The organism is Metabacillus sp. cB07 (genome assembly GCF_016839225.1).
In the GTDB taxonomy this organism is placed as follows: domain Bacteria; phylum Bacillota; class Bacilli; order Bacillales; family Bacillaceae; genus Bacillus_P; species Bacillus_P indicus.
Genome location: NZ_CP069296.1, coordinates 3,084,382 through 3,314,369 on the forward strand (window position 1 = coordinate 3,084,382; position 229,988 = coordinate 3,314,369).

General features: G+C 45.1%; 214 protein-coding genes, 22 tRNA genes, 3 rRNA genes, 2 pseudogenes, 4 riboswitches and 2 other annotated features (2 of these 247 only partly in view). Of the genes and pseudogenes, 62 read left to right on the plus strand and 179 right to left on the minus strand.

Annotation, left to right across the window (positions count from 1 at the left end; translation table 11 throughout):
- The 7 genes from pnpS to JOJ89_RS15890 form a co-directional block, all read right to left on the minus strand.
- Positions 1 to 1,484, minus strand: the 5' portion of a protein-coding gene (gene pnpS, locus JOJ89_RS15860; RefSeq protein WP_203288363.1) for a two-component system histidine kinase PnpS. 277 nt of this gene lie to the left of the window's left edge; the window shows 1,484 of its 1,761 coding nt (coding positions 1-1,484); it begins with the start codon at positions 1,482 to 1,484; its stop codon lies beyond the left edge, outside the window.
- Positions 1,477 to 2,196 carry a response regulator transcription factor gene (locus JOJ89_RS15865; protein ID WP_029279163.1) on the minus strand — a complete coding sequence of 240 codons (720 nt, stop codon included), beginning with the start codon at positions 2,194 to 2,196 and terminating at the stop codon, positions 1,477 to 1,479. Before JOJ89_RS15865 ends, pnpS begins: the two co-directional genes overlap by 8 nt.
- A gap of 216 nt (positions 2,197 to 2,412) precedes the next feature.
- The gene (locus tag JOJ89_RS15870) at positions 2,413 to 2,904 is read right to left on the minus strand and encodes a MaoC/PaaZ C-terminal domain-containing protein (protein ID WP_203288365.1); all 492 of its coding nucleotides are present in this window, start codon (positions 2,902 to 2,904) and stop codon (positions 2,413 to 2,415) included.
- Between the two features lie 68 nt (positions 2,905 to 2,972).
- The gene (gene mdh, locus JOJ89_RS15875) at positions 2,973 to 3,911 is read right to left on the minus strand and encodes a malate dehydrogenase (protein ID WP_203288367.1); all 939 of its coding nucleotides are present in this window, start codon (positions 3,909 to 3,911) and stop codon (positions 2,973 to 2,975) included.
- Between the two features lie 79 nt (positions 3,912 to 3,990).
- On the minus strand, positions 3,991 to 5,259 hold the full coding sequence (icd, locus tag JOJ89_RS15880; protein WP_029279157.1) for an NADP-dependent isocitrate dehydrogenase: 1,269 nt from the start codon (positions 5,257 to 5,259) through the stop codon (positions 3,991 to 3,993).
- 99 nt (positions 5,260 to 5,358) lie between these two features.
- On the minus strand, positions 5,359 to 6,477 hold the full coding sequence (gene citZ / locus JOJ89_RS15885; protein WP_029279155.1) for a citrate synthase: 1,119 nt from the start codon (positions 6,475 to 6,477) through the stop codon (positions 5,359 to 5,361).
- A 391-nt stretch (positions 6,478 to 6,868) separates the two neighbouring features.
- Complete coding sequence (locus tag JOJ89_RS15890) at positions 6,869 to 7,327, minus strand: DUF441 domain-containing protein (RefSeq protein ID WP_029279153.1); 459 nt, start codon at positions 7,325 to 7,327, stop codon at positions 6,869 to 6,871.
- Between the two features lie 52 nt (positions 7,328 to 7,379).
- Here JOJ89_RS15890 and ytvI point away from each other — a divergent pair, with 52 nt between their 5' ends.
- Positions 7,380 to 8,492 (plus strand): sporulation integral membrane protein YtvI, encoded by a 1,113-nt coding sequence (ytvI, locus tag JOJ89_RS15895; RefSeq protein WP_203288369.1) that lies wholly within the window; start codon positions 7,380 to 7,382, stop codon positions 8,490 to 8,492.
- 88 nt (positions 8,493 to 8,580) lie between these two features.
- On the opposite strand, the gene JOJ89_RS15900 is transcribed toward ytvI, so the two are convergent.
- From JOJ89_RS15900 to dnaE, 8 genes are all read right to left on the minus strand, one after another.
- Entirely contained in the window at positions 8,581 to 8,967 is a 387-nt protein-coding gene (locus JOJ89_RS15900; protein ID WP_029279149.1) for an FxsA family protein, read from the minus strand.
- Positions 8,968 to 9,079: 112 nt separating this feature from the next.
- Complete coding sequence (pyk, locus tag JOJ89_RS15905; protein ID WP_029279147.1) at positions 9,080 to 10,840, minus strand: pyruvate kinase; 1,761 nt, start codon at positions 10,838 to 10,840, stop codon at positions 9,080 to 9,082.
- Between the two features lie 54 nt (positions 10,841 to 10,894).
- Positions 10,895 to 11,854 carry a 6-phosphofructokinase gene (gene pfkA, locus JOJ89_RS15910; RefSeq protein WP_203288371.1) on the minus strand — a complete coding sequence of 320 codons (960 nt, stop codon included), beginning with the start codon at positions 11,852 to 11,854 and terminating at the stop codon, positions 10,895 to 10,897.
- A gap of 338 nt (positions 11,855 to 12,192) precedes the next feature.
- Positions 12,193 to 13,170, minus strand: coding sequence for an acetyl-CoA carboxylase carboxyl transferase subunit alpha (gene accA / locus JOJ89_RS15915; protein WP_029279143.1), 978 nt, complete (start codon positions 13,168 to 13,170; stop codon positions 12,193 to 12,195).
- Positions 13,164 to 14,027 carry an acetyl-CoA carboxylase, carboxyltransferase subunit beta gene (gene accD / locus JOJ89_RS15920; RefSeq protein WP_029279141.1) on the minus strand — a complete coding sequence of 288 codons (864 nt, stop codon included), beginning with the start codon at positions 14,025 to 14,027 and terminating at the stop codon, positions 13,164 to 13,166. Before accD ends, accA begins: the two co-directional genes overlap by 7 nt.
- 127 nt (positions 14,028 to 14,154) lie before the next feature.
- A complete protein-coding gene (locus JOJ89_RS15925; protein WP_051865422.1) occupies positions 14,155 to 14,781 on the minus strand; it encodes a FadR/GntR family transcriptional regulator in 627 nt (208 codons plus the stop codon).
- A 10-nt stretch (positions 14,782 to 14,791) separates the two neighbouring features.
- The gene (gene ystJ / locus JOJ89_RS15930) at positions 14,792 to 16,027 is read right to left on the minus strand and encodes an NADP-dependent malic enzyme (protein ID WP_029566847.1); all 1,236 of its coding nucleotides are present in this window, start codon (positions 16,025 to 16,027) and stop codon (positions 14,792 to 14,794) included.
- 120 nt (positions 16,028 to 16,147) lie between these two features.
- The gene (gene dnaE / locus JOJ89_RS15935; RefSeq protein ID WP_029566848.1) at positions 16,148 to 19,510 is read right to left on the minus strand and encodes a DNA polymerase III subunit alpha; all 3,363 of its coding nucleotides are present in this window, start codon (positions 19,508 to 19,510) and stop codon (positions 16,148 to 16,150) included.
- A 132-nt stretch (positions 19,511 to 19,642) separates the two neighbouring features.
- On the opposite strand from dnaE, the gene ytrH reads away from it, so the two are divergent.
- From ytrH to JOJ89_RS15950, 3 genes are all read left to right on the plus strand, one after another.
- Positions 19,643 to 19,981, plus strand: a complete 339-nt coding sequence (gene ytrH, locus JOJ89_RS15940; RefSeq protein ID WP_029566849.1) for a sporulation membrane protein YtrH — start codon at positions 19,643 to 19,645, stop codon at positions 19,979 to 19,981.
- A complete protein-coding gene (gene ytrI / locus JOJ89_RS15945; protein ID WP_029566850.1) occupies positions 19,978 to 20,481 on the plus strand; it encodes a sporulation membrane protein YtrI in 504 nt (167 codons plus the stop codon). Before ytrH ends, ytrI begins: the two co-directional genes overlap by 4 nt.
- A gap of 135 nt (positions 20,482 to 20,616) precedes the next feature.
- A complete protein-coding gene (locus JOJ89_RS15950) occupies positions 20,617 to 20,799 on the plus strand; it encodes a YtzJ family protein (RefSeq protein ID WP_029279131.1) in 183 nt (60 codons plus the stop codon).
- A gap of 16 nt (positions 20,800 to 20,815) precedes the next feature.
- Here the strand turns inward: JOJ89_RS15950 and JOJ89_RS15955 are convergent, their stop codons facing one another.
- On the minus strand, positions 20,816 to 21,757 hold the full coding sequence (locus JOJ89_RS15955; RefSeq protein ID WP_029279129.1) for a DHH family phosphoesterase: 942 nt from the start codon (positions 21,755 to 21,757) through the stop codon (positions 20,816 to 20,818).
- Between the two features lie 146 nt (positions 21,758 to 21,903).
- Here JOJ89_RS15955 and JOJ89_RS15960 point away from each other — a divergent pair, with 146 nt between their 5' ends.
- Positions 21,904 to 22,200, plus strand: coding sequence for a YtpI family protein (locus JOJ89_RS15960; protein WP_029279127.1), 297 nt, complete (start codon positions 21,904 to 21,906; stop codon positions 22,198 to 22,200).
- A 66-nt stretch (positions 22,201 to 22,266) separates the two neighbouring features.
- On the opposite strand, the gene JOJ89_RS15965 is transcribed toward JOJ89_RS15960, so the two are convergent.
- From JOJ89_RS15965 to JOJ89_RS15975, 3 genes are all read right to left on the minus strand, one after another.
- Positions 22,267 to 23,586: a DRTGG domain-containing protein gene (locus JOJ89_RS15965; protein ID WP_029279125.1), complete on the minus strand. Its 1,320-nt coding sequence runs from the start codon at positions 23,584 to 23,586 to the stop codon at positions 22,267 to 22,269.
- Between the two features lie 65 nt (positions 23,587 to 23,651).
- On the minus strand, positions 23,652 to 23,885 hold the full coding sequence (locus tag JOJ89_RS15970) for a hypothetical protein (RefSeq protein ID WP_029566854.1): 234 nt from the start codon (positions 23,883 to 23,885) through the stop codon (positions 23,652 to 23,654).
- A gap of 87 nt (positions 23,886 to 23,972) precedes the next feature.
- On the minus strand, positions 23,973 to 24,653 hold the full coding sequence (locus JOJ89_RS15975; protein ID WP_203288373.1) for a metal-dependent hydrolase: 681 nt from the start codon (positions 24,651 to 24,653) through the stop codon (positions 23,973 to 23,975).
- A 119-nt stretch (positions 24,654 to 24,772) separates the two neighbouring features.
- Between JOJ89_RS15975 and JOJ89_RS21300 the strand changes: the two genes are divergently transcribed.
- The gene (locus JOJ89_RS21300) at positions 24,773 to 24,901 is read left to right on the plus strand and encodes a hypothetical protein (protein ID WP_277987831.1); all 129 of its coding nucleotides are present in this window, start codon (positions 24,773 to 24,775) and stop codon (positions 24,899 to 24,901) included.
- Positions 24,902 to 25,457: 556 nt separating this feature from the next.
- Here the strand turns inward: JOJ89_RS21300 and ald are convergent.
- Positions 25,458 to 26,576 carry an alanine dehydrogenase gene (gene ald / locus JOJ89_RS15980; protein ID WP_203288375.1) on the minus strand — a complete coding sequence of 373 codons (1,119 nt, stop codon included), beginning with the start codon at positions 26,574 to 26,576 and terminating at the stop codon, positions 25,458 to 25,460.
- 217 nt (positions 26,577 to 26,793) lie between these two features.
- Positions 26,794 to 27,552, minus strand: coding sequence for an SDR family oxidoreductase (locus JOJ89_RS15985; RefSeq protein WP_029279115.1), 759 nt, complete (start codon positions 27,550 to 27,552; stop codon positions 26,794 to 26,796).
- A gap of 141 nt (positions 27,553 to 27,693) precedes the next feature.
- On the opposite strand from JOJ89_RS15985, the gene JOJ89_RS15990 reads away from it, so the two are divergent.
- On the plus strand, positions 27,694 to 28,989 hold the full coding sequence (locus JOJ89_RS15990; protein WP_203288377.1) for a cytosine permease: 1,296 nt from the start codon (positions 27,694 to 27,696) through the stop codon (positions 28,987 to 28,989).
- A gap of 15 nt (positions 28,990 to 29,004) precedes the next feature.
- Here the strand turns inward: JOJ89_RS15990 and JOJ89_RS15995 are convergent, their stop codons facing one another.
- From JOJ89_RS15995 to JOJ89_RS16005, 3 genes are all read right to left on the minus strand, one after another.
- Positions 29,005 to 29,172, minus strand: a complete 168-nt coding sequence (locus JOJ89_RS15995) for a hypothetical protein (RefSeq protein WP_158001618.1) — start codon at positions 29,170 to 29,172, stop codon at positions 29,005 to 29,007.
- Between the two features lie 82 nt (positions 29,173 to 29,254).
- A complete protein-coding gene (gene argH / locus JOJ89_RS16000) occupies positions 29,255 to 30,628 on the minus strand; it encodes an argininosuccinate lyase (RefSeq protein WP_203288379.1) in 1,374 nt (457 codons plus the stop codon).
- Complete coding sequence (locus tag JOJ89_RS16005) at positions 30,625 to 31,836, minus strand: argininosuccinate synthase (RefSeq protein WP_203288381.1); 1,212 nt, start codon at positions 31,834 to 31,836, stop codon at positions 30,625 to 30,627. Before JOJ89_RS16005 ends, argH begins: the two co-directional genes overlap by 4 nt.
- Before the next feature lie 188 nt (positions 31,837 to 32,024).
- On the opposite strand from JOJ89_RS16005, the gene JOJ89_RS16010 reads away from it, so the two are divergent.
- Entirely contained in the window at positions 32,025 to 32,336 is a 312-nt protein-coding gene (locus JOJ89_RS16010) for a hypothetical protein (protein WP_029565820.1), read from the plus strand.
- 56 nt (positions 32,337 to 32,392) lie between these two features.
- Here JOJ89_RS16010 and JOJ89_RS16015 read toward each other — a convergent pair whose 3' ends face one another.
- The 10 genes from JOJ89_RS16015 to sppA form a co-directional block, all read right to left on the minus strand.
- Entirely contained in the window at positions 32,393 to 32,908 is a 516-nt protein-coding gene (locus JOJ89_RS16015; RefSeq protein WP_029565821.1) for a MogA/MoaB family molybdenum cofactor biosynthesis protein, read from the minus strand.
- Positions 32,895 to 33,749, minus strand: a complete 855-nt coding sequence (locus tag JOJ89_RS16020; RefSeq protein ID WP_029279104.1) for an EcsC family protein — start codon at positions 33,747 to 33,749, stop codon at positions 32,895 to 32,897. Before JOJ89_RS16020 ends, JOJ89_RS16015 begins: the two co-directional genes overlap by 14 nt.
- A 71-nt stretch (positions 33,750 to 33,820) precedes the next feature.
- Positions 33,821 to 35,230: a Na+/H+ antiporter NhaC family protein gene (locus JOJ89_RS16025; protein ID WP_203288383.1), complete on the minus strand. Its 1,410-nt coding sequence runs from the start codon at positions 35,228 to 35,230 to the stop codon at positions 33,821 to 33,823.
- A gap of 107 nt (positions 35,231 to 35,337) precedes the next feature.
- Complete coding sequence (locus tag JOJ89_RS16030; protein ID WP_029279102.1) at positions 35,338 to 36,525, minus strand: acetate kinase; 1,188 nt, start codon at positions 36,523 to 36,525, stop codon at positions 35,338 to 35,340.
- 243 nt (positions 36,526 to 36,768) lie between these two features.
- Positions 36,769 to 37,758 (minus strand): class I SAM-dependent methyltransferase, encoded by a 990-nt coding sequence (locus tag JOJ89_RS16035; RefSeq protein WP_203288385.1) that lies wholly within the window; start codon positions 37,756 to 37,758, stop codon positions 36,769 to 36,771.
- 131 nt (positions 37,759 to 37,889) lie between these two features.
- On the minus strand, positions 37,890 to 38,390 hold the full coding sequence (gene tpx / locus JOJ89_RS16040) for a thiol peroxidase (protein WP_029279098.1): 501 nt from the start codon (positions 38,388 to 38,390) through the stop codon (positions 37,890 to 37,892).
- 133 nt (positions 38,391 to 38,523) lie between these two features.
- Positions 38,524 to 38,991, minus strand: a complete 468-nt coding sequence (ytfJ, locus tag JOJ89_RS16045) for a GerW family sporulation protein (protein ID WP_029279096.1) — start codon at positions 38,989 to 38,991, stop codon at positions 38,524 to 38,526.
- 15 nt (positions 38,992 to 39,006) lie between these two features.
- A complete protein-coding gene (locus tag JOJ89_RS16050) occupies positions 39,007 to 39,699 on the minus strand; it encodes a DUF2953 domain-containing protein (RefSeq protein WP_203288387.1) in 693 nt (230 codons plus the stop codon).
- A gap of 87 nt (positions 39,700 to 39,786) precedes the next feature.
- Entirely contained in the window at positions 39,787 to 40,308 is a 522-nt protein-coding gene (locus tag JOJ89_RS16055) for an RDD family protein (RefSeq protein ID WP_051827225.1), read from the minus strand.
- A gap of 15 nt (positions 40,309 to 40,323) precedes the next feature.
- Positions 40,324 to 41,328, minus strand: coding sequence for a signal peptide peptidase SppA (sppA, locus tag JOJ89_RS16060; protein WP_203288399.1), 1,005 nt, complete (start codon positions 41,326 to 41,328; stop codon positions 40,324 to 40,326).
- A 161-nt stretch (positions 41,329 to 41,489) separates the two neighbouring features.
- Between sppA and JOJ89_RS16065 the strand changes: the two genes are divergently transcribed.
- A complete protein-coding gene (locus tag JOJ89_RS16065) occupies positions 41,490 to 42,293 on the plus strand; it encodes an NAD kinase (protein WP_029279090.1) in 804 nt (267 codons plus the stop codon).
- A 1,201-nt stretch (positions 42,294 to 43,494) separates the two neighbouring features.
- Here the strand turns inward: JOJ89_RS16065 and JOJ89_RS16070 are convergent.
- The 6 genes and pseudogenes from JOJ89_RS16070 to JOJ89_RS16090 all read right to left on the minus strand — a co-directional run bounded on the left by JOJ89_RS16070 (position 43,495) and on the right by JOJ89_RS16090 (position 49,756).
- Entirely contained in the window at positions 43,495 to 45,093 is a 1,599-nt protein-coding gene (locus JOJ89_RS16070; protein WP_203288401.1) for an amidohydrolase, read from the minus strand.
- Positions 45,094 to 45,187: 94 nt separating this feature from the next.
- Positions 45,188 to 46,765 (minus strand): acyl-CoA synthetase MbcS, encoded by a 1,578-nt coding sequence (gene mbcS, locus JOJ89_RS16075; RefSeq protein WP_203288403.1) that lies wholly within the window; start codon positions 46,763 to 46,765, stop codon positions 45,188 to 45,190.
- A 127-nt stretch (positions 46,766 to 46,892) separates the two neighbouring features.
- Complete coding sequence (locus tag JOJ89_RS21305; protein ID WP_267881643.1) at positions 46,893 to 47,024, minus strand: hypothetical protein; 132 nt, start codon at positions 47,022 to 47,024, stop codon at positions 46,893 to 46,895.
- Between the two features lie 104 nt (positions 47,025 to 47,128).
- Positions 47,129 to 47,329, minus strand: a complete 201-nt coding sequence (locus JOJ89_RS16080) for an alpha/beta-type small acid-soluble spore protein (protein WP_029279082.1) — start codon at positions 47,327 to 47,329, stop codon at positions 47,129 to 47,131.
- An 82-nt stretch (positions 47,330 to 47,411) separates the two neighbouring features.
- Positions 47,412 to 48,612: pseudogene (thiI, locus tag JOJ89_RS16085) on the minus strand (tRNA uracil 4-sulfurtransferase ThiI).
- 4 nt (positions 48,613 to 48,616) lie between these two features.
- Positions 48,617 to 49,756, minus strand: coding sequence for a cysteine desulfurase family protein (locus JOJ89_RS16090; protein WP_203288405.1), 1,140 nt, complete (start codon positions 49,754 to 49,756; stop codon positions 48,617 to 48,619).
- 242 nt (positions 49,757 to 49,998) lie between these two features.
- Between JOJ89_RS16090 and brnQ the strand changes: the two genes are divergently transcribed.
- Positions 49,999 to 51,348: a branched-chain amino acid transport system II carrier protein gene (brnQ, locus tag JOJ89_RS16095; protein WP_029279077.1), complete on the plus strand. Its 1,350-nt coding sequence runs from the start codon at positions 49,999 to 50,001 to the stop codon at positions 51,346 to 51,348.
- 46 nt (positions 51,349 to 51,394) lie between these two features.
- Here the strand turns inward: brnQ and ezrA are convergent, their stop codons facing one another.
- Positions 51,395 to 53,092, minus strand: coding sequence for a septation ring formation regulator EzrA (ezrA, locus tag JOJ89_RS16100; protein WP_029279075.1), 1,698 nt, complete (start codon positions 53,090 to 53,092; stop codon positions 51,395 to 51,397).
- A 230-nt stretch (positions 53,093 to 53,322) separates the two neighbouring features.
- On the opposite strand from ezrA, the gene hisJ reads away from it, so the two are divergent.
- Entirely contained in the window at positions 53,323 to 54,126 is an 804-nt protein-coding gene (gene hisJ, locus JOJ89_RS16105) for a histidinol-phosphatase HisJ (protein WP_029565826.1), read from the plus strand.
- A 13-nt stretch (positions 54,127 to 54,139) separates the two neighbouring features.
- Here hisJ and refZ read toward each other — a convergent pair whose 3' ends face one another.
- Positions 54,140 to 54,784: a forespore capture DNA-binding protein RefZ gene (gene refZ / locus JOJ89_RS16110; protein ID WP_029279072.1), complete on the minus strand. Its 645-nt coding sequence runs from the start codon at positions 54,782 to 54,784 to the stop codon at positions 54,140 to 54,142.
- Between the two features lie 129 nt (positions 54,785 to 54,913).
- Here refZ and JOJ89_RS16115 point away from each other — a divergent pair, with 129 nt between their 5' ends.
- Positions 54,914 to 55,393: a GAF domain-containing protein gene (locus JOJ89_RS16115; RefSeq protein ID WP_029279070.1), complete on the plus strand. Its 480-nt coding sequence runs from the start codon at positions 54,914 to 54,916 to the stop codon at positions 55,391 to 55,393.
- Between the two features lie 62 nt (positions 55,394 to 55,455).
- Here the strand turns inward: JOJ89_RS16115 and megL are convergent, their stop codons facing one another.
- Positions 55,456 to 56,640 carry a methionine gamma-lyase gene (gene megL / locus JOJ89_RS16120; RefSeq protein WP_203288407.1) on the minus strand — a complete coding sequence of 395 codons (1,185 nt, stop codon included), beginning with the start codon at positions 56,638 to 56,640 and terminating at the stop codon, positions 55,456 to 55,458.
- A 91-nt stretch (positions 56,641 to 56,731) separates the two neighbouring features.
- Complete coding sequence (locus tag JOJ89_RS16125; RefSeq protein WP_234703395.1) at positions 56,732 to 58,525, minus strand: sensor domain-containing diguanylate cyclase; 1,794 nt, start codon at positions 58,523 to 58,525, stop codon at positions 56,732 to 56,734.
- 344 nt (positions 58,526 to 58,869) lie between these two features.
- Here JOJ89_RS16125 and rpsD point away from each other — a divergent pair, with 344 nt between their 5' ends.
- Positions 58,870 to 59,472, plus strand: coding sequence for a 30S ribosomal protein S4 (rpsD, locus tag JOJ89_RS16130; protein WP_029279064.1), 603 nt, complete (start codon positions 58,870 to 58,872; stop codon positions 59,470 to 59,472).
- Between the two features lie 40 nt (positions 59,473 to 59,512).
- Here the strand turns inward: rpsD and JOJ89_RS16135 are convergent, their stop codons facing one another.
- Positions 59,513 to 60,439, minus strand: a complete 927-nt coding sequence (locus tag JOJ89_RS16135; protein ID WP_203288410.1) for a DMT family transporter — start codon at positions 60,437 to 60,439, stop codon at positions 59,513 to 59,515.
- A gap of 138 nt (positions 60,440 to 60,577) precedes the next feature.
- On the opposite strand from JOJ89_RS16135, the gene JOJ89_RS16140 reads away from it, so the two are divergent.
- Positions 60,578 to 61,945: an aminotransferase-like domain-containing protein gene (locus JOJ89_RS16140; RefSeq protein ID WP_203288412.1), complete on the plus strand. Its 1,368-nt coding sequence runs from the start codon at positions 60,578 to 60,580 to the stop codon at positions 61,943 to 61,945.
- Positions 61,946 to 62,209: 264 nt separating this feature from the next.
- Here JOJ89_RS16140 and JOJ89_RS16145 read toward each other — a convergent pair whose 3' ends face one another.
- The 4 genes from JOJ89_RS16145 to JOJ89_RS16155 all read right to left on the minus strand — a co-directional run bounded on the left by JOJ89_RS16145 (position 62,210) and on the right by JOJ89_RS16155 (position 63,622).
- Complete coding sequence (locus JOJ89_RS16145) at positions 62,210 to 62,407, minus strand: DUF6440 family protein (RefSeq protein WP_203288414.1); 198 nt, start codon at positions 62,405 to 62,407, stop codon at positions 62,210 to 62,212.
- A 140-nt stretch (positions 62,408 to 62,547) separates the two neighbouring features.
- Positions 62,548 to 62,805, minus strand: a complete 258-nt coding sequence (locus JOJ89_RS16150) for a cyclophilin-like fold protein (protein ID WP_203288416.1) — start codon at positions 62,803 to 62,805, stop codon at positions 62,548 to 62,550.
- Position 62,806: 1 nt separating this feature from the next.
- On the minus strand, positions 62,807 to 62,923 hold the full coding sequence (locus JOJ89_RS21160; RefSeq protein WP_242524620.1) for a cyclophilin-like fold protein: 117 nt from the start codon (positions 62,921 to 62,923) through the stop codon (positions 62,807 to 62,809).
- 153 nt (positions 62,924 to 63,076) lie between these two features.
- Positions 63,077 to 63,622 carry an acyltransferase gene (locus tag JOJ89_RS16155; RefSeq protein ID WP_203288418.1) on the minus strand — a complete coding sequence of 182 codons (546 nt, stop codon included), beginning with the start codon at positions 63,620 to 63,622 and terminating at the stop codon, positions 63,077 to 63,079.
- Between the two features lie 211 nt (positions 63,623 to 63,833).
- On the opposite strand from JOJ89_RS16155, the pseudogene JOJ89_RS16160 reads away from it, so the two are divergent.
- Positions 63,834 to 64,228: pseudogene (locus tag JOJ89_RS16160) on the plus strand (MerR family transcriptional regulator).
- Between the two features lie 92 nt (positions 64,229 to 64,320).
- Here the strand turns inward: JOJ89_RS16160 and JOJ89_RS16165 are convergent.
- Both JOJ89_RS16165 and tyrS read right to left on the minus strand, forming a co-directional pair.
- Positions 64,321 to 64,539: a hypothetical protein gene (locus JOJ89_RS16165; protein WP_029565834.1), complete on the minus strand. Its 219-nt coding sequence runs from the start codon at positions 64,537 to 64,539 to the stop codon at positions 64,321 to 64,323.
- 126 nt (positions 64,540 to 64,665) lie between these two features.
- On the minus strand, positions 64,666 to 65,931 hold the full coding sequence (tyrS, locus tag JOJ89_RS16170) for a tyrosine--tRNA ligase (RefSeq protein ID WP_029565835.1): 1,266 nt from the start codon (positions 65,929 to 65,931) through the stop codon (positions 64,666 to 64,668).
- A gap of 48 nt (positions 65,932 to 65,979) precedes the next feature.
- Positions 65,980 to 66,201: a binding site (T-box leader), on the minus strand.
- 130 nt (positions 66,202 to 66,331) lie between these two features.
- Between tyrS and JOJ89_RS16175 the strand changes: the two genes are divergently transcribed.
- On the plus strand, positions 66,332 to 69,250 hold the full coding sequence (locus JOJ89_RS16175) for a transglycosylase domain-containing protein (RefSeq protein ID WP_051827228.1): 2,919 nt from the start codon (positions 66,332 to 66,334) through the stop codon (positions 69,248 to 69,250).
- Positions 69,251 to 69,479: 229 nt separating this feature from the next.
- Here the strand turns inward: JOJ89_RS16175 and acsA are convergent, their stop codons facing one another.
- A complete protein-coding gene (gene acsA, locus JOJ89_RS16180) occupies positions 69,480 to 71,198 on the minus strand; it encodes an acetate--CoA ligase (protein ID WP_203288420.1) in 1,719 nt (572 codons plus the stop codon).
- Positions 71,199 to 71,360: 162 nt separating this feature from the next.
- On the opposite strand from acsA, the gene JOJ89_RS16185 reads away from it, so the two are divergent.
- From JOJ89_RS16185 to JOJ89_RS16195, 3 genes are read left to right on the plus strand one after another with little or no spacing between them, the layout of a single operon-like run.
- Positions 71,361 to 71,993: a GNAT family N-acetyltransferase gene (locus JOJ89_RS16185; protein WP_029278972.1), complete on the plus strand. Its 633-nt coding sequence runs from the start codon at positions 71,361 to 71,363 to the stop codon at positions 71,991 to 71,993.
- Positions 71,994 to 72,032: 39 nt separating this feature from the next.
- Positions 72,033 to 72,677, plus strand: coding sequence for an acetoin utilization AcuB family protein (locus JOJ89_RS16190; RefSeq protein ID WP_029278970.1), 645 nt, complete (start codon positions 72,033 to 72,035; stop codon positions 72,675 to 72,677).
- A complete protein-coding gene (locus JOJ89_RS16195) occupies positions 72,674 to 73,846 on the plus strand; it encodes an acetoin utilization protein AcuC (protein WP_203288422.1) in 1,173 nt (390 codons plus the stop codon). The genes JOJ89_RS16190 and JOJ89_RS16195 overlap by 4 nt, the downstream gene beginning before the upstream one ends.
- A gap of 42 nt (positions 73,847 to 73,888) precedes the next feature.
- On the opposite strand, the gene ccpA is transcribed toward JOJ89_RS16195, so the two are convergent.
- Together ccpA and JOJ89_RS16205 are read right to left on the minus strand one after the other, a co-directional pair.
- On the minus strand, positions 73,889 to 74,959 hold the full coding sequence (gene ccpA, locus JOJ89_RS16200) for a catabolite control protein A (RefSeq protein ID WP_267881644.1): 1,071 nt from the start codon (positions 74,957 to 74,959) through the stop codon (positions 73,889 to 73,891).
- Positions 74,960 to 75,193: 234 nt separating this feature from the next.
- Positions 75,194 to 76,270 (minus strand): bifunctional 3-deoxy-7-phosphoheptulonate synthase/chorismate mutase, encoded by a 1,077-nt coding sequence (locus tag JOJ89_RS16205; RefSeq protein WP_029278965.1) that lies wholly within the window; start codon positions 76,268 to 76,270, stop codon positions 75,194 to 75,196.
- A gap of 324 nt (positions 76,271 to 76,594) precedes the next feature.
- Here JOJ89_RS16205 and JOJ89_RS16210 point away from each other — a divergent pair, with 324 nt between their 5' ends.
- A complete protein-coding gene (locus JOJ89_RS16210) occupies positions 76,595 to 78,715 on the plus strand; it encodes a cell division FtsA domain-containing protein (RefSeq protein ID WP_203288424.1) in 2,121 nt (706 codons plus the stop codon).
- A 34-nt stretch (positions 78,716 to 78,749) separates the two neighbouring features.
- On the opposite strand, the gene ytxJ is transcribed toward JOJ89_RS16210, so the two are convergent.
- From ytxJ to JOJ89_RS16225, 3 genes are all read right to left on the minus strand, one after another.
- Entirely contained in the window at positions 78,750 to 79,082 is a 333-nt protein-coding gene (gene ytxJ / locus JOJ89_RS16215; RefSeq protein ID WP_029278962.1) for a bacillithiol system redox-active protein YtxJ, read from the minus strand.
- A 103-nt stretch (positions 79,083 to 79,185) separates the two neighbouring features.
- The gene (locus JOJ89_RS16220; protein ID WP_029278960.1) at positions 79,186 to 79,683 is read right to left on the minus strand and encodes a YtxH domain-containing protein; all 498 of its coding nucleotides are present in this window, start codon (positions 79,681 to 79,683) and stop codon (positions 79,186 to 79,188) included.
- Between the two features lie 47 nt (positions 79,684 to 79,730).
- On the minus strand, positions 79,731 to 80,174 hold the full coding sequence (locus tag JOJ89_RS16225; RefSeq protein WP_029278958.1) for a DUF948 domain-containing protein: 444 nt from the start codon (positions 80,172 to 80,174) through the stop codon (positions 79,731 to 79,733).
- 216 nt (positions 80,175 to 80,390) lie between these two features.
- On the opposite strand from JOJ89_RS16225, the gene JOJ89_RS16230 reads away from it, so the two are divergent.
- Positions 80,391 to 81,506 carry an aminopeptidase gene (locus JOJ89_RS16230; protein WP_029565840.1) on the plus strand — a complete coding sequence of 372 codons (1,116 nt, stop codon included), beginning with the start codon at positions 80,391 to 80,393 and terminating at the stop codon, positions 81,504 to 81,506.
- Between the two features lie 146 nt (positions 81,507 to 81,652).
- On the opposite strand, the gene murC is transcribed toward JOJ89_RS16230, so the two are convergent.
- The 5 genes from murC to JOJ89_RS16255 form a co-directional block, all read right to left on the minus strand.
- Entirely contained in the window at positions 81,653 to 82,951 is a 1,299-nt protein-coding gene (gene murC, locus JOJ89_RS16235; protein ID WP_029278955.1) for a UDP-N-acetylmuramate--L-alanine ligase, read from the minus strand.
- A gap of 410 nt (positions 82,952 to 83,361) precedes the next feature.
- Positions 83,362 to 86,187 (minus strand): DNA translocase FtsK, encoded by a 2,826-nt coding sequence (locus JOJ89_RS16240; RefSeq protein WP_203288426.1) that lies wholly within the window; start codon positions 86,185 to 86,187, stop codon positions 83,362 to 83,364.
- Positions 86,188 to 86,422: 235 nt separating this feature from the next.
- A complete protein-coding gene (locus JOJ89_RS16245) occupies positions 86,423 to 87,238 on the minus strand; it encodes a DUF1444 domain-containing protein (RefSeq protein ID WP_029565843.1) in 816 nt (271 codons plus the stop codon).
- Between the two features lie 21 nt (positions 87,239 to 87,259).
- A complete protein-coding gene (locus JOJ89_RS16250) occupies positions 87,260 to 87,574 on the minus strand; it encodes a thioredoxin family protein (protein ID WP_029565844.1) in 315 nt (104 codons plus the stop codon).
- Between the two features lie 139 nt (positions 87,575 to 87,713).
- Positions 87,714 to 88,220, minus strand: a complete 507-nt coding sequence (locus tag JOJ89_RS16255) for a hypothetical protein (RefSeq protein WP_029565845.1) — start codon at positions 88,218 to 88,220, stop codon at positions 87,714 to 87,716.
- Between the two features lie 159 nt (positions 88,221 to 88,379).
- Here JOJ89_RS16255 and JOJ89_RS16260 point away from each other — a divergent pair, with 159 nt between their 5' ends.
- Complete coding sequence (locus JOJ89_RS16260) at positions 88,380 to 88,697, plus strand: ArsR/SmtB family transcription factor (protein WP_203288428.1); 318 nt, start codon at positions 88,380 to 88,382, stop codon at positions 88,695 to 88,697.
- A gap of 118 nt (positions 88,698 to 88,815) precedes the next feature.
- Positions 88,816 to 89,748 carry an aldo/keto reductase gene (locus tag JOJ89_RS16265; RefSeq protein ID WP_203288430.1) on the plus strand — a complete coding sequence of 311 codons (933 nt, stop codon included), beginning with the start codon at positions 88,816 to 88,818 and terminating at the stop codon, positions 89,746 to 89,748.
- A 77-nt stretch (positions 89,749 to 89,825) separates the two neighbouring features.
- On the opposite strand, the gene JOJ89_RS16270 is transcribed toward JOJ89_RS16265, so the two are convergent.
- Together JOJ89_RS16270 and JOJ89_RS16275 are read right to left on the minus strand one after the other, a co-directional pair.
- Positions 89,826 to 90,344, minus strand: coding sequence for a DUF84 family protein (locus tag JOJ89_RS16270; protein ID WP_203288431.1), 519 nt, complete (start codon positions 90,342 to 90,344; stop codon positions 89,826 to 89,828).
- 80 nt (positions 90,345 to 90,424) lie between these two features.
- Complete coding sequence (locus JOJ89_RS16275) at positions 90,425 to 91,498, minus strand: M42 family metallopeptidase (protein WP_029278939.1); 1,074 nt, start codon at positions 91,496 to 91,498, stop codon at positions 90,425 to 90,427.
- Between the two features lie 634 nt (positions 91,499 to 92,132).
- Between JOJ89_RS16275 and JOJ89_RS16280 the strand changes: the two genes are divergently transcribed.
- Positions 92,133 to 92,444 (plus strand): PepSY domain-containing protein, encoded by a 312-nt coding sequence (locus JOJ89_RS16280; RefSeq protein WP_029278938.1) that lies wholly within the window; start codon positions 92,133 to 92,135, stop codon positions 92,442 to 92,444.
- Between the two features lie 40 nt (positions 92,445 to 92,484).
- Here the strand turns inward: JOJ89_RS16280 and JOJ89_RS16285 are convergent, their stop codons facing one another.
- Positions 92,485 to 93,333, minus strand: a complete 849-nt coding sequence (locus JOJ89_RS16285) for a YtnP family quorum-quenching lactonase (RefSeq protein ID WP_029278936.1) — start codon at positions 93,331 to 93,333, stop codon at positions 92,485 to 92,487.
- Positions 93,334 to 93,410: 77 nt separating this feature from the next.
- On the minus strand, positions 93,411 to 94,052 hold the full coding sequence (trmB, locus tag JOJ89_RS16290) for a tRNA (guanosine(46)-N7)-methyltransferase TrmB (RefSeq protein ID WP_203288432.1): 642 nt from the start codon (positions 94,050 to 94,052) through the stop codon (positions 93,411 to 93,413).
- A gap of 628 nt (positions 94,053 to 94,680) precedes the next feature.
- On the opposite strand from trmB, the gene JOJ89_RS16295 reads away from it, so the two are divergent.
- Positions 94,681 to 94,959: a YtzH-like family protein gene (locus JOJ89_RS16295; protein ID WP_029278932.1), complete on the plus strand. Its 279-nt coding sequence runs from the start codon at positions 94,681 to 94,683 to the stop codon at positions 94,957 to 94,959.
- Here JOJ89_RS16295 and JOJ89_RS16300 read toward each other — a convergent pair.
- The 7 genes from JOJ89_RS16300 to thpR form a co-directional block, all read right to left on the minus strand.
- Entirely contained in the window at positions 94,956 to 95,756 is an 801-nt protein-coding gene (locus JOJ89_RS16300; protein ID WP_029278930.1) for a phosphotransferase family protein, read from the minus strand. The genes JOJ89_RS16295 and JOJ89_RS16300 overlap by 4 nt on opposite strands.
- 190 nt (positions 95,757 to 95,946) lie before the next feature.
- Positions 95,947 to 98,079, minus strand: a complete 2,133-nt coding sequence (pulA, locus tag JOJ89_RS16305) for a type I pullulanase (RefSeq protein ID WP_203288433.1) — start codon at positions 98,077 to 98,079, stop codon at positions 95,947 to 95,949.
- A gap of 74 nt (positions 98,080 to 98,153) precedes the next feature.
- A complete protein-coding gene (locus JOJ89_RS16310; protein WP_203288434.1) occupies positions 98,154 to 99,071 on the minus strand; it encodes a diacylglycerol/lipid kinase family protein in 918 nt (305 codons plus the stop codon).
- A 126-nt stretch (positions 99,072 to 99,197) separates the two neighbouring features.
- Positions 99,198 to 100,118: a hypothetical protein gene (locus JOJ89_RS16315; RefSeq protein WP_203288435.1), complete on the minus strand. Its 921-nt coding sequence runs from the start codon at positions 100,116 to 100,118 to the stop codon at positions 99,198 to 99,200.
- 31 nt (positions 100,119 to 100,149) lie between these two features.
- Positions 100,150 to 100,836, minus strand: coding sequence for an LrgB family protein (locus JOJ89_RS16320; RefSeq protein WP_203288436.1), 687 nt, complete (start codon positions 100,834 to 100,836; stop codon positions 100,150 to 100,152).
- Positions 100,836 to 101,219 (minus strand): CidA/LrgA family protein, encoded by a 384-nt coding sequence (locus JOJ89_RS16325; protein ID WP_203288437.1) that lies wholly within the window; start codon positions 101,217 to 101,219, stop codon positions 100,836 to 100,838. The genes JOJ89_RS16320 and JOJ89_RS16325 overlap by 1 nt, the downstream gene beginning before the upstream one ends.
- Positions 101,220 to 101,265: 46 nt before the next feature.
- The gene (gene thpR, locus JOJ89_RS16330; protein WP_203288439.1) at positions 101,266 to 101,814 is read right to left on the minus strand and encodes an RNA 2',3'-cyclic phosphodiesterase; all 549 of its coding nucleotides are present in this window, start codon (positions 101,812 to 101,814) and stop codon (positions 101,266 to 101,268) included.
- A 199-nt stretch (positions 101,815 to 102,013) separates the two neighbouring features.
- Between thpR and cysK the strand changes: the two genes are divergently transcribed.
- The gene (gene cysK / locus JOJ89_RS16335; protein ID WP_029278916.1) at positions 102,014 to 102,946 is read left to right on the plus strand and encodes a cysteine synthase A; all 933 of its coding nucleotides are present in this window, start codon (positions 102,014 to 102,016) and stop codon (positions 102,944 to 102,946) included.
- A gap of 26 nt (positions 102,947 to 102,972) precedes the next feature.
- Here cysK and JOJ89_RS16340 read toward each other — a convergent pair whose 3' ends face one another.
- The gene (locus JOJ89_RS16340) at positions 102,973 to 104,151 is read right to left on the minus strand and encodes an MFS transporter (protein ID WP_029278914.1); all 1,179 of its coding nucleotides are present in this window, start codon (positions 104,149 to 104,151) and stop codon (positions 102,973 to 102,975) included.
- 114 nt (positions 104,152 to 104,265) lie between these two features.
- On the minus strand, positions 104,266 to 105,660 hold the full coding sequence (pepV, locus tag JOJ89_RS16345; protein WP_203288450.1) for a dipeptidase PepV: 1,395 nt from the start codon (positions 105,658 to 105,660) through the stop codon (positions 104,266 to 104,268).
- Between the two features lie 337 nt (positions 105,661 to 105,997).
- On the opposite strand from pepV, the gene JOJ89_RS16350 reads away from it, so the two are divergent.
- Together JOJ89_RS16350 and JOJ89_RS16355 are read left to right on the plus strand one after the other, a co-directional pair.
- Positions 105,998 to 107,299: an NCS2 family permease gene (locus JOJ89_RS16350; protein WP_029278910.1), complete on the plus strand. Its 1,302-nt coding sequence runs from the start codon at positions 105,998 to 106,000 to the stop codon at positions 107,297 to 107,299.
- A 314-nt stretch (positions 107,300 to 107,613) separates the two neighbouring features.
- Positions 107,614 to 107,838 (plus strand): DeoR family transcriptional regulator, encoded by a 225-nt coding sequence (locus tag JOJ89_RS16355; RefSeq protein ID WP_029278908.1) that lies wholly within the window; start codon positions 107,614 to 107,616, stop codon positions 107,836 to 107,838.
- An 87-nt stretch (positions 107,839 to 107,925) separates the two neighbouring features.
- Here the strand turns inward: JOJ89_RS16355 and JOJ89_RS16360 are convergent, their stop codons facing one another.
- Together JOJ89_RS16360 and JOJ89_RS16365 are read right to left on the minus strand one after the other, a co-directional pair.
- On the minus strand, positions 107,926 to 108,651 hold the full coding sequence (locus tag JOJ89_RS16360) for a pseudouridine synthase (protein ID WP_029565856.1): 726 nt from the start codon (positions 108,649 to 108,651) through the stop codon (positions 107,926 to 107,928).
- A 150-nt stretch (positions 108,652 to 108,801) separates the two neighbouring features.
- On the minus strand, positions 108,802 to 110,424 hold the full coding sequence (locus tag JOJ89_RS16365) for a putative polysaccharide biosynthesis protein (protein ID WP_203288452.1): 1,623 nt from the start codon (positions 110,422 to 110,424) through the stop codon (positions 108,802 to 108,804).
- A 336-nt stretch (positions 110,425 to 110,760) separates the two neighbouring features.
- Between JOJ89_RS16365 and JOJ89_RS16370 the strand changes: the two genes are divergently transcribed.
- On the plus strand, positions 110,761 to 112,038 hold the full coding sequence (locus JOJ89_RS16370; protein WP_203288454.1) for a BaiN/RdsA family NAD(P)/FAD-dependent oxidoreductase: 1,278 nt from the start codon (positions 110,761 to 110,763) through the stop codon (positions 112,036 to 112,038).
- 11 nt (positions 112,039 to 112,049) lie between these two features.
- On the opposite strand, the gene JOJ89_RS16375 is transcribed toward JOJ89_RS16370, so the two are convergent.
- The 14 genes from JOJ89_RS16375 to JOJ89_RS16440 form a co-directional block, all read right to left on the minus strand.
- A complete protein-coding gene (locus JOJ89_RS16375) occupies positions 112,050 to 112,232 on the minus strand; it encodes a sporulation protein Cse60 (RefSeq protein ID WP_029278896.1) in 183 nt (60 codons plus the stop codon).
- Positions 112,233 to 112,472: a DUF2553 family protein gene (locus JOJ89_RS16380; RefSeq protein ID WP_203288457.1), complete on the minus strand. Its 240-nt coding sequence runs from the start codon at positions 112,470 to 112,472 to the stop codon at positions 112,233 to 112,235.
- Positions 112,473 to 112,583: 111 nt separating this feature from the next.
- On the minus strand, positions 112,584 to 112,907 hold the full coding sequence (locus tag JOJ89_RS16385; RefSeq protein WP_029278892.1) for a rhodanese-like domain-containing protein: 324 nt from the start codon (positions 112,905 to 112,907) through the stop codon (positions 112,584 to 112,586).
- A gap of 98 nt (positions 112,908 to 113,005) precedes the next feature.
- Positions 113,006 to 115,420, minus strand: coding sequence for a leucine--tRNA ligase (leuS, locus tag JOJ89_RS16390; RefSeq protein ID WP_203290363.1), 2,415 nt, complete (start codon positions 115,418 to 115,420; stop codon positions 113,006 to 113,008).
- A 97-nt stretch (positions 115,421 to 115,517) separates the two neighbouring features.
- Positions 115,518 to 115,744: a binding site (T-box leader), on the minus strand.
- A 151-nt stretch (positions 115,745 to 115,895) separates the two neighbouring features.
- A complete protein-coding gene (locus tag JOJ89_RS16395) occupies positions 115,896 to 116,219 on the minus strand; it encodes a DUF4257 domain-containing protein (protein ID WP_029278889.1) in 324 nt (107 codons plus the stop codon).
- Between the two features lie 334 nt (positions 116,220 to 116,553).
- Complete coding sequence (locus JOJ89_RS16400) at positions 116,554 to 117,741, minus strand: MFS transporter (RefSeq protein WP_203288459.1); 1,188 nt, start codon at positions 117,739 to 117,741, stop codon at positions 116,554 to 116,556.
- A 155-nt stretch (positions 117,742 to 117,896) separates the two neighbouring features.
- Positions 117,897 to 118,301: a hypothetical protein gene (locus JOJ89_RS16405; protein WP_203288461.1), complete on the minus strand. Its 405-nt coding sequence runs from the start codon at positions 118,299 to 118,301 to the stop codon at positions 117,897 to 117,899.
- Positions 118,302 to 118,352: 51 nt separating this feature from the next.
- On the minus strand, positions 118,353 to 119,687 hold the full coding sequence (locus JOJ89_RS16410; RefSeq protein ID WP_203288463.1) for an ABC transporter permease: 1,335 nt from the start codon (positions 119,685 to 119,687) through the stop codon (positions 118,353 to 118,355).
- The gene (locus JOJ89_RS16415; RefSeq protein ID WP_029278885.1) at positions 119,677 to 120,375 is read right to left on the minus strand and encodes an ABC transporter ATP-binding protein; all 699 of its coding nucleotides are present in this window, start codon (positions 120,373 to 120,375) and stop codon (positions 119,677 to 119,679) included. Before JOJ89_RS16415 ends, JOJ89_RS16410 begins: the two co-directional genes overlap by 11 nt.
- A gap of 11 nt (positions 120,376 to 120,386) precedes the next feature.
- Positions 120,387 to 121,376, minus strand: coding sequence for an ABC-2 transporter permease (locus JOJ89_RS16420; RefSeq protein WP_203288465.1), 990 nt, complete (start codon positions 121,374 to 121,376; stop codon positions 120,387 to 120,389).
- Complete coding sequence (locus tag JOJ89_RS16425; RefSeq protein WP_203288467.1) at positions 121,370 to 122,248, minus strand: ABC transporter ATP-binding protein; 879 nt, start codon at positions 122,246 to 122,248, stop codon at positions 121,370 to 121,372. Before JOJ89_RS16425 ends, JOJ89_RS16420 begins: the two co-directional genes overlap by 7 nt.
- Positions 122,241 to 122,630: a GntR family transcriptional regulator gene (locus JOJ89_RS16430; RefSeq protein ID WP_029278882.1), complete on the minus strand. Its 390-nt coding sequence runs from the start codon at positions 122,628 to 122,630 to the stop codon at positions 122,241 to 122,243. Before JOJ89_RS16430 ends, JOJ89_RS16425 begins: the two co-directional genes overlap by 8 nt.
- A gap of 694 nt (positions 122,631 to 123,324) precedes the next feature.
- Positions 123,325 to 123,486 (minus strand): hypothetical protein, encoded by a 162-nt coding sequence (locus JOJ89_RS16435; protein ID WP_029278881.1) that lies wholly within the window; start codon positions 123,484 to 123,486, stop codon positions 123,325 to 123,327.
- A gap of 15 nt (positions 123,487 to 123,501) precedes the next feature.
- Positions 123,502 to 123,765, minus strand: coding sequence for a YtzC family protein (locus JOJ89_RS16440; RefSeq protein ID WP_029278879.1), 264 nt, complete (start codon positions 123,763 to 123,765; stop codon positions 123,502 to 123,504).
- A 189-nt stretch (positions 123,766 to 123,954) separates the two neighbouring features.
- Between JOJ89_RS16440 and mnmL the strand changes: the two genes are divergently transcribed.
- The gene (gene mnmL / locus JOJ89_RS16445; RefSeq protein WP_203290364.1) at positions 123,955 to 124,920 is read left to right on the plus strand and encodes a tRNA modification radical SAM protein MnmL/YtqA; all 966 of its coding nucleotides are present in this window, start codon (positions 123,955 to 123,957) and stop codon (positions 124,918 to 124,920) included.
- Complete coding sequence (gene mnmM, locus JOJ89_RS16450; protein ID WP_029278875.1) at positions 124,917 to 125,495, plus strand: tRNA 5-(aminomethyl)-2-thiouridylate-methyltransferase MnmM; 579 nt, start codon at positions 124,917 to 124,919, stop codon at positions 125,493 to 125,495. The genes mnmL and mnmM overlap by 4 nt, the downstream gene beginning before the upstream one ends.
- Before the next feature lie 59 nt (positions 125,496 to 125,554).
- Here the strand turns inward: mnmM and JOJ89_RS16455 are convergent, their stop codons facing one another.
- Both JOJ89_RS16455 and JOJ89_RS16460 read right to left on the minus strand, forming a co-directional pair.
- On the minus strand, positions 125,555 to 126,601 hold the full coding sequence (locus tag JOJ89_RS16455) for a tetraprenyl-beta-curcumene synthase family protein (protein WP_029278873.1): 1,047 nt from the start codon (positions 126,599 to 126,601) through the stop codon (positions 125,555 to 125,557).
- Positions 126,602 to 126,647: 46 nt separating this feature from the next.
- Positions 126,648 to 127,442: an alpha/beta hydrolase gene (locus tag JOJ89_RS16460; RefSeq protein WP_029278870.1), complete on the minus strand. Its 795-nt coding sequence runs from the start codon at positions 127,440 to 127,442 to the stop codon at positions 126,648 to 126,650.
- A gap of 107 nt (positions 127,443 to 127,549) precedes the next feature.
- Between JOJ89_RS16460 and JOJ89_RS16465 the strand changes: the two genes are divergently transcribed.
- From JOJ89_RS16465 to JOJ89_RS16475, 3 genes are all read left to right on the plus strand, one after another.
- A complete protein-coding gene (locus JOJ89_RS16465) occupies positions 127,550 to 128,071 on the plus strand; it encodes a gamma carbonic anhydrase (protein ID WP_029565869.1) in 522 nt (173 codons plus the stop codon).
- Between the two features lie 218 nt (positions 128,072 to 128,289).
- On the plus strand, positions 128,290 to 128,856 hold the full coding sequence (locus tag JOJ89_RS16470; RefSeq protein ID WP_203288469.1) for a phosphatase PAP2 family protein: 567 nt from the start codon (positions 128,290 to 128,292) through the stop codon (positions 128,854 to 128,856).
- Between the two features lie 47 nt (positions 128,857 to 128,903).
- The gene (locus tag JOJ89_RS16475; protein ID WP_203288471.1) at positions 128,904 to 130,046 is read left to right on the plus strand and encodes a glycosyltransferase family 4 protein; all 1,143 of its coding nucleotides are present in this window, start codon (positions 128,904 to 128,906) and stop codon (positions 130,044 to 130,046) included.
- Positions 130,047 to 130,129: 83 nt separating this feature from the next.
- On the opposite strand, the gene asnB is transcribed toward JOJ89_RS16475, so the two are convergent.
- Positions 130,130 to 132,013: an asparagine synthase (glutamine-hydrolyzing) gene (gene asnB, locus JOJ89_RS16480; RefSeq protein WP_203288474.1), complete on the minus strand. Its 1,884-nt coding sequence runs from the start codon at positions 132,011 to 132,013 to the stop codon at positions 130,130 to 130,132.
- An 800-nt stretch (positions 132,014 to 132,813) separates the two neighbouring features.
- On the minus strand, positions 132,814 to 134,016 hold the full coding sequence (gene metK / locus JOJ89_RS16485; protein ID WP_203288476.1) for a methionine adenosyltransferase: 1,203 nt from the start codon (positions 134,014 to 134,016) through the stop codon (positions 132,814 to 132,816).
- Between the two features lie 186 nt (positions 134,017 to 134,202).
- A riboswitch (SAM riboswitch) is annotated at positions 134,203 to 134,353 on the minus strand.
- A 305-nt stretch (positions 134,354 to 134,658) separates the two neighbouring features.
- Between metK and pckA the strand changes: the two genes are divergently transcribed.
- The 5 genes from pckA (at position 134,659) to JOJ89_RS16510 (ending at position 139,925) form a co-directional block, all read left to right on the plus strand.
- Positions 134,659 to 136,248 (plus strand): phosphoenolpyruvate carboxykinase (ATP), encoded by a 1,590-nt coding sequence (gene pckA, locus JOJ89_RS16490; RefSeq protein ID WP_203288478.1) that lies wholly within the window; start codon positions 134,659 to 134,661, stop codon positions 136,246 to 136,248.
- Between the two features lie 354 nt (positions 136,249 to 136,602).
- The gene (locus JOJ89_RS16495) at positions 136,603 to 137,790 is read left to right on the plus strand and encodes a dicarboxylate/amino acid:cation symporter (RefSeq protein ID WP_426866873.1); all 1,188 of its coding nucleotides are present in this window, start codon (positions 136,603 to 136,605) and stop codon (positions 137,788 to 137,790) included.
- A 284-nt stretch (positions 137,791 to 138,074) separates the two neighbouring features.
- A complete protein-coding gene (locus JOJ89_RS16500; protein WP_203288482.1) occupies positions 138,075 to 138,359 on the plus strand; it encodes a CD3324 family protein in 285 nt (94 codons plus the stop codon).
- Between the two features lie 126 nt (positions 138,360 to 138,485).
- Positions 138,486 to 139,130 carry a FusB/FusC family EF-G-binding protein gene (locus tag JOJ89_RS16505; protein WP_203288484.1) on the plus strand — a complete coding sequence of 215 codons (645 nt, stop codon included), beginning with the start codon at positions 138,486 to 138,488 and terminating at the stop codon, positions 139,128 to 139,130.
- A gap of 12 nt (positions 139,131 to 139,142) precedes the next feature.
- Positions 139,143 to 139,925, plus strand: a complete 783-nt coding sequence (locus JOJ89_RS16510; RefSeq protein WP_203288486.1) for an arylamine N-acetyltransferase family protein — start codon at positions 139,143 to 139,145, stop codon at positions 139,923 to 139,925.
- 44 nt (positions 139,926 to 139,969) lie between these two features.
- On the opposite strand, the gene JOJ89_RS16515 is transcribed toward JOJ89_RS16510, so the two are convergent.
- Entirely contained in the window at positions 139,970 to 140,212 is a 243-nt protein-coding gene (locus JOJ89_RS16515) for a DUF2584 domain-containing protein (RefSeq protein WP_029278853.1), read from the minus strand.
- 53 nt (positions 140,213 to 140,265) lie between these two features.
- On the minus strand, positions 140,266 to 141,048 hold the full coding sequence (locus tag JOJ89_RS16520; RefSeq protein WP_203288488.1) for an alpha/beta hydrolase family protein: 783 nt from the start codon (positions 141,046 to 141,048) through the stop codon (positions 140,266 to 140,268).
- Positions 141,049 to 141,182: 134 nt separating this feature from the next.
- Between JOJ89_RS16520 and JOJ89_RS16525 the strand changes: the two genes are divergently transcribed.
- From JOJ89_RS16525 to JOJ89_RS16540, 4 genes are all read left to right on the plus strand, one after another.
- Positions 141,183 to 142,169: an ABC transporter substrate-binding protein gene (locus JOJ89_RS16525; RefSeq protein ID WP_203288490.1), complete on the plus strand. Its 987-nt coding sequence runs from the start codon at positions 141,183 to 141,185 to the stop codon at positions 142,167 to 142,169.
- 12 nt (positions 142,170 to 142,181) lie between these two features.
- Positions 142,182 to 142,955, plus strand: coding sequence for an ABC transporter ATP-binding protein (locus JOJ89_RS16530; RefSeq protein ID WP_203288492.1), 774 nt, complete (start codon positions 142,182 to 142,184; stop codon positions 142,953 to 142,955).
- Positions 142,942 to 143,748, plus strand: a complete 807-nt coding sequence (locus JOJ89_RS16535) for an ABC transporter permease (protein WP_203288494.1) — start codon at positions 142,942 to 142,944, stop codon at positions 143,746 to 143,748. Before JOJ89_RS16530 ends, JOJ89_RS16535 begins: the two co-directional genes overlap by 14 nt.
- 439 nt (positions 143,749 to 144,187) lie before the next feature.
- On the plus strand, positions 144,188 to 145,150 hold the full coding sequence (locus tag JOJ89_RS16540; RefSeq protein WP_029278844.1) for a S8 family peptidase: 963 nt from the start codon (positions 144,188 to 144,190) through the stop codon (positions 145,148 to 145,150).
- Positions 145,151 to 145,183: 33 nt separating this feature from the next.
- Here JOJ89_RS16540 and JOJ89_RS16545 read toward each other — a convergent pair whose 3' ends face one another.
- From JOJ89_RS16545 to JOJ89_RS16565, 5 genes are all read right to left on the minus strand, one after another.
- Positions 145,184 to 145,735 (minus strand): hypothetical protein, encoded by a 552-nt coding sequence (locus tag JOJ89_RS16545; protein WP_203288497.1) that lies wholly within the window; start codon positions 145,733 to 145,735, stop codon positions 145,184 to 145,186.
- Positions 145,736 to 145,837: 102 nt separating this feature from the next.
- Positions 145,838 to 146,308: an RNA deprotection pyrophosphohydrolase gene (ytkD, locus tag JOJ89_RS16550; protein ID WP_029278840.1), complete on the minus strand. Its 471-nt coding sequence runs from the start codon at positions 146,306 to 146,308 to the stop codon at positions 145,838 to 145,840.
- Positions 146,309 to 146,373: 65 nt separating this feature from the next.
- Positions 146,374 to 146,706: a hypothetical protein gene (locus JOJ89_RS16555; RefSeq protein ID WP_029278838.1), complete on the minus strand. Its 333-nt coding sequence runs from the start codon at positions 146,704 to 146,706 to the stop codon at positions 146,374 to 146,376.
- Positions 146,707 to 146,774: 68 nt separating this feature from the next.
- Positions 146,775 to 147,179 (minus strand): phage holin family protein, encoded by a 405-nt coding sequence (locus tag JOJ89_RS16560; RefSeq protein WP_029278836.1) that lies wholly within the window; start codon positions 147,177 to 147,179, stop codon positions 146,775 to 146,777.
- Between the two features lie 126 nt (positions 147,180 to 147,305).
- A complete protein-coding gene (locus JOJ89_RS16565) occupies positions 147,306 to 147,746 on the minus strand; it encodes a Dps family protein (RefSeq protein WP_029278834.1) in 441 nt (146 codons plus the stop codon).
- A 106-nt stretch (positions 147,747 to 147,852) separates the two neighbouring features.
- On the opposite strand from JOJ89_RS16565, the gene ytzI reads away from it, so the two are divergent.
- Positions 147,853 to 148,017 carry a YtzI protein gene (gene ytzI / locus JOJ89_RS16570; protein WP_081414203.1) on the plus strand — a complete coding sequence of 55 codons (165 nt, stop codon included), beginning with the start codon at positions 147,853 to 147,855 and terminating at the stop codon, positions 148,015 to 148,017.
- Positions 148,018 to 148,267: 250 nt separating this feature from the next.
- Positions 148,268 to 149,617 carry a S8 family serine peptidase gene (locus tag JOJ89_RS16575; protein WP_029278832.1) on the plus strand — a complete coding sequence of 450 codons (1,350 nt, stop codon included), beginning with the start codon at positions 148,268 to 148,270 and terminating at the stop codon, positions 149,615 to 149,617.
- A 35-nt stretch (positions 149,618 to 149,652) separates the two neighbouring features.
- Here the strand turns inward: JOJ89_RS16575 and JOJ89_RS16580 are convergent, their stop codons facing one another.
- Both JOJ89_RS16580 and JOJ89_RS16585 read right to left on the minus strand, forming a co-directional pair.
- Positions 149,653 to 150,630, minus strand: coding sequence for a TIGR03943 family putative permease subunit (locus JOJ89_RS16580; RefSeq protein ID WP_203288499.1), 978 nt, complete (start codon positions 150,628 to 150,630; stop codon positions 149,653 to 149,655).
- Positions 150,631 to 150,642: 12 nt separating this feature from the next.
- Positions 150,643 to 151,650: a permease gene (locus tag JOJ89_RS16585; RefSeq protein ID WP_203288500.1), complete on the minus strand. Its 1,008-nt coding sequence runs from the start codon at positions 151,648 to 151,650 to the stop codon at positions 150,643 to 150,645.
- Positions 151,651 to 151,805: 155 nt separating this feature from the next.
- On the opposite strand from JOJ89_RS16585, the gene JOJ89_RS16590 reads away from it, so the two are divergent.
- Together JOJ89_RS16590 and folE2 are read left to right on the plus strand one after the other, a co-directional pair.
- Positions 151,806 to 152,963: an FAD-dependent oxidoreductase gene (locus JOJ89_RS16590; RefSeq protein ID WP_029566185.1), complete on the plus strand. Its 1,158-nt coding sequence runs from the start codon at positions 151,806 to 151,808 to the stop codon at positions 152,961 to 152,963.
- A gap of 84 nt (positions 152,964 to 153,047) precedes the next feature.
- A complete protein-coding gene (gene folE2, locus JOJ89_RS16595; RefSeq protein ID WP_203288502.1) occupies positions 153,048 to 153,950 on the plus strand; it encodes a GTP cyclohydrolase FolE2 in 903 nt (300 codons plus the stop codon).
- A 92-nt stretch (positions 153,951 to 154,042) separates the two neighbouring features.
- On the opposite strand, the gene JOJ89_RS16600 is transcribed toward folE2, so the two are convergent.
- The 19 genes from JOJ89_RS16600 to JOJ89_RS16690 all read right to left on the minus strand — a co-directional run bounded on the left by JOJ89_RS16600 (position 154,043) and on the right by JOJ89_RS16690 (position 171,279).
- A complete protein-coding gene (locus tag JOJ89_RS16600) occupies positions 154,043 to 155,824 on the minus strand; it encodes an acyltransferase family protein (protein WP_203288504.1) in 1,782 nt (593 codons plus the stop codon).
- 315 nt (positions 155,825 to 156,139) lie between these two features.
- On the minus strand, positions 156,140 to 157,009 hold the full coding sequence (locus JOJ89_RS16605) for a permease prefix domain 1-containing protein (RefSeq protein WP_203288506.1): 870 nt from the start codon (positions 157,007 to 157,009) through the stop codon (positions 156,140 to 156,142).
- Positions 156,996 to 157,346, minus strand: coding sequence for a PadR family transcriptional regulator (locus JOJ89_RS16610; protein ID WP_029278818.1), 351 nt, complete (start codon positions 157,344 to 157,346; stop codon positions 156,996 to 156,998). The genes JOJ89_RS16605 and JOJ89_RS16610 overlap by 14 nt, the downstream gene beginning before the upstream one ends.
- Before the next feature lie 141 nt (positions 157,347 to 157,487).
- A complete protein-coding gene (locus tag JOJ89_RS16615; protein WP_242524621.1) occupies positions 157,488 to 158,327 on the minus strand; it encodes a DUF817 domain-containing protein in 840 nt (279 codons plus the stop codon).
- Positions 158,317 to 158,535 carry a helix-turn-helix domain-containing protein gene (locus JOJ89_RS16620; RefSeq protein WP_029278815.1) on the minus strand — a complete coding sequence of 73 codons (219 nt, stop codon included), beginning with the start codon at positions 158,533 to 158,535 and terminating at the stop codon, positions 158,317 to 158,319. The genes JOJ89_RS16615 and JOJ89_RS16620 overlap by 11 nt, the downstream gene beginning before the upstream one ends.
- 10 nt (positions 158,536 to 158,545) lie before the next feature.
- Positions 158,546 to 159,028, minus strand: a complete 483-nt coding sequence (locus tag JOJ89_RS16625) for a DUF2975 domain-containing protein (protein ID WP_203288510.1) — start codon at positions 159,026 to 159,028, stop codon at positions 158,546 to 158,548.
- Between the two features lie 187 nt (positions 159,029 to 159,215).
- Entirely contained in the window at positions 159,216 to 159,485 is a 270-nt protein-coding gene (rpsN, locus tag JOJ89_RS16630; RefSeq protein WP_029278812.1) for a 30S ribosomal protein S14, read from the minus strand.
- Between the two features lie 65 nt (positions 159,486 to 159,550).
- Entirely contained in the window at positions 159,551 to 159,967 is a 417-nt protein-coding gene (locus tag JOJ89_RS16635; protein ID WP_234703427.1) for a hypothetical protein, read from the minus strand.
- Between the two features lie 74 nt (positions 159,968 to 160,041).
- Entirely contained in the window at positions 160,042 to 161,343 is a 1,302-nt protein-coding gene (locus JOJ89_RS16640; protein ID WP_203288512.1) for an aldehyde dehydrogenase, read from the minus strand.
- A 217-nt stretch (positions 161,344 to 161,560) separates the two neighbouring features.
- The gene (gene purU, locus JOJ89_RS16645) at positions 161,561 to 162,454 is read right to left on the minus strand and encodes a formyltetrahydrofolate deformylase (protein ID WP_203288514.1); all 894 of its coding nucleotides are present in this window, start codon (positions 162,452 to 162,454) and stop codon (positions 161,561 to 161,563) included.
- 51 nt (positions 162,455 to 162,505) lie between these two features.
- Positions 162,506 to 163,264, minus strand: coding sequence for an ABC transporter ATP-binding protein (locus JOJ89_RS16650; protein ID WP_203288516.1), 759 nt, complete (start codon positions 163,262 to 163,264; stop codon positions 162,506 to 162,508).
- Positions 163,221 to 164,255: an ABC transporter ATP-binding protein gene (locus tag JOJ89_RS16655; protein ID WP_203288517.1), complete on the minus strand. Its 1,035-nt coding sequence runs from the start codon at positions 164,253 to 164,255 to the stop codon at positions 163,221 to 163,223. The genes JOJ89_RS16650 and JOJ89_RS16655 overlap by 44 nt, the downstream gene beginning before the upstream one ends.
- Positions 164,256 to 164,275: 20 nt before the next feature.
- Complete coding sequence (nikC, locus tag JOJ89_RS16660; protein ID WP_481825278.1) at positions 164,276 to 165,067, minus strand: nickel transporter permease; 792 nt, start codon at positions 165,065 to 165,067, stop codon at positions 164,276 to 164,278.
- Positions 165,068 to 165,132: 65 nt separating this feature from the next.
- Positions 165,133 to 166,077, minus strand: coding sequence for a nickel ABC transporter permease (gene nikB / locus JOJ89_RS16665; protein ID WP_203288521.1), 945 nt, complete (start codon positions 166,075 to 166,077; stop codon positions 165,133 to 165,135).
- A gap of 1 nt (position 166,078) precedes the next feature.
- Entirely contained in the window at positions 166,079 to 167,638 is a 1,560-nt protein-coding gene (nikA, locus tag JOJ89_RS16670; protein WP_203288523.1) for a nickel ABC transporter substrate-binding protein, read from the minus strand.
- Positions 167,639 to 167,719: 81 nt separating this feature from the next.
- Positions 167,720 to 168,607: a DMT family transporter gene (locus JOJ89_RS16675; RefSeq protein ID WP_051827343.1), complete on the minus strand. Its 888-nt coding sequence runs from the start codon at positions 168,605 to 168,607 to the stop codon at positions 167,720 to 167,722.
- Positions 168,601 to 169,863 carry an opine metallophore biosynthesis dehydrogenase gene (locus tag JOJ89_RS16680; protein WP_203288532.1) on the minus strand — a complete coding sequence of 421 codons (1,263 nt, stop codon included), beginning with the start codon at positions 169,861 to 169,863 and terminating at the stop codon, positions 168,601 to 168,603. Before JOJ89_RS16680 ends, JOJ89_RS16675 begins: the two co-directional genes overlap by 7 nt.
- Positions 169,860 to 170,681 (minus strand): nicotianamine synthase family protein, encoded by an 822-nt coding sequence (locus JOJ89_RS16685; protein WP_051827345.1) that lies wholly within the window; start codon positions 170,679 to 170,681, stop codon positions 169,860 to 169,862. Before JOJ89_RS16685 ends, JOJ89_RS16680 begins: the two co-directional genes overlap by 4 nt.
- Before the next feature lie 124 nt (positions 170,682 to 170,805).
- Positions 170,806 to 171,279, minus strand: coding sequence for an S-ribosylhomocysteine lyase (locus JOJ89_RS16690; protein WP_203288535.1), 474 nt, complete (start codon positions 171,277 to 171,279; stop codon positions 170,806 to 170,808).
- 140 nt (positions 171,280 to 171,419) lie between these two features.
- On the opposite strand from JOJ89_RS16690, the gene yidD reads away from it, so the two are divergent.
- Positions 171,420 to 171,650, plus strand: coding sequence for a membrane protein insertion efficiency factor YidD (gene yidD / locus JOJ89_RS16695; RefSeq protein ID WP_029278789.1), 231 nt, complete (start codon positions 171,420 to 171,422; stop codon positions 171,648 to 171,650).
- On the opposite strand, the gene JOJ89_RS16700 is transcribed toward yidD, so the two are convergent.
- Positions 171,638 to 172,201, minus strand: coding sequence for a beta-class carbonic anhydrase (locus JOJ89_RS16700; protein WP_029278787.1), 564 nt, complete (start codon positions 172,199 to 172,201; stop codon positions 171,638 to 171,640). The two genes, yidD and JOJ89_RS16700, sit on opposite strands and share 13 nt — an antisense overlap.
- A gap of 148 nt (positions 172,202 to 172,349) precedes the next feature.
- Here JOJ89_RS16700 and JOJ89_RS16705 point away from each other — a divergent pair, with 148 nt between their 5' ends.
- Together JOJ89_RS16705 and JOJ89_RS16710 are read left to right on the plus strand one after the other, a co-directional pair.
- Positions 172,350 to 173,525 carry a GTP-binding protein gene (locus tag JOJ89_RS16705; protein WP_203290365.1) on the plus strand — a complete coding sequence of 392 codons (1,176 nt, stop codon included), beginning with the start codon at positions 172,350 to 172,352 and terminating at the stop codon, positions 173,523 to 173,525.
- A 143-nt stretch (positions 173,526 to 173,668) separates the two neighbouring features.
- Entirely contained in the window at positions 173,669 to 174,715 is a 1,047-nt protein-coding gene (locus JOJ89_RS16710) for a metal ABC transporter solute-binding protein, Zn/Mn family (RefSeq protein WP_203288547.1), read from the plus strand.
- Between the two features lie 27 nt (positions 174,716 to 174,742).
- Here the strand turns inward: JOJ89_RS16710 and JOJ89_RS16715 are convergent, their stop codons facing one another.
- Together JOJ89_RS16715 and JOJ89_RS16720 are read right to left on the minus strand one after the other, a co-directional pair.
- Positions 174,743 to 175,663 carry a CobW family GTP-binding protein gene (locus JOJ89_RS16715; protein ID WP_203288549.1) on the minus strand — a complete coding sequence of 307 codons (921 nt, stop codon included), beginning with the start codon at positions 175,661 to 175,663 and terminating at the stop codon, positions 174,743 to 174,745.
- Between the two features lie 74 nt (positions 175,664 to 175,737).
- Positions 175,738 to 175,980 carry a type B 50S ribosomal protein L31 gene (locus JOJ89_RS16720; protein WP_029566204.1) on the minus strand — a complete coding sequence of 81 codons (243 nt, stop codon included), beginning with the start codon at positions 175,978 to 175,980 and terminating at the stop codon, positions 175,738 to 175,740.
- A gap of 170 nt (positions 175,981 to 176,150) precedes the next feature.
- On the opposite strand from JOJ89_RS16720, the gene JOJ89_RS16725 reads away from it, so the two are divergent.
- The 3 genes from JOJ89_RS16725 (at position 176,151) to JOJ89_RS16735 (ending at position 178,849) form a co-directional block, all read left to right on the plus strand.
- On the plus strand, positions 176,151 to 177,497 hold the full coding sequence (locus JOJ89_RS16725) for a cytochrome ubiquinol oxidase subunit I (protein ID WP_029278778.1): 1,347 nt from the start codon (positions 176,151 to 176,153) through the stop codon (positions 177,495 to 177,497).
- A gap of 27 nt (positions 177,498 to 177,524) precedes the next feature.
- The gene (locus JOJ89_RS16730) at positions 177,525 to 178,568 is read left to right on the plus strand and encodes a cytochrome d ubiquinol oxidase subunit II (RefSeq protein ID WP_029278776.1); all 1,044 of its coding nucleotides are present in this window, start codon (positions 177,525 to 177,527) and stop codon (positions 178,566 to 178,568) included.
- A 122-nt stretch (positions 178,569 to 178,690) separates the two neighbouring features.
- Positions 178,691 to 178,849: a DUF1540 domain-containing protein gene (locus JOJ89_RS16735; protein ID WP_081414206.1), complete on the plus strand. Its 159-nt coding sequence runs from the start codon at positions 178,691 to 178,693 to the stop codon at positions 178,847 to 178,849.
- A gap of 66 nt (positions 178,850 to 178,915) precedes the next feature.
- Here the strand turns inward: JOJ89_RS16735 and JOJ89_RS16740 are convergent, their stop codons facing one another.
- From JOJ89_RS16740 to JOJ89_RS16785, 10 genes are all read right to left on the minus strand, one after another.
- The gene (locus JOJ89_RS16740; RefSeq protein WP_203288551.1) at positions 178,916 to 179,800 is read right to left on the minus strand and encodes a metal ABC transporter permease; all 885 of its coding nucleotides are present in this window, start codon (positions 179,798 to 179,800) and stop codon (positions 178,916 to 178,918) included.
- Complete coding sequence (locus JOJ89_RS16745) at positions 179,797 to 181,113, minus strand: metal ABC transporter permease (protein ID WP_029278772.1); 1,317 nt, start codon at positions 181,111 to 181,113, stop codon at positions 179,797 to 179,799. Before JOJ89_RS16745 ends, JOJ89_RS16740 begins: the two co-directional genes overlap by 4 nt.
- A gap of 6 nt (positions 181,114 to 181,119) precedes the next feature.
- Positions 181,120 to 181,878, minus strand: coding sequence for a metal ABC transporter ATP-binding protein (locus JOJ89_RS16750; RefSeq protein ID WP_029278770.1), 759 nt, complete (start codon positions 181,876 to 181,878; stop codon positions 181,120 to 181,122).
- 14 nt (positions 181,879 to 181,892) lie between these two features.
- Positions 181,893 to 182,819 (minus strand): metal ABC transporter solute-binding protein, Zn/Mn family, encoded by a 927-nt coding sequence (locus JOJ89_RS16755; RefSeq protein WP_203288561.1) that lies wholly within the window; start codon positions 182,817 to 182,819, stop codon positions 181,893 to 181,895.
- Positions 182,820 to 183,209: 390 nt separating this feature from the next.
- Positions 183,210 to 184,319 (minus strand): o-succinylbenzoate synthase, encoded by a 1,110-nt coding sequence (menC, locus tag JOJ89_RS16760; RefSeq protein ID WP_203290366.1) that lies wholly within the window; start codon positions 184,317 to 184,319, stop codon positions 183,210 to 183,212.
- Entirely contained in the window at positions 184,312 to 185,754 is a 1,443-nt protein-coding gene (locus JOJ89_RS16765; protein WP_203290367.1) for an o-succinylbenzoate--CoA ligase, read from the minus strand. The genes menC and JOJ89_RS16765 overlap by 8 nt, the downstream gene beginning before the upstream one ends.
- 88 nt (positions 185,755 to 185,842) lie before the next feature.
- Positions 185,843 to 186,661: a 1,4-dihydroxy-2-naphthoyl-CoA synthase gene (menB, locus tag JOJ89_RS16770; RefSeq protein ID WP_029278762.1), complete on the minus strand. Its 819-nt coding sequence runs from the start codon at positions 186,659 to 186,661 to the stop codon at positions 185,843 to 185,845.
- 26 nt (positions 186,662 to 186,687) lie between these two features.
- Positions 186,688 to 187,491 carry a 2-succinyl-6-hydroxy-2,4-cyclohexadiene-1-carboxylate synthase gene (gene menH, locus JOJ89_RS16775; RefSeq protein WP_203288562.1) on the minus strand — a complete coding sequence of 268 codons (804 nt, stop codon included), beginning with the start codon at positions 187,489 to 187,491 and terminating at the stop codon, positions 186,688 to 186,690.
- The gene (gene menD, locus JOJ89_RS16780; protein WP_203288563.1) at positions 187,488 to 189,239 is read right to left on the minus strand and encodes a 2-succinyl-5-enolpyruvyl-6-hydroxy-3-cyclohexene-1-carboxylic-acid synthase; all 1,752 of its coding nucleotides are present in this window, start codon (positions 189,237 to 189,239) and stop codon (positions 187,488 to 187,490) included. The genes menH and menD overlap by 4 nt, the downstream gene beginning before the upstream one ends.
- Positions 189,226 to 190,647 carry an isochorismate synthase gene (locus tag JOJ89_RS16785; RefSeq protein ID WP_203288564.1) on the minus strand — a complete coding sequence of 474 codons (1,422 nt, stop codon included), beginning with the start codon at positions 190,645 to 190,647 and terminating at the stop codon, positions 189,226 to 189,228. Before JOJ89_RS16785 ends, menD begins: the two co-directional genes overlap by 14 nt.
- 298 nt (positions 190,648 to 190,945) lie before the next feature.
- Here JOJ89_RS16785 and JOJ89_RS16790 point away from each other — a divergent pair, with 298 nt between their 5' ends.
- Both JOJ89_RS16790 and JOJ89_RS16795 read left to right on the plus strand, forming a co-directional pair.
- Complete coding sequence (locus JOJ89_RS16790) at positions 190,946 to 191,881, plus strand: 1,4-dihydroxy-2-naphthoate polyprenyltransferase (RefSeq protein ID WP_203288565.1); 936 nt, start codon at positions 190,946 to 190,948, stop codon at positions 191,879 to 191,881.
- Between the two features lie 151 nt (positions 191,882 to 192,032).
- Positions 192,033 to 192,776, plus strand: a complete 744-nt coding sequence (locus JOJ89_RS16795; RefSeq protein WP_203290368.1) for a TraR/DksA C4-type zinc finger protein — start codon at positions 192,033 to 192,035, stop codon at positions 192,774 to 192,776.
- A gap of 69 nt (positions 192,777 to 192,845) precedes the next feature.
- Here the strand turns inward: JOJ89_RS16795 and JOJ89_RS16800 are convergent, their stop codons facing one another.
- From JOJ89_RS16800 to JOJ89_RS16960, 33 genes are all read right to left on the minus strand, one after another.
- Complete coding sequence (locus JOJ89_RS16800; RefSeq protein ID WP_029278752.1) at positions 192,846 to 195,251, minus strand: glycogen/starch/alpha-glucan phosphorylase; 2,406 nt, start codon at positions 195,249 to 195,251, stop codon at positions 192,846 to 192,848.
- Complete coding sequence (glgA, locus tag JOJ89_RS16805; protein ID WP_029278750.1) at positions 195,241 to 196,692, minus strand: glycogen synthase GlgA; 1,452 nt, start codon at positions 196,690 to 196,692, stop codon at positions 195,241 to 195,243. Before glgA ends, JOJ89_RS16800 begins: the two co-directional genes overlap by 11 nt.
- Positions 196,689 to 197,717, minus strand: a complete 1,029-nt coding sequence (locus tag JOJ89_RS16810; RefSeq protein WP_029278748.1) for a GlgC family sugar phosphate nucleotidyltransferase — start codon at positions 197,715 to 197,717, stop codon at positions 196,689 to 196,691. The genes glgA and JOJ89_RS16810 overlap by 4 nt, the downstream gene beginning before the upstream one ends.
- An 82-nt stretch (positions 197,718 to 197,799) precedes the next feature.
- Positions 197,800 to 198,945 (minus strand): glucose-1-phosphate adenylyltransferase, encoded by a 1,146-nt coding sequence (locus JOJ89_RS16815; protein WP_203290369.1) that lies wholly within the window; start codon positions 198,943 to 198,945, stop codon positions 197,800 to 197,802.
- A complete protein-coding gene (gene glgB, locus JOJ89_RS16820; protein WP_029278745.1) occupies positions 198,899 to 200,830 on the minus strand; it encodes a 1,4-alpha-glucan branching enzyme in 1,932 nt (643 codons plus the stop codon). Before glgB ends, JOJ89_RS16815 begins: the two co-directional genes overlap by 47 nt.
- A 653-nt stretch (positions 200,831 to 201,483) precedes the next feature.
- Positions 201,484 to 201,555 (minus strand) — tRNA-Glu (locus tag JOJ89_RS16825).
- A 13-nt stretch (positions 201,556 to 201,568) separates the two neighbouring features.
- Positions 201,569 to 201,659 (minus strand) — tRNA-Ser (locus tag JOJ89_RS16830).
- 8 nt (positions 201,660 to 201,667) lie between these two features.
- Positions 201,668 to 201,742, minus strand: a tRNA-Asn gene (locus JOJ89_RS16835).
- A gap of 27 nt (positions 201,743 to 201,769) precedes the next feature.
- A tRNA-Ile gene (locus JOJ89_RS16840) sits at positions 201,770 to 201,846 on the minus strand.
- Positions 201,847 to 201,851: 5 nt separating this feature from the next.
- Positions 201,852 to 201,925 (minus strand) — tRNA-Gly (locus JOJ89_RS16845).
- A 17-nt stretch (positions 201,926 to 201,942) separates the two neighbouring features.
- Positions 201,943 to 202,018: transfer RNA gene (locus JOJ89_RS16850), tRNA-His, on the minus strand.
- A 45-nt stretch (positions 202,019 to 202,063) separates the two neighbouring features.
- Positions 202,064 to 202,139: transfer RNA gene (locus JOJ89_RS16855), tRNA-Phe, on the minus strand.
- A gap of 10 nt (positions 202,140 to 202,149) precedes the next feature.
- Positions 202,150 to 202,225 (minus strand) — tRNA-Asp (locus JOJ89_RS16860).
- 3 nt (positions 202,226 to 202,228) lie between these two features.
- A tRNA-Met gene (locus JOJ89_RS16865) sits at positions 202,229 to 202,305 on the minus strand.
- 45 nt (positions 202,306 to 202,350) lie between these two features.
- A tRNA-Ser gene (locus tag JOJ89_RS16870) sits at positions 202,351 to 202,443 on the minus strand.
- Positions 202,444 to 202,458: 15 nt separating this feature from the next.
- Positions 202,459 to 202,535: transfer RNA gene (locus JOJ89_RS16875), tRNA-Ile, on the minus strand.
- A gap of 5 nt (positions 202,536 to 202,540) precedes the next feature.
- Positions 202,541 to 202,617: transfer RNA gene (locus tag JOJ89_RS16880), tRNA-Met, on the minus strand.
- A 31-nt stretch (positions 202,618 to 202,648) separates the two neighbouring features.
- Positions 202,649 to 202,724: transfer RNA gene (locus tag JOJ89_RS16885), tRNA-Ala, on the minus strand.
- A 15-nt stretch (positions 202,725 to 202,739) separates the two neighbouring features.
- Positions 202,740 to 202,816 (minus strand) — tRNA-Pro (locus JOJ89_RS16890).
- Between the two features lie 5 nt (positions 202,817 to 202,821).
- Positions 202,822 to 202,898, minus strand: a tRNA-Arg gene (locus JOJ89_RS16895).
- A 14-nt stretch (positions 202,899 to 202,912) separates the two neighbouring features.
- A tRNA-Leu gene (locus tag JOJ89_RS16900) sits at positions 202,913 to 203,001 on the minus strand.
- A 10-nt stretch (positions 203,002 to 203,011) separates the two neighbouring features.
- Positions 203,012 to 203,083, minus strand: a tRNA-Gly gene (locus JOJ89_RS16905).
- Positions 203,084 to 203,090: 7 nt separating this feature from the next.
- Positions 203,091 to 203,171: transfer RNA gene (locus JOJ89_RS16910), tRNA-Leu, on the minus strand.
- A 14-nt stretch (positions 203,172 to 203,185) separates the two neighbouring features.
- Positions 203,186 to 203,261, minus strand: a tRNA-Lys gene (locus JOJ89_RS16915).
- A gap of 17 nt (positions 203,262 to 203,278) precedes the next feature.
- A tRNA-Thr gene (locus JOJ89_RS16920) sits at positions 203,279 to 203,354 on the minus strand.
- Between the two features lie 18 nt (positions 203,355 to 203,372).
- Positions 203,373 to 203,448, minus strand: a tRNA-Val gene (locus JOJ89_RS16925).
- Positions 203,449 to 203,468: 20 nt separating this feature from the next.
- Positions 203,469 to 203,584 (minus strand): 5S ribosomal RNA (rrf, locus tag JOJ89_RS16930).
- Between the two features lie 128 nt (positions 203,585 to 203,712).
- Positions 203,713 to 206,644: ribosomal RNA gene (locus JOJ89_RS16935) — 23S ribosomal RNA — on the minus strand.
- A 203-nt stretch (positions 206,645 to 206,847) separates the two neighbouring features.
- Positions 206,848 to 208,385: ribosomal RNA gene (locus tag JOJ89_RS16940) — 16S ribosomal RNA — on the minus strand.
- The 16S, 23S and 5S rRNA genes sit together here with 21 tRNA genes alongside, the layout of an rRNA operon.
- Positions 208,386 to 208,672: 287 nt before the next feature.
- Complete coding sequence (locus JOJ89_RS16945; protein WP_203288566.1) at positions 208,673 to 209,431, minus strand: ABC transporter ATP-binding protein; 759 nt, start codon at positions 209,429 to 209,431, stop codon at positions 208,673 to 208,675.
- A gap of 1 nt (position 209,432) precedes the next feature.
- Positions 209,433 to 210,434: an ABC transporter substrate-binding protein gene (locus JOJ89_RS16950; RefSeq protein ID WP_203288567.1), complete on the minus strand. Its 1,002-nt coding sequence runs from the start codon at positions 210,432 to 210,434 to the stop codon at positions 209,433 to 209,435.
- A 14-nt stretch (positions 210,435 to 210,448) separates the two neighbouring features.
- Entirely contained in the window at positions 210,449 to 211,234 is a 786-nt protein-coding gene (locus JOJ89_RS16955; RefSeq protein ID WP_051827363.1) for an ABC transporter permease, read from the minus strand.
- A complete protein-coding gene (locus JOJ89_RS16960; protein ID WP_029283875.1) occupies positions 211,209 to 211,502 on the minus strand; it encodes a thiamine-binding protein in 294 nt (97 codons plus the stop codon). The genes JOJ89_RS16955 and JOJ89_RS16960 overlap by 26 nt, the downstream gene beginning before the upstream one ends.
- 93 nt (positions 211,503 to 211,595) lie before the next feature.
- A riboswitch (TPP riboswitch) is annotated at positions 211,596 to 211,707 on the minus strand.
- A gap of 141 nt (positions 211,708 to 211,848) precedes the next feature.
- A riboswitch (TPP riboswitch) is annotated at positions 211,849 to 211,949 on the plus strand.
- 105 nt (positions 211,950 to 212,054) lie between these two features.
- Between JOJ89_RS16960 and thiT the strand changes: the two genes are divergently transcribed.
- On the plus strand, positions 212,055 to 212,627 hold the full coding sequence (thiT, locus tag JOJ89_RS16965; protein WP_029566105.1) for an energy-coupled thiamine transporter ThiT: 573 nt from the start codon (positions 212,055 to 212,057) through the stop codon (positions 212,625 to 212,627).
- Positions 212,628 to 212,719: 92 nt separating this feature from the next.
- Positions 212,720 to 212,908, plus strand: a complete 189-nt coding sequence (locus JOJ89_RS16970) for a hypothetical protein (RefSeq protein WP_203288569.1) — start codon at positions 212,720 to 212,722, stop codon at positions 212,906 to 212,908.
- Between the two features lie 448 nt (positions 212,909 to 213,356).
- Here the strand turns inward: JOJ89_RS16970 and JOJ89_RS16975 are convergent, their stop codons facing one another.
- Positions 213,357 to 214,226 (minus strand): NAD-dependent epimerase/dehydratase family protein, encoded by an 870-nt coding sequence (locus JOJ89_RS16975; RefSeq protein WP_234703440.1) that lies wholly within the window; start codon positions 214,224 to 214,226, stop codon positions 213,357 to 213,359.
- A gap of 26 nt (positions 214,227 to 214,252) precedes the next feature.
- Positions 214,253 to 214,774, minus strand: coding sequence for a GNAT family N-acetyltransferase (locus JOJ89_RS16980; protein WP_029566108.1), 522 nt, complete (start codon positions 214,772 to 214,774; stop codon positions 214,253 to 214,255).
- 116 nt (positions 214,775 to 214,890) lie between these two features.
- Here JOJ89_RS16980 and JOJ89_RS16985 point away from each other — a divergent pair, with 116 nt between their 5' ends.
- Positions 214,891 to 215,946: a peptidase MA family metallohydrolase gene (locus JOJ89_RS16985; protein ID WP_029566109.1), complete on the plus strand. Its 1,056-nt coding sequence runs from the start codon at positions 214,891 to 214,893 to the stop codon at positions 215,944 to 215,946.
- A 53-nt stretch (positions 215,947 to 215,999) separates the two neighbouring features.
- Here the strand turns inward: JOJ89_RS16985 and JOJ89_RS16990 are convergent, their stop codons facing one another.
- Positions 216,000 to 216,902, minus strand: a complete 903-nt coding sequence (locus JOJ89_RS16990) for a DMT family transporter (RefSeq protein WP_029566110.1) — start codon at positions 216,900 to 216,902, stop codon at positions 216,000 to 216,002.
- A gap of 136 nt (positions 216,903 to 217,038) precedes the next feature.
- On the opposite strand from JOJ89_RS16990, the gene JOJ89_RS16995 reads away from it, so the two are divergent.
- Together JOJ89_RS16995 and JOJ89_RS17000 are read left to right on the plus strand one after the other, a co-directional pair.
- Entirely contained in the window at positions 217,039 to 218,688 is a 1,650-nt protein-coding gene (locus JOJ89_RS16995; protein ID WP_029566111.1) for an AMP-binding protein, read from the plus strand.
- A 56-nt stretch (positions 218,689 to 218,744) separates the two neighbouring features.
- Positions 218,745 to 219,233 carry a DinB family protein gene (locus tag JOJ89_RS17000; protein ID WP_029566112.1) on the plus strand — a complete coding sequence of 163 codons (489 nt, stop codon included), beginning with the start codon at positions 218,745 to 218,747 and terminating at the stop codon, positions 219,231 to 219,233.
- A gap of 81 nt (positions 219,234 to 219,314) precedes the next feature.
- Here JOJ89_RS17000 and JOJ89_RS17005 read toward each other — a convergent pair whose 3' ends face one another.
- Positions 219,315 to 219,686, minus strand: a complete 372-nt coding sequence (locus JOJ89_RS17005; protein WP_029566113.1) for a hypothetical protein — start codon at positions 219,684 to 219,686, stop codon at positions 219,315 to 219,317.
- Between the two features lie 175 nt (positions 219,687 to 219,861).
- Between JOJ89_RS17005 and JOJ89_RS17010 the strand changes: the two genes are divergently transcribed.
- Complete coding sequence (locus JOJ89_RS17010) at positions 219,862 to 220,374, plus strand: hypothetical protein (protein WP_029566114.1); 513 nt, start codon at positions 219,862 to 219,864, stop codon at positions 220,372 to 220,374.
- A 107-nt stretch (positions 220,375 to 220,481) separates the two neighbouring features.
- Positions 220,482 to 220,554, plus strand: a tRNA-Ala gene (locus tag JOJ89_RS17015).
- Positions 220,555 to 220,662: 108 nt separating this feature from the next.
- On the opposite strand, the gene JOJ89_RS17020 is transcribed toward JOJ89_RS17015, so the two are convergent.
- The 6 genes from JOJ89_RS17020 to JOJ89_RS17045 all read right to left on the minus strand — a co-directional run.
- On the minus strand, positions 220,663 to 222,366 hold the full coding sequence (locus tag JOJ89_RS17020; RefSeq protein ID WP_203288571.1) for a methyl-accepting chemotaxis protein: 1,704 nt from the start codon (positions 222,364 to 222,366) through the stop codon (positions 220,663 to 220,665).
- Positions 222,367 to 222,433: 67 nt separating this feature from the next.
- Positions 222,434 to 222,517, minus strand: a riboswitch (cyclic di-GMP riboswitch).
- 174 nt (positions 222,518 to 222,691) lie between these two features.
- Positions 222,692 to 223,774, minus strand: a complete 1,083-nt coding sequence (locus JOJ89_RS17025) for a peptidyl-alpha-hydroxyglycine alpha-amidating lyase family protein (RefSeq protein ID WP_029566117.1) — start codon at positions 223,772 to 223,774, stop codon at positions 222,692 to 222,694.
- 164 nt (positions 223,775 to 223,938) lie between these two features.
- Entirely contained in the window at positions 223,939 to 224,289 is a 351-nt protein-coding gene (locus JOJ89_RS17030; RefSeq protein WP_203288573.1) for a YjgN family protein, read from the minus strand.
- Positions 224,290 to 224,476: 187 nt separating this feature from the next.
- Positions 224,477 to 228,154: a GH32 C-terminal domain-containing protein gene (locus JOJ89_RS17035; protein ID WP_203288575.1), complete on the minus strand. Its 3,678-nt coding sequence runs from the start codon at positions 228,152 to 228,154 to the stop codon at positions 224,477 to 224,479.
- A gap of 65 nt (positions 228,155 to 228,219) precedes the next feature.
- Entirely contained in the window at positions 228,220 to 229,203 is a 984-nt protein-coding gene (locus JOJ89_RS17040) for a carbohydrate kinase family protein (protein WP_203290370.1), read from the minus strand.
- Positions 229,203 to 229,988, minus strand: partial view of a glycoside hydrolase family 32 protein gene (locus tag JOJ89_RS17045; RefSeq protein WP_203288577.1) — the 3' portion only. Its footprint extends 678 nt past the window's final position; the window shows 786 of its 1,464 coding nt (coding positions 679-1,464); its start codon lies off the right edge, out of view; the stop codon is at positions 229,203 to 229,205. Before JOJ89_RS17045 ends, JOJ89_RS17040 begins: the two co-directional genes overlap by 1 nt.

A 229,988-nucleotide genomic window follows, 5' to 3' on the forward strand; every position in this document is an offset into this window, starting at 1 on the left:
CCGCCCTTGGGTGTATAGTTCAATGCATTGCTGATCAGGTTAATGAAGATCTGCTTCAGGCGGTATACATCCCCGTAAATGTGAAGTCCTTCTTCAGGCATAGCAAGTGACAGCCCGATTTCTTTTTCTTCTGCTTTGCTTCTCAGGATAATGATGACCTCTTCGAGAACTTCCTTCGCATTGCAGTGCTGAAGGTTCAGCTTAAAGCCCTGCTGTTCTATTTTGGAAAGGTCAAGCAGATCCTGAATAAGCGTTTGTAGACGGTCGCTTTCTTTCAAGATGATTGAGAGAAAGTACTCCAGCGTCTCCCTGTCTTCAAGTGCTCCGTCAAGCAGCGTTTCCGTAAACCCTTTAATTGATGTAATCGGTGTTTTGAGCTCATGTGATACGTTCGCAACAAAGTCTTTTCTCATCTGTTCGAGCTTTTTCAGCTCAGTGATATCATGGAAAACAAGCACAATGCCTTTCCATTCATCGTTTGTGCCTATAATCGGGGCACCGTACACTTCAAAATGCCTGCGCTCAATTTTCAGAGGGAGATGCAGCTGTTTTCTTGCTTTGATTTCAGTCATGAAGATATGCTCGACCAAATCAACAATCTCCCGGTGTTCAAACGCTTCATAATAAAGCTTGTACAGGAAGTCCGTTGATTTAATGTGAAAGAGCTCTTTGTATGCCCGGTTTACCAGGTTAATGTAGCCTCTTCCGTCGATCAGGATCAGACCGCTGCCCATATTTTCAATCAGCGTCTGCAGCCTGTCCTGCTGCATTTCCTGTGCACGGTTCATATCCTGAAGATTTCTGGCAAGAACATTAATAGACTGGCTGAGCATGCCCGTTTCATCCAGATGATCTTCATAGGTTCTTGCTTTATAATTTCCTTTTGCAAGCTCCATCGCAACATTTGTCGCCGATTCAATCGGCCTTGTGTAGCGCGATGTAATTCTGACAGCAAGCAGCAGAATGACAAGGAGGGCCATTCCAAGACTCGCAATCAGCAATCCCCAGATCTGCTGGTTGATTTTCTTTAAAGACGATTCCGTAGAGCTGAGGACGATATACCCCCGCTTTTCGTTGTTTTCCAAATAAGGAAGACCGTAAAAATACAGTTTGTCATTTTGTATATTTAGTTTGAAGCCTTTATTTGTATTCCGGTGCTTTAGAAGAATCTCTTTTGAAATAGAATCGTGATCCTGTTTAAAAGGGCCGGCATCATGCAGAACATTCCCGTTTCTGTCATAAATGGTGATATGGGCCTTAATCGCTTTGCTGTAGCGGTTCAGGAAGGAGTTCATCTCAGAAGATGACAGTCCCTTTTCCTTTACCAGAAGCTCAGTAATTTTTGCTTCCTCTTTCATGCGCTCCTGAAAAGAACTCATATAATAGCTGCCGAAAATTTGCCCAAGCAAAAGCCCGAGGCCGATCAGTACGGCAATGATCAGTGTAATTAGGGCAAAAATAAGGCGTGACCGGAATCTATTCATCCAGCCTAGGCTCCTCAAGCTTGTAGCCGAGTCCCCTTATAGTTTTAATATAAAGCGGTTTTTTCGTATTGCGTTCTATTTTTTCCCTTAAGTGGCTAATGTGGACATCCACGATCCGTGTATCCCCTGCAAAATCGTAGTTCCATACTGCACTCAAAAGCTGGTCGCGCGTCAGTACTCTTCCTTTGTGACGGGCAAGGTATACAAGCAATTCAAATTCCTTAGGTGTAAGCTCAAGGCGTTCATCGCCGTAATAGGCTTCATAATGTTCAGGGAGAATTCTCAAATCGCCTATCAGGATTCTCTCAGATGTATCCAATTCTTTTTCTTCAGATTCAGAAGATGTCTGCGTTCTTCTTAAAATGGCTTTCACCCTTGCCACAACTTCTCTTGGACTGAAAGGCTTTGTCATATAATCATCAGCGCCAAGCTCAAGGCCAAGCACCTTATCAAACTCATCATCTTTAGCCGTCAGCATGAGAATCGGCACCATGATTTTCTTCTGTCTAAGCTGCTTGCACACTTCAATCCCGTCCATTTTAGGCAGCATAAGATCAAGAACCATTAGGTCAGGGGACTCATTCAAACCCTTTTCAAGCCCGTCTTCTCCATCTATAGCGGTTATTACCTCATACCCTGCCTGAACCAGATTGTACTGCAGCAGAGTCAGGATTGATTGCTCATCATCTACGACCAGAATTTTCTTACTCATATAAAGCCTCCACCAAATAGTATTCCCCTAGCAATCCAACGTGTTTTCTCTCTTTTATACTTCCATTATAGAGGATAGATTCAAATGAACAAATGTTTTCTTTCAAATGATCCTTTCAGCACGCTGTCTTTCTCTATTAGAATAGCCAAAACAGGAAAAGGCATTCCAGTGACGGACAGTAAAATGCCGGCACCCTGTACAGGTGCCGGCATTGGCTTAAAAGTTTTCAAGAGCACTGCCATCCATAGAGGCAATTGCTGCAGGAGGCGCAACTGTTATTGTCCCCTGAATGACGGTCTCGTCTTTGTCATTATGCGCATGTACCTTGAGAAGGACAGTATTTTCGGACGCATTCACCTGGGTCACCTCAAACAGGAATTGAATCATGCTGTAATGATAGACCGCACGGACGAAATCAAGGTTTTGACTAAGGATGTGGCTTCCCGGTCCAGGCATATATTTGGATATCGCAGATGTGATAATGCCCGTCAGCATGATGCTTGGGACAATCGGCTTTTCATAAGGCGTGAGTGATGCATAATCATGCTGAATATAGAGCGGATTAGAATCATTTGTCAGTCCAAGATAGAGCAGCAGGTCTTTATCTTCAATTTTTTCGGTCAGAGTTAATTTCTCTCCCACCGTGATTTCATCTATCTGTCTTCCAAGTTTTCTTTTTTTCCAAGCAGCATTATCGTCGTCCTCCAATCTATTGAAAACGTTTACAAAACACTTGATAAAAGGGACTGGAGAGTATTCTCCAGCCCCGGCAGCAATTAAGAAAGAACCTTCATGACACTTTTGACCGAGTCAGCAGACCTTGATAATGCTTCTTTTTCATCATCATTCAAGTCGAGCTCGATAATCTGCTCAAGCCCGTTTCCGCCAAGAATGACAGGTACTCCAAGGTAGATCCCTTCGAATCCGTATTCTCCCTCTAAATAAACGATAGCAGGAATCACACGGCGCTGATCTTTAAGGATAGCTTCTGCCATTTCTGCCAGTGAAGCAGCCGGTGCATAATACGCACTTCCGTTTCCAAGAAGGTTGACAATCTCACCGCCGCCTTTGCGTGTTCTCTCAACAATTGCTTCCGGGCGGTCTTTAGGGATCAGCGTTTCAAGCGGAATTCCGCCGGCATACGAATATCTCACCAGAGGAACCATGTCATCACCGTGTCCGCCAAGAACAAATCCAGTCACATCTTTCACCGACAGATTCAGCTCCTGTGCCGCAAATGTGCGGAAGCGCGCAGTGTCGAGAACACCTGACTGGCCGATGACGCGGTGTTTTGGGAAACCTGACTCTTTGAAAACCGTGTAGGTCATGGCATCGACAGGATTGGTCAAAACTAGAATGACCGCATCCGGCGAATACTTCACAATCTCCTTTGTCACGCTTTTCATGATTTTCTGGTTCGTCTGAACAAGGTCGTCGCGGCTCATTCCCGGTTTTCTCGCAATGCCTGCTGTAATGATGACAAGATCAGAATCAGCTGTATCAGCATAGTCGCTGGTCCCTGTAATCTGAGCGTCAAATCCCTGAACAGGACTTGCCTCAAGCATGTCCAAAGCTTTTCCTTTAGTCGGATTCTCCTGCTGCGGAATATCAACAATCACGACATCAGACAGTTCTTTTTGAGCTAATAAAAATGCAGTGGTTGCTCCTGTGAAACCTGCGCCGATTACGGAAACTTTTTTACGCTTCATGCCCATTAAAAACATCCCCTTTAGCATAACAGAGCTGTTTTCCAAAAGTGAAAAACAGCTCTGTGTATTGTTGATGAAGAAGATCTTACATTTTGCTGATTAAAGCATCTCCGAACTCAGAGCATTTCACTTCTTTAGCGCCGTCCATCAAACGGGCAAAGTCGTAAGTGACAACTTTCTCAGAGATGGATTTCTCCATTGCTTCTACAACAAGCTTAGCTGCCTCATTCCAGCCTAAGTGCTCAAGCATAAGGACACCTGAGAGAATAACAGAAGATGGATTTACTTTATCAAGACCTGCATATTTAGGAGCAGTTCCATGAGTCGCTTCGAAAATAGCATGTCCAGTTTCATAGTTAATATTTGCTCCAGGAGCGATTCCGATTCCGCCGACTTGCGCAGCAAGAGCATCTGAGATGTAGTCACCGTTCAGGTTCATCGTAGCAACTACGTCAAACTCGCGCGGACGTGTAAGGATCTGCTGAAGGAAGATATCAGCAATGGAATCTTTAACGATGATTTTGCCTGCATCTTCAGCTTCCTGCTGAGCCTTGTTTGCAGCGTCTTTGCCGTCTTTCTCAACGATGCGGTCATATTCAGCCCAAGTGAATACTTGATCTCCGAATTCTTTTTCAGCAAGCTCGTAGCCCCAGTTTTTGAAGGCTCCTTCTGTGTATTTCATGATGTTGCCTTTGTGAACAAGTGTTACGGACTTGCGGCCTTCTTTGATTGCATAGTTGATGGCAGCACGCACAAGACGCTGTGTGCCTTCTTCTGATACAGGCTTGATGCCGATTCCTGAAGTCTCAGGGAAACGGATTTTGTTTACGCCCATTTCATTTTTAAGGAAAGCAATCAGCTTTTCAACTTCTTCAGATCCTTTTGCATACTCAATGCCGGCATAGATATCTTCTGTATTTTCACGGAAGATCACCATGTCTGTATCTTCAGGGCGTTTGATTGGAGACGGAACACCGTTGAAGTAGCGTACTGGACGCAGGCATGTGAAAAGATCAAGCTCCTGGCGAAGAGCAACGTTCAGTGAACGGATTCCGCCGCCTACAGGAGTTGTTAAAGGTCCTTTGATTGCGATGAAATACTCGCGGATCATATCAAGCGTTTCTTCAGGAAGCCACTCGCCAGTCTGATTGAATGCTTTTTCTCCTGCAAGCACTTCTTTCCAAACGATTTTCTTTTCGCCATTGTATGCTTTGTCAACAGCTGCTTCAAGAACGCGTGAAGCTGCAGCCCAGATATCAGGACCAATGCCGTCTCCTTCGATAAATGGAATAATCGGATCGTTTGGTACGTTAAGTACTCCGTCTGTAACTGTGATTTTTTGTCCTTGTGTCATTGTAGTTACCTCCTGTTATGTAAGTGAAATTTGTTTTTTGGAAAAATGCGCAGGGACAGGCAGCATCAGCGTATGCCGATACTGCCTCGTCCGCTTAAATCAGCCGCGCTGCTCGATTGGAACGTATTTTTGCATGTCAGGGCCTGTGTAATCTGCGCGAGGGCGGATCAGGCGGTTGTTTTCGTACTGCTCAAGAATGTGTGCAAGCCATCCTGATACACGGCTGACAGCAAAGATCGGCGTGAAAAGGTCATGGTCAATTCCAAGACTGTGGTACATGGATGCTGAATAGAAATCAACATTCGGCGGAATTGATTTTTCGCTGGTTACGACCTCTTCGATTTTTGTGGACATTTCAAACCATTTTGGTTCGCCTGTCAGGTTGGTGAGCTTCTCGGACATTTCTCTGAGATGCTTGGCTCTCGGATCTCCCTGACGGTATACGCGATGTCCGAATCCCATGATTTTTTCTTTGCGGGCAAACTTTTCGTGAAGATACGCTTCGACGTTATCCACATCGCCGATTTCCTTCAGCATCTTCATAACAGCTTCGTTTGCTCCCCCGTGAAGCGGCCCTTTTAGAGCTCCGATTGCTGCAGTGATTCCGGAATAGACGTCTGACAGTGTCGCCACGCAGACACGCGCTGTGAATGTAGATGCATTTAATTCATGATCTGCATGAAGAACGAGTGCCTTGTTGAAAGCCTCAACCGCAACACTGCTTGGCTCTTCGCCTGTCAGTGTATACAGGAAGTTTTCTGCTAAACTGGCATCTGCCTTCGGTTTTATAGGCTCAAGCCCCTTGCGGATACGTGCGAATGCAGCCACAATTGTAGGCAGTTTAGCCTGCAGACGGATCGCTTTGCGGTAGTTCGCTTCCGGATCCATGACATCGGCTTCGCTGTCAAACAGCCCAAGAAGGGAAACAGCTGTGCGGAGCGCCGCCATCGGATGCACTGACTTAAGGTCGTACGATTTAAAATGGCTGACAACCTCCTGCGGAATTTCCGCATTCTCTGCAAGCTCTTTTTTAATTTGTGCAAGCTCTGCATGGTCAGGAAGCTTTCTGTGCCACAATAAATATACAACCTCTTCGAAACTAGCATTCTCTGCTAAATCATCGATGTTATACCCCGCATATGTAAGAGTATCATCAATAATTGAACTTACGGATGAAGTAGTAGCAACTACTCCCTCCAGACCCCGTGTTGTTGTCATGTAAATCTCTCCTTTGCAAAAATATCCCCATTGATCCGCTCTTCTCGTCAGCAATAAAAGATAGCATTCGACAAATCCATTTTTCTTCTTATTTGCCCATTCTTCCAATTATTTAAACGACCGAGCGCTTGCTCAATACTCAAGCATTTTTAAAAAGAAAATGCTTACATTTACAGCCATTATAAGAGCCACATCGAATGTTATCTTCAATTGTGACTTAAGATGAACAAGAAGGCGTAATCATACTGCCTATATCCATTATAAACAATTATCTGATTTTTGTGAACGAAAAGAATTTCCAGAAGCAAAAAATTTGTCAGAAAAATGATATTTAAGATGAATAATAGGTTTTCAAGGCGCCTTCTCGTATATTGTATCAGAATTTATTATATTAACCAAAAAATTTAACCGTTTGCATGGCCAGATAGGCAATGCCTGCCCCGATCAGCGGCCCGACTGCCACTCCCCCAAATAATGAAACGGCGAGAATGGTTCCAAATACAAGCGCTGTTGTAATGTGCGGATCATCCTGCAGCAGAGTCAAACCGTTTTTAGCAATCAGCGCCACAGCAATTCCTGCACCCAGGGCAATCCATGCGTAGGAGGATTTCATTGCTTCTGTCAGCTGCTTAAATCCGATATCTCCTGTGGCAATCGGGACGAGAACGGCAATCGTAATAACCGTAACCCCCCAATTTATTCCTTTTGACTGAATGTGCGGAAACAGCTTTTCATCCAGTCCGGTCAGTTTTACAGCAAGAAGAAAACCTACTGCAAACATTAATGACTGATTTTTGGCAAGAAATCCAACGATGAATAATATGATTAAAAATAGGACAGGTTGATTCATTTCATTCTTCCTTTCCGGATTTTTCCCCAAAAGAGAACAGGAGGGTATTTTATTGAATGCACAACTGGCACAGGCGGCCTTCAGAGCCCTTGCAGTCACAGCAATTATCATAGCTGCAGCTGCGTCCGTCTATTATGTATCCGCCCTCGCTTATCCATTTATTATAGGTTTTTTATTAGCCTCTATTATAAATCCTTTTGTCGATCTGCTTGAGAGGCGGATGGTTCGCGGCGCTGCCGTGTTTTTGTCTATTGCGTGCTTAGTCATTGTCTTTGCAGGAATGGTCACACTTCTGATTGCAGAGATTGTAGCGGGTACGACTTATTTAGCTTCGTCTGTACCTGAGCATTTTAAAACGTTTGTTGTTTATATAGAAACATTTACTTTAGACCGGATTCTGCCGGTCTATGAGGACTTTGCAGCGCTGTTTAATACTCTTGATGCCTCCCAGCAAAAAACGATTCTTGCAAACATCCAGCACACCGGTGAGCAAATCGGTTCAAACGCGGCAGAATTTCTAAAAGAAATATTAGAAAACATTCCGCTTCTGATCAGCTGGCTTCCCAATGCAGCAACTGCCGCTGTCTTTTCTCTTTTAGCCGCTTTTTTTATAAGCAAAGACTGGTACAAGTTCCAGAAATTACTCAGAAAGTATCTTCCCGTCAAAGCACGAAAAAGCGGAAGATCTGTCGCAGATGACTTAAAAAAAGCATTATTTGGTTTTATAAAGGCCCAGATTATTTTGATCAGCATTACCACTGTGACCGTCCTTATAGGGTTGCTCTTATTGAGAGTGGATTATGCAATCACGATTGCTTTGCTGATTGGCCTGGTCGATCTATTGCCGTACCTTGGCACCGGTCTTGTCTTTGTTCCCTGGATCATCTACTCTGCTTTCAGCGGCGAACTCCCCTTTGCTATTGGACTTGGCGCGCTGTATCTTATTATCTTAATGCAAAGGCAGCTGATAGAACCGAAAATTCTCTCTTCTACCATTGGTCTTGATCCGCTTGCTACCCTGCTTTCTCTGTTTGTCGGCTTTAAGCTGATTGGGTTTTTAGGCCTGATTGCAGGGCCGGTTGCTCTTGTCATTTTTAACGCCCTTCAGAACGCCGGGGTTTTTGAGGATGCATGGAAGTTTATCACAGGAAAGAGCCGCGATTAGGCCAATCGCCTGTTTTTCTCCTGCATACAGATAAGAAATCCCCCGAATTTTTCGGGGGATCTTTCTTGCCGGCAAGCTTCACCCGGCTCTATCTGATAATGGTGAACCGGTTTCGTTCAATCATTTTGCTGATCTGCTTCTGAAGAAGCGGTTTAAACATTTTCCTTGTGCCGGGTATGAGCAGCATAAAACCGGTTATATCGGTGACAAAGCCCGGTGTGAGCAAAAGGAGGCCGCCTGTAAGGATGCAGAGTCCGTCGAGTATCGAGTCTCCGGGAATGTTGCCCCTGCTCATTTCTCTCTGGACTTTTTGAATGGTTTCTATGCCTTGTTTTTTGGCCAGGAAGGCTCCTCCGACTCCTGTTGCAATGATCAGCAGAATGGTCGGAATAATTCCGAGCGTTTTGCCTGAGAACAGCAAAATGCCAATCTCAAGCGCAGGGATGATGATTAGAAAAGGCAGGATATATCTCAATTTGAAATTCACCTCGCGTTATGGATAAAAAGGCTTGTGCATCTAATGGAAAAGTATATGAAACACATGCAAAAAAGAGAAGGGGTCTGCCCTTCTCTTTTTCTGTATTCACTTAAAGGACGCTAGCGTGTCCTTGATAGATGGCACCGCGTGATCCGTCTACTGTGATTTCCTGTCCGTCTTTTAAGATGGCTGTTGCGTTTTCAACGCCGACAATAACAGGAATTCCAAGGCTTAAGCCTACAACTGCAGCATGGCTTGTCAAGCCGCCTTCTTCTGTAATAAGAGCAGCTGCTTTTTCAAGCGCAGGCATCATGTCGCGGTCTGTGCTTTGAGAAACCAGAATGGCTCCCTGTGTCATTTTTGCTTCTGCATCAGCAGCTGAGCTTGCCACTACAACTTTGCCGAATGCTGTTTTGCGGCCAATGCCCTGGCCTTTAGCGATAACGTCGCCGACAACATGAACTTTCATCAAGTTTGTTGTACCTGTTTCCCCGATTGGCACACCAGCTGTGATGACAATCAGATCACCATGCTTGACTACACCTGAAAGAAGGGATTCCTGAACAGCCTGATCAAGCATTTCATCTGTTGATGAAGACTGTTCGCCGTTGCGTGAATGTACGCCCCATACAAGAGCAAGCTTGCGTGAAACAGATTCACATGATGTAACCGCAACGATTGGAGCTTTAGGGCGGTATTTTGAGATCATGCGTGCAGTATGGCCGCTTTCAGTTGTTGCTACAATTGCAGCTGCCTGAAGGTTCAAGCCTGTATGTGCAACCGATTGTCCGATTGCATCTGTAATCGTCATATCAGCCTGCTCGCTGCGTTTTGCAAGGATCTGCTTGTAATCCAGCGCCTGCTCTGCACGTGAAGCGATGTTGTTCATTGTTTGAACAGCTTCAACAGGGTATGAACCGGCTGCTGTTTCACCAGAAAGCATGATTGCATCTGTTCCGTCGAAAATGGCGTTTGCAACGTCACTTGCTTCTGCGCGTGTAGGGCGCGGGTTGCGCTGCATGCTGTCAAGCATTTGAGTAGCTGTGATAACAGGCTTGCCTGCTGCGTTGCACTTTTTGATCAATTCTTTTTGAACAAGAGGCACTTCTTCTGCAGGAATTTCAACGCCAAGGTCTCCGCGCGCTACCATAAGGCCGTCTGATACTTCAAGAATTTCATCGATGTTGTCGACGCCTTCCTGGTTTTCAATTTTCGGGATGATCTGGATTTGAGATGCTCCATGTTTTTCAAGCAATTCGCGGATCTCAAGAACATCTGCTGCGCGGCGCACGAATGATGCAGCGATAAAGTCCACTCCCTGCTCAATTCCGAACACGATGTCATTTGCATCTTTTTCAGTGATTCCAGGAAGTTTTACACTTACTCCCGGCACGTTGACGCCTTTTTTATTTTTAAGTGTTCCTGTGTTAAGGATCTTTGTTCTGATTTCACTCGCCTGTTTATTGATTTCAATTACTTCAAGACCGATCAGACCGTCATCAAGAAGAATGATTGAACCTGTATGAACATCGTCGATAAGACCTTCGTAAGAAATGGAGAACTTGTCTGCTGTACCAAGAACTTCAGTCATAGAAACCGTTACTTCAGATCCTGCCACGAGTTCAATTGCTCCGTCCTGCATAGAATGCGTGCGGATTTCCGGTCCTTTCGTATCAAGAAGGATGGCAACATTCTTATTAAGCTTTGCAGCTGCTTCACGGATGTTTTTGATGCGTGCTCCGTGCTCTTCAAAATCTCCGTGGGAGAAGTTCAGGCGTGATACGTTCATGCCTGCTTCCATCAATTGTGTGAGCTTCTCTACACTTTCACTTGCAGGGCCGATCGTACAAACTATTTTCGTTTTTCTCATTCGATAAATTCCTCCTGTATATAGGTATGAAAACGATACCAGTCTGATTGGAAATCAGATGGATAATTCTTTGGAAAGCTGGTACATGTTCTGATCAATCGTATGCGGTGTGTCTAGAATTTCGAGGATATCATTGTTCGTCAGCTTGTTGCTTTGAATACCGACCGCACGTCCGCCTTTGCCTTCAAGAAGAAGTTCTACAGCGTAAGCTCCCAGACGGCTTGCAAGGACTCTGTCAAATGCTGTTGGCGATCCTCCGCGCTGAATGTGGCCAAGAACGGAGACACGTGTTTCGAGGTTTGTAGCTTCTTCGATCCTTCTTCCGAAGTCAACTCCGCTTCCAACGCCTTCAGCAACAATGATGATACTGTGCTTTTTGCCGCGGTCTGTTCCGTGCTTCAGACGGGCAAGTATATCTTCCATATCATAGTCAACTTCAGGAATCAGAATCGTTTCTGCTCCGCCTGCAAGGCCGGACCATAATGCAAGATCTCCTGCATGGCGTCCCATTACTTCAATTACATATGTACGCTCATGTGAAGTTGCTGTATCACGAATTTTGTCTATTGCATCAATCACGGTATTAAGTGCCGTGTCAAATCCGATTGTAAAATCTGTGCCTGGAATGTCATTGTCAATGGTGCCTGGAACGCCTACGCACGGGAAACCGTGTTCAGTCAGTTTTTTAGCTCCCATGTAAGAACCGTCTCCGCCGATGATTACAAGGCCTTCAATGCCGTGCTTTTTCAGCTGTTCGATGCCTTTGAGCTGGCCTTCAACTGTTTTAAACTCCGGGCAGCGGGCTGTGTAGAGCTTTGTACCCCCGCGGTGGATAATATCTCCTACCGAACCGAGTTCAAGTTTTTCTATATGGCCTGCAATTAAGCCTGAATAACCATGATAAATGCCGAACACCTCTACGTCATGATAGATCGCTTTACGTACGACAGCACGCACGGCAGCGTTCATGCCAGGTGAATCTCCTCCACTGGTTAATACGCCGATTTTTTTCATTTTTCTCACCCCAAAGTAGTATGTGATATTAAAATAACATGAAGAAATGGGCAATACAATAGACAAGAAACGACAAATGTCGAAATTTCACGTTACCTTTAAACCTTTCTCATTATACAATAAAACCGCCTGTCCTGAAGGGTTTTCAGCGAATCTTTGAAAATTAAGTCAAGTAAACGCTTCCTTTTGGGATTGTCGAATAATCTCACTCACATGAACTGGCTGTTTTTCTATGAATAACCAGATTTGGCATTCTTCATTTAAGAATTCAAGGTCTGAAAAACAGTCCTTTCAAAAAAAGAAACGTGCCGCCTTCCTTCCGAAGGCTACACGTTAATCTATTTTACCCCAATAATTTCCTCTGCAAACGAAACCTGGCCGATTCTTTTAAACTTTTCATAGCGGTGCTGAATCAGCTGCTCTCCATCGAGCTTTAAAAGCTCTTTCAGCGAATCATGAATGACCCCATTCATATTTTTTGCCTGTTCAGCAACATCCCTGTGGGCGCCGCCTTTTACTTCTTTGATGATTTGATCAATAACGCCCAGTTCTTTCAGATCCGGGGCCGTGATTTTCATCGTTTCCGCTGCCTTTTTGGCAAGTCCTGAATCTTTCCACAAAAGGGCAGCAGCTCCTTCCGGGGAAATAACCGAATAGGTTGAATTCTCAAGCATATGGATGTGGTTGCCGACTCCAAGAGCAAGCGCACCGCCGCTTCCGCCCTCGCCGATAACGATGCAGATGACCGGTACGGATAACCCTGCCATTTCAAAAAGGTTCTTTGCAATGGCTTCACTTTGGCCACGTTCTTCGGCTGCTTTTCCAGGGTATGCTCCTTTTGTATCAATCAGGCAAATGATCGGACGGCCGAACTTGTCAGCCTGATGCATCAGTCTGAGTGCCTTGCGGTAGCCTTCTGGATGAGGCATTCCGAAGTTTCTGCGGATGTTTTCTTTTGTATCTTTTCCGCGCTGATGGCCAATGACCGTTACAGGGAGCCCGTTAAACTTGGCAATTCCGCCTACGATGGCTTCATCATCCCCATAATACCGGTCACCATGAAGCTCGAAAAAGTTTGTGAAGAGCTTTTCAATATAATCAAGCGTTGTCGGACGGTTCGGATGTCTTGCAATCTGAACTCTGTCCCACGGCTGAAGATTTGTGTAAATTTCTCTCTCAAGCTTTTCAAGGCGCCCTTCAAGCTTAGAGATCTCAGCAGACAAGTCCACATCTGTACTTTCCGTAAACTGTTTCAGTTCAGAGATTTTCGCCCTCAGTTCTGTGACGGGCTTTTCAAATTCCAGTTCCCCTACCATGAAGATGCACCTCCTGAGGAATGAAGCTCAAGGATATTCGAAAGAGTATCCTTCATATCGAGACGGTGGATGACCGCATCAAGCTGACCGTGTTTTAATAGAAATTCTGCTGTCTGGAAATCTTCCGGCAGATCTTCTCTGATCGTCTGTTCAATAATCCGTCTGCCGGCAAAACCGATTAGCGCTTTCGGTTCAGCAAAATTGTAGTCTCCCAAAGAGGCAAAGCTTGCTGAAACACCGCCTGTTGTCGGGTGTGTCATTACAGAAATGATCAATCCGCCGTTATCACTGAACAGTTTCAGGGCAGAGCTCGTTTTGGCCATCTGCATAAGGCTTAAAACACCTTCCTGCATTCTGGCGCCGCCTGAAGCTGTAAAGATGATGAATGGAAGCTTTCTTTCATTCGCACGCTCAATCGCTCTCGTAATCTTTTCTCCAACGACTGACCCCATGCTTCCCATCCGGAAAGTGGCATCCATGACTGCAACAACGGTCTGATTGCCGTTAATGGCTCCCTCGCCTGTTACAACCGCTTCATTCATCTTTGTTTTCTTCCGGTCTTTTTCTACTTTTTCAAGATAGCCCGGAAAATTAAGAGGGTTTTCAGAAACCATCTCTTTATCAAACTCTTTAAATGTATGTTCATCAAATAAACTCTTAATGCGCTCTTTGGCATTCATTGTATGGTGGTGGCCGCAGTTCATGCACACGCGCAGGTTTTTATTTAATTCTTTCGTATACATAATCTTTTTACAGCTTGGACATTTTGTCATAATTCCTTCAGGCACATCGTGCTTTGCCTGATCTGAAGGAATGGATGCATATTTCTTTTTCTTTGAAAATAAATCCTTTAACAAATCGCTGCCTCCTTTTCTATGAAAATGACCGGGCAATTGCCTGACCATCATCCATTTTTTTGCAGGCTGTGAATCTGCGCCGCTGATAATAAGACCGGCAGCAGGGAAGCCTTTCCGAAAAAAGATGTTATGCCTTATCGGCACTTTCTTTATGAGCTAGAGTGTAAAAAGATTGGAATACACGATTTTCGTCCTTGGAAAGCAGTCCGTCGATGATTTCTTCATAGACGGCTTGAGGTCCGGACTCATGTTTGGGCTGAATCAGCTTTACATACTCGCTGACAACCGTCCAGATACGGTACAGCAGAAAATTATCCGACAGTTTCATAAGCTCCGTCATGAATGCTGCATGGGCCATCGTCTCCTGCTTCAGCCTGTCTCTCAGTTCTTTCAGTTCCGTCTCGCGGTCTTTTGCAAGCAGGACCTGCAGGGCATTATATTCAAGAAGCTTATTCATCTCAGTAAGATCAGAAATTGCATTTTTATCCTGAAGAATAAAGGTGCCGAGAATTTCGACAAGGTCATTGTCGCGAAAATCTTTAATAAAGGTGCCTTCCCCGCGCCTTGTTTCAATGATCCCCAGGAGCTCAAGCGCCCGAAGCGCTTCTCTGACAGAGGACCGTCCTGCCTGCAGACGTTCGGCAAGCTCGCGTTCAGATGGAATCTTATCGCCCGCAGCGAGCCCGTCTTCTTTGATGATCGACCTGATTTCGCGAAGAATTTCGATATATACTTTAGGTTTAGATGCACTCATTGTACATCACTCACTTTGTTTCAATAATCGCAAGCTGCTTCGTTTTTTCTGCAATTTCCTCAGGATCGGCTTTTATTCTGGCCACTCCGGTTTCCATTGCTGCCCTCGCAACAGCCGCAGCCACCGCAGGAGCAACTCTTGCATCAAATGGAGCCGGGATGACATAATCCGCCGTCAGCTCCTCAGTTGAAATCAGGGCAGCAATCGCTTCTACAGCCGCAATCTTCATTTGTTCATTAATGTGTGTAGCACGCACATCAAGCGCGCCGCGGAAAATGCCCGGGAAAGCAAGAACGTTGTTTACTTGATTCGGGAAATCTGAACGGCCCGTTCCGATGACCATTGCGCCCGCTTCTTTCGCTTCATGAGGCATGATTTCAGGGACAGGGTTTGCCATTGCAAAGATGATCGGATCTTTTTTCATGGATGCAATCATTTCTTTCGTCAAAGCCCCTTCTACTGAAACGCCGATAAACACGTCCGCATCTTTAATGACATCGGCCAGGCTTCCCTCTGTGCGGTCGCGGTTTGTATATTTGGCCACTTCCTCTTTTACACTGTTCATTCCATAAGAGCGGCCTTCAAAGATCGACCCTTTGGAATCGCACATGATAATATCGCGCACACCGTAGCGGTAAAGCAATTTAATGATGGCAATGCCTGCCGCACCCGCTCCGTTTGCAACCACCCTGATGCTTGACATGGATTTGCCCGCAAGCTTCAATGCGTTCACAAGACCTGCCACTGTAACGATGGCTGTGCCATGCTGGTCATCATGGAAAATCGGAATATTCGTTTCTTTTTTCAGGCGCTCTTCAATGACAAAGCAATTCGGTGCAGCAATATCCTCAAGATTCACGCCGCCGAAAGTAGGTTCGAGAAGTTTGACCGTTTCTACAATCTTGTCCACATCCGTTGTGTTTAAACAGATTGGAAACGCATCAACACCTGCGAAGCTTTTGAAAAGAACAGCTTTCCCTTCCATAACAGGAAGTGCTGCCTCCGGTCCGATATTTCCAAGCCCAAGGACAGCCGTTCCATCAGAAACAACGGCAACCATGTTGCCTTTCATTGTATAGTCGTACACTTTATTTTTATCTTCATAAATCGCTTTGCAAGGTTCAGCGACCCCTGGAGAATATGCTAAGCTCAGGTCTTTAGCATTTCTGACTGGTACTTTTGATTTCGATTCAAGCTTTCCTTTATGAACTAGATGCATATGTAATGCTTCTTCGCGCAATGACATGTTCTCACTCCTTAGGGTCTATTTGGAGGTGGTCAGACCACCTCCAGCCAATAATAAATCATAACATAATTTTAAGTATTGTAAAGTCCTGTCTTTTTGTCCGGCACCGGACCTTTGTGCTTATTCTTTGACGGCTGCATTTTTCTCCCCGAGTAAATTTCTAAGCTCTGAAAGACATGCAGCACTCGCTTCTGTGTTATATTCATCCGGCAGTCTGACGCTCTTTTTCTCTTTTTCATAATAGAGAATTACAGGCGTTGTGCCGCGGTGCTTTTTAAGAGTATTCTGCACGGTTTGAAGCTTTCCTTCCGCGAGATGCAATTCCTCAATTTTTAAAAAGAGCGTCTTTGCTCTTTTCTTCAGATCATCCACTGTTTCCGCTTCAGAAATAATCAGCTGCGTGCGGTCGCTGCGGTTTTCCATTTTGCCTGTAAGAATGACTACATTTCCCTGATCAAGCAAATTCCGGGCCTTCGTATAAACGTTCGGAAAAGCCACCGCTTCAAGATCTCCGCTTTCATCACTCAAGGCAAGAAACGCCATGACCTCGCCTTTTTTTGTCCGGATCGTGCGCATGGCAGAAATAAACACGCCGACCTTCACTTTTTTCTGACCGCCGAGAACGGCTTCACTCAGCGGAAGAACTCCCGCACGCTGAAACAGCGGCAAATGGGCTGAAGCAGGATGGCTTGAAAAATAAAAACCAAGCGACTCTTTTTCAAACTTCAGCTTTTCTTCCGTTTTGAACGGCTCAACTTCTATATATTTCGGCTTGATGCTGAATTCTTCCTCTTCTAAAAACAAATCAAATTGATTTTCATCATCCGTTGAAAAGAGGGCAGCATGTTCAATCGCAAGATCCAGGCTTGCAAGCAGAGTGGACCTCTCCATCCCAAACTCATCCATGGCTCCCGAAAAGATAAGAGACTCAACAACTCGTCTGTTCACGGTCTTCATGGATACCCTTGTGCAGAAATCAAACAGATCTGAGAACGCTTTTTTCTTTCTGGCTGCGTAGATTTCTTTTACAGCGTTGACGCCTACACTCTTAATCGCATTCAGACTAAAGCGGATGTTTCCGTTTTCGACAAGAAAAGGATATTCGCTTCTATTAATAGAAGGAGGAAGAACTGTGACTCCATGCTGCTTTGCCTCGCGAATGTACTGGGCCGTTTTTTCATCGTTGCCGATCACGCTGGTTAAAAGAGCGGCCGTAAAATAAACAGGATAGTGGGCTTTTAAATAGGCAAGCTGAAAAGAAATCATGCTGTAGGCGACAGCATGGCTGCGGTTGAATCCGTAATTTGCAAATTTGACGATCAAGTCGTAAATATGGTTTGCAGACGTCCGGTCATAGCCGTTATTCAGACAGCCCGAGACAAAGTGCTCTCTCTCCCGGTCAAGTATTTCCTTTTGTTTCTTTCCGACAGCGCGTCTTAGAAGATCCGCTTCGCCTAAAGAAAAACCGGCCATTTTAGACGCAATCTCCATGATCTGCTCCTGGTAGACGATAACGCCGTTCGTCGTTTGAAGGATGGGCAGCAGGTCCGGATGCGGGTACTCGATTTTTTCTTCCAGATGTTTTCTTCTGATGTAAAGCGGAATATTTTCCATCGGACCCGGACGGTACAGGGCATTTACAGCCACTATATCTTCAAGATCTGTCGGCTTGAGCCGTTTCAGAACGCTGCGCATCCCGTCTGATTCAAGCTGAAAGACCCCTGTTGTGTCCCCTTTGCCAAGAAGGTCGAACGTTTTATCATCCGCGTAGGAAATGCGGGCAAAATCAATCCGTTTCTTTTCATGGCGCTCGATTAAACCTGTGATCTGCTCAATCAGCGTCAAATTTCTGAGGCCGAGAAAATCCATTTTCAAAAGCCCAAGATCCTCAAGATAATCCATTGAAAACTGAGTTAAATAAATGCCGTTATGCCCCTCCTGGATCGGAACGATATCTGTAAGCGGCTGGCTGCTCAGCACCATGCCCGCTGCATGTGTGGAGGTGTGCCTCGGAAGGCCTTCAAGCTTTACGGCTGTTTCAAAAATCCTCCTGTACAAATCCGACTCATTCAGAAGCTGCTGAAGGTCTTTGGATTCTGAGAAAACCTGCTCCAAGGTGGACCCGGGCTTTGAAGGAATGAGCTTTGCAAGAACATCCGCCTCCTTGGCAGACGCCCCCATGACTCTCCCGACATCCCTGAGGGAAGCTTTCGCAGCGAGTGTTCCAAACGTCACGATTTGAGCTGCGTGCATCGCCCCGTACTTTTCTGCCACATACGAAATGATCTCATCCCTTTTAGAATCAGGAAAATCAATATCTATATCAGGCATATTTATCCGCTCTGGATTTAAGAAGCGTTCAAATAAAAGGCGGTGCTCAATGGGATCCACATCTGTGATTCTGAGGACATAGGCAACAAGTGAGCCGGCTGCAGATCCCCTTCCCGGACCCGTAAGAATTCGATTATCATGGGCATATTTCATGAAATCCCAGACAATCAGGAAATAGTCGCTGAATTTCATCTCCCTGATCACATTCAGCTCATAGTCAAGCCTTTTGTAATAGCTGTCCGGCGGATCCCCGAACCTCTCTTTGAGGCCAGACAGGCACAGGCGCTCCAAATATTCGTCAGCCGGCTGGCCGTCAGGTGAAGGATACTTCGGAAGACGGGTCTGTCCAAGTTCCATTGTGACCTGGCACATGTCTGCTATTTTCAGAGTGTTTTCAAGAGCTTCGGGACAATCCCTGAAAAGCTCTGCCATTTCAGCAGGGGATTTTAAATAGTACTGATTGGAAGGAAGGGCGAAGTCACTGTCGTCTTCAAGCTTTGCACCGTTTTTTATGGCAAGAAGGCAGTTGTGGGCAAACGCATCTTCTTTTTCGATATAGTGAACGTTGTTGGCAGCGGCGGCAGGCACCCCTGTTTTTCCGCTTAATTCTAAAATACCTTTCTGCAGTTCTTTATCTGTATGCAGGCTGTGGTTTTGGAGCGAAAGATAGAAATCACCTTCATGAAACAGTGATTTATAGAGCAAGAGCGTTTTTTCCGCTTCCTCTTTATCCCCGCTCAGGACCGCCTGTTCCACCAAGCCCTTGTCACCGGGGGTTAACCCGATAATTCCGGAGCTGTAGGATTTCATCCACCGGGATTTTATTCCTTCTGGAGATCTTGTTTGAAGAACACTGCTGATTTTGATCAGATTTCTGTATCCTTCATTGTTTTTGGCAAGCAGAACAAGGGGGTATCCCCCGCTTGCGCCCTGTTCTTCGAGCGTAACAGACGCTATTAGCCCGATAATGGGTTTGATGCCGTGTTTCATGCATGTTTTATAAAAAGCTACCGCTCCATACATCGTATGGAAGTCAGTAATCGCGAGTGATTTTGCTCCATGGGCTGCTGTTTTTTCAACAAGCCGGTCGATTCGCGCTGAACTGTTCAGCAGACTGTAGGCACTTTGAACTTGAAGGTGAACAAATGGCAATCGCATGTCCCGTCCTTTCTCTAAATCTCTTCTTTTTATTATATTCTCTATTGAAAAGTGACACAAATTGAAGCTGTCCCATCTCATACTTCCATTGTTTGTCCATATACATAGAAGAAAGGGGTGAATCGCATGGAGGTTAAAGAGGCGTTTATTCCGGCCTTTATCAACAGTTATTTCATAGCACTCGGCGTAATTCTCGGCGGATCGATTGTTGGCGGCATAGGTGCTTACTTAGCAGGTGAGCCTCCGCTGTCGACGATTTACAGTCTTGCAAACAGACTGAAAATATGGGCCCTTGTCGCTGCAATCGGGGGTACCTTTGACGCTTTTTCAAGCTTTGAAAGAGGATTTTTTGAAGGAGAGACACGTGATGTGATTAAACAGGTCCTGCTGATCATTTCAGCCATGGGCGGCGCGCAGACTGGCTGGCTCCTGATCTTATGGCTGACGCAGGAGACACCGGAATGAGAATCCCTCCATTATACAGGCGCCCATCCTGGCAGCGGCTTTTTGGAGGCATGGTGCTCGGCGCCATCATCAGCTGGTGCATCTTCCTTTATATATACGGCGAGTGGCAGGAGAAACTGGTGACAAAAATTGAAGAACAGACGTATACCATTGAAGATTTGAGTCAGACAAATAAAAGCTACTATGAGGAGATTCAGAATCTGAATAAAATCACTCAGGAAAAACTCCGGGTGCAGAAGATCAGCGTGACCTTAATGAACGGGGAACGCTATCAGTTTACATCCCTGATGACTTTTATGATTGAGGATCAGGTGAAAGAAGATGTGTCTGATGTTTTGGCAAAGGATCTGGAAAGTGTTTATAAAACGAGAAAGCTGATGAAAAAAGCGGTCGAAAACAAAGTATATAAAATCGATGACAAGCAGTACCGGGTAGAAATTGAGGAAATGTTCATATACACCACCCTCTCAATCGAGCTTAAAGTCTCATTCGCAAAATAGAAAACGGGACCAATGAACCTCTCCGCAGGAACCAAATGGTTTATTTTTAGAAATTTCAATTAATTTAACCGCACTCCTTCCTGCCTTTCGGGTAGAATGGTAATAGCAGCAAACCCAAAATCAGGAGGAATGAGGATGTATGTCTTAAACCACAAACAGATGGCCCGGGAAAAAGCGGCACGCCTGAAAGAAGGCTATTCAGCTTATGCGGAGTCAAACGAGCTTGCTTCACTGATTAAAAAAGAACTTCTTGCACAGGGACTGACCTTTCACGAAGATTCAACTGAATTCGGGTACTGGTTTATCCCTGTGAAATAAGTTCATCTGGCTTTTCTTATTGAAAGCTCCGGCAAATGCTTTCAAGATCTGAAAGAACCTGATCCGCTTCTTCCCAGCTTGTGACAGATGCGCCTGAAGCAAGCGGATGGCCGCCGCCGCGGTATTTTTTTGCCAGTTCATTAATAACCGGACCTTTGGATCTAAGCCTTACTCTGATCTGATCTGCTTCTTCTACAAAAAAGACCCATGCCCGAAGACCTTCAATATTGCCAAGCATGCCTACCAGCTGTGAAGCCTCAGAAGCACTCACTTCAAATTGCTCCAGGATCTCTTTCGTCAGGATCATGGAAGCAGCACCCGATGACGACAGCTTGAAATTCTGCAGAACATAGCCGCTGAGCTTAGCCGCATTATATTTCGTCTTATACATCTCATCATAAATGTCTGTAAATGAAAAATCATACTCAACAAGCTCACTGGCATATCTTAATGTTTTTTTCGTCGTGCTCGGAAAAAGGAATCTGCCCGTATCGCCGACAATTCCCGCGTAAATCAGCTCTGCTGCTTTGTCAGGCAAAACAAGCCCGTCTTCTTTGCCCGCAAGATAAAATTCATAAATCATTTCACTGACTGAACTTGCGGACGTATCCACCCACAGAAGGTCTCCGTATGGATCTTCATTTGGATGGTGGTCAATTTTTATAAGCTTTGCACCTGTATGATAGCGCTGATCACACACACGCTCCTGATTGGCGGTGTCGCAGACAATCACAAGTGCTCCCTCGTAGTCACGGTCTTTCACGTTGTCCATTTTATATAAAAACTCGAGTGAGGGTTCACCAAGTCCCGCTGCAAGGACGTTCTTTTCCGGGAAAGAGGCCTTGATAATCTCGGCCAGTCCGCATTGTGATCCGTATGCATCCGGGTCAGGACGTACGTGCCGGTGAATGATGATCGTTTCATACTGCTTAATCTCTGACAGAATTTCCTGTTTCATGTGTAGTCTCCTTTTCGAACCTGATTATAGACTAATTAAAGCATAAAACCGTCCGGGCAGAAAGCGAATCTTGTCTTTGGTTATAGCAATCCTGCGCAAGAATGATTAAAATAGAGGATGTAAGTTTACTATGGAGGTTATTCTTAATGCCTGTACTTGTCATTCTGATCGTATTTGCCTTCTCTTTTTATCTTTTCTATAAAGTGAAGTTTTACAGAACCAGAAAGCCGATGGAAAAACAGTGGCTCTCTGCAAAATCGAGCATAGCACTGGGTGTATTTGTGTTTTTGTTCGGCCTGAACCAGCTGTTTTTATTTCATTCAACGGTTTCATTGGTCGTTGGGATTATTTTTATGGTTGTCGGACTTGCCAGCAGCTTGGCCGGCTACAAAGCCTATAAGCACTACCTTCCTCACGCTGCAAAAGAAGCAAGGGAAGGCTGAAATCGCTTGGTTTAAAAAAGCAGGCAGGGAAACTCTCGTTTTCCCTGCCTGCTTTTTTACCTATTTTCAGCTTCTCTCAATCAGCTGCACCATCAGCATGGCTTTGCCTACTGCCACTCCGCTGCTGAATACCTCAACATCAATCTTTCCGAACTTGCGCCCGACTTCAAGGATTTTTGGATGCACTTCAAGCATGCTGTCCATCTGAACAGGCTTCATAAAGTAAATCGTGATGTTTTCAACGACAATTTCGCCTTTTTTCTGTGTGCGAAGATACCGGTTTGTCGCTTCTGTCACGACGGTTGTAAATACACCATATGAAATCGTGCCGAGATGATTTGTCATTTGCGGGGATACTTGAAAACGGTAGACATTCGCTTTTTTTGCATCCTCAGCCGTGACAATAAACTGATTGGTCACGATGTCATCAAGCTTCTCGCCGATCTGAGGCTGCCTTTGAATCATTTGCAGCGCCTGAAGAACGTCCTGACGGCTGATCATTCCTTCCAGCCGGTTATTCTGATCTACTACAGGCAAAACCTCAATGCCTTCCCAGACCATCATTTGCGCCGCTGAGGCAACGGATGTTTTCCCAATGACCGTGATTGGATTTTTCGTCATGACTTTCTCAACAATCACACTGCGGTCATACCCCATCACGTCTTTTGAGGTGACCATCCCCTGTACTCTCAGCTGGTTATCAATGACCGGAAAACGGCCGTGGCCTGTATTCACATTATGCTGATACCACTCATCTACTGTATCAGTCGTTTTCAGGCATATCGTTTTATCAAGCGTTGTGAGAATATCTTCAACCAGAACAATTTCCTTTTTGATCAGCTGATCGTAAATCGCTCTGTTAATCATGGTTGCCACAGTAAACGTATCATAGCTTGTTGAAATAATCGGAAGCTCGGCTTCATCAGCAATTCTCTTTACATGCTCGTCAGTGTCAAAACCCCCGGTAATCAGCACAGCTGCACCCGCTTCAATGGCGAGCTGATGAGCATTTGTCCGGTTCCCTACGATAAGCAGATTCCCGGCACCCGTATAGCGCATCATCGCCTCAAGCTTCATGGCGCCGATGACAAACTTGTTAAGCGTTTTATGAAGTCCCGCACGTCCGCCCAGGACTTGTCCATCTACGATATTTACAACTTCAGCGTATGTGAGTTTTTCAATATTTTCTTTCTTTTTCTTTTCAATCCTAATGGTTCCAACACGCTCAATCGTGCTTACATAGCCTTTGTTTTCGGCTTCTTTAATCGCACGGTATGCAGTGCCTTCACTTACGTTCATATCTTTCGCGACCTGCCTGACAGAAATCTTTTCCCCGATCGGGAGGCCGTCAATATGCTGCAGTATTTGCTCATGCTTTGTCGCCAAGCTTCTTCACCCTTTTTTATCAGCCATTCTTTCTTTTTCTATTATAAGGGTGAGACCGCTTTATATCAACGCGCCGCTGCACGCTGTCTTACTTTCATCCTGCGCACTTGCGCCTGTTTTGCTTTGTGTTTTTTCGGTGCATACATCAGACCCGTTAAATTTCCGCCTGCAGCAAAGAGAGCAAACAGAATCCAGATGAGAGAAAACAGGCTTTCAAGAGGATTTGCACTTGAGATATCCAGTCTTGGCAGTGCATAAAACAGCATGGCCCCCGCCAGCAGCAAATAGACAATACGCATATTAACCAGCTCCTTTTAAAACAGCTTGGTTCATTTTATGCGCATTCATGAAAAAAATGCAGGCATTGCCTGCATTTTTGATGGTGATTATAGTTTAATAGAGTCTCCCGCTTTCATGACTTTTCCCATTTTCCCAGGGAGGCTGTCCACAAAATCCTGTGGATTCTGCTCAATTACTGGAAATGTATTGTAGTGCATTGGAACGACGGTTTTTGCCTTGATCCATTTTGCTGCTATGGCTGCATCCTCCGGCCCCATTGTAAAATTATCGCCGATCGGCAGAAACGCAAGATCAATCTCTTCCAGTTCCCCGAGAAGCTTCATATCAGAAAAAAGACCTGTGTCTCCTGCGTGATAGACTGTTTTCCCGTCATGTTTAAAGAGAATTCCCGCAGGCATACCAGTATAAACGATTTTTTCTCCCTCTTCCTCATAGCTCGAGCCGTGGAAAGCCTGAGTCAGCTTGACCGTGCCAAAATCAAATGTGTAAGATCCTCCAATGTGCATCGGATGAACGTTAAGACCCTTCCATCCCAAATATGTAGCAAGTTCAAACGGCGCCACAACAAGCGCATTATTTTTCTTTGCAAGTTCGATGGTGTCGCCAACATGATCATTGTGTCCGTGTGTAAGCAAAATCACATCCACTTTCAAATCATCCGTTTTCAGGTCCGTCTGACCGTTCCCGTTAATGAATGGGTCAATGATAATCGTGTGCTGATCCGTTTTAATCTGTACAACAGAATGGCCATGGTATGAAACGTTCATGTCTCTCACTCCCATTTAATTGATAGTTTTATCGTACTAAAAATAGAGGGGGCTGTCGAATGTGAGGGTACGGCCGAATAGGTTTGAGAGACTTCTTTTTTTGAGATGGAGGGTGTTTGGTGCCATCAAAATGGTTCCGGCTGCTCTTGAGGGTTCTTATCCTGCTGTTCAGTGCCATCAAAACGCTTACGGCTGATTTTGAGGGTTCTTATCCTGGCTTTCAGTACCATCAAAACGCTTACGCCTGATTTTGAGGGTTCTTATCCTCCTGTTCAGTGCCATCAAAACGCTTACGCCTGATTTTGAGGGTTCTTATCCTCCGGTTCAGTGCCATCAAAATGCTTACGGCTGATTTTGAGGGTTCTATTCCTGCTGTTCAGTACCACCAAAACTCTTACGGCTGATTTTGAGGGTTCTATTCCTGGCGTTCAGTACCATCAAAACTCTTACGGCTGATTTTGAGGGTTCTATTCCTGCTGTTCAGTGCCACCAAATAGGCTCCAGGCTGCTCTTGAGGGTTCTATTCCTGGCTTTCAGTGCCATCAAAATGCTTACGACCGCTTCTTGAGGGTTCTATTCCTGCTGTTCAGTGCCATCAAAATGCTTACGACCGCTTCTTGAGGGTTCTATTCCTGCTGTTCAGTGCCATCAAAATGCTTACGGCTGCTCTTGAGGGTTCTATTCCTGCTGTTCAGTGCCATCAAAACGATTGCATACAGCTCTTGAAGGCTCTACTCCCCTCGTCCTGCAAAACCTTGCTGAACCACAAAAAAAAGATACGGGCCTTTCAAGCCCGCATCCCATTTATTCACCAAGAAGAGCTCTTGCATCCGAGTAAGTTAATGAATGCGCTTCTGCGACTGCTTCGTATGTGACAAATCCCTTCAGCGTGTTAACGCCTTTTAAAAGCGGCTCATTTTCAAGGCATGCTTTTTTGTACCCTTTGTTAGCAATCTGCACCGCATATGGGACGGTCACGTTTGTCAGCGCGATTGTCGAGGTCCGCGGCACCGCTCCCGGCATATTTGCCACCGCATAATGGAGGACCCCGTGCTTTTCATACGTAGGATGATCGTGAGTCGTGATTCTGTCGGTTGTTGCAAAGATGCCTCCCTGATCGATGGCGATATCAACAATCACAGAACCGGGCGTCATGCTCTGGACCATCTCTTCTGTCACGAGCTTCGGGGCCCGTGCCCCAGGGATGAGGACCGCACCGATCACTAGATCTGACTGGGCCGCAGCGTACGCGATATTGAAAGGATTCGACATCAGCGTGGAGATTTCTTTTCCGAAAATATCATCAAGCTGGCGGAGCCGTTCCGGATTCACATCAAGCATCGTTACATCTGCCCCGAGTCCGACCGCAATTTTCGCAGCATTTGTGCCTGCTACTCCTCCGCCGATGATGGCAACTTTTCCGCGCTTGACTCCAGGAACTCCTGAAAGCAGGATTCCCTTTCCGCTTTTCGTTTTTTCTAAAAACTGTGCACCGATTTGTGAAGCCATTCTGCCGGCCACTTCACTCATTGGCGTCAGCAGCGGCAGGGACCGGTTTGGGAGCTGGACCGTTTCATACGCAATACCTGTGACCTTCCGATCGATCAAAGCGCGCGTCAGCTCAGGTTCTGCTGCAAGATGCAAATAGGTAAACAGGATGAGGTCTTCGCGGAAATACTGATATTCAGAAGGCAGCGGCTCTTTTACCTTCATCACCATTTCCATAGACCAGGCTTCTTCAGGGGAAGAAACAATTTTCGCCCCTGCTTCTGTATACTGGTGATCGGGAAAACCTGATCCTTCGCCTGCATTTTGTTCAATATAGACTTCATGTCCTGCCTGAACGAGGTGAACAACGCCGGCCGGGGTCATAGCAACACGGTTTTCATTATTTTTAACTTCCTTGGGGATGCCGATTTTCATACATCTTCCTCCTGTGCCATTACATTCCGTTTCTGCTATAAGTATTTCCTTTCTTTAGTATATGGAAACACACGAAATTTGGAAATCCATTCCTGCTAAATGTGCGCATCTGAACGTGCTCTTCTTCAGGCATGCGGAGTCTTCAGTGTCACTCCCGTTCCCTCAGCCCCCCAATAAAAAACACATACAAAAAACCCCGGAATCTCCGGGGTTTCTCTTATTGTCTTCGGCTCAGCACGTTGACTGCCCCTGAAGCTTCAACGATGGCTCCAGTGATCATGTCAGAATCTTCCTCGCACAAAAAGGAGATGAGCCTGCCGATATCTTCTCCGGTGCCGGATCTGCCTACAGGCGTTTCTGAATCAGGTGTTTTTCTCGACTCATGGATGGAAGCTTCCTTCATCTCTCCCACAATATTGCCCGGGCAAATCATGTTCGCAGTAATGCCATTCTCCGCTTCTTCAATGGCAATTGTCTTTGTCAGAGAAGCAAGTCCTGTTTTCGCTGCGCTGAAAGCAGAACGGTGGAGCCAGCCGGATGATGATTCAGCTCCCTGAAATCCGTAGGTGATGATCCGTCCGTACTGCTGCTGTCTCATGACCGGTATCACTTTTTTGAAAAGATGAAAGACCGCGCTCAGGTTGCCTTCAATCATTTCATACCACTCATCATCTTCATAGTCTGCAAGCTTCTTGCGCTCAAATATGTATGGCCCTGCATTATTGATTAAGCAGTCAATCCGGCCGAATGTGCTGAGAGTTTCATCAGCAAGCTTTATGAGATCATCTTTTTTTGTGACATCGCCTTTCAAAAAAAGCATGCGTTCACTTATGTGCGCATATTTTTCTTTTAGCTGCAGCACAGCATCTTCATCGCTGCGGTAATTGACCGTAACGGAATAGCCTTTCTCAAGGAAGATTTCCGTCACTTTTCGTCCCAGTCCTTTGGAACCGGCTGTAATAATTGCGTGTCTCAATGGCAAAATCCTCCTCGGTGGTCCGGGAAATGTAATGCTGCTTCTTTTCCATTGTATTGAACAGAAAGGAATCTTACAATAATCTTATCTGCGCTGAATGTTTTTCACGGTGCGTTCACTTTTAAAAAAGGCGGAATACATATGTCTCAACCTGCAGTACGGTCAAAAATGGAACGTTTCGGTCTGGAAGCTGTTCCAAAGGAGCTCCGCAGCACATCATGGTTTGATTACTTTCTGATTCAATTATCTTTTTCGGTGAATGCAGGGAATTTCCTTCTTCCTGCTCTGGCCGTCATGGAAGGAGGCCTGTCTGTTATGCAGGCAGCAGTCTCCACAGTCATTGGAGCTGCATTGGCCTTTTTATTTGTGTCTCTGCTTTCGCTGCCCGGCTCAGTTCACGGAATTCCTGCCCAATATGCAATGAGATCGTATATCGGCGTCAGCGGAGCGCGTTTTTTTTCATCGCCGGTCAGAACACTGACCTCTCTTTACTGGTTTTGCGTACAAACGATTGGCGGAACGTTTATGATCATAGAAATCTGCAAGCGCTATTTTTCTTTTTCCCCTCATTTTGCTCTTACTGCCGTGCTTCTTGGGATTTTCATGGCTGCTGTCGCTGCAGCCGGGTTTGATGCCGTCAAGCGGATGACAAAGTACTTCCTGCCATTCCTTCTTGCGGGGCAGGCCGTTATGGTTTATTTATATTTTACTGCAGATCCTGCTCTCTTATCATCGCCGAGTGTGCCGGAATATTCTTCATCATCTCTGCCTGCAATGGCTTTTTATGCGAGCCTCGTGTTTGTCCAGTATATTTCAGGTGTCAGTGCTTCTGCTGATATGGCAAGATACGCAAAGTCTCCAAAGCAGGGATTCTTTGGACTCTATGCCGGCAATCTATTTGGATTTATCCTGACCGCATTTTTCGGCGCTTACAGTGCGGCACATTTCGGGGAGCTTAATCCCTTCATTTCAGCGAGTGCACTGACAGACTCGGTGACGCTTGTATCTGTCATTCTGCTCTGTTCCATATTGTCCATGTTTTCCATCAATTTAAACAATGCGTATACAGGGGCTTTCAGTCTGCTGAATATTTTCCCTTCGCTTGGAAGACTGAAGAGTGCTGTCCTGTTCGGCACAGCCGCTGTCGCATGCAGCACAATGCCCTCTTTAGTGACAGAAGCATCCTCCTTTATTTCATGGATGGGCTCTGCCATCGTCCCGCTGTCTGCTGTTATTATTGCTGAATTTACATACGTGCAGCTAAAGAGCAGGGAATTGCATGTACGAAAGCTTAACGGGAAAGGAGCAGCGGCCATCCTCTGCGGCATTGCGTTTTATTGGATCATTCCGGAATTTTTGTCCCCCGGGTTTGTTTCTTTCATTTTTACACTGGTGCTTTACACCGCTTTGCTGAAAGGACAAAAAAAGTCATCCTGAGATGACTTTTTTTGTTTACTCTGATTCTTCTCTCGGCTGCAGATTTTCCTGCAGGAAGTTTTGCTCATATTGCTGCTCTACGACTCCGCTTGAATACGCTTCAGTAATTAATTGAGACGTTTCATTTTCTCCTTCGTAATCGAAGTAGGCAGAATGGTTTTTAGGATCCTTTTCTTTTCCCATCTTCTTTCAGCTCCCTGTCACCTGATTGTGTTCCCTGTTATCGTTTGTGAAATGGGGAGGAAATACGATGGTAATATCTTCTTTATGACAGAGCGTCTTCGGCCTTAAGCAGCGCTTCCTTTACTTTTGAAAAACCGGTGCCGCCATCACTGATTCTCTTTGCAATGGCGGTGTAAGGATCAATTGCTTCAAACAGATCTTCTGAAAATAAATCAGATGCTTCTTTGTATTCGGCAAGCGGGAGATCTTTTAAGTAGATGCCTTTTTGGATGCACGTATACACAAGCTTTCCGACCACTTCGTGCGCTTCACGGAAAGGCATGCCTTTTTTAGCAAGATAATCGGCAAGCTCGGTCGCATTTGAAAAATCCTCCGTTGTCGCTTTCTTCATTTTTTCTGCTTTGACCTTGAGTGTCCCGATCATTCCTGTGAAGATCTGCAGACTGCCTTCAACCGTGCGTACTGCATCAAACATGCCCTCTTTGTCTTCCTGCATATCTTTGTTGTATGCAAGCGGAAGACCCTTTAACGTTGTGAGCAAAGCGAACAGATTGCCGTAGACCCGTCCCGTTTTTCCGCGGATCAGTTCGGCCATATCCGGATTTTTCTTCTGAGGCATCATGGAACTGCCGGTTGCATAGGTGTCATCAAGTTCGACAAACTGAAATTCCTGGCTGCACCAGAGAATCAATTCTTCACAAAGACGGGACAGATGCATCATCATGATTGAGCTGTTGCTCAAAAACTCAACAATGAAATCCCGGTCGCTTACTCCGTCAAGACTATTTTCATAAATGCCGTCAAACTCCAGAAGCTCAGCAGTCAGCTTGCGGTCAATTGGAAAAGTTGTGCCTGCGAGAGCACCGCAGCCAAGCGGAGAAAGACTGATCCGCTTCAAGGATTCCGAGAAGCGCTGTTTGTCCCGCTCAAGCATCCAAAAATAGGCAAGAAGGTGATGGGCAAATGAAATCGGCTGCGCTCTTTGAAGATGTGTATACCCTGGAAGAATGGTCTCAACATTTTCTTTCGCCTGCTTGAGAAGCGTTTCCTGAAACGCAGAGATCAGTCCGGCAATTTCGTTCACATGGTTTTTCAGATACAAGTGCATGTCCGTCGCCACTTGGTCATTTCTGCTTCTCCCTGTGTGAAGCTTGCCTCCGACTGGACCAATCTCATCAATCAGCAGTTTCTCAAGATTCAGATGGATATCTTCATAATCCACTGAAAAAGAAAGCTCTCCTTTTTCAGCTTTTTCTTTCAGAAGAAGCAGACCGGATTTAATCTGCTCTGCTTCTTCAAGGGAAAGGATCCCGCATTCGCCAAGCATATGAACATGTGCGAGGCTGCCCTGAATGTCTTCAAAGACAAGCTCTTGATCAAATGAAATAGATGCGCCAAACTCATCTACCCATTTCTCGGGTGTTTTTTGAAAACGGCCTCCCCACAGCTTTTTCATACATTCACCTTCTTTTTCCCCTGCACCATGCTGCTTACTTTTGTCGGAAGTCCATACAGCGAAATAAATCCGACTGCAGCCCCGTGGTCAAAGGAATCTTCGGTTGTGTAAGTTGCAAGCTTTTCATCATAAAGGGAATACTCCGACTTTCTTCCTTCTACAATGGCATGCCCTTTAAACAATTTGACACGGACTGTTCCTGTCACATATTCCTGCGTTTCTTTCAGGAAGCCCATCAGCGCATCTTTAAGCGGCGAGAACCAAAGACCGTTGTAAATCAGTTCTGTCAGCTTCATTTCAATGACCGGTTTAAAGTGGGCCACTTCTTTAACAAGCGTCAGATCCTCAAGCTCTTTATGAGCTTTGATCAGCGTCATGGCTGCAGGGCATTCATACACTTCACGGGATTTGATGCCCACAAGGCGGTTTTCAACATGGTCAATCCGTCCGACTCCATGATTGCCGGCAACTGTGTTTAAATGAAGAATCAGATCAGCAAGCGGGTAGGAAACGCCATTTAACGTAACAGGAACCCCTTTTTCAAATCCAATTTCAATGATTTCAGGCGTGTCAGGTGTATGTTCCAGCGCGTTTGTCAGATCATAGGCTCCTTCCGGCGGAGCTGCCCACGGATCCTCTAAAACGCCGCATTCATTGCTTCTTCCCCATAAGTTCTGGTCAATTGAGTACGGGCTGTCAAGATTGACCGGGATCGGAATGTTGTTGTCCATGGCATATTGGATTTCCTCTTCCCGCGACCAGCTCCACTCACGAACCGGCGCAAGCACTTCAAGGTCAGGATTCAGTGCTTTGATGGATACTTCAAACCGCACCTGGTCGTTTCCTTTTCCTGTGCAGCCGTGGGCTACAGCTACAGCCCCCTCCTGTTCAGCAACTTCTACAAGTTTTTTGGCAATGAGCGGACGGGACAGCGCGGATACAAGCGGATACTTCCCTTCGTACAGAGCATGTGCCTGCAAGGCAGCTAGTGCATATTCATCTGCAAATTCTTTTTTTGCATCAATCACATACGATTTTGAAGCGCCGACCTGAAGGGCTTTGCTTTGAACAAACGCCAGATCTTTTCCTTCCCCAACGTCCAGGCAGCAGGCCACAACTTCATATCCTTGATCCTGAAGCCATTTAACTGCAACTGACGTATCTAATCCGCCTGAATAGGCAAGAACTACTTTTTTATTTTCAACCATCTTTTATTTCCCCTCTCGGATGTATAAATATTAATTTAGATTTATATTAATTCATTTTAATAACTATCACTTTAACAAGTTATCAGCTGTTTTTCAATACATTTCTTAAAAGTTTTTATGATATTTTCGTGAATTGTATACAGCCCTCATGTAAAATGGAAGAAAATCATGCGTACGGGGGAATCAAGATGAAGCACTTTGAATTCAGCAGCCGTCTGGGAATCTATATCCCAAGGATTGAAGTGGAGTGGGAGAAGCTTACGAAGCAGGAACAGGAATCCATTCTTATGCAGTGGGAAAATATCCGCGGCCATATACCCGATCAGATTGCAGCAATTGAAACGGTCATAAACCAGAAGCAGGCAGCACTCGATTCAGAGGATGACTTTACTGTTTCCTGCAGGCTGAATTCTGAAATCTCAGAGCACGCATCTGTCATCAATGACCTCTGGCTGTGGTTCAGGCAGAATCAGCACGTGTCTGAGAGGATGCATACTTGAGAAACAGTTTTAAATAAACATACAAAAAAACCATCTGCCTTAAAGGCGATGGTTTTTTATCCAAGATCTTTCTTTAATTCTTTCACAATATGCCCAAGCTCCGGCAAAATGAGCTTCTCCATTGCAAGTTTGACTGCGCCGGTTGAGCCGGGCATGGAGAAAATAATTGTATTGTCGGCGGTTCCTGCGGCCGCCCTGCTCAAGATGGCGGCTGAACCGATGTCTTCCTGATAGCTGAGCATGCGGAAGATCTCGCCGAATCCCGGAAGTTCTTTTTGAATGATGCTTAAAACAGCTTCGATTGTGACATCTCTCTTTGCGATGCCGGTTCCGCCGCTGATTAAGACCGCATCTATGCCCGGGGCTTTACAGCCGCTGACCGCTGCACTCTTTATGAGCATTTCTTCATCAGGCACAATTTCGTACTCCGCTATGTGATGGCCCGCTTCCTGTAAAAGAGAATGAATGAGCTGTCCGCTCTTGTCGGTATCAGTTGTTCTCGTATCGCTGACCGTGATCACTTTACAGGAGATTGGAGCGGAATCCTTCTTTTTATGTTCAATCAAACTCATGATCTGAATCCTTCTTTTCAAGCAGGAGCCTGTATCTGTAATACTGATGGGCAAACTCCGTGATCTGGCGTGTCATCTGGTAGTTCACTCCGGCCCCAATCGCCATTCCGATCAATGGGATGCCGCCGATCATTTTTTTTCTCAGCATCGATATCGCTGATACTTTGACAAGCTGCTTCACAAGATGATCAAGTGTCGCCTGATTGGCAAACACGTCTTCCCCTTCATAAAAGAACGGATGGCTCTCGCTGTCCTGCAATTCTTCCTTAAGGGAAGTCCATTGCTCATACCTCAGGTGCTTAGGCAAAATGGCAGCATGATAAACTTTTAAGGAAGTCATCATTTCATAAGGGGTGTTCACTTCATATCCATAGCTGAGTGCCGTCATTTGAACGGCCCGCAGGTTAAGCAGCATTTGGGCGGGGAGATCAATGCCCATCAGCAAAAGTCCGCCAGTACCAGCGAGGCCTCCCTGAACGAACGAATAAAGCCTGTGCTTTGACAGCTGCAGTTCGGATAAATAATGCAGCTGATCTACAGACAGTTTCTTTAAATCCTCTATCTGATCGATTTCTTCATGAAACGTCTTTGCCGTCATTAGTAGCTGCTGGCGGGCATCCTGCTGCACATGAGAATTTTGGATAAACGCATGCAGATGAAACAAAATATCATCCAGTTTGCCGAAAAATTTCTCTTTCAGCGGCCCCGGCAGCTGATTCAGTTTCCGGTTCAGCCACTTGTCGTATGTCCGTCCAAAATCTGAGCGAAGATCCTCCCGCATGGAATCTTCCCATCTTTTGATTTCTAAAAGCAAGGCGGTTTCACGTTTAGTTAGCGCCATGTTCAGCCTCCTGTAAATCTCCATTGTTTTCCTTATTATATCACAGGGAACGCTCCGTGCATGAGGATCTGTTATTTAAGAAAGAAACCCGCACATGCATACATGACCGCAGCTGCAGCGCATCCGACTGCGGTAAATTTCAATTTATACCTTGCGTAGGATACAACCGGCATTTCCAAAATGGATGCCGTAGTAATCGTGGTATCACCAAGCGGAGATGTCATGGCCCCAAACGCCCCGCTTGCAAAAACCGCCCCGACTGTCAAAGGCAGTGATGCTCCTGAAGCAGCTGCGAGAGTCATTCCAAGAGGCATAAACAACCCCCACGTCCCCCAGGATGATCCGATGAAATATCCTACTGCTGAACCAAGCAAAAAAATGATGGCCGGGACGAATGCAGCCGGCAGGACATCTCCAAGCGTTGAACTGATAAAATCTGAAAACCCGATATCTTCTGCAGAAAGAGACAATGCCCACACAAGGATCAAAAGAATGATTGCCTGCATCAGCTGGTTGCCTCCGTCGTAAAAGTGATAGAGCGTTTCTTTCAGCGGCACGCGTCTTATGCTGTAAAACACAAATGTCAGAACGAGTGTTAAAAACACAGCAAGCAGCATGACAAATGTGGCATCCGCTTTTGCAAATGCCTGAAAAAGGGACTTTGCCCCTTTTTCCGTCCCGTCCTGCCACAGCAGAAACATCGACAGACCCAGCAGGAAGAATAAAGGCACAATCAAGTGCCAAGGCTGAGCCTCTACTTGTTCAAGCTCTTTCTTAAGCCCGACACCATGATAGGGATGTTCCTCCGCCGCTTCTTTCTTTTCATCCTGCTTCTTCTTCGGTTTTTTAAATGTGCTGACAAGACCAAGAACCAGCATTGCGATGGCAAAAAAGTTAAACGGGATACTCTGGAGATAGATTTGATACGGCGGAAGATCGAGCTGATTCCGCTCAATTCCCCCTTCTACGAGTGACAGCATGAATCCCGTAAAGGCCGTTCCCGCCGGCAGGAGAACAATGGTTGAGGCTGTTGAAACATCCATTGTAAATCCAACTTTTTGTCTTGAAAGCTCGCTTTTTTCCATAAGCGATTTAATGACAGGACCGATCATCATGATCCTGAACATCGGCATCATAAACGTAAAAGGCAAAGACAGCCAGATCATGCTTAAAAGACCTCTTTCTGATTTGACCCTTTTGCCTACCCATTCTGAAAAACCTTTGATGCCTCCGGAGATTTTCATCATGCCGACAAGTCCCCCGAACAAATAGAGAAACCCGATAATCTGAATGTTTGTATCATCTTCAAGTGTTTTCAATACATACTTCAAGACCTGTTCAAGCCCTCCAAGCAGTTCAGGCTTTACAAGATAAGAGCCGACGATAAGACCCGCTACAAGTCCGGGCAGGATTTCCTTCAGCCAAATGGAAAAAGCAATAACGATGAGAAACGGTACAAGTGAAAGCCAGGCATACTCCATGATTGGCGCTCTCCTTTTGCATGACATTTCTGCTTAGTATTGCCTATAATGGCCATTAATTGCGCAAAAAAAGACAGCCGTTTATGCCGGCTGCCTTTTGCGTTTCATTATTTTGCAATGCGCTCTACGTCGCGTGCAATCATCACTTCTTCATTTGTAGGAATGATCATGACTTTAACCGGCGAGTGAGGGTAGCTGATAAACGCCTCTTCACCGCGCACCTGGTTCAGCGAAGGATCCCAGTAAACACCCATGAATTCAAGGCCGCGAAGAACGCGCTCACGAATATCAATGCTGTTTTCCCCGATTCCTGCCGTAAAGATGATCGCATCTACACCGGACATGCGCGCTGCATAAGAACCGATGTATTTATGAATTCTGCTTGCAAACACTTCTAGGGACGTTCTTGCACGGTCGTTTCCTTCTTCAGCAGCCTTAGTTATGTCGCGAAGGTCTGAAGAAAGTCCGGAAATACCTAGCAGTCCGCTCTTTTTGTTCAAGATATCAAGCACTTCGATAGCTGAGTGTCCTGTTTTTTCCATGATGAACGGGATAAGGGCAGGGTCAATGTTCCCTGAACGCGTACCCATCGCAACACCTGCAAGAGGTGTGAAGCCCATAGAAGTATCAATAGACTTTCCGCCCTCAATAGCAGCGATGCTTGCGCCGTTTCCTAAGTGGCATGAAATCAGGCGAAGCTGCTCAATCGGACGGCCAAGAAGCTCAGCCGCTCTTTCTGATACATATTTATGCGACGTGCCATGGAATCCGTATTTGCGGATGCCGAACTTTTCATAGTACTCGTATGGAAGACTGTAAAGGAAAGACTGGTCAGGCATTGTCTGATGAAAAGCAGTGTCAAAAACGGCTACAGCCGGCACATTTGGAAGCACTTCTTTAAATGCTTTGATTCCGACAACGTTTGCCGGATTGTGAAGAGGAGCAAGCTCTGAAAGCTCTTCAATTTGTGCAAGTGTTTCCGGTGTAATCAGGACAGAATCATCAAACTTTTCGCCTCCGTGAACAACACGGTGTCCGATTCCTTCAATTTCATCTAGCGATTGAATGATGCCAAGGTCTGTCAGCTTAGAGAGAAGAATTTTAACAGCCACTGCGTGATCTGGAATCTCCGTTGTTTCTGTTTGCTTTTCTCCATTCACAGAAATGGTGAATACAGCATTATCTAGCCCGATGCGTTCTACAAGACCTGCTGTCAGCACTGTCTCTGCAGGCATTTCAAACAACTGGAACTTCAATGAAGAGCTCCCTGCATTAATTGCAATTACTTTTGCCATAATGGTTACCGCTCCTTTTTATATAAAAACACGATTGTGTATTAAAAAAATAAAGAAAATCAACTCTTCTTTATTCTTTACAAATGAACCCGAATATTATCTGCCTTTCTCATTTAAACATTGCATGTCAGACATTTCAAGTGCAATTCACACCTGCAATCGTTTACAGTTCATATTCATTTAATTCTGACTTTTCGTGTTGTCAGACATAAAAAAGAACCGCGCTGGAGCGGTTCCTGAATGTTATTTATTTTCTTTAAACCAGCCGTCAAGCTGCTTCATAATGGACTGCATGCCTGCTTTATCGGAGAAGCTCGGCAGCTCGGCAAGCATGGCGTGCTTCGGTGCAGAAACACCTTCGCCTTTCTTTTGAAGAATAAACAGGCTTTTCTCATGCTGCTTGTCTTTAAAGAGGGTTTGCGGCAGTTTCAAAAGCCCCTGAACAATAGCGTGATCCTTTAAGTATGCTTTCAGTTTCGGCGCTTCTGCAGACTCAAAAAGATGATTCGGCACAATAAAGAAAAGATAGCCGCCCGGTTTTGTATAGTTCAGACTCTGCTCAATAAACAGGTGATGGGAATAGGAATGCCCGCTGTCTGCTTTTAATGTGAATTTGTCTGCACCGACATCATTTGGATAATACCCTACAGGCAAATCGCAGATGACGTAATTTACCGGATCTACATAGAGCGGCTCAAGAGAATCCTGGTTATAAAACTGAACAGTATGCTCTCCAAGATTGGCATTCAAATAGGCAAGCTTAATCAGGAGGTCATCCACTTCCACACCGTAGCTCAGCACATCCTCCCCGCCAATATGGTTAAGAACGGCTGTGAGAAGGTTGCCTGTCCCCACAGCAGGATCAAGAATCGAAATGTTCTTTTCCCCGGCTGCAAACTTGTTTACCAAATAGCCTGTAAACAGCCCGACTGTATCCGGAGTCATCTGGTGATTGGCATGGGCGCCATCTTTAAGGCCCTTTAAAATAACAAGCTGAAAGGCTTTGCGGATCTCTTCCTTTTGGAAGGAAGAGATGTTTGCCTGTTCATATTTTTTTGCAAGGTTCTTTTTCGTGACCTCGCTCATCTCATCTTGCAGGACTTCATTCTGGAAAAGATTTTCGCCGGTTTCCGCTACGGCTTCAATATATGTAAGGTTGCATTCTTTTGAAATAATCTCGGCTGATTCATTCATCATCGTGAACAGCTTTTCAACATTCGAAACGGCTTGCATGGTCGTTTCCTCCTTCATGGTTCGTATCCCTCATTCTACTCATCAGGAGGTGATAATTCAAGCAGGATTGCCTGGGCTTCATAAAAAAGAACCTCGCTGCCGAAAGGGCAAGAGGTTCTCAAGAACACTAATCAGTTGGCAGCTTTAGCCGCTTCGATTGCAGCATCATAGTCAGGGTGGTTCGTTGCTTCGCTCACGTATTCTACATACGTTACTTTGTCATTGCTGTCGACAACGAATACTGCTCTCGCAAGAAGTCTTAGCTCTTGGATGTGTACGCCGTATGCTTCGCCAAATGAAAGGTCGCGGTGGTCTGATACAGTTTGGACATTTTCAATGCCGTTAGCTGCGCACCAGCGCTTTTGCGCAAATGGAAGGTCGACGCTGACAGTCAGTACTTTCAGGTTGTCAATTTTTGAAGCTTCTTCATTAAAACGGCGTGTCTGTGCATCACAAACACCTGTGTCGATAGAAGGAACGACAGAAAGAATGCGTACTTGTCCTTTTGAATCGGACAGTGAAACTTCTGATAGATCATTGGCAAGCACTGTGAAATTTGGAGCTGTATCCCCGGCTTTTACCTCGTTTCCGATAAGTGTTACCGGATTTTGCTTGAATGTAATAGATGCCATTTACTATTCCTCCTCCGAAAATATGTACAGTGTAAATATAGCCTGAATCAGGCGCTGTTTGCAACGGAAAAGGGCATCTTTTCCCAAATTACAGCAAAAAAAACGCCTGTCATCCTATGACGGGCGTCCGGGCTTAAATATCAAAATCATCTTTTTGCTGCTGATGGCCAGTGTGGCTGTGATCATTTTTGTTCTTTTTGAAGATTCCCTGAATTTTTTCCACTGCCTGTGGAGCCGTATCAAGAATGCGTTCGTACAGGTGTGTGCTTTCATCTAAATGAAGCATTTTGATTCCATTGTGGCCGACAATGAGAAAGGCAATCGGCGTGATGGAAACTCCGCCGCCGCTTCCGCCGCCAAATGGATGTTTATGGTGGTCGTGCTGACCGCCTGCTGTTCCGCCGGTATTCTTTTCTTCAATACCCGTTCCATTAAACTCACTGCCCCCTGCTGCAAAACCGAAACCAACCTTCGAGACGGTCAAAATGACGCTTCCGTCAGGTGTTTCGACAGGGTCGCCGATGATTGTATTGACATCAATCATCTGCTTAAGATTTTCCATAGCCGTCTTCATCAGGCCCTGAATTGGATGATCACTCATAAAAAGGTTCCTCCTTTAAGCTGGTGTGTTCTTTTTCTTGGACAAAAAAGAAAACTGCTGATCCCGTAAAGTTGGACGTCCGCCTCTCCAGTATTTGAGCAGGCGCAGTCCCGCCAACATAGCATGCCCTGTTCGAAAGTGGAGCATACATGAAAGCATCGTTTTTGAGCTCTTTTGATAAAAATTCGGCTCAATTGAAAGAATGGGCCGATTCTTCAGTTTCATATAGTGGCTGATGATGCCGAGAGCCGCTCCTTTTAACGTCCACCCGGGCCCAATAAGGAAACCTGTTTCAGCGGCGTCACCTGTACCTATCTCAGACCGCCACTCAAACTTCGTGATGGAAATATTGGCGAGAAACCGTTTCACGATCGCATGCAGATGCACAATATGCTCGGTCAGTTCCTTCAGATCCTTTATGCTCGTCATCATATCATCAGGAGAAACTTTTTCGTCACTGTTCTTAGGCTTCTTGTTTTCGCCAACTGCTTTTTCTTTTTTCAGCAGCAGGTTCGGCCCATCAGGATCTACTTTAATTAAAGGAATTTTATAGGTGTATTTCAGCAGTCCGAAAAAAGCCCTGAATTTCAGGCTTATTTCATCATCGTGCCCTACGTGCCTGATATCAGCGATAATCGTTATTTTCATAAATAAGATAAGCGTAAATAAAAGAATAAGTGCAATAGCGCAAATCCAGATCCAGGCCACCCCTGTCACATCCTTTCAATCCTCCAGTATCGTCCTCGGCAAAAAAAAATAAACCTGCGGCGGATGCAGGTTTATCTTGGTCAAAACTTATTCTGTCCCTGCCGGAGCAAGGATTCTTTCGCTTTTTCTCAAATATTCAGTTACAACGGCTGTATCTGCAAACAAATCGTGCACTCCCTGTTTCTTTGGAGTGAATGCTGCGACAGCGTAGCCGATCCACGTAAACTTTGAAATAAATCGCCCGATAAACTCTCTAAACAGAACAGTGCTCCATGTCAGTTCTTCCTGTTTGACGGAAATCACTTTCAGCCCAAGCACCATTTTACCGAGAGTTTGCCCGAGAAATTTCGTCATCAGGACAAAATACGCGTAAAAGACAGCGGCGGAACAAATCGCAATCGGAGAAAAAATGAACGTTTTCGATACTGGTATATCCAGCCATGTAAAAAGCGGATGAAAGACAATCCGGTTGATGCTCCAAATGACAATAATATCGATCAAATAAGCCCAGAATCTAAGCCAGAAGCCGGCATAGTGGACGTCCATTTCTTCTTGGCGATAAAGAGGCTGCTCCCGGGTTTGGCTGTTTTCTTCAAACGTAGCATCCATCTGCAAACCCTCCTTTTATTCTGAGTACAAATACATCATTCTTGGTGAATTCGACTGCGAGAAGAAACGGTATAAGCCCATCAGCTCAAATTCCTCGCTGAACACTTTTGTTGCGCCAAGTGAAAGCAGTGAATCAAGCCCGGCATTCGTTTCATACTCGACTACCTGTGCACCGTCGATCTTCAAATCTTTTTTCATGCCTTTTAACGCATCATCAGAGTATCCGAGTTCATCAATCAAGTTCAGCTCTTTTGCCTGGCGTCCGTCATAAATACGGCCGTCTGCAATTTTTCTTACTTCTGCATCCGACATCCCGCGCCCGCCGGCAATAACATCGACAAATCCGCTGTACGCATTATCAACCATTGCCTGAAGGATTTTGCGGTCTTCGGATGTCATTTCCCTGGAAGGAGACATGATATCTTTAAACTCCCCGCTCTTGATCGTTTCGAACTTCACGCCATATTTCTCAGCAAGGCCGCTGTAATTCACTCCCTGCATGATGACGCCAAGCGAACCGGTTAAAGTATCAGGGGCTGCGTAGATTTTGTCTGCCGGGGCAGAGATATAATAGCCTCCTGAGGCGGCTGTTGTTCCCATTGACACATAGATCTTTTTGTCATGCTTTTCTTTTGCATCCATTAAATGTTTATGTATTTCCGCACTCTCCACAACTCCTCCGCCCGGAGAATTCACTTTGAGCATAATGCCGCGGACATTGTTGTCTTCTGCTGCAGCATCGATCATTTTCAGGAACTGCTGATGATTGTAGCCTGCCGTCTCAAAAAAAGACGTCACATTTTCACCTGTATCCTGAATCACGCCGTTCACTTCAAGGACGACGATTTTGTCTGATTCATTTCCTGCTTCAAGCACCGTTTCTGCAAATTCTTCGTTTGCTGAAAGTGCATCTGTAAAGGCATTGCTGTTGGCCAAAGCCATACTTGTCAAGCTGATCACAACGGATACCCCGAAAAGAACAGCTGCGGTGACAAGTGCCCCCCATCGTTTCCCATTCATGCTGATTCCTCCTAAAACAGTTTCTGCAGGCCGAAAAACATTAGCCCGGCACGTGCAATTATTTTAATATTCAAGCCGAAAATGGTAAACTAAACACCATAAAGTATTGTAACACCATTTTCTAGGATTGTGTAACTTTTCCAACATTAAGGAGGATCACCATGACAGATAATCGGCGCAATGTTTACTTTTTCTACAAAAAACAGGATGATTTAGTACATAAAGTGGAAGGGCTTACTTCCCTCGCTTCCGAAAATGGATTTACAGTCGTGCAGGATGCAAAACAGGCTAACATCATTGTCAGCATCGGCGGGGACGGCACATTCCTTCAGGCTGTCAGAAAAACCGGATTCAGAGAGGACTGCCTGTATGCAGGAATTTCCGTAAAAGGAACTGTAAGCCTTTACTGTGACTTTAAAATCGAAGAAACAGATAAGATGATTGACGCCATGAGGGAAGCTCAAGTGGAGGTAAGACGTTATCCACTCTTAAATGTAACCGTTGACGGACACACATCCTTCCAGTGCCTAAACGAATGCTCCATCCGCTCCGGCATCATTAAAACGTTTGTTATCGACGTCTTTATTGATGACCTTCACTTTGAAACGTTCAGAGGGGACGGCATGATCATCTCTACGCCTACAGGCAGCACAGCCTATAACAAATCCGTTCAGGGAGCAGTGGTTGACCCGCTTCTGCCATGTCTGCAAGTAAGCGAGCTTGCCTCTTTGAACAACAATAAATACAGAACACTCGGTTCCCCGTTTATCTTGAGCGGAGACAGAAAGCTTACGCTGAAAATCGTCCAGGACGGCAATGACCACCCTGTCATCGGCATGGACAACGATGCCCTGAGCATCCGCCACGTCGAGAACGTCGAGCTTTCCTTAAGCCCATCCATGATTAAAACCGTTAAACTCAAAGACAATTCCTTCTGGGAAAAAGTGAAGCGGACGTTTTTATAAGAAAAGCGGAAACGCCCGTTTAGCTCCGGGAGTCAGATAAGGAAACGGCGGTAAAGGCGCTTTTTGCCTTTGCCGACGGTTCCGTTCTGACAGAGGAGTTGGCTGATGGAGCTGGACACCACGAAAAGCGGAGCCGACCGTTTAGCCCTGACAGGCAGAAAAGAAATCACCGGAAAAGTCCGGGTTTGACTTTTTGGGGGATTTTGTTCTGACGGAAGGGCTGGGAGGCGGAGCTGGACACCACGAAAAGCGGAATCGCCCGTTTAGCTCCGGGAGTCAGATAAGGAAACGGCGGTAAAGGCGCTTTTTGCCTTTGCTGACGGTTCCGTTCTGACAGAGGAGTTGGGCGATGGAGCTGGACACCACGAAAAGCGGAATCGCCTCATGCTGGCCGAGGAGCACTTACAGCTGATACTCTGTATTTTGCTCCTGAAGATTGACAGATTGACCTTATGTTTTTATTACCCTGTATTTCGTGATTGATGAAATACGGGGTATTATTTTGTTTTTTCGCTGCCCTATATTCTGCTCCTGCTCATTTATGTGACAGCATTTTGGCTCTTTGCTGTCCTATAATCTGCTCTTACTAATTTATAGGGCAGCATTTCCGCTTTTTGCTTCCCTATATTCTGATACTGCTGAATTATAAGGCTGCATTTTCGCTTTTTACTGCCCTATATTTTACTCCTGCTAATTTATAGGACGGCACTTCTGTTTTTTGCATCCCTATATTTTGATCCTGTTAATTTATAGGGCACTATTTTGGCTTCCTGCCATTCCAAATAAACCACTACAGGAAGGTGAACGGAATTTCAAAATTCATTTTGCACGCTGTTTCCAATTTCCTCTTCGGTTACTTCTTTCAATACATGTTTGTTTTATTTGTTATACTTTTCCTGTATATCAGTGAAGCTCTGGGCTATCCATTAGATCCAACATTAGAAAAAGGATTATTGGTTCCTTTTCTATTCATTACCGCTGCGGCAGGTTTGGTTTACTTTCCAACAGTCATATTGACAAACATGTATTGCCGGAAGAAGATTGAATGGAAATGGACCCCTTTTTTACTGCTCACTTTTCTCTTTTTTTCATCAGGTGTCTTTTCAAACGGAGAGAGAATAGCAACCTTTTTCAATTAATAAAGCGATTGAACTGCAAAGCATCAATGAAAAAACGCCCGGGAAGCCAGGCGTTTTTCTTGTTATATGATCTTGCAATCGTTCATTGACTTCTTCTCATACACTACCCTATCATCAACAACCGTCATAACAACTTCGGTCTCAAGCAGGGCATCTTCTTCAAAGATATCCCTGCTCAGGACGGTGAAGTCTGCGGTGTATCCTTTTGCGATGCAGCCGTATTCATGTTCATGATGCACGGCATATGCGCTCCCTTTTGTGTATAACTCTACCGCTTCATATACCGACAATCTCTCTTCTGGAAGATAGACCTGCCCGTCGTAAATGCTCTCTCTTTTTACAGCCGAGTAGATGCCAAGGAGGGGATCAATCGGTTCAATCGGCGCATCTGATCCGCCTGCACAATTCACGCCTTCATTTATTAGTGTTTTCCAGGCGTAGCAGTACTTTATTTTATCCCGTCCGATGCGGTCCATCACCCAAGGAAAATCACTTGATGAAAATCTGGGCTGAATGTCCAGAATAACCGGGAGTTTCTTTACACGTTCAATCAGTTCTCCGCTCAGAATCTGGGCGTGAATCAGCCTGTCGTGCTGATGCTTTTGGACAGGCGGATTCGCCTCAATTGCATCCAGTGTTTTTTTAAATGCAAGGTCGCCAATCGTGTGGATGGCTGCCTCCATGCCATACCCTCTGGCTTTTTGAATCAGGCTGTTAAGCCCTTCTTCTGAATGGATGCTGACGCCATTTGTTCCGGGATCATCTTCATAAGGCACGCTTAAGAGAGCCGTTCTTCCCCCAAGTGCACCATCGGCGAACAGCTTCATTGCGCCAAATTCGATAAACGGCCCCAAATACCGCTCTTTTTGCTGAAATTCATCTGTTATATGATGATGAACAAGAAGATGCGCTCTAAACGTTTTCTTTTCTCCATTAATCACGGAGTCAAATGCGCCAAGAACATTTTCCAGGCTGCCGTAATATGACAGATCTTCGGTATGTCCTCCAACAAGACCTTTTTTATGGCAGTCCTCAATCGATTTCAGCAATGCTTTATGTAAATACTCCTTTGAAACCTGCGGCTGTGCCTGAAAAACAAGCTCCTGGGCCCCATCATGCATATAGCCTGTCGGATCGCCATGTTCATCCCGGACAATCAAGCCGCCTTCCGGGTCAGGAGTTTCTGAAGAAATACCTGCCAGCTCCATAGCTTTTGTATTCACAATAACAGCATGATGGCAAATACGTTTAATTAAGATGGGGTGAACATTCGAAATGTCATCAAGCTCTCTCCTGTGAAGAATTTTGCGGTCAGGAAATTGGTTTTCATTAAACCCTTCTCCGATAATCCACTCACCGTGCTGGATCGTCTTTGCACGCTCACGCAAGCTTTCGAGCACTTCCTCTGAAGAAGCCATTTCTGAAAAATCAAGGTGCATCAGTTTTTCTCCATGGCCAATCACATGCATATGACTGTCTGTAAATCCCGGCAGCATCGTATGTCCGCCTAAATTCATTTCTTTGGCCCCGGGATACAAAGACCGGAGTTTTTCCAGATCCCCCGTATCTTTAATGTAGCCTTTTTCGGTATAGACCGCTTCAACTGTATCTCTTTCTTCTATTAAAGTATAAATTTTTCCGCCGAACCAAAGCGTGCCCACGTTCTCATTCCTCCAGCTCTTTCATTTGAATCTATGGTATCATTCAGAGCATGGAAAAACCAGACAGAGAGCTCCTGTCTGGTTTTCATAAATTTTAAGCTTCTGCAAGCTCTCGCTGTCTGAGCTCAATCCGTCTGATTTTGCCTGACGTCGTTTTTGGCAGTTCCTCGACAAATTCAATCTTCCTCGGATATTTATAAGGTGCAGTCAGTTCTTTTACGTGATCCTGAAGAGCAGGAATCAGATCCGGTGAGGAAGCATCCACTTCCTCCTGAAGCACGACAAATGCTTTTACGATGCTTCCGCGAAGCTCATCCGGACTTGCGACAACCGCGCATTCCTTGACGAAAGGATGCTTGACGAGCGCATCTTCGACTTCAAACGGTCCGATTGTATAGCCGGAGCTGATGATGATATCGTCTCTTCTGCCTTCAAACCAGAAGTAGCCGTCTTCATCTTTTCTGGCGCGGTCACCTGTAATATAGTAGTCCCCTCTAAACTGCATGGCAGTCCGCTCGGCATCTTTGTAGTATTCTTTGAAAAGAGCGGGAGTATCGACATGCACGGCGATGTCGCCGACTTCTCCGGCCGCACAGATGTCTCCGTCCTCATTGATGATTTCCACTTTGTTGCCTGGCGTCGGCATGCCCATAGAGCCGGGTTTCAGCTGCATTCCCTTCATGACGCCGACAAGAAGTGTGTTTTCTGTCTGGCCATATCCGTCTCTGACTTCTATGCCGAAGTAGTTTCTGAACGTATCAATCACTTCCCGGTTGAGCGGTTCTCCTGCTGAAACGGCGCTGTGGAGCTCAGGAAGTGAATAATCCTTCAGATTGTCCACTTTGGCCATCAGGCGGTACTCTGTAGGTGTACAGCAAAGTACGTTTACTTTATAATCCTGAAGCAGCTGAAGGTACTTCTTAGGTTCAAAGCGTCCGTTGTACACAAGTCCCGTTGCCCCCGATCCAAGAACCGATAAGAACGGGCTCCAGATCCATTTTTGCCAGCCAGGCCCCGCCGTTGCCCAGACAACATCATTCTCTTCAATACTCAGCCAGTTGCTTGCAGCGGTTTTAAGATGGGCAAATGCCCAGCCGTGCGTATGAACGACGCCTTTTGGATTGCCCGTTGTTCCCGATGTGTAGGACAAGAAAGCGTGGCTGTCCCTCTTTGTTTCTGCCACCTTGAGATCGCCTGATTGCCCGGCAGCCTCTTCTTCAAGGCTGTACCAGCCTTCTGCTTTTCCGCCGGCTGCAAACTTGTGCAGGCCGTCATATTCCTGAATCCCGCTGCATTCTGCAGTAAAATCTATGTAGGAAATGATGGCTTTCACATCTCCGTGGGTCACTCGGTATTGAAGATCCTTGGTACGCAGCATTTCTGAGCTTGGTATGACAACAAAGCCTGCTTTAAGGGCTCCCAAGTAAACCGCATATGCTTCCGGAAACCTCGGAATAATGACAAGGATTTTATCTCCCTGTGTAAGACCCTTACTAAGTAAAGCGCTTCCAATTCTATTCGCTCTATCAAGAAGCTGTCCATATGTAAGTTCCTGTTTTTCTCCCTGCTCATTTTCCCATTTAAGGGCTACCCGGTTTGCATCTTTTGCGTGTTTTTCAACTTCTTCTACCAAATTGTAGATTTCTGGCGCAATTAGTTCATCTCTCAGCATAAGTGACCCCTCCTTGTACTTTCTATTCGATTATACATAATAATTTAACATTTTTGAATATTATTACAAAATAACTTTGTGTTCTTAAGCAAATGAAAAAAGACACGGATGGAATCCGTGTCCTGTCTTAGCTCTGTTCATTTGATTCTACTGCATTTTTTGGTTCGTTTCTTCGTTTTCTGCCTTGCTTTCTTGACTTTTGAAGCTTTTGATCCTGTTCCGGTCCCTCAGAAAACTCAGTGCGGTTGTTTTTTGTCATGATTAGCAGCCTCCTCTATATGAATTGCTCATTGAGCAAAAAAGGGCAAAGAAAAGAGCGGGGTATGATCCCCACCCTTCGTAGCCATATCTATTTAGTTCAGGTTATTTTGAAAATCCACCCATGTTTTGTTGAGCGTAAGATACTAGACGTTTAGTGATCTCACCGCCAACAGAACCGTTAGCACGAGCAGTTGTTTCAGGTCCTAAGTTCACTCCGAACTCAGAAGCGATTTCGTATTTCATTTGGTCGATCGCTTGTTGTGCGCCTGGTACTACTAGTTGGTTTGAGCTGTTGTTTGCCATGTGTTTTCACCTCCTTGTGAGTATAGATTGTGTAAAAACACATGGCTTCATACAAACTTAATTTGGTAATTGTTCACAGTTTTTAAAAGAGATCATCGAATTCCTCTTCAGAAGCAGCAGACAATTCCACTAACTCAGTTCGTTCAACAGCTTTTAAAATCATCGGCTCAAAATCAAGAAAGCTTTCAAAACGCTGCGCTTTCTCAAGCTTTGGCTTCGTTGCCGGTGATGGAGGCGTAAAAATGGTGCAGCAGTCCTCATACGGCAAAATGGATGTATCATGCGTGCCGATCTGCTTTGCAAGAGAGATGATATCTTTTTTTGTCAGAGGCAATCAGCGGTCTGATGATAGGCGTGCTCGTCACGTCGTTAATGGCAAACATGCTTTCAAGCGTCTGGCTTGCGACCTGCCCGAGACTCTCTCCTGTCACAATCGCAAGCGCGTCATGCTTCTCACGTATCTTATCGGCTATTTGAAGCATCATCCTGCGCGTGGATGTCATGACATAGCTTTCAGGAACCTGCTTTTGAATCGCTTCCTGTATCTCGGTAAATGGAACGATATGCAGTCTGATCCTGCCCCCGAAAACAGTCAGTCTGCGGGCAAGTTCAATCACCTTTTGCTTTGCCCGCTCACTTGTGTACGGCGGGCTGAAAAAGTGGACAGCTTCAAGCTCTATTCCTCTTTTCATCGCAAAATAGCCGGCTACAGGACTGTCAATTCCTCCTGAAAGCATCAAAACGGCTTTACCGCTCGCACCAGCCGGCAATCCCCCGACGCCTTCGTAATCTCTTGAAGACAGATATGCCGCTTCTTCGCGAACCTCAACCCTTACATCAATATCCGGACTGTGCACATCTACAGCCAGTCCGTCAGTATTCTTCAAAATATGGCTGCCCACTTCATAATTAATTTCATTTGTCAGCAAAGGGAATGTTTTATCCGCTCTTTTTGCGGAGACTTTAAAGCTGTCTCCTGACTTATATTGACGTTCTATTAAAGCAAGAGCACCATTTTTGATTTCTTCCAGTTCTCTTTTCGTCTTCAATACAAGACTGAAGGAGTGAATGCCGAATACGAGCGGGAGCTTCTCGAGAATCTCCTCGTGATTCTCCCCGTTCAAGTTGATATAAAGCCGGTCGCGGTTGCCCCAGTACCCCAATGCAGGATAATCAGACAGCACCGATTTGAGGTTTTGCTTCAGACAGTTTACGAACCATCTTCTGTTTTTTCCTTTAGTGGTAATTTCCCCGTACCTTACCATAATGTGTTCATACTTCATAAAACTACCTCGCAAGTTTCACTAGTTTTTTTACAGATGCTTCTAAAACGGCTAAAAACCGCTCCAGGTCCTTATCTTCTGTGTCGTACGAAAGGCTGACCCTGATGGAGCTTGAAGCAACTGACCCGCTTTTTCCCATCGCAAGCAGCACTGTGCTGCTGCGCTTTCGTTTTGAAGAGCAGGCAGAGGTGGTAGAGACATAAATCTCTTCCTGTTCAAGCATCCGCAATAGAACTTCCGCCTCTGTACCCGGCACGGAAAAGTTGATGATATGGCCGGCCGACTGCCCTGCAGGCGTGTTGATCTGAACTGTATCCATATTTGCCAGCCCGTTTAATAAGAAGTGTTTTTGCCGGTTCATCTTTTCCCGGTTCGATTTGTACCGTTCAGTCGACATTCTTAGTGCTTTTGCCATCGAAGCCGCAAGAGCAGCACTTTCCGTTCCGGAGCGTGCCTGCATTTCTTGTTCGCCTCCAGAGAGCATCGGCAGCAGTTTAACCCCTTTTTTCATATAAAGGGCACCGCATCCTTTCAAACCATGGAATTTATGGCCTGAAATCGTGCACAAATCAATATGCTTAAGCGGCAATGGAACTTTTCCTGCTCCCTGGACAGCATCCACATGAAATGCGATTTTTGGATATGACGCAAGCATTTCCCCTATTTGTTCTATAGGCTGGATGGTCCCAACCTCATTGTTTATATGCATGATTGACACCAGGATCGTGTCAGGTCTAATGGCTTCTTCTACTTTTTCTATTGTGATCATCCCGTATTCATCCGGCTGCAGGTATGTAACGTCAAAGTCAAAGTGTTCCTTTAGCTGCTTGATGCTTTCAAGGACCGAGGGATGCTCGATCTTGCTTGTGATGATATGTTTTCCGTGATGTCTTCGCGCAAGAGCTGACCCTTTGATTGCCAGATTGTTCCCTTCCGTGCCGCCGGAAGTAAAAACGACTTCGTTTACTTCGGCACCTAAAAGCGCCGCTGTCTGCCTTCTTGCCTGTGTGAGAACCTTTTCCGCTTCAGCTCCGAGGCTGTGCAGGGAGGAAGGATTGGCAAAAAACCGGGTTGCAACTTGTGAGAAAGCGTGCAATACTTCATCGTATGGTTTTGTTGTAGCGCTATTGTCCAGGTAAATCATTTCCTGCTCCTCCTGTGTACAAACGAGGATGATTTCCTCAATCTTTATAGTTTGCACGAAACAAACAATCATAATAACACAGTTTGATGAAATAAGAAATCTTAGAAAGAACATTTGACAGATTTAATTTTTAGAATATAATAAAAATTGATTTAGTCACATTTTTCGACAAATTTTTTGGCGGATGTGATAGGATGTAAACGGATACATTGTTAGTACGTATATCTCAGGGGGATTTTTTGATGTCGAATAAATCGTTAACCATAAAAGAAACATTTGTTATAGGACTGATGCTGTTTGCATTGTTTTTTGGCGCAGGGAACCTTATTTTCCCTCCGGCACTGGGGCAGCTCTCAGGAGATCACATGTGGACGGCGATTATCGGCTTCCTTATTACAGGCGTTGGACTTCCGCTTCTTGGAGTCATTGCCATCGGGCTGTCCGGAAGTGATATTCAGTCCCTTGCAGGCAGAGTCCATCCTCTGTTTGGATTCTTCTTTCCTTTTGTACTCTATCTTGCGATCGGCCCGATTTTTGCGATTCCGAGAACGGCAACGGTCACATTTGAAATTGGGGTGATTCCATATTTGCCGGAGTCATCAAGCGGCGATGGCTGGATCCTGTTCCTTTTCACGCTGGTCTTTTTCGCTGTGACGTACTGGCTGTCTTTGAACCCTACAAAGCTTGTTGATACAATTGGCAAGCTGCTTACGCCGGTCCTGCTTATAGTACTTGCCCTGATCACAGTGAAAATGCTGGTTACTCCGCTTGGAACGTTTGAGAGTCCAACGAAAGAGTACGAGAACGGCGCGTTTTTCAAAGGGTTTCTTGAAGGCTACTTGACGATGGACACACTTGCGGCACTGGTCTTTGGAATTGTCGTCATCAATGCGGTTAAAGATAAAGGAGTTACAGACAGATCTCAAATAGCAAAAATCTGCTTAAATTCAGGCCTGATTGCTGCCGGCGGACTCGTGCTTGTATATGTATCATTGGCCTATCTCGGCGCTACAAGCGTCTCGAAGATTGGTTATCTTGATAACGGCGGAGCTATTTTATCTGAATCTGTCCATTACTTATTCGGCACGTTTGGAAATGCAGTGCTTGGAACGGCCATCCTGTTTGCATGCCTGACAACAAGTATCGGACTCGTATCTTCCTGCGGCAATTATTTTTCGAAAATTTTTCCAAGTCTGTCTTATAAAACGATTACCTTCATCATTTGTCTGTTCAGTATGACAGTGGCAAATGCAGGATTAACAAAGCTGATTTCGTTTTCTGTACCTGTTCTTGTGGCGTTATATCCTCTTGCCATTGTGCTGATTGCTTTATCTTTCTTCCACTCCTATTTCAAAGGAGCAAACGAAGTTTATCTTGGAAGCCTGCTGTTTACATTTGTGATAAGCGTTGCTGACGGTCTGAAAGCGGGAGGGCTTCTTCCTGCAGGACTGGACGCCTGGATGAAAGGAAATGTTCCACTGTTTGAATACGGTATTGGCTTTATCGTCCCTGCTGCTGTCGGCGGCCTTCTGGGATACATCTATTCCTCATTCAGAACGGCATCTGCTTCACCAGACAGCCAGAGAAAATAGTTGAACAGACATAAAAAATCCCGCACCGTTGAAGGTGCGGGATTTTTTATTTGGACGTCTGCTCTTCCAGCATGCTTTGAAGCTTTGAGAGCGAGCCCGGCTCAACCTGTTCCAAGGCTGCAGCTGCTTTATCAAGCGATTTTGTATATTCATAATTGCGGAAGTGATCTTCCGCTTCTTTCAGCTGTTCAGCGAGCGTACCATTTCTTCTCCGGTACTTGTTGCCGTACTGAATGACTTTCTCTGTCAGGTAGACTTGTTCGATCATCTCGTCTGACTGTCTTGAAAAAATTTCAATATGGGCAGTCGCTTCTTCAAGAATTCGATTCACTTCAATCATGTTAAGCGGGATTTCTTCAAGCTTTCGGCCAGCGTCTCCAAGCGAACGCTTCGCCTCTTTCAAAAGTTCTGCAAGATTCGGCGGCAGTCCCGGTACGTTGCTTTTTTGAATCTTCCGGCTTGCTTCATAAAGCTGTTTTCTTCCTTCAGCAAGAGCTGCCCTTGCTTCTCTTTCTTCTTTCCTTAATGCAAGGAGCATTTCACTGAATTCCTGGTGCTCTGCACGCACTTCTTCAATTTGACTTTGGAGCTGCTCGAGCTCCTCCTTCAAAATGGAATGGGCCAGCTGTTCGGACTGAAGCTTGTTCTGGATAAGAGAAAACTGTTTGCACAGCGCTGAAATCTGTTTTTCAATTTTTCGGCGGCGGTCAAGGTCAACTTCTGAAATCTGGTAGCTTTCTTTGACAAGTTCCGCTTCTTCTTCTGTTTCCTGGCGCTTTTTAAGAAGATCTGCCAGCTGCTCATCTATTTTTACAGCAGCCGTCTGGACGAAATGATGGGCGAGTACTTCTTTTTCAAGCAAGTCGTAAAAAGTATCAATCGCTTCCTGCATCTCTTCTATATTTTCTTTTACTTCCAGTGTCTCGCCTTGAGCAAGAAGGGCCATATACGCCTCTAGCTGTTTGTTCATTTTTTCAAGCTCTGTCTCAAGCTGGATATGTTTCAGGTGGAATCCGTTCTCAAGCATTTCCTGATAGCCGTCTGACAGCTCTGAAAGCTGATTCGGAATGACAGTCTGACATTCTGCGAGCAGCTTTGGAATTTCATCAATTTTCTCAAGCAGAATATGGATCTCGTCCTTTTGCCCCAGAAGGATTTCACGGGCTGCAAGGTAATTCCCTTCTTCTGTTTCCGCTTCAAACTGCTTAAGCGCCTCAGTGATCTCTGCAAGCTTGATCTCAAGCGCTGCATGCGACTTTCCGAAGGTATGGCTGTGAGCCAGAAGCGTCTTCTTCGCTTTTTTGACTTGTGTTCTTACCTCTTCGATTTCTGTGCTGTTTTTCTCTTCACTCGTAATCAGTTCATTGATCTCAGAGATGATGATTTCAATTGATTCATCCACAAGCTTAAGCGTTTTCTCGATATGTTCAAGCACTTTTTTCGATTTAGTAAAGCGGTACTTGTCCGCGTAATCCTCTGCATCAAACAGGAGCTCCTCTACTTCCGGAAGCTGGGCTGTCAGGATTTCGTCCCACTCTTTTCTCCACCGCTCAAATAATTCTTCCGCCTGTCCTGTCATCTTTAGATCTTTGACCTTCGAAAGCTCATCTGCAATCGACCGGTTCATGATCTCGATTTTCAAGGCTTCCAGCCGGTCTACTTCTTTGTAGATATTTCTTCTGATTGCGTAGCCGACTCCAAATAAAACCAGCAAAATGACAATAAGTCCAATAACGACTTCCATAGTGAGCCCCCTCGTTGTGTTCCAGCAAATCGTCATAACAAGGTATAATATATTTATATGAATGTAAGTAACGATTGTCGAATTTTCATATGTAATCTGATCATTGTACGGTTAAATGTTTTTTCATTGTATTTATGATACCATGTAAACGACAATTTTTGACCGGTATTTTAAATTTTTTTGCACAATTTATCGCCATATTTCGCGGTACTTGAGAGGGGATTTTCTGCATGAGAAAAAAAGACGGACATGTACATACGCCATTTTGCCCGCACGGCTCTGATGACAGCCTTGAAATGTATGTTGAAAGGGCTTTGAGTGAAGGGTTTGAGGAACTGACTTTTACAGAGCATGCCCCTCTTCCGGAAGGGTTTGCAGATCCTGTTCCGGGGAGCGACAGTGCTATGAGCCATTCTGAATTGGAGGATTACATTACCCGGGTCACTTCTGTAAAAAAGACCTATTCCGGACATATAAAAATCAACCTCGGCTTTGAAGTGGATTACATCCGCGGGTATGAAAAGGGGACAGAAAGTTTTCTAAACGACTATGGCCCGTTCATGGATGACGGGATTTTGTCTGTTCATTTTCTGAAGCCCGGCAGCGAATATCAATGCCTTGATTTTGACAGTGATACCTTTTTAAAAATGGCCGAATCGGCCGGCGGCGTAAAGAAGCTGCATGAACTTTACTACGAGACCCTGATTGCTGCAGTTAAATCAGAGCTTGGTCCTTATAAGCCGGGCAGGCTGGGACATCTGACGCTTATAAAAAAATTCCAGAAAGCATTTCCTGCTGAGTTTGACCTAAAAGACATGCAGCTGTCCCTTCTTTCTGCTGTTAAAAAGAACGAGATGGAGCTCGATTTTAATACAGCAGGACTCAGAAAAGAACTTTGCGGCGGGATCTATCTTGACGGATGGATGATCAAGGAGGCAAAAAAACAAAACATCCCTCTCATATACGGGTCTGATGCCCATAGTGCAAAGGATGTTGGAGCACACTATTTTCATTATGAGGAGGCCCTGGTCTGATTGGCCGGAATCCTTACACGATTGCTTCCTTCTTTGAAGGATCGCATAAAAGATGGTCAATCCAGATTTCAATTTCGTGAAAATACTGTTTCACAAAATAGGATTCATGGGTTTGAATATAGAGCACTTCGCTCATATATTGCGGCTGAAGGTACGGCATGTTCAGAAGGCTCTTCAGCTGCACAAGAATGTGGGCCATCGGTGCTTTCCGGAACTGTCCGGAGCGGATGCCCTCTTCAAGAATGGCTTTAAAAAAGTACTTTTCTTTTGTGAGATACGTTGTCATCACTTCTCTGATCAACATTGAATCGAGGGTTACTTCTCTCAGAACAAATCGTGCAAGTTGACGGTTTTCATGCTGATAGTTTAGAATATCTCCAATCAAGAGAAGCAGGCAGTTTTTTGGTGTTTCTCGGCTCAGGCGGAGATAGCCTGTTTCAATGACTGAAAGGTATCCTTCATAATACTTTGAAACCAAGTATTCCAGAAGGCCGCCCTTTCCATTAAAGTAATAGGAGATGTGAGCAACATTGACATTCGCTTTTTTGGCAATTTCCCTTACGGATGTGCCGTTAAAGCCCTGTGTGTTGAACAGTGCTACAGCTGCATCGATGATCTTTTCTTTCGTTTGATTGGAGGCGTTCGGCTGCACTGGCATAAATCTCACCCCTTTCATCATTACTTTGTACATTCAAGAAAATAGGAAGATATCCTCTATTCTTTTATCGACAAAGTTTGTCCGCGCGCTCTTATACGCGTGAAAATTACACAAAGGTGGGGAAATATCGTGTTTCATGTCGAAAAATACAGCGGGAAACAAGAAGAAAATTACGAAATGCTCATAAAGCAGCTGAAGGCTTTGCTCGATGGAGAAAAAGATGCGATCGCCAATCTGGCCAATGCGTCGGCTCTTTTAAACCAGTTTCTTACGGAAATCAATTGGGTCGGTTTTTACCTTTACAAAGACAGCGAGCTTGTTCTCGGCCCGTTTCAGGGACTGCCGGCATGTGTAAGAATACCTGTTGGAAGAGGCGTGTGCGGGACCGCTGCACAAAACCGCAAAACAGAGAGAGTGGCGGATGTCCACGCTTTTCCGGGACACATTGCCTGTGATGCCGCATCTCAGTCTGAAATCGTCGTCCCGATGGTGAAGGACGGGGAGTTAATCGGCGTCCTTGATATCGACAGTCCAATTAAAGACAGATTCAGCGAGCTTGACCAAAAGTATCTGGAGAAGTTCACGGAAACGCTTGTTGATTTTCTGTAAGTTTTCAACTTAAATGACGACAAAATGCCCGAGAGCTTCATAGCCTCTCGGGCATTTCAACTTTATAAAGCATCCAAAGCCTGGTTCAGATCATTCCAGATGTCTTCCACATTTTCAAGGCCGACAGACAGCCTCACAAGATTGTCGCTGATGCCCATCTCATGTCTTTCCGCTTCCGGTATAACCGAATGGGTCATAGTGGCAGGGTGCTGAATCAGACTCTCCGCATCACCCAGACTTACAGCGATTTTAATAAGATTCAGCGCGTTCATAAACCGCTGGACCTCCAATTTGCTCTCTTCTTTTAAAGTGAACGAAATCAATCCGCCGCCTTTTTTCATTTGCTTCCTGGCAATGCGCGTTTCCTCAGAGTCACCGATAAATGGATACACAACCTGCCCGACTGCAGGATGCATCAGCAGTCTCCCGGCAATTTCAGCAGCACTCTCACAATGCCGGTCCATTCTGACTGGGAGAGTCTTCAGCCCTCTAAGCAAAAGCCATGCATCAAACGGAGACATAATGGCCCCGATATCTTTCCTTTCAGTCATGGCAAGCTTTTGAATGTACTCTTTATCCCCTGCAGCAAATCCGCCGATCACATCTCCATGACCGCTGATGTATTTAGTGGCGCTGTGAAGAACGATATCACAGCCGTGAGAAAGCGGCTGCTGAAGGTACGGCGAGCAGAACGTATTGTCCACCACGACGCGAAGCCCATGAGCTTTAGCAGCTTCTGCAACGGTTTGAAGACTGATGATCTGCATCGTTGGATTAATTGGTGTTTCAATATAAATAAAGGCAGTTTCCGGTCTGATCTCTTTTTCAATCTCTTCTTTAGAAGAAAGCTCAGAAAACGAATAAGTCACGCCAAATTTTTCTTTTAGCATGTTCAAAAGGCCAAACGTACAGCCGTAGATCCCTTTTGAGCAAAGAATGTGAGAACCTGTTCTCACCATTGACATCATGACGGCAGAGACCGCCCCCATGCCTGATCCAAAAGCAAGTGCTGCTTCTGCCCCTTCAAGAGATGCAATCTTTTGTTCAGCCAGCTGAACCGTCGGATTGCCGAGTCTTGAATAGATGTGTCCTTCTTCCTCTCCCGAAAACCTCCGCTCTCCACTTTCCGCCTTGTCAAAGACAAAAGTGGCCGTTTGATAAAGCGGCGGAGCCAGACTGTTATATGGATCTTTCATCTTTTCCTGACTGTGAATCACCTTTGTTTCAAATTGATATTCCTTCCCCATGTCTTTTCCCCCTTAAGCTGCTGCCTTCCATATCATATGACAAATCAACTAATTTTGAAAGCGCTTTCTTATTTTCGTAAAAAAAGAAGAGTCAGGAGGTCTCGTGCATGACCTCTGATTCTTCATAAAAGACTGCGCAGTTCTTTCCGTTTTCTTTTGCTTTGTAAAGCGCCTGATCTGCTCTTCTTATCATTCTTTTCAGAGATTCAGGCTCCTCTGCCGTCCAGTGGGCAACGCCGCACGAAATCGTAACAGATGGAAAAGTCTCATTCTGTACAGAATCAACTATGCGGTTCGCAAGTTCGATACCGTAACGCGGGTCAGCCTGCGGCAAGTAAACGGCAAGCTCCTCACCGCCCCATCTGGCTCCAACGTCACTTTCTGTGATGCTGTTCATAATGATGCCTGCCACCTGAATCAAAATGTCATCCCCTGTCTGATGCCCGTGCGTATCATTAACGGTTTTAAAATCATCAATATCCATCAAGATAAATACTCCCTGGCTGTCCGTTTTAAGAGAGTGCTGAACCGAATCATCCAGATAATTTCGGGAATACAGTTTTGTAAGATGGTCTGTAATGACCAGCAGTTCAAGTTCTTCTCTCAGCATGGAGTTCATTAATGCAAGCGTTGAATGGTGAATAAGGGACTGCATCAATTTAAACATTTCAAACGTGAAAGCATACGGATTCCTATGCAGAATAACAGCGAAACCCTTCAATTCATCCCTTTGAACCATCGGAATGGCAATCAAGGAAGAAAAAGCGGCATCTTTCACCTTTAAGTCTCCAATGAATACTCCTTCAAGTTCCTGCCTTACTCTGCGCTCTGCAATTTCCAGATAAAAAGAAGCTTCTGCCGTATGAAAAAACGACGTACTGCCTGGAAGCATCCTCGTCCCTTCGCTGCTTGTATAGAAAAAGCCCGTCTCATCAGCAGAAAAAGAACGGATCATCCGGTCAGACATAAAGGTCATCGTATCAATGAGCCTTAAATTTTTGTTGAGTTTGTGCGATGTCTCATTGATGAGCTGCAAATCGGAAACAAGTTTTTTCGACTGTTCGTAGAGCTTGGCATTTTCAAGAGCATGACCGGCAGCTTCAGCAAGTGAAGCGGTCATCACCGTTTCATCCTCGTCCAGTTCAGACCGGTTCTGCTGAGTAACCTCGACTACACCGTAAATGCCCTGGTTCCCTTTAAGCGGCGCATACAAAACAACCTGGTTTGAAGACTCAGAGGCATCCCATTTAATCTCTCCGGTCAAATAGGCTTCCATCGCGCTCTCGCTGCCTGTCCCTTCGTAATCAAACTCTTTCACGGGCAGCTGATGGCTGCTGTCACTGTCGTGTGATAAAAATAAATAAAAAAGATAGTCAGGAAACATTTTCTGAAGAGATAAAATCAATTGATTTAACACTTCATCCTTATTCATAGTCGCATGAAGCCTTTTAGTAAGCGCATAGAGCTCCTGATAGTTTTTTTCCATATCCGTTTTCTTCTGAAGGCGCTGAAAGTGTGCAAGAAAAAGACTGCACTCTTTAGTTAGAAGTCTATAAAAATCTTCATCAAAGACATGTTCCTTCTCCGTTACGGAAAGCAGAAATCCCTCAGAAAGCATGAGGTCGACCCTTGACTCTGTCCGCTCGATAAACGAGCGCTTCTGTCTGAAGGGCACCGTGTGGTAGGAATGAGAACTTGCAGCAATCAACAGGTACTGATCCTCTTTGCGCTTAAAAAAAGAAACATACTCTGCACTTAAATATGATTGGAGGCAGCTGACAGCATATTCCGCTGCATGTCTGCTGTACGGACGTGCCTGACTGCTGATATAATCAAAAAAAGAACTTTTAATGGATAGTAGTATGTATTCAGAATGACTTGTCACAAAAATCCCCCGTATGTCCGAATCAGCTTTCGTGCCTTCATTGTAACATATATTTTTTTCCAATTTATTAACCGAATGTGTTTTTTCCTCTATTTGTATTATCGTCTTTTCTGATAGATTGTTGACTTTCCAATATCAAAATTATATAATGGTCGTTGTGTAAAATAAATATTCGCAGCCTATTGATACCACTGCTGTGATTTCATTTTGTTCCTCTGTGACGAGGTGTATCGTGTAACTCTCTGCTGCTGGAGCGAGGATATATGAAAACAAAATGTGCACTCAGTCAGGGTCAGTCTGTTTTTATTTTATGCCAAATAAAAACATGTAAGGAGGAGACATCTATGTCTCGTTATACAGGTCCAAGTTGGAAACTTTCCCGCCGTCTGGGAATTTCATTAAGCGGAACAGGTAAAGAATTAGAAAAGCGTCCATTCGCACCAGGTCAGCACGGCCCGACTCAGCGTAAAAAACTTTCTGAGTACGGCTTACAGCTTCAAGAAAAACAAAAGCTTCGCCACATGTTCGGTGTGAACGAGCGTCAATTCCGCAACACATTTGACAAAGCTGCTAAAATGACTGGTAAACACGGTGAAAACTTCATGATTCTTCTTGAATCACGTCTTGACAACGTTGTTTATCGTTTAGGCCTAGCTCGCACTCGCCGCCAGGCACGCCAAGTTGTTAACCATGGCCACATCATGGTTGATGGAAGCCGCGTAGACATTCCATCATTCCAAGTGAAGCCAGGTCAAACAATCACACTTCGCGAAAAATCTCGCAACCTTGACATCGTTAAAGAATCAATCGAAGTAAACAACTTCGTTCCTGATTTCCTAACTTTCGATGCTGACAAATTAGAAGGTACTTTCACTCGTCTTCCAGAGCGCTCTGAAATGCCTGCTGAAATTAACGAAGCTCTTATCGTTGAGTTCTACTCTCGTTAATCTGTTTCGAACCCCCTTATCATGTTGTTTTTACAACATGTCAGGGGGTTTTTTGTTTTATCTTCTCTGCAAATTCAGTCATGCTTGCACGATCAGACGTTTTTGATACAGCTGCCTTTCTTCCAAAGAAGACAGAAATGACTACTATAAATGCTGTTAATACTGTCACCGTTGTGATAGATTCGCCCAAAAAGAGAGCAGCAAACCCTATCATCAAAAACGGCTGTAAATATTGCAGCTGGCTGATTCGTGCAATCCCCCCTGCTGCCATCCCGCCATACCAGGCAACATAGGCCAAAAACTGGCTTACAACTCCCAAATAGAGCAAACTGACCCAAGCCTGCCATGGAACACGCAGCATTTCCACAGACATCTCCATCGCTACAGGAATCAGGAAAAAAGGCGCACCTATTACAATAGCCCAGGCAATAACTTGCCAGCTCCCCATTTCCTTTGACAGCTTTCCTCCTTCAGCATAACTCAGTCCCAAAATAAGAATGGCTGCTAAGAGTCCTGCATCCTCTAATTGAAGTTTTCCCAGACCCAAATACATCGCATATGCAATGACCGCTCCCGAACCAATGAAACTTGCAATCCAAAACCTCAGAGAAGGACTCTCTCCTGCTCTAAACAGGGCGAAACCCGCTGTTGCCAATGGCAGTAATGCCAATTCCACTGCTCCGTGCGAAACCGGGAGGGTCTTCATTACCCATGTAGTCAGTAAAGGAAAGCCTAACACAGCTCCTGCTGCAACAATGAAAATACCTTTCAGCTGCTTAAGGTCAGGTGCTTTTTCCTTTCGGACGAGCAGTATTACTCCCGCCAATATGGATGCAATGATTGTTCTTCCTAATCCCACAATCGTTGTGCTGAAATATTCAACTGCTATACCTGTAGCGGGCAGAGTTAAACTAAAGCAGATGACACCCGTTAACCCCAACAGTAACCCCATTTTTTCTTGCTCCATTTTGTCTCCTCCTTAAATTATCCAGAAAAATGAGGACAATTCAGATATAATCACATACTATTAGAAACAGATAACGGATACCATTGCTGTTTGCCGCATCTGTCAGGGTACAGTTGTTTTAAGGAGGGCGGAACGAGATTGAATCTAAAATATCTTAAACTCGCAGAAGATATTAAGGGTGAACTTAAAAAAAGAAATTTACCTGCCGGCAGTAAACTTCCTTCTATCAGAAGACTGTCTGAGGAATATAACTGCAGTAAAAATACGGTCATAAAAGCATTCAATGAACTAGAAAAAGAACACTTGATATACGCAATCCCCCAAAGCGGCTATTACCTAGTAAACGAACCAAAACTGCCAGACAATCAACCTGGTACAATAGATTTCTTATCCGCTGGCCCAGATAAACAGCTTTTGCCCTACAAGGAATTTCAGCATTGCATCAATCAGGCAATAGAAACATACAAGGAAGAGATTTTTACATATTCAGATCAACAAGGCCTGCTTGCGCTGCGTAAAGAACTTATAAACAACTTTCAATATAATCAGGTTTTTACATTTGTTGAACGTGTAGTTATCGTTTCAGGTTCACAGCAAGCCATACATTTGCTGACTGCCCTGCCATTTCCTAATGGCAAAAAAAATATTCTGATTGAACAGCCAACGTATTTCGGTATGATTGAAACGCTCAAAGTAAATCAGGCTAAAGCCTTTGGCATTGAACTATCCATGACTGAAATTGATTTAGAACAAATTGAATATCACTTTAAAAACAACGATATAAAGTTTTTTTATGTTATCCCGAGATTTCATAATCCCCTCGGACACTCTTATACGAATGATGAGAAGAAAAAAATTGTGGAGCTTGCAAATAAATACGATGTTTATATTGTTGAGGATGATTTCCTGGGTGAATTGGAACGAAATAAAAAAGCGGACCCGTTTTTCGCTTTCGATCCTTCTGGAAGAGTCATTTATATTCAAAGTTTTTCTAAAATTTTTCTGCCAGGCCTGAGGATTGGAAGCGTTATACTGCCAGACAATTTAGTTGAAATTTTTTTGCGATACAAGTTCAGTGCTGACTTTAACAGCCCAGTTCTTTCCCAGGGCGCATTGGATATTTACTTAAAAAGCGGAATGTACCGCAGTCATTTAAAGAAAATAAAAGAAGTATATTTTCTTAGGATGAACCTGTTGAAACATTCTTGCAGCCAATATCTTCCCAAGGGAACACAATATACGGAGCCGGATTCAGGATTTTATCTTTCTATCTATTTACCGAACAGCATTTCATCAAAAAGACTCGCCAAATTCCTTTTTGAGCAGGAGGTTCTTTTAGATGATACACACAGAATGTTTCTCCCGGAGTTTAATAAAGACAATCTCATTCGTTTATGTATTTCCCAGGTGCATGAAAAGGAAATAATACAAGGCGTGAAAAAGATAAATGAAGCTATTACAGCATTTGACAATAAAAAACCTCATGCCATTTACCCTCACAACTAAAAAGCAGCAGACAAGGAGTCCATGCTTGATTTTTGGGTTTTGAGGGCTTCCTTCAGTATGGTTACATGATTAAACCCACTCTACAATTGCGGAGTGGGTCTTAGTCTGCTGTTATAGGCACTAATCCACCCGAAATCCGGATTGTACCGCGCAGCAAATGACACTTCTTTGTATTTTTTTCAAGCAGCAGCTAATCACACTAAAGTTCTAGAGATAGTAAAAGGCAATCCTTTTTAATGAGAGGTTGCTTAAAACGATTACTTTTCAATTGGCTCCTATCTGGTCCACTATTACCTTTCCATTCTCGTCTAACAAAGGTGTGAGAGCGCAGCCTTGCGCACTCCATGTGTATAAATAGTTAACACCTGTTTGACGGTCAACCCATATGGATATTAGGCTACCCTGCTGAGAAGTTTGGATCAGCTTTTCATCAAAACGGTTATCATCTTTTTTAATGAACATTATTTTTCACTCCTTATAGTTACTTTTAAATACCTAATCTGCTTCTCCTTTAGTGATTAGATCAATACTGTATGCCCACATTATTCTATACAGTGAATTTTTTTCCTGCATGTAACAATCTACTATTTTTCTTCTGCATGTTACTTCCTGTTTTCTTCCAGATCAAAAGCAACAGTTACATCTCCCGCTCCTGCAGCTTGAGCAAAACGCGCTGCGTCCTCAATGTATCCCATTCTTGTATAACGATAAGTACTCGAGAAACTTTCATAGAAAAGCACTAGACAGTTATCTCCATACAGCATAATATCTCCTGCCCGGATCTCTCCCGGCCTTTCGGAGTCTTCAGGAAGGGCATCTGAAAAATTGTAGAATTTTTCATTGCGATTATGATCGTTCATATTAATACTCAGGGGGCAGTTTCTCAATGAATGCCCGGGTCGTTTGATGGTCATAAAGTTTTGCAGAAAATACCTGTTCCCCAATTGTTAATGTCACATCTATCATCTGATCTGTCATACTACTCTTCCCCGTTTCCTGAAGTGAGTTTTCCAGGCTGACCTCCCTTTCACTGCCGGTGCAGGCAGTCAGGGCAAAGCTGCAGAGAAACAAACAGAGGACTGCGATTCTACTATTCCTGCTCCCCATATAAAATAACTTCACAGTTTTGCTTTAATCCTGATCAGATTCTATTTTCTTTATCATTTTCGCAGGCACACTGCCTGCAATGACATTCGGCGGCACATCCTTTGTTACAACTGCACCAGCGGCAATAATTGCCCCATCGCCTATGGTTACACCTGGAAGGATGGTGGCATTTGCACCTATCCAGACGCTGATGCCTATGGTAATTGGCGCAGGATGCAAAGTGCTGCGCTTTCCGGGATCAATGTCGTGATTAAGAGTAGCCAGGACAACATTGTGCCCAATAAGCGCACCATCGCCAATTATAATTCCTCCCTGGTCCTGAAAGCGGCAGCCGGAGTTGATAAAAACGTTCCTGCCCACATGTATGCTTTTTCCCAAAATCTGTATAAAATGGCGGGAACAATGCAAATGAAGGATCCACCATTCTTGGGGTGTTCGGTAACCTCCGTTTAACTCAGCCGTTACCTTCATGGCGTCTTGAGAAAATAGATGCATAAGCTGATTCATCTCTGAATGTCTCTCGACCGCTTCTCCCCTGTTTAAGTGTGCCAGAAACTCATGAAAGTCCATTATAATCCTCCGTGTCCATCCAATTGAATTTATTTCTACCCTGCTCCATGTATGTTAATCCTTATAGTTAACTCTAGGTCAAGCTTAAACAAGAATTCAATAGACTTACCCCAATCAAATGACTGCTTTGACACTCATAACAGCTCATGATACGATTCAGTTCATAAATCTCATATTAACTTTCAGTGATTGATAGTGGGGGAGATGATGTATGACTACATATTCCATTGGAGAAGCAGCTAAAGAATTAAACCTTACCGTATATACTTTGCGCTACTATGACAAAGAAGGCCTGATGCCTTTCATAGAACGAACATCCACCGGGACAAGAGTGTTTAAAGAATCAGATATTGAAGCTTTAAGAATTATTGAATGCCTGAAATCTACTGGAATGCCCATAAAAGAAATTAAAGCTTTTATAGATTGGTGTTCTGAGGGAGATTCTACGCTGCAACAGAGGTATGAATGTTTATCGAACGCAAGGCGAGTGTAGCGGCTCAAATTGAGGAATTGAAAAAGACGATGGAAATCATTCATCATAAATGCTGGTATTACAAGACTGCGATGGACGCAGGAACAGAGAAAATTCATAAAGTAAACGACTAAGCACGACTTGAAAACTGCCTTTATTTTATCTTTAATAGGATGGAACAAAGGCAGTCTTTGTCTCTTTGAATCGCCAACCGTTTTTTCTAAAACTACGCATAATTCACTATCTTCCCCTTCAAACCGGCAGATAAAATGTTGTCAGCCTTAAAGATCCTCACCTGCTGTTTTGAATAACAGTATGCCTTCACATAACTGCCGCGTATCTCCCTCACAGCGATTGTTCTCTGGGACAAAGCTCCTTTTTCAGAAAGATAAATAATTTCAATCGGAAGCTTCTGATTAATCGACCTCTCAAATAGTCCGTTCATTTTTTCAGCTCCTTTGCTCTCCCTTTATTATATGCAAACACCTGTTCGCTTACAACTTTTTTTGGGAGGTATGGAGTGTAATTTTTGGCAAGAAAAAAAGCCCCTATAAATAGAGGCTTTCCAAAATTATTTGTACTGAATCAGCGTGTACTTCTTCTTCCCTCTGCGGATCACGGTAAACTTGCCGTCAATGCGGTCTTCGGCTCCAAGAACTTTGTCTGTTTCCTGAACGCGTTCGCCGTTAATGTAAACCGCTCCGTTTGATACGTCTTCTCTCGCCTGGCGTTTTGAAGGAGAGATTTTGGCATTGACTAAAAGGTCAATCAAGCCGATTTCGTCCTCTTCAACTGTAAAAGCAGGAACGTCTTTGAAGCCCTGTTCAATTTCGTCGCCCGTCAGTTCTTTGATGTTGCCGCTGAACAGCGCCTGTGAAATCTTGATGGCCTGATCAAGAGATTTTTCTCCATGCACAAGCTTTGTCATTTCTTCAGCGAGTGCTTTTTGAGCTGCACGTTTTTCCGGAGAGCTCACAAGCTCCTGCTCAAGAGCTTCAATTTCCGCGTGTGACATGAACGTAAAGAACTTAATGTATTTCATAACGTCGCGGTCGTCTGTGTTGATCCAGAACTGGTAGAACTCGTAAGGCGTTGTCTTTTCCTTATCAAGCCAGATCGCGCCGCCTTCTGTTTTGCCGAATTTTGTGCCGTCTGATTTTGTCACAAGCGGTACAGTTAGACCGAATGCTTTTGCATTCTCTTCTGATTTGCGGATCAGCTCAAGACCTGCTGTAATGTTGCCCCACTGATCGCTTCCTCCAACCTGAAGTCTGCAGCCTTCTTCTCTGTATAGGTTCAGGAAGTCGTATGATTGCAGAATCATGTAGCTGAATTCTGTGTATGAGATGCCGGATTCGATTCTTGATGCAACCGTATCTTTAGCAAGCATGTAGTTGATGCCGAAGTTTTTGCCAACGTCTCTTAGGAACGTAATGAGATCCATAGAGCCGATCCAGTCGAAGTTGTTTGCAAGTACGGCAGGATTTTTGCCTGAAGGATCAAAATCAAGGAAACGTGACAGCTGGTTTTTAATTTTATCTGACCATTCTTTGACGATATCAGATGTATTCAGCGTACGTTCTGCTTTTTTGCCGGACGGGTCTCCAATCATTCCTGTTGCTCCCCCTACGAGGGCAATCGGACGGTGTCCTGCCTGCTGGAAACGGCGAAGCGTCAAGATTGGAAGCAGATGGCCGATGTGCAGGCTGTCTGCTGTCGGGTCAAATCCTGTATATAATTTAACAGACTCCTCTTCAAGCACCTTTTTCAGGCCTTCTTCGTCTGTCATTTGTTGAATTAATCCTCTAAACTGAAGATCTTTGAGCAATTCACTCATTTTGCTTCTCTCCTTTTTCATAAAATACAAAAACGCCCCTTCAATAAATGAAGGGGCGTGGAATACGCGGTACCACCCTGCTTTGGGAAGCATGCTTCCCGTCTCGAAAAGATAACGGCCTTTAACCGTCTTCTGCTAATTGGCAGATCTGCCGTTCACAAAAGAAGCTCCTGGAGGTAATTCATGATCCATCTTTGTGCTGATTTGCATCGACCATCAGCTTTCTGGGACAGGGAGATGTTCACTACTTCTTCCATTCAAAGCGATAAATAATAATAAATCTTTTTTACCACAACTCAGCATGACTTGTCAAACGATCCGCCCCGATTTGACAAGATCATACAAAAGAACTGTTTTTATATGATATAATGAAGTGATTGTATAGGGGGATGATACGCTCATGGATAAACTTAGAACGTGGTACAGAAAATGGATGCCTTACAAACATAGAACAATTAAAGGGTTTAACATTACATATGGAGTCATCTGGAACCTGGTGCTTGTGTTTATTGTAATCGGTTTACTGACGGCTTCTTTCGGTGCGGGCGTAGGAGCAGGCTATTTTGCTTCTCTCGTAAAAGATGAACCTCTCCGCACATACAATTCAATGAAAAAAGACATCTACAACTATGAAGAAACCTCGCAGGTTTATTTTTCGGATAATGTTTATCTCGGCAAGCTCCGGGCAGATATTGAACGGCAGGAAGTAAAGCTTGCGGATATTTCGGATCATGTGAAAAATGCAGTAATCGCCACTGAAGATGAATTCTTCTATGAGCATGATGGCGTTGTTCCTAAAGCGATTATGCGCGCCCTTTTCCAGGAAGCAACTAACTCAGCTACCCGTTCGGGAGGAAGCACTCTGACTCAGCAGCTCATCAAAAATCAGATCCTGACCGATGAAGTTTCTTTTGACAGAAAAGCAAAGGAAATCCTGCTCGCCCTCAGACTTGAACGTTTTTTTGAAAAGGAAGAGATTCTTGAAGCTTACTTGAATGTAGCGGATCTTGGAAGAAATGCATCAGGCAGAAATGTCGCGGGAGTACAGGCAGCTGCTCAAGGTATTTTCGGAGTCGATGCAAAAGACCTGTCCCTTCCTCAGGCTGCGTTTATAGCGGGACTTCCGCAAAGCCCGTTTGGCTATACTCCGTTTACAAACGAAGGTAAAATTAAAGGAGATCTTGACGCGGGAACGTCCAGAATGAAAACCGTTCTGCGCCGCATGCACGACAAAGGCTTTATTACCCAGCAGGAATATCAGGAAGCAAGCAAATTCGACCTCAGAAAAAGCTTAACAGCCGCAAAACCTTCTTCCATTGATGAATATCCTTGGCTAACATACGAAATTGAAGAGCGCGCAAGAGATATCATTCTTGCCCAGCTTGCGGAAAAAGACGGCCGCAAACTGGATGAACTGAAGCAAAATAAAGAGCTCTATGCCGAATACAAAGCTCTGGCAGACAGAAATCTAAGACAAAACGGCTACAAGATTCACACTACTGTCAATAAAAATATGTACGATAAAATGAATGCCATTGCCAAATCCTATGAATATTACGGCAACAGTAAACCAGAATACAAGATTAATAAAGAAACAGGCAAAAAGACTCAGGTTCAGGAACCGGTTGAAGTAGGGGCTGTGTTAATCGAAAACAAAACCGGAAAAATCCTCAGCTTTGTCGGGGGAAGAGATCACGATGTTTCACAGACGAATCACGCGACAGACGCACCGCGGTCGAATGGATCGACAATGAAGCCGCTTGTTGCTTATGCACCAGCTATGGAGCTTGGTGAACTTCAGCCTGGTTCTGTTCTTGCGGATGTCCCATTGCCAGGAAAATACTCTCCAGGTAACTTTGACGGAAGATTTCATGGTTTTACAAGCGCAAGATTCGCCCTCGCTAAATCATATAATATACCTGCAGTTAAAGCATACATGAAAATACAGAATAAAGATCCTCTTTCTTACCTGAAAAAAATGGGCATGACCACTATTCATAAAAGTGACGGTGGACTTTCTACGGCACTAGGAGGTATAACTACCGGGGTAACTGTTGAAGAAAACGTTAATGCCTATACAACATTTGCAAACGGCGGAAAATTTATTGATGCTTATCTGATTGAGAAAATTGAAACAAAAACAGGAGAAGTCATTTACCAGCACAAATCAACACCAGTAGATGTTTTTTCACCTCAGACTGCTTATTTGACACTTGATATGATGAGAGATGTCATCAGTGAAGGGACAGCGACTTCCGCAAAAAAATACCTGTCGTTCAATGCAGACTGGGCAGGAAAAACGGGAACGAGCCAGGAGTACAGGGACATCTGGTTTGTAGCCTCCAATCCAAATGTGTCTTTTGGAACTTGGCTCGGGTATGATACACCTAAACCTGTTGATAAAAGGTATAAGGGGATGAACTATGGCAATAGAAACATCCTCCTCTGGTCAAAAATGATGAACGCTGCTTATGAAGTAAACCCGGGACTAATTGCTCCAAAGTCCACATTTAAAATGCCGGGCGGAATTGTCCAGAGATCCTATTGCGCCCTTTCAGGGGACCTTCCATCAGCGATGTGCCAGCAGGCAGGACTGGTCACAACAGATCTTTTCAACGCTAAATTCGTGCCGAAAAAAACAGACGACAGTTTAACGTCCGGAAAATATGTGTTTGTAAAAGACCGTGCGTATCAGGTGCCTCCTTCTGCTCCGGCTGAATTTGTCCAGCAGGGTCCGATGCTGAAGAAGGAAATCCTTGAAATGCATAACCTCAGCAGCTTCAGCGATTTAAAAGAACTGCTGCCAAACAAAACAAACTGGGGAAAAATTGTCGTCACTGACGGAAATGAGATCAGGGACAACGGAGCGGTTCCAGGGCAAGTGTCAGGTGTTAGAATAAGCGGCAGCTCTCTTGCCTGGAACACAAGCGGAGACTCTGATGTCATCGGATACCGCGTATATGCAGCCGGCAACTTCTCTAAAGACTTTAAAAAAGTCGCAAGCATTCCGGCTTCAAAAAGCCTGTCGGCATCACTTGGCGGCTCTCCGGCAGCCTACTACGTTACAGCAGTTGACGTAGCCGGAAAAGAATCACCTGCTTCAGCCATTGTGAAAAGCGGCAGCTACCAGGCAGAAAAACCGGCCGCTGCAAAACCTGCAGTGCCTAAGCCTGCTGAACCGAAGCCGGCAGAACCAAAACCTGCGGAGCCTAAGCCTGCTGAACCGAAACCGCCGGCTCCGCCTGAAAAACCAAAACCGGGAGAGCCTGTAAAACCGCCGGGCGAACCCCAGACACCGCCTGAAAAGCCGAATGGATGAAGATGAAGGATGCCCGCTGCGGGCATCCTTTTTTAGGCTTTGGAGGTTGGGCCACAAACGATAATCCCCACATCGAGAAAGTGGCGCCACTCCACCGAATTGCACCACAAACCTTAGTTCACACTCTGAGAAAGCAGCAGCACATACAATTCCCTTCCTCAACAGAAAAAATCCGAACTAATGACCATAGTCCGGATTTTCCATTGTACTTCTATTCACAGGTATTCCCTCAATCTTCCATCGTCGACAAATCTCCTGTCGGCAGATCAAGTTCCCATGCTTTCAGGACACGGCGCATGATTTTTCCGCTGCGTGTTTTAGGCAGCTTGTCGCGGAATTCAATTTCGCGAGGTGCCGCGTGTGCAGCAAGGCCTTTTTTGACGAAGTTGCGGATTTCCTCTTTAAGTTCATCCGTCGCCTCGTAGCCGTCGCGAAGGGCGACAAATGCCTTGATGATTTCGCCGCGGACAGGATCAGGTTTGCCGATGACGCCTGCTTCTGCAATGGCTGGGTGTTCGACAAGCTTGCTTTCCACTTCAAACGGCCCTACGCGCTCACCGGATGTCATGATGACATCATCAATTCTTCCCTGGAACCAGTAGTAACCGTCCTCATCTTTATAGGCAGAGTCGCCTGAAACATACCAGTCGCCCGGCATGAAATAGGATTCATACTTTTCTTTGTTGTTCCAGATCGCATGCATCATGGAAGGCCAGCCTTTTTTAATCGCAAGGTTGCCCATGCGGTACGGCGGAACTTCATTTCCCTGGTCATCCACTATGGCAGCCTGAACGCCCGGGATCGGCTTGCCCATAGAGCCCGGTTTAATTTCCATAGACGGGTAGTTGCAGATTACCTGCGCGCCTGTTTCCGTCATCCACCACGTATCGTGGATCCGGTTATCAAACACTTTTACTCCCCATCTGACAACTTCAGGATTAAGAGGCTCTCCGACACTTAAAACATGTCTTAATGAGCTTAAATCATATTGTTTAACGAGTTCGTCTCCTGCTCCCATCAGCATGCGGAAGGCAGTCGGCGCACTGTACCATACGGTAACGCCATAGTTTTGGATCGTTTCATACCAATGCTCCGGCTTAAACCTGCCTCCAACGATGACATTGGATGCACCGTGAAGCCATGGTCCGAAAATGCCGTATACTGTACCCGTTACCCAGCCTGGATCTGCTGTGCACCAGTAAACGTCATCTTCCTTCAGGTCAAGCACCCAGCTGCCTGTCTGGTAATGCTGGACCATCGCCTGATGGACATGAAGCACACCTTTAGGTTTTCCTGTTGAACCGGACGTATAATGAAGAAGAAGTCCGTCCGTCTTTTCTACCCATTCTATTTCGAGCTTCGTGCTAGCGGTTTTCATTCTTGTAAGGAAATCTATGTACGGACCATCTTCATTTACATTTTCTCCAACTAATACAACATGCTTTAAAGCAGGCAGATCGTTGAACGGAACACGCTCAAGAAGTTCAGGCGTTGTCACGATGACTTTAGCCTCGCTGTCTTTCAGGCGGTCGCTTACTGCCCCCTCCATGAATGCCTCAAATAACGGACCAACGATGGCGCCCAGTTTGATGGCTCCAAGCACGGTAAAATAAAGCTCAGGCGTTCTCGGCATGAAGACAAACACTCTGTCGCCTTTTTCAACATCTGCACATTGGCGGAGAATATTCCCTGCTTTATTTGAGTGTTCTTTCATTTCTTTAAACGTATACTTCTCTTCTCTTTCAGGGTCCCGGTAGTACAAGGCAACCTTGTTCTTCCGGAAAGATTCTGCATGTTTGTCAATTGCTTCGTATGCAGCATTGATTCTTCCTGTTTCCGACCACGAGAGGTTTTTTTCTGCCTCAGACCAGTCAAAATGGTCATAGGTTTTTTGGTAGTCTTCAAGATTGTGGTTCCCCTTTGCTGCTGGCAGCGCTTCCAACTTCATCTTAATTCCCCCTTGTTCAGTGTATACATCCTCTATTATAGAACAGTTTCTATCTTTTCTCAATTTTTAAAAAAATCCCGGTTTTTTCGTGTAAACGCTTCATTTTCTATTTTTTCTAGTATAATAGATGATAGTTCAGCAGATTAAAAAGGCGGTGAATGAATGGAACACCCGAAAACGTACAACGCAAAAGAGATAAAAACTCCGTTTGGCCCCCTTATTATTGAAGGACCCATTAAGCCTGAAAAACTGGCAGGACTTGAATTTCACAAGGATCTGACCGCTTTCAGGCAGCCTGAGCAGCAGCATAAGGCACTGGTCGAAATAGCGGGACTTCCGGAAGGCCGGATTATTATTGCAAGAAATCGCCATACCATTGTCGGGTATGTTACATATTTGTATCCTGATCCTCTTGAAAGATGGTCAGAAGGTAAGATGGAAAATTTGATTGAACTCGGTGCGATTGAAGTCATACCTGAATTCCGGGGCTTCTCTGTGGGGAAAAATCTTCTGAGAGTTTCGATGATGGACGATGCCATGGAGGATTATATCACCATTACAACCGAGTACTACTGGCACTGGGATTTAAAAGGAACCGGGCTGAATGTATGGGAATACAGGAAAGTCATGGAGAAGATGATGAATGCAGGCGGCCTTGAATGGTATGCGACAGATGAACCTGAAATCAGCTCTCATCCTGCAAACTGCCTGATGGCGAAAATAGGGAAAAGAGTCGATCAGGACTCCATTCAGCAGTTTGACCAATTGAGATTCAAAAACCGCTTTATGTACTGATATGTTTCGTTCATGCTTTAAAACAAAGGGGTAATAAGAATGATCGTTGAACAAATCATGAATAAAAACGTCGTTACGCTTCAGCCGGATGCAACCATTGCTGAAGCCATTGAAAGAATGGCTGAACACCGAATCCGCCATATTCTTATTGTGTCAGGAAACGACATGCTCGCAGGCATCGTTTCAGATAGGGACATAAAGGATGCGAGTCCTTCCATATTCGAACTGACCAATGACCGGGAAACGCTGAATAAACCGCTCAAATCCATCATGAAAACAGATGCGATTACCGGACATCCGCTTGATTTTGTCGAAGAAATCTCGTCTATTTTCTATGAGCATAAAATTGGATGTCTGCCGATCATCAAGCACGGAAAGCTAGTGGGGATTGTGACAGAAACGGATCTTCTCCATACATTCGTTCAGCTGACAGGCGCTGACCAGCCCGGCTCTCAGATTGAAGTAAAAGTTCCGAATGTATCAGGAGTTCTTTCAGAAGCAGCTGCTGTTTTCAGCAGGCACAATGTGAATATATCGAGCGTGCTCGTCTATCCTGATCAGGACGAACGGTTTAAGATCCTCGTCTTCAGAGTTCAGACAATGAATCCGATGCCTTTAATTGAGGAGCTTGATAAAGAAGGCTATACCGTTCTGTGGCCCAATGTACCGGGGATTTCGTCATGAAAGAAAATATTTTCATCTACTCCCCTCTTTTTCAGCAGTACAAATTCAGCCAGGACCACCCATTCAACCAGCTTAGAGTAGAGTTGACCTATGACCTGCTGAAAAAGATGAATGCTTTGTCTGATGATGAGCTCGCAGCTCCGAGGATGGCCACTGATGAAGAGCTTGCACTCGTTCACGACAAAAAGTACATAGAAGCTGTTAAAAAAGCGGGAGCGGGAGAACTGGATCAAAAAGAGGCAATGAATTACGGTATCGGAACGGAAGATACACCTATTTTTCCCGGCATGCATGACGCCGCAGCCCTTCTTGTCGGAGGCACGCTTGCAGCTGTCGAGCATGTTATGGAAGGAAAATCCAAAAGAGCCTTGAATCTTGGAGGCGGGCTTCATCACGGCTTCCGCGGCAAGGCTTCCGGATTTTGCATATATAACGACAGCTCTGTAGCAATCAAGTATATTCAGAAAAAGTATCAGGCGAAAGTGCTCTATATAGATACAGATGCCCATCACGGAGACGGCGTGCAGTGGACTTTTTACGATGATCCTTCTGTCTGCACCCTTTCCATTCATGAAACCGGACGCTACTTATTTCCTGGGACAGGCAATGTGACCGAGCGCGGTGCAGGACAGGGCTACGGGTATTCGTTTAATATCCCGCTTGATGCCTTTACTGAAGATGAATCCTGGATGGATGCCTACAAGCAGTCGATACGGGAGGTTGCCGCTTTCTTTAAGCCAGATGTGATTCTTACCCAAAACGGCGCCGATGCTCACTTTTATGATCCTCTTACCCATTTCGCGACAACGACCGCTATTTTCAAAGAAATTCCTAAGCTCGCTCAGGAAATCGCTGATGAGTACTGCGGAGGAAAATGGATTGCCGTCGGCGGAGGCGGGTATGACATTTGGAGAGTTGTCCCAAGGGCATGGGCGATGATCTGGCTTCAGATGAAGAATCTTCCTGCAGAAGGAAACCTTCCTCCTGAGTGGATTGAACACTGGCAGTCAAAAGCCCCTGTCACTCTTCCTTCCTTCTGGCACGATTCAAAGGATGACTATAAAGCCATCCCAAGAAAGCTTGAAATTGAAGAGAAAAATGCGCAGACGACCGCTAAAGCTCTTTTCCCGATCCGTCAGAACAAGGCGAAAGACAGACACTCTCTTTAAACCTGAAAAAAGGCATGAATCGCAGGGATTCATGCCTTTTACTTATGATTTTGTCGATTGTCTTATTTCAATGCGGTGCGGAAGCTCAACGATATGATTTTCCACTTCTTCTTTGTTCATCAGCTTTGTCAATAAGCGCATAGCTACAGCTCCGATGTCATAAGTCGGCTGTACAACGGTCGTCAGCTTAGGACGGACCATTGATGCAAGCTTCGTGTTGTCAAATCCGATGATTTCAATGTCATTCGGAATCACATAGCCCATGTCCTGAGCAGCATGTACAACTCCAAGCGCCATTTCATCAGTTCCTGCAAAGATCGCAGTCGGTTTATCAGAGAGCTCATTGATTTTCTCAAAAGCCTCAAGGCCTGAATCATACGTGTAGTCACCCTCTGTGATCAGCGCTTCATCAGCGTCAATGCCGGCTTCTGACAGGGCACGCAGATAGCCTTTCATTTTCATTTCTTTATTGATCGGCTCTTCCATTGGTCCTGTTACATAACCGATGCGCTTATGGCCTTTTTCAATCAGCATGGACACAGCATCAAAGGATGCCTGCTCATAGTTGATGTTTACGGAAGGCGTCACTTCATTTACATCTACAGAAGCAGCAAGAACGATCGGTACAGGGGAGCGTTTAAACTCTTCCACATGCTCGTCTGTAATGTTTCCGCCCATGAAGACAATTCCGTCCACTTGCTTTCCAAGCATCGTGTTCAGCAGGTGAAGTTCCTTGTCGCGGTTTTGATCTGAATTACTCAAGATAATATTGTATTTGTACATAGTTGCAATATCTTCAATTCCACGGGCAAGTTCTGCATAAAATGTACTTGAGATATCAGGGATAATGACCCCTACAGTTGTTGTTTTTTTGCTCGCAAGTCCTCTTGCAACAGCATTTGGGCGGTAGCCGAGACGATCAATGGCTTCAGACACCTTTTTGCGCGTTGTCGGTTTTACATTCGGGTTGCCGTTTACAACCCTTGATACTGTAGCCATGGAAACATTTGCTTCACGGGCTACATCGTAAATCGTAATATTGTTCATTTTCCTACACTCCTTCGAAATCCATCTATATGTATAGTTAGCATTTACAATTATTGAAAGTAACATGTCATCATTATGAATTTATATGTACATAATGATACGATACTATGAAAACGTAAGCAATCTATTTACAGCGTTTTTACGCAATATAACTGTATTTGTTCATAAATGAGCAAAGTTTTTCATAAACAGCACTGTTTTCTATCATAAATAAAACCTCATCATGTTGCAAGCAAAACAAAATCAGGGTGCCGTGCGGATTCAAGAATTCTCTCCTCCGCGGCACCCTGAAAAAGTTTTTTATGCTTTAACTTTAATTAAAGGTTTAATTTCATTCATGAAATCAGCAAACTGATCGAAATCCATCTGCTGGGCAGAATCTGACAGTGCAACCGCCGGGTCCGGATGAACCTCTGCCATTACGCCGTCTGCTCCGATTGCAAGTGCAGCTTTAGCACATGGAATAAGCAAATCGCGGCGTCCTGTTGAATGCGTCACATCAACAAGTACAGGCAAGTGCGTTTCCTGTTTTAAAATAGGAACCGCTGAAATATCAAGCGTGTTGCGTGTTGCTGTTTCATACGTTCTGATGCCGCGTTCACACAGGATGATCTGATCATTCCCCTGTGAAATGATATACTCGGCAGCATTCACAAATTCATCGAGAGTTGCCGCAAGACCGCGCTTCAGGAGCACAGGCTTATTAACGGCACCGGCAGCTTTCAGCAGCTCAAAGTTCTGCATATTGCGTGCACCGATCTGAATGACATCGATGTATTGAATTGCGATTTCGATATCTGCCGGGTTGACGATTTCACTGATGACAGCCATATCGTACTCATCGGCAACGCGTTTTAGTATTTTCAGGCCTTCTACACCAAGACCCTGGAAATCGTAAGGGCTTGTGCGCGGTTTGAACGCACCGCCGCGAAGCAGGCGCACTCCCTGTTTCTTGGCTTCTTCAGCAACAGCAGCAACCTGCTCATAGCTTTCAACTGCGCATGGACCGGCAATCAGTACCTGGCTGCCGTCTCCGATTTTAACTCCTTTTACATCCACAATCGTATCTTCAGGTTTCTTTTTACGAGAAACTAAAAGCGCCTTGCGGTGGTCGTCTTCCTGAAGCTCAAGACTCGCTTTAAAGATTTCTTTGAATATATGCTGAATGGTGGAATCCTCGAAAGGCCCGTCATTGTTTTCTTTCAATTTATTAAGCATTCTTCGTTCACGGACAGGATCATATCGATTAACGCCCTGCGCTTCCTTGGCTTTACCAATATCCTGTACTAACTTTCCTCGCTCATTAATCAGCTGTAAAATCTGCAGATTAATCTCTTCTGCTCTCTCTCGCAATGCTTCTAACTCGGCGTTACTCATCTGACTCATCCTTTCCCGTTTTTATAGAAACCGGCAAACCGGCTTGTACATGCATCTTATTCAAGCATCTGACCGTATTCCCGGCAGATGCATTATGCACTGAAAAGAAAATAGTAATCATTTTCTTTTGTAATTAGTGATAATTATATACAAAAACAATCCTGTTGTCACGCATTTTTCTTTAACATTTAAACGCTTTTAAGCAATAAAGCGTTTGAGCGGTTGTTTTTGCAGTCTTTTTCAGGAGTCTGCTTGAGGCACGGCTGATGTTTTTTCGAATTCAGCCGATAAACTAGATAAGAATAAATGAAAGAGGTGCTGTTCATGAAAGCAGCTGACCATACATTCGCACTCGATATCGGCACGCGTTCAGTCGTGGGACTGCTTCTCTCTGAGCGCAGCGGCGTGTTTGAAGTCATTGATGCCGTCATGGAAGAACATAATGAGCGCTCAATGCTCGACGGTCAGATCCACGATATTCAAGCTGTGGCTAAAGTCATTGTATCCGTAAAAGAAAAGCTTGAAAAAAAATATGGGCCTCTGAAAAAAGTCAGCGTTGCCGCAGCAGGAAGAGCGCTTAAAACACTTCGTGCAGAAGCATCCATCGATATAACAGGAAAACCGATTCTTGAAGATGAGGCAGTCTCCCAGCTCGAATTAATGGCCGTTCAGCTTGCACAGCAGGAAATCGCCAAGAAAGAAACCGGCATGGCTGGCTATGACTGCGTGGGCTACTCTGTTATTTCCTATAAGCTTGATCAGCAGGAGATCGGCAGTCTGCTCGACCAGCAGGGGCACACCGCATCTGTCGAGATTATTGCTACCTTTCTGCCTAAAGTCGTAACAGAGTCTCTCCTGGCCGCTTTAAAAAGAGCAGACTTAGAAATGCTTGGCATGACGCTGGAACCGATTGCAGCCATCAATGTGCTGATACCGGCATCTATGAGAAGGCTCAATGTGGCTCTTGTTGATATTGGGGCAGGCACATCTGACATTGCCATTACAAGCGAAGGCACGGTTACCGCATACGGAATGGTGCCCGCAGCAGGAGATGCCATTACAGAAGCTGTTTCAGACGAATATTTGCTTGATTTTCATGAAGCAGAACGGGTAAAAAGAGAACTGAACACATCACAGATCATCCATTTTAAGGATATCCTTGGGTACGAGAAAAGTGTTTCAAAAGAAGCAGCCGCAGTTTCCATACAGCCTGCTGCTTCCCGTCTTGCGAAATTAATCAAAGAAGAAATCCTCTCGCTCAACAGCGGAAAGCCGCCAAAAGCTGTCATGCTGATCGGGGGAGGCAGCTTAACTCCCGGACTGCCTGCCCTGCTTGCAGAACAATTGTCGCTGCCTGAAGACCGTATTGCCATTAGAGGAATCGAAGCGATTCAGCAGCTTCATCTCTCGGATAGCTTAGGGAAAGGACCGGAGCTTGTGACACCGATCGGCATCGCGATTACCTCAAGCATCAATCCGATTCATTATGTCAGTGTCAGTGTCAACGGACGGAAAGTGAGACTTCTTCAGATGAAAAAACGGACCGTCTCTGACAGCCTGCTGTCATCCGGCATTCAGCTGTCAGGCTATTACGGCAAACCCGGACTTGCCTATTTTGTTTCGATCAACGGCCGTTCTGTGACCGTTCCCGGCACCTACGGCGAAGCACCGGTCATCAGTAAAAACGGAAGGCGCTGTTCAGTAGATGAAGAACTTCAGAACGGAGATGAAATAACGATTCAAAAAGGGAAAGACGGCCACTCCCTCCCTGTCGTCATTTCAGATTTGATCGATGTTGTACCGGAAAAGAAAATCATTTTAAACGGCGAGCAGGTTGCAGTGCAGGCGAAGCTCTTAAAAAATGGAACACCGGCTGACCCCAATGACCCGGTCGCTGACAGAGATGTGATTACTTATACATTCCCTGACAAAGTCATGGACCTTTTCCAGGACGCGTCAAGATGCACTCCCTTCTGCCTGTCTATTGACGGACGGTTAGTCCATCTGGACGCATTCTCAGGAAAAATCACGATTAACCATGAAAAAGCACATCCGGATTCCTCTTTCAAAGAACGGGATCAAATAACGGCTGTCCGCAAAAAAAGGCCTTCTCTCGGCCAGGTGCTTTCTGCTCTTGAAATGGATGCCTATGAATCCATCACCATTTTCTACAATCAAGAACCGACTGTCATCAAAAAAATGCTTCTTCACGTATACAGAGGAGGCATATTGCTCTCCTTATCTGATGAGATCCGAAGCGGCGATGACCTGAAGATTCAAAAACAGCAGGCAGGCTCCTTCATCTTCCAGGACGTGTTCAAAGCTGTTGACGTCACATTCCCCGCTCAGACGAACAAGCGCTTCCTCCTGCTGAAAAATGAACAGGAAACAAGCTTCCACGAAGAGCTCTCTCCGGGGGATAGGCTGAGTATAAAATGGATTTAAGAAAAGCGGAGCCTCTGTCGGCTCCGCTTTTCTTTTATTCGTTTGATGCAGCCTGCTTCAAAGAGTCTGCTGTGATTTTCCAGTGTGATTCATTCCAGACAACCTGCTTGTCCTTAAACAGAAGGGCCTGAGGCGATTCGTGCCTGATGCCGTAAGTTTCGGCAATATGGTTAGATAGCGGTCTTGCTTCCTGCACGTTCAGGTAATAGGCGGGAATGGAATCGTTCCCTTCTGTAAACGCGGAGAACTCAGAAAAGGCGGCCTGGGCAATCGGGCACGTTAAGCTGTTTTTAAAGAAAAGGAATGCAGCTTCTTGCTCGGCGATTTTCTGGAAGTCTTCTACAGTATCAATTTTTACTTTTGGCATGATTTTTGGCCTCCACTGGTTTTACCTACATTTTATACGAATAAATGACAAAATAAAAACAATCGGCTTTAAGCTGCCGATTGTTTTTTCTATTTCAGGAAGCTTACTTGTTGATTTCTTCTTTTTTCGCTTCCTCGATCTCTTTGTTCACTTGTTTTTTAAGCTCTTCTGAATGAGGCGTTGTACCGGCAGTTGGAGCCGCCGCTGGGCTTACCGGCGATTGTACATCCGCATTCAGCTGAGGCTCATCGGCTGCTTCAGGAGCAAGTCTGATTTCGTCCTCTGTCTGCTCGTCGTTTTGCTGTTTAGATGATTTAAGATCACGCACTTTGCTCATGATCTGTGAAGACTGGTCAGTCACAGCCTGTGAAAGAGTGGCTGATTTTTCTTTTGCAATCGCAGCAAACTCATTGCCTTTTTCAAGGGCATCGTTTGTGATTTTACCTGTTTTTTCTTTTACAATGACAGCCTGTTCCCCAATATTATCACGAAGTTCTTTACCTGATTTCGGCGCAAGGAAAAGGGCTGTTGTTGCACCCACAATCCCTCCAACAAGTGTTCCGATCATAAAATCTTTACTGTTGATTCCATCTTTGCTCATGATAAATTCCTCCCTATTGTAATTCTTCTATATTTTTTGAAACGAGTTCATATAGTCGGGTACTTCTGCTGTTCTCGAACTTCTTTTTTGATCTTCCATTTGTTCCAGACATCCATGGCCACGTTGCTCCACTGGACGACCTGATTGATTTTATCCTGGTTTTTCTCAAGGTTTGTGCCGACAGAAGCGGCTACCTTTTGTACAGAATCATTGAAGTTCTGTAAAGATGAACCGACACCCTGAACAGCGGATACAACTGTGTTCAGTTTCTCGGATTTCTCCTGAATGTCTTCTGCCAAAGCATTGGTCTTATGCAGCAATTGAGTCGTTTCAAGGGTGATACCCTGCACCTGCTTCTCAAGGCCTTCCAGTGTGCCTGCTACATTGTTCAGCGTAGCCGACAGCGCCTTCAGCGTTTTCGACAGGAACACGACAAGAACTGTGAATGCAATTGCAATGAGTGCAACAGCTAAGTATAAAATAATTTCCAACTTCAGCACCTCCAAATAAGCGATAGTAACTGTTTCCCGTAAGAAACAAATCATAAACATGAATTTTTCATACCCCTAGTATTCTACAAAACACGCCGGATTCCTTTCCTATTATGACCGAGTTTTTCAATTTTCACTAAAAATTTTAACTCTTTTTTAAAACATCGGTTACAATAAAGGCTGAGCCGGTTATATGTTTACATAGGAGGAAGAAAAATGAAAGATCCCCGCATTCAAACACTCGCCAAAAACCTGATCAATTATTCAGTTAAATTAAAAAAAGGCGAGAAAGTACTTATTGAAAATTTCGGTCTGCAAAGAGAGCTCGTTACGGCTCTTGTTCAAGAAGCCTACGCTGCAGGAGGATATCCATTCGTATCCCTCAAGGATCAGCAGGTGGACCGTGCCCTTCTCATGGGAGGACAGGAAGAGCAGTACAGCATGATGGCAGATTTTGAAGCAAATGTGATGAGCAAAATGGATGCTTATATCGGGCTTCGTTCAGGTGACAACATAAATGAGCATGCAGATGTTCCAGATTCTCAGATGAAGCTGCAGAGCCGGACTGTCGGCAAAAAGGTTCACCGTGATATCCGCGTTCCTAAAACAAGATGGGTTGTCCTCCGCTATCCAAACGCTTCTATGGCCCAGCTTGCGAAAATGAGCACGGAAGCATTTGAAGACTTCTACTTTGATGTCTGCAATCTCGACTACGGCAAAATGGATGAGGCGATGGATTCGCTCGTCAATCTGATGAACAAAACGGATGAAGTGAGAATTACAGGTCCTGGAACTGATCTCGTTTTCTCCATTAAAGACATACCTGCCGTTAAATGTGCAGGAGAAATGAATATTCCTGACGGAGAGGTTTATACGGCGCCGGTCCGCGATTCTGTCAATGGAACCATTACGTATAACACGCCTTCACCATACAACGGCTTCACGTTTGAAAATGTAAAACTCACGTTTAAAGACGGCAAAATCATTGAAGCCGAATCAAACGACACAGACCGCATCAACAGTATTTTTGACACAGATGAAGGAGCAAGATATATCGGCGAGTTCGCGATTGGCGTTAACCCGTACATCCAGCATCCGATGCAGGATATTCTGTTTGATGAAAAAATTGACGGCAGCTTCCACTTTACGCCGGGACAATGCTATGATGATGCATTTAACGGCAACCACTCCAATATCCACTGGGACATGGTTAACATCCAGCGCCCTGAATACGGCGGCGGAGAAATGTATTTTGACGGTGTTTTAATCAGAAAAGACGGCGTCTTTGTGATTGATGAGCTAAAAGGGCTGAATCCTGAAAGTCTTAAATAAGTAACAAAAGCGGAAGTGCCTTGTTCTGACAGAGGATCTAGGCGCTTACGCTTGCCGAGGATAACTTTGTTATTTCGTGCACAGCCTTTTATTCATTAAAATTTCATTGAAAACACAAAAAAGCATGAGCCGCGGCTCATGCTTTTTTAACCTATTTCTTTTTCGTAGGCACGCTGGTATTTCTGAATGTCTCCTGCTCCCATGAACACAAGAACGCCGCCTTCGTGCTTTTTAAGGACGCCAGTTTCTTCTTCGTCAATCAGGGCTGCTGAATCAATTTTATTCAATAGATCCTGAATTGAGAGCTTTCCGATGTTTTCCCTGGCAGAGCCGAAAATATCGCAGAGGTAAACCATATCTGCTTTCTTCAGGCTGTCTGCAAATTCATCAAGAAACGACTGTGTGCGGGTAAACGTATGCGGCTGGAACACTGCCACGATTTCACGGTCCGGATATTTTTGTCTGGCTGCATCAATCGTTGCCGTAATTTCAGTCGGATGATGCGCATAGTCATCAATCAGAACCTGATTGCCGATTTTTTTCTCGTTGAATCGGCGCTTTACGCCTTCAAACGTTTGAAGCTGCGCCTGAATAACCTCTGCATCAATTTCTTCATAGTGGCAAATGGCAATGACAGATAGAGCATTCAGCACACTGTGGTCTCCGAACGTAGGAATCTTAAATGAAGCATAGAATGTATTTCGGACAAACACATCAAAGCTTGTTCCATCCGTTGATTTGACTACATTGCGTGCCTGAAAGTCGTTTTCTTCGCTGAATCCGTAGTACACGACAGGAACATTAGCCTGGATATGCTGAAGGTGCTCATCATCACCGCAGGCGATGATCCCTTTTTTCACTTGCATGGCCATTTCCTGGAACGCTTTAAAAACGTCATCGATGCTGCTGAAGTAATCAGGATGATCAAAGTCGATATTCGTCATGATCGCGTAATCCGGGTAGTAGGAAAGGAAATGTCTGCGGTACTCGCACGCTTCAAAAACAAAGTATTCGCTTCCTTCCATCCCTCTGCCTGTTCCGTCTCCGATGAGGAAGGAAGTAGGCTTTGCACCCTGCATTACATGAGCGAGCAAACCGGTTGTAGACGTTTTACCGTGTGCTCCCGTTACACCCACACTTGTAAATTTCTCCATAAATTGACCCAGGAAAATGTGATAGCGGATGATCTCAAGACCAAGATTCTTTGCTTCTTCGATTTCCGGGTGTGTGTCCGGAAACGCATTTCCGGCTATAATCGTCAGTCCTTGACGGATATTCTCTTTTGAAAATGGGAAAATGTTAATTCCGCGCTGTTCTAATGCTTTTTGTGTAAAAATCGGTTTTTCAATGTCAGATCCCTGAACCTCATAGTTCATGTCATGAAGAATCTGTGCCAGGGCGCTCATTCCAGTCCCTTTTATTCCAACAAAATGGTAAACAGTCATAAATAGAACCTCCAACAAACGTCTATCTGTTTGACATTATATGATTCTTAACCCAATGTGCAACCGGCGGCTGCATAAGATAGCGGTTATGTATTTTAATCGCAGGCCTGCAGCATTCTGCATTCTGCAGATTCTCTGCATGGCTTTTAAGAATGATGAAAACAAATCGTATTTTTTCCTGCCCAATGCATCTTAAACGATATCCTTGAACTTGGCAAGTGCTTAATCAAAATGGCGCGCTCTCATTCAGCCGCCCTGCCCCATGATGGCTTTCTATGAAAGAATTTGCCCTGATTTCAGGATTTTGTTTTTCAAAGCAGAAAAAGAGGGAAACTGTATAGAAACAGTTTTCCCAATTGAGGAAGATAATACCTTCTCACCCTGAAAATATTATCTTCTTTTCAAACAAATCAGTAAACACTTCTTTCCTGCATGCTTTCAAGATCCTGCTCTGTAATCAGCACTTCACGGGGCTTGCTTCCCCTTGCCTCCGAAATAATGCCCTGCTTTTCCATCATATCCATTAATCTGGCAGCGCGGTTATAGCCGATTCTGAATCTTCTCTGCAGGCTGGAGGTTGAAGCTCCTCCCTGATCAACGATGTATTCACACGCTTCTAAAAGCAGCTCATCCTCGTCGTTCTCAATGCTTGATTTTCTCATTAATTCTTCCTGTTCGAACAAAAAGACAGGCTTCATTTGATTTCTGACATGGCCTACTACCCGCTCAATTTCTTCATCCGATACAAAGTTCCCCTGCAGTCTGACTGCCTTTGATGTTCCGTTTTCAAGGAACAGCATATCCCCTTTGCCAAGCAGCTTTTCTGCCCCGGCTGCATCAAGAATCGTGCGTGAGTCTACTTGAGAGGAAACCGAGAACGCAATTCTTGTCGGAATATTTGATTTGATCAGACCCGTAATAACATCAACGGATGGTCTTTGAGTAGCCACAATTAGATGGATCCCGCAGGCTCTTGCTTTCTGGGCAATTCTGCAGATGGATTCTTCGACATCGGCAGGCGCAGCCATCATTAAATCCGCCAGCTCATCAATCACAATCACCAAGTAAGGCATATGTTCACCTGAATTGTGCTTGGCTGCAAGCTCATTGTAGCGTGAAATATCCCTCGCTCCTGCATGGGCAAACAGCTCATATCTGCGTTCCATTTCTTCTACTGCCCATTTCAACGCACCTGTGGCAGCTTTCACATCTGTGATGACCGGGCTGACTAAATGGGGAACATTCTGATACGGAGCAAGCTCCACCATTTTAGGGTCAATCAGCATCAGCTTCACTTCATGCGGCGAGGCTTTATACAGCAGGCTCACAAGGATCGTATTGATGCAGACGCTTTTTCCTGAGCCGGTTGCACCCGCAATCAGTCCGTGGGGCATTTTTTTCAAATCGGTCACGACAGCCTGGCCGGATATATCCAGTCCAAGAGCTGCTGTAAGAGGCGACTGGCTGTTTATGAAGTCGGGACTTCTCAGAATTTCTCTCAGGTAAACCATTTTGCTGTGTCTGTTCGGCACCTCGATGCCTATCCGGTTCTTCCCTGGTATCGGCGCTTCGATGCGGATATCCTTGGCAGAAAGACTAAGCTTTATGTCATCTGTCAGATTTGTAATTTTGTTGACTTTCACACCCGGCTCCGGCTGCACCTCAAGACGTGTTACAGCAGGTCCCTGTGTCACGTGAACAACTTTTGCTTTGACATTGAAATTCTCAAGTGTCATATTCAGCAGCTGTGTCTGCTCTCTCAGCCATTCCGTGTCATCGACAATTTCCTTTGGCGGAATATTCAAAAGCTGGAGAGACGGAAATACATAAGCAGAGCCCCCAGGCGCGCTCTGATTTCTTTGCGCTTTTTGCTTATCGCGCCCGAACATCATCACATTGAATGGAACCGTTGACCTCCTGTTGCCGCTGCTTGCTTGTTCCTGAACTTTTCCTGCTTCAGGCATTGTTTCTTCGGAAAGCTCTAATCCAGCCTCCTGCTGCGTGTTCTGAGTAGATCTGTTTTCCTCATGGACGTTCAGATTCCGCACATCCTGGAAAAGAGAGGCAGGACGCTCTCGGTTTCCTGCTTCCGGTTCAGATTTTACTTCTTGTTCAAATTCTAATTCAGATTCAGATTTCAATTGTGGTTCATCAATAACTTCTTGTTCAAATTCCAGTTCTGGATGAACTGTTTCTTCTTGTTCAGATTCTACTTCTGGTACAGCTGTTTCTTCTGGTTCAGATGCCCGTTCTGTTTCTAGCGCAGGAGTTGTTTCAAGTGACGCTGCAGTCTCATACGCATCAGGCTCTTCAGGCTGCACTGACTGGGATGGCTCATGAAGTTCGGGCACTTCTTCTTCCATTGATAGAGCAGGAGCTGTTTCTATAAAGGCTGAAGACTGCTCTTCCACTCGATCTGAAGGACGAATGACATCAGACCTTGTTTCATGTTCTTCCTCTTCCATTGTCAGAGAAGCTGATTCTTTGAAGCTTCGGGGCTGTTCACTCACTAGATCAGAAGTGTGCAGATCCTGTTTTTTCTCTTCCTTGCGGTATCCGAATGAGAACGTTTCAGGTTTATGATTTTGGTGTTTATGCAAAGCTGACACTTCAGGTCGGCCCGGCTTATCCTGTGATGTTGCTTCATCAGGGATAGACCCTGAACGTGCCTTTAGCCGGTCTGCTTCTTTTTTCAGCATTTCATGATTCTGCTGATGAAGCCTTGAAATGACAGATTCTGCAGCCTTTGCTTCCTGCTGATAGCTTTGAAACAGCGTAGTTCCCGTTTCACGTCCGCCGTCCTGACTGACCCGGCTGTTAAACGGACCCTGGTTGTCTCTTGATCTGTATCCGTAAATCGGAGAAGGAATTTCTGTCGGACTGAATGTTTTTTTAACAGGCTTGCTGTCTGTTTTTTTCAAAGCTTGCCCTGCAGGCTTTTTTGGCGCGGCAGGAGCTTTCCTTTCCGTTTTTGCAGCAGGTCTTCTTGGTTCTGTCCGGCTGTTCTGCTGGTCTGGAATGACCGGAAATTTAAAATTCCCTTTCGGGTACTGATAGGCGATTTTTGCATCTGCATTTTTCGTATTGGCAGCCGGCTGCTTCATTTGAGCCGGTGCATTATGTACAGGCGGAAGCTGTTCAGGCAGCTGCCTGCTTTCGGCTGATCTTTTTTCCAATTGCTTATCTTCTTCTGTTTCACCAGTAAAATAATTGATCATTTTAGAAAACCAACTCATTGCATACCACTCTTTCAAATGTTTCTTCTTTCATACCCCTCTATTGTATCAGGTAATCGCATCTTTTTCAGATAAATGACCATTTCATTTTCAAGAGAGAGAGGGAAATTTCGTTTCCCGCAAACGGAAAAAGCCACTAGAAAAAATCTCCAGTGACGTTTCACATTTTTATAAATGGTACGATATTATCCGCTTTTTTATGGGAGTCAGCGGACAAATTTTCCAGTTTAGCTATTTAGTCCTGTTCTTCTTTTTTTGCACGGTTCTTCGCAAGAATAAAAACAGGTTCAAGCTCGCGGTTTTCATATAAGAAGGACAAAGCCGTAATCGGCACTCTGCCGCTTGCGAAAAAGCTCATCGCCATTTGCCCGAGAATATCGTAGCCTGTATCGTTGCGTACATCTGCTATGATCAGAACATCCTGATGGGGAACCGCGATGGCCATTGTTCCCTCTGCTTTCTTCTGAAACGAATCAAGGATCGATTCATTCAGCAGGCGGCTCGCATCATAACCGTCGTTTGCATTAAGAAAATAAAACACATTTCCTGCGACATGATCTTCTTTTACACTCGTATCAAGCGACCTGAGATTAAATCTGGCCATCTCTTTCAGCTTGCTGAACGTCCAGTTCTCACGCTCCATCATCTTTTCATCAATCAGACGATATGATTTTCCTAAATCAAGGGCATAATAGATTCTTGTTTCTGCCGTATGCTCTTCAAAAATCAGCTTGACTCCGTCTGATGACTCTTCAGGAAAAGAGGTGGATCTGATAACCGGAAAGATCCCTTTTTCTTTGCCGGTCAATTCCTGTTCATGATTCATAACGGTCAGTGCTTCTTCGATATAGTACACAAGCTCATCCACAGCCGTATCTTTTTTCTCTTCCCATTTGGCAATAATCCCCGGAAGCGAAATGGTCAGTCCTTTTTTCGTCTCATCATCTTCAACCCGGAGCTGATCCTTTTCCCTGTCAAACCGGGTGGACCATGCTTTATGGCTCAATCGCTCTTTAATCGTTTCAGCCATTTTTCTTGAGGTCATTTTCATCCCAGAATCTTCCCTTCTGTCTCAGGAAAGTCCATTAATGAATTCCTGAATCTGTTCTTTCGTTTTTCTGTCTTTGTTCACATAACGGCCTGTTTCCGCACCTTTTTGAAAAGCGACAAAGCTTGGAATACCAAAAACGCCAAGATCTGCACACAAATCAATAAAGTCGTCGCGGTCTACATAGTAAAACGTATAGCTGCTGTTTTCTTCCTGCAGCTCGGGCAAAATCGGGTCTAGAAACCGGCAGTCCGGGCACCAGTCAGCTGAAAACATTAAAATGACCCGCTCCTTCTGAATAACTTCATTGTATTGCTGCATCGATTGCAGTTTTTCCATGATAAAACCTCCAATATGAACTATATCTATCCACCCGAATCATACCAAACCCTGGTCCCTGTTGCCACTGTAGGGACTTATCAGAAAAAGCACGGCTGAAAATAAGAAGACCTCTTCCTGTCTGAAAGAGGCCTGTTTTTCATTCAAAAGAAACAGAAGAAACTATTTTCATCATTTGTTCTGCCGTATCTGCGACTTCCCGGCTTTTAGTCTGCGTCGTCATTTTCACTCCGCCGATGCCTGCCGACACTTCATACTCGTCGTCCGCTTTCAGTTTATCCACCAGGATGTAGCCAAAGCGGCCCTTGTCCTCAAACGTTTCATTTACCAGCGGATCTTTGTATTGCTCAAGAAGAGTATCATAGAAAAAAGAGCTCGTCTCTTTTTCATTCTCATTCACAAAGAGAATGTACTGCTGATCTCCCTTGGTAAAAATGACGTTATTTGTTTTCCCTGCTTCTGCTTTATAGCCTTCAGGCAAGTAATAGCTGATAGAGCCGCTTTTATCACCTGCTGCAGGCGGTTTTGCTTCAAAAGATGCTTTCGTCTGATCTATCGTTGCAGTCTGAATTTCTTCATCATTTATCGTACAGCCAAAAAGGAATAATAAGAAAACGAATAATAGTCCTGTAAAATATTTTTTCATGCTGGAAAAGCCCTCCTTCATTACTAGGAAAATAGAATCCCCATCTATAATAACCCTTACATTTTATCGTTGACAAGACAGGTTTATTTTATGAAAAGAAATGATGTACCCATTCCGCATTCTGGACACGGTCTTTTTATTTGGGTTATAATTTTACTCATGAGAATACCTAACCATCCATCAATTGAAAGTATACGTTTATCGAGAGTGCTGCATGCGCTTAGTGACCCAAACCGGTTGAAAATCGTGAAAAGCATAGCAAGCAGGGGCGAAGAAGTATGCACGTACTACTCTTACGAATTCAACATCTCTAAATCAACCGTTTCCCATCATATAAAAACGCTGAGAGAATCCGGCATTATCAGAGTACGCGTTGAAGGATCCCAGCATTTTTATTCCATCAGGACAGATGATTTAAACCATAATTTTCCCGGCTTAATGGACGTGGTCCTGAGCGCAGACCCTGAAAGCTATTAACAAGCTCTGATTTTTTCAGAGCTTTTTTTATTGTCATCAAACATCAGGCGTGTTATTATTCCATTGTGTTCGATATTTATAGAACACTAGAACATTAAATTAACTGGAGGATCATATAATGAAAAAAGCACATCTGAAAAAAGCTGATTTGAACGTAACTCAAATCGGTTTGGGAACGAATGCGGTAGGAGGACATAATTTATTTGCAAATTTAGATGAAAACCAGGGGAAAGAACTTGTGAAAGAAGCCTTGAACCTGGGCATAACGTTTATAGATACTGCAGATGTTTACGGATTCGGCCGTTCAGAAGAACTTATTGGAGAAATCATTAGACCAGTTCGATCCGGTCTCAAGCTCGCTACTAAAGGGGCAGTCGAACAATTGGACGACAGCACAACACGCATCAACAACAAACCGGAATATTTACGTGCTGCGCTTGAAAAAAGTCTAAAAAGGCTTCAGACCGACTTTATCGATTTATACTACTTGCATTATCCTGACAACGAAACACCTTTAGCGGAGGCAATAGGTGAACTGTCCCGCTTAAAAGAGGAAGGAAAGATTGGTTCTATTGGTATTTCAAATGTCAGTTTAAGCCAGCTCAAAGAAGCAAATCAGCATAACGATATTGATGTCATTCAGTCTCCTTATAACATGCTTGACCGCTCAGCAGAAAAAGAACTCTTGCCGTACAGCCGGGAACATAACATCTCATTCATTCCATATGGACCGCTTGCTTTTGGAATCCTTGGCGGCAAGTACAGCCGTGATTTGAAACTGAATGACGGTGACTGGAGAAAAGAAGAACCTTTATTTCAGCCGGAAACATTTTCTGCCGCTTTAACTAAAGTAGAGAAATTAAAAGCAATCGCAGGCGAATACGGAACAAGTCTCTCTAATCTGGCCTTGGTGTGGCTGCTTGCGCAAGAGGGTGTTGACACTGTCATCCCCGGCGGCAAACGGGCTGATCAGATCAGGGAAAATGCGAAAGCAGATACAATTGATTTATCTCCGGAGCATTTAATTGAAATTGAAAAAATAATCGGGTAAGTGCTGCAGATATAGAAAGCCTATTACGCATAGAAAGAGACCAGTCGATAAACGATTGGTCCCTTTTTTTAATCTGCTCATTTTTGTTTTATTTGGTAAAAATATTGTCCAAACAGTAGCAGGCAAATATGCTTAAACATCTCTTTCCTTGTCACAAGCCCGCCTGTAAAAATGCCGACGGCGCCTTCTTTATGGCTGACGTTCTCCTTATTGGCATACTCATCCATCACAAGCTTAAGCTCCATACCTGATTTCACTTTTCTGCCGATTTCCGCAGGCAGGGGAATCTTTGCGCCGCCTGCAATAATCGGATCCATTCCCTGAAAAGACAGCGCTCCCCAATTACAAAGGAAAAAACCCTCATCTGTCTCAATCATACCGCCTTCAAGGCCAATTCCAATGTCGGCATTCTCTTCTTCTCTTGCACGCAGGGCCCTGTTTACAGCTCCCTGGATCGTTTCCTCATCAGAAAATGGCTGGTCAGCAACACCTGATGAAACACTCGTACTGCTTAAAGTATAAGAGCCGAGCTGATCGAGGCATTCTTTTACGGCATTTACTTTTGCCTGATTCAGTGTCCCGATGGCAATTTTCATAATTGATCTCCTTTAAAAAAGCGCATGGCTCCGGGAAACCGAAGCAAAATGCGCAAAGTAATCTGGCGGAAACGCCTTTTTTATGAGTTTTGTTTAATAGTAGTTACAGTCGACTGGTCACAGGCTTTCACAAGCTTCACGATCAGTTCCTTTGCCGCAGCGTAATCATCAATGTGCACAATGGACGCTGCCGTGTGAATGTAGCGTGAGCAAATGCCCACGACTGCAGATGGCACACCGTCGTTTGATGTATGCACACGACCTGCATCCGTGCCGCCCTGAGAAACAAAGTACTGATATGGAATATTGTTTGATTCTGCCGTATCAAGAACAAATTCTCGCATTCCTCTGTGAGTGACCATCGTGCGGTCAAGAATGCGAAGAAGCGCGCCTTTTCCAAGCTGGCCGAATTCATGCTTTGCTCCGCTCATGTCGTTTGCAGGACTCGCATCAAGTGCAAAGAAAAGATCTGGACGAATCATGTTCGCAGCTGTCTGCGCTCCCCTTAAACCAACTTCTTCCTGTACAGTCGCTCCGGAATAAAGCGTATTCGGAAGGGTAACATCTTTCAGCTCTTTCAAAAGTTCAATCGATAAACCGCATCCGTAACGGTTATCCCACGCTTTTGCCATGATTTTTTTCGGATTGGCCATCGGCGTAAATGGACAAACAGGAAGAATCTGCTGGCCAGGTCTAATGCCCAGAGCTTTCGCATCTTCATCAGAATCAGCACCAATATCAATCAGCATATTTTTGATTTGCATCGGTTTATTACGCTGGTCTTCGCTGAGCAAGTGTGGCGGAATGGAACCAATCACTCCCGGAACAGGTCCCGCATCCGTGATAACCTCCACACGCTGAGCAAGCAGAACCTGGCTCCACCAGCCTCCAAGCGTCTGAAAACGCAGCATTCCGTTTTTCGTAACACCCGTCACCATGAAACCCACTTCATCCATGTGGCCGGCAACCATAATCCTCGGACCTTCCTCACTGCCCCGCTTCACCCCGAAAATACTGCCGAGACGGTCCTGAATGATCTCATCTGAATACTTGGTGAGCTCAGAACGCATAAACTTACGTACAGCATGCTCATTCCCCGGCGCACCCGGAAGCTCCGTCAATGTCTTAAAAAGCTCTAACGTCTCTTGATTCATCCATCATATCCCCTTTACATATGTATATTTCCATTTTACAGAAGATTTATCGTTCGTGCTACTAAAGAAAAGCGGAATCGCCCGTTTAGCTCCGGGAGTCAGATAAGAAATCGGCGGAAAAGTCCGGTTTTGACTTTTTGGGGGATTTTGTTCTGACGGAAGGGCTGGGAGTCGGAGCTAGACAATGCGAAAAGCGGAATCGCCTGGTTAAAAACACTTTCCCTTGTGCATCAGCCAGAGTTTGCGCTGCTAAATCCAGTTATGAACACTTTCCCCCTCAAACTTCCCAGAGTTTCTGCTGCTAACCCCAGTTATGAACACTTACACCCGCAAACCAACCAAAGTTTCTGCTGCTAAATCCAGTTAAGAACACTTTACCCTGCAAACCAACCAGAGTTCCTGCTGCTAAATCCAGTTAAGAACACTTTCACCCGCAAACCAACCAGAGTTTCTGCTGCTACATCCAGTTAAGAACACTTTCACCCGCAAACCACCCAGAGTTTCTGCTGCTAATTGCAGTTATGAACACTTCCCCCGCAACCATCCTTAATTATTTCTCTCCACCCTCCTGCTTAACAACAGAAGGCATTTTCTGTATACTTAAAACATCGTGTACAGGATGGAGGAGATTGTGATGAATGGCAGAAAAGTACTGATAGGAATCGGGATTGGCCTGGCCGCTGCATATCTTTTCAGAGATCAATTGAAGCCGGCTTATATTTCTTCTGAAAAAGCACTGACGGCTGTGAAGAACGCGTTTAAAGAGAAAGGCCCTATTAATGGTTCATGGATTTATACGGTTCGTGAATCCTTTATTAATCAGGGGGAATCCTACAGCATCTACAAGGCCGGCGTTACACGGATGGCAGGATCGGATCTTGAGCAGTACGAAGCATTTGTAGACGCAACAAACGGAAATATCCTGCATGTTGAACAAATTGCATAAAACACAAAAGGCATGGGGTGCGTACCCCATGCCTTTTTATTTACAGCGGACGAACCCGCTCGACCTTTTCTGTGATCTCCCGCTGACTGTTCCACTTGATTGCGCGGTAAAACGCGTCATGATAAAAAGAGATCCACGTATTTTGATCAGCAGCAAGTCCGAGCCATTTTTGCTTCTGTTCAATCGACGTCATCGGATAGTCATCATAAGCGAGCACCCAAAGCGGATTGCTGTGCGCATGTGTAGGCATCAGGTCTGCCATATGAAGGATCGTTTCCCCGCCGTCTTCGATCTTAATCACGCTATGGCCGTTGCTGTGGCCTCCTGTGTGGAACATCGTGATGCCGGGCACTACCTCGGATGACTCTTCAAAGGCTTCTACCTGCTGTTCAATGGCTGTCCAGTTATCTTTCCAGTATGTATTCGCAGACCGAATATTCGGCTCTTTCATTTCATTCCATTCCGTAAGAGAAGTGATGATTTTCGCCTTTGGAAAAACAGATGCCAGTTCCTCACCCTCACGTTTGGTGAGACCCGAAACATGATCAAAATGAAGATGCGTCATCAGAACAAAATCAATATCTTCTGGTTTTAGCCCAAGCTCATTGAGCGAATGCTCAACATTGGATTCAGCTGTTACACCAAAGTTGCGTTTCTGCTTATCTGTTAGCCTGCCGGACCCGATACCGCTGTCGATCAGAAGATTTACTCCGTTCTTCTGGACCAGAATGGGATCTGTCCGCAATTCGATTTGATTAAGTTCGTTGACAGGATATTTTTTAGACCAAAGCGGTTTTGGAACGACGCCAAACATCGCACCTCCGTCAAGGTAAGTCACTCCCCCGTCAAGCCAAGTTAAAGTTGTTTCCCCAATTGTTAACCTCTCCATTTTCATCCCCTCCTCCTCCATCATACCAAAAACAGGAGACAGCGGGCATTAAAAAAGCCCAGGATTGATCTCCTGAGCTACTTTCTGAATTTCACTTCCGAGCGGTAGATCCGCTGGCCTTTATTTGAAAATTTTTCTTCGTATTCAGTCATAATGTTGCCCTCAAACTCACTGCTGTGCAGGTCAAGGCTTACAAAAGTCAGAAGCAGGCCGTATTCTGAAAAGCTTCTAAGCGAATATTCGAACAGCCCCTGATTATCTGTTTTAAAGTGAATTTCGCCCTCTTCCACCATAATATCCTGGTATCTTTTCAAAAAAGTTTTGTACGTCAGTCTCCGTTTTTCATGCCTTGTTTTTGGCCAAGGATCAGAAAAATTCAGGTAGACTCTGTCCACTTCTCCTTCTGCAAAAAGGTCAGTCAGGTCTTCAGCGTTTTCGTTAAGCAGGAAAAGGTTTTCACACTCTGATTCAACCGCTTTTTGAAGGGCTGCGACAATGACGCTCTGAGATAATTCAATGCCGATATAATTGATTTCAGGGTTTGCTTTTGCCATTCCTGTTACAAACTGGCCTTTGCCTGTCCCCACTTCAATATGAATTGGATTTTCGTTTCCAAAAAGCTTGCTCCACTTTCCTCTTTGTTCTTTAGGATTCTGTATTGCAATATGTGAATGCCCGGCAATGTAGTCATTTGCCCAAGGCTTGTTTCGCTGTCGCATCAAGCACACCTCTGTCCATGTAATGTCGGATAAAAGGGTATCACGAAACGGTCCTGGGTGCAAGAAAATCTGGTGGATTGATTAACAGAATTTGTGAGAAAGGTCCGTGCAATTGTACCGCCATTTTTTCTGCGGCAGCAGTGATCCAGATGTCACCACTTCTTTATTGTTCATCAGGGTTATGTTGCACCACTTCGCCTAGTGCCGCCACTTTTCACTTTCTCAACAGACTCTTTGTGGCACCTCTCCACCCAGTGACGCCACTTTTCACTTTCTCAACAGACTCTTTGTGGCACCTCTCCACCCAGTGACGCCACTTTTCACTTTCTCAACAGACCCTTTGTTGCACCTCTCCGCTTAGTGACGACACTTTTCACTTTCTCAACAGACTCTTTGTGGCACCTCTCCGCCTAGTGACGCCAATTTTCACTTTCTCCACAGACTCTTTGTTGCACCTCTCCACCCAGTGACACCACTTCTCACATTCCCATCGGCCTTTCGCGGCGCCACCTTCGAATCCACAAAACCAAAAAACAGCCGGCTCCCCGCGGAACCGGCTGCATACGGGCGGAATGAAAACAGCGTCTCCTGCGCAAATTAAGAGAAGAATTTGCAAAGGAGGCTTTTTATGCCGCTTAAATACGAGAATCAAGTTGAGTTGTTAAAGGATATTCTGTCAGAGCACCAGAGTGACTGCTGCGGAACGGTTGCTGAATGCGAGCAGCTTGAGCGCGTGGTGAAATCTTTAATGGTTCATGCTGATGTGCATCAGGATTTAAAGGGTGTCCTGCAATCGATTTATTCGTACAGCCAGGACGGAAAAAATTCCCCTGAACTGAATTCATATATTACGTCTCAGCAAAATGTGCTGTCTCAATGGATCAGCGACATTGATTCTTTTTCTTAATCTGCGCTGATTTTTGTGATCATTTGGCGCAGATAGCTGTGCCATTCGTTGGTTTCTTTTTCGTTGTGCTTGGCACGGTACCAAAGGGTGTAGGTAATCGTTTGCGCAAGCACATACCAGAACATTCTGGCCCGAAGCTGATCGTTAAGCTGAAGTCCGTAAGTAGAAAGCCAGCTGTCCCAGTCTTTTTCGTCAATGTACCAGTAAAGCAGCATGCCGATATCGATTGCCGGGTCTGCTATCAGCGCGCCGTCCCAGTCAATCAGATAGAGCTGGTTCTCGCTTGAGAGCAGCCAATTGTTATGATTGACATCGCAGTGGCAGACCACTTTTTCGGCACAATCCACATATGGCAGGTTTTCTTCAAGATAGTGAAGGGCCTGCAGCACTTCAGGGAGATAGAAATTTTCAAACTCAACCGTTTGCTTTAAGTCCTCTAATATCAAGGATGGAGTAAGAGGCTGCTTTCCAAGACGTTTCAGCATATCAAGCAGTTCTTTTGAATGATGGATCTTATGCAGCAGTTCCGCTACGTTTTCCCCGTTCATATCATTCGGCTTCAGTTCACGGCCGCTGAGCCAGTGCTGTGCTGTAATCACATCGCCATTTTCCAGTCTCTTTGTCCATACAAGCTTAGGAACAATTCCTTCTGCAGACAGAACGGCCAAGAATGGAGAACTATTTCGTTTTAAGAACAATTTTTGTCCTTCTCGCTGTGCAAAATAGGCATCGCCTGTTGCTCCGCCAGCAGGAGATAGCTCCCACTCGCTGCCTAGTAGTTGTTCCAACCAGTTCACCTTCAATTTCAACCCAACATTTCATTTATAAGTTTGGAATAGGAAAAGAAAGCATGCGCTTTTCCTGTCATTCGTCATCATTTCAGTCAATTAAAAAAGACAGCTAGTTTGATGAATCAAACAGATACAAGTAGCCATCCTTTTAAATTTTATCGTTTCCAGGCGAATTTAGTCAAGAAAAACCGAAAAGCTACTTTTGAAACAAGACCAAAGTGCCGATTTCATTTGCTGTGATCTGTGAGTCTGCCTTCTGATCATGGTGATTTTTATGCATCGATGGACTTGATGCGATTTCCCATTCTCCTCCTGCAGGGAGCGGAATGACCGCACCGTTTCGATGGCTGCAGTGGATGACCGCAATGTGTCTCCATGGACCATAATCTTTTACGTCCATTAATGCATATGCGTATACTCCGCCATCATTTTTGAGTACCCGGTAATGTCTGCTGATTTCATCAGAAGCTGCAAACCGGAAGGCGCCGTGGGATTTTCTTAAGGCAATAAGGTGCTTGACGTACTTGACATCTTCAGCGTATTTCTCCCGTTCATTCCAGTCGAGCTGATTGATGTCATCAGGTGATTTATAGCTGTTTTCAACGCCTTTTTTCGTCCGGTAAAATTCCTGGCCGCTGTGGAAAAACGGGATGCCCTGCGCAAGGATGACCATTCCGGCAGCAAGTTTTTGCCTCATCCGTCTGTCTTCATGCGCCTCATGAGGATTTGAAACCTCCATTTTATCCCAAAGCGTATGATTGTCATGGGATTCCACATAATTAATGGATTGTGCCGGCGACGTGAAATGGGCAATCGAACTTGTCATGACTCTTGCCAGCAAATCAGGGTTTGATGTATGCCCGAAAATAAATCCTTTGTCGTAAAGGTTAAATGTGCTCCCTTTGATGACATCCCTGAACTGGTCATTGAAAAAAGAGATGCCCGGCATTTTCCCGGCGTTTGCAATAATCGCTTTTTTTTCATAGGCAAGCGGGGTGTTTAAGTCCCATCCTTCTCCCAAAATAAGAAGATCCGGCTTAATCCTCATACATGATGCATGAACTTCATTCATCGTTTCAACATCTAAAATACCCATCAAATCAAAACGGAAACCATCAACATCATATTCGCTCAGCCAATAGGAAACAGAATCCACAATAAATTTGCGGGCCATTTTCCTTTCTGATGCGATATCATTTCCGACACCTGTTCCATCTGACGGAAGTCCGTTGTGATCGTGACGGAAATAATACCCCTGTACAATTTTTTCAAAAGAAGAGGTCTCCCGGATATAGACGTGGTTGTACACGACATCCATAATCACTCTGATTCCGCTTTCATGAATAGACTGAATGGCGCTCTTTAATTCTCTTATTCGTTCGGCAGGGTCATCAGGTTTCGCGGAATAGCTTCCCTCCGGCGCATTAAAGTGCAGAGGATTGTATCCCCAGTTATACTCCGCGGATGTGTCCTGTTCGTCCACGCCTTCAAAATCGTTAAAAGGCAAAAGCTCCAGATGGGTCACACCAAGCTCCTGCAAATAAGAAAGACCAGACGATAATCCGCCTGCTGTTTTCGTCTCTTTTTCATTGAAGGCTGCGTATTTTCCCTTTTGCTTTATGCCGCTGTCCGGATGGATGCTGAAATCGCGTATATGAGCCTCATATATAATGGCATCGGTCAATTTTTCAAAAGGTTGAGGTTTTTTCCTCAAGACGGCTGTTTTTTTCAGATCTGTTATGACACCGTACTCTCCGTTAATGGAAACCGCTTTTGCATAAGGATCGACAGCTTCGTTCCAGATCAGGTTAACGCAGACAAGATACGTATAGAAAACGCTGTCAAAATTGCCCTGAAGCTCTATCGACCAAATTCCTTTCTCTCCAAGCGTCATAGGCATCGTTTCGATTTTATTTACATCCGGAAAAAGAAGCTTTACTTTCACCTCTGTCGCAGTAGGAGCCCAGACCTTTAATACTGTGGATTCCTCCCCGCATACTGCACCCAGGTCATTTTCTCCGTAGTAAAAATAGTCATCAAATAAATCCGTTCTGATGACAGCCCCCATCTGCAGATCGGTTTTACGGTTCAGGTCATCACAAATTTCGTACAGTTTTCCGAATGGCTTAACGGACGGGTCAAACCTGCATTGAATCTTTACTCTGTTTTCAATCGTCTCGATCCGTTCACACTTGAGCTCTGTCCGGGTCTCCCCGTCAAGCAGATAGAACGTCCTCTTTCCGTCTCCCTGCATTTCTGCAGGAATTAAAATGGTGATTAAGTTCATTTCGTCAAGGTATGCATGATATGCACGTTGTACCGTTAGCATGTTGATTCACCTGCCTGCAATAGTTGTTTCTTCATCACACCAGTATACCCATGTGGACACGTCTTGATATTTATTCAGATATAATACTTTATGCTTTTCGGCCTTAATGTGACTGTAACAGGTGTTTCGCCTAAATATTCTCCGTCTGCATGCACCATGACAGAAACGGGGCCTGATATCGTGATTTCATGGCCCTCCATCATGCAAACTTCCTTCAGCCCTTTATGTCTGCCTGCAAAAACAAGTCCAAACAGAAGCAGCAGTTTTCCCCTGGATAATCCGTGGACAACGGTGACATTCAGCAATCCGTCATCAGGCCTTGCATCAGGAGAGATTTTCATTCCTCCCCCGTAAAACGGATGGTTGCTGACTGCAGCAAGCCAGACCTTCTCAAAAACCTTTTCTTCGCCGTCAATCGTTACAGAGAGCGGACCGGGCTGGTAGGTGAAAAGACCTTTCATAAGAGCAAGAGTGTACACAAAGGAGCCTGCACCCGCTCTATTCAGAAACTTTTTCCAACTCATTTCATTGGAAAGTTTCGCAACGTAGGCGTCGAAGCCTGCACCTATGCTGTTCACAAACAGCCGGTCTGCTTTCCCGGCCCTGCAGCAGCCCAAATCATAGCTTTTAGCCTGTCTGTTCAGTCTTGTGAGAATGGAGCCTTTCGCCTTTGAGCTGCCGTATCCCTTCTTAAAATCATTGCCCGACCCTGATGCCGCATAACCGATTTGTATATGATCGAATCCGCTGAGCCCGTTTACAATTTCGTGAATCGTTCCGTCTCCGCCAATGCCTATCACCGTTTTCAGCCGGTAATCATGTATGGATGCAATTTGCCTGGCAAGTACTTCTGCATGTCCGGCGTAATCCGTCATAAAAGACCGGTACTCCATGTTTTTCTTTTCCATTTCTGCTTTCATTTTCTTCCAGACACGCAAAGACCGTCCATTTCCCGCAACGGGATTTATAATAAAGTATATGCTGTTTTCCATCGTCAGCCCCATTATCTTCAAGTGGAATAGGAATACCTTAAGAGATATTCCGAGTCTAGTAAAATTATAGCTTTTTTCTTAGATGAAGTGGGTGTAATTGGGTAAAAAAATACGCCAAAAGGCGCATTAGTCATTTCTTCTGAACGATTCGATCACACAATTAGCCAGGAGCACACCTGCTGCCTTCAGCTGATCATGCTTCATCGGCATTGAATGATGGACGTGAGGGTACATCCACCGGCTGTATGCCCTCTTATCCGCAACTGTCAGATCATATGGAGCCTCTGGGTATTCAACAAAACCCTCTTTGCATACAAGTGCTTTTTTCACTTTTAATCCAATCTCTTTTTCTTTTAAAAGCTGCTTTACAAGGGCTGCTGTCCGGCTGAGGCTGATCATCGGCGAGAGGAGACTTGATTCATCTTTTTCTCCGGGGTTTTTCCGCCAGAATCTTTCTGCTGATCCCATATATACGTCATGGCGGCCGCCTTCAAGAAAATGAATGCACGTGATTTCCCCCGGACTTATTAAGATCGTGTCGAGGGCAATGGATGTATTTTTCACCCTGAGGACAGGAGCGTACATGATCAGATGCTGATCCGGAAGCTTTTGAAGAAGTTCCTGCAGGTTGTGATTATCCGAGAGAGACGGATCTGCAAATGATCTGTCCCTGATGGTTGATGTTGCCCATTTCAGCTGGAAATGGAAGACACGCTTCATAAACATTTCCTTCAGCTCATGAAGCGAGCCGGGAACGTCATGAAAGCTCAGCTCAGGTGAATCCATATTTGCTTCAGGATAGGTGACAGTTGTGCCGGACCTTTCCTTTTTAAGCCTGTAACTCCGTATCCTCGATAGCGAATCCCCCTCTTTTTCCATGCTTTCCATTTGCTCTTTTTTAACAAAATGGTGAAATTCATTCTTTTCAAAAGCTTCCTTCAGCATGAGCCACTGCTGTTTTTTCACACGCAGAAAACGGCTCTGATAACGGTACAGATCCATTTCATATCTGGATATGCAGGCGTGAACTTTTATTAATTGAGCCACTTTATGTAAACTCCTTCCGAATCATTCAAACTCACAGAACATGTAAAAGAAACGGAACCAATAACGGACACAGAACAGCCGTGAAAATGGCGCACAGCGTCATGGAAATGGAACTGACAGCTCCTTCAAGCTCTCCCATTTCAAGAGCCCTCGCCGTACCCGTTCCGTGTGATGCCGCACCAAGTCCGATTCCTTTTGCAACGGGATGGCTAATGCCAAAAGCTTTCAGAAGGGACGGACCGAAAACAGCCCCCGACATGCCTGCTATAACCACATATATGGCCGCAAGTGCAGGGATTCCTCCCAGTATTTCTGAAATATCCATTGCAACGGGATTTGTGACCGATTTAGGAGCGAGCGACAGGATCATCTCCCGGTCTACATGAAATAATGCTGCTAGGCCGGCCCCGCTTACTATTCCGATAATGCTTCCCGTAAGCACGCTTGTAAAGACGGTCCACGCATACCTCTTCATCACATGTCTGTTTTCATACAGCGGATAAGCAAGTGCGACTACTGCAGGGCCTAAAAGAGCATCAATCCACTTTCCGCCAGTCATATACTCAGCATACTCGGTATCTGTGAGAAGGAAAAGCACAATTAAGAGAAAAGTGCTCGTTGAGATCGGCACTAATAGAGGAAAGGGGTATTTTTTATAAACCTCTCTCATAAGGGCATTTACGATTACCGTAAGGACAATATAGAAGATCACAGCCATTATAGGTTTTCCCCCTCTCCTTCATTTGCCGTTTTTCTGGTGCTCATCCACTGGCTTACAAAAGCGGCTGAAAGCATGACGAGAGCTGTGCTGAAAAGAGCAATCAGCGCACTGATCAGGCCTCTTCCCGCAAACAGGTCAAAATGGTCCATCAGCCCGACCGTTGCAGGAACGAAAAGCAAGGCCAAATGTTTAAGCAAAAAGGAGCTTCCTTCCTTTAACAGCGGCAGTTTTATGAGTTTGAAGGACAAGCAGAAAAATAAAAGAAACATGCCGATAATGCTGCCCGGCATGGACAAGTTGAAAAATTGCTGAATGGCTGTTCCGGCAAAATAAAAAAGAAATAATCCGGCAAGCTGAATAACAATACGTATAAATTTCATAGTTTCCCCGCTAAGCGTAAAAGAGTCTTATTTATCTTATTGGGCATCATCGCAATAAGACAGTGTCAATTGTATGGTACTTGGGGACTTCCCCAAGCTTGGTCTGAAACAGATTGATTTTTGAAACCTGAAAGGCTGACACCGGATGACCCGGAAGCATCTCTTCCTGAAAGTCTTCATCTGCCGCCCATTTCCTCGCGATCGTGATATGAGGGGCAAATGGACGTTCATCAAGTGCGAAACCGTGTTTCCTGCACACGGAGTATACCGTTTCCCTCACCTTTTCTAGCGGCTCTGATTTTTCCGCACCCGCCCAGAAAATCCGGGGAGCCTGCTTTCTCCCAAATGTGCCGAAGCCACTGATTGACAGGTGAAATGAAGGAAACTCGCCAAAAGCTGTGTGCAGTTCCTTCATGACGGCCTGCAGTTGATCAGCGGAATCAGGATGCCCCAAAAAAGCGAGCGTCAAATGATAATCCAGAGGATGAACCCAGGACTTAAACAGCTTCTTCATCCCTTCTGTTTTTGCAGTCAGCATTTCCGCTTCATTCTGAGGGACAGGTATTCCAATAAAATAATGGGTTTGTGTTGTCATAACGGTTCCTTTCCCGTCTGTTTGCTAAGAGTATGGCTCTGCTCGTATGCTTCCATGCAAAAACTGCGCAGACACTTTTTTCATTTTATCAAAGTCTGCGGGAAGAATAGAACCAAAGCGCCTCGTTTCATGAAAATCGATTGCTGGGAAGGCAAACAGAGGATATGCTATTATATCAACTAAAGGAGCTGAAATAATCATGCGTGTTGTAGAAAATGTGGCAGATTTAATTGGCCATACACCTCTTTTAAAATTAAACCGCCTGAATCCAAAAGACGGGGCTGCGGTTTACCTTAAGCTTGAGTTCTTCAATCCAAGCGGCAGTGTAAAAGACAGAGCTGCTTTTAATATGATTGTCGAGGCCGAAAAGCAAGGCCTGTTAAACGAACATTCAACGATTATCGAGCCAACGTCAGGGAATACAGGCATTGGACTTGCCATGAATGCGGCAGCAAGAGGATACAAAGCCATTCTTGTTATGCCTGATACGATGACACAGGAGCGCATCAATCTGCTTAAAGCTTACGGTGCAGAAGTTGTGCTTACACCCGGCGACGAAAAAATGCCCGGTGCTATAAAAAAGGCAAACGAGCTAGCAGAGGAAATCCCTGACAGCTTTGTTCCCATGCAGTTTGAAAACGAAGCAAATGCTGATGCCCACCGCAAAACAACGGCACCCGAGATTATTGCCGCAATGGATGAGATCGGGAAAAAGCTTACTGCATTCGTTGCAACGGCAGGCACCGGCGGGACCATTACAGGCACCGGCGAAACACTCAAAGAGCATTATCCGGATCTGACCGTGCATGTTGTAGAGCCGGCCGGGTCCCCGGTCCTTTCAGGAGGAAAGCCAGGCAAGCATAAGCTTGTCGGCACAAGCCCCGGATTTATTCCCGACATTTTAAATCAGGATGTTTACGATGAAATTTTTAAAATACAGGACGCTGAAGCGTACGACATCACACGCAGACTTGCTGCGGAAGAAGGAATCCTTGTCGGTCCTTCCTCAGGGGCAGCCTGCTTTGCCGCCCTTGAAGTTGCCAAACGCCTGACACCGGATGATGTTGTTGTCTGTATCGCATGCGATACAGGTGAACGGTATTTATCAAGCGATGTATTCAGAGAAGAATAGGTCTTAAGAAAAAGAGCTGCTCCGGATTAAACCGGAACAGCTCTTTTTTGATTCAGCTTCATCACACAAAGGATGACAAGCGCAATAAGGGACATCGTTCCAAAGAATAAATACACATGAAGAATCGAATACCCTTCAAGGATAAGGCCCCCAAAAAACGTGCAAAACCAGTTTCCCAGCCCGTTGCCGACAGATGAATACAGAGAAATCGCCGTTGCCCCTACAGAAACAGGAGCAAGCTCTCTCACATACTGTAGGGCAGCAGGAATGAACAATCCAACAGAAAACCCTTGTGCAATCGTTGTGGCATACACAACCCCAAGTGGCGGTTCAAAGAAATACAGGAACCATCTGAGACATGAAATGCATGTTGCCATAACCAGGATGTTCATCATGCCGAGGCGCCTGATCCAGCTGCTTGCAAACTTCATGAACGGGGCTTCACTGCCCGCCGCAAGTAAAAATGCAATGCCGATACCGGTCAGCCCGCCGCCAAGATCAGCGACAAAAATACCGAAATAAATATTATTGGCAAGAATAGGGCCGAGAACAAGAAATGCTATAAATAGAAACAGAAAATACCTTGGAACATTCGCAAGTTCTTTTATGCCGTCACGGATGCTGATCTGCATCGTCCTGCTTTCATTCGGCAGCTGAGCTGCAAAGAAAATGGCCAGAAACAGCACGAGTGCAAAAGAATAAAAAATCACGTGAAGAGAATAGTGTTCAGACAGCTGGCCGACAGCCATGACAGCAACTGCAAAACCAACAGCTCCCCACAGCCTGATAGAACCGTATTCCGTTTTGGTCTTGTGGACATAATTCATTGAAATGCTGTCGGATAAAGGAATCAGAGCACTCTGAACAACCGCCAGCAGCAGAGCAATCACAATCAGCCAGAAATAGCCGTCAAGAAGTGAGAATACAATCCCAAACAGTCCGGCAAGCGTCAAAGCGACGGTCAGTAAAACAGTCGGTTTCTGCGTGATGTCACTTAATACCCCCCACAGCGGCTGAACTAAAATCATAACAACCGGGCTGATGCTCATAATGATTCCAATCTGGCTTCCTGAAAGTCCCACACTGTCCTTTAAATAAACTGGCAATAAAGGAAACAGAGAACCTATGGCAAAAAACATGAGAAAATAAAACGAACAGAACGAAACCCGCGTCATGCGGTGTTCTCTTTGAAGAGAATAATCCAAACCAGCAGCCTTCTTTCCCCACCTGTCATTTGATTGCTAAAAACCGCTCCCGGAAAAGGGAGCGGCTAAAAGCTTCTTCAAACATCCTACCACATGAAAAGCGTTTCGTTAATCTTATTTTGCCAGTTCATAAATGGCCTGGGCATAAATGGCCGTTGCCTTCAGAAGATCATCGATGATGACATATTCATCCTTTTGATGGGCAACATCCGGTCTTCCAGGAAACATCGGGCCGAAAGCTACACCGGCTTTAAGTGACCTGGCATACGTTCCTCCCCCTATGGCAATCAGTTCAGGCTTCTCGCCAGTCTGCTCCTCATAAACCTTTTTAAGCTTTTGAATGAGTTCATGCTCTGCTTCTACATAATGCGGCTTTGAGTCGCTGAAGGAGGTAAGGTGAAAATCAGTAATCGATTTGAGTCCTTCTTCAATCCTTTCCGAATCTGCTGTAACAGGGTAGCGGATATTTACCCCAAGCTCTCCGCCATCTTTGATGTCATATGACATGATGCCGAGATTGACTGTCAATTCTCCGCTTACTTCGTCTTCACATTGAATGCCGATTTTCTCGCCTCTCGTATCATTGCTGAAAAAGGCGGTCATCTGCCTGACAAAAACCTTTCCATTATGATCAAGCTCGGCTTCAGCAAGGAAAAGCCCAAGCAAAAGACCTGCGTTTTTGCCTGTATGGGGAAGACTTCCGTGAGCGGAAATTCCTTCAGCAGTTAATTTGAGGGTGCCATTCTCCTCTGAAACACTGCCTTTGATCTCATATTGGGACAGGTAGCAGGTGTATTTTTCGGAAAGGGCTACTGCATCCTCTGTCTGAACGATCGCTTCGGCAAAATCCGGCACCATGTTAAAACGTCTTCCTGACTTGAAAGAAAGAAGCTTTGGTCCATTTTTGCTGATGCTCGCTTTATCAAAATGGAAAGAAAGCTTTGCATCAATAATTCCCTTTTCGGCATTTATGATTGGGAAATCTGCATCTGGAGCAAAACCGAGGGCAGGCATTTCTTCATGTTTGAAGTAGTGCTCCACACAGCCCCAGTCACTTTCTTCATCTGTTCCAAGAATCATCCGGACCCGCTTGTTCAGCGGAAGCCCAAGATCCTTCACAATCTTCATGGCATAATAAGCTGCCATAGTCGGGCCTTTATCATCAATAGCCCCGCGCGCGTAAATTTTCCCGTCACGGATTTCTGCTCCGAAAGGATCGCTGCTCCAGCCGTCCCCTTCAGGTACAACATCGACATGACAGAGTATGCCTACAATTTCATCTCCCTGTCCCATTTCAAGGTGTCCGGCGTATCCGTCGAGGTTTTTGGCCGTAAACCCGTCTTTTTCTCCCTTTTGGAGCATGTGAGTTAATGCTTTATGTATGCCTTTTCCAAATGGGGCGCCTTCTGTTTTTGATTTCTCATCAAGCACACTCTTAATCCGCAAAAATTCCTGAGTATCTTCAGTAAATTGGTCTTTTCTCTTCAGTACTTCCTGCATCCATTCCATTTGCATACCTCTTTTCATGATCATTTTCATCGTACCTCTACTTAGTTAAGATACCAAAGGATGCAAACATAAGAAAGCGCTGCACGGAGAAACTAAGCTTAAACAAAAAACAAAAACTCTTGCAAATCTGCCTAAAAACGAATAATATAATAAATGTTTTGCAAAAACGTTCGTTTATCAAGTGCACTTATCACTCATTCTGCTTTTGCTGCCGATAGACAGCGCATAAAAAGGCAGATGCCGATTATTCAACAGCGGTCCCTGTATTCAAGGGACCTTTCTCATGACAGCAGCTGAAGCCAGGCTGCGCGACAGATTACAAATTGGAGGCTTACTTATGTTTAAACTGAAAGAACATCAAACAACCGTGCGCACAGAAGCACTTGCAGGAATTACAACATTCCTGACAATGGTTTATATCGTGGTTGTCAACCCGATTATTCTTGCAGATGCAGGCGTTCCATTCGACCAGGTGTTTACAGCCACCATCATTGCGGCCATTGTCGGAACGCTGTGGATGGCGCTTGCTGCAAATTACCCGATTGCCATTGCACCCGGAATGGGTCTGAACGCTTACTTCGCCTACTCGGTTGTCGGCGGCCATCAGGTCAGCTACCAAGTTGCCTTTGCCTCTGTTTTTGTGGCGGGCCTCATTTTCCTGATTTTATCGCTGACGCCTTTTCGCAAAAAACTGATTGAAGCCATACCGGCTAACCTGAAATACGGAATCACAGCGGGAATCGGGCTGTTTATCGCCTTCATCGGCCTCAGACTGACAGGCATTGTAACAGACCATCCTGAAAATCTTGTGACGCTTGGTGATCTCTCTTCACCTCCTGTCATCCTTGCTCTGATCGGGCTTGCTGTTTCCCTGCTTCTTATGAGCCTGAATGTTCACGGTGCCCTGTTCTTTGGGATGATCATTACTGGAATTATCGCCTATTTCACCGGAGAACTTTCATTTGAAAATGGTTTTGTCTCTGTACCGAGCCTGCCTGAAGGATTTATGGTCCTGAACCCGGCCGATGCCATTGGACAGGTGATTTCAAATGGCCTTTACGCCGTTGTTTTCTCATTCCTTTTGGTTACAATCTTTGATACAACAGGAACAATGATCGGCGTTGCCCAGCAGGCCGGTCTTATGAAGGGAAATGAACTGCCGAATGCACGCAAAGCCCTTCTTGCCGACTCTGCTGCAACGACTGTAGGCGCTATGTTCGGCACAAGTCCGACGACTGCCTACATTGAATCCTCTGCAGGCGTTGCCGCCGGAGGACGAACAGGACTCACTACATTGACCGTTGCCGTCCTGTTCGGGCTTACCGCATTTTTCAGCCCGCTTGTAGGAGCTGTTTCAGGCATAGCAGCCATCACAGCTCCTGCCCTGATTATCGTAGGAAGCTTAATGATGGGCAACATTGCGAAAATTAACTGGAACGAACTCGACGAAGCTTTCCCGGCCTTCCTTGTCATTATCGCAATGCCGCTCACATCAAGCATTGCAACAGGCATAGCGCTCGGCTTCATCTCCTACCCGCTTATGAAAATAGCAAAAGGAAAATGGAGAGATGTTCACCTGTTCGTTTATATCTTTGCCGTTCTGTTCTTCATTCAGCTCGTGTTCCTCGGCGGACATTAAAAGCCGCTCATAAAACACTTCAAAAGCATCCATACTAGATATGGGTGCTTTTTTATACACATAAAAATGTCATACTATTCAGAATTAATTACATATAGTAAAATAAGAAATATAGAACCAATCAGCTTGTAACAAGATTAAAACTATGTAAAAATTTTGTTAATTCTAGCTTTTCGCTGGTATGATGATGTCGAAATCGTGTAAAATATTGTTGTAGCGTTCATAAATTAAATTAGTACAGTAACATCTGCAGTAGGGGACATCGTAGGTTGCAGTAGGCTATGCCATACGATCAAATGATAAGGAGTGGTTTTTTGAAACCTTCAACAAACCGTATGCTAACTCGTATCAAATCTGTCTACATGTTTATCCATGAAAGAGGTACTGTTACAACTCAGCAGCTTGTCGACGAATTTGGTATTACACCGAGAACCATTCAAAGAGATTTAAATGTGTTAGCGTATAATGACCTCGTTCGGAGCCCAAGCAGAGGCAAATGGACAATTACACAGAAGAAGGTTAGAAAAATGTCTTCCTAGAAAGCCGCTTATTCCGGAAAAAACTTTAAAATTGCATACATAAGAAAACCAGTCTGCCCTTTTGGCGACTGGTTTTTTTCTTCGCATTTACAGTTCTATGGCCTCAGCATTCCTCAGAGCTTCCACTTCTTCGTCCGTCAGCTCTCTGTATTCTCCGAGTTCAAGACTCTCATCCAGATGAAGCGGGCCCATGCTGATGCGCTGCAGATAGGCTACTTTTTTGCCGACTGCCTCAAACATCCGTTTTACTTGGTGAAATTTCCCTTCAGTGATTGTGATATGAATCTCTGACCGTTCTCCTGCTTCGATGATCTCAAGGCGGGCAGGCTTTGTGACATACCCGTCATCAAGCTCTACACCTTCTTTGAAAGCAGACGCATCTTCTTCTGTGACGTGTCCCTCGATTTTCGCATAATACGTTTTTGGCACATGCTTTTTAGGAGAAAGCAGTTGATGTGACAGCTGGCCGTCGTTTGTCAGGAGCAAAAGCCCCTCTGTGTCTTTATCAAGACGTCCTACAGGAAATGGCTTGTAGACGGCATCGTTCATTTCAAGCAGATCAATAACCGTTTTCTGGACAGAATCCTCTGTGGCCGACAGGAAGCCGGCCGGTTTGTTCAGCATCAGGTAAATGTGCTCTTTATATTCGACTGTTTCACCGTGTACTGTCACGGCCTGAACCGCTGGGTCAACATGTGTTTTGGCATCCTTGATGATCTTGCCGTCAGCCTTTACAGCACCTGTCTTCAGAAGCTGCTTTACTTCTTTTCTGCTTCCGTACCCTATGTTTGAAAGTAATTTATCGATTCTCATGTTACGACCTGCCTTTTGCGGTAAAGTTTAAAATTGCGAATATTCGAATCCTGGAAGTATGCCGTTCCTTCCGCTGCAATCCACTAGGTTTGCTTACATTACGCTGTAAGCAGTCCTCTTTTTTTCTTCTAGAGCTTTGAAAAAAAAGGCTTATTCAGCAGCCTTCTTCTTGCGGTTTAAAAAGGAAAAACGGCTGCCGAGAAGCTTCTCGAGCAAGTGAGAGCGGTGCGCTGCGTACAGGTATGCAGCTGCTCCTAAACCGATCGCAATCAGCAGTATGATGACTGACTGCATTTTCCCATCAGAGTATTCAATAAAAATAGATAGAACGGATTGGGTGACTGACACGACCAGACCCATAAAAGCAGTCAGAATTCCGATAAAGACGGTGCGCTTGAACAGCAGCTTGAATGAATAGCCTGCGTGGCGGCGGATCATTGCAAAACTGTACAGAATAGATGCACCGAACCCAAGCGCTGTTGCGAGAATGGATCCGACACCCTGGTACGCCTCAATGAGCGGAGCATTCACAGCAAGTTTAATGATCAGTCCAAGTGAAAGGGAAATAACAGCAAGCTTTTGCTTGTTGATTCCCTGCAGAACGGCTGCTGTTACGGTAAAGAAAGAAAACAGGATCGCTACAGGCGCGAACCATCTCAGCAAGAGTGCCCCGTCCGGATCGTTTTCATAAAACAGCATATAGGCAGGCTCTGACAGTATCACCAGCCCGACAATAGCAGGCAGTGTGAGGAATATGATAATCTGAAAGGCCTGATCAATCTGCTTATTCACAAGCTTCATATTCTTATCGGTGAAGGATCTTGTAATCGTCGGTACAAGCGTCAGTCCAAATGCTGTCGCGAGTGATACGGGTATCATCACAAGTTTTGGCAAATATAAGACAACAATTGAGAATATACCTGTTGCCGTTTCTTTGAATCCTCCCTCAACCATCGATTTAATGAACGTATTTGTATCAATGTACGTATATAAAGGAATAGCAAGTCCAACAAAAACAAACGGCCCTGCGTATGAAAAAAGCTCTTTAAACATGCGTCCTGCGGGCATATTTTCAGAAGGAACCACATTCTCCCTCATAGCTTCAAGACCGTGTTTGCGGCGCTGCCAGTAAGCAAACAGCACAAGCAGGCCTCCGATGGCTCCAACAAATGCAGCAAAGGTGGAGTAGCCGACTGCCGTTACAAGCGAACCGTCAAATACCTTCAGGACAAGATAAGCTGACGCAAGAAGGAAAGCAATTCTCACTATCTGTTCAATGACCTGAGAAACGGCAGTTGGCCCCATAGACTGATGTCCCTGGAAAAACCCCCTGATTAGGCTCATAATCGGCACGACAATTAAAGCGAGGCTGACCATGCGGATGACAAGCACGGCATCGTCAACCGTGGTATTGCCGATCTCTCTTTGCCCAAGCGAGCTTTCCGCCAGAACCGGCGCCAGAAAATAGAGAATAATAAACGCAAGCACTCCCGTTAAGAACATCACCGAGATGCCCACTCTGAACATCTTTCTGCTTGTTGCGTAATCCCCGATGGAATTATACTTAGATACAAATTTTGAAACCGCCTGGGGGAATCCCATGGTCGCAATGCCGAGGAAAACGGCATACTGTGCATATCCGATCTGGTACAAGGCCCCGCCGTCTTTTCCGACAAGCGCATAGAACGGGATAATGTAGATCATTCCAAGAATCCTTGATATGTAGGTGCCAAGCGTTAATACGAGTGTACCCCGCAATAATTTATTCGACATGAATGAAATCACCAATTTCTCTCTGAAGATTCAACTTTTCTATTTTAACACATTAGAGACCTATAACAAGAATGTTTGTGCATGACAAAAGCGGAAGCGCCTTGGTAAGATCCGGCAGGCAGATAAGAATCCGGCAGAAAAGTCCGGCTTTGACTTTTTTGCCGGATTTGTTCTGACAGAGGATCTAGGCGCTTCCGCTTGCCGTTGATAACTTTGTAAGGTTATCCACAGCCTTATATTCTTCATAAAACAATAAAAGGCGGATTTGGCATTTTACGTGATTCCGCTATAATAGGGAGAGAAAAGGTTTTTTCAGAAAGAAAAGGTTGTGAAAGCATGAAGGTTGATGTAGTGATTATCGGAGGCGGTCCATCCGGCCTGATGGCAGCGATTGCGGCAGGTGAAAAGGGAGCACGCGTCCTCCTGCTCGATAAAGGAAATAAACTCGGCAGAAAGCTTGCGATTTCAGGTGGCGGCAGATGCAATGTCACAAACAGGCTCCCGGTTGATGAGATTGTTAAACATATTCCCGGAAACGGACGATTTTTATACAGCGCATTCTCTGAATTCAGCAATGAAGATATTATCCGCTTTTTTGAAAAGCTTGGCATACAGCTGAAGGAAGAAGACCACGGCAGGATGTTTCCGGTCACAGACAAAGCTCAGTCTGTTGTTGATGCTCTTCTTAATGAACTTAAGAAGCTTCGTGTGACAATCCGGACAAACGAGCCAGTGGAAACGATTGAGTACGAGAACGGCAAGACCGTCGGCGTGAGGTTAAAAAACGGCGAGTATATTCAAACACAGTCGGTTGTGGTTGCTGTCGGGGGCAAAAGCGTTCCCCATACCGGAAGTACAGGAGACGGATATGCCTGGGCTGAAAAAGCAGGACATACCATTACAGAGCTTTTTCCAACAGAAGTTCCGGTAACATCCAATGAACATTTCATTCAGGAAAAAACGCTACAGGGCCTCTCTCTCCGGAATGTTGCCCTGAGCGTGCTGAATCCTAAAGGCAAGGTCATCAAAACACACCAGATGGACATGATTTTTACCCACTTCGGGATTTCCGGACCGGCTGTTCTCCGCTGCAGCCAATACGTCGTCAAAGCGATGAAAAAGTTCAAAACCACGGCTATTCCCGTGAGCATCGACTCGTTTCCGGACCGGAACCAGGAAGAGCTTTTTCAGGAGACGGTCAAGCTCTTCAAATCAGAACCTAAGAAAGCCGTTAAAAACGTGCTGAAAGGATTCCTGACTGAAAGATACCTTCTGTTTCTCCTTGAGAAAAACGGAATAGACCCGAATCTGCCGGCTGCCAATCTTCAGATGGATAAATGGCGGTCATTCATACAGGACTGCAAAGGATTTCAGTTTAACGTCCACGGGACGCTGTCTATCGACAAGGCGTTCGTAACCGGAGGCGGAGTATCGGTTAAGGAGATCCATCCAAAAGAAATGGCGTCAAAACTTATGAACGGTTTGTATTTTTGTGGAGAAATCCTTGATATCCACGGCTACACAGGAGGCTACAACATTACATCTGCTCTTGTAACCGGCAGGCTTGCCGGAAAAAATGCCGCACAATATGCAAAGGAAGCAGCTAGTTTATAGCGGCTTCCTTTTTAGGTTCTGTATAAAATGAGGGCTGAAAAACAATAAAGCTGTTCCCCGTTCTGATCGCAGGCTGCCGACACATTGTATTTAATGTCAACAAGCTGCTCATCTGAAATCGACTTCAGGAATTGATTGATTGCCTTTTCCAAATCTTTTTCATGCTCTTTATCAAAAACGGCCACCTTGTACATTTAGCACCATCCCATATCACAGCCTTCCGCATATTGCTGCTGAAGCTCGCAGTTCCGTTCATACATGCGGTAAAACCTGTCCTCTTCCATCTTGAATCCATTTACTAATTCATATTCCCGTCCACCGGAAGTTATGACAAGCTTCCCGATATACTCCTTTCCGATGTACAGCTCCATAAATTCCCCGTGCAGCTTTGCGACAACGCGATCCGTTACATCAAGCTTGTGATAGTCAGACATATCACATCCCTCCTTAGTTGAAGTGTATTTTTAAGGGATGTTGTTTATGATAGCGTTTTCATTTTAGCTGTTCATTCAACAAAAAAACCCTGCCGAAGCAGGGAAATGGAATTATGCCAATTCACTTTTGCGTTTTGTGTCGCCTTTCCAGTCAAGCATGCCGCCCGCCATGTTCGTCACTTTATAGCCTTTGTCCTCCATGAAGGAGCAGACGTTGCCGCTGCGTCCGCCTGACCGGCAGATGATGATGTATTCTTTGTCCTTATCAAATTGATCAAGCTTTTCAGGAATTTCTCCCATGCGGATATGTTTTGCTTCAGGAATCATCCCTTCTTCCACTTCATCCTCCTCGCGCACATCTACAAGGTTCAGCGTTTCTCCGCTTTTCAATTTTTTATGTAATTCGTCTGTTGTTATTTCTCTCATTGAAATCATCCTTTCTGTTTCAGATGGGTTTATTATACCAAAGCATGTGTGTGACATACCACTTTGACAAAGCAATGAAAAAAGCAGGCTCCGTGGCCTGCTTTTTCTTAGTTCGCTACAATATTTACAAGTTTTCCAGGAACGGCAATGATTTTGCGTATTGTTTTTCCGTCAACCTGTTCTTTCACGTCAACGTCTGAAAGAGCAAGCTCCTGCATTTCTTCGCGTGTTGCGTCTTTTGGAACGTGGAGTTTCGCTTTTACTTTCCCGTTTACCTGAACAACGATTTCCACTTCGTCCTCAACTAATTTGCCTTCGTCGTATGCAGGCCATGTTTCATAGGAGACTGTTCCTTCGTGGCCAAGCTTTTCCCATAATTCCTCAGCAAGGTGAGGAGCTACCGGTGAAAGCAATTTAACGAAGCCTTCCATATATGACTTTGGAAGAACTGTTGCTTTGTACGCCTCATTAATGAAAACCATCAGCTGGGAGATTGCTGTGTTGAAACGCAGTCCTTCGTAATCCTCTGTTACTTTTTTAACGGTTTGATGATACACACGCTCTAAGCTGTCAGATGGGCTGTCAGTCACTTTTGCATTAAGAGCTCCGTTATCTTCTACGAACAGACGCCATACACGGTCAAGGAAACGGCGAGCTCCGTCAAGTCCTTTTTCAGACCAGGCGATAGAAGCCTCAAGAGGTCCCATGAACATTTCGTAAAGGCGAAGCGTATCTGCACCGTGGCTTGCAACGATATCATCCGGATTGACAACATTGCCTTTGGATTTACTCATTTTTTCATTGTTTTCCCCAAGAATCATTCCCTGGTTAAACAATTTCTGGAACGGCTCTTTTGTAGGAACAATGCCAAGATCGTACAGCACTTTATGCCAGAAGCGCGCATACAGCAAATGAAGAACCGCATGTTCCGCACCGCCGATGTATGTGTCAACAGGCAGCCACTGCTTAATTTTTTCAGGATCTGCAAGGTGCTCAGCGTTCTTTGGATCAATATAGCGCAGGTAGTACCAGCAGCTTCCGGCCCATTGCGGCATTGTGTTTGTCTCGCGTCTGCCTTTTTTGCCTGTTGCAGGGTCTGTTACGTTTACCCACTCTTCAATAACGGCAAGCGGAGATTCGCCTGTGCCTGAAGGACGGATTTCTGTCGTTTTCGGCAGTGTCAGTGGAAGCTCTTCCTCAGGTACTGCTGACATTGTGCCGTCTTCCCAATGAATAATCGGAATCGGCTCGCCCCAGTAGCGCTGGCGGGAGAACAGCCAGTCACGAAGACGGTAAGTCGTTTTCTTTTCGCCCTTTTTGTTTGTTTCAAGCCATGCAATCATGTTTTCAATGGCTTCTTCTTTATTTAAGCCGTTGAGGAAATCAGAGTTCACATGCTGTCCGTCGCCTGTATAAGCTTCATTTTCAACATTGCCGCCTTCAACAACCTCTTTGATCGGCAGGTCGAACGTTTTGGCAAATTCATAGTCTCGCTCGTCGTGTGCAGGAACAGCCATAATTGCGCCGGTTCCGTAGCTTACAAGAACGTAGTCTGCAATCCAGATCGGCATTTTTTCGCCGTTTGCAGGGTTAACAGCAAACGCACCTGTGAATACTCCTGTTTTTTCTTTCGCAAGATCTGTGCGCTCAAGGTCACTCTTGCTTTTTACTTTATCAAGATAAGCTGCTACAGCTTCCTTTTGGTCTTCTGTTGTAATTTTATCAACTAAAGCATGCTCGGGAGCAAGGACAGCATACGTCGCGCCAAAGAGCGTATCCGGGCGTGTTGTGAAAACGGTAAAGGATTCTTCATGTCCGTCAACGGTAAACTGAACGTGCGCTCCTTCAGAACGGCCGATCCAGTTGCGCTGCATTTCCTTGATGCTCTCAGGCCAGTCAACTTCTTCAAGGTCCTCAATCAAGCGGTCTGCATATGCCGTGATTTTCAGCATCCATTGTTTCATCGGGCGGCGTTCAACAGGATGGCCTCCGCGCTCGCTCTTTCCGTCGATAATTTCTTCATTTGCAAGTACGGTTCCGAGTGCAGGACACCAGTTGACCGCTACCTCATCAACATAAGCAAGACCTTTTTTATATAACTGAAGGAAAATCCATTGTGTCCATTTGTAGTACTCAGGATCTGTCGTATTGATTTCACGGTCCCAGTCATATGAAAATCCGAGGCTTTGAATCTGACGGCGGAACGTATCAATGTTTTTGGCTGTAAACTCTGCAGGGTCATTCCCAGTATCAAGCGCGTACTGCTCAGCAGGAAGACCGAATGCATCCCATCCCATCGGATGAAGGACGTTATATCCCTGCATGCGTTTTACGCGGGAAAGAATATCAGTTGCCGTAAAACCTTCCGGATGTCCTACATGCAGGCCCGCTCCTGATGGATACGGAAACATGTCAAGTGCGTAAAATTTAGGCTTGCCGGCATCTTCCGTTGTTTTGAACGTCTTATTTTCAAGCCAGTAGTTCTGCCATTTCTTCTCGATTTTTTCGTGCTTGTAATTCATCATTATCCTCCTCTGATTGGTGCGCTGTTTCTACTAATTCAGTTTGAACGGGTTTTGGATTGTTAAACGGAAAAAACAGAAAAAACCTCCCGTCCCTGAAAGGGACGAGAGGTTTATTTCCCGCGGTACCACCCAATTTAGCGCCATACGGCACTCACTTGATATCCGTAACGTGGATCACGACAGACATTACCGTGCAGGCTGCCCTGCAGTTCGCATCCGTAACTCAAAGGCGAGTTCGCAGGCATTGGATGATTGACTCTCACCGTCCGTCAATTCTCTGAGCATCCGCAGTCTGTTACTAATCCTTATCACCGTTCAAAATCATAAAGTTATACATGTATTTTATAGAATTTAAACCACGGTTGCAAGCTGTTCGCTGTAAAAACTTATGAAATGGGCAGGAATGCGGGAAAATCATGCTTTTAATAGAAGTGTAGGTTGTTGAGAGATAAGGTGTGAGATGGTTTGGAGATTATTTCGCTTGGCGCTCATTGTCTTTCACAGGCTGTTCAATGCTGTCCTGCTGCTGTCTGACAAAGTCAAAACTCCGAAGTACGGCCTCCCCGCTGTAACCAGCGATAATAGAAAGCACGACAAGCTGAAATGAGGATGAAGGTTCTGTAGATAAAACGAGCAGGATCGATGCGGTCGTGCCCATTGCGATATCCTCCCAGAAACCGAGGTAGATAAAACGCTTGGTCATTCTTGGCTTTTCCATCCTTCCCTTCTTTTTAACATGTCCAAGCAGTCCCATTAACCCCCCAATCAATGACGCTACAATTACAGTCTGCAGCATAAGATCACCTTCCTAAAGCCGTAATAAATTCGGCACGCGACTTCAGGTACAAGATATATTGCTTCTCTTTGCTTGTACAATTCAATAAAACCAGAAGCTTGTTTTACTTCCATTATATGTGAATATTACTGGAACAATCTTGATTAAATAGAAGGAATTTTCAGTAAACTTTCATTCGTACTATTTCACTAGACCGAACACTTTTTCGGTCCGGCGCCTAAGTGATTAGTACCATGCATTTCTGGAGAGTACGCCTCTTTATTTTCCTCACTCTTCCAAATGCTTGTCCATTTGACCGAAAAAAGCACACCATTTAAAGGTGTGCCATCTGTTATCACGCACTCACTGCTGGTGCAGGATGCTTCTCTTTGATTTTCTTATCGTAAACGGATGTCGTGAACATGGCGATAAACAGCAATCCAATCAGAACAGCAAACAGCATATTCATGCCATATAGATCAACCAGTACGCCTCCAAGCAGCGGGCCGATCATCCTTCCGCCTGTAGCTGTGCTGTTGACGAAGCCCTGATAAAATCCTTCACGGCCTTTTGGAGCAAGATCATTGGCAATGGTCGGAACCGCCGGCCATACGAGCATTTCTCCGATGGTCAAAATGATCATGGCTGTCATAAATCCTTTGAAATCCCCTGCAAAGGAAACCATGACGAAAGAAAAAATAAAGATGCAAAAGCCGATCATCATCTGCTTTTTAATAGATTTTGCAGCATATTTTACAAAAGTATTCACAAGCGGCTGGCCGAAAACAATCAATGCTCCGTTTACCGTCCAGATCAAGCTGTACTGGGTAAGCGGGATGTTCAGCTCCTGAGTGTGGGCGGCAATCGTTGACTGCCACTGAACATATGCGACCCAGCACAGCAAATAGCCGGAGCAAAGGATGATCAGTGCAGTAAATTTATCCCGGTTCTGCAGCTTGGATGATTCCTGCAAAAGGGACGATTGGGCAGATGGAACAGATGAAATCTTTCGATAACCGAAACATGCCAGCAAGAAAAAAACAGCATACAGTGCTGCATTCGCAATAAAGATCAGCTGAAACGAATACCCCGCAATCAGTCCGCCAAGCGCAGCCCCAATCGCCACTCCCGCATTTTGCGAAACATAAATCGCGTTAAACGCTTTTCGCCCGCCTTCCGGCCAAACCGTTCCGGCAAGTGCATACATCGATGGAAACACAATTCCGGAGCCAAACCCGACAAGAGTCAAAAAGACAATATACCAAGGCCAGTCATTGAAGAAAACAAGTCCCAGAATGGCTGTGAACGTAAGCACAATCCCGCTCAAGATGGAACGGTAGCCCCCGTACCGGTCAAAAAGAACCCCGCCGATCAGGTTGCCCGCTACACTTGCAGCAGAATTCAGCATCAGGACAATCCCGGCAACTGTCAGCGATTTACCAAGATGATCATGAATGTAAATTGTATTTAAAGGCCACAGAAACGAAGAACCTGTTACGTTAATCAGCATTCCTGTTACAAGCAGCCATAAAGAACGCGGCATCGCGAAAACCTCCTTAAAAAACTCACAAAAAAGCACGAAGGCAAGAGCTGCCTTCGCGTTTTTTTAAATCCATAGAAGATTGTAGTCCTTTTATCCGGAGATTGCAACCGGGAAATACCGGACTGATTTGCCGTGCCTGGATGCTTGGATCATTGTTAATACAAAGACAGATCCTCTTCTGTTTCAAATATAATTTCACCACTGGATTGCATGCTCACTGCTGTCACATCTGCAGAACCCTGATACCCTTTTTCAAAATAGCCGACAATCGTTTCCTCAAGCTGTTTTCCGTTTTTGTCTTTGTATAAAAGGTTAATAGAACTTTCACTGAACTTTTCGCTCGGCGTGATTTTCAGCTGATAGGTTTCTTTCGGTTCCAATGACGGAATCAAAATTTTTTCCTCATTATAAGAATAGCTGATCTCCATTTCATCCAGCTGATGTTCCGATTGATTTGTAATCGTAATGGTGATTGCACTGCTGAACATGCCTCTAACAGGCAGAACAAATAAAATCACCAAAAGCAATGCGATCATCAAATTGACAAACCAGCTTTTCAAATGCCATCCCTCCGCAGGTCATAATTTGCAAACAGCAGGCATTGAATGCCTTTAAAGCTCTCGTCTGAGCGCGGAGAGAACATTGATATTCGTCGCCTTCACGGCCGGACGCAATCCTGAAATCAAGGCCACTCCGAGACTGATGCCGCCCGCAATCAGGACAAGACTGAGAGGAATGTAGGAGAACGTAAAGTCCACACCTTCCATGCTTCCCTCAGAAACGGCTCCAAGCACGAGCGGAATGGCAAAGTTTGCCGCAAAGCTGACGGCGTAGGCAATAATCACACCGAGCAATGCTCCGAGCAGGCCGATAAACGCACTCTCAAGAAGAAAGATTCTGCGGATCACGCCAGGCTGAGCCCCGATTGCCTTCATAATCCCGATTTCCTGTGTACGTTCTGTTACAGCCATCGTCATCGTATTAAAAATACCGATCGATGCAATCAGAACGGCTACAGTTCCTACAAAAATCAGTCCTGCTTTAAAGGCATTAAAGAATAAGTTCATGTTTTCAAGCTCTTCTGTTATGGAGTACACTAAGTATCCTTTATCCTTTAAGGAATCTGTCACGCCTTTCACATCTTCAACACTTGACGTATAAACCTTGATTTCATTATAATCCTGCGGCTCAATTTCATCTGCACCATCAGCTTTTGCGGCAAAGGCCTGCATGTCTTCTTTCCAATCATCACTGATGTAGACGGTGGCATCCTGTAAATAATCCTTTGCAGGAGCTTTTGTAATACCGGAGATTGTAAACGTCCAGCTTTTCGTTTCCGATTTGCCGTCAATCTGTTCGGTCTGTGTCAGGACAATCTCTTTACCGATCAATTCACCCTGAAAGCCTTCCGGTTCTTCTGCAGCCGTCTCTGAATTCTGAGCCTGTTCATCGCGCTTCTTTCTCTCCGCATCCGTCAGAAGCGAAGCAGCAAAATGATGGCCGACAATGACTTCCCGGTCATTTTCCGGTGCTTCACCTGAGTCAAGCTTCAAATTTGCCTTAAATTCATTTTCCATATTTGTAAGCAGCAAAGGTGCGAAATCGGCTGTTCTGTCTCCGAGCTTTGCAGCCGTTTGTCCTGTGGTGGTAGCATAGGACCTTCTGACGACTGCTGCCACATTCTTTGTATCCTCGAGTTCTTTAATTTGTTGATCATTCCCCTGCTCAAAGCCCGCGTCCGTTTCCTTCCCGCTGATTTGAATTTCATTCAGCTTTTGAGCAGTTAAAAGCTCTTCCTGCATGCTTTTTTGCATCCCGAAACCTACAGATGCAAGTACAATCAGAAACGCACAGCCGATGGTAGTCGCAAGCACGGTCATGAAAACCCTCATCCTGTTTTTCTTCATATTTCTTCTGACAAGGCCCAGCTGATCTCTAAATTTCAACAGGAACACCCTCTTCCTTCAGTACGCCGTCCTGCAGCACAAATTTTCTGTCGCTGAATGCCGCTACTTCTTCATCGTGGGTAATAATGAAGAACGTGATGCCTTTTTCTGTGTTCAGCTCTTTGATGAGGTCAAGAATTTCTTTTTCCGTCTCACTGTCCAGGCTTCCTGTCGGTTCATCAGCCAGAATGATTTCAGGATTTGTAATCAGGGCACGTCCAATTCCAACGCGCTGCTGCTGTCCCCCTGACAGCTCGTTTGGATAATGGCCCGAATGGTTATCAAGACCGATTCTGTAAAGCATTTCGGTTACCTTCGTTTTTCTTGCAGAAGAAGGAACACCCTTCAACGTTAATGGCAGTTCAATGTTTTCAAACGTCGTCAGACTCGGGATGAGCTGAAAACTTTGAAAAATGAAGCCAAACGTATCAAGCCTGAAGGCTGCCCATTCTTTTTCACTGAACCCGGTCACCTCTGTGCCGCCGACAGTAATTTTCCCCTCTGTCGGGGCGATATAGCCTGAAACTAAATTGAGAAGCGTTGATTTCCCCGAACCGCTCCTGCCGACGATTGAAGCGATTTCCCCTTTTTGAATGGCAAGCGATACATTTTTCAAAACAGGTATTTCTTTTTCATTTCCTTTTTTTCCAACCTTAAACGAGTGACTTAATCCATCAACTTTTATCATGATTTCCTCTCCTAGGAATGCTTTGTTTTTTTATATATGAGGAAGTAGCCCAGCAGCAGACTTACGGCTGCCCCGGCAGCGCCTCCGGTTACAAATCCTGTTATGCCTTGATCATACATCCGGTATCCCATTGAACTGAATCCAAGCACCCCAAGCAGCAGCACCAAGATCAAAATAGGCAAATTAAGCTGTTTCCATAAAAAGAAATTGCCGTTCCTTTCATTCGGATGATGCAGGAATGAATACAGTCCAATCGCAAAGAATAATACACCCATTGCTGCCTGGATCAAAAAGTAAAGGGGCATTCCCTCCGTTAGTTCCTTGAAAAAAGGCAAGCTCATCATTGGAAGAAACGGTGTCAAAAGACATCCCGCATTAATGAAATTCTCGATTTCTGCATAGGAGTATAATCCAAGGCCTTCTACATGGTTAAAGACAACAAATGTAAACAGAAACGGCAGCGAGCCGGTGCTCAGAGCCGTCAGCCCCTGCGCAAATGGCGTTCCCGTAAGCGAACCCGCTGCAAAGGTCAAGCTGTAAACCATCACCAGGCAGAAAACCAATTCCAAATAATAATCCATTAACGGTTCAGACAAAACCACTCCTGCCGTATCTGCGTAGATTCCTGACAGCACCAGGGAAATCAGTGACGAAAGCAGGATTGCAATAAGAACAGAAGCAGATTTCACAAGATAAATTTCTGAACGTTTAAATGGCAGACCGAGTGTATAATCCATTGTCCCCCTGGCTCTCTCCGTTCCCATTTGCGCGATTGCGATGAAAAAAAGGAAAGCAGAGGATAAAATCAGGAGCAAATCGTCTCCCAACAGGAAAACAAACGGATCAGACGACATTTCCGGATACTCTTTCAGCATGTTTTGATGGCCTGAGTATTCGGTCCAGATTCTATATGGAAGAAAAAAAGCATTAAGAATGAAAAATAAGACAAGCAGGACTCTGATCTGCCTAAACTCTTTTAAAAATAAAGCACGCACTACCATCTTCGGTCCCCTCCAAACTTTGCAATAAATACTTCCTCTAAGTTAACCGGGAGCGTATTCCAGACTTTAGGACCGAGGGATTGAAGCCGCTTCATCTTATCTTCATCCTTTTTTTCCAGAAGCATCGTGTAAAAAATACCGGAGTGGTCAAGAATTGGAACACCCATTTCTCTAATCTTTAAGTGCAGGTCATTTTCAAAAACAGCCTGTATTTTCACAAAATCCTCCCGGAGCGATTCAAGGTCCATCACATTGGACAGAGTATGTCCATCCAGAAAGCCGATCTTGCTGCAGATCCTTTCAATATCCTCGAGCCTGTGGGAGGTAATCAGAATGGCGGTTTCTCTTTCCCCCACTTCATCCACCATAAGCTGCAGGAGATCTCTTCTTGTGACAGCATCAATTCCGTCAGTCGGCTCATCAAGCAAAATGACTGCAGGTCTTGAAGCAAAGGCCATAATGAGAGCGAACTGTTTCTTCAGCCCCGTTGATAAATCCCTGTATTTTTTTGTTTCCGGTATTCCGTAGCGGTTCATCAGCTCGTTCGCATAGGTGACATCAAAATCCGGATACAGGGATTTCAGCATCCCTGACAGTTCTTTATATGTATATCTATCATAAAAAGGGTTTTGGACAGGTACATAAATGACCTTTCTTTTAGCCAGGGGCTGCTTCTTTATGGAGGCATTTTCAAACAAAACCTCTCCCTCATCCGGCAGCACAATCTGCTGAATAATCCGCAGAAGCGTCGTTTTTCCCGAGCCGTTTCTGCCCAGAAGCCCAAAGATATCGCCTTTTTCAATCGTCAGTGATACGTCCTCCAGCACCCTCACTCCATCGAGCGATTTTGAGAGATTTTTCAGTTCAAGCATGGTCTCCGCCTCTCATTTCTCTGCTGATTTCCTCAATCCATTTGTGAATGACTTCAATGTCAATTCCCGCATAAACGGCATCTACAATCAGCGGCTTCAATTGTTCTTTGATCATCTCCATCTTCCCTTCATCAAGCGTTACTCCGGCATTCTCGGAGACAAAAGTCCCCCTGCCCCTTAACGTTTCAATCATTCCTTCACGTTCAAGCTCTTTATATGCTTTGCTTACGGTATTAGGGTTTGCAATAATCATCGTTGAAAGCTCGCGCACTGACGGGAGCTTTTCACCGGGCTTAAGAATTCCTTTCAGACAGAGCTCTTTCATCTGCTGAATGATCTGTTCATAAATCGCTTTTGAGCTGCGCGGGTCAATTTGAATCATCGGTCTCCCTTCTTCCTATCGTGAAATGGTTCTGTACTACGTGTATTAGTTTTAGTAGTACACATAATACAATAATGATTTTTGTAATTATTGTCAATGGTTTTTTGGGGGATTTTGGGAGTGTTTTTGTGGTTGGGGTATCAAAACGCTTTTGATGGAACTATTACCGGGGTTCGGTGCCATCAACACGTAGATTTCCTCTTTTGATGGCACTTATCTCGGAGTTCAGAACCACCAACACGCAGATTTCCTTTTTTGATGGCACTTATCTCGGAGTTCTGAACCACCAACACGCAGATTTCCTTTTTTGATGGCACTTATCTCGGAGTTCTGAACCACCAACACGCAGATTACCTCTTTTGATGGCACTTATCTCGGAGTTCAGATCCATCAACACGCAGATTCCCTCTTTTGATGGCACTTATCTCGGAGTTCAGAACCATCAACACGCACTATCCCTTTTTTGATGGCACTTATCTCGGAGTTCAGAACCACCAACACGCACTATCCCTTTTTTGATGGCACTTATCTCGGAGTTCAGAACCACCAACACGCTGATTTCCTTTTTTGATGGCACTTATCTCAGAGTTCAGATCCATCAAGATGCACAGTTCCTTTTTTGATGGCACCAAACCTCCAGCAGCTTTTAAAAAACACCTAAAAAACCGCTCCCAAACCCGGAAGCGGTCATTCCTTATTCAGGACGCTGTTTCGATTTCACTTTCTGTCCCTGTTTTTCATATTTTTTCTTGGACTCTTTTACCGGATCAAATTCCTGGCCGAATTCGGTGTCGGTATTGTTGATGCCGTTTCTTGTTTTCTGTTCGGGGTTTTGCTGTTTTGAGCGTTTTTTCATACAGACTTCATCCTCCTAGTGATCAAGCAGAATCATTTCATTTTGAAGCTGCTGAAGCTGGATGCGCATTCTGTACAGCTGTTCTTTTTGCTGATCGTTTGCGCTCAGAGACAATGCATTGCACTCATTTACTGCATCTTCAAGCATTTGCTGCGCTTTAGAGTATTCTGTATCGTTGTAATGCTCCTGCTTTCTGCCTTCTGTATACTGGCTTTGGGCGAAATCATACGTATTTGAGCAATTATCGAGACATTCAGTAACAGATTGTCTTGTTGCCATGGCTGCAGACCTCCTATTGTAAAATGAAGCATTGTGCTCCATTACTCATATTGTTTGCCTAGAGCCTGTTCCTTTTACTGAAAAACAATTGGTAAATCCGGCTGTGCATGTTTGTCATAAGAGTCTGCCCCGTGATAAAATGCTCTGATGGCTTGTTGAAAATTTTTTTACAAAAAGGAGGTTTTTCCGCTGAAAGAGAAAAACCCTTTTCTATATGCAGCAGACGATAAAAGGTATCATACGTGGAATTACCACTTGCGGAATCATTTTGGACATAAGGTGTTTAAAGTGGCTCTGGACGGGGGATTTGACTGTCCGAACAGAGACGGGACGGCAGCTTTTGGAGGGTGTACGTTCTGCAGCGCAGCAGGTTCTGGCGATTTTGCCGGAAACCGCAAAGAAGATCTTGTCACGCAATTTTATGAAATTAAAGATAAAATGCACGAAAAGTGGAAAGACGGAAAGTATATGGCTTATTTTCAGGCTTTTACAAATACGCATGCTCCTGTTGAGGTTTTGAGAGAAAAGTTCGAATCTGTTCTTGCTCTTGACGGTGTTGTCGGCCTCTCTATCGCTACACGCCCTGACTGTCTTCCTGATGATGTGGTTGATTATCTGGCAGAATTAAATCAGCGCACGTATCTTTGGGTTGAGCTGGGACTTCAGACCGTTCATGAACGCACGGCGCTGCTTATTAACCGAGCGCATGATTTTGCCTGCTACGCTGAAGGTGTTGAAAAGCTGCGCAAGCATAACATCAGAGTCTGTACACACATTATTAACGGCTTGCCTCTTGAGACGAATAAAATGATGATGGAAACAGCCCGTGCCGCAGCAAACCTTGATGTGCAGGGGATTAAGATCCACCTTCTGCATTTGCTGAAAGGCACGCCAATGGTCAAGCAGTATGAAAAAGGGAAACTTGAATTCCTTACAAAAGAGGATTATGTGTCATTAGTATGTGACCAGCTTGAAATTCTTCCCCCGGAAATGATTGTGCACCGCATAACAGGCGACGGGCCGATTGACCTGATGATCGGGCCGATGTGGAGTGTAAACAAATGGGATGTGCTGAATTCAATCGATGCAGAATTAAAAAGAAGAGAGAGCTACCAAGGGAAATTTTATAAGACAGAAAAGGCAGGACAATTATGACACTCGAACGGGTTCTCACATTTGCAAAAACACTTTTATCCAAAGCCGCAGCAGAAGGCGACATCGCCGTTGACGCTACAATAGGCAATGGGCATGATACAGTTTTCCTCGCAGAGCTTGTTGGAGAATCAGGTCACGTGTACGGCTTTGACATACAGGAAGAAGCAGTCCGCGCCACTTCAGAACGGATTTTACAGGCAGGATACGCTGACAGGGTGACTCTTTTTAAAGAGAGTCACGAAAACCTGGCTGATTTTATCCCTGAAAAATGGCATGGAAAAGCGGCCGGAGCCATATTCAACCTCGGATATCTTCCAGGTGGCGACAAATCGATTGTGACTAGACCGGATTCCACACTGAAGGCTGTTGAGCAGCTGCTTTCCGTCCTGAAAAAAGGCGGAATCATGATTCTTGTCATTTACCATGGCCACGAAGAAGGAAAAGCAGAAAGAGATGCCGTTTTGGACTTTGTGCAAAAGATTCCTCAAAAAGAGGCACATGTCCTTAAATATCAGTTCATGAATCAGAAAAACGACGCTCCTTTTATTGTGGCAATTGAGAAGATGAAGGCATAATCGTGCTGAAAACAGAAAACGGGCCTTGAAACCAGTTGGGTTTCAGGCCCGTTTTTTCATTACGAACTTCTTGCTGACAGCTTTTGAAATGCCCTGTAAGCTCTTCCGTTCCAGTAGAAAAACGATGATGTTTTTCCGCCAAGCTTGATCAGCTGCCTGGCAAGTCTGCCGAGATCTTTTCTGGCTGTAACTTTTTCATCTGAGAGATACACGCCAAGAAGTCCCCGGTGAATCAGTTTATGAAAGTTTTCGTGGGGAATGCCGTTCAAATTGGTTTCTGCCTGAACGACGAAGTGCTGGAGACGGCCCATCATTTCCCGTTCGTCTGAGTAATAATTGCAGAAATTCAGGTCGCCGCCGATTCTGTCTTCTTCCTGGTCAATCAGGTAATCGAGAAGGATATGCAGTCCCTGAACATAGGGGAAGTAGCTGTTTCTGATGCGGGCAGCTTCTGACTTGCTGAAGTCTTTTCTGAAGGCATAGGAGACAAGGCAAAAGATGCCCAATGTAGAGCCTGCACACGCAGAAAATTCATACCACTGCATGTCAGGAAGCTCCTGCCTGTATGTTTCAAACCAAGTTTCAAGCCTTGGTATGCGCTCGTTCACTGTTACGTGCTTATGTACCTGCAGGTCGCAATAGTAGCGGGCAAGTTCAATCAGATAATCCGCAATGAATGGATAGTTATCTAAACCTGACAAAATTCGCTGGCACGTTTTCACGAGCTCATGCAAATATCCGCCGTCATCCTGGTCGGTCCTGTATGCATAGTAATTTTTAAGAGGGGCGCCGACTGTAAGAGCGTCAGTCATCGATTCATGAAGCAACGCAAAGTCTTCCGGATTAAGAGACGTGCTTCTGTCGCAAAGGTTATCGAGATAATCGCTGATTGTCTGATAGGCGACAATAAACTCCACGCAGTCGTGCCTGCAGTCTCCTGACAGGAGCCCGTAGATGCCGCCTCCTTCACAATGAAAGGTCTTCGTGCTGATGCTTGCAAGGGCCTGGGTTCTAAGCTCAGTATTCGGGATCTGTTCCGCTTTTTCTTTCCACGTGTTCAGATGGAAATGAACAGACGGAAAGATGTCTTTATAAATTTTTGCCATAAGCAAAAGCGGGTGCTCAGGAATTGCCTTCAAGAAAATCACCTCTTTATGTTCCTCGCTCTAAATGCGCGCTGACAAACGCCTCAGCGTACTTAAATACTTGATCTCTCTCTGGTTCGTTAAATATTTCATGATAAAAGCCGTCCCATTCCTTATATGCCTTTTCTCTGAGCGGGGCGCGGTTAAACCAGGTTCTGACCAAGGAGTGATCCACTACCTTATCATCTCCGCCCTGCATAACTAAAAGCGGCAGGTCAGGGAATTGCTTCACTTTCGCATGGGCCTGTTCCATTGCCTTGATGAGTTCACGATACCACCTTATAGATACTTTTGTCACATAAAGAGTATCATTTTCATCCGCATCTCTGACTTCCTTATTTCTCGTGGCCAGACTGACGGAAAGACCCGAATTCACTTTTAAAGAAGGCGCCAGGATATTTAAAGGTTTTGAAATAAGTTCCAGTGCTTTATTGGGCTTAAAAATAAGTCCAAGGCATGGAGATGAAAGGATCACACCATTAATGTGCTGATGTTCTTCCTGCAAAGCCCTGATGACGATAAGCCCTCCCATGCTGTGTCCAAGCAGAAACAGCGGAAGGCCAAGCTTTCTCGCTTCTTTTACCCAGATGTTAAACTCTGCAATGTATTCGTCAAAAGATTTTATATGCCCTCTGTTTCTTGTCGAAGTCCCCTGCCCCGGCAAGTCGCCCATAATCACATGATACCCTGCACATTTCCACATTTGGACAAGCCACCTGTATCGTCCATGATGCTCTGCAGCTCCATGAACAATGACAATGACGCCTTTCGGATTCTCATCTTCACATTCCCATTTCCACATAAACTCATTTCACACCTTTCTAAAAGGTTTTTCACGCCTGCTTTAACCCGGTCGTTCTTTGGTATAATATGTTTGCCTAATTATATAACAAAAGGAGTTTGATCCGCATGATTTATCCCTATAAAGACACATATCCGGATATAGCAGATTCTGCTTTTATTGCAGATACAGCAACCGTTTCAGGTGACGTAGTCATCGGCCGGGAGTCAAGCATCTGGTTTGGAACAGTCATCAGGGGAGATGTGTCTCCTGTCAGAATCGGTGACCGAGTAAATGTTCAGGATCTCAGCTGTCTCCATCAAAGCCCGAACGCCCCGCTTGTATTGGAAGATGGCGTAACCGTTGGCCATTGTGTGATTCTGCACAGTTCCATCATCCGTAAACATGCGTTAATCGGGATGGGATCCATTATCCTCGACGGAGCTGAAATTGGAGAAGGCGCCTTTATCGGTGCAGGAAGCCTCGTTCCCCAGGGCAAGAAGATTCCGCCAAATACCCTTGCATTCGGCAGGCCCGCTAAAGTCGTCAGAGAATTAACAGACGAGGACCGCCTGGATATGGAGCGCATCCGCAGGGAGTACGCTGAAAAAGGACAGCTTTATAAAGCGGTGCAGGAAAACCGGGAATAACCCATGCCGTTTTTACATATTAGTTAACACCTGCAAAAAAGGGGTCTATTCGGCTGGGCTGATGACCGCGGAATGGCTCTTGACTGCTGTTCCGCGGTTTTTTTATGGATAAAAAGAATGTAAATTTCTTACTTGAAATCTTTACATTCCATTATTATTCTCTAAATATTTCGCCATTAAAATGGAGGTAAACAGTGTTGTAAAGGAGCATCGGATAGATGACTAAATTTATTGCAAACATGTACGATTTTGAATGCAGATTGTTCCGCAGTGTAAACCGTCATTTTGACCGGAAGTTCATGAATTGCTTTTTCCGGAATATCACCCATACCGGCGGAGCAGCCTTTACCATCTCGCTGTGCCTTCTTCTCCTTTTCATCACATCAGGCCAGCTGCGCCTTGCAGCGGCAGCAAGTGCAGCGGCATTATTGCTCAGCCACCTGCCCGTTGCCTATGTCAAAAAGCGCTACCCGAGAAAACGTCCTTATCTGGCGCTGCTTGAGACAAAGGTGCCGGCGAACCCGCTTGAGGATCATTCGTTTCCATCCGGCCATACAACAGCCATCTTTTCCGTCATCATACCCTTTTTATTCCTCTTTCCTCAAGCTGCCGTTATACTGCTTCCTCTAGGGTTCAGTGTAGGAATTTCGAGGATGTATCTCGGACTTCACTACCCCTCAGATGTCCTGGCAGGATGCATTCTTGGCACGACTGCCGGTATAACCTGCTTTCTTTTCATTCAGAAATACTTTGGAGGGGCATCCTTTTTCCAGCTTCCATTGTAACGTGAAAGAGAACATTGCTGCTGCAGCAGACTCATGGAGGGGTAAAGATGAAAATTGCGATATTCACAGACACATTTGCACCTGATGTAAATGGTGTTGCGAGAACGTTAAAGCGTCTTACCGATTATTTAGAAGAACAGGGCCACGAATACAAAGTTTTTGCGCCGGAAAGCACGAAGGAATCACTTTTTTCCAGCCATATTCACAGATTTGCGAGCTCATCCTTTTTTCTGTATCCGGAATGCAGACTTGCATGGCCCAACATGCTGCAAGTAAAATCAGAACTCATGAAATTCAAACCCGACATCATCCATGTAGCCACTCCTTTTAACATTGGTCTATGCGGACTGCATTATGCCAAAAAATTAAATATCCCCTTAGTCGGTTCATACCATACAGATTTTGACCAGTATTTAGAATTTTACGATCTGCAGATTTTCTCGAAGCTATTATGGAAATATATGCTTTGGTTTCACCGCCCTCTCCAGAAAGTTTTTGTGCCCTCGGAAGAAACGAAACTTCAGGTGCTGCATCAGGGATTTGAGAATGTCCGCATCTGGTCGCGAGGCGTAGATTGTCAGCTTTTTCACCCTAACTACCTTCGGAGGGAAATCATTCAGGAATATCAGATAAAAGAAAAGTTTATTTTGACTTATGTAGGAAGGCTCGCCCCTGAAAAAGATGTGGAGACTTTTATGAAAATCTCCCATCAGCTCCCGCCTCAATTAAAAAACAAGGTTCACTTTCTTGTCGTCGGTGACGGGCCGTCAAAAGAAGAAATGATGAACGGGGCACCTGGCAATATGACCTTTGCAGGCTATGCAAGCGGCGAAAAGCTCGCTAAGATTTACTCAGGCTCAGATCTTTTTGTTTTCCCCTCACCAACCGAAACATTCGGAAACGTTGTGCTGGAAGCACTTGCTGCTGGGACTCCAGTAATCGGAGCAAACTCGGGCGGAGTGAAGAACATCATCCAGCATGGAAAAACAGGCTATCTTTGCGAAACCGGCTCCGTTTCAAGTTTTACCGAAGCCATTGAAACACTTCTCACTAATGATGCTCTGCGTTACCAGATGGGCATGAGCTCCCGTGCATATGCGCTGACACAGACGTGGGATTCTATTTTTGAAGGACTTCTCAATGAGTACAATGAAGTGCTTCATCAGCAGTCCTATATCCGGTACGCTTAATAAAAGGGAGACCGCCATCATGCGTTCTCCCTTTCCTGTGCTGTAATTTTCATTTTATTGCTTATTTCATTCTCCTGCATCATTCAGGAATGGACAAGCTCAAGAGGCCTGAAAGTGTAAACATTTTCGATGAAAACCTGATGCCAGAGAATAAACGTCAATACTGTCCAAATTTTTCTGCTGTAATCTCCTTCGCCCCTTCTGTGCTTTTCAAGCATCCCAAGAGCAAGAGTCTTATCCAGCAGGTAATCCGTCCCGCTTTCCATGAGGAGCGACCTTGCCCACTCATACATTTCATCTTTCAGCCAATCCCTGATCGGGACTGGAAAACCAAGTTTCCGTCTGTGCAGGACATGCGGCGGAACCAAATCACGGACAGCCTTCCGAAGCAGATACTTGGTTTCACTATTTTTCACTTTCCATTCATGCGGAATCTGCGCAGCAGATCTGAAAACTTCTTTATCTAAAAAGGGAACCCTCAATTCAAGAGAATGTGCCATCGTCATTTTATCGGCCTTTACAAGAATGTCCCCTTTCAGCCATGTCATAAGATCGATGTACTGCATTCTTGATACACTGTCAAGCTGGCGCACTTCATCGAACAGGCATTTCGTAATTCCGGTTGGCTTTTCATACTGTTCCATATTTGTCAGCATCATCTTTTTCTCTGATGCTGAAAAAATGTTTGCATTCCCTATGTACCTTTCCTCCAGGAGAGTTGTGCCTCTTTCGATAAAACTCTTTCCCTTCATTCCTTCAGGGAAGATGGCTGACAGCTGTTTGAGCGCTTTCTTGAAGGAATCTGGCATATAGGTAAACACAGATAAATCTCCAGGTTCTTTGTAAATGTTATATCCGGCAAAGAGTTCATCTGCCCCCTCACCCGAGAGAACAACGGTTACCTGCTTTCTGGCTTCTCTTGCAACAAAATAGAGCGGAATAGAAGCAGGATCTGCAACCGGATCATCCATATGCCAGATAATTTTCGGAAGCTCTCTCATAAATTCCTCATGGTCCACATAATAGGAAACGTTCTCTACGCCAATGGCAGCTGCCGTTTCTTTTGCCACGTCGATTTCACTGTAGCCGGACTGCCTGAAGCCGACAGAAAATGTTTTCAGCCCGGGATGATACTTGCGTGCGATGGAAGCAATAATACTGGAATCCACCCCTCCCGACAAAAAAGAACCAACCGGAACATCACTTCTCATATGAAGGTTCACAGAGTCGATGAGCGCCTCCTGAATGTTCCTGATCATTTTTTTCTCATCAGCCTGCCGTTTTGGTTCAAGCATCGGCTTCCAGTAGCGTTCAATCTGAAGGGGCTGTCCAATAGTCTTTGAAAAGACAGATCCGGGCGGCACCTTTTGAATATGCTCCTGTATGGTGCGGGGATCTGGAACATACTGAAATGAAAGATAATGCTGCAGTGATTGGCCGTCAATTACAGGGTCTGAACTGTGTTCTTTTATACTTTTCATCTCTGAAGCAAAAAGGACCGTATGTCCGTCTTCAATATAATAGAGCGGTTTAATTCCAAAATGATCTCTTGCTCCAAAAAGGTGCATGTTTAACCTGTCCCAAATTAAAAAGGAAAACATCCCCCTCAAATAATCAACGACTTCCGCTCCGTATAAGTGATACAGCGCGACAATCACTTCTGTATCTGTTTCCGTTTTTAATGAAGCTCCTTTTGAAAGCAAGTGTTTTCTAAGCTCCACGTAATTATAGATCTCTCCATTAAACACAATGTGGTAGCGGCCGTTTTGATAGGGCATGGGCTGATGACCTCCCTTTGCATCAATGATGCTCAGCCTTCTGAATGCAAAAATCACGTGCTCATCCTCAAACATTCCGCTGTCATCCGGACCCCTGTGCCGTATCATCCTGCCCGCATTTTTTATAAGCTCTCTGTACTCCGTTTTCTTTGATTGACTGTAATCAACAACACCTGCAAAACCGCACATTTTTTTCCCTCCAGCTTCTTGTCTGTCTGTGAAACGACAGAATCTGCCGGAAAGTTGCATAATTTTACAAAAAGACGGACTTTTTTAATTGACGGAAAGCCTTCAGGAGCTTCTTCACCATCTGGCTGGCACGAGTTGTTCCGTTTAGTGCCCTTCAAATGCTGCTCCTCCGACTGAAGGGCACAACCCATCCGTTTTTGTGACCTTCAGCTTCCTCTCCACCGACTGAAGGGCACAACCCATCCGCTTTTGTGACCTTCAGCTTCTTCTTCACCGACTGAAGGGCACGATCCATCCGCTTTTGTGACCTTCAGCTTCTTCTTCACCGACTGAAGGGCACGATCCATCCGCTTTTGTGACCTTCAGCTTCTTCTTCACTATGTGAAGGGCACAATCCATCCGCTTTTGTTACTTTCAGCTCCTTCTTCACTAGGTGAAGGGCACAATCCATCCGCTTTTGTGACCTTCAGCACCTTCTCCACCGACTGAAGGGCACTATCCATCCGCTTTTGTGACCTTCAGCACCTTCTCCACCGACTGAAGGGCACTATCCATCCGCTTTTGTGACCTTCTGCTTCTTCTTCACCGACTGAAGGGCACAATCCATCCGCTTTTGTGACCTTCAGCTTCTTCTTCACCGACTGAAGGGCACAACCCATCCGTTTTTGTGACCTTCTGCTTCTTCTTCACCGACTGAAGGGCACAATTTCCCGCCTTTTAAAAATCAATAAGACACTTTCTTTCCACAAAACAAAAAAAGATGAAACCGGCCAAAAGGCAGATTCCATCTTTTATCGATTTTATCGGTTTAACGCTTGCTCTTTAAGCACTTCAGCTTTGTCCGTTCTTTCCCATGGAAGGTCAAGATCGTTGCGGCCGAAGTGACCGTAAGCAGCCGTTTGTTTGTAAATTGGACGGCGAAGGTTCAGCATGTTGATGATGCCTGCTGGACGAAGGTCGAAGTTCTCGCGGACAACGTCTACCAGCACATCTTCTTTTACTTTACCTGTTTCAAATGTGTCAATTGCAATAGAAACCGGCTGTGCAACACCGATGGCGTAAGCAAGCTGAACTTCACACTTGTCAGCAAGGCCTGCAGCTACAATGTTTTTGGCAACGTAGCGCGCTGCATATGCTGCTGAGCGGTCAACTTTTGTAGGATCCTTGCCTGAGAATGCGCCGCCTCCGTGGCGAGCGTAGCCTCCATAAGTGTCAACGATGATTTTGCGGCCAGTCAGACCAGCATCGCCTTGAGGTCCGCCGATAACAAAGCGTCCAGTCGGATTGATGAAATACTTTGTATCTTCATCAATTAATTCCTTCGGAACAACCGGGTTAATGACATGCTCTTTTACATTGCGCTGAATTTGCTCAAGTGAGATCTCAGGATGATGCTGAGTTGAAATGACAATTGTGTCAATGCGCACAGGCTTGTCATTTTCATCGTATTCAACCGTTACCTGAGTTTTTCCATCCGGACGAAGGTAAGGAAGAATGTCTTCTTTACGCACTTCAGTCAGGCGGCGGGAAAGCTTGTGAGCCAGTGAAATTGGAAGAGGCATAAGCTCTTTCGTTTCATTGTTCGCATATCCGAACATAAGACCCTGGTCACCTGCACCAATTGCATCGATTTGCTCGTCAGTCATTTTTCCTTCGCGGGCTTCAAGCGCCTGGTCAACACCCATGGCGATGTCAGCTGATTGCTCGTCGATGGAAGTAAGTACTGCACAAGTTTCAGCATCGAAACCGTATTTTGCACGAGTGTAGCCAATTTCCTTAACTGTTTCACGGACAATTTTAGGAATGTCTACATAAGTAGAAGTTGTGATTTCACCGGCAACAAGCACAAGACCTGTTGTTACAGATGTTTCGCAGGCTACACGGGCATTTGCATCTTTTTCAAGAATTGCATCGAGAATCGAATCAGAGATCTGGTCGCAGATTTTATCAGGATGACCTTCAGTTACTGACTCTGAAGTAAACAGACGACGTTGTTTAGTCATTAAAGTTTTCCTCCTCAAAAGGTAGATGATACGGAACTCATTCCCTTTCATATTTTGACCATTCGGCAAAATATTTCAGTTGGCATGTTTTAGGAGAATCCACGAGTACATTCAGGCAAAATATCATTAAAAATAAAAAATCCTTTCCCGCGAGGAAAGGTTATTTACTGAATTCGCAGCCTTTCGCTCTTATCGATCAAGGGCTTTCGCCTTGCATCAGGTTAGCACCTTTGCTTTTCAAATTCACTCAGGGCATTCTGATCTGAAATGAATTTTTCCGGTAAAGCAGGTTGCTGGGTTTCACAGGGCCTGTCCCTCCACCAGCTCGGGATAAGAGAATCCGTTCAAGGTCATATGATAGCGCACTTTTCATGCAGGTGTCAACAAAAAATGACAAGGTTTTTATGTTCCTTTTTTTTACTCTCTCTTCTTCTTTTCCACCAAAAGATGCGTACGAAACACTTCTATTATATATGTATCATTTTCATGGAAAACAAAGCTTAATTTGTTCCATTTTGTAATTTTGCACGTAGAATAAGTTAAATAGTATAGACTATTTATTTTAATGTGTTATACTAATTAACAAGAGCAGGATGAAACTATAGATAAAAATCCGAAATATAGGTAAAGGATGGGTATGGGATGAATTCAATCGAAATCACAAACGAGCTTGAAGTATTACTTAATGGGGAAAATGCATTTCATAACTTATCGGTTCCAGTTCTTGTTGAGAAGGTTCTGGAGCGAAAAGAAGGCGTTTTAACATCAACGGGAGCCGTACGTGCGACTACAGGCACATATACAGGCCGTTCACCTAAGGATAAATTCATTGTAAACGAAAAATCCACAGAAGACAAAATTGAATGGGGATCTGTGAACCAGCCATTTTCTGAAGCGGCATTTGAAAAGCTGTACTTAAAAGTTCTCTCATACTTAAAAGACCGCAATGAACTATTTGTTTTTAAAGGATTTGCAGGCGCTGATACGAAATACCGGCTTCCGATTCAGGTTGTAAACGAGTTTGCATGGCACAACTTGTTTGCCCAGCAGCTTTTTATCCAGCCAGGAAGTCCAGATGAGCTTGTTCAGCATACAAATCCATTTACAATCGTTTCTGCACCGAATTTCAAAGCAGACCCTGCTGTTGACGGAACAAATTCCGAAACATTCATTATTGTCTCTTTTGAAAAAAGAACGATTTTAATTGGCGGTACGGAATATGCAGGCGAAATGAAGAAATCGATTTTTTCTGTTATGAACTACCTTCTGCCTGAGAGCGGCATTCTGCCGATGCACTGCTCGGCTAACGTTGGCCAGGAGGGAGATGTCGCCCTTTTCTTCGGACTTTCAGGAACAGGAAAGACAACGCTTTCTGCTGACCCGAAACGAAAACTGATCGGCGATGACGAGCACGGCTGGTCAAATGCGGGTGTTTTTAATATCGAGGGAGGCTGTTATGCCAAGTGCATCAACCTCACAAGAGAAAAAGAACCGCAAATCTTTGATGCGATCCGATTTGGATCTGTTTTGGAAAATGTGGTCCTAGATGACGATACAAGAGCGGCCGATTATGATGATACATTCTTCACTGAAAATACAAGAGCAGCTTACCCGCTTGAAGCAATGGACAATATTGTGATGCCGAGCATTGCCGGACATCCTCATACAATCGTCTTTTTGACAGCTGATGCATTCGGAGTTCTGCCGCCAATCAGCAAACTGACGAAAGAACAGGCAATGTACCATTTCCTTAGCGGCTATACAAGCAAGCTTGCCGGAACAGAGCGCGGCATTACATCACCGCAGGCTACGTTCTCAACATGCTTTGGCTCGCCATTCCTTCCGCTTCCGGCTACCGTTTATGCGGAAATGCTCGGACGCAAAATCGATGAGCACGGTGCCAATGTGTTCCTTGTAAACACGGGATGGACCGGCGGTGAGTACGGTACAGGGCAGCGTATGAAGCTTAAATATACGCGTGCAATGGTACAGTCTGCCCTTGAAGGAGAGCTTGACAGCGTTGAGACAGTAACCGATGCAAACTTCGGCCTGCAAATTCCAATTCATGTACCGGGCGTGCCTGATGAAGTGCTCCAGCCGGTGAAGACATGGGACAGCACGGAAGCCTATAACGCTAAGGCGCAGGAGCTTGCTGGACAATTCAAACAAAACTTCAAAAAGTTCAAGAACGTTTCAGCTGATATTGAAACGCTTGGCGGACCTACAGTCTAAGAACAAAAGCGCAAGCGCCTTGGTCAGATCCGATAGGCAGATAAGAATCCGTCAAAAAAGTCCGGTTTTGACTTTTTTGACGGATTTGTTCTGACAGAGGATCTAGGCGCTGGAGCTGGACGATGATAACTTTGTTATGTTATCCACAGCCTTTTATTCTTTATAATTTCCTGGTTAACAATAAAAAATCTGTGCCCATTACTGCGGCACAGATTTTTTTGTTTCTTCTCCTTCATTTCCATATATTAATAAAATAAAATTCTCTTTTTTTATACAAATTTCAGTCCGCCTGTGCTAAAGTAGTTTCTATAACTCATGTACAAATGTATCTTTCAGGAGGACACATCAATGAAAATCAAGCTCGGATTATTGCCGAAAATTGTACTGGCCATCGCATTAGGTGTCGTGATCGGAAGCATTTCTCCCGAATGGCTGGTAAAAGGCTTTGCTACTTTTAACGGGATTTTCGGCAACTTTATTAATTTTGCCATTCCATTTATTATTATTGGCTTTATTGCTCCAGGTATTGGACAGCTCGGAAAAGGCGCAGGAAAACTGCTCGGGATGACAACAGGCTTTGCCTATCTGTCTACCATTTTTGCAGGTATCCTTGCTTTTGCGGCAGCATCCTTTATCCTGCCTTCATTTATTTCAGAAAATAAACTCGTCCAAACAGATAACCCTGAAGAATTCCTTCAGAAACCATTTTTTGAAATCGGCATGCCGCCTGTGATGGAAGTCATGAGCGCCCTTCTTTTCGCGTTTATCATCGGAATCGGCCTTGCCTCGATTAAAGGGAACACACTGCAGCATGCATTTGAAGATTTCCAGAAGATCGTGGAAAAATTAATTAAAACAGTCATCATTCCGCTTCTTCCGTTTCACATTTTCGGAATCTTTGCCAACATGACATTTGGCGGACAGGTTCAGTCCATTTTGTCTGTTTTTGCAAAAGTCTTTATCCTGATTATTGCCCTGCATCTCACAATGCTTCTGCTGCAATACAGCACGAGCGGATTGCTGACGAAAAACAATCCTTTCAAACTTTTAAAAATCATGTCGCCAGCTTATTTCACAGCGCTTGGAACACAGTCATCTGCAGCGACTATTCCTGTCACGCTTGGTCAAGTGAAGAAAACAGGCGTTCAGGCTAAAGTAGCCGATTTCAGCGTTCCGCTCCTTGCAACAGTTCACCTTTCAGGCAGCACGATTACTCTTGTCTGCTGTGCGATGGGCGTTATGATGATGAACGGCACAGTCCCAACTGCTGAAATGATGATTCCGTTTATCCTTATGCTCGGCATCACAATGGTTGCAGCACCGGGTGTACCTGGCGGAGCGGTCATGGCAGCGATCGGCCTTCTGAAGACGATGCTCGGCTTTGATCCGACGATGGTATCCCTCATGATTGCTCTGTATCTTGCTCAGGACAGTCTTGGAACAGCAACAAATGTAACTGGTGACGGCGCACTTACAATGCTTGTAAACAAGTTCAGCACAAAGAAGTCACAAAAAATAAATGAATCGAAAATAGCTGTATAAAAGAAAAAACGTTTGGCCGCATTTGAAGCCAAACGTTTTTTCTTTTTCCCTGCAGGTTACGTATGATAGTATTGTATAAAAAAGGCAGTTAAGGAGGTGATCACTTTGGCAGACTTATTCCATTTGCCGGATACTGCAGCAACTCATGCAAAGCCCAGTATTAAAAAGGCGATCCTTTGCATGAGGCAAATCACGAGTAAGGCAATTCGTGCCTAACATTTTGCATCGCCATTAATGCCAGGCTTTGCCCTTATTTCTCTATTAAAAATAAGGAGCTGGCAGAAATGAAATATGTTAACGCAAATGAGGTTCTTCCTGACAGACTGATTACAGAAATTCAGCAGTATATACAGGGAGAGTCTATCTATATACCAAGGCCTGAATCCAGCCGCCAAAAATGGGGAAGCTGTTCTGGAAGCAGAAAATGGATTGATGAAAGAAATGACAGCATCCGTACATCCTTCCGCAGCGGCAGCACCATTCAGGAACTTGCCAATGAATATTTTCTTTCCACAGAAACGATAAAAAAAATTGTCTATAAACGAAAACCGGCAGCGGATGATCAATAAGATCATCCCTCTTTTTATGCCGAGTTTCCTTCTATTTGTTTCATCCATTTAAAAAACGGATGAATCTTGCATATAATAATAGAAAGCTGGTTCAGCCGGCTGTTTAGAAGCGGAGTGAATCAAAAAATGGAACCATTTATCCGAAGCGACCAGTACAACCATATAAAGGCACAGGCACAGATTCTTGTGAACGGGCATAGCACGGCTAATGACCGCCATGTCTTAGATGCACTAAAATCACTTGCGGCAGAAAGGGCTACAGCTGTTTTCGAAGAACTTTCTCCTGAGCAGAGAGACCTTATTGCTCCTGTTTCAGATGTTCAAGACACGATGGACATTGATGCATATCTGGCCAGGCTGCGTCCATACACCATTCCGTTCAGGCCATTAACGGAGCAGTCTGTCAAAAAACTTTTCCCAAAAGCAAAAAAATTAAAGCTTCCTTCTTTTGCACAAGAGCTGGAATTAAACGAAGTATCCTATATCGGCTGGCATGACAAAGGTACGGGAAAATACTTTATGATAGCGGAAGCCGGAGAAAAATGGACCGGACTAAGCGGAACCTTCAGCAGCAGTTACCAGAAAGGCATCTGTACAATCTGCAGCAAATTCTCCGAAACAGGACTTTTTACAGTAGAGCTGAAAGGATCAGAGCAGGGAACGTACGTTAAAAAGGGAAACTATATTTGCAAAGATGCCAAAACATGCAATGAGAATCTGACTTCAGTGGACAAACTGCATGACTTTCTTGATTGGATGAAAACCATATAAAGGAGAGATTCCATGGAGCTTAATCAGGCGTTTAGAAACAGACTGGGTTTACCCGCCGGCAGCACCATTTCATTTGAACAGCTTGATGACCTGCTTGAGCGGACGGCCTCAGTTTTTCCTTTTGAAAATTTTCGTGTGCTGACCGGACAGACAAAGCACGTCACTAAAGAAAACCTGACAGAAAAAATGCTGGCCGGGAATGAAGGCGGGCTCTGTTATGAACTAAACCCCCTCCTCTATCATTTTCTTCTGGAAAACCATTTGAACGTAAAATTGGTCAGGGGGATGGTCTATGACCACCATAACAACTGCTTCAGCCGGACAGGAAGAACACATACCGCCATCCTTCTTGACCATGACAGCAGGCAGTATCTTATTGACACAGGATTTGGGGGAAATCTTCCGCTTAAACCTGTCCCTCTGAACGGAGAGGTCATCAGCTCCCGCAATGGAGAGTTCCGCGTGGCTGAGGTTCCGGAGTTTTCAGGAGAATATCTGCTTGAGATGAAGCTTTCAGGCAGAGATACAGATTGGAAAAAAGGATATGTATTTGACTCAAGAGAAATGAAGGAGGCAGAATTAGATGAAATGCAGGATGTTATCTGTCACTCTGAATTCTCCCCTTTTAACAAAAAACCTTTAGCCGTAAAAATATCAGACTGCGGCACGGTCACACTGACCGATACCTCACTCACCCGTACGATAAATGGCCGTGCTGAAAAGACAGCGATACAGCCGGAAGAGTTTGCTCTTTTGGCGAAAACCATTTTTCAGCTGAATGATAAAAGCTGCTGATGTGCTCAGCAGCTTTTTTGTATGCAGACGTCATTTCAGACGCTTTAATTCGTCGACTTCAGCGCGATCAGCTGATACGTCAGGATGGTTTTTGAATCAGCAAGTTCAAGTTTTTTGATCAGAGCCTGTCCGCTGACATCGCCGTCTTTTGTTTTTCTGACCTCAACAGGTATTTCAAGCGGATAAATGCGATAACCCTCTTTTTCAAGCGAAAAAAGATTCTCTTCCAGCCTGCTCTCTCTTCCTTTGGTCACGATCATTGTGTTCAGCTCTAAAGGCATACCCATCCTCATCACTCCTCTTCTTATATAGCTTTATTTTATCATAACCGTTCCCGGTTTTACTGCTTTTTCATCCATGCTGTAAGGTCCTTCACGACTTTTCTGTTTACAGCCGGGGGAAAATAGTGCGTATACTCCTCAAAGTACATCGTTTCTGCTTTTATTCCGAGTTCCAAAAGCCTATTCTCCAATAAATGAGCATGCTGCACGGACACATTCTGATCATGCATCCCGTGGATAATTAAGATTGGCGCATGCCAGTCTTCAAGTTCATAAAGAGGCGTTCTCCAGTGATACCGTTCCGGATATTTGGACGGAGTCCCTCCTATCACCCGCTTCATCATTCTCCTCATGTCTTCTCTTTCTTCGTAGGTCAGCGTCATATCCGATACCCCGCCCCATGTCACAACCGATTTCACATCCCGGTCAAGCAGTCCTGCAAACAGCGCCATGACGCCGCCTCTTGAAAAACCGAACACGTGAATCCGTTCGTTTATCACTTTTGAATGATTTTTCAGCAGCGTTAAAGCATGCAGGGCATCGTATCTGTCTTCTCCCGCGAAATCTTCATTCCCTTCTCCTCCCTGATTCCCCCTGTAGAAAGGAGCCATGACGACAAACCCTTCAGATGCAAACTGCACGATCCGCCCGGGTCTGACTTTGCCGACATTCTTAATGCCGCCGCGCAAATACAGAAAACCATCATATACTCCATCTTGCACAGGTTCTGCGAGCAGTCCCTTCACCTTCAGGCCTTCAGACAGATAGGTGACGATTTCCAGTCTGACAGCGGGACTTGGAGACGGCATCACCTGGCGTTCAACAATCGATCCGTTTTCCATCTTCCCTTCACCTCACAAAACGATAATAGGCATTCACACATTTTCGCTGAATTCATACACTATTTCAGGCGTTACAATACTGAAAACTTATTTTACCTATTTTTAATGGTGTCTGTCACCAAGGAGGATTATGTATGAAAAAAAAGCTGATTGGCTTTTGTCTTCTTGCTCTGCTCGTCTTTACAATGAGCGCGTGCAATCAAAGCAAGCCGGAAAAAATCAGACTCGCTGAAGTCACCCATTCCATTTTCTATGCTCCTCTTTATGCAGCGATGTCTGAAGGATTTTTTGAAGAAGAAGGTCTTGATGTAGAACTGACAACTACGTGGGGCGGTGACAAGACGATGACGGCCCTGCTCTCAGATGGAGCTGATATCGCACTTGTCGGCTCTGAAACATCCATTTATGTTTCAGCACAGGGCTCAAAGGATCCTGTGATCAACTTCGCACAGCTCACGCAGACAGACGGAACCTTCCTTGTTTCACGCGAGAAAATAGACAATTTCAGCTGGGATCAGCTGAAAGGCACAACATTCCTCGGCCAGCGTAAAGGCGGCATGCCTCAGATGGTTGGTGAATTTGTCCTGAAACAGCAGGGAATTGATCCTAAGGCAGATCTGGAACTGATTCAGAATATCGATTTTGCTAATATTCCAAGCGCATTTGCATCAGGCACAGGCGACTTCGTCCAGCTCTTTGAACCGACAGCAAGTATCTTTGAAAAAGAAGGTACCGGACATATTGTGGCATCCTTCGGCGAGGAATCCGGCAAAGTTCCATATACGACCTTTATGGCAAAACAAAGCTTCCTGAAAGACGATAAAGAAGCGGCTGAAAAATTCACAAAAGCGATTTATAAAGCGCAGCAATGGGTGGAAGAAAATAATGCGGAAACAATCGCAAAGTCCATTGCCCCTCAATTTAAAGACACAGATCTCGACCTGATCACGACCGTGGTTGAACGCTATAAAGCTCAAGGATCATTTGCCGCAGACCCGATCCTTGATGAAGCAGAGTGGACGAATCTTCAGGACATCATGGAAGAAGCCGGCGAACTCCCTGCGCGGATTGATCACGCCGAGCTTGTTAATACAAAGTTTGCTGAAGATGCCGCAAAGTAAGGAGGTTTCAGCATGTCTTTCTTAACGGTCCAGCATATCCATCACATCTACTTCACTAAAGAATCCGCAACTCTTGCATTAGAGAACATTGACCTTGAAATTAAAGAAGGAGAATTCATTTCTTTCCTTGGCCCGAGCGGCTGCGGCAAAACCACGCTGCTGTCCATCATAGCAGGACTGATTTCTCCGACAAAAGGAAAGGTGCTGATGGAAGGAAAACCTGTTGACCGGTTCTCCTCATCCATCGGCTATATGCTTCAGCAGGATTATCTTTTTCCCTGGAAGACCATTGAAGAGAATATTCTTCTCGGATTAAAAATTGGAGGAAAGCTGACACCTGAAGCAAGGATTAGAGGGCTTTCCCTCCTTGCAGAAATGGGACTAGAAAATGTGGAGAAAAGCTACCCTCGTCAGCTTTCAGGCGGGATGAGACAGCGGGCTGCACTTGTCAGAACGCTTACAACCGATCCTAAGCTTCTGATGCTTGACGAACCATTTTCGGCTCTTGATTATCAGACAAAGCTTAAATTAGAAGACCTTGTATGGAGCACACTGAAAGATTACGGGAAGACTGCCCTGCTTGTTACCCATGATATCGGGGAAGCCATCGCCATGAGCGACCGCATCTTTCTTCTCTCGTCAAAGCCCGGGAGAGTGGCCAAAACGTTTGACATACCCGAAGAACTAAAGAAGCTGGAGCCATTTCAGGCAAGGCAGCACCCTTCCTTCAATGATCTCTTTCAGCACATATGGAAGGAGCTGGACCTTCTCGATGAAAAAGGATGAACTGCAGCAGCTGCATCTATCATATTTAAAAGGGCTAAAAAAAGAGAAGAACTGGATAAGGTTCTACCAGCTTCTAATATTCGTTTCTTTCTTTTCATTATGGGAGCTTGCGGGAAAAAAAGAATGGATTGATCCCCTTCTCTTCAGCTACCCGTCGAAAATCTGGAGCTTATTTTTAGAAAAAACAGCAGATGGCTCGCTTGCTGCGAACTTGAGCGTCACTTTGTTTGAAACCGTGCTGGGCTTTATTCTCGGCACACTTGCGGGCACCGTACTTGCCGCCATTCTCTGGTGGTCAAAACGATTGTCGAATATCCTTGATCCCTACCTTGTCATCTTAAACGCAATGCCTAAAGTTGCACTTGGACCCATCCTGATCGTAGCACTCGGTCCCGGCTACTTTTCCATCATTGCTATGGGGGCCATCATCTCCATCATTATTACAACCATCGTTGTCTACACCGCATTCAGGGAAATTGATGCCAACTACCTGAAGGTCCTGCAGACATTCGGCGCGAAAAAATGGCAGATGTTCAAGGAAGCCGTTCTTCCCTCTTCCTTCCCAACCATTATCTCGACGTTAAAAGTCAACGTCGGCTTATCCTGGGTAGGTGTCATCGTCGGAGAATTTCTCGTATCCGCAAAAGGACTCGGCTACATGATCATTTACGGCTTTCAGGTCTTTAACTTTACCCTCGTTCTCCTCTCTCTCATCATCATCGCGTGCTTTGCCACGATCATGTATCAGGCGGTAGAGCTGCTTGAGAGAAGGCTTGTGAAAGACAGAGAATAAATGCAGCTGCGCGGGCAGCTGTATTTTTTGTATTTGCGCTGGTGAGATAGTGTTTTTTTCCGGGTTTGATTTTTTTGGTGCCCTCTATTTTGTGCTGGTTGATTTATAGGGCACTATTTTACCTTTTTGGTGCCCTCTATTTTGCGCCGGCTGATTTATAGGGTTCCATTTTACCTTTTTGGTGCCCTCTATTTTGCGCCGGCTGATTTATAGGGCACTATTTTACCTTTTTAACACCCTCTATTCTGCGCCAGATGATTTACAGGGCATCATCCTCGCTTTACCCCCCGCCGCCCCAATCCTGACTCCTATTTTCCTTCTAGTCTATTTGGCATTTGCAAGAGTTATTGGAAAATGATAGAATTTAACAGAAAGTTCTGATTACTCTCTGCTCTTTTGCCGGTTACTAGTTTGCGAGAAACAATTAGGAGGGGTTCTTATGGAAAAATCTGTTCGATTAATCCCGTACCAAGTTGAAGACCAGCTCGTAGATATTCAGCAGATTCCGGAAGGCGTAAATCTGATTCAGGCCCCGTCGATTTGGAGCAAGGGGTTTAAAGGAAAAGACGTAGTCGTTGCAGTGATTGATACCGGATGCGATGCCCAGCATCCCGATCTTGAGGGCAGAGTGATCGGCGGACGCAATTTTACCGATGATGACAACGGCGATCCCGAAAACTTCACTGACTACAACGGACATGGAACTCATGTTGCCGGAACAATTGCGGCGGTTAACCCTGATTCGGGCGTTGTCGGCGTAGCACCTGAGGCTAAATTGCTTATTCTGAAAGCTTTGGGCGGCGAGGAAGGGTCAGGCGCTTATGAATGGATAATCAGCGCAATCGAATATGCCATTTCAGAAAAAGCTGACATCATCTCCATGTCTCTCGGAGGGCCATCTGATGTGCCCGAGCTCCATGAAGTGGTTCAAAAAGCTGTACAAAATCAGATTTTAGTTGTATGTGCAGCAGGCAATGAGGGAGACGGCAACAGTAAAACGTCCGAATTCTCCTATCCCGGCTGCTACAATGAAGTCATCTCAGTAGGAGCTGTAAGCCTGCAGAGAAAGTCATCCTACTTTACAAATTCCAACAATGAAATAGATGCCGTTGCACCAGGTGAAAAGATTGTCTCGACAGTTCCCGGCGGCAAATATGCGATATTCAGCGGCACATCCATGGCGGCACCTCATGTGTCGGGAGCTTTGGCACTGCTGAAGCCTCTCTCTGAAAGCGAGTTTGAACGAAAAATGTCAGAGCCGGAAATTTATGCCCAGCTCATGAAACGGACCATCCCTCTTGGGTTCCCAAAAAGCCTGGAAGGCAACGGGCTCATATATCTGAGCGCACCAGACCTTCTTGCTGATTACTTAAAAAAAGAAGATCTTGCAATCGGCGTATAAAGCTAAAACAAGGCTTCCTCTAATGGGGAAGCCTTATTTGTCATTTATTCCTTTGTAAGGCACTCCATGCATTTTCGCAGCCGCATAAAAATTCGAATGATCGCTGTTGAACCGTTTGTCTCTTAAAAACACAAGTTCATTTCCATCCTTAAAAAACAGCTTCACTTGCCAATTGACAGCTTGATCTTCCGAATCTTCCGTAATAATTTCCTTTACGTCCGACCATTTGTAGCTTGTTTCTGCAAATGTCCATGCATCGCTGTATATGATCTCGTCATAGGTTACGACTTTATAATGATCCGTTCCAAGACCCAGTCCGCTCAGTCCGAGTACAGCAATAGGCAGCGCCGCTTTCCAGAGCTTCTTCTGGTTCAGGTACATTAAAAAACAGGCAAGGGCCAGCACCGCGATTGAGATGCCATACATATAAAGCACAAGTCTCGGTGTTTGGATAATGGCTGTATTCGGGGTATGAAAAAGTACATTATGCACCGTCTGGGGAACGATTAATATCACAAAAAAGCTTGAAACGGCAAGCAGCAAAGCAATGGCAATCCATATGTATCTTGGTTCACTGTGGGTCATATCCATTCTCCTTTCGTGACACACTCCCTTTATATTACTATATTTTCCAAGAGCAAAAGGTATTTTTTCAAAAAAATTCCCGGCTCCTTCTGAACCGGGATGTTACATAAAGCGCTCTAATATTCGTTCCATGCTTTTCAGCAGGACGTCGTCTTTCATAATAAAACTGAATCTGCGGTTTCTTCCAATGTCTGTCGGCAGCGTTTCAAAAAGAATAGGGCCTTCTGTTTCAAGGTAGTCAGCTTGCGGGATGATTTCGTCGATTTCTGCATAATAAATGTTTTTAATGATTGTCTTTTCTTTTCCAAGCACTTTATATTGCCCGACGTAATGCAGCTTTGAGACACTTGCTCCCGTTTCTTCTTTTACCTCTCTTAGAGCGGCATCTGAGGGGTTTTCGCCCTTTTCAACTTTGCCTCCGGGAAATTCATAGCCGCGGTCCCTGTGGATCGTTAGCAGCCAGCGGTTTCCATACCGGCAAATCACCCAGACGTGTTTCGGTTTTTCTGAAAATGGATGTTCTTCAAACGATAAATGCACTTCATTGTGATAATAATCTTTAAATCGAAACATTTCCAATCCCTCAATTTCTATGTGTCCATAAAAATCTTATCACAATGAATGAAATTGTATAAGACCTATTGTTGTTCTTCAATCTTTTTTAATATCCCCTGAGACTTGATATGATCCTTTGCCTCTTCGTCTCCGAGTTCATAAATCATTTCAAAAATCTTTATGTTGGTCTGGTCAATTGCATCGTTCTGCCTGTCATAATGATATTCAAGGTATGGCACATGCGCCCTGAAAAACCCCTGCCAGTCAGAAGAATACACTTGGTCAAAATATTCTCTGAGCGACGTAATTTCTTCTTCAGTCGCTTCTATTTTATAGTCCCACGGAGCTTGCGTGCTGAGTCTTGATATTTCTCCGTTTGCCACCGTTACATAATACGTTTGTTTTGTATCAGGCATTTGTTAAAGCCACCCCTTTACTTGTCCATTTTTTATTTTTTTCCCAACAGCGGACAATTTATTCGGGGCTACCTTTTAAGCAGCTGTTCAATAAACTCGAGAATCCGTATAAGAAACTGCGGTACAGGAAGCTTAACGTAATGGGCATTGCGAAGGATTCTGAGAGCTTCAAACACGATATAGAAACAGATCGTGCCGTCCCGGAGAAGATAGCTTGTGTTAAGAATGAGATCAATGAGGTTGGCGACAGCAACGACTGCTATGATGATGACTTTTGCTCCAAATCTGGAGGCTGCGTTTTTCAGAAGGTTCCCATTGCTGTTTATGACACCGGCCAGCAGAAAGGTAATCAGTTCCAAGGCCATCAGTGCAAGCAGGATCAGAAAAATTTCATGCAGTTCTCCAATAATAAAAGTCAAAACCGAAAAGTAGACAGAAGTCAGCATTAGCAGGCCCATTTCTGGACGAGACATTTTTTTGCCATCCTTTCATGGAAAATAAAATCCCTATATCTTATGCTTATTTCATCTACTTGTTCTAGCATATACCCTATCAGAAGAAAAATGGACTGCACGAAAAAAGACTGCCATCCGGCAGCCTTATTTTCCCAAGAATGATTTTAGCATCCAGTTATGCTTTTCAAGACTCTGATGAATTGCAAGGAGCATATCTCCTGTCGTTTCATCTCCTACCTCATCGGCAAGTTCCATGCCTTCTTTCAGCTCTTCCGCCACTTTTGTGAAATCATTGAACGTGGACTGTACCATCTGCTCTGCGGTCTCCTTGCCTTCTGCTTCGCTGATTGTCGACAGCTCCAGACATTCTCTGAGCGTTGCAACCGGCGCTCCCTCAAGTGCGAGCAGACGCTCTGCAAGTTCGTCAATGTGGACGTGTGCTTCATTGTAGAGCTCTTCAAACTTTTCATGAAGGGTGAAGAAGTTCTGGCCCTTTACATACCAGTGATAGTTATGTAATTTCTCATAAAGGACAGTCCAGTTTGCCACTTGTTTGTTAACGGTTTGAATTAGTTTTTCAGACATATGAATCTCCTCCTTAAATCTACTCTTACGTTACCCAGAATCACAAAAAATAAAACAAAATAGGCATGAAAATCTGATACAATGTGGACATACAGGGGGGACCAGCATGTATGTAATCTTTGCGATATGCATTCTCATTATTCTAATTGTTCTTCTTTTAAGTGTTCTCACAACTTCCAAGGCATATAAATATGAGCACACAATTGATCCTCTTCAAAAAGAGGACAAACCACAAGAAAAAGAGCATATGACTAACGGTAAAGACGCCTGATACATAAAGGCGTCTTTTTGTGTATTTAGAACTATACTTTCGACACATTTTTCAATCGTCATTTATTATCACTCTTTTGCAGGAGAGAAAAATCCATTCTTTCTATTTAGTTATTGTAAAATCCTTTCATTTTTCCCATCGAAAGATAGATAACCCTGATAAAACCTGTCGAAAACGATCGAACAATAAAGAAAAAGGATCTAATTTTTATATTATAATGAAAATTAAGAAAATGAAGGGGGATACATACATGACATTGAAAAAAGGATTTATGGCAGGCGTATTAAGTACTGCACTTTGTGCTTCTGCAGTATTTGGAGGGGCCGCTGCAACAGGATCTGCCCAGGCTCCGGAAAAAAGCTATCTGGTCGTTTTCAAAAATGAAAACACTCTTCCATCAGGCTATCAGGAGCTGATTGCAAAAGCTGGAGGGAAAGTAAGCGACAAGCTTGAAAAGGTTGGTGCAGTGGAGGTTTCTTCTGCTAACCCGGACTTTTTGACAGCCATTAAAAAATCCTCCAGCGTGCAGGATGCAGGTGTCCAAAAGAAGCTTTACCCAGAATCACCTGTTGTTGAAGCAGCCTTTACGCCTGAAGCAGATGCAAGTGCAGATTTATATAATTCTCTGCAATGGGATATTAAACAAGTAACCAACAATGGCGAATCATGGACACTTCCAGGCGGAACAGGAAAATCCGTCGATGGGAATGATATCGTCGTAGGGGTCATCGACACAGGCATTGATTACACTCACCCGGATTTAAAAGACAATTATGCGTACGGGAAATCGTTCGTTCCAGGCTATCCAGATGCGATGGACCAGAACAGCCACGGTACACATGTTGCAGGATCAATTGCAGCAAAAGGCCGCACAATGGGTGTAGGTCCTGACTTGAAAGTAGCGGCTTACCGCGTATTTGGTCCAACAGGCGGAGCTGAAACAGCGCATATCGCAGAAGCGCTTATGACGGCTGCAGATGACAATGTGGATGTTGTCAACATGTCGCTTGGAGGCTACGACTGGTTCCAAAACCCTGAATATGCAACTAAAGACACTGTAGCAGACGTTAGACTTTTCAACAGAGCGATTCAATACGCCATCAAGAAGGGTGTAACGGTTGTCGGATCTGCAGGAAACAATGCTCTTGACATCAGCAGCCCAGGAAAGCTTTCCGGCGATGATAACGGCGCTACACACAGAAGTCCGAGCAGCCAGAGCATGATTCGCGTTTCTGCAGGCGGTCAGCTTAAAAACCTTGCTTTTTACTCGAATTACGGCGTTGGAAAAATTGATGTGATCGCTCCCGGCGGTGATTTAGGACCGAATTATGATCCAGCTACGGGCGCAGGAAGAGACAATACGTACCTGTGCTTAGCTACAATTCCTGGCGGAGGATACGGATACAAAGGAGGCACATCCATGGCTGCTCCAAAAGCCGCAGCACTTGCAGGTGTCATTATCGCGCAGCATGGAAAGGACAAGCTATCTCCTTCCCAAGTCAAACACATCGTCCAATCTTCTTCTGAAGATTTGTTCAAAAATGGATATGACGGCGCGGCAGGACACGGTTTAATCAATGCCGTTAACGCTTTAAAATAAGCACCAAAAAGAGCTGGGCAGCTGCCCAGCTCTTTTTAATATTCTTCATAGACATAAGGCTCTTTCGGCTGCTCAATCTTCTTGATTGACTGAATCTCGACACTCGGCAGCGTCCAGTCTTTAAACTTCACACTCTTTATTTTCCCGCTTACTTTTACCCATTCATCCTGTTCATATGTCTTTCCGTCTTCAATGGATGCAAGCGTTCCATACACAGAAGCATCCGCTACACAGCAGGATAGGCCAAACCTCGCGACAACAAACTGGTCTTCTTCAAATCCCTCTTCTCTGTAGACAAATCCGAGCATTTCCACTTCTTTGCCTTCAAACTTCTGAGGGTTTTTATCTAATATATTGGTCATGGCGATATAGTTTTTTTCTGTCAGGACGATTTTGTCCATTTTCAGCATTTTGGCTTCCAGCTCTTCGTAATAACCTTCAGGCGGTGCCTGAATCTGGAATCCGTCCGGATGCTCAAGTGGTGCGTCAGGACTTGATTCAGGCGGCTGTGATTTTTCCGCTACGCGTTCTTCTAGCTGCTTCATATACTCATCCGGATCCTGCAAGTACAAATCAGCGAGGTCTTTATCCATCTGAGCGTCTTCTTCTGATCCGGCCTGCTGCTCCTGAGACTGGGCCAGACCGTTTTTAAAGCCGCGCTTTGCAGCAATTGAGCTGTCAAGAACGGTGTCAGGAAAAACAAACCCTGTTACAACCGGAAAAATAAAAAATGAATAGATAACAAGCGACTGAATCGGCGAACTTTTTCCTGAATGATCAAAACCGCAGTTGCAGTAAAGTTCCTCCGCTTTTTTACTGCCGCTGCGCCAGATCTGAACAACACCAAGCAGCAAAAATGTAATGACAGCAAAATAGATAAACGGAAGCATCCGGGGGGCAATGAAATTCCGGATGTCACCAGTGACGATGAGTTTAAAAAGAAGCATCGTAAAGCCCATCAGGATAATGCCGCGCAAATATAAGTGAAAACGGTAATCTCTTTCCTTTTCCATTGGTTTTCCTCCTTACAGGATTACCTGCTGGTAAACCAGCACGGATAGATAAACAGCTGCTGTTACAATGGCAATAAAGGCAAAAACAAATTTTGCTCTGAAGAAAGCGAACAGCATGATTGTATTTTTCAAATCGATCATTGGTCCATAAACCAGAAATGCAAGCAGGGAGCCTGCAGTAAATGTTCCGCCGAAAGAGGCAGCCACAAACGCATCTGCTTCCGAACAGAGCGAAAGAATGTAGGCAAATGCCATCATAATTGCTGGAGACAGGAATTCACTTGAACCAAGATCCGTCAGCAGGGAGCGGTCAAGGAACGTCTGGAAGACACTTGCGATGAACGCACCCAGAATGAGGTATTTCCCCATTTCAAAAAACTCATCGCTTGCATGGAACAGTGTTTCTTTCCATTTGCTGACCCCATTTACTGGTTCAGAAGATACAGTTCTTCCAACAAGCTCCTCTCTCGTCCATTTCAGCTGATCTCGGTTTTTAAAAATCAAATAGACCGCGAGTCCGACTAAGATGGCGACGATAAAAGCAAGTCCCATGCGTCCGTACACAATTTCTTTTGATGACTGAAAGGCATAGTATGTAGACGCGAAGACGACAGGATTTAGTATCGGAGCAGAAACCAGGAATACAATTCCGATATGAAGCGGCATGCCTTTTTTTATTAACCGTCTCACAATCGGAACGATGGCACACTCGCAGACAGGAAAAATAATGCCCAGCAGTGCTGCAGGAAACAGGGCAATGACAGCATTTTTAGGAAGGTATTTTTGAATCATCTCTTCCGATACAAATGACTGAATTAAAGCAGAAACGAAAACCCCAAGCAGGATAAAGGGAATGGCTTCAAGCACTATGCTCAGGAAAATCGTGTTTAAGTTTAAGAACGATTTAGGTGCATCAATCTGGAAGCTTCCGAAATCTATGAATATAAAAAGATAAATAAACAACCCTATTAATGCAAGAGCAAGAGACTCCTTCACAATAGAAAACGCCGGTTTTTTCATCTCTAATCTCCAATCCTATTATTTCTCCTAGCATTATAGCATACGGGGCCAGTCCATAAATTATGCAATTTCATGACAAATCCCCCCTATTGTAAAATTCGTTGGAATTAGGTAAACTGATTAAATCGTAACAATTACGTTTTAGGAGTGGAATTATGTACGAATGGATCATTATCGGAGGCGGAGTCCAGGGAATGACAATGGCTTCTTTTCTTCTGCAAAGCAAGAAAACGGAGGCGGAAAAATTGAAGGTGATTGATCCCCACTCCAAGCCTCTTGAAAACTGGAGAAACTGTACTGAAGCGATATCTATGCCATTTTTGCGGTCTCCTTCTGTTCACCATATTGAGATGAATCCCTTTGGACTTGAGCGCTTTTCCAAACAGCAGGGACATCACGGTTTCTACGGCAGGTTTAAAAGACCTTCGCTGGAATTATTTAAAACACACTGCGATCACATATACCGGGAATTGAATCTTGAAAACTGCTGGATTCAGGGCCGTACAAAAACACTTAATAAAACAGGTGAACATTGGAAGGTTACCCTTGCAGACGGGAAAACGCTGATTTCTGAAAATGTGGTCCTGGCCATTGGAATTGGAGAACAGCCCCATTGGCCTGAATGGGCTGAAGCAGCGAAGAAGAATTTTGACCATATCTATCATGTTTTCGATAAGAATCTGAATCTTGGTAATCTGCCCGGTCCTGTTGTAGTCATCGGCGGCGGCATGACGGCAGCCCACTTATCTAATAAGCTTGCAGGGCTTTACCCGGGAGAAGTGACGATGCTGAAGCGCCATCCATTCAGAGTTAAACTCTTCGATAGTGATCCCGGATGGCTCGGACCGAAAAAGCAGCGTACATTCAGAATGAACGCTGACTACACAAGCAGACGCAATCACATAAAGTCAGCAAGGCACCGCGGCTCCATTACCAGGGATCTGCAAATAAAGCTCCATCATTTAAAAAAACGCGGCATGCTGGAATGGAAGGACTTTGAAGTTGAACAGGCGGAAGCAGAGGGGAAGACTCTAACCCTCAACGGAAAAGACGGCAGTCTCATTCAGGCGGGATCAGTCATTCTGGCAACCGGATTTATGCCTTCATTACCCGGAAAAGAGTGGATAAACCCCTTAATAGAACGTGAGAAATTAACATGCGCCGACTGCGGATATCCAATTGTAAATGAGCATCTGCAGTGGGACCGGGGACTGTATGTAACAGGTGCCCTCGCAGAACTGCAGGTAGGTCCAATTGCACGTAACATATCAGGTGCCCGGCAGGCTGCAGAACTGATTTTATCCGGCCTTTAACCACTATTGAGCATTTTTCATTGCCGTAATCTTTCATTGTACAGTATACTCTCTAGTATTGAGGCACTCGAGAGGAGATCATCTATGAAAAGAGAATTACAGTTACCGCCCAAAAAAGAGAGACACAGACTATTTGGGTCAGTAGAACCCGGCTTGAAAACAAAACCTGTTGAAAAGGACAAAATGCCGGATCTGCAAAATTCAAAAAAAGACTTTTTATTTCATATAAATGCTGTCGGCATCAGCAATGTAAAATATCCCGTTGTGATCCAATCTTCGCTGTCACCTGAACAGCAAACAACAGTGGCTGCATTTAAAATGACGTCATCCATCTCATATGAAGCAAAAGGAACCAACATGAGCCGTTTCACAGAACAGCTTGAGAAATACCGCTTAAACGGCGGTTTCACCATGTCCATCAATGAACTCTATGACTTTACGAAAGAGCTTGCTGAACGATTGAAACAAAAGGATGCTGAAATTGACGTGACCTTCCCATGGTTTTACGAGCGTAAAGGACCAAGCTCGGAACTTGCCGGCTTAAACCATGCCACTGCCGGCATGAAAATCCGCTATGAAGAAGGCAAAGGCTTCACAGCCAGTGCAAAGCTTACATGTGCAGTGACAACACTCTGCCCGTGCTCGAAGGAAATCAGTGAGTACAGCGCCCATAATCAGCGCGGATTTATCACAATGGAAGTAGAATTTGCAGAAGGCTATAACGAAGAGCGTGACTGGAAAGAGGCGCTTCTCGCTGCAGCTGAAACAAACGCAAGTGCCATGATCCACCCGGTCCTTAAACGTCCGGATGAAAAAATGGTCACAGAAACAGCGTATGAAAATCCCCGCTTCGTGGAAGACATGGTCCGCCTCGTTGCAGCAGACCTTTACGAGTTTGACTTTGTTTCAGCATTCCGCGTCGAATGCCGGAACGAAGAATCCATTCATCTGCATGATGCCATTGCAGAATTGTCGTACCGGAAATAAATATGCAGCTTGAGATGCCTGATAATGGGCATCTCTTTTTTATGCACATAAAAAAGGCTGTTCATCCGCAGTCGAATGAACAGCCTTCTCTTCTATTTTTCTTTATTGATTGATTCAGAGATCAGATCTGTCAAAGCCTCCGCACCTGTTTTCCCGAGATGCACTCCGTCATCTCCAAAATATTCAGGATGATCAATGGATTCTGAATACCAGTCAATCAGTGTAACATTTTCGTTTTGCTCCGCTTTTTCCTCAAGTAAACGGTTGACACTGCTTTCCCATTCTTTCGGCACCCGGGTGTTCACCAGATAGACGTCGGCTTCTGAGAATGAATCGAGCAGTTCCTGCAGCTGGTTCTCCGGGAAGTATCCGTTGGTTCCGAGATGAATGACAACCGCTTTATTCTGCTCATTGTATTCATCATATTCAGGAGCAAGGCTGACCGCCTGGCGCATCTGCCTGCCAATCTCAGCATCTATCGTAATGCCAGGATACTCTTCTTGAAGATTTGAAGCTATATCAATCATAACAGAATCACCTATGGCGAGGACTTCCTTATCAGATGGGTCCTCTGCCTTCGGCTCCTCTTTTTCTGAAGAATCGTCATTCTGTGATTTCTCCTGCTTATCACTGATTTTGACCTGCTTAGGAGAAGAGTGCATTTCTTTTTTCTCCCCTTCAACAATCCCAAGTGCTCCAGCGGCAAAGAAAACAAATAGAACAGAAACGACAAGTGACGCGGCTTTCCTTGATAGAGAAAAGTCTGTCCAGGTCAGCTTGATAAATCCCCTGAAGCCCTCTCTTCTTACAGGTACTTCTATCAGCCGGTATGAAAGCTCTGCGATGACCAGGATCAGCAGAAGCTGCAGCCCGACTCTCCAGTAAACCGGATTTCCGATTTCATGGACGGGCGTGCCAAGCACAATGACAGGGTAATGCCACAGGTAAATGCCGTATGACCGCGTCCCGATCCAGCGCAGGGGTTTAAAAGAGAGAATCTTCCCCAAATAGCTGACAGGATGACTGACGGCTCCAATCAGAACGGCTGCGTTAAGACAGATTAAAAACATTCCGCCTCTGTACAAAAACGGCTGATATTCAGTGACAAAATGAAAGCAGGCAAGGAGAATTCCAAAAGCGGCGAAACTGATGACATTCAGAGACACCTTATGTCCAATTGGCACCCTGCCTGAAGACAAACGCTTCATTGGCCATACAAGAGCCAGGACACAGCCTGCAAGAAGCTCAAATGCCCTCGTATCGGTTCCATAATAGACGCGGCTCGGATCTGTTCCGTCCTGAAAGAGAACAGCCATCAGAACCGCTGAGCAAACAGCTAAACCCGCTATGGCAGCCGCCAGTTTCAGCCGCTTTTTAAAGACAAACAGACCGGCTGCAAGCAAGATTGGCCAAATGATATAAAACTGTTCTTCTATGGCAAGCGACCACAGGTTTTTAAAAGGTGACGGCGATCCAAATTGATCAAAGTAAGAAAGATCATTAAAAATGTACCACCAGTTGCTGACGTAGAACAGGGACGAAACGGCATCACCGCGAAGCGTGCCCATAAGCTCTCTGTCAAAAAACATCACCCATACAAACGTTGCCGTAATCATAACGAAAGCGGCAGGAAGCAGCCGTCTTAACCTTCCTGTCCAAAATGCAGCAAAGTTCAGCTGCAGCGTCTCTCCTTTTTCCGGGAGGATCATAGATGTAATTAAATAACCTGATAAAACAAAGAAAACATCAACCCCCAAAAATCCTCCCTTTGCAAAACCAAGATGAAAATGATAGGCAATGACCGTCATGACGGCAATTGCCCGAAGTCCATCCAGTGCAGGGATGTAGCGGCGGTTATCCGTTTGGCGAAACATGATTAACTCCTCCAATATTCTGCTGAAACCTCTAGTTGTTTCTTATTCTATGTATCTTTTATTTTCATTCAGATGCTCTCTGATTGTTCGCTTCTGTGAATCTGACTTCTATCCTCCCTTTTCCACTGCAAGAAGTTATTTCATATTTTAATTGTTCCATTTTAACAGAAGGAAATTTAAACAATCAATGATCTTTACGCAACGAATAACGTTTTTTAATCATACTGACACAAATCGGGTGAAAGGATCTATGAAATGACGTTTTTTTACAGGAAAACAGCACCTGTCCTTTAAGGATAAGTGCTGTTCACGCAATCAGCTTATAGTTTCCTGCAATCGTTTCGTATGACGCCCTAAAGATGCCCAGAGAGCCCAAAGGATGATTGCAATAGTAAAGAAAAAGAGAGGAAACTTATAAAAATCAAGCAGTGATGGACCATAATTCTCCATCTGCAGCTGTTTTTCAATCACAGATTCATAGGAAGTTTTATATTCATATTGGACAATCCATTTGTCATTCGCTTTGACTACCGTTCCGTAATCATAATCGCTCGGTTTAATTTCCGCCTTATCCTCGATTGTGCCCTCACTGCCTATTACCGCCGCTGCCCGCTCATAGTCAATTGGAAAATGATTGACCGGCTCTTGCAGCGCCTGCATGTTTTCCTGCAGCCAGTCCTCTAATCCTTTAACTGGAAAGACAGCAATGAGATTCAGTCTATTCTCATACTTATCGTAAACTCCCGTCAGTTTTTCCTCATCTGCCGGTGATAGTTCACTTGAATTTTGTATAACTTCATACACATCTTCCATCATTCTTTCTTTATCTTCTCCCACGAAATCCATCTGCTTTAATTCGTTATTAAACTCATTTTGTTCCATAATTGAAAATACGAGAAAGATACATCCAAGCACAAAAGCAAGTACAGCAATTGTTTTTAAATAGCGGAGAAATGTTTTCTGAACGTGAAAAAACTCCGATAATCCTTTCACAATGTGCTGCTTTCCTCCAAAATTTTCGATTGCTATACGGACAGCAGCATCTTCCGAATGTCCTTCTGCTTTCAGCTCTTGCACACTTTCCATTAAGTGCGACCGCATTTCCTGCATCAGATCTTCAATCTCCTGTCTGTTGCCTGAAACATCCTTATAAATTGAAGTAACATATTTTTCAATTTGCTTCATATGAATCCTGCCCTCCCAGAAATGAATCCATCATTTTTTTAACAAAATCCCACTCTTTTCGCTTATCTTCAAAACCATCAAGCCCCAATTGTGTCAGCTTATAATATTTGCGCCTTCCTCCCGGACCCTGTTCTTCGCCCCAGTAAGATGAAATCCACTTGTTTTTTTCCAGCCTCTTCAAGGATAAATAGAGGGTAGCTTCCTTTAATTCAAACTGATTATCGCTTTTTTCCCGCACCATTTTTGCCAGCTCATAGCCGTACATATCCCGGTTTTTAAGTAATGACAAAAGTATCGTATCAATATGGCCCTTTAAAACCTCTTTATTAATTTCCATTTATAAACACCTCTTACATATAATATAAAATTTATTACCTAATAATGCAAGGTATTATTATAAAAAAATACATTGCAATAAATGTTACTTTTTCAGCAAAAAAAAGCGTCTACCCTAATGGAGTAAACACCAGTTATATGTTTATTTTTTGCTCATACTCTCGTACGTTTTCCCTTTTACCTGCTTCAGCACGGCCACAATCAGAAAGCTGACGATCACAAGCAGCAGCCATGAACTGACCTTTCCTAAATGAACAAGGCTCCATGCTTCCGTTTGATTGGGATACTTCCAGGCCCCAAAATAGGTGGCAATATTCTCGGCAATCCAAATGAAAAAGCCGATCAGCACAAAGGATAGAGCAAGCGGCATGCGGTACCGGGATCCGTTCACCTCATAAGAAACCCAGGACTGCCAGAAAACTAGAATGACCAGTCCGGACAGCCACCACCTGACGTCAATCCAGAAGTGGTGAGTGAAAAAATTCAAATAGACGGCAGCTGCAAGCGGCACGACTGCCCAAAGCGAGGGCCATTTTATCAGCTCCACTTCAAGGCGCCTCCAAGCCTGGCATAAGTAGCTCGCTACACTTGCGTACATAAATCCGCTGTACAGCGGAACGCCAAAAACCTTGGAATACCCTTCCTCAGGGTATGACCAGGAGCCCATATGCACCTTGAAAAGTTCAAGGGCAAGCCCGATGATATGAAACAGGGTAATGACTTTCAGTTCATCCTTTGTTTCAAGCCCTGACCTCAGCATCAGCCACTGCATGAGAAGACAAATCAAAAGCAGCCAGTCGTATCTTGGAAGAAACGGAAGAGGGATAACCTGTGTCAATGCAAGGGAAGCAAAGATGACAACAGGAAACAAACAGGACAGAGCCTGCTGCCATCCAAAATGAAAGAGCTGTACGATTGCTCTTGAGATGAAGGCTCCAAGCGGATTTTCCCGCGGTTGAACTGCCTCCTGCTTACTCGCCATCTTCATCACTCCGGTATTCCAGGATATCTCCCGGCTGACAGTCGAGCGCCTTGCAGATCCCCTCCAAAGTGGAGAGCCTTACAGCTTTTGCCTTGCCGTTTTTTAAAATCGAAAGGTTTGCCATTGTAATGCCTACTCTTTCTGAAAGTTCAGTTACGCTCATTTTTCTTTTGGCCAGCATGACATCAATATTTATAATTATCGCCATATTATTCACCTCAGACCGTTAAATCATTTTCTGATTTGATATCAATCGCTTCTTTTAACAGCTTCTGCAGGACAGCAGCAAAGACCGCAACTACAAAGGATGTAAAGATCATGACCATTCCGATTAGAATGATGCCCGGTGCATCGTCCCTTTCCGCCATGAGGTAAAAGATCGGCAGACCAAACACATACAAGGCACTGAAACTAAAAGCGCAGTATTTGATTTTCTTTAAAGCTTCGACGGCATAATCCGAAAAAGCCTGGTTTCTATCGATTAAATTTAAAAGATGAAACGATTGATAAAGGGCAAAGTAAAACGGAATAGCCGTCGCATACAAGTCGATGAAAACGAGATATTTGAGAAAAGTCTGTTCAGGATACAATTCTGCTGCAAAATTTCCGATTTCAGGTATGACAAATATGCACAAAGCAATAACAGGAAGACCAATCAGGATGATCGCTGTCTTTAAAAAGAGCGTTGTTCCCCGTTTCATAAAAAGCACCTCGCATAGATATTTTCAATTAAACTGTACCATGCTATTTATTGTTTTACAATAAAATTTTATTCATTTAAGATGTTCATTTATTGAAAATAGATACTTATAGACATAAAAAAAGCATACCAGGGCAAATGGCATGCTTCAGTCACATCTTGGCAGAGTATGTTTTCCTTCTTTTGTCTTACCAGCTTGATTTTTTCACACCGGGAAGCTGGCCTTTGTGAGCAAGCTCACGGAATGCAATTCTTGAAAGCTTAAATTTACGAAGATACCCTCTAGGTCTGCCTGTTACCTCGCAGCGGTTTTTCAGGCGTGTAGGGGAAGAATCACGCGGCAGCCTGCGCAGTGCCTCAATGTCGCCGCTTTCCTTTAATTCTGCACGTAATTCCCTGTATTTTTCAACAAGCTCCTGACGCTTTTTTTCTTTTGCCACTTTTGATTTTTTGGCCATGAACGTTCATCCTTTCTTTTTCTTCGTAATGATTACGATTTAAAAATCATACTGTTTCCGCACATTTATGCTAGAAAGAGAAAATGCTTTTTGTTGTTTTCTGATCCATTGCCCATTCGCTCTGTACAGTCGATCCATTTATAAGTGTTCAGTTTTTGTTCTAGCTTTTTGTTGATTTCAGCTTCTGTTTCCTTCATCAGCCGGTAAATTTCTTCAGCACTTATATTGAACCTGCCGGCTGCTTCATGATAGGGCGACACTTTTACGAGCATGGTCAAAAATTGTTCTTTTGTTTCGCATTGAGACGCAAGTTCATCCTCTCTGCTCTCTATATATTGATAAACTGATCTTTTCGTCTCGGATAGACCTGCAATGATTCCCTTTGCAAGGACGTTCATTCCTTTTTCATTCAATCTCAGCACCCCGATTTCGATGAGAGTTAATACAAATCGTAATAAATACGATTTATAATCATTATACATTTTCTGTACCTAAATGAAAAGCCTGCAGCGGAAAATGTTTTCTCACTGCAGGCTTGAGGCATCATCTATTAACCTTACTTAAAGGAGCGTTTAAGAATACTCTTAGAATGTGTAAACGTATCAAAGCTCGCTTTGCCGTGGTAAGCGCCCATGCCGCTGTCTCCAACACCGCCGAACGGGAGGTAATGAGACGTCATGTGGCTGATGGTATCGTTGATTGCACCGCCGCCGAATGACAGGTTATGCAGCACTTCGTTTTGGATGTTCTCGTTCTCAGAGAAAAGGTACAAGGCAAGCGGCTTAGGACGTTCGGTGATGACATCGATGGCTTGCTGCAAGTCATCGTATTCTAGCACAGGCAGGATTGGCCCAAAGATCTCATCCTGCATCACAGGGTCATCCCATGAAACATTGTCAAGGATTGTCGGTTCAATGAATAAACGTGATTTGTCGGATTTTCCTCCTGCAACTGCGTTTCCGCTTTCCAGGAATGCATGCAGCCGGTCAAAGTGTCTTTCACTCACCACATGCGGGTACTCATCTCCCGCCACATTTTCACCGTATGTCTTTGTAATGGCTTCTTTCAGCTTGGCTATCAGCTGATTTTTCACTTCTCTCTTTACCAAGATATAATCGGGTGCCACGCACGTTTGGCCGGCATTCATGAATTTCCCCCCGGCAATTCGTGCAGCCGCCTGATCGAAATCAGCATCGTCGTGAACAATCGCCGGACTTTTCCCGCCCAGTTCAAGCGTAACAGGTGTCAAATGCTCAGCAGCAGCTTTTGCGACAATCTTCCCTACTGGTGTACTGCCGGTAAAGAAAATATAGTCAAATTTCTCTTTCAGCAGAGCTGTACTGGTTTCGACTTCCCCTTCAACAACACGCAAATATTCCTCCGGGAAGTTGTCATTAATCAGCTTTGCCAAAAGCCCTGATGTGCGTGGTGTGAGCTCAGAAGGTTTCAGCACCGCACAGTTCCCGGCTGCTATCGCGCCAGCAAGCGGATTAACGGCAAGCTGGAACGGGTAGTTCCAAGGGGCAATGATAAGGGCTGAACCATACGGCTCTGATAAGATAAAGCTTTCTGCCCCTTCATGTGTAGTCGGCGTATCTGTTTTCTTCGGTGCAGACCAAGAGATTAAATTCTCGGCCATAAAATCTATTTCACTCAAAACAAGGCTTATCTCTGCGCGCTTCGCTTCAACTTCAGGTTTATTCAAATCAGCTTTCAGGGCGTCAAGAATCTCCTGTTCATTGCTTATGATAAGCTCTTTCAGTTTAGTCAGCGTCTGGATCCGGAACTGAACATCCTTCGTTTTCCCGCTTCGGAAAAATGACTTTTGTTTTGCTGCAAGTTCTTGATAGTTTTCCATATCGCATTCTCCTTCATGGGTCTATTTTTTTAACCATTCTTTCTTTAATAGCTCTGCAAAACAGAGATATAAGCTGTATAGAAGTTAACGCAGACAACGATACTCCTCTTGGAGAATGGGGTCAATTACTTTGCTCAGGACCTGGTACCTATAAATCAATGCGAAAACAGCAAAAAAAAGAGACCAGTCTGCATTCGACTGATCTTTTTTTGGGTTTTTAAGGAAATACCACCGTTTTATTTTCATAAACGAGTACCTTATCATCCAGATGCCACCCGACGGCGCGTGACAGCACAAGCTTTTCAACGTCTCTTCCAACCCGTTTCAGATCCTTAATCTGATATCTGTGGCTTACCCGCTCAACATCCTGCTCAATGATTGGACCCTGGTCAAGCTCTTCTGTTACATAATGGGCGGTTGCCCCGATAATTTTCACGCCGCGGTCATAGGCTTGATTATAAGGTTTGCCTCCAACAAAGGCAGGCAGGAATGAATGATGAATGTTAATAATCCGGTTCTTAAAACGTTCAATCATAACAGGGGGAATAATCTGCATGTATCTCGCCAGAACAATGGTATCCACACCTGCTTCTTCCAAAAGTTCAAGATGTGTTTTTGCCGCCGCTTCTCTTGTTTCCTTCGTTGCCTGCACATGATGATACGGAATGCCGAACGGCTCAACAATTTCCCGCATTTCATTATGGTTGCTGACGATCATGGCTATTTCTGCAGAAAGTTCGCCGAGGCGGTACCGCTGCAGCAGATCCTGAAGACAATGATCTTCTTTTGAAACAAAGATGGCGATTTTCTTTTTATCACTCGCGCAGGACATCCGCCATTTCATTTGAAACGCCGCTGCCGTCTGCTCAAACCGGTTTCTGAGTTCATGAATCATATCTTCAATGCCATGAAGCTGAAATTCGATTCTCATAAAAAAAAGACCGCCGACCGGATCGGTAGAATGCTGATCTGAGTGAATAATGTTTGCTCCTTCATCAGCTAAAAAACGTGATACTGCTGCAACAATTCCCGGGCGGTCCTCACATGAAATCAATAATCTTCCTATCACACTGAATCCTCCTCGGCCCGCATGTATTCTCTGTACGGACATATGTATAATCAATGTGAACAGTATAACGAATCGACCGATTTTAAGCAACGCCTAGTAACCAGCATCCGCAAGCTGCTTCGTATATGGATGGCGTTTGTCCTCAAAGAGCTCTGCTGAAGAAAAGACATCAAGCAGATTTCCATCCTTCAGCACGCAGATTTGATCGCACATAAACCGGACGGCAGCGATGTCGTGTGATATGAACAAAAAGGACATGCCAAGCTCTTCCTTCAGCTCCTTGAGCAGGTTCAATATTTGCGCCTGGACAGATACATCAAGGCTTGATGTTGGCTCATCCAAAATGAGGAGTTTCGGTTCAATGCTGATTGCCCGGGCGATGGCCGCGCGCTGTCTCTGTCCACCGCTGAGCTGATGAGGGTAACAACCCAAGTGCCTGTCGCTTAAGCCAACTTTTTTTAAAAGGTGGAGCGCCATTTTTTTCCTGTCCGCTTTTTCGTCCAATAAATAAGCAGGAATAGCTTCCGGATAATTTTCAAGCGGCTCTGCGACCGTTTTCCAAATAGGCAGCTTGGGGTTTAGTGAAGCATGAGAATCCTGAAACACAACCCCAATGTGGCGCCTTATTTTCTTCAGAGCTTTTCCCTTTTGTTCCCTCAGCACAATTCCGTTTATCGTGATTTCTCCGCTATCAGCAGAATCAAGTCCGACTATCAGCTTTGCAAGCGTACTTTTGCCGCTCCCGCTTTCGCCAATCAGCCCGAGGCACTCCCCTTCCTTTACAGTGAGGGAAACGTCTGAAAGAATGTTATGATCTTTGTAAGACTTTGAGATTTGGCTGACTGTCAGCATCTGTCTTCTCTCCTCTCATGTCCGCATGGCAAGCGGACCAATGATGAACATTCTTTTCCTGAAATGCAGGAAATGTCCTGCACTCCGGTATTACGAGCGGGCAGCGAAGGGCAAACGGACAACCGGTTTCAGCCGAGAGACCCGGCTCGCCATCAATACTCGGCAATCTTCTGGGTACACTTCCCTCAAGTTTAGGCTGTGTGCTTAATAAAAGTTTCGTATAAGGGTGCGCGGGATCTGTAGCGATCATCTCTGTTGGGCCATGCTCAACAATTCTCCCGCCGTACATGATCATCATCTTGTCTGTCCGTTTCAGCAAATGATTTAGATTATGCGAGATAAGGAGCACGGCACAGTCTATTTCTCTTTGAAGATCAGCAAGCAGCTGAAGAATCGATTCACCAGTCAAAACATCAAGAGCCGTTGTCGGCTCGTCTGCAATGATCAGGGAAGGCTTCATCATCAGGGATGCTGCAAGCGCTGCTCTCTGCAGCTGTCCTCCGCTGAGCTGATGCGGATAGCTATTAAACGTCCTTTCTGCAGGAAGCCTCACCCGCTCCAGCCAGTAAAGAACCTCCTGTTCAGCGTTCGATTTCCTTACTTGACGGTGAGATTTAATCGCTTCGACAAGCTGCCTGCCAATTTTAAGGAAAGGCGTAAAACTTCCTTGATAGTTTTGGAAAATGTACGTTACATCTTTTCCTCTTATCTTCTGCATTTCTTTTTCTTTCATGGCTGTTAATTCATTTCCGGAAAAAAGGATGCTCCCTTTTGATATACGGGCAGACGGCGGCAGCAGACCCAGTATAGCTGCTGCTGTCATACTTTTCCCGCTGCCGCTTTCTCCTGCAAGTCCAATCATTTCTCCTGCCTTGATCTTGAGATTAAGATTTTTTACAAGGATTCTGCTCTCATGTTTATTCGCTAGTGTAATGGAAACGTTGCTTACGGTTAAGACTGTCTTATCATTCTTTGCATTCTTTGCATTCAATGCTCTTTTCACCTCCGGACCTACCTGCTTTTTACATCGAGCCGGTCTCTCAGGCCTTCCCCTATTAAGTTGCATGATAAAACAACCAGAAAGATGGCAAAACCGGGATAAATCATCAATTCCGGGTACGTTTGAAAATAAGGCCTGCCGTCATTCAGCATGGCTCCCCATTCAGGGTTAGGGGGCTGTGCACCGAGACCTATGTAAGATAGGGATGAGATAATCAAAATCACTTTCCCGATATCCAGTGCTGCGAGTATGAGAACCGGCGACAGAATGTGAGGCAGTATATGCCTTCTAAGAATCTTCAAGTCAGAGCATCCTCCAACCTTTGCGGCAAGAATGTACTCTTTTTCCTTTTCCGAAATCACAATGCCTCTTACTAAACGGGTGTAGGTGATCCATTTCACTGCGACAACAGCAATCATTAAATTTGTAAGACTTGGACCCATAAAACCTGCAATGGCAATCGCCAGAATAAATTCCGGCAAAGCAAGAAGCCCGTCTGCCGTTCTCATGAGAAAAGCATCAAACTTTCCCCCTGCATACCCCGACAGAAGACCGAGAGGAAGACCTATACAGAGAACACTTGCCACAACAAGCGCTGTGATGCCGAGAGTTGCTTTTGCCCCTACCATCAATCTTGTAAAAATGCACCTGCCAAGATTATCTGTTCCAAGAGGGTATTGCAGACTTGGAGAAGCAAACCGTTCCCCCATATTTGCCGTATAAGGATCATTTGAAACAAGAAGCGGGCCCGCAATTGAAAGAACGGCAATAAAGACAAGCAAAGCTGCTCCTGTTACAATCATTAATCTGCCTGAAAAAATGGTTCGCTTCAGATGGCGGACGTTCTTTTTCACCTGTGGAAAAGGATTCATTTCGATGCCTCCTTTCCTTTTCTGATTCGGGGATCAATGAGAAAATACGAAAGATCTGTCATCAGATTCATCGCTACAACAAAAACGCCTGTCAGTAATACATATCCCTGTATGACAGGGTAATCACGGGCAAAAATAGCGTCGACCGCCATACTTCCAAGCCCTGGCCAGGAAAATAAAATCTCAATAACGACCGCTCCCCCAAGAAGACTTCCCATACTCAGGCCAAGCACCGTCATGACAGGCAAAAGAGCAGCCCGGATAGCATGAATCCACAGAATGCGCCATTCTTTCACCCCTCTTGCTCTTGCTGCCCGGACGTAATCTTGGGAATAGCTTTCCATTAAACCCGAGCGCAATAATCTTGCATAAACAGCTGCCAGTGAAAACCCTAATGCAAATGAGGGCAAAATGGATTGAGACCACTCTCCAAATCCATTCGAAGGCAGCAGCTGAAGCTTAAAAGCGAAAACGTAAATAAGCATCAGTCCCAGCCAGAAGCTTGGAATTGATGCTCCAATCAGTGCAAGCACTCTGCTGAGGTGATCCGGCCATTTCCCCGGAAACCTCCCTGCTGCAATACCAAGCGGAAGAGCGATGGCAGCCATGACGAGCAATGCTCCCCCTGCAAGCTCCAACGTGATTGGCAAGCGCTTCATCAGTTCGTCCCAGACTGGATTACCGCTCATGTAGGATTTTCCAAGATCAAGCTGAAGCAGCCCAAACATCCACTTTCCGTACTGAACATATAGAGGCTGATCAAAGCCGAGCTCTTTTCTTAGCTCAGCCTGGTCAGCATCTGTTACCATCATTTCATCAGCGTTTAATATCAGCATTACCGGATCGCCAGAAGCAAGCTTCATCAGTCCGAATGTAAAAACAGACAAAATGAAGATGACGAGAACCAGCTGAATCACACGCTGTTTTATAAGAGGAAGCATGTTACTTCACATCCATTGTATGAGTTAGGATATAATACTCCTCAGCTGTAGGATTAAAGTTTTGAACCCGCTTGTTCACCCCTACAAGAATGTTTGGATAAACGGCATAGCTGTGTGCGAATTCTTTGTTGATGATTCCTGCTGCATCCCTTGTCAGCTGTGTTCTTTTATCTAAATCGTTGGTTGTATTCAGTTCTTTGATCAGTTCATTCAGTTCCGGGATTGAAATTTTGCCTACGTTTAAAGCACCTGTTTTCGTAAAGGCTGTATTCAGGAAGTAGCTCCCATCTCCCCGGGGAGACGTATTGTTGCTGTATGTAGCAAGATCCCAGTCTTTATTTTCAACAAGGTGTGTATCTGCATTTTCAACATTTTTAATTTCGATATCAATTCCTGCTTTTGCTGCATCTGACTGCAGAAGCTGTGCGATAAGCGGAAGTTCCGGACGTGCTTTATACGTAATGAGTTCAAGCTTGAGGGGCTGTCCGTCTTTTTCCATTTTCCCCTGGCCATTCTCTTTGTAGCCTGCTTCAGCAAGCAGTTCTTTGGCTTTATCAACATTCACTGCTTTCACTTCATCCTTTATACCAAATGGAAGGGTGCTGTTGAACGGGCCATTTGCAGGAATCCCGTGTCCAAGCATAATGTCTTCTGCTGCGCTCTTGCGGTCAAGGAGCAAGTCAAGGGCTTCTCTTACCTTAACATCTGACACTTTAGGGCTTTGCTGATTGTATAAAATAAAATGGGCTCTAAGGCCAGGTACAGATTCAACCTTCAGTTCTTTATCTTTTTCGATTGGCTCGATGCCTTCTGCCGGAATGTTGTAAACGACATCTGCTTCTTTAGATTGAAAAGCAAGTGATCTTACGTTGGCATCTTCATTAAATTTAATGACAGCTTCACTGACCTTAGGCTCTCCTGCCCAATAGCCGCTGAATTTTTCAACCTGTACTTCTTGATTTGAAATGAATGTTTTGACTTTAAACGGACCTGTACCAACTGGGGCATTGTTAAACTCTTCTTCGCCCATCTCTTTTTCAGCTTCTGTGTTTACAATCGATGTATACGGGTTAACAAGCTCGGAAGGAAGAGCAGGATATGGTTCTGTGGTTGTAATAGAAAGCGTTTGTCCGTCTGCTTCCATTGATTGTATTTTCAGCGAATCTCCAAGTGATTCGTTAACAGCAGCACTTCTCTCCAGAGAAGCCTTGACTGCCGCAGCATCAAGTTTTTTTCCGTCCTGAAATTTAACCTCATCACGGATTGTGAATGTCCAGTTCACATTATCTTCTGTCTCCCATTTTTCAGCGAGCCAGCCTTCGATCTTAGAATTTTCGTCAAGCTTTAGAAGCGTCTCTGTCACTCCTGCACGGATTGGGGTAAATCCAGTGTGAGGATCCATGTTCGGCGACTTAAAGCTGAAGATCATTGATACCTTCTTATCCTTTTCTTCTTTTTCAGGATCAGCTTGGCTATTTTCAGCAGAACATCCTGCAGCTGCAAGAATAAATAAGCCTATTAAAATAGCAATCAAGCTTTTTGAACCACTAAACGATTTCATCACATCTACCACCCTTGAGTATTTTAATTCGTAATAATTACGATTTACATTAGTAAATATTACTAGCTTCTTGAACAACGGTCAATGCACATTTTTTAAAACAGAAGACGCGCGCCCCTGCACCACAGCCGTTCTTCTTTTCATCATAGACAGCAGAACACATGAAGCAACAATCAAGATACCGCCTGAAATGGTGAGTGCATCAGGTATCTCTGACCAGAATAAAAAGCCCCACAATGCATTGAAGACAATTCCTATATACCTGGTCATTTCCACAACAACAATATTTTCATGGGTGAAAGCTTTCGTCAGGAAAATTTGGCCAAGAAGGGACACAACACCAATGCAAATCAAGTAAAAGCCTTCAATCAGTGACGGCACGACAAATTCGTTCCACATGAGCGGAATGGAAAGAAACGTTCCTGTTGCGAGAAAATAAAAAACAATTTCATAAGACGGATGTGTTTTGCTCAGATACCGAATAGATGTTGCTGCTCCTGCAGCAAACAGGGCACTTAATACTCCGACAAGAGCATACACCGAGAAAGACGAGAATTGGAACGGCTTAATCAAGAGTATTCCTCCAAGAAAAACAAGGGGAAGAACATAAAAGGTTGATTTTGAGACCTTTTCCTTTAAAAAAACCGCTGAGAGGAAAAAGACGAAAATAGTTGATAAGTGTGCAAGAATACTTGCATCAGCAAGCGGTATTTTTGAAATGGTAAAAAAGTAAGCATATAGATACAATGCACCGAGCATTCCTCTTAAAAAGAGCATGGGCACGCCCTTTTTTGAAAAGGCGGTTTTGCTTTGCCTCATCATCACAAAAATGATGACAGTGCCGATCAAGCTTCTGAAAAACATGATTTCTGAAGCAGGAATATTCAGGCTGACCGCTTTAACAAGGGCATTCATCACACTGAAAACGAGTGAGGATAAAACCGCAAGCAAGACCCCATTCTTCAGCATGTTTCTTCCCTCGCTTCAGGAATATAATTTTCAAACGAAGCGTGATGTGTTTGGCTGAACCGTGCCGCTTCCTCTTCAAACGCCCTTAGCAATGAATGAGCCACAGGCATAGAAATGCCTGCCTTAACAGCAAGTTCAGTCACCAGTTTCAGCTTATGGTAATCTTCAAGCGGAACTCTTGGAAGCACCCATTTTCCTGACCTCGCCCGCTTTACCTGGGCAAACGGCACCTTTGAAAAATCAAAGTACGTTCCATTCTCATCTGGAGCGGAAAAAGGGTCAATTAAAATAGACGTGTATCTGATGTACAGCAAATATTCCTGCTTCTCCGGACTAAACGTCGGGAACTGGCAGATATCATTTCTTGAGAGCGTGTATTTGTGTACTGGATAGTTATCATCATTTAAAAATTCCAAAAGGTTAATAGGCTTTGCTCCCAAACAGGAAGCAACTTCGGAAAGCTCTTTCCAAAGACCGTTCATAGCCTTTATCGCGTGCTGGCTAATTGGCCCTTCCGGATATAGCTTGTACATGGATTTAACAGACTTGTCTTCTCTCAAAATCTCTCTCAACGCAACAGGGTTCATGAATAATGGCGGATGAACATAGGTTGTTATGCTTCTTGCCTCGGCTTCAACTGCTGATGAAAGAATTTCCGCTTCAGGACCGATACTTCTTATAAAGTCAGCCAGGACATGAGCAAAGCTGCTGTTTTTGTATCGGGACCCCACATAGACTTTTTTCTTCACAGCTTTTGTGTAAGCTGTGAACGGGTCTTCTGCTGGAAGCTTTGTCGCTGCATAATATGCAGACAGGCTGATAACCTCTATATCTAATGCCAGCTGCTCGATGATTGTTGAAGCAGAGCCGATTCCCGGAGAAAGAAGAACCACTCGTTTTGCCCTTTTCAGATTCTTTAGGTTTAACTCTTTTAAAACTTCAATGTATGTATGGCTTGGCGTGCATAGGATAATCGTCTCCCACAAATCGTTCACTTCACTTAAAGATGGGTAAAAATAATGAATGGCGGTTTTTCCATTCAAATTTTGATCTAAGTGGGGAGCAAATAAGGAGGACACTTCAAATCCATTTCGTTCAAAGTATTCCTGAAGCTGTTCAGAATGTTCCCCGGCCCGGTTGGCTAAGCCCAATTTATTTGAGTACCCTCCTTTTCCAGCTTGGACCGCAGCGGCAAAGGCTGCCGGTCCAGCCCCCGCAATCAGCGTGTTCCCAAAAGAATTCGATTTAAAGGTCATGAATATTCGACTTCCTTTCCTGTCAATGCCTCCACTTTTTTTGTCAGAATCAGCGTATTGTAGAAACGTTTATCCTGGTAAACCGTTTCAGTTTTCCAAACAGACTCCGGCGAATCATAATAGGGATAGTTAAAAAGAGATTTCAGGCCATTTCCATACCGCAGAACAACTTTGGCTCCACACGGAAGAAGGGATGCAAGCTGCTCAATAATGGCCTTTTTCTCTTCCACAAGGGAAGCAATTACGACATGCGTGGCTCTTTTGATGGCAGGCAGTTTTGAAACCGGCTCGCTTGTAAACCGAACATTCTCTTTTAGACCAGACAGACAGGCGATATCCCTGCCCATTGCCACAGCTTCTTCATCAATATCCAGGCATGTCAGACGAGCTCCTGTTTCTTTGGCAATGGTTAGCGCAGAAAGAGGAAACGCACCTGACCCTATAAAGAAAACCTCTGATGTCCCTGAGATTCCGCACTTGACAGCATCCTCTTTTACAGCAGAGGAAAGAGCTGAAAAATAGCCTGACATATCGGCATTGCTCCTCGACGTGCAGACAGATTGATGTTTTTCCAGGGCAGCTACCGCAGCGGAAGATGTTTCTCTCAGAAGGCTGGCATATTTTCTGATCTCCTTATCACTTTCCCATAAACGCCATTGTTTTTCGTTTTTATCATCCATGACAAATGCAGAAAGTTCGTCCAGTTTTTCTGTCAGCATTTCACAGCACGGGCTGCTTTTTTTAATAAAGGCCGATAGCTCTGCTATTTCGTGCAAAAGCATTTTTATGGACACTAAAAACGTATACTTGTCTTCCAAACTACCTCTCCTCAAAACGTAATAATTACGATTTGAAGTGTATCATTCCCTTCTTTCCACCGTCAATCAGGTAAAAAGGCTCAAAAAAACAGCGCCCCGCATCGCAAGGCACTGTTCTCTGTTCTTATCCAAAAACTTTAGCAAGGTCTTCTTTATCCTGATCAAGCCAGAAACGCATGAGGCGCTTGGCTCCTTCTAAATCATGAAGTTTAGCCTGGCCGCACTGCTTTTCGTTGGCTGCAGGAATTTCAGTAATTTCGACGGCATCTTTTAATGTATCTTCTAAAAGATCGATAATTTCTTCAACCTTCGGCTCGCCGCTTACTACCAGGTAGTAGCCGGTCTGACAGCCCATTGGCGAGATGTCGATAATATCAAAGTGATCGTACTTTTCTGCATGCGTGCGGATATTGAATGCAAGCAAATGCTCAAGTGTGTGGATCACATCCGGCTTCATCGCCTGCTTATTCGGCTGGCAGAAGCGGATATCAAATTTATTAACAAGTCCGTCTGTTCCTACTTTATGAACGCCGCAATGTCTGACATACGGTGCAACCACTGCATTATGATCAAGGTCAAAGCTTTCAACTGATGGCATAGTACCACTCCTTTATTACGTCTCTTTTCATCATACAATTAATTCCGATAAAATTCATCACTTTTGTCTGAATAAGTGTTTCCAATTTTAACTTTTTCTCTCTTGCAGTATACTTAAGGCATACAGAGAGGTGATCAAAAATGAAACAGCTGTTTATCGCACTGATCCGCTTTTATCAGAAATTCCTGTCGCCGCTGAAACCCCCGTCCTGCCGTTTCTATCCGACCTGCTCCCATTACGGGCTAGAATCCGTCAAACGGTTTGGGGCTTTAAAAGGCGGTTATCTGACCGTAAAGAGAATCCTTAAGTGCCATCCTTTTCATCCCGGGGGCTTTGATCCGGTTCCGGAAAAAAAGGATCAGACTCCGTAGCCGTCCACTACTAAATCAAGCTTTCCTGTAGACGGATCTATCACAAGACCGTGTACAGGAACATCACCCGGAAGCAATGGGTGATTGCGGATAACGTCTACACTGTGTTTTACACTGTCTTCGACTTTATTAAACCCTTTCAGCCAATCATCAAGCTGAATTCCTGAATAACGGAGCGTATCAATTTTATCCTGGGTAATTCCCCGGTTTTTTGCTTTTTCAAGAAATGACTCCGGATTCAGGGCACTCATGCCGCAGTCATGGTGTCCGACAACGCATACTTCGTCTGCGCCAAGCTCCATAACAGCTACAAGAATACTTCTCATTATGCTTCCAAACGGATGGGCAACAATGGCACCGGCACTTTTGACAATTTTAACATCACCGTTCTTGACGTTCATTGCCTGCGGAAGAAGCTCGACAAGTCTTGTATCCATACAAGTTAAAATGACCATTTTTTTGTCAGGAAATTTTGTCGTCTGATATTTTTCGTAGTCTTTCTTCTCTACAAACTGGGAATTGTGTTCAATAATTTCTTCTAACAATCTCATCTGCTATTCTCCTTATAAAGTGGTATAGTTTGGCTGCATGTAATAGGCAGCTTTTTATTTACTATATCATAACACTTGTTTTTTAGGCGCGTTTTACTATATGATGTAAATCGTAATAATTACTATTTAAAAAAGCTGGAGGATTATGATGAGCAAACAAATTCCCGTTACGGTTTTAAGCGGATACCTTGGAGCCGGAAAAACGACCCTTTTAAAGCACATTCTTGAGAACAAAGAAAACAGGCGGATTGCCGTGATTGTCAATGATATGAGCGAAATCAACATTGACGGCAGCCTGATTAAAAATAGCGTCAGCCGTACAGAAGAAAAACTGGTGGAAATGCAAAACGGCTGCATATGCTGTACGCTGCGCGAGGATCTGATGATTGAAGTCGAACGTCTGGTGAAGGAAGGAAACATCGACTATATCGTTATCGAATCATCCGGCATCAGCGAACCGGTGCCTGTTGCCCAGACATTTACCTATATTGATGAAGAGGTAGGCATTGATCTTTCTGCCTTCTGCCGCTTAGATACAATGGTAACGGTTGTGGACGGGAACCGCTTCTGGGAGGATTTCTCTTCTGGTGAAAATCTTCTGGACCGGAAACAGGGAACAGATGAAAGCGATACAAGAGAAGTCATTGACCTGCTGATTGACCAGATCGAATTTGCTGACGTTCTACTCCTGAACAAAACTGATTTACTCGAAGAAGAGGATGTAAATGAACTATATGGTGTACTGAGAAAATTAAATCCGGATGCAAAGATTATTAAAACCGCCTTCAGCCATGTACCGCTGGCTGAAATTATGGACACAAACAGCTTTGATTTTGAAAAAGCAAGCCAGTCCGCCGGCTGGATCAAGGAACTCAATGAAGAGCATGTGCCGGAGACAGAGGAATACGGCATTTCTTCCTTTGTTTACAGAAGACGGAAGCCGTTTCATCCTGAGCGGTTTATGGCATGGCTTGAGAATTGGCCGCAGGATGTCGTAAGAGCGAAAGGCTTTTTCTGGCTTGCATCAAGAAATGATACATCCGGCCTTCTGTCCCAGGCAGGTACATCCATCATGATTCAGGGCGCAGGAGAATGGGTTGCCGCCTATACGGAGGAAGAGCGGATTCAAACCCTTCAGGAAGAGCCTGAGCTGCTTGAGCGCTGGGACGCGGAATTTGGAGACCGCATGACAGAACTTGTTTTCATCGGTATTGATCTTAATCGTTCTGATGTGGAAGCCTCACTTGACGAATGTCTTCTGATAGAAGAAGAAATGAAATCAGACTGGTCCTCCATGCGTGACCCGCTTCCTGCTTTTTCATAATTGTGAGAATGGTTTTTCTTTTTCCATCAGAGTATTTACGGTTCTCAAATCGTAAGTATTACGATATAATGTGATAGGAAATGATGAAACCAACGAAATATTTATATATAAGGAGCTTACAATGAGAAAAAAAAGGATTATCAATGGCACTGGCACTGCTGCTTGGAACAGCTCTTGCAGGCTGTGCAGACAGCGGAAATGAAACACCCGGAGACGATAAGGACAAGCTGAAGGTTTATACTACGATCTTCCCTGTTCAGGATTTTGCTGAAAAAATCGGAGGAGACGCTGTAGAGGTTGAAAGTGTCTATCCTGCGAATGCAGACGCCCATACATTTGAACCTTCTACAAAAGATATGGTTGCCATGGCTGAAGCGGATGCCTTTATCTACTCAGGCGTCGGACTTGAGGGATTTGCTGAAAAAGCAACTGAAACCCTGCAGTCAGAAGATGTGAAAATCATTAAAGCCGGTGAAGGAATTGAGCTTGCTGATTCCTCTCATAACGAAGAAGCGCATGATGATCATGCTCATGAGAAAGAACATGCTTCTGAAGAGGGACATGACGACCATGCTCATGAGGAAGAACATGCTTCTGAAGAGGGACATGACGACCATGCTAAAGAAGAGGAGCATGCAGCTGAAGAAGAACACGCTCATGACCATGGAGACAAAGATCCTCATATCTGGCTTGATCCAGCTCTTGCCATCCAAATGGCTGAGAACATCAAAAACGGCCTGACAGAGCTTCATCCGGAATCAAAAGAAGAATTCGAGAAGAATTTTAATTCACTTAAAGCAGACTTAGAAAAACTGGATACTGATTACAAAGAAACAATTGACGCTGCTGAAAAGAAAAAAATCTTGGTTTCTCATGCTGCGTACGGCTACTGGGAAAGTCGCTACGGCATTGAACAGATCAGCGTTTTAGGACTTTCTCCAACACAGGAGCCATCCCAAAAGCAGCTTCAGACCATCGTTGAAACAGCTAAAGAAAACAAGATCAATTATGTGATTTTTGAAAATAACGTCAACAGCAAAATCGCAGACATTGTGAAAAATGAAATTGGCGCAGAAAGCCTGACACTATCCAATCTTGAGTCCATTTCAGAAGAAGATGCTAAAAATAAAGAAGATTATTTCAGCATCATGAAGCGCAATCTTGAAACGTTAAAGACTGCTCTTCAATAAAAATCCCGGCCAGCTTGGCCGGGATTTTTATGTATGTCTTTTTACAAATAGTTTCTTTATTCTTTCTGCAGGAAGATTCTGCCCAATCAGGATCAAAACAGGCTTGTCGCTCTCAACCTTTTCTTTTGATATTACTGCTTTCCCTGCAGCATACTGCATCTCCCTCATTGTGCCTTCCACTATGAGATGCCCTTTTGCACGGATGAGGCCATCAATATCTCTCAGGATGGATTCAAGATCAGAAAGTTCCATGACCCGCGGATCCTCAATCTTAATTGTGCCAATCGTGTGATGATGGTGATGGTGCCCTCCTCCTTCACTGAGTGTAAGGGAAGAATGGCGCTGTTCAATCAGTTTTTCAAATGGTACGTTTCCATACGCTGCATCAAAGATCTCCACATCTTCCTGAACGGTTTTCCGAATTTTCTTCTTTACCTTTTCCAGTTCTTTATCCCCTGCCAGGTCTATTTTGTTCAGAATCAGAAAATCAGAAGAAATAATTTGTTCTTTCAGCAGAGAGCGGATTTCCTTCGAGCTTGAGAACATGCTCTGGTAGTCGAGGTAGTGGCTGGCATCGACAATTCCAATCATCGAACGAAGCTCATAGTCATCAAACAGTGCCGGAGAAAGAAGCACGTCTTTAATTTCAAGCGGATTCGCCACTCCTGTTCCTTCTATTAGAAGGACGTCAACAGATTGCTCCGCTTTAAACGCTTTGAGCGTCGTCACAAGGTCATCCTGAATGGTGCAGCAAATACAGCCATTTAAAAGCTCATGGACATGCTGATCTTTAAATAAATGCTTCTCTACGTTCTCATCGCCAAGTTCATTTAAAATAATGCCTACTTTTTGTCCTCTGTTTTTCAGCTCATCCGCCATCTTTACAAGAAGCGTTGTTTTGCCGCTTCCTAAAAAACCGCTTATGGTGTAAACGGGTATTTTTTTCATGTAAAAAACCTCCCTGCCACTAGATTATCATACAAAAAAGATGCCCTGGAACATGATGCTCCAGGGCTCCCTTTTTACATGTTGTATTTTTTCTTGAAGCGCTCTGCGCGTCCGTCGCGGTCTGCGAATTTCTGGCGCCCTGTGTAGAAAGGATGTGTATCAGAGCTGATTTCAATTTTGATCAGCGGATACGTATTGCCGTCTTCCCACTCTGTTGTTTCGTTTGATTTTTGAGTAGAACCGCTCAAAAATTTAAACCCGCTGTTTGTGTCCATATATACGACTTTATGATAATCCGGATGGATACCCTGTTTCATTTACAGCACTCCTTTAATCGTAATTATTACGTTTTATATGTTACCCTCTTTACGTCTTTTTGTCAACGGGTCTGCCTGCAAAGAAAGAAACATTGAAAGCATATTTTATGGAAAAATGCGGACAATAAGGAAAGATTGTTACAACCATGGGAAAGAAAGGCGGAAAACAGATGGATGATCTCGTACTTGCCAGATCCTTGTTCGGGACGACAATGGGCTTTCATATTATTTTTGCATCGCTTGGTGTAGGCCTCCCTTTAATGATTTTAATAGCAGAGCTGCTTTTTCAAAAAACGAAGGATCCTGATTATGCCGTGATGGCAAAACGCTGGACGAAAGGGCAGGCCGTGCTGCTAGGGGTTGCTATACCTACGGGAACAATCGCAGGTGTGCAGCTTGCCTTGCTGTGGCCGGGATTCATGGAAGTCATCGGGCGGGTTATGGCCCTTCCTTTTCAGATTGAAATTTATGCCTTTTTTGTGGAAGCGCTGTTTATGTCCATTTATGTGTATGCTGCTGACCGCATCTCCCCTAGAATGAGGATTGTCAGTGTATCGCTTGTTTTAATCGGAGCCGCAGCATCCGCGATTCTCATTACAAATGTCCATGCGTTTGAAGGGACTCCTGCGGGCTTCCGGATAGAAAACGGAGAGATTGTTGATGTTGATCCTTGGGCTGCGTTCTTTAACCCAAGCTTCATCGTAACGGCTGGACATGTCGTTGTTTCTGCATTTATGACGGGAGCATTTGTCATTGCTTCAATTGCTGCGTATAAAATGCTCAGAAACATGAAAAATGAAAGGCTTTATAAGTTTCACCGCAAAGCGCTCATGATGGGGCTGATTGTCGGTGGCATTTTCTCATTTTTGACCGCTTTGAACGGACACGAATCTGCTCAGATGCTGCATGAATATCAGCCTGAAAAGCTCGCTGCAGCCGAGGGGCTTTTTGAAACGCAGCGCTATGCTCCGCTTGCTGTCGGCGGATTTACAGACAGAGAAACACAGGAAGTGAAATGGGGAATTGAAATCCCGTGGGCACTCAGCTTTTTGGCAGATAACAGCTTTAAAACCGAGGTTATCGGCTTAAATGATTTTCCGGAAGAATATTGGCCTCCGCTGTTTGTCCATACCTTGTTTAATGCCATGGTAGGTATCGGCAGCCTGCTGATCCTCCTTTCCATGATCGGGTTTTTCTGGTACAAAATTCTGAAGCGGCCCCATTTTCCGAAATGGCTGCTTGTACTGTTTGTTCCATCAGGCATCCTGTCCATGCTTGCGATTGAGTTTGGCTGGATTTTCGCTTGTACAGGGAGACAGCCTTGGGTAATCTACCGCTTGCTGAAAACCGAAGATGTCGTGACAGCTTCAGGTCAGATTGGCACACTCTTTATATTGTTCACCCTTGTCTATGTCATTTTGGGACTCGCCGTGATTCTTGTCCTTGTCTATTACTTTAAACGCAATCCGGTTGAAAAAGAACTCGATAAGCCGGGAGATGGCGTCAGTGTTTATTAAAACGTTTACGAAGGAGGCGCTGCAAAGATGACAACAGATGCTCTGCTTGCCATTACGGTTGTCTGGGGATTTGTCTTTATCTATGCTGTTATGGCAACGATGGACTTTGGAGCAGGATTCTGGTCCATGGTTTACATCAATAAAGAACGGACGAATGCAACGAACATTGCCAATCGCTATTTATCGCCAACCTGGGAAGTAACGAATGTTTTTATCGTTGCGATAGTTGTCGCTCTGTTCAGTTTTTTCCCGGGGGCAACGTTCATCCTGGGCACTGTGCTTTTAATTCCGGGCAGCATTATTCTGCTGCTGCTCGCAATCCGAAGCGGCTTTCTCGTTTTTTCCCACTATTCAAAATCAGGATACGGCAAACTGCTGACGTATGTTTCCGGAATTTCAGGGTTTATTATACCGGCCATCCTCCTTCTCGTGCTCCCGATAACACACGGCGGCTTCATTGAGGTTATCGACGGTGCGCACCAACTTCAGCTGGATAAACTGTTCACAAGTCCTAATGCCTATGCATTCAGCGGGTTTGCCGTTACGAGCACGCTATTTCTTTCTTCACTCCTGCTGTCGGATTATTCAAATGTGGCGAATGAGCCTGAAGCTTATAAAGTTTACAGACGGGATGCCCTGATTGTCGGACCGCTTTCGCTTGTGATGGGCTTTCTGATCATGCTTACGCTAAGGAATGAAGCTAATTGGATCTACACAAACATGATGGAATATCTCCCATTTCTAATTGGCTCGGTAGCCATGTTTCTCATTGCCGGCGGAGCACTCTTTCTTCCTTCCCAAAAGGATAAAAGAAAGCTCGGGCGCCCAAGGCTCGCTGTAGTAGCTGTAGTCGCTCAGTATTTACTTGCAAGCTACGCATACGGACGTGCACATCTGCCTTACATGCTCTATCCGGATGTGACCATACAGGACGGCTTTACACACCCGAATACATTTCATGCCGTCTTTATCACGTACATCGTCGGATTTCTCATCCTTTTCCCTGGCTTCTTCTATTTCTGGAGGCTGTTCATGAAAGACAAACGCTATTTGGATCAAAAGGAAAGCTGAGGGTCAGTCCCGCTCCTTGTTAACGGATTAACGCAGAGCGGGACTGACCCCTTTTCACGTATGAAAGACAGGAAAGTAAGCAAAACTAACAGATGAACCTTAATTAAAAGGAGGGTATTTTTATGCCAAGAGAGGTAAAGTGCGAAGTAAATAACTGTGAGTACTGGGGCAATGGCAACCAGTGTACGGCTGATGCCATTTATGTTGTGAGCCATAGAGGCGACACGGCTTCACGCAGTGAAGAGACCGACTGTAAAACATTTAAACCTCATGATTTGTAAAATGTTCTAGTAAAAAGGACAGCTTGCGGCTGTCCTTTTCTTTATTATTGATAATGAGAATCATTTTTATTCACTAGTGGAAGCAAAATTTCTTTTTGCAAGCCATTTTGAAAGCATACCGTGTGTTGGCGATAACAGAAAGGCCAAAAAGAAGAGTGCACCTGCTGCTGTAGCCATCGCACCGGCTATGGAAACATTCAGCCATGTTGCCGACCAATAGCCGAGGACTGCGGACAAAACACCAATACCAGAGCTGATCACGAGCATATGCGACAGTTTATCTGTCAGCAGATAGGCGGCTGAAGCAGGAACAATCAGCATCGCAACCACTAATATCGCCCCGACACTGTCAAAGGAAGCAACCGTTGTAATCGAGAGCATCCCCATTTGCAGATAATGCATAACAAGGACAGGGATGCCGATGGCGGCTGCCATTTGAGGATCAAAAGACGTTATTTTGAACTCCTTATAGAACAGCGCGATCAGAATGAGATTAATCACAAGGACCGAACCAAGCATCCAGACCGCTTTTGGCCCAACATCCATTCCTGCAAGTGTAAGGGTATTCCACGGAATAAAGGTGATCTCCCCCATTAATGCATGATCCACATCAAGATGAATATTCCCTCCAAAAAGCGACAGCAGAATAACTCCGACTGCAAACAGGAATGTGAACACGACTCCAATTGCTGCATCGGACTGTACCCCTTTTGCATTCAGCACCTGAACTAAAAAAGCTGTCAGCAGGCCGACTACAGCTGCCCCTATAAACATGGAAACACCGTCAAGACTCTTGCTCACGAAATAGGCACCGACTATTCCGAGCAGAACAGAGTGGCTGATCGCATCAGCGAGCATCGCCATTCGCCTGAGAATCAGGAAACAGCCAATGATCGCACATGTAATGCCGACAAGTGATCCGGTCAAAAGAATCCATGCATCGTAGCTCATTGAACCTGCCACTCCTTTCTGTTTAAGCCATTTGCTGTTCCCGGCAGAAGTTTTGGCTCTCTGCTGTGATCTTTCAGAAGACTCATCAGCCTCTTCTTCATATCAAACGGCATTTTCTCCACATCAACATCATCCCTGCTTTTAAGCTGAAGCTGGGCAAGCTCCATTTCATGCATCAAATACATCTCATACAGCCTCTGATTCAAGGTCAGCTCGTAGGCATGCATTAAACCCGTTTCTGTCAATCTCCATTGATCGCTCCCGGCCTGCATGACAAGGTTCTTCTTTTCAAGTTCCTTGACCGATTTATTGATCAGACTTTGGGAAACCTTTCTCTTACTGAGAACATCTTGAAGGGAAAATGCCCCACTCACCCCGGCATTCTCCGTTATATCGTAAAAAGAGAGAAGAAGCTGTTCAACCGACGTTTTCCTTTTCAATTTCAACTGTTTCACCGCTTTTGACACAAGGCCTCTTTTCGGTGCAAATACAAGGGATATCAAAAACAGGGTCGTCGCTGCAACAATAATAAGCGGCCCTGTTGCCATTCCGTCAGTTGTCGTGCTGAGAAGAGTCCCTGCAACACCTGAGATCCCGCCTATAAGCCCTGCAATAAGCACCATATGTCCAAGCTTATCCGTCCAGTATCTTGCAGCAATCGCCGGAGTGATCAGCATGGCTGCCATTAAAATAACACCAACCGTCTGGAGGCCGATTACAACTGCACAGACAATCAGGACCATCAGCAGGCCATTCAGAAATGTTGTCGGCAGGCCAATTCCTTTTGCAAATTGAGGATCAAACGTCAGTAGTTTAAACTCTTTAAAGAAAATGGCGGTAAGAAGGAGCAGGGCAGCTGCAATCCATGTAATAATCTGAACATCCTGACCGACCATCGATGCCGCTTTTCCAAAAATAAAATCACTCAGTCCGCTCTGATTTCCGCCCCGGTTATGCTGAATATAAGTCAGCAGCACAATTCCAAACCCGAAGAAAACGGACAGAACAAGGCCAAGGGCTGAATCCTCTTTTATTCTGGAGTGCTTGATAATGATCCCGATAAGCCAAGCAGCAAGCATTCCCGAAACCGCAGCTCCCACAAGAAACCACAGCAATGATTTAGAACCGTAGAGAAGATAGGCCATACAAACTCCAGGCAGAGCGGCATGGGCCATCGCATCTCCAATCAGGCTCTGTTTTCTAAGAAGAGCGAAGCTGCCAAGGACTCCGCTTGCAAGACCTAGAAGCATTGTTCCGACAAGCACCCACTGCGTATTTTGATTTTGCAGCTGATAGATTAATTCCTCCATCATATTTCTTCACTCCTGTTTGGTTTCGTCTACTAGCACCTGTTGATCCTGCAAGAATGTGAGTCTGCCCCCGTAGGTTTTCTGAAGGTTCTCCATGTTAAAGACCTCACCCGTCGGACCAAAAGCGATTTTCCTAAGGTTCAAAAGCAATACCCAGTCAAAGTATTCTTCTACAGTCTGCAGATCATGGTGCACGACCAGCACCGTCTTTTTTCTTGCTTTCAGTTCGTTAAGCAGCGAGATAATGGCTTTTTCCGTTGCGGCATCCACACCGACAAATGGTTCATCCATAAAATATACGTCTGCATCCTGTGCAAGGGCTCTTGCAAGAAAAACACGCTGCTGCTGGCCGCCGGAAAGCTGGCTGATTTGCCTGTCGGCAAAATCCAGCATGCCCACTTTGTTCAGGCATTCTTTTGCAAAGGCAATATCCTTTTTGCCCGGCCTTTTCATCCAGCCCACATGTCCGTAGCGCCCCATCAGCACAACATCAAGGGCATTTGTCGGAAAGTCCCAGTCAACTGAACCTCTTTGAGGGACATAGCCGACCCGCTTACGCTGCTTTTTATATGAATCCCCGTAAATTTCAACTTCTCCTGAGGCTGAAGGGATCAGCCCGAGTACCGCCTTAATCAGCGTTGATTTTCCTGCCCCGTTCGGTCCGATAATTCCAATTAATTTCCCCTCCGGAACCTCAAAACCAACCTCTTGAAGGACAGGTTTCCGGTGATAGGCAACCGTCAAATTGTTAACTGCTACTGGTATCATGATCAGCACCTGCCTTATTTCAATGATGAAACGATTGTATCGATATTGTGTTTGAACATTCCAAGATACGTTCCTTCTTCAGACCCTTCTTCGCCCATGGCATCTGAATAAAGCTGTCCGCCGATCTTCACGTCATGACCGTTTTTCTTAGAACCTTCGACAACCGCTTTAATGGATTTTTCTGAGATGCTGCTCTCAACAAAAACAGCCTTAATCTCTTTCTCTGTCAGCACTTCCACCAAATTTTGAACATCCTTCAAACCATATTCAGAATCTGTGCTCAGTCCCTGAAGGCCCATTACTTCAAAGCCGTATGCCTTCCCAAAGTATGCGAATGCATCGTGGGCGGTAACTAGAACTCTGCTCTCTTCAGGAATGGATTGAACCTGCTCTTTTGCATATTGGTCCATTTCTGCAAGCTTTTCTTTATAGGCAGCTGCATTGGCAGCAAACTCCTCTTTGTTTTCAGGAGAAAGCTTGCTCAGCTCCTCTTCCACTTTATCAACGGTGTACATCCATAATGAAATATCAAACCAGACATGGGGATCATGTGCTTTTTTATTGGCCGGATCACTTATCAATTTTGTTTTGGGTATCGCCTCTGCTACAGGTACAGTCGGCTTTTCATTTGACATCTTTTCAAAAATCTCGCCCATCTTGCCTTCCAGGTGGAGACCATTGTAAAGAATAATATCAGCCTTATTCAGCTTCTGAATGTCTCCCTGTGACGCCTGATACAAATGGGGATCAATTCCCGGTCCCATCAAAGAAGTGACTTCTACATGGCTTCCTCCGACATTCGCTGCAACATCCGCAATCTGAGCAATTGCCGTCGTTACCTGAACCTTGTCATTTTCCCCTCCGCCTGTGCTCTTGCTGCAGGCAGACATGATTGCCGTAAACATAAAAACTGCGATCAGCATACTAAATCGTTTTTTCATATAAATCCTCCTTTTCATCAATCAACAAATGTTTCCCGTATGCAAATTTTAAGGTAAAAAAAGTCTTCCTTTCGCTGAAGCATCATATGAAAGAAAGATAGGTTGGGTGCCAATAAGTTAGCTTGTTTCATAATTTGTTGACAAGTATAAGTTTTTTGCCCTTATGCAAAATTTAAAGCATTTCCCTCTGTCTGTCAATCATAGATTCTCGACAAAAAAAACCAGCTATCCGAAGACAGCTGGCTTAAAAAGGGCAGAGAGGGTATTTGTTAGAATGATGCCGAATCACTCTACACTCTCTTTTTATCATATAACGCAAAACTGAGCAAAGCGGGAAAATCACGTTTTTGATTTGAAAAACTTCATTTTCCCCTAGTGTAAAATACCTTTTTACAGGGTGAATTCCTCTTTGGAGGTGCGGTACTTTTCTAATTTCGTCCTGTCGATTTCAAACCCGATTCCCGCTGCTGCCGGAACATCAATCAATCCTTTGTCCACTTTCACTTCAGGTGTAATGATATCCTCCTCCCAATACCGTGAAGATGCAGAGATATCACCTGGAATGGAAAAACCGGATAGAGAGGCGAGAGCAATGTTATGTGCCCGTGAAACGCCAGTCTCAAGCATGCCGCCTACCCAGACAGGTATGCCTTTTTCCGCACAGAGATCGTGAATCTTCTTTGACTCCGCAAGCCCTCCAACTCGGCCTGGTTTAATATTAATGATTCCGCAGCTTCCAAGCTGGATCGCATTTTTCGCATCATTGAAGGTGATGATGCTCTCATCCAGGCAGATGGGCGTTTTGATTTCAGCCTGCAGGACCGCATGCTCGATGATATCATCATGGCCAAGCGGCTGCTCAATCATCATCAGATTATAGGAATCAAGCTTTTTCAAATGTCCGAGATCACTGAGTGTATAAGCTGAATTGGCGTCTGCCATAAGAGGAATATCCGGAAAACGGGTTCTGATTTCTTCAAGCAGTTCAACATCCATCCCCGGTTCGATTTTTACTTTTATTCTTTTATATCCCTCATCGATATGCTGCTCTATCTTCTGAAGCATCATTGCTGCAGGCGCCATTCCCACAACAACTCCGGAATCAATCTGACTTCTGGTCCCGCCAAGTACGTCTGCAAGCGGCCTGCCAAGAAGCTTCGCATACAAATCCCATACAGCAGATTCAATTGATGCCTTTGCCATTTGGTTCCGCCTGATCCACTGAAGGGAACTTGCATAGGCCTCCGGATGCTGGAACGTTTGACCGAGAAGATCCGGAATCAGGAAAGATGTCAGCATATGATGGCATGTCTTGATGGTTTCTTCAATATACCAGGGGGATGAAAAGGCAACAACCTCTCCCCAGCCTGTGGATCCTGAGGAATCTTCCAGTTCAACCAGAATACTCTCCCGCCGGTGAACCGTTTCTCTGCTGTTTTTGAAGGGAGAGACGAGATTCATCTCCAGATGGTGAAGGGTCACTTTCCGGACGTCAATCATGCCTGCCTCCATCCGCAAGCATCCTCCGCATCAGCTTGCTCGAAGCGTTTCTCGGAAGGCTGTCTCTGAAATATATGCGGGAAGGTAGTTTATATTTTGCAAGCCTTTCCCTGCAATACGAGAGCAGTTCAGCTTCGCTCACATGCTCCTTTAAAACCACATATGCTACTGGCACCTGTCCCCACTTTGAATCATCTGCTCCCGCTGCTCCCGCTTCAAGTACAGACGGGTGCGACAGTAGCACCGCCTCTATTTCGGCCGGATATACATTTTCACCGCCTGAAACAATTAGATCTGAACGCCTGTCTAAAACAAATAAAAACCCATCTTCGTCAAGATAGCCGATATCCCCTGTAGGAAGAAAGCCGTCATGAAACGTGCTTTCCCGCTTCCAGTAGCCCTTTGTGACATTTGGCCCCTGGACGTAAATCTCTCCCTCAGCCATAGGAGGACACTCTGCTCCGCTGTTCATGATTTTAATCCGGCACGGAAACAAAGGCTTGCCGGCAGATCCAAGCTTTGAAAAGCTGTATTCCGGAGAAAGGGTGACAATTTGAGAGGAAGTCTCTGTCATTCCGTAAGTCTGATAGACCGGAATGGATTTTTCTTTACACTCTTTTAAAAGAGGCATGGGCGCCGGGCCTCCGCCAAGCAGCATGACCCGCAAACTGTCTGGAAACTTTGCATCACCAAGGTCTTCAAGCATCCGTGTCAGCATTGCCTGCACAACCGATGCAATGGTTACTCCTTCTTCCATGATCGCCTTATTTGCTTTTTCAGGCTGAAATGTTTCATGAAGCACAACGGTCATTCCATAAATAATTCCTCTCATTAAAATGGAAAGACCGCTGATATGAAAAAGAGGAACCGCACAAAGCCAGCGGTCATCATGATGAAGCCCAAGATTTAAAGAGGATCCGGAAGCGCTCCAGTAATGGTTCCCGAAGGTCTGCATCACGCCTTTCGGTTTCCCTGTCGTTCCGGATGTATACATAATGGTCGCCGTCTCATCCAGATGAAATGTTTTTTCAAACATTTCAGTTTCTGTAAGACTTTCAAGGTTCCTGCTGTCTATAGAAATCCAGCTTGGCTTCTCCCAATGATGTTCCAGGGCATGATGGTACAGGAGATACTCTGCTTCTGAATCACGCAGCTGATAGTCAAGCTCTGCTGCTGTCAAGCGTGTATTCAGCAATATGGCCTGTGCCCCAATATAGGCAAGAGCATGAATGGTGACGGCCATATCAAGACTGTTCTTCATAAGAACCGCACAGCGGCTCCCTTTTCCCATGCCTTCTCCTTGCATGGCGGCTGCTTTTCGGAGTGTTCGGATGTGCAGTTCATGGAAGGTTACCGTTTCTTCCTCCGCTGCAACCGCGATCCGTTCGGGCGTCAAAAAAGCCCTCTGCATCAGCCAGTTTGGCATCATTGTCATGTTTTCACCAACTTTCATATGCTAGTAGCTTCGGCAAATTTGCATAAAAGAAAACAGCTTGATGAACTCATCAAGCTGCTGCATGTCCTTAAGGAAATCTTGGGAACTGTTTGAAGTCAGGGTTGCGCTTTTCTTTGAAAGCGTCTCTTCCTTCTTTTGCTTCATCTGTCGTGTAATAAAGAAGCGTTGCGTCACCTGCAAATTGCTGGATGCCGGCAAGTCCGTCTGTATCCGCATTAAATGCAGCTTTTAAGAAGCGGATGGCAGTCGGACTCTTCTCAAGAATCTCTTCACACCACTGAACGGTTTCTTCTTCAAGTTTTTCAAGAGGCACTACTGTGTTGACAAGACCCATGTCCAGCGCTTCCTGTGCATTGTACTGGCGGCATAGGAACCAGATCTCTCTCGCTTTTTTATGTCCCACAATACGGGCAAGGTATCCTGAACCGTATCCTGCATCAAAGCTTCCAACCTTTGGTCCAGTCTGTCCGAATACAGCATTGTCAGCCGCAATTGTCAGATCACATACGATGTGAAGAACATGTCCGCCTCCGATTGCGTATCCTGCAACCATCGCGATAACCGGTTTCGGAATAACACGGATCAGGCGCTGAAGGTCAAGAACATTCAGCCTTGGAATCTGATCTTCTCCAACATATCCGCCATGTCCGCGGACTTTCTGGTCTCCTCCTGAACAGAATGCCTTTTCGCCTGTGCCTGTTAAAATGATGACTCCCACATTTGCATCGTCTCTTGCATAGGCAAAAGCGTCAATCAGCTCCATCACTGTCTTTGGACGGAATGCATTATGTACTTCCGGGCGGTTTATCGAGATTTTGGCAATCCCATTATACGTTTCATATAAAATATCTTCGTACTTGCGTTCAGCTACCCATTCTACTGTCATCGCGTACAGCCTCCTTTTGAATACGTTTACTTATTCATAAACTCATTTACTATTTTACCAAAGATTTGCGGTTGTTCCACATGAACTGCGTGACCTGCATCTTTCATTTTAATATATGTCGAAAGAGGGAGCAAACCTTTCATCTCTTCTGCAAGCCTGCAGAACTTCTCATCCCGCTCTCCGCAGATGAGAAGGACAGGGATATGAAGGGAAGAAAGGCTGGTCCAGACAGGAGTCTGTGAGCCCGTCCCCATCCCGAGAAGACTGTTTGACAGGCCGGCTGCATTGTTTTTAAGCCGCTTGCTGCGCTCTCTGTTCTGAATAGCCTCAGGCAGTTCTTTTTGGGAGGCAAACAGCGGAATCTCCTCCCAATGCTTAACGAAATGCGGAATTCCTTTTTCTGAAATCATTTCGGCAAGTTCCTTGTCACTTTGCTGTCTCTTTTTTCTTTCCTCTCTCGAGAGGAGCCCGGGTGTGCAGCTTTCAAGAATCAGTTTGCTGACTGTTTCAGGATAGCGCACAGCATAGGACAAGGCTGCCCTGCCTCCCATTGAATAGCCTGCAATCACAGGTTTATCCAGCTCTAGCTCCTTGAAAAGTGCATGAAGATCAAGCACCGTCTCTTCCATCGAATACCGGCGGTAATCTGCCGGAGAATCGGTCCTTCCGTGACCAATCAGGTCAATTAATATCACCTGGCAGGATTGAAACATTTCAAGAAACGGATGCCATGTTTCTGCCGATCCTGTAAAACCATGCAGAAGAACAAGGGGCCGGCCCTCTCCATACGTTTCGACCGAGTAGGAAATCCCTCTTATCTTCACCATCATTTCCGCATCATCTCTCTTATTTCCTGGGAAACACGATTCATCAAGTTTCGATGAATCGTGACACGGGAATGGCGGTTCGTACGGACTTCGATGATATTCAGCCCCTTGCGGCGAGCGGCGTTTTCAACGTCATCTCTAAATGCCTCCCAGGTCTCAGGCTGGGTATATGCCGCATCATAGAGCGAAGCAGCATGCTGAAAATGCAGACCGGTCGGGGTCCCGAAAAGCGTTTCAAAATGCTTTTCTTCTTTTGACTGGGGCAGGAAGGAAAAAATGCCTCCGCCGTCGTTGTTCAATAGGATCACCGTCATGTCAAACTTGTGCATTTTTGCAGCCAGCAGCCCATTCATGTCATGGTAAAAGGAAAGGTCTCCAATGACCAGGAAAAGCGGATCTTCTGCAGCCGCACTCATTCCAAGGGCTGTTGAGACGATTCCGTCTATCCCGTTTGCCCCCCGGTTGGCGTGTACAGAAATACGCTTATTTGAATTTAAAAAGTAGTTGTCAGCATCACGGATCGGCATGCTGTTTCCGACAAACATATGGCTTTTTTCAGGCATGGCCTTTTGCAGCTCGGAAAAGACTTTTCCTTCAAACATGGCATCCGGTCCGTCTTCCGGAGAGGAAAGGATCTTACGTGCTGTGCTGTTTGTCTCCTGCCAAGTCTTTAGCCATTGTTCATTTTCTGCAGGAGAAACCCTGCCCGACAGACTTTCACAGAACCAGCTTTCATCGCATTCAATCATTTCAGAAGCCATGAGAGTAGGTTCCCGGTACCCTCCCTGTCCATCGACCACCAGCTGCAGAATCTCAGGAGATCGTTTCAGAAACAGGAACAGCGGCTTTGAAACCGGCATCGCTCCAAAACGGATTATGACGTCCGGTTTCAGCTCATTTAGAAGTTCATCATCTTTCATAAAAGCATCGTATCCATCAATGACTGCAGATTTATCATGAGATCCTGTTCTTAAGTTAGAAAGGGGATCTGCAAGTATTGGATATTTTAAAGTTGCTGAAAGTTTAAGGACAGCGTCAGTAAAGAGCGGATCACGTATTTCCCCGCACACAATCAGTCCTTTTTCTTTTCCGGAAAGCAACTCGGCAATCCTCTCTATTTCAGGGTCATGAAGAACTGCCTGTCCCGGTTTAATGGTGACATGCTGTGTTCTGCCGCTTCCATTCTTCCAAATGTCCTCTAAGTCAAAATCAGGAATCAGCGGTTCTCTGAATGGAAGGTTCAGGTGCACAGGACCAGCTGGAGATGACAATGCTTTGCCTGCCGCCCTGGCAGCCATCATTCTGCTGTAGGCAAGCATTCCTTCCGTTTGTTCAGGAATTGCCATGTCTGCAAACCACTTCGCATACCGTCCGAAAAAATGAATCTGATCAATCGCCTGGGGAGCTCCAACATCCCGCAGTTCGTGAGGACGGTCAGCCGTCAAAATAAGCAGAGGCACTCTTGAATAGAATGCCTCCACGACAGCAGGGTAATAATTTGCAGCTGCAGTACCGGATGTGCACAGCAGCGCTACCGGTTTATTCAGCATTTTGGAAAGCCCCAGTGCAAAAAAGCCTGCGGACCTTTCATCGATCATAAGATGAATGTTGATATCAGGGTGTTCTGCCATCAGCATCGCCATCGGTGTTGACCTTGATCCTGGACTGATGACGGCTTCTGTAACACCCGCTTTTGCCAGCTCATCCGCAAAATTTGCTGCATAAAGGGTAAGTGATTTAGATTTGCTCATGCTGCATACCTCCCAGAGCAGAAAGCATCGGCTTCAGTTTAATGAGTGTTTCCTGATATTCCGACTGCGGATCCGATTCTGCTACAATTCCGCATCCTGCAAAAAGGGATGCCTGTTCCCCGTCAATCAGCCCTGACCGGATGGCCACTGCAAATTCCCCGTTGTTGTCTGAATCCAGCCATCCAACCGGACCTGCATACCATCCTCTGTCCATCGGCTCAATGTCTCTGATCATCTCAAGTGCACCTGCTTTTGGATACCCTCCGAGTGCAGGCGTTGGATGCAGCTTTTCAACTAAACTGAGCAGCGACCTGCCGCCGTGCATTGTGCCTTCTATCGGCGTATACAGATGCTGGATATTCTTTGTTTTTAAAAGCTGCGGACCGTCCGGCACCCTGATTTCACTGCAGCACTCTTCAAAAGAATCCTTGATCATTTTGACGACAATGTCATGCTCAATCAGGTTTTTTTCATCATTTAAGAGGGCAGTGCCAAGTTCTGTATCCTCGTGCTTTGTATCCCCTCTTTTGATCGACCCTGCAAGACATGTTGAAAGCAGTCTGCTGCCTTCTTTTTTAATAAGCCGCTCAGGTGTAGCCCCGATGAAAGACTTGCTGCCGATTTCAATCGAGAAAATAAAGCTTCCAGGCTGTTCTGTCTGAAGCTTATTTAAAGCTGCATAGACATTTATATCACGCTCATAAGAAACACTGACCTCCCGTGCAAGCACCACTTTATCAAGCTTGCCTCCTTTAATGGAAGCTGTAGCTTTTTCGACAGCGGACATCCATTCTTGTGTGTCTTCTTCTTCGAGCGAATAATTGCCGGCGGGTTCCATGCTCACCGGCTGCTGTGCTGTCAGTACTTTATTTGCAAGATCCGTAAAGTGCAGCGCGCAGTCCTCAAGCTCGTCATCCGGCCTGATTATCCGGTTGATGGTTAAATAGGATGCATTTTCCTTCACCGTAAGCATCACAGAAGGCAGAAAAAACTTAGATTCCGGAAAGTGGCTCCACTGCTCATTGCTCCGATTATGCGGATCAAACGAAAAGCCGCCAAAAAGCAGGGCGCCTGTACCTATGTGAAAACTTTCACTATCTTCATGGTGAACAATCTTTTTGAAGCGCTTCCATTCCGTTTCAATGCGCCCAAAACGGTCGCTTACAGCATCATTTTCCACTGTGCATTCGCTGCCCAGACCACAGATCGTAAACCGTGCACCCGGAGTGGCCCAGTAAAACCGGCTTCCTGAAAAATGCTGTTCGCCAGCCGCATAAAATTGGAGGGGATTCTTGATCTCATGCAATGTTTTAACCTGACTCAGGATCACCGGCTCTTCTAACTGTCCCGCTTCATCCAAAGCACCCTTCAATTTCTCTGTAAATGTATGTTCTAACGCCGTAATCATTGGAAATCCCTCCAAAACCGAAAAATCGCTTATATTAAGATACACCCCAGAGGAAAGAGGTGTCAATAGTACTTTCCCAAAGAAATGGTATAATAGAATGAACGACTATTATCCTTATTATATTACTACCCGCATCACTTTAAAATGAAAAGCTCTCAAGGAAGAATTTTCAGGTGCTGGAATAGACCCCGATGTTCAAACATCTGTAAAAGGATTGACACAATATTGTAAATTTCCTACACTTAATTCTGGGAAGCTGTCAGCTTTAGTCAGCTTCAACTAGGGGAGGAAGAAAAAGATGCACACACAATCTCACACAACTCAGAACATGCCTTCCATCAAACCGGATAAAAGCTGGAAAGTATGGTGGATGCTGCTCAGGCCGCATACCCTTTCAGCAGCCTTTATACCCGTTACGATCGGCACAGTTCTTGCCTTAAACGAAGGCAGTATACATGTAGCCCTGTTTCTTGCCATGCTCATTGCATCCATTCTGATTCAGGCTGCAACCAACATGTTTAATGAATACTTCGACTTTAAGCGCGGTCTCGACAATGAAAACTCTGTCGGAATCGGCGGAGCAATCGTCCGAAACGGCGTAAAGCCAAAAACAGTACTGAACCTTGCTTTCGGCTTCTTCGGAATCGCCATCTTGCTTGGCATCTACATTTGTATGGAGTCCACTTGGTGGATTGCTGTCATCGGCCTGATCTGCATGGCGACAGGATACTTCTATACAGGAGGCCCTGTTCCGATTGCATACACTCCTTTTGGAGAGCTTGTAGCGGGATTCTTTATGGGAATGGTCATCATTCTGCTCGCTTATTATATCCAGACAGGTACAATTTCTGCTATCAGTGTAATCATTTCCATACCAATTGCCTTTTTAGTCGGAAACATCATGCTGTCCAACAACATCCGTGACCTTGACGGCGACAAAGAAAATGGACGGAAGACACTGGCCATTCTAATTGGCCGCAAAAAAGCCATCATCTTCCTTGCTGCCACATTTGCCGCTTCTTACGCTGTCATTCTTGCCATGATTGCATTTGGCTATCTGTCAGCATGGGCATTGCTTGTTTTGATCAGCACGCCTAAAGCATACAGTGCGGTCAAAAAGTTTATCGGAAAATCACTTCCGCTTGAAATGATGCCTGCTATGAAAGCTACCGCTCAAACAAACATCCAGTTCGGCTTTTTGCTTGCGATCGGATTATTTATCAGCACGATCTAAAAGGTCCTCTTACGGGGCCTTTTTATTTTGGCTTTTTTCACATGCAGAACCAGGAAACTTTCATTTTCAAACATGAAAAAACGCCTTTTGACCATACTAAGAAAAGCGATTAACTTAAAAGCTGCTAGACAGGGAAAGGAATGTGATGGATATGCTGAGCAGTGAACAAATGGCTTCCTATCGCTCTGTTCTTGAAGAGATAAAAGCGGAGCTGGAACGGCATCTTAAAGAAAACAGCCACTACGGCCTTGAACAGAGCTTCGGGCATGATTCAACAGGAGAGCTTTCAAGCTATGATAATCATCCGGGAGATGAAGGTACGGAACTTTATGAACGCGAGAAGGATATTGCCCTTAACGAGCATGCAGAAGAGGAATTAAGTGATGTGAACCGGGCTCTTTCAGCCATCAAAAATGGCACTTACGGCAAATGCGAGGTTTGCGGCCGGGACATTCCCGAAGAACGGCTTGAAGTGCTCCCGACAGCCGTCACCTGCAAGGAGCACTCGCCTGAACAGGCTGTTTCCTATGAGCGCCCAATTGAAGAAGATGTCCTGGAGCCTGCCTTTGGTAAGTTTGAGTACGATGAGAGCGATTCTGAAGCTTATGATGCAGAAGATACGTATCAGGACGTCGAGCGGTACGGAAACTCCGAAACACCTTCAGACCTTGAATATCCCGTCGACTCATATAATGACGTTTACATGGAAAATGATGATCCGACAGGCTATGTCGAAGATTACGAAAACTTCGCTGCCACAGATATTGAAGGAAAGAATGTAATCGTATATCCGACCATTCAGCACAGGCAATATGAACACACACTTGATGAAGAAGGTCTGATGACGCCGTTCGGTGATTTGCCTGCATACGAAAAAGATCCTTATACAGAGTAAAACAGAGCGTTTTGTGCGCTTGTTTTTACCGCCGCAGAAAAAAACCCGCTAATAGCGGGTTTTTCAATTTCAATGTAAGACAGGAATCGGCTGGATGTCCCAAATGCCGTCTGCATATTCATGAATGGTGCGGTCACTGGAAAAATAACCGGAATGCGCAATGTTCAACAGGGCTTTTTCAAGCCACTTATCCTGATTTAGATAGGCTTTTTCAAGCTGATCCTGTGCATCCACATATGATGCGAAATCCCGAAGAACGAAATACTGATCGTTTTCATACAGCAAGGAGTCTTTTATCGCCTCAAATTCATCTTCCGTATCAGGGAAAAATCCATTTGTGAGCTGGTCTACCACCTGCCTGATCCTCAGATCATGGTGATAATATTCGCTTGAGCGATATCCGCCATTTTCATAATAGTTCAAGACTTCCTCAGCCTTTAATCCGAATGTGAAAATGTTTTCCTTCCCGACTTCTTCAAGAATCTCAATGTTTGCACCGTCCAGAGTTCCTATAGTCAGGGCGCCGTTCATCATGAACTTCATATTCCCTGTGCCCGATGCTTCCTTACTGGCTGTTGAGATTTGCTCACTGACGTCTGCAGCAGGGAAAATATGCTCCGCCAATGACACTCTGTAGTTTTCCATAAAAATGACTTTCATCATTTTTGAAACTTTCGGGTCATTGTTTACTTTGTCGGCAAGTGCATTAATCAGCTTAATGATTTTCTTGGCGTAATAATAGCCTGGTGATGCCTTTGCCCCAAAGATAAAGGTTCTCGGATGAATCGAGAAATTAGAATCCTCTTTCAGCCTGTTGTACAGGTACATAATGTGCAGCACGTTCAGCAGCTGACGTTTATAGGCATGAAGGCGCTTAACCTGAACGTCAAAAATGGAATTTTCATCTACCTTGATGCCAGTATTTTTTTCAATAATGTCCGCTAAAATTTTCTTTCGCTTTCGTTTTACAGCTGCAAACTGTTCTTTCAGCAGCGGATCGTAAATGTGCCGCTTCAGTTCAATCATCAGATGGGGCTTTTTAATCCAGTCTGTGCCGATCGTATCCGTTATCAGACTTGTCAGCTCCGGATTGGCTTTCAGCAGCCATCTGCGATGAGTGATGCCGTTCGTTTTATTGTTGAATTTTTGAGGATAGATTTGATGAAACAGCTTCATTTCCCTGTTTTTCAGGATATCAGAGTGGATTTTGGCTACTCCGTTGACGCTGTGGCTGCCAGCTATGGCTAAGTGAGCCATCTTGACGACACCGTGCGCAATAATCGCCATATTTTCAATCCGCTTCCAGTCTCCCGGGAAACGATTCCACAATTCTCTGCAAAATCTTTCATTTATTTCTTCAACAATCATATAAATTCGCGGCAGCAGCGGTTTAAAGATATGCAACGGCCATTTTTCAAGTGCTTCAGACAGTGTCGTATGATTTGTATAGGAGATCGTGCCAACGGTGATGTTCCAGGCTTCTTCCCATTCCATGTGCTCTTCATCAAGAAGGATGCGCATCAGTTCAGGAATGGCCAGAACCGGATGTGTATCATTGACATGAATGGCTACATGCTTGTGAAATTCATGCAGTGTGTCATTCTTTTTCAGGTAGGATCTAATGATGGACTGAAGGCTTGCAGAGACCAGAAAATACTGCTGTTTCAGACGAAGAATTTTCCCTTCATCATGTGTATCGTCCGGATACAGAAATTCAGAAACAGCTTCTGTCTCTCGTTTATACGCAAGCACGTCGCGGTTTGGCGGGTTTGGAGACGGTTCAGCGTTCCACAGTCTCAGAGTATTGACCGTGCTTGTTTCATAGCCGATGACGGGCATATCATAAGGCACAGCCATTATGTTTTCTGCATGAACGTGACGGAATTCAAGCTTCCCATCCTCCATGACATGTTCGATTTTTCCCCAGAAAGGAATTTCAATGGCCTGATCCGGCTTTCGCACTTCCCAGACGTTGCCGTGTCTAAGCCACTGCTCAGGCAGCTCCACCTGATAGCCATCGACGATTTTCTGGTCAAATAGGCCGTGTTTATAGCGTATTCCAAGGCCATGGCCCGGAAGGTTGAGAGATGCCAGCGAATCAAGGAAACAGGCAGCAAGGCGGCCTAAACCGCCATTGCCGAGGCCTGCATCTGCTTCGCTTTCCTCGATCTCCTCAAGATCAATGCCAAGCTCAGCAAACCCTTCAAGCACAACTTCCCGGATCCCCAGGTTTAACAGATTTTGTCCAAGCAGCCTGCCAAGCAGAAACTCGATTGACAGGTAATAGACCTGTTTGTTATTGCTTGCGCGGTTCCATTCATTTGTCTGGATCCAATGGCTGCTGATATGTTCTCTTACCATGTTTCCAAGCGTTTGGTACTGGTCGCGTTTTGTCGACTCAGCAAACGTTTTTCCGTACATCATTTCCAGACGCTTCAGAAAACTGTTCTTAAACTCGTTTTTGTCAGAGAACATGACTCCCACTCCTAGTCATTAAATCAGCGTAAAGCTGGTTGTATTTAAACGCAGACTGCGCCCAACTGTAATCTTCCTTCATAGCTGTTTTGACAAGGCTGTTCCAAATGGTTTTGTTTTTATAAACAGAAAATGCACGGTCGACTGTGTGCTTCATATCATGCGCATTGAAATTTGTGAAGGTGAACCCGTTCCCTTCACCTGTATCATCCCGGTAGGATGTGACAGTGTCATTCAGTCCGCCTGTTTCCCTTACAATCGGAATGGATCCATAGCGGAGGGCAATCAGCTGTCCAAGTCCGCACGGTTCAAACTGCGACGGCATCAGAAAGAAGTCCGACCCCGCATAAATGCGGTGTGCAAGAGGCTCATCAAAGCCGATATATGCTTTGCATTTATCCGGAAAGAGCCATTCCATGTGACGGAAGAAATCCTCGAATTTCTTTTCTCCGGTTCCAAGGATAATCATCTGCATATCAGACTGCAGCATCTCATGCAGCACGCGCTCAACGAGATCAAGTCCTTTTTGCTGAGTAAGCCGCGTAACCATTGTCATGAGTGGCGTATCCTCTTTTTCAGGCAGGCCAAACATCTTTTGAAGCTCTTTTTTGTTTTTCGCTTTATTCTGAGCTCTGTGCTCGTCATAAGGGAATGCTATGTACGGATCATCCCCGGGGTTGTAGATCGTGTCATCGATGCCGTTCAGAATCCCGACAAGAGACGCTTCCTTAACCCGCAGCAGACCGTCAAGACGCTCTCCGAAATATGGGGTCTGAATTTCATTTTTATATGTCGGGCTTACCGTCGTGATCAAATCAGATGCTACAAGAGCAGCTTTCATGAAGTTGACCATGCCGTGGAACTCAAGCTGATCATTGTTAAAATAACGGTCATCAAGGCCCAGCAGGTCGTACAGAATTTCTCTCGGGAAAATCCCCTGAAACTGCAGATTATGAATCGTGAAGACTGCTTTCATATTTTCATAAAAAGACTGCGAGGCATATTCCTCTTTCAGAAGGAATGGAACCATACCTGTATGCCAGTCATGACAGTGGATCACATCAGGCTGGAAGTCAACCGCCTTAATGGAATCAAGAACGGCTCTGCAGAAAAAAGAGAACCGTTCCCCGTCATCATAATGGCCATATAAAGAATCACGCTTAAAATAATATTCATGATCGATGAAATAATACGTGACACCCTCAAATTCAAGCTGCTCGATACCGCAATATTGCCGTCTCCATCCGACAGGAACGACAATCTCCTTCACTTTCTTCATTTTGGAGCGGAAGCGCTCTGGGATTTGCCCGTATTTAGGCAGGACTACTCTTATGTCAGTCCCGAGGCGCTTAAGCTCCTTCGGCAGTGCTCCCGCAACGTCGGCCAGGCCTCCGGACTTTACGAAGGGAACACATTCCGATACGACAAATAATACTTTCACGATTTCATCAGCGCTCCTTGTACCGTTCCTTTTCTGAGGACAACCGGAAGATCAGATGTTCCTTTCAGTTCAATGCCGCTTCCAACTTTGACATCTTTATCAAGCACGACATTTTCAAGAACACAGTCTTCACCGATCTGTGATTTCTGCATGATGATGCCGTTTTTCACAACGGTTCCTTTTCCAATATGAACGGCTCTGAAAATAATGCTGTTTTCAACATGCCCTTCTATGACGCTGCCGTTTGCAATCATGGAATTTTTCACAATAGCGTTCTGGCCATGGCGTGCAGGCGGCTCATCCTTTACCTTCGTCAAGATAGGACGATTTGTCAGGAACAGCTGCTGCCAGACTTCCGGCTTCAGCATTTCAAGGCTGTGGCGGTAATAGCTTTCAGTCGAATCAATAATGGCGACATATCCGTCAAATTCATAATCACAGATCATGAGCTTGTGGGTATTATCCATGATTACCTGGGCTATCGTTTTATATCCTGTCTGGTTATTGTCATGAATCAGATTCAGCAATAGTTTTGTTGACATGACATACATCTGCAGGGACTCGCCGTCTTTGCGGATTTCTGTTATGTCGCAGCCCATTTTCACGTGCTTGGCAAGAACATCTTTAAAATCGATATTGCAGACGGTATAGCTGTTTGCAATAACCGCATATTCCTGCTTGCTTCTGAGGAAATAATCAATATGATCTGACAGCTGGCGGATCGATCCAAACTCGCTGTATTGATCATTTAAATGCGGTGACGGGAAAAAGAACAGTCCGTCACGCTTTCTGTTTAAGTCCCATTGCTTTCCTGAACCAAGATGGTCCATTAGAGAACGGTACTGGTATTTCGGGAAGATTGCTACACTGTCAATATCCGAGTTCACCATATTCGATAAGATAAAATCTATTAATCTGTAGCGTCCTGCAAACGGGACCGCCGCCATTGAACGATTTACCGTTAAGTCTTCGATGGCATTTGTATACGTTGTTGCATCAATAATTCCCAGCATCCTTTGATTCATAGCTGTTCCACCTCTCGCATTCGTTTTTTTTCATCGGAAATAAATAGGATTTCACTGCTGACACGCACATCGTACTTAGCGGTTACGCTCCTGCCGTTTGCTCGACTAATTCTTCCGTTACTAAAATTACTTCATCAATATCTTTATCCGAACGAATGACCATGCCATCCGGCACAACAAGCCCCGACGGAACAATCGCATTCTCAATATAAACATTATTGCCAATGACAGCATCCGGCATGACGACCGTATTTTTCAGGAAAGAGTGCTGCCCTACTGTTACACCCTGGAAAAGGACCGATTTATGAATGGTGCCGTATACGACACAGCCTTCATTCACTAACGATTCCGTCACTTCTGCGCCTTCTGACAGATACTGCGGCGGCTGATTCGGGTTTACAGAATAAATTCTCCAGTTATTGTCGAAAAGATCAAGCTCAGGATCGGCTTTTAAAAGGTCCATGTTTGCTTCCCACAGACTTTTCACTGTGCCGACATCCTTCCAGTAGCCTTTGAATGGATACGCAACAAGCTTTTTCTTTTCATCAAGAAGCAGCGGCAGAACATCTTTTCCAAAGTCGTGGCTTGAATATGGATTGCGCTCATCCATCTCCAAAAACTCCTTAAGAATGGACCATTTGAATATATAGATTCCCATGGAAGCAAGATTGTTTTTAGGATTTTGAGGTTTTTCATCAAACTCTATAACTTCAAGATTAGCGTCAGTATTTAAGATTCCGAACCGGCTCGCTTCATCCCATGGAACTTCTTTTACCGAAATAGAAACGTCGGCGTCCTTTTCGATATGATAGTCAAGCATTTCGGAATAATCCATTTTGTAAATATGATCGCCTGACAAAATGAGCACGTATTCAGGATCATACTGTCTTAAATAATTCAAATTCTGATAGATGGCACTTGCTGTTCCTTTGTACCATTTCACCTCTGAAGATTCAGCGTATGGAGGAAGAACCGTTACTCCCCCGTTTTTCCGGTCAAGATCCCATGCACTTCCAATTCCGATGTAGGAATTCAGGACAAGCGGCTGATACTGCGTCAGCACACCAACTGTATCAATGCCGGAGTTGCAGCAGTTGCTCAGTGTAAAATCAATGATTCTGTATTTTCCTCCAAAAGGAACAGCCGGTTTCGCCAGATTCTGTGTCAGTGAACTTAATCTGCTACCCTTTCCTCCTGCCAATAACATTGCGACGCACTTTTTTTTCACCATGGTTGATTGTCTCCTCTCGTTTTTTAACTGCGCGTAATATGGATATTCCATATGGCGGAATGGTCATTGATATATGGTAAGGCTGATTATGCATCTTGCCTTCCTGCGCTTTCAGTTCTTTCTTGTTGATCTGGCCCGACCCTCCAAATACTGCATCATCGCTGTTCAGCGTTTCAACATATCTGGTATCAATCGGCACTCCGACTTTATAGTCATGGTACGTTTCAGGAGTGAAGTTACAAACGACAACAAGCTGTTCGTTCGGCTTAATCCCTTTACGGATAAAAGAAAAAATACTCTGGTCTGAATTATTGACGTCAATCCATTCAAAGCCTTCCTGCGAATGGTCAAGCTCATAAAGCGGACGCTGGCGTTTATACAGGGCAAGCAGTTCTTTAACATAAACTCTTGATTTTTGATGCATGTCAAAGTCATCAAGCACCCAGTCAAGCTGCTCAAGGTCTTTCCACTCATCAAACTGGGCAAATTCTCCGCCCATAAACAGCAGCTTTTTGCCTGGATGTGCAAGCATATAACCAAGCAAAAGTCTGTACTGTGCAAATTTCTGCCAGTAGTCACCCGGCATTTTATTCAGCAGCGAACGTTTTCCATGGACCACTTCATCATGTGAAAGCGGAAGGATAAAATTCTCTGTGAAAGCGTAGATCAGGGAAAAAGAAACTTTGTGATGAAGATCTTTCCGCTGTTCTGGAGGGGCTTCCATGTATTTGAGGATATCGTTCATCCAGCCCATATTCCATTTATAATTAAATCCCAGTCCTCCATCAGAGACAGGAGATGTTACAAGAGGAAAATCCGTAGAATCTTCCGCAATCATCAGTACGGAAGGATCGTACTCAAACACTTTCTCATTCAGTTTTCTTAAAAACTGAACTGCGAACGCATTCTCGTGAGGTTCATCCGTATTCTGCCAGTAAATCATATTGGCAACAGCATCAACCCTGAAACCGTCGATATGGAACATTTCAAGCCAGAAGAGAGCATTTGAAATCAGGAAACTCTGCACTTCCGGTTTTCCAAGATCAAAGTTCGCCGTACCCCAGACGATGTTCTCCCTGTCTTCAAATTTCTCATATTCAAAAACCGGTTCCCCGTCAAAGAAATAAAGTCCGTGTGCATCTTTGCAGAAATGGCCTGGTACCCAGTCCATAATGACTCCCAGGTTATTCTGATGGCAAAGATCTATGAATGTCATCAAGTCGTGCGGGGTGCCGTAACGGCTTGTAGCCGAATAATAGCCCGTGCCCTGATATCCCCATGAACGGTCATATGGGTGCTCAATAATCGGCAAAAGCTCGATATGTGTAAACCCATGCTCAAGAACATACGGAATCAAGACATCCGCAAGCTCTAAATATGTATAAAGGCTGCCGTCTTCTTTCTTTTTCCAAGAGCAGATATTCAGTTCATAAATGTACATAGGGCGCTGATAAATTTCCTTTTGGCGTTTTTTTCTCTGCCAGTTTTTATCATTCCATTTATACCCTCCAAGATTGTAAACAACAGAAGCTGTATTTGGCTTCAGCTCAGAATAAAAGGCAAATGGATCAGCCTTCAGAATTTTTTCATGCTTTTGAGTGATAATCTCATATTTATAGAGATCACCCTCTTCGATGCCATCAATAAAAGCAGACCAGATTCCCTGTTCATTCAGCTTCTCAAGCTTGTGTCCAGTGCCGTCCCAGTGATTAAAATCACCTGCAACCCGCACCTCAAGCGCATGAGGAGCCCAAACTGTGAATACTGTTCCGCTCACACCGTTTCGCACGCTGCTGCGGGCACCAAACAATTCATGAGCTCTGAACAAATTTCCTTCATGGAAAAGATGCACCTCAAAATCAGTTGGCGTAGCAAGATTCATTCCCATCACCCTTTCTATAAAGTAATCTTAATTCTTATTTCAATCAGAAGGAAGGATTACCTTTTTTGTAAGCGCTTCTACTTATTGACACGAAATGTCATGAACAGCCATTCATTTTTCAAAACATTATACTTTTAAAATGATGTCGAATAAAGAAAGGAAGGAAGGATAGAATGTTGGTGAAATGAACATCAGTCTTATTTACTAAATAAGTCATATTCGATGAGAAAATCCGGTCATATTAACAAAAAAATACAATCTCAGCAAATGCAGTATGCTATATCACAAAAACAGTTAATTCGACAAATCCTCTTATATTTGTCGAAATTTTCACGACCTTTTAATCACGGTTTCTTTATTACCATTACTTATACCTCTAATGAAAAACATTCAAACCTTTTTGAGTAACAGAAATATATATTATTTGTTGAAAACATATTTTAAGGGAAAGAAGGATTTTTTGAAGTCATATTTTAACGGGGATACAGGGTTCATTCGTTCCTTGGAGATGGTCTGAGCTGCCTTATGGGAGTCGAGATCCCGTTGACGGAATCATTGTGGAGGATAGGTACGCTTTACGGCGTTTTTCATAACGGCTATCTTTTCTAACAACAAAAAAAGCGCTGCACAATGTGCAACACTTTTCTTAATGATGACCCGTACGGGATTCGAACCCGTGTTACCGCCGTGAAAGGGCGGTGTCTTAACCGCTTGACCAACGGGCCGGAGCATGCCTTCTGGCGGAGAAGGAGGGATTTGAACCCTCGCGCCGCTTACGCGACCTACACCCTTAGCAGGGGCGCCTCTTCAGCCACTTGAGTACTTCCCCAGAATAAATGGCTCCGCAGGTAGGACTCGAACCTACGACCGATCGGTTAACAGCCGATAGCTCTACCACTGAGCTACTGCGGAAAATCATATATGCTCCCATAATAGGAATGGTGGGCCTAAATGGACTCGAACCATCGACCTCACGCTTATCAGGCGTGCGCTCTAACCAGCTGAGCTATAGGCCCATTATTGGAGCGGGTGATGGGAATCGAACCCACGACATCAGCTTGGAAGGCTGAGGTTTTACCATTAAACTACACCCGCAGTAAATAAAGATAAAATGGGGCGACTGATGGGAATCGAACCCACGAATGCCAGAGCCACAATCTGGTGCGTTAACCACTTCGCCACAACCGCCACTATCTGTAAAATGTCTAAAGCTAAAATATTTGCAAAAGAAAATGGTGGCTTGGGACGGAATCGAACCGCCGACACAAGGATTTTCAGTCCTTTGCTCTACCGACTGAGCTACCAAGCCTTTATAAGAATGGCGGTCCCGACCGGGATCGAACCGGCGATCTCCTGCGTGACAGGCAGGCATGTTAACCGCTACACCACGGGACCATTTGGTTGCGGGGACAGGATTTGAACCTGCGACCTTCGGGTTATGAGCCCGACGAGCTACCAGACTGCTCCACCCCGCGATAATAATAATTAGTGCTGATTTGTTTTGCTGAAGATAAAAGAAATGGAGGAGGTAGAGGGATTCGAACCCCCGCGGGGTTTGACCCCCCTGTCGGTTTTCAAGACCGATCCCTTCAGCCGGACTTGGGTATACCTCCGTATGGAAAATAGAATGGTGGACCTTGTAGGACTCGAACCTACGACCGGACGGTTATGAGCCGTCTGCTCTAACCAACTGAGCTAAAGGTCCTTTTTTGGTAGCGGCGGAGGGAGTCGAACCCACGACCTCACGGGTATGAACCGTACGCTCTAGCCAGCTGAGCTACACCGCCCCAGGAACAAAGTCAATTACTTCTATTAAAATGGTGGAGCCTAGCGGGATCGAACCGCTGACCTCCTGCGTGCAAGGCAGGCGCTCTCCCAGCTGAGCTAAGGCCCCTTAAATCTATGAAAATGGTCGGGAAGACAGGATTCGAACCTGCGACCCCTTGGTCCCAAACCAAGTGCTCTACCAAGCTGAGCTACTTCCCGTAATATGGCGCGCCCGATAGGAGTCGAACCCATAACCTTTTGATCCGTAGTCAAACGCTCTATCCAATTGAGCTACGGGCGCATATTAAATGTGTGTGGTGCCGAGGACCGGAATCGAACCGGTACGGTAGTCACCTACCGCAGGATTTTAAGTCCTGTGCGTCTGCCAGTTCCGCCACCCCGGCTTATTCAAAGAGCGGAAGACGGGATTCGAACCCGCGACCCCCACCTTGGCAAGGTGGTGTTCTACCACTGAACTACTTCCGCAATATCATGCGGGTGAAGGGACTCGAACCCCCACGTCAAAGACACTAGATCCTAAGTCTAGCGCGTCTGCCAATTCCGCCACACCCGCATATTAAGGAAAAATGGTGTGCCATGAAGGACTCGAACCTTCGACCCTCTGATTAAAAGTCAGATGCTCTACCGACTGAGCTAATGGCACAAATATAGTAAATCTGGTGGTGCCGGCGAGAGGACTTGAACCCCCAACCTACTGATTACAAGTCAGTTGCTCTACCAATTGAGCTACACCGGCATGTCCAAAAAAATCATATGGTGGAGGATGACGGGCTCGAACCGCCGACCCTCTGCTTGTAAGGCAGATGCTCTCCCAGCTGAGCTAATCCTCCGGGTTTAATTTTTGTCAGCAGCCTGGCAACGTCCTACTCTCACAGGGGGAAACCCCCAACTACCATCGGCGCTAAAGAGCTTAACTTCCGTGTTCGGCATGGGAACGGGTGTGACCTCTTTGCCATCATCACCAGACATAGTGACAAAAATTATTATACTATGAAATCCGAAGATTTCAAGCTTTTTTTTGAAAGAAGTTATTCTTTCAAAACTGAATAACGTTTGATAACAAGATTCACGTGCAATTCACGCTTAGTTAGACTGTGGTTAAGTCCTCGAACGATTAGTATCTGTCAGCTCCACACGTCACCGCGCTTCCACCTCAGACCTATCAACCTGATCATCTTTCAGGGTTCTTACTCACAAATGTGATGGGAAATCTCATCTTGAGGGGGGCTTCATGCTTAGATGCTTTCAGCACTTATCCCTTCCGCACATAGCTACCCAGCGATGCCTTTGGCAAGACAACTGGTACACCAGCGGTGCGTCCATCCCGGTCCTCTCGTACTAAGGACAGCTCCTCTCAAATTTCCTGCGCCCACGACGGATAGGGACCGAACTGTCTCACGACGTTCTGAACCCAGCTCGCGTACCGCTTTAATGGGCGAACAGCCCAACCCTTGGGACCGACTACAGCCCCAGGATGCGATGAGCCGACATCGAGGTGCCAAACCTCCCCGTCGATGTGGACTCTTGGGGGAGATAAGCCTGTTATCCCCGGGGTAGCTTTTATCCGTTGAGCGATGGCCCTTCCATGCGGAACCACCGGATCACTAAGCCCGACTTTCGTCCCTGCTCGACTTGTAGGTCTCGCAGTCAAGCTCCCTTGTGCCTTTACACTCTGCGAATGATTTCCAACCATTCTGAGGGAACCTTTGGGCGCCTCCGTTACATTTTAGGAGGCGACCGCCCCAGTCAAACTGCCCGCCTGACACTGTCTCCCAGCCCGGTAAGGGCTGCGGGTTAGAATTTCAATACAGCAAGGGTAGTATCCCACCAATGCCTCCACCGAAGCTTGCGCTCCGGCTTCCAAGGCTCCTACCTATCCTGTACAAGCTGTACCAAAATTCAATATCAGGCTGCAGTAAAGCTCCACGGGGTCTTTCCGTCCTGTCGCGGGTAACCTGCATCTTCACAGGTACTATAATTTCACCGAGTCTCTCGTTGAGACAGTGCCCAGATCGTTACGCCTTTCGTGCGGGTCGGAACTTACCCGACAAGGAATTTCGCTACCTTAGGACCGTTATAGTTACGGCCGCCGTTTACTGGGGCTTCGGTTCAAAGCTTCGCTTGCGCTAACCTCTCCCCTTAACCTTCCAGCACCGGGCAGGCGTCAGCCCCTATACTTCGCCTTGCGGCTTCGCAGAGACCTGTGTTTTTGCTAAACAGTCGCCTGGGCCTATTCACTGCGGCTTTTCAGGGCTATTCACCCTAAAAAGCACCCCTTCTCCCGAAGTTACGGGGTCATTTTGCCGAGTTCCTTAACGAGAGTTCTCTCGCTCACCTTAGGATTCTCTCCTCGCCTACCTGTGTCGGTTTGCGGTACGGGCACCTCTCACCTCGCTAGAGGCTTTTCTTGGCAGTGTGGAATCAGGAACTTCGGTACTAAATTTCCCTCGCCATCACAGCTCAGCCTTATATGGGAAGCGGATTTGCCTACTTCCCGGCCTAACTGCTTGGACGCGCATATCCAACAGCGCGCTTGCCCTATCCTCCTGCGTCCCCCCATTGCTCAAATGGTGAGGAGGTGGTACAGGAATATCAACCTGTTGTCCATCGCCTACGCCTTTCGGCCTCGGCTTAGGTCCCGACTAACCCTGAGCGGACGAGCCTTCCTCAGGAAACCTTAGGCATTCGGTGGAGGGGATTCTCACCCCTCTTTCGCTACTCATACCGGCATTCTCACTTCTAAGCGCTCCACCAGTCCTTCCGGTCTGGCTTCGACGCCCTTAGAACGCTCTCCTACCACTGTTCGTAAGAACAGTCCGCAGCTTCGGTGATACGTTTAGCCCCGGTACATTTTCGGCGCAGAGTCACTCGACCAGTGAGCTATTACGCACTCTTTAAATGGTGGCTGCTTCTAAGCCAACATCCTGGTTGTCTAAGCAACTCCACATCCTTTTCCACTTAACGTATACTTTGGGACCTTAGCTGGCGGTCTGGGCTGTTTCCCTCTTGACTACGGATCTTATCACTCGCAGTCTGACTCCCGAGGAGCAAGTCTTTGGCATTCGGAGTTTGACTGAATTCGGTAACCCGATGAGGGCCCCTAGTCCAATCAGTGCTCTACCTCCAAGACTCTCATACTCGAGGCTAGCCCTAAAGCTATTTCGGAGAGAACCAGCTATCTCCAAGTTCGATTGGAATTTCTCCGCTACCCACACCTCATCCCCGCACTTTTCAACGTGCGTGGGTTCGGGCCCTCCATTCAGGGTTACCTGAACTTCACCCTGGACATGGGTAGATCACCTGGTTTCGGGTCTACGACCACGTACTAATTCGCCCTATTCAGACTCGCTTTCGCTGCGGCTCCGTCTCATCAACTTAACCTTGCACGGGATCGTAACTCGCCGGTTCATTCTACAAAAGGCACGCCATCACCCGTTAACGGGCTCTGACTACTTGTAAGCACACGGTTTCAGGATCTTTTCACTCCCCTTCCGGGGTGCTTTTCACCTTTCCCTCACGGTACTGGTTCACTATCGGTCACTAGGTAGTATTTAGCCTTGGGAGATGGTCCTCCCGGATTCCGACGGGATTTCACGTGTCCCGCCGTACTCAGGATCCACTCTGGAGGGAACGAAGTTTCGACTACAGGGTTTTTACCTTCTATGACAGGCCTTTCCAGGCCGCTTCATCTACCCCGTTCCTTTGTAACTCCGTATAGAGTGTCCTACAACCCCAAGAGGCAAGCCTCTTGGTTTGGGCTGATTCCGTTTCGCTCGCCGCTACTTGGGAAATCGCATTTGCTTTCTCTTCCTCCGGGTACTTAGATGTTTCAGTTCCCCGGGTCTGCCTTCAGTACCCTATGTATTCAGGTAAAGATACTGTTCCATTACGAACAGTGGGTTTCCCCATTCGGAAATCTCTGGATCAAAGCTTACTTACAGCTCCCCAAAGCATATCGGTGTTAGTCCCGTCCTTCATCGGCTCCTAGTGCCAAGGCATCCACCGTGCGCCCTTCATAACTTAACCAAAATTGGTCAATCGTTTGTTTAGACTGTAAAGTCTAAGAAAATCACTATGGTAAGCGTAAATCTCAGTGAATTACTTGTTATCAATTACGTTATCCAGTTTTCAAAGAACAACCGGCAGATCAGGAATGACCGCCTTCTTTCATATAGAGAGAATGATCTCTCAAAACTAAACAAAAACCAAAAGCGACCTCATATCCTTAGAAAGGAGGTGATCCAGCCGCACCTTCCGATACGGCTACCTTGTTACGACTTCACCCCAATCATCTACCCCACCTTAGGCGGCTGGCTCCTTGCGGTTACCCCACCGACTTCGGGTGTTGCAAACTCTCGTGGTGTGACGGGCGGTGTGTACAAGGCCCGGGAACGTATTCACCGCGGCATGCTGATCCGCGATTACTAGCGATTCCAGCTTCATGCAGGCGAGTTGCAGCCTGCAATCCGAACTGAGAATGGTTTTATGGGATTGGCTAAACCTCGCGGTCTCGCAGCCCTTTGTACCATCCATTGTAGCACGTGTGTAGCCCAGGTCATAAGGGGCATGATGATTTGACGTCATCCCCACCTTCCTCCGGTTTGTCACCGGCAGTCACCTTAGAGTGCCCAACTGAATGCTGGCAACTAAGATCAAGGGTTGCGCTCGTTGCGGGACTTAACCCAACATCTCACGACACGAGCTGACGACAACCATGCACCACCTGTCACTTTGTCCCCCGAAGGGGAACCTTCTATCTCTAGAAGTGGCAAAGGATGTCAAGACCTGGTAAGGTTCTTCGCGTTGCTTCGAATTAAACCACATGCTCCACCGCTTGTGCGGGCCCCCGTCAATTCCTTTGAGTTTCAGTCTTGCGACCGTACTCCCCAGGCGGAGTGCTTAATGCGTTAGCTGCAGCACTAAAGGGCGGAAACCCTCTAACACTTAGCACTCATCGTTTACGGCGTGGACTACCAGGGTATCTAATCCTGTTCGCTCCCCACGCTTTCGCGCCTCAGCGTCAGTTACAGACCAGAGAGTCGCCTTCGCCACTGGTGTTCCTCCACATCTCTACGCATTTCACCGCTACACGTGGAATTCCACTCTCCTCTTCTGCACTCAAGTTTCCCAGTTTCCAATGACCCTCCCCGGTTGAGCCGGGGGCTTTCACATCAGACTTAAGAAACCGCCTGCGCGCGCTTTACGCCCAATAATTCCGGACAACGCTTGCCACCTACGTATTACCGCGGCTGCTGGCACGTAGTTAGCCGTGGCTTTCTGGTCAGGTACCGTCAAGGTGCCGGCAGTTACTCCGGCACTTGTTCTTCCCTGACAACAGAGTTTTACGATCCGAAAACCTTCATCACTCACGCGGCGTTGCTCCGTCAGACTTTCGTCCATTGCGGAAGATTCCCTACTGCTGCCTCCCGTAGGAGTCTGGGCCGTGTCTCAGTCCCAGTGTGGCCGATCACCCTCTCAGGTCGGCTACGCATCGTCGCCTTGGTGAGCCATTACCTCACCAACTAGCTAATGCGCCGCGGGCCCATCTGTAAGTGACAGCCGAAACCGTCTTTGAATGTCAAACCATGCGGTTTGACATAGTATCCGGTATTAGCTCCGGTTTCCCGGAGTTATCCCAGTCTTACAGGCAGGTTGCCCACGTGTTACTCACCCGTCCGCCGCTGACCTCCGAAGAGGTCCGCTCGACTTGCATGTATTAGGCACGCCGCCAGCGTTCGTCCTGAGCCAGGATCAAACTCTCCGAAGAAAATTTGTGACTCATAAATGTTGCTGACTTAAAAATTTAAAACGTTTGGTACGCTTTTGGTTTTGTTTAGTTTTCAAAGATCATTTTCGCTTCCTGCGAAGCTTTATTAGAATAACATTTCACCTTTTCAAAGTCAAGCGTTTTTTTCACTTTTCTTTTTCTCAGGCACCGTTGCTCTCACGCGTTTTTCGCGGCAACGAATAATAATATACCACGCTGATTTCCCCATTGCAATAGCATTTTTATCTTTTTGCAAAAAAAATGTTATAAATGAAAACGCGCTGAAATCAGCGCGTTTCCAGATGATTTTTTGAATGCAGCAAATCCAGGAGTTTTTGTTTAATTGATACAAATTCAGCTGAAGCGAAGAGTTGGTCCGTTCGCGGCCGGCCGAAAGGAATGTCTATATGTTCAATGATCCTGCCAGGTCTCGGGGAAAACACGGCAATCCTGTCAGAAAGAAAAATCGCCTCATCCATATCATGAGTAATAAACAGGACCGTTTTCCCGGATGCCTCGCAAATTCTGATAAACCATTTCTGAAGCTTGTGTCTTGTCATGGCATCAAGCTTTCCAAAAGGCTCGTCCAATAATAGAAGTTCTTTGCCGCTCAAATAAGCCCGGAGGAAGTTCGCTCTCTGCCTCATCCCGCCAGAAAGCATGGAAGGATAGTGTTGTTCAAATCCCTCAAGCCCAAACTGAGAAAAGAAAGATAGAGCTTCGGAACGCGCTTTTTCTTTCCCTGTCCCCTGCAGCTCCAGCGGAAGTATGACATTATCAAGAATTGTTCTCCACGGAAAAAGCACATCGCTTTGAGGCATATACCCGGCGTGGCCTGTTTGATTCGTTATGTCTTTCCCCTTGTAATGAACAATTCCGCCGCTTGGCTTATTTACCCCTGCAATGATATCAAGAAGAGTGCTTTTGCCGCACCCGCTCGGACCAATGATGCTGACAAATTCCCCTTTTTCTACTATAAGATCAGATGGAAGCAGGACTGGCTGATCTTTCGAGTAAGTCTTGCTGACTCCTTTTAGTGTCAGCATGCTACTTTTCAGCCTCCGGAAGGAATTCATTTGTATAAGCCTCTGCCGGATCTATGTTTTCTTCAATCAGCTTTTGTTGATACATCCAGTCAGCGTACCGTTCCCAAACTTCTTCTTTTTGAATCCCCCATTGCTTTGCATCACCCTGATACTGCTTGCTGAGCCACTTTTGGCTTTCCTTTGCAAGATCTTTATTTATTTCAGGCACATGCTTAATCAGAATATCTGCCGCTTCAATCGGCTTATCGATGGCAAACTCGTAACCTTTTGCGGTTGCCTGTACAAAAGCCTGTACCGTATCCTTTTCTTTCTTAATCTTTGTCTCGCTTGCAGCGAGTACAGGTGTATAGTAGTTCAATGCTGGATCAAGGTCTTTAAGATAGATGTAATTCAGTTCTATCCCCTTTCTTTTAGCTTCTATCCCGTCCCAGCCCTCAAAGATCCATTGGAAATCCGTATCCCGGCCGATTGATTTAAAGAAATCAGTTGCACCAAGTGTGACATAATCGACTTTGCCAAAATCTGCGTCATCCTGGTTCATAACCGCACGAATCACAGCCTCTTCAGTAGGCGATCCCCATCCGCCGTACCGTTTCCCTTCAAAATCATCAGGCGAGACAATCTCTTCTTCCTTTAATGAAGCGAAAGCAGAAGTATTTTCCTGAATAATGGCCGCAATAGAAACGATCGGCACACCTGCTGACCGCGCATGTGTGATGTTTTCCTGGTGGCTGACCGCAAAATCGACCTCGCCCGATGCAACAATTTGATCTGCGCTGACTCCCTCGCCAGGTTCTACTATCTCAACTTCAAGACCCGCTTCTTTATAGAACCCTTTTTCAATTGCTGCATAAATGCCCGTATGATTTGTATTCGGAAACCAGTCCAGCATGACCTTCACTTTTTTTGCTTCTTCACTTGAGGCATTCTCAGCAGGAGCGCATCCTGTTAAAAGGATGGATGTGCTGAATAATATGACGAGCATTCTCCGCAGTTTTTTCATCGTATTCCTCCATGTCAGTTGTGTTTATTCGCTTTGTACTTCCAGGGCATCGCCGCTCTTGCCAGCAATTCAATGACTGCAAAAATAACCAGACTTAAAGCAACAATGACGATAATGATGGCAAATACCTTTTCTGTTAAAAAAGATTGAGAGGATCTAGTAAGGATAATTCCAAGGCCTTGACTCGCTCCCAGCCATTCTCCGATAACCGCTCCCATTACACTGTATGTTCCGGCTATCTTGAGCCCTGAGAAAAAATACGGCATGGAAGCAGGAATCTTCACCTTCAAGAAGAGCTGACGTTTATTCGCTCCCATGGTCTTCATCAGTTTGATCATATCCCTGTCTGCCTGACTGAATCCGTCTGCAAGATTAATGGCTATCGGAAAAAAGCAGACAAGTGCTGTTACGATGACCTTCGGCAAGATCCCGAATCCAAACCAGATAATCAGCAGAGGTGCCAGTGCAATAATTGGAACGGTCTGTGAAAGGACAAGGAGCGGTTCAACCGCTTTTCTGATCCAGAGGGAAAGGTCAATTAAAATGGCAATGGCCACTCCGGCAGCTGCTGCTATCAGGAGGCCGAGAACAGCTTCAGTAAGCGTCTGCAGAACGTGCACTCCGAGCGTTCCTCTCATTTCAAACAGGGTGATGAAAATGTCTGTAGGTTTTGGCAGGATCCACTTCTCAATTCGAAAAAGCACGACTGCCATCTCCCAGAGTAGAAGAAAAACGGCAAGAACGGCTGCAGGCAGCGCTATTCCTGATATAGATTCAGCGATATTTTTGGAGTTTTTCATCCATCGTTACTCCTTCAGCAGGGCGGTAATGAATTTTGATGTGCGTCATCACTTCACTTGCACCTGCCCCGATACAGGCATCCTGAGCCTGCTTGACAATTTCAAGCAGATGATTGAGTTCCCCCTCCATAACGGTCTCCATCGCGCCGACTTCATATTTGACACCTGACTGCTGCACAACTTCAATGGCTTTGTCGACAATCTCGTATGTATTTCCGTGTGCTGATTTCGGCAGTACTTGAAACGCAAGGTTTACACTGGACATCATGAATTCCTCCCTTTCTTTCTGTGAATCTCTTAGAAAATGCAAAAAAAGGCTGCCGGTTAGGGCAGCCTTAAGCATTCGCAAAGTTCATGGAAAATAGACTCTTTTCCTGTATCCCTCCGCTGGCATTACCCAGATCAGGTTAAAGGGTCGATACAAGAATCAGTATCCTCTCAGCCGAGTTCACTCAGCTCCCCTGCTTCTATAAGATTCATGGAAACTATAGCAAGTTTTACAAGACTTGTAAAGAAAGGAAAAATACTTTCCGCTATTTTCTGAAAAAAAATAGAATTTAGGCTTGTCGAATTTTGCAGTTTCCTGTATAGTAGTGTCTAAATCATATATCGCATTTGACCACTTGGGGAGCCGCCGGCTGAGAGTGAACGTTATGTTCTGACCCGTTGAACCTGTTAAGTTAAAGCTTACGTAGGGATGTGGCGATGGATTCAAGTGATAACCCAACCAAAGCAGTGCGTGGAAACCATCCGACATTCCCCGCATTGCTTTTTTCTATGGAGAAAAGGCCCCGGTCGAATGCCGAAAAGGGGTAAAATCATGCAAACAAATAAGCGCCTGGTTTTTTTATTGGAAGCAGCGATTCTTGCTGCAATTGCCTTTCTTTTAGATTTAGCGACAAGCTTTATCGGCAAAATGCCGCAGGGAGGATCGATTTCACTTGCAATGGTGCCCGTACTGATCATGGGATTTCGCCACGGTCTAAAAGGCGGACTGCTGACAGGCTTTCTCCTCGGCCTGCTGCAGACGGTCATGGGCTATACGACCATTGTCCATCCTGTACAGGGTTTTCTGGATTACTTTGTCGCCTTTACAGCGGTTGGTGCCGGAGGTATTTTTTATAAGCAAATTCAGAACTCTCTCCATTCTTTAAACAAATGGCGCCTGATTCTTTATGTCACACTTGCCGCTTTCCTTGGAAGCTTCCTGAGATTTGCAGCCCACACACTCGCTGGCGCTGTCTTTTTCGCTGAGTTTGCAGGAGATCAGCCGGTGCTCCTCTATTCAGCAGGGTACAACGCATCCTACATGATTCCGACATTTATCATCTGTACGATCATTCTTGTGCTGATGCTGCTGACATCAAAAGCGCTGATCATAAATAGAAAATAGAGAAAAGCACCGGAAATCCGGTGCTTTTTATCATAATCTCTTCTTTTTCAGCATGTATTAGTAGTAATAGATTTCCTATTGGAGGCCATGAAATGAATCTCACATACTCACTCATGCTGTTTGCCTTTTTTCTATCCATCTTTCATTTTCTGTATGGCTACTTTGAAGCGCTGCGGATCAGCGGCGAAGATGGCCCTGTCAGAGGATGGTCGGTTGTTTTTTCATTTCCGCTCGCATTTGTTTTTGCTTATTTTGCAGCGGTTTTTAACCAGCAAATCTGAACAAAAGTGCAAGCGCCAAGGCCCGCTCCGATAGGCAGATAAGAATCCGGCGGAAAAGTCCGGTTCCCGCCTTTTTTGAGGGATTTGTTCTGACAGAGGATCTAGGCGCTGGAGCTTGCCGTTGATAACTTTGTTATGTTATCAACAGCCTTTTATTTTTTATAATTCCTTTAACAAAAAGCAGAACCCGGCAGATGTCTGCCGGGTCTTTTTAATGCCTCTGGCGGGATTCGAACCCGCACTCCTTTCGTAAGCATAGGCTAAGGGGAACACGCTTCCCTACGGATTTTCACCGGCAGGAATTTCACCTGCCTCAGCATAGTTGCTTTTCGGTGCTTCTGAAACCTTTGCCTTGCGACCCGGTTCTACTGTTTTCCGGCGCTCTTCCCTTCTAGAGCTACAGAGGCTTATTAAGAGTCTCTGCCTTCACAGAGACTCCCGCGAGAGTTTACAGCAGCTTTTCTATTAAACTCTCAACATACTCGTTCATGTCCCCAAAAGAATATCCTGTCATTTGTGCTTTTGTCACATCCAGCGTCCAGTCACCCGGAAGACCGTACGGGGAAGCATTTTCTTTTGACACTTCCTCAGTAATGACTGCGGTTTTGTCTGCAGCACTCTCAATCTTGCCGATCAGTTCTCTCAGGGAGAGATTGTCTTCAAACGCTATATTATACGCTCCTGTCAGCTTTTCTTTTCCTATATGTAAAAGAAAACCTGCAGCGTCTTCAGATGAAGTGAAGCTGAAAGAAACATTGTCATTTTTCGCCCCAATGGACTCTTCCCTTTTCACTTTGTCTACATGAAAAAGGAAACGCTCGGTGTAATCATCGGTACCGATGACCAGAGCAGGCCTGACAGCTGCCACCGGCACTTTTGCATTCTGGAACAAATAAGCTTCGGCACCGCGCTTTGCCTCCCGATAGCCGGTCATTCCCCCATATTCTTTGCGGTCTTTAAACGTCGGTTCGAACGAAAGCGGGTTAAAATCCGTTTCCTTTCGTTCTTTGCCGAATTCATAGACGGCCATTGTTGATGTAAAGATATAATGGCCTATTTTACCCTCAAGCGCTTCATAAGCCGTTTGGGCTTCGAGCGGCGAGAAACAGGATTGATCATAGACAGCGTCCCATTGCCTTCCTTCAAAAGCTCTCGTCATTGATTCTTTCTTTTCCCGGTCAATGACAAGACGCTCGACCCCGTCTCCAAAATCATCCCGGGTTCTGCCTCTTGTCGCGACCGTCACAACCACTCCGTTTTCAAGCAGTTTATGAACAAGCCTCTTCCCAAAAAACTGTGTGCCTCCAAGTATTAACACGGTTTTCAATGTATTTCCCTCTCTCATTATGTATTCAGCCGCGCTGTCAATTCCTTCAGATTCCAGCCGAATGCTGTCTCCGGATGATCGGTGCCTTCAATCGCGTACGTATCCTCTCCCACTTTTTCGGGAGAGTACCGTTCATAGAACCCCTTCGACGGGTTGGCATTCATCACCCACAGCATCATTGATTGATAGTTCAGGTTCATCAGATCCTCTGCTGCCGCACGAACCAGGCTCTTACCAACACCTGCGCCTTGTGCTTCTTTCAGAAGATAGATGGCGTATAATTCGCCGTCATAGCCGTATTCCTGAGACCTGGCCGGACCAAATCCCGCAAACCCGACAATTTTGCCCTCTTCATCTTCTGCAACGAATACAGTATCCGGATTTAGATTCCGCCAGATTTTCTCTTTGCTTTCGTAAGTCAGACTATTTAAAAATGAATCTGCTACGATTCCCTTATACGTTGTCCGCCAGCTGTCGACGTGTACAATCGCAATTTGCTTTGCATCTTCTCTGGAAGCTTTTCTGATCAGTACCTTCATTTTCAACACTCCTTGCTGAGGAAATTCGACATCTTTCAATAAAAACCCTGTTTCAAAAGGAGTTTCTTTTTTTGCAGAGAATTAGTTTACTAGACCAAATTAATTGGAGGCCTACAGTGAAAATCGTACTTCATGCCGCCCTGTCCATTTTTTATATCGTGTACTTTACCGCCGTCTTTTACGTTTTGTTTCTCTTTTTAAATATCCCGGGGTCTGTTATTTCCGGCACAATCATATGCCTGCTTCTCCTTGGCCTCTTTATCTATTCCGTCTACGAAATGATTCACAGCAAAGAACGGAATCTTCTTTTTTTCAGAGGGCTGTCAGGAACAATCGCCCTTTCGGTAACAAGCATCAGCCTGATCATTACGCTGTTTTTCGTTGTGCTGATGAACATTATGACCACTCATGTAAATTACCAGAGCATCAGCCCGCGCGAAAAATTCGAATTCCAGGTCAATGCCTTCCTGCCGGTTGATCCTTACCAAGAATACAAAGACAAGGCACTGACAAAAACAATCTCACATTTAACTGTCTTTTACCCGTCACTGAAGAAAAAGGATCTTGAGCTAGTAGAAAATGAATATAAACAGGCAAGAGAAATAAGCACGCGCCTGCTCGGCGAGATTGAGGATCAGCCAATAGACCTTCTTCTCTTAGACGAATCGCCTGACTCTCTGCACGAGCTTGATTATCTGGATTATATGGGTTTCTACGACCACAATAAAAAAACGATGGCTGTTGTCATTCCGGATGAATACAATGCCTCATCTCCTGTTGTGATTGAAACGTTTTACCACGAGTATTCTCATTATTATTTAGAAAAGACACTGGAGAAGCTCAGCATTGAGCCTTACAAAATCCCGATCTGGTTTAATGAAGGACTGGCTGAATATGCGGGGTATAACGGAAAAGAGGTACTCATCCCCCTGCAGACTACCGTTTCTTTCTACGATCTCATCAATCCGGGAGACTGGGCAAATGCCCTTGAAAAAAGCACGGAAGCTGACATTTATACTCAAAGCTATTATGCGGTAAAGATGCTTGCCGATGAATTTGGAGAAGAGATCATCCTCCAGCTGCTGAAGGAAACAAAAGCGGCCGGAAGCTTTGAAGAAGCCCTTAAAAATAAAACCGGATATACGTATGAAGAGTTAGAAAGAAAATTATGAGAGCAATAAAATGGAAAGAGCACCAGGGAACAGCCCGGGTGCTCTTTTCCGTTTTACAAGGCTTGTTGTTCAGGAATTTCCGCTCCTGTTTTTTTCTCAGTCATAAAAAGAAGCACACCGGCAACAATGATTCCGCCGCCAATCACCTGCGTAAGGAGAACCGTCTCAGCCAAAAAGAAATAGGCCAGGATAATCGAGCCCACCGGTTCAAACAGAATGGCGACAGAGATGACATTTGTCGAAATCCACTTCAGCGACCAGTTAAACAGCGAATGCCCAAGCAGGGTCGGGACTGCCGCAAGCAGAAGAAAATATATCCAGTCCTGCTGCGGATAGCCGCCGAGCGGATACTTCAGAGCCAGACAGTAGATTAGAAGTGTCACGGAGCTTACGGCATAGACGATGAACGTATAAAGCGTCAGAGAGTGCCTTTTCCTCACGCCCTGGCCAAAAAGAAGGTACGCCGTGACCATCGCACAGGCTGCCAGAGCAAGAAAGTCTCCGAACAGAGCAAGACCGCTGATTCGGAAATCTCCCCAGCTGATAACAGCACTGCCGGCAATCGCCAGCAGGGCACTGATTACTCCCCTGATTGAAACTCTTTCTTTAAAAAAGAAATACGTTCCGATAAAAGCAAACAGCGGCTGCAGCGTCACGAGAACAACCGAGCTTGCCACAGACGTGTAGTTAAGGGATTCAAACCAGAGGATAAAATGAAAGGCAAGCAGCACCCCGGCCAGAGCGGAATAGCTCCAGTCTTTCCGTGACATCGTCTTTAGCTGCGGCAGACATTTTGCCAGAAAAAGAGGCAGAACAAGCAGCGTGGAAAAAAAGAGCCTGTAAAAGGCAATAACCGGCGCAGGAGCAGATGTCAGTTTTACAAAGATAGCGGATGTTGAAACAGCCGCAACCCCCACAGCAAGTGCGATATATGGATACAAAGTGGTTTTATTCATGTTTTTTCTCCTTCACCATTCACTCATTTCCATTATACTGCATGATGGACCCGGCAATTTGCAGAATAATATTTTCAAAACTTTCAAAAAATAGTTATAATGAAAGCGTAACCATTTTAATGTTCCGGGAGGTCCTATGCAATCACTTAAAAACAAAACCATCGGCCAATTATTGAAAGACACTGTTTCTGCATACGGAAATAGAGATGCAGTCGTCTATTCAAAGGAAAACATCCGCTATACCTATGATGAGTTCTATCGCGAGACAACTAATCTCGCAAAAGCGTTAATCGGACTCGGCGTAAAAAAAGGCGAAAACATTGCCATATGGGCTACGAATGTTCCTGAATGGCTCCTCCTTCAGTTTGCATCTGCCCGCATTGGGGCCGTGCTTGTCACTGTCAACACCAGCTATCAAAGCAGTGAACTCAAGTATTTGCTGCAGCAGTCAGACTCTGCCGCTCTCTTTCTGATTGACGGCTATAAAGGAACATCTTACGTTGACCTTGTCCGCTCCATCACGACTGAAACCTCTTCAGAAAACAGCTCACAGCCTGCACTCCCTTACTTGAAGAATCTCATTTACATAGGACAGAATGAAGCACCGGAGGGAATGCTCAGCTGGAACGACCTTCTCCTCCGCGGCATGAAAGTGACCGATGAAGAACTTGCAGAACGCGAGAGCCTGCTCACACCTGAAGGCGTTATAAATATGCAGTATACGTCAGGTACAACCGGTTTTCCTAAAGGCGTCATGCTGACGCACCATAATATCGTCAACAACGGGTTTTTGGTGGCAAGTTCGATGAATTTGACCCATGAAGACCGCCTGTGTATTCCTGTCCCGTTTTTCCACTGCTTCGGCTGCGTTCTCGGCGTGCTTGCCTGCGTTTCGGTCGGGGCGGCTATGGTTCCGATTGTGGAATTCGATCCTGACCTTGTTCTTCAGACGGTCGAGAAAGAAAAATGCACCGGGCTGCATGGCGTGCCAACGATGTTTATCGCGGAGCTGAACTCTCCAAATTTCAAAAAATACGATCTCTCCACTTTAAGAACAGGCATTATGGCTGGCTCCACCTGTCCGATTGAAGTGATGAAAAAAGTAATGAACGACATGGGCATGTCTGAAATCACAATCGCCTACGGACAAACAGAAGCCTCACCCGTTATCACGCAGACGACTGTAACAGATTCCATTGAACGCAAAGTGGAAACGGTGGGCAAGGCACATCCGCATGTGGAAGTGAAAATTATTGATCCCGTTACAGGAGAAGAGGCGCCAAGAGGCGTGCAGGGCGAGCTTTGCACAAGAGGGTATCTTGTCATGAAAGGCTATTACAAAATGCCGGAGGCTACTGAGGAAGCTATCGATAAACAAGGCTGGCTTCATACCGGCGATTTGGCAACAATGGATGAGCACGGCTATATTGTCATCACCGGACGCCTAAAGGATATGATTATCCGCGGGGGCGAGAATGTCTATCCTCGTGAAATTGAAGAGTTCCTTTACCGTCACGAAGACATTATGGACGTTCAGGTGATTGGCGTTCCTGATGAAAAATATGGAGAAAGAGTGGCAGCCTGCATCGTTTTAAAAGAAGGCGCAGCACTTACTGCTGATGACGTAAAAGCCTTCTGCAGAGGACAGCTTTCCCATTATAAAATCCCTGAATACTACACCTTTGTCAAAGACTATCCAATGACCGCTTCAGGAAAAATCCAGAAATACAAACTCAGGGAGCAAGTGAAAAACGAATTGGCAAGGGAACTGTCTGAGAAAAGCTGAAAAGAGATTTCCTGCAGGCAAGTTTGATAGAATAACGGCAGAAGGGAGAGATCACCATGCTCGACTATACATTGAACGTAAGAGAAGAACTGATCAGAGAAACAGAACAAATGACAGATGAACAGCTGAACATGAAACCCTCAAAGGATGTCTGGAGCCCTGGACAGATTCTCGACCATCTGTATCTGATGGAAACCGTCATCACAGGCGGCCTCAAGCACGTATTGATGAACGGCGAGAAAAAAGAGGCCTCTGAAAAACCGCTCCAACTGGTCATTGACCGCTCACGTAAAGTGCCGGCACCTGAAAACCTGAAGCCGGCAGAAGGCCCATTTTCAAAAGAAGAGCTATTCTCAAAGCTTGACCGCTCGCGGCGTGAACTCATCAACTTTGCAGAAACAGCTCCTGAACAGGAACTTGAAGAAAAGGTGATGAAGCATCCGCATCTCGGAGACCTTTCCCTCAAGCAATGGATCGAATTCATCGGCTATCATGAAAAAAGACATCTCCTTCAGCTGCTCGAAGTGCGGAGTGCAGTTTCCTAAAAGAGAGACTTCTACAGAAACGCACCAAAAGCGCAGACACCGTCTGCGCTTTTTTTGTTCCTGATTATGTATTCAGGAGCCTCACCAGCAGTACCACTTCTTCCAGATTTCCCATGACTCTTTAGGAATTTGCGGGAAACAGTCTTCCCATTCTTTCTTCGTATACTTTTTCCAGCCCCATCCCCACCAGAACTTGGTCCAGCAATAATAATACTTGCCGTCATATTTGACGGTATTCGGCTGGTACTGATTCTGCTGACTGTTTCCATAGTCATAGTTCTTCGTCTTATCCCCGAAGAAATAAGAGAAAACCGAATCCAGCAACGAATCAAACGAGTTTTGCTGCGGCTGTGAGTAATTGTAGCCTGTTGCTGAAGCGTAAGTCGGAGCAAAAAGGGCAGAAATCATAACAAAAGCGATAACAGCATGTTTCCATCTTTTCAGGGTATTCACCTCCTTTACAAAGTTTTCCTGACACTAGTAGTTTACACGATAAGTTCTCAATAGAGAACAAAATAGTTTAATAAGACTATGTAAATTTTCATTCTTTTCACTCATAACAGCGCCAATCACAACCATTAATGGTATTATTTAATAGGTAGTACTTACATAAAAGGAGCTTGGAACTGTGAAAAAAGGACTTAAAATTGCAGCTGCAGCTGTCATGGTGCTGCTCTTGGCCGGGGTAATCGGCGTCTGGACAATGGTTTACCTGAAAGATTCCGGCAACGAGGATAAGCACTCGCCCGAACAACTCGCTGCTGAAACAAACAAGGAGCCCCAGCAAGTGCAGGATTATGGGGACACAGAAAATCCTGAATACGCTGATGCAGGTGCATTCATCAAAGAATTTCATGGGTTTTATAATCAAACAACCGGCTGGGAAAGAATCAATGATCTGAACATGCCAGACCAAATTGCCCGGGCTGAAGCAGCCAAGGCCTATGCCGGCCATTTCATTCCCCTGATAGAAGATTCCGCTTTAAAAGCAGATCTTGAAGCAATCACCATGCATGCCGACAGTGTCATCGCAGGAAACGCTGACACCGTCCTGACTCTTCATCGTTATTTTCATGATTTAGATATTGTAATAAATGGTTACGTACACGAGGATTTCTTTGGAGTCGTAGAAAGCGAATAAAAACAGTCAAAACTTTTTTCGTTTTGACTGTTTTTTCTATTGCAACATAGTGAATCACGGAGTATAATTTAGTATATCGCCAGGAACAACTGGCACTATTTTTATACGGGGCATTAGCTCAGCTGGGAGAGCGCTACGCTGGCAGCGTAGAGGTCATCGGTTCGATCCCGTTATGCTCCATATCTGGAAACCCTTGTGCAGCAAGGGTTTCTTTTTTATGCACTTTTTCACAAACACCGAAAAGGAAGCACTCTATGCGCTCCCTGCTTTTTCTATTCGATTCTTCTCTTAAAACTTAAACTTCTTCAATTCTTCCTGAAGCTCTCCCGCAATATGACTAAGGGAGGCAGCAGAAGCAGAAACTTCCTGCATGGCTGTCAATTGTTCTTTTGAGGACACTGCAGCGTTTTGCGAATTTGAGGATGTATCTGTTGCTGCGTTTGCAAGCGAATGGATTCTTTCGTTTACGTGCTTTGAGTCACCCGCCATTTTCTTTGCGGATCTTGAAACTTCTTCGATTTTTTCTGAGACCAGGTGAATGGAAGTGATGATATTTTTAAATGCATGTCCCGCTTCATTCATCGCATCGGTCCCTTTTTTCACTTCGCCTTCACCTTGTGCCATTGATGAGATCGCTGTACTTGCATCGTTTTGAATGTGGCCGATTAATTCATCTATTTGATCGGCTGATTCTTTCGACTGCTCGGCAAGCTTCCTTACTTCATCTGCAACAATGGCAAAGCCCCGTCCGTGTTCTCCTGCACGAGCAGCTTCAATCGCGGCGTTCAAAGATAACAGGTTTGTCTGCTCTGCAATCCCTGTAATCATCTCGGCTATTTTCCCGATTTCTTTTGAACGGTTTCCTAAATTAGATAAAAGGTGCGATGTCGTTGCAACAGATGTTTGGATGGCCCCCATTTGCTCAACGGCTTTGTCTACAAGAATATTACCGTCAGTAGCCTGTTTCGCTGCGGTCTGCGACTCTCTGGAAACATCTTCGGATGATTCGGCAATCTGGTAAACACCTTTCGCCATTTCTTCCATCGACCGCACAGATTCATTGGCACTTTCAGAAGATGTGTTGGCATCTTCGGCAATTCCCTGAATTGTGGCCGTTACTTGCATAGCAGAAGCTGACGAATGCTCTGCTGATGCATCGAGCTGCTGAGAGGCGGCCGCTACCTGTCCTGATGTGTCTGAGACTCGCTGCATAAACGCTTTTAAATTGACAGACATTGTATTTGAAGCCACAATGAGGCGGCCGATTTCATCCTGGGACTGCGCCTGAATAAGATCGCCTTTAAGGTCTCCTTTAGAGATGGTTTCGAGTCTGTCCACGATGAGGGCAGCAGCCTTTGAAATACCATTGGCATTCAAAAGACCAATAATGAGAGCTGCCGCAAAAGCGATCACAGAAGCAATAACAATGATTATTTTAGATTGGTTTGAAGACTCAATCGTTTCCGATGTCTGATCACTTGTAATTTTATTTTGTATTTTTACAACTTCTGCCCAAGCATCAATCGCTTCCTGACTGTACGGGAGACATTTCTCCTCCATCAGCTGCAGAGCTTTCTCTCGTTCTCCGCTGTCATATAGAGGGATAATTTCTTCAGTAACTAGCGTCCTCCATTTGATCGTCTTTTCATCCGCTTCCGAGAGAGCAGATTCCACTTCTTTTGAAATCTTTCCGTTTTGAATAGCCTTTTGCAATACTTTTTCGGTTTCGATCGCTTTTTCCGTTTCGTCTAAAAATTGCTTTTTGAACTCTTCCCTGTCAAATAAAATATAATCACGCGCAATTTTTGCCCTGTACGCCACGCTGAATGTCATCGAATTTGAAGATTCCAGAAACGCCAAATCATTTGCGGTGATTTCCTCTACATCATCAGAGATCCGGTTTATCGTCAGATAACTGAACACGGCAATGATGACCAATAATAGCAAAACAATCGCATAGCTCATTAAGATTTTCCATTTTATACTCTTCATTTTTTCCCCCTTTTACCTTCATGCTTACCCTTACTCAATGCTTTTTCTATTTCAGTCCATCAGTCCTGTCTGTGCTGGCCGGTTGCGCTACTTGCTCCCGATCGTTAAAGCGCCCAATTATAAACGATCAATCTCTGCATTCCATTCATTACTTTATACCTATATTATCGGACGTAAAAATCCTCTATTTAGCGGGCAGCGTGTAAAAGCATAAAAAATTCTGAAATTAGTTAAGGCAGTTTTGAACCTGATGGTAAAATTGAAAGCAAAAGGGGAGGACGGCTATAAGGTGCCGTCCCCAGTTAGAAGAAATAATCCGATGTTTCTAGTTAAACGACTTTCTCGAAAACTCTTGTAATCTTTTATTGCCAAGCTCAGCTACATACAAATTCCCGCTCTCATCAACAGCAATATCATGCGGAATTTTCATCTGGCCTTCTTTGCTGCCCCATGTGCCGAATCGCTCCAGTATTGTTCCTTGTTTGTCTAAGACAATGACCTGGCTTGTAAAGTTTTCTTCTGCGCCGTTCAGGGAATCACCGCCGTCAACAACGTAAATGTTTCCGTCACTGGCAGCTTCTACACCAAACGGCCTGCCGATCTCCGGCATGTCCCAGCGGTCAAGATACTGTCCATTTTTATCAAATACCTGTATGCGTGCATTGCTTCGGTCTGCGACATAGATTCTGCCTTCGCTGTCGCTGCTGATTCCGTGCGGCAGGTTGAATTCTCCCGGCTCGTCTCCATGCTGATTAATCTGCCATTCCAGTTTTCCTTCTTTATCAAATTTCGCTATTCTCCGGTTTCTGTAGCCGTCCGAAACAGCGAATGAGCCGTCATCCATGACTGTTACATCTGTAGGGCGCGCAAATGTGTATTCATCCATGAAAACAGGAAAGTTTGGAAGGAGATTTCGAATGCGGAGACTCCATTCCATACCCGTCCGGTACTCATTCCCGAATGATTGCATAAGCTTACCTTCCGGACTCAATTTAAAAACCTTATTTAAAGAAACGTCTGTCACCCAGATGTTATCCTCGCTGTCGATTTCAAGACCATGCGGAGATTTGAACATGCCTTCTCCCAGAGTTCTTTTAACTTTTTTTGTTTTTCCGTCCAAAACGACAATCGTTGGTTCTTTAATAACATCTTTTCCGCTGTACTCTCCGCTTGCTCTGTGAAAATAGTAAATATCTCCTTCAGAGTTAACCGCCACACCGCTTGCTTCACCAGCTGCGCTTTTCTCTTCAGGCGTTTTCGGCCAGAGAACTTCAGCTGAGTAAGTTTTTGTTTCCGGTATTTCAACCGGCTTTTCTTTAAAAATAACGTCTGATCCTCCCTGGCTGAACCATACGATTAATCCTGTGATGCTGAGTGCCGCCAAAAAGAACGAGTTCTTTTTATTCATTTGAAATATTCCTCCATATAAAATAGTAGTGCTTATCTCTTTGCACAGCCTATGATATCGCGGAATACAGCTTCCTGAAACGGACGCGGGATTGAACCGTTCTAAGACCTGAGTTGCAGAGAATAAAAAAACGCCCTCCTCATAAAGAGAAGAGCACTTTCATATTACTCAAATGACGTATGTTTTGTTTTCCATTTTTCCAGCGCAATAAACAGCCAAAAGGAATAGATTCCTAGAGTAATAATGCATAGGAACCACCATTTTATCCAATTGCCGAATAATCCTATTGCAGTTCCGTGAAATCTTAGACGCTTGCCGTTAATAACAGTATGCCGTGCCTTCCAGCTTAAAATCATAGTAATAGACCAAGGATAACAAATACCAAATGTACACACTGTTACTAGCAAACCAAGCAAAGACCAACCGATGTATTGAAACAGTCCGCCATCAAAATATGAGGCTTCTTTATGTGATGCTGCATTCACCGGCTGACTTACATAAGCTTCTGTACTCAAGACTTTACACCCCCTTCTTTTAGACTAGAATATTGTAACATAATAGGATATTATTTCCTTGTTAAATAAATTTTCTAACAAATGAATCTGCTTATGGCTTTATAAGATCTAATAAAAAAACGTGCAGAGAAGAGTTAAAACACGACTCCTCTGCACGATGCATTTTTAAAGTAAAGCTTCAGTAAGTTTACTTTATGCCGTTTCCTTCAAAGTTAATAAGCTCCCAATCCTGAAACTCCCCTCCCCCTGCATTCTGGATTTCTGCAATTGTTCCATCCTCGGGCCGGTTGTTCTTAACCCCCATTACTTTACCGCTGTTGACAGCACTGAAGCGGTAGGTTCCATCCCACTGGTCTGTAATTTTCCATTGCTGGTTGCCGTAGCCAAAATACTCCCATATTTGCACATCATCTCCGGCAGTGACTCCTGAAGCATCCAGCACAAATTTGCTGTCGCCTGCGTGAACTTTATAAGCCCCCGGTGCGGCATTTTCTATTTTCCATACATGTTCCCCGCCCGGCTGGAGTCTTGTTTTAGAGCCATTTCCCTTTCCTTCCGGTACAAGGAATTTCCCGCTTGTCTTCTCGGCGATTTTAAAGGAAGCGGTGCTCTCGATAATGGTTCTTCCGGCAATCTTCCCATTTGCAGCCGATGCAGTAATGATGCTTCGTCCGTGGCCTGTCATACGGATTTCTGCGCTGTCATCATCCGTTTTTTCGATTTTTGCTGCATCAGGGTTACTTGAATGCCATTTTAGTTTTTGATGCTTGCCTGTTACGGATGCAGAAAGCTTATGCACACCTCCAACCGGAAGGGTCATTTTTTGATGATCCATGACGACTTCGGCAGAACCCTCGCCTTCCTTCCAAATCCCTTTTAACGGGTATACATCAAGGGAAACAATTTTCACGCTCCCGCCTTTGGTGTAAAAACTCATGCCATCACTTGCTCCATCCGGAAAGATAACATTGGAGAAAACGGCCGCGCCGTCGTTTCCGAACACCTCAACAGAAGACTCATCCACAAAAATGTTTACTTTCACCCGTTTGTTCTCAGGTTCAGCACTGGTTTCATGATAAGTGGAGAACTTGTCAGAGAAACTGACATCTCCAGATTGAGACCGGTCAAAGAACATGATGCCTTCTGAAGCTTTGTAGCCTGCAACAGTATTTTGAGAGCCCGATTCTCTCAGCCCGAATCCGAATTCCGCCTTGCTGTTCTCAGGCAGTTCTATTTCTGCTTTGATTTCATACGATGTGGCTTTGATGTCCGCCAGCAGATTTGCATCTCCAGGCTTTACAGTCTTATCGCTCCAAGAGAAACCTGCGCCTCTTAACTGCTCCAGCTCTTCAACCGGTTTCTGGAACAATCTTACACCTTCTCCCGGCACCGTTTTGAGCGTCAGTTCACGCGGAATCGACATTTGCCCTCTCCACGGTGATGTCGGAAAAGCGAAGGGATAATCCCAGTTGCTCATCCAGCCGAGTGAGATTCTGCGCCCGTCCTCTTCCGGAATATCCGCAAACGACATCGCCGCATACATCTCCTTGCCGAACTCGTTTTTCAGCACTTTTCCAGCGGGATTATCGCTCTCGAAACGATTTCCGTCAAAGGTCCCCGTAAAATATTCCGAATCTGATCCGCCTGTTTTCGGATTGGCACCGGTACTGATGGACAGCACCCATTTCTTTTTGGACGGATCTCCGTCTACCGGCAGCTGAAAGAAATCCGGACATTCCCACACTCCCCCTCTGACGTAGTCCCCATAGCCAAATAATTCAATCATCTCCCAGGCCAGAAGGTTTTGAGAGGTAAAGAAACGGATATGATCTCCTCCGGATATGACCATCACCCACTGATTATGCTCCCCGTCCCAGACAACTTTCGGATCTCTGAAATCCCAGCCTTCTCCGCCATAGAATTCCCCTATATTCGGGATAATGGGATTTCCGTCATAAAATTCCCACGTCCGGCCTTTATCTTGGCTGTAGGCAACGCCGACTTTCTGATCTCCGTTGTGTTTTTCAGGATTAAAAGAGGTATAGAAGGCAATCAGTCCGGAACCTTCCTTATCAAATAATCCGGAGGCATTCGTTTTATCAACTACAGCAGACCCTGACCAGGCGTGCCCCATTTCATTCCAGGGAATAGCAATCGGGAGCCTTTTCCAGTGAACAAGGTCCGTGCTGACCGCATGTGCCCACTTTCCGCCGTCCTGATGAAAAAGATGATACTCTCCCTCATAGTAAACAAGGCCATTTGGATCGCTTGCATAGCCCCTTGCCTGTGTAAAGTGATACTGCGGTCGGTAAAGCTCAGAATAATACGTGTCATGCTGTTCTCCGTATACATGCTGGAAAAAGGCTGTGCCGTTGTATACATTTAATCCATATTTTCCGCTTGAATAGGCTGAGTCTGTTACGGAAATAGTCGGATCAGCATATCCGTCAAAATAAATCTTCAAATGATCTCCCGCTGCATGAACCTCAACATGATAGAGTTTACCAGGCTCTAAATCCCTGTCCGCTATGCCAAGGGTACGGTCTCCTTTCAAATCAAGCAGACGAATTTGATTCAGATTGGGATCCAATGTCAGCATATAGCCTTCACTGGCATCCGGTTTTCCTCTGAAAATAAGACCAGCCGTACCGAATGGAGTTTGGGAATCTATTTTCAAATCGGCTTCAAGAACAAAATCATCCCCTTCTGTTTCAGCGATACGGAAGGCATTTTCTTCTGGCGGGCTCGTTCCTCCAACACCTTCAAGATGAGGAGCCCATTCTCCATTGACCGGCTGCCATCCCTCAAGGTTGGACTGAAGATCACTCAGGTGACTATTTTGAAAGACGGCATGTCCGCCGGCATGAAAGCCCAAAAATCCATTTGAATATGAATCATCTTCAGCATCTATAACCGGCTTTCCTGCGTTTTGCCAAAATACCTGCAGGGAAGAGCCCTCTGCTTTGACCTTTACGTGATAAAGCGTTCCATGGTCAATCGTTACCTGTTTTTCCTCAAGAATCTTTTTCTTCTGAACGTCTATAAGCTGCAGCCTATTTTTTTCGGCATCAGCCTTTACCTGATAGGCTTTTGTGCCGGTTTTGTCTGATCTGATAAGCAGGGAGGCGGCTGCATGTTTATCCTTTATGAGCAAATCCGATTCAAAGGTGAAATCTTTAGAAGAAACCGATGAAACGGAAGAGAGGTCCTCTCCCTGTCCCGGTAATGCTTCCAGCCCGTCGGGTCCAGCCTGCCACTTTCCTTTTTTCATTGAGAGGCCCGTCAGGTTTGTCCGTATTTCGTGCAGCTTCACTTTGCTGAAAAGTATATTTCCGTTCTCTGCCTGAAATCCTGCATAGCCCTTTGAAAAGCGGTAGTCAGTAACCTCCAGAACGGTTCTCCCGTTTACGGAAACTGTTATGCACGGGCCATCTGCCACTGTTTTAACGTTAATAGCTGCTGAATGTTTTAGTTTTAGCGGAACAGTTCTTAACGCGCGGCCTTGATTCAGCGTTCCAAGTGATACGGTTTCTTTTTTTGCATCAAGGCTCACTTTATACCCTTCTGTCCCTGTTTCATTTGCTCGCAGAACAAGGGATGCTGCACTTTTTTTCTCAAGCTTCACTGTTGCTTCATACTCAAGATAACCGGACGTTTCTGAATCTGATAAAAGGAGAGCCGGCTGTTTTGCCGCACTTCCACTTAGCGATCCGTCTGAATTCTTTGTCCAGCTTCCTGACAAAGCTGAGTATCCGAAAATGGCTGTATTCCTCTCGGTCGCTGCCCCTTTGAACTCCTGTAAGGAAAAAGCAGAAAATAGCAAAGCAGCTGCTGCTGCCAGTTTGAGAAGTGTTCTTTTTTTCATTTTATCCATCCCCTCTCTGCAACTATTAAGCGCTTACATTACTTCCTTTAAAAAACGGGACGTAATTATCTAATCCCGTTAGCTGCTGATAATCTTTTGACGGTTTCAATTGAAGGCATTGCAGCAATGGCTCCAATCTTTGTACAGACCGCGGCTCCAGCCAGATTGCTGAAGGCCGTCATTCTTTTTACTGCTGCCATGTCAGAAGCCGCTTCCCTCGGATTCCCCCCGTCTGCAAGCTGATAAAGAAACGCTCCGACAAAGGCGTCTCCGGCACCCGTGGAATCGACCGACTTCACTTTAATACTTGAAACAGCGGCTCTTTCTTTCCGGTTCGAAACTACGGTTCCTGCACTTCCTAATGTAACGGCAATCAGCCCGCTGCAGGACTTGTGCAGTGCATCGAGGCCTGCCTGAATACTTTCTTCCCCTGAAATCAGCGCCAATTCCTCTCCGCTCATTTTGATAAAGTCAGCGAGTTTCAAGGCCTCTTGAACAAGATTGATAAACAGGGTTTCTCTTCCTTTCCACAAATCTTGTCTGTAGTTTGGATCGAACGAAATGAATTTCCCCCCGCCCTTTGCTTTTCCCATCAAATCCAAGTACATGGAACGCAGCGGTTCTTCCAGCAGGGCTGTCGCCGAACCAAAATGGTGGATTGACGCCTGATTCCACTTTTCTTCATTTATATCGCGCTCCGTTAAAAAACCATCTGCGCCTCTATTGAAAAGAAAGTCCCGTTCACCATTTTTTTGAAGTGATACAAAGGCAAGCGTCGTTTTATGATCAGGATCAAAAACAAGCATGGATGTATCTGCGCCTGCATCATCCAGCGTTTTCTTCAGAAACTGTCCGAACGGATCATTCCCGGCTTTGCCGCAAAAGGAAGCCCTGCCGCCAAGCTTGGCAATTGCGGCACAGACATTTGCTGGTGCTCCTCCTGCCTGCTTTTCAAACTTCCTTCCTTCTGCAAGATGGATGTCCGGTTCCGTGCAGTAAAAATCGATCAGCCCTTCTCCGATGCAAATGACAGACCTGTCCACATCCATCACTCCTTCCGCTTCCAGATGGAAGAGAGTTCATGCAGCTCGAGTGATTTGACATGTACCCTTCCGCCCCTCGACGCCAAGCGCAGCACACTTTCCTCCGGCTGAGGAAAAATCAGGCCCGTTATGGCGCATTCACCGTCATTGCCGAATAGCTCAATGGAGGATGAATCCAGCAGCAGCTGCAGGCGGATCGAACGATTCTTCATCTTTAGCGGCGCCTCCTGAACGGCAGGGAAAGACGCTGAAAAGTCAGACTCTCCGGAGTGCGTTCTGTCTGCTGAAAGGATTTCAGACTGCGGGTCATAATAGATGATCGTTCTGTCTGCTTCTGAATGAAGGATCATCAGCTCCAGCCCGGCATCCCCCTCAAACTCAGCCTCCAGGTTCAGTTCCATTAAAGAACCTTTCAATGGAATCACTGCGTGTTTTTCTGCGGACACAAAAAGATCGTGACAGGTTTCTCCCGCTTTTCTAAGGACCTGTATTTCCGGGACCGGTTTCTGGATAAGATGAAGGCCGTCTGCACCTGCTGATAGTGACAGCTCCCTCGGGAACGTCATAGCGCCGCGCCATTCTCCTGTCGGCACTTGATTGGCATACCGCCAGTTGCTCATCCACCCCATATATATGCGGCGGTCAGGAAGGTCTGAGAAGCTTACGCCTGCATAGTTGTCTCTGCCGTGATCAAGCCACAGCACCTCATCTTTTTCCCGGTCATTCACAAAGGTTTCTCCGTCAAAGTCACCGGTAAAATACTGAGTTCTCGACCCCTCTGTGTAATCACC

What these genes read in the sequence shown, in the direction of transcription:
- JOJ89_RS15865 (WP_029279163.1), bottom strand. Translation starts at nt 2,196, where the DNA reads ATGAGTAAGAAAATTCTGGTCGTAGATGATGAGCAATCAATCCTGACT.
- mdh (WP_203288367.1), bottom strand. Translation starts at nt 3,911, where the DNA reads ATGGGCATGAAGCGTAAAAAAGTTTCCGTAATCGGCGCAGGTTTCACA.
- icd (WP_029279157.1), bottom strand. Translation starts at nt 5,259, where the DNA reads ATGACACAAGGACAAAAAATCACAGTTACAGACGGAGTACTTAACGTA.
- citZ (WP_029279155.1), bottom strand. Translation starts at nt 6,477, where the DNA reads ATGACAACAACACGGGGTCTGGAGGGAGTAGTTGCTACTACTTCATCC.
- JOJ89_RS15890 (WP_029279153.1), bottom strand. Translation starts at nt 7,327, where the DNA reads ATGAATCAACCTGTCCTATTTTTAATCATATTATTCATCGTTGGATTT.
- pyk (WP_029279147.1), bottom strand. Translation starts at nt 10,840, where the DNA reads ATGAGAAAAACGAAAATAGTTTGTACGATCGGCCCTGCAAGTGAAAGT.
- pfkA (WP_203288371.1), bottom strand. Translation starts at nt 11,854, where the DNA reads ATGAAAAAAATCGGCGTATTAACCAGTGGAGGAGATTCACCTGGCATG.
- accA (WP_029279143.1), bottom strand. Translation starts at nt 13,170, where the DNA reads ATGGTAGGGGAACTGGAATTTGAAAAGCCCGTCACAGAACTGAGGGCG.
- JOJ89_RS15925 (WP_051865422.1), bottom strand. Translation starts at nt 14,781, where the DNA reads ATGAGTGCATCTAAACCTAAAGTATATATCGAAATTCTTCGCGAAATC.
- ystJ (WP_029566847.1), bottom strand. Translation starts at nt 16,027, where the DNA reads ATGTCATTGCGCGAAGAAGCATTACATATGCATCTAGTTCATAAAGGA.
- ytrH (WP_029566849.1), top strand. Translation starts at nt 19,643, where the DNA reads ATGGAGGTTAAAGAGGCGTTTATTCCGGCCTTTATCAACAGTTATTTC.
- ytrI (WP_029566850.1), top strand. Translation starts at nt 19,978, where the DNA reads ATGAGAATCCCTCCATTATACAGGCGCCCATCCTGGCAGCGGCTTTTT.
- JOJ89_RS15950 (WP_029279131.1), top strand. Translation starts at nt 20,617, where the DNA reads ATGTATGTCTTAAACCACAAACAGATGGCCCGGGAAAAAGCGGCACGC.
- JOJ89_RS15955 (WP_029279129.1), bottom strand. Translation starts at nt 21,757, where the DNA reads ATGAAACAGGAAATTCTGTCAGAGATTAAGCAGTATGAAACGATCATC.
- JOJ89_RS15960 (WP_029279127.1), top strand. Translation starts at nt 21,904, where the DNA reads ATGCCTGTACTTGTCATTCTGATCGTATTTGCCTTCTCTTTTTATCTT.
- JOJ89_RS15970 (WP_029566854.1), bottom strand. Translation starts at nt 23,885, where the DNA reads ATGCGTATTGTCTATTTGCTGCTGGCGGGGGCCATGCTGTTTTATGCA.
- JOJ89_RS15975 (WP_203288373.1), bottom strand. Translation starts at nt 24,653, where the DNA reads ATGAACGTTTCATACCATGGCCATTCTGTTGTACAGATTAAAACGGAT.
- ald (WP_203288375.1), bottom strand. Translation starts at nt 26,576, where the DNA reads ATGAAAATCGGCATCCCCAAGGAAGTTAAAAATAATGAAAACCGTGTT.
- JOJ89_RS15990 (WP_203288377.1), top strand. Translation starts at nt 27,694, where the DNA reads ATGTCTCAACCTGCAGTACGGTCAAAAATGGAACGTTTCGGTCTGGAA.
- JOJ89_RS15995 (WP_158001618.1), bottom strand. Translation starts at nt 29,172, where the DNA reads ATGGGAAAAGAAAAGGATCCTAAAAACCATTCTGCCTACTTCGATTAC.
- argH (WP_203288379.1), bottom strand. Translation starts at nt 30,628, where the DNA reads ATGAAAAAGCTGTGGGGAGGCCGTTTTCAAAAAACACCCGAGAAATGG.
- JOJ89_RS16005 (WP_203288381.1), bottom strand. Translation starts at nt 31,836, where the DNA reads ATGGTTGAAAATAAAAAAGTAGTTCTTGCCTATTCAGGCGGATTAGAT.
- JOJ89_RS16010 (WP_029565820.1), top strand. Translation starts at nt 32,025, where the DNA reads ATGAAGCACTTTGAATTCAGCAGCCGTCTGGGAATCTATATCCCAAGG.
- JOJ89_RS16015 (WP_029565821.1), bottom strand. Translation starts at nt 32,908, where the DNA reads ATGAGTTTGATTGAACATAAAAAGAAGGATTCCGCTCCAATCTCCTGT.
- JOJ89_RS16020 (WP_029279104.1), bottom strand. Translation starts at nt 33,749, where the DNA reads ATGGCGCTAACTAAACGTGAAACCGCCTTGCTTTTAGAAATCAAAAGA.
- JOJ89_RS16025 (WP_203288383.1), bottom strand. Translation starts at nt 35,230, where the DNA reads ATGGAGTATGCCTGGCTTTCACTTGTACCGTTTCTCATCGTTATTGCT.
- JOJ89_RS16030 (WP_029279102.1), bottom strand. Translation starts at nt 36,525, where the DNA reads ATGGCAAAAGTAATTGCAATTAATGCAGGGAGCTCTTCATTGAAGTTC.
- JOJ89_RS16035 (WP_203288385.1), bottom strand. Translation starts at nt 37,758, where the DNA reads ATGCAAGCCGTTTCGAATGTTGAAAAGCTGTTCACGATGATGAATGAA.
- tpx (WP_029279098.1), bottom strand. Translation starts at nt 38,390, where the DNA reads ATGGCATCTATTACATTCAAGCAAAATCCGGTAACACTTATCGGAAAC.
- ytfJ (WP_029279096.1), bottom strand. Translation starts at nt 38,991, where the DNA reads ATGAGTGATCATCCAATTCAGGGCCTGATGAAGACGGCTATGGAAAAT.
- JOJ89_RS16055 (WP_051827225.1), bottom strand. Translation starts at nt 40,308, where the DNA reads ATGGATGCTACGTTTGAAGAAAACAGCCAAACCCGGGAGCAGCCTCTT.
- sppA (WP_203288399.1), bottom strand. Translation starts at nt 41,328, where the DNA reads ATGAATGGGAAACGATGGGGGGCACTTGTCACCGCAGCTGTTCTTTTC.
- JOJ89_RS16065 (WP_029279090.1), top strand. Translation starts at nt 41,490, where the DNA reads ATGACAGATAATCGGCGCAATGTTTACTTTTTCTACAAAAAACAGGAT.
- mbcS (WP_203288403.1), bottom strand. Translation starts at nt 46,765, where the DNA reads ATGCTGAGAGATGAACTAATTGCGCCAGAAATCTACAATTTGGTAGAA.
- JOJ89_RS21305 (WP_267881643.1), bottom strand. Translation starts at nt 47,024, where the DNA reads ATGACAAAAAACAACCGCACTGAGTTTTCTGAGGGACCGGAACAGGAT.
- JOJ89_RS16080 (WP_029279082.1), bottom strand. Translation starts at nt 47,329, where the DNA reads ATGGCAAACAACAGCTCAAACCAACTAGTAGTACCAGGCGCACAACAA.
- JOJ89_RS16090 (WP_203288405.1), bottom strand. Translation starts at nt 49,756, where the DNA reads ATGATTTACCTGGACAATAGCGCTACAACAAAACCATACGATGAAGTA.
- brnQ (WP_029279077.1), top strand. Translation starts at nt 49,999, where the DNA reads ATGTCGAATAAATCGTTAACCATAAAAGAAACATTTGTTATAGGACTG.
- ezrA (WP_029279075.1), bottom strand. Translation starts at nt 53,092, where the DNA reads ATGGAAGTCGTTATTGGACTTATTGTCATTTTGCTGGTTTTATTTGGA.
- hisJ (WP_029565826.1), top strand. Translation starts at nt 53,323, where the DNA reads ATGAGAAAAAAAGACGGACATGTACATACGCCATTTTGCCCGCACGGC.
- refZ (WP_029279072.1), bottom strand. Translation starts at nt 54,784, where the DNA reads ATGCCAGTGCAGCCGAACGCCTCCAATCAAACGAAAGAAAAGATCATC.
- megL (WP_203288407.1), bottom strand. Translation starts at nt 56,640, where the DNA reads ATGGGGAAGGAATATCAATTTGAAACAAAGGTGATTCACAGTCAGGAA.
- rpsD (WP_029279064.1), top strand. Translation starts at nt 58,870, where the DNA reads ATGTCTCGTTATACAGGTCCAAGTTGGAAACTTTCCCGCCGTCTGGGA.
- JOJ89_RS16135 (WP_203288410.1), bottom strand. Translation starts at nt 60,439, where the DNA reads ATGGAGCAAGAAAAAATGGGGTTACTGTTGGGGTTAACGGGTGTCATC.
- JOJ89_RS16145 (WP_203288414.1), bottom strand. Translation starts at nt 62,407, where the DNA reads ATGTTCATTAAAAAAGATGATAACCGTTTTGATGAAAAGCTGATCCAA.
- JOJ89_RS16150 (WP_203288416.1), bottom strand. Translation starts at nt 62,805, where the DNA reads ATGAACGATCATAATCGCAATGAAAAATTCTACAATTTTTCAGATGCC.
- JOJ89_RS21160 (WP_242524620.1), bottom strand. Translation starts at nt 62,923, where the DNA reads ATGACAGATCAGATGATAGATGTGACATTAACAATTGGGGAACAGGTA.
- JOJ89_RS16155 (WP_203288418.1), bottom strand. Translation starts at nt 63,622, where the DNA reads ATGGACTTTCATGAGTTTCTGGCACACTTAAACAGGGGAGAAGCGGTC.
- JOJ89_RS16165 (WP_029565834.1), bottom strand. Translation starts at nt 64,539, where the DNA reads ATGAACGGACTATTTGAGAGGTCGATTAATCAGAAGCTTCCGATTGAA.
- tyrS (WP_029565835.1), bottom strand. Translation starts at nt 65,931, where the DNA reads ATGAGTGAATTGCTCAAAGATCTTCAGTTTAGAGGATTAATTCAACAA.
- JOJ89_RS16175 (WP_051827228.1), top strand. Translation starts at nt 66,332, where the DNA reads ATGGATAAACTTAGAACGTGGTACAGAAAATGGATGCCTTACAAACAT.
- acsA (WP_203288420.1), bottom strand. Translation starts at nt 71,198, where the DNA reads ATGAAGTTGGAAGCGCTGCCAGCAGCAAAGGGGAACCACAATCTTGAA.
- JOJ89_RS16185 (WP_029278972.1), top strand. Translation starts at nt 71,361, where the DNA reads ATGGAACACCCGAAAACGTACAACGCAAAAGAGATAAAAACTCCGTTT.
- JOJ89_RS16190 (WP_029278970.1), top strand. Translation starts at nt 72,033, where the DNA reads ATGATCGTTGAACAAATCATGAATAAAAACGTCGTTACGCTTCAGCCG.
- JOJ89_RS16195 (WP_203288422.1), top strand. Translation starts at nt 72,674, where the DNA reads ATGAAAGAAAATATTTTCATCTACTCCCCTCTTTTTCAGCAGTACAAA.
- ccpA (WP_267881644.1), bottom strand. Translation starts at nt 74,959, where the DNA reads ATGTTACTTTCAATAATTGTAAATGCTAACTATACATATAGATGGATT.
- JOJ89_RS16205 (WP_029278965.1), bottom strand. Translation starts at nt 76,270, where the DNA reads ATGAGTAACGCCGAGTTAGAAGCATTGCGAGAGAGAGCAGAAGAGATT.
- JOJ89_RS16210 (WP_203288424.1), top strand. Translation starts at nt 76,595, where the DNA reads ATGAAAGCAGCTGACCATACATTCGCACTCGATATCGGCACGCGTTCA.
- ytxJ (WP_029278962.1), bottom strand. Translation starts at nt 79,082, where the DNA reads ATGCCAAAAGTAAAAATTGATACTGTAGAAGACTTCCAGAAAATCGCC.
- JOJ89_RS16220 (WP_029278960.1), bottom strand. Translation starts at nt 79,683, where the DNA reads ATGAGCAAAGATGGAATCAACAGTAAAGATTTTATGATCGGAACACTT.
- JOJ89_RS16230 (WP_029565840.1), top strand. Translation starts at nt 80,391, where the DNA reads ATGAAAGATCCCCGCATTCAAACACTCGCCAAAAACCTGATCAATTAT.
- murC (WP_029278955.1), bottom strand. Translation starts at nt 82,951, where the DNA reads ATGACTGTTTACCATTTTGTTGGAATAAAAGGGACTGGAATGAGCGCC.
- JOJ89_RS16240 (WP_203288426.1), bottom strand. Translation starts at nt 86,187, where the DNA reads ATGAGTTGGTTTTCTAAAATGATCAATTATTTTACTGGTGAAACAGAA.
- JOJ89_RS16245 (WP_029565843.1), bottom strand. Translation starts at nt 87,238, where the DNA reads ATGAAAATGACCTCAAGAAAAATGGCTGAAACGATTAAAGAGCGATTG.
- JOJ89_RS16250 (WP_029565844.1), bottom strand. Translation starts at nt 87,574, where the DNA reads ATGGAAAAACTGCAATCGATGCAGCAATACAATGAAGTTATTCAGAAG.
- JOJ89_RS16255 (WP_029565845.1), bottom strand. Translation starts at nt 88,220, where the DNA reads ATGAAAAAATATTTTACAGGACTATTATTCGTTTTCTTATTATTCCTT.
- JOJ89_RS16260 (WP_203288428.1), top strand. Translation starts at nt 88,380, where the DNA reads ATGAGAATACCTAACCATCCATCAATTGAAAGTATACGTTTATCGAGA.
- JOJ89_RS16265 (WP_203288430.1), top strand. Translation starts at nt 88,816, where the DNA reads ATGAAAAAAGCACATCTGAAAAAAGCTGATTTGAACGTAACTCAAATC.
- JOJ89_RS16270 (WP_203288431.1), bottom strand. Translation starts at nt 90,344, where the DNA reads ATGAAAATTGCCATCGGGACACTGAATCAGGCAAAAGTAAATGCCGTA.
- JOJ89_RS16275 (WP_029278939.1), bottom strand. Translation starts at nt 91,498, where the DNA reads ATGAATCAAGAGACGTTAGAGCTTTTTAAGACATTGACGGAGCTTCCG.
- JOJ89_RS16280 (WP_029278938.1), top strand. Translation starts at nt 92,133, where the DNA reads ATGAATGGCAGAAAAGTACTGATAGGAATCGGGATTGGCCTGGCCGCT.
- JOJ89_RS16285 (WP_029278936.1), bottom strand. Translation starts at nt 93,333, where the DNA reads ATGGAGAGGTTAACAATTGGGGAAACAACTTTAACTTGGCTTGACGGG.
- trmB (WP_203288432.1), bottom strand. Translation starts at nt 94,052, where the DNA reads ATGCGACAGCGAAACAAGCCTTGGGCAAATGACTACATTGCCGGGCAT.
- JOJ89_RS16295 (WP_029278932.1), top strand. Translation starts at nt 94,681, where the DNA reads ATGCCGCTTAAATACGAGAATCAAGTTGAGTTGTTAAAGGATATTCTG.
- pulA (WP_203288433.1), bottom strand. Translation starts at nt 98,079, where the DNA reads ATGCTAACGGTACAACGTGCATATCATGCATACCTTGACGAAATGAAC.
- JOJ89_RS16310 (WP_203288434.1), bottom strand. Translation starts at nt 99,071, where the DNA reads ATGGAAAACAGCATATACTTTATTATAAATCCCGTTGCGGGAAATGGA.
- JOJ89_RS16320 (WP_203288436.1), bottom strand. Translation starts at nt 100,836, where the DNA reads ATGGCTGTGATCTTCTATATTGTCCTTACGGTAATCGTAAATGCCCTT.
- JOJ89_RS16325 (WP_203288437.1), bottom strand. Translation starts at nt 101,219, where the DNA reads ATGAAATTTATACGTATTGTTATTCAGCTTGCCGGATTATTTCTTTTT.
- thpR (WP_203288439.1), bottom strand. Translation starts at nt 101,814, where the DNA reads ATGACAACACAAACCCATTATTTTATTGGAATACCTGTCCCTCAGAAT.
- cysK (WP_029278916.1), top strand. Translation starts at nt 102,014, where the DNA reads ATGCGTGTTGTAGAAAATGTGGCAGATTTAATTGGCCATACACCTCTT.
- pepV (WP_203288450.1), bottom strand. Translation starts at nt 105,660, where the DNA reads ATGGAATGGATGCAGGAAGTACTGAAGAGAAAAGACCAATTTACTGAA.
- JOJ89_RS16350 (WP_029278910.1), top strand. Translation starts at nt 105,998, where the DNA reads ATGTTTAAACTGAAAGAACATCAAACAACCGTGCGCACAGAAGCACTT.
- JOJ89_RS16360 (WP_029565856.1), bottom strand. Translation starts at nt 108,651, where the DNA reads ATGAGAATCGATAAATTACTTTCAAACATAGGGTACGGAAGCAGAAAA.
- JOJ89_RS16365 (WP_203288452.1), bottom strand. Translation starts at nt 110,424, where the DNA reads ATGTCGAATAAATTATTGCGGGGTACACTCGTATTAACGCTTGGCACC.
- JOJ89_RS16370 (WP_203288454.1), top strand. Translation starts at nt 110,761, where the DNA reads ATGAAGGTTGATGTAGTGATTATCGGAGGCGGTCCATCCGGCCTGATG.
- JOJ89_RS16375 (WP_029278896.1), bottom strand. Translation starts at nt 112,232, where the DNA reads ATGTACAAGGTGGCCGTTTTTGATAAAGAGCATGAAAAAGATTTGGAA.
- JOJ89_RS16380 (WP_203288457.1), bottom strand. Translation starts at nt 112,472, where the DNA reads ATGTCTGACTATCACAAGCTTGATGTAACGGATCGCGTTGTCGCAAAG.
- JOJ89_RS16385 (WP_029278892.1), bottom strand. Translation starts at nt 112,907, where the DNA reads ATGATTTCAATGAGAGAAATAACAACAGACGAATTACATAAAAAATTG.
- leuS (WP_203290363.1), bottom strand. Translation starts at nt 115,420, where the DNA reads ATGAATTACAAGCACGAAAAAATCGAGAAGAAATGGCAGAACTACTGG.
- JOJ89_RS16395 (WP_029278889.1), bottom strand. Translation starts at nt 116,219, where the DNA reads ATGCTGCAGACTGTAATTGTAGCGTCATTGATTGGGGGGTTAATGGGA.
- JOJ89_RS16400 (WP_203288459.1), bottom strand. Translation starts at nt 117,741, where the DNA reads ATGCCGCGTTCTTTATGGCTGCTTGTAACAGGAATGCTGATTAACGTA.
- JOJ89_RS16415 (WP_029278885.1), bottom strand. Translation starts at nt 120,375, where the DNA reads ATGATAAAAGTTGATGGATTAAGTCACTCGTTTAAGGTTGGAAAAAAA.
- JOJ89_RS16420 (WP_203288465.1), bottom strand. Translation starts at nt 121,376, where the DNA reads ATGGTAGTGCGTGCTTTATTTTTAAAAGAGTTTAGGCAGATCAGAGTC.
- JOJ89_RS16425 (WP_203288467.1), bottom strand. Translation starts at nt 122,248, where the DNA reads ATGCTTGAACTGAAAAATCTCTCAAAATCGCTCGATGGAGTGAGGGTG.
- JOJ89_RS16430 (WP_029278882.1), bottom strand. Translation starts at nt 122,630, where the DNA reads ATGATTCAAATTGACCCGCGCAGCTCAAAAGCGATTTATGAACAGATC.
- JOJ89_RS16435 (WP_029278881.1), bottom strand. Translation starts at nt 123,486, where the DNA reads ATGAAAAAACGCTCAAAACAGCAAAACCCCGAACAGAAAACAAGAAAC.
- JOJ89_RS16440 (WP_029278879.1), bottom strand. Translation starts at nt 123,765, where the DNA reads ATGGCAACAAGACAATCTGTTACTGAATGTCTCGATAATTGCTCAAAT.
- mnmM (WP_029278875.1), top strand. Translation starts at nt 124,917, where the DNA reads ATGACACTCGAACGGGTTCTCACATTTGCAAAAACACTTTTATCCAAA.
- JOJ89_RS16455 (WP_029278873.1), bottom strand. Translation starts at nt 126,601, where the DNA reads ATGGCAAAAATTTATAAAGACATCTTTCCGTCTGTTCATTTCCATCTG.
- JOJ89_RS16460 (WP_029278870.1), bottom strand. Translation starts at nt 127,442, where the DNA reads ATGTGGAAATGGGAATGTGAAGATGAGAATCCGAAAGGCGTCATTGTC.
- JOJ89_RS16465 (WP_029565869.1), top strand. Translation starts at nt 127,550, where the DNA reads ATGATTTATCCCTATAAAGACACATATCCGGATATAGCAGATTCTGCT.
- JOJ89_RS16470 (WP_203288469.1), top strand. Translation starts at nt 128,290, where the DNA reads ATGACTAAATTTATTGCAAACATGTACGATTTTGAATGCAGATTGTTC.
- JOJ89_RS16475 (WP_203288471.1), top strand. Translation starts at nt 128,904, where the DNA reads ATGAAAATTGCGATATTCACAGACACATTTGCACCTGATGTAAATGGT.
- asnB (WP_203288474.1), bottom strand. Translation starts at nt 132,013, where the DNA reads ATGTGCGGTTTTGCAGGTGTTGTTGATTACAGTCAATCAAAGAAAACG.
- metK (WP_203288476.1), bottom strand. Translation starts at nt 134,016, where the DNA reads ATGACTAAACAACGTCGTCTGTTTACTTCAGAGTCAGTAACTGAAGGT.
- pckA (WP_203288478.1), top strand. Translation starts at nt 134,659, where the DNA reads ATGAATTCAATCGAAATCACAAACGAGCTTGAAGTATTACTTAATGGG.
- JOJ89_RS16500 (WP_203288482.1), top strand. Translation starts at nt 138,075, where the DNA reads ATGAAATATGTTAACGCAAATGAGGTTCTTCCTGACAGACTGATTACA.
- JOJ89_RS16505 (WP_203288484.1), top strand. Translation starts at nt 138,486, where the DNA reads ATGGAACCATTTATCCGAAGCGACCAGTACAACCATATAAAGGCACAG.
- JOJ89_RS16510 (WP_203288486.1), top strand. Translation starts at nt 139,143, where the DNA reads ATGGAGCTTAATCAGGCGTTTAGAAACAGACTGGGTTTACCCGCCGGC.
- JOJ89_RS16515 (WP_029278853.1), bottom strand. Translation starts at nt 140,212, where the DNA reads ATGGGTATGCCTTTAGAGCTGAACACAATGATCGTGACCAAAGGAAGA.
- JOJ89_RS16520 (WP_203288488.1), bottom strand. Translation starts at nt 141,048, where the DNA reads ATGGAAAACGGATCGATTGTTGAACGCCAGGTGATGCCGTCTCCAAGT.
- JOJ89_RS16525 (WP_203288490.1), top strand. Translation starts at nt 141,183, where the DNA reads ATGAAAAAAAAGCTGATTGGCTTTTGTCTTCTTGCTCTGCTCGTCTTT.
- JOJ89_RS16530 (WP_203288492.1), top strand. Translation starts at nt 142,182, where the DNA reads ATGTCTTTCTTAACGGTCCAGCATATCCATCACATCTACTTCACTAAA.
- JOJ89_RS16535 (WP_203288494.1), top strand. Translation starts at nt 142,942, where the DNA reads ATGAAAAAGGATGAACTGCAGCAGCTGCATCTATCATATTTAAAAGGG.
- JOJ89_RS16540 (WP_029278844.1), top strand. Translation starts at nt 144,188, where the DNA reads ATGGAAAAATCTGTTCGATTAATCCCGTACCAAGTTGAAGACCAGCTC.
- JOJ89_RS16545 (WP_203288497.1), bottom strand. Translation starts at nt 145,735, where the DNA reads ATGACCCACAGTGAACCAAGATACATATGGATTGCCATTGCTTTGCTG.
- ytkD (WP_029278840.1), bottom strand. Translation starts at nt 146,308, where the DNA reads ATGTTTCGATTTAAAGATTATTATCACAATGAAGTGCATTTATCGTTT.
- JOJ89_RS16555 (WP_029278838.1), bottom strand. Translation starts at nt 146,706, where the DNA reads ATGCCTGATACAAAACAAACGTATTATGTAACGGTGGCAAACGGAGAA.
- JOJ89_RS16560 (WP_029278836.1), bottom strand. Translation starts at nt 147,179, where the DNA reads ATGTCTCGTCCAGAAATGGGCCTGCTAATGCTGACTTCTGTCTACTTT.
- JOJ89_RS16565 (WP_029278834.1), bottom strand. Translation starts at nt 147,746, where the DNA reads ATGTCTGAAAAACTAATTCAAACCGTTAACAAACAAGTGGCAAACTGG.
- ytzI (WP_081414203.1), top strand. Translation starts at nt 147,853, where the DNA reads ATGTATGTAATCTTTGCGATATGCATTCTCATTATTCTAATTGTTCTT.
- JOJ89_RS16575 (WP_029278832.1), top strand. Translation starts at nt 148,268, where the DNA reads ATGACATTGAAAAAAGGATTTATGGCAGGCGTATTAAGTACTGCACTT.
- JOJ89_RS16580 (WP_203288499.1), bottom strand. Translation starts at nt 150,630, where the DNA reads ATGGAAAAGGAAAGAGATTACCGTTTTCACTTATATTTGCGCGGCATT.
- JOJ89_RS16585 (WP_203288500.1), bottom strand. Translation starts at nt 151,650, where the DNA reads ATGAAAAAACCGGCGTTTTCTATTGTGAAGGAGTCTCTTGCTCTTGCA.
- JOJ89_RS16590 (WP_029566185.1), top strand. Translation starts at nt 151,806, where the DNA reads ATGTACGAATGGATCATTATCGGAGGCGGAGTCCAGGGAATGACAATG.
- folE2 (WP_203288502.1), top strand. Translation starts at nt 153,048, where the DNA reads ATGAAAAGAGAATTACAGTTACCGCCCAAAAAAGAGAGACACAGACTA.
- JOJ89_RS16600 (WP_203288504.1), bottom strand. Translation starts at nt 155,824, where the DNA reads ATGTTTCGCCAAACGGATAACCGCCGCTACATCCCTGCACTGGATGGA.
- JOJ89_RS16605 (WP_203288506.1), bottom strand. Translation starts at nt 157,009, where the DNA reads ATGAAGCAAATTGAAAAATATGTTACTTCAATTTATAAGGATGTTTCA.
- JOJ89_RS16610 (WP_029278818.1), bottom strand. Translation starts at nt 157,346, where the DNA reads ATGGAAATTAATAAAGAGGTTTTAAAGGGCCATATTGATACGATACTT.
- JOJ89_RS16615 (WP_242524621.1), bottom strand. Translation starts at nt 158,327, where the DNA reads ATGGCGAGTAAGCAGGAGGCAGTTCAACCGCGGGAAAATCCGCTTGGA.
- JOJ89_RS16620 (WP_029278815.1), bottom strand. Translation starts at nt 158,535, where the DNA reads ATGGCGATAATTATAAATATTGATGTCATGCTGGCCAAAAGAAAAATG.
- JOJ89_RS16625 (WP_203288510.1), bottom strand. Translation starts at nt 159,028, where the DNA reads ATGAAACGGGGAACAACGCTCTTTTTAAAGACAGCGATCATCCTGATT.
- rpsN (WP_029278812.1), bottom strand. Translation starts at nt 159,485, where the DNA reads ATGGCCAAAAAATCAAAAGTGGCAAAAGAAAAAAAGCGTCAGGAGCTT.
- JOJ89_RS16635 (WP_234703427.1), bottom strand. Translation starts at nt 159,967, where the DNA reads ATGTATAATGATTATAAATCGTATTTATTACGATTTGTATTAACTCTC.
- JOJ89_RS16640 (WP_203288512.1), bottom strand. Translation starts at nt 161,343, where the DNA reads ATGGAAAACTATCAAGAACTTGCAGCAAAACAAAAGTCATTTTTCCGA.
- purU (WP_203288514.1), bottom strand. Translation starts at nt 162,454, where the DNA reads ATGTCCGTACAGAGAATACATGCGGGCCGAGGAGGATTCAGTGTGATA.
- JOJ89_RS16650 (WP_203288516.1), bottom strand. Translation starts at nt 163,264, where the DNA reads ATGCTGACAGTCAGCCAAATCTCAAAGTCTTACAAAGATCATAACATT.
- nikC (WP_481825278.1), bottom strand. Translation starts at nt 165,067, where the DNA reads ATGATTGTAACAGGAGCAGCTTTGCTTGTCTTTATTGCCGTTCTTTCA.
- nikB (WP_203288521.1), bottom strand. Translation starts at nt 166,077, where the DNA reads ATGCTTCCTCTTATAAAACAGCGTGTGATTCAGCTGGTTCTCGTCATC.
- nikA (WP_203288523.1), bottom strand. Translation starts at nt 167,638, where the DNA reads ATGAAATCGTTTAGTGGTTCAAAAAGCTTGATTGCTATTTTAATAGGC.
- JOJ89_RS16675 (WP_051827343.1), bottom strand. Translation starts at nt 168,607, where the DNA reads ATGCTGAAGAATGGGGTCTTGCTTGCGGTTTTATCCTCACTCGTTTTC.
- JOJ89_RS16680 (WP_203288532.1), bottom strand. Translation starts at nt 169,863, where the DNA reads ATGACCTTTAAATCGAATTCTTTTGGGAACACGCTGATTGCGGGGGCT.
- JOJ89_RS16690 (WP_203288535.1), bottom strand. Translation starts at nt 171,279, where the DNA reads ATGCCATCAGTTGAAAGCTTTGACCTTGATCATAATGCAGTGGTTGCA.
- yidD (WP_029278789.1), top strand. Translation starts at nt 171,420, where the DNA reads ATGAAACAGCTGTTTATCGCACTGATCCGCTTTTATCAGAAATTCCTG.
- JOJ89_RS16700 (WP_029278787.1), bottom strand. Translation starts at nt 172,201, where the DNA reads ATGAGATTGTTAGAAGAAATTATTGAACACAATTCCCAGTTTGTAGAG.
- JOJ89_RS16705 (WP_203290365.1), top strand. Translation starts at nt 172,350, where the DNA reads ATGAGCAAACAAATTCCCGTTACGGTTTTAAGCGGATACCTTGGAGCC.
- JOJ89_RS16710 (WP_203288547.1), top strand. Translation starts at nt 173,669, where the DNA reads ATGGCACTGGCACTGCTGCTTGGAACAGCTCTTGCAGGCTGTGCAGAC.
- JOJ89_RS16715 (WP_203288549.1), bottom strand. Translation starts at nt 175,663, where the DNA reads ATGAAAAAAATACCCGTTTACACCATAAGCGGTTTTTTAGGAAGCGGC.
- JOJ89_RS16720 (WP_029566204.1), bottom strand. Translation starts at nt 175,980, where the DNA reads ATGAAACAGGGTATCCATCCGGATTATCATAAAGTCGTATATATGGAC.
- JOJ89_RS16725 (WP_029278778.1), top strand. Translation starts at nt 176,151, where the DNA reads ATGGATGATCTCGTACTTGCCAGATCCTTGTTCGGGACGACAATGGGC.
- JOJ89_RS16730 (WP_029278776.1), top strand. Translation starts at nt 177,525, where the DNA reads ATGACAACAGATGCTCTGCTTGCCATTACGGTTGTCTGGGGATTTGTC.
- JOJ89_RS16735 (WP_081414206.1), top strand. Translation starts at nt 178,691, where the DNA reads ATGCCAAGAGAGGTAAAGTGCGAAGTAAATAACTGTGAGTACTGGGGC.
- JOJ89_RS16740 (WP_203288551.1), bottom strand. Translation starts at nt 179,800, where the DNA reads ATGAGCTACGATGCATGGATTCTTTTGACCGGATCACTTGTCGGCATT.
- JOJ89_RS16745 (WP_029278772.1), bottom strand. Translation starts at nt 181,113, where the DNA reads ATGATGGAGGAATTAATCTATCAGCTGCAAAATCAAAATACGCAGTGG.
- JOJ89_RS16750 (WP_029278770.1), bottom strand. Translation starts at nt 181,878, where the DNA reads ATGATACCAGTAGCAGTTAACAATTTGACGGTTGCCTATCACCGGAAA.
- JOJ89_RS16755 (WP_203288561.1), bottom strand. Translation starts at nt 182,819, where the DNA reads ATGAAAAAACGATTTAGTATGCTGATCGCAGTTTTTATGTTTACGGCA.
- menC (WP_203290366.1), bottom strand. Translation starts at nt 184,319, where the DNA reads ATGATTGACGTCCGGAAAGTGACCCTTCACCATCTGGAGATGAATCTC.
- JOJ89_RS16765 (WP_203290367.1), bottom strand. Translation starts at nt 185,754, where the DNA reads ATGACAATGATGCCAAACTGGCTGATGCAGAGGGCTTTTTTGACGCCC.
- menB (WP_029278762.1), bottom strand. Translation starts at nt 186,661, where the DNA reads ATGACAGTAGAATGGGTAGCTGAACGCAAGTACGAAGATATTTTATAT.
- menH (WP_203288562.1), bottom strand. Translation starts at nt 187,491, where the DNA reads ATGATGGTGAAGATAAGAGGGATTTCCTACTCGGTCGAAACGTATGGA.
- menD (WP_203288563.1), bottom strand. Translation starts at nt 189,239, where the DNA reads ATGAGCAAATCTAAATCACTTACCCTTTATGCAGCAAATTTTGCGGAT.
- JOJ89_RS16785 (WP_203288564.1), bottom strand. Translation starts at nt 190,647, where the DNA reads ATGATTACGGCGTTAGAACATACATTTACAGAGAAATTGAAGGGTGCT.
- JOJ89_RS16790 (WP_203288565.1), top strand. Translation starts at nt 190,946, where the DNA reads ATGCACACACAATCTCACACAACTCAGAACATGCCTTCCATCAAACCG.
- JOJ89_RS16795 (WP_203290368.1), top strand. Translation starts at nt 192,033, where the DNA reads ATGCTGAGCAGTGAACAAATGGCTTCCTATCGCTCTGTTCTTGAAGAG.
- JOJ89_RS16800 (WP_029278752.1), bottom strand. Translation starts at nt 195,251, where the DNA reads ATGTTCTCTGACAAAAACGAGTTTAAGAACAGTTTTCTGAAGCGTCTG.
- JOJ89_RS16810 (WP_029278748.1), bottom strand. Translation starts at nt 197,717, where the DNA reads ATGAATCAAAGGATGCTGGGAATTATTGATGCAACAACGTATACAAAT.
- glgB (WP_029278745.1), bottom strand. Translation starts at nt 200,830, where the DNA reads ATGAATCTTGCTACGCCAACTGATTTTGAGGTGCATCTTTTCCATGAA.
- JOJ89_RS16945 (WP_203288566.1), bottom strand. Translation starts at nt 209,431, where the DNA reads ATGCTGACACTAAAAGGAGTCAGCAAGACTTACTCGAAAGATCAGCCA.
- JOJ89_RS16950 (WP_203288567.1), bottom strand. Translation starts at nt 210,434, where the DNA reads ATGAAAAAACTGCGGAGAATGCTCGTCATATTATTCAGCACATCCATC.
- JOJ89_RS16955 (WP_051827363.1), bottom strand. Translation starts at nt 211,234, where the DNA reads ATGAAAAACTCCAAAAATATCGCTGAATCTATATCAGGAATAGCGCTG.
- JOJ89_RS16960 (WP_029283875.1), bottom strand. Translation starts at nt 211,502, where the DNA reads ATGATGTCCAGTGTAAACCTTGCGTTTCAAGTACTGCCGAAATCAGCA.
- thiT (WP_029566105.1), top strand. Translation starts at nt 212,055, where the DNA reads ATGCAAACAAATAAGCGCCTGGTTTTTTTATTGGAAGCAGCGATTCTT.
- JOJ89_RS16970 (WP_203288569.1), top strand. Translation starts at nt 212,720, where the DNA reads ATGAATCTCACATACTCACTCATGCTGTTTGCCTTTTTTCTATCCATC.
- JOJ89_RS16980 (WP_029566108.1), bottom strand. Translation starts at nt 214,774, where the DNA reads ATGAAGGTACTGATCAGAAAAGCTTCCAGAGAAGATGCAAAGCAAATT.
- JOJ89_RS16990 (WP_029566110.1), bottom strand. Translation starts at nt 216,902, where the DNA reads ATGAATAAAACCACTTTGTATCCATATATCGCACTTGCTGTGGGGGTT.
- JOJ89_RS16995 (WP_029566111.1), top strand. Translation starts at nt 217,039, where the DNA reads ATGCAATCACTTAAAAACAAAACCATCGGCCAATTATTGAAAGACACT.
- JOJ89_RS17000 (WP_029566112.1), top strand. Translation starts at nt 218,745, where the DNA reads ATGCTCGACTATACATTGAACGTAAGAGAAGAACTGATCAGAGAAACA.
- JOJ89_RS17020 (WP_203288571.1), bottom strand. Translation starts at nt 222,366, where the DNA reads ATGAAGAGTATAAAATGGAAAATCTTAATGAGCTATGCGATTGTTTTG.
- JOJ89_RS17025 (WP_029566117.1), bottom strand. Translation starts at nt 223,774, where the DNA reads ATGAATAAAAAGAACTCGTTCTTTTTGGCGGCACTCAGCATCACAGGA.
- JOJ89_RS17035 (WP_203288575.1), bottom strand. Translation starts at nt 228,154, where the DNA reads ATGAAAAAAAGAACACTTCTCAAACTGGCAGCAGCAGCTGCTTTGCTA.
- JOJ89_RS17040 (WP_203290370.1), bottom strand. Translation starts at nt 229,203, where the DNA reads ATGGATGTGGACAGGTCTGTCATTTGCATCGGAGAAGGGCTGATCGAT.